Raw genomic sequence first — 217,189 nt, forward strand, 5'->3', positions numbered from 1 at the left:
CTGCTCAACCTCTTCGACCCGAAGACCGGCGTCCCTGTGGCGATCATCGATGCCTCCGACATCACCGACATGCGCACCGGCGCGATCACCGCTATCGGCGCCAAGCATCTGGCGCGCAAGAATTCGAAGATCCTCGGCCACATCGGCGCGCGCGGCACCTCGTACTGGAACGTGCGCCTCTTGCATTCGATCTTCCACTTCGACGAGATCCGCGTGCACTCGCGCCGGCCCGAGAGTCGGGATGCCTTTGCCGCACGCCTGGAACGCGATCTCGGCATGAAGATCACCGTCACCGAAGACTGGGAGTCCTGCGTGCGCGGCGCCGACATCGTGGTCGAGGCCTCGCGCCTCGAGAAACCCGCGCCGATGCTCAAGACCGAGTGGATCAAGAAGGGCGCCTGCGTGATTCCCTACGGCACCATGAGCGCGGTCGAGCTCTCGCTGACCGACATCATGGACAAGATGGTGATGGACGACTGGGGCCAGGCCAAGGCCGGCCCCTTCGGTGCGCTGCGCGCGCACGTGGACAGCGGCAAGTTGTCCGAGAAGACGCTGCATGCCGAGCTCGGCCAGATCGTGGCCGGCCTCAAACCCGGACGCGAAAGCGAAGAAGAAACCAATCTCTTCTGGCACCGCGGCCTCTCGCTGTCGGACATCGCGCTCGGCTCCGCCATGCTCGCGAAGGCGAAGACCATGGGCCTCGGACAGCAGCTGCGCTTGCGCTGAGATCGATGACGCCGGTCGCCAACGCGCGCATGTACTCGGCCACCGCCTCGGCGCGCGCCGACTGGAAAGCGCTGTTCGCGTGGGCGCTCGCGCGCGCCCGGCTTGATTGGGACGTGATCGACTACGACGCCCCGGCTCCGCTCTCGGCGCTGTGGGCGCGCGATGACCTGGGCCTCGCGATGATGTGCGGCCTGCCGTTCTCGCAGCGCGCGCCGCGGCCCGCGCTGGTCGCCGCGCTGATCCCGTCGCCGGCGCGCTACGAGGGCCGGCCGGTCTACTTCACCGACATCGTGGTGCGCGCCAATTCGAAGTACGAACGCCTCGAAGATACCTTCGGCGGCGTGGTGGGCTACACGCTGGCCGACTCGATGTCTGGCGGCGTCGCCTTCCGCAACCATCTCGCGCCGTACCGCGCCACGCACGGGCCGCGGCTCTATGCCCGAGCGGTGGGCAATCTCATCCACGCACGCGGCGTCATCGAAGCCCTGGCCGCAGGCCGCATCGACGTCGGCCCGCTCGACAGCTACTACCATGACTTGCTGCGTCACAACGAGCCCGCGTCGGCGCAACAGGTGCGCATCATCGCCAGCACCGAGGCGATGCCGATCCCGCCGCTGGTTGCGACGGCGGCGCTCGCGTCCGACGAACTCGCGCGCCTGCGCGATGCCTTGCGCGCGGCGGCGGATGCACCGGAACTCGAAGCCGTGACGGAACGCTTGTTGCTTGCAGGCTTCGCCATCCCCGATCCCGCGGACTACGAGGTCCTCGCGGCGATCGCCCAGCGTGCCATTCCACCGTTCGAGGAACTCTGATGATGATCAAGCGCCGCCTCGCCTTTCTGTTGCCCCTGCTGCTCGCCCTGCCGTTGGCGGCGCACGCGCAGGCCTATCCCGCCAAGCCGGTCCACGTGATCGTTCCCTTCGCGCCGGGCGGTCCGGCCGATGTGGTGGCCCGCGTGCTGGGGCAGGAGTTCACCGAGATCCTGGGCCAGCCCTTCGTGGTCGAGAACAAGGTCGGTGCCGCCGGCAACATCGGCGTCGACCTGATTGCCAAGGCCGCGCCCGACGGCTACACGCTCGGCATCGTGCCGGTCGGCAACATCGCGGTGAACCCGAGCCTCTTTCCTGCGCTGCCGTACAAGGCCTCGGAGCTGCAGCCGGTCGCGATGCTCGCGACGGTCGAGAACGTGCTGGTGGTGAACGCCGCCGTGCCGGCGAAGTCGGTGAAGGAGCTGCTGGCGCTCGCCAGGCAGAAGCCCGGCAGCTTGAGCTTCGCATCGCCCGGCGCGGGCAGCCAGGCCCATCTGGCCGGCGAGCTGATGGCGCTCGATGCCGATATGCAGCTGATCCACGTTCCCTACAAAGGCATCGGGCCGGCGCTGAACGACGTGGTGGGCGGGCAGGTGACGATGATGTTCGGTTCGATGTCCGCGGTGCTGCCGCACGTCAAGTCCGGCAAGCTGCGCGCGCTCGGCGTCGCCAGCCTCAAGCGCTCCGCCGCGATGTCCGAGCTGCCGACCATCGCCGAGCAGGGCTTGCCCGGCTTCGAGGCCGTGTCGTGGTACGCGCTGATGGCACCTGCTGCGACGCCCAAGGCCGTCGTCGATCGCCTCAACGCCGAAAGCGCGCGCGTGCTGGCCAAGCCCGAGATGAAAGAGAAGTTCGCCGTGCTCGGCCTCGAGCCCGGCAGCGGCACGCCGCAGCAGATCGTTGCGACGATCCAGACGGAAACCGCGCGCTGGGCCGATGTGATCAAGAAGAAGAACATCAAGCCCGAGTGAGCACGCAACAAGCCTTCGATCCACCCTCTCGTCACCAAGAAAGAATTTCTCATGCCATTTCGCCGCCACCTCCTGATCGCAGGCCTTGCCGGCTTCGCCGCGTTCGGCTTCACGGCTTCTGCGCTGGCGCAGAACAACGTGCTCACGGTCGCCACCGACGCCACCTTCCCGCCGATGGAATTCGTCGAAAACGGCAAGCGCACCGGCTTCGACGTCGAGCTGGTCGAGGCCATCGGCAAGACGCTGGGCCGCAAGATCGAGTGGGTCGACATCGACTTCAAGGGCCTGGTGCCGGGCCTGGTGTCGAAGCGCTTCGACATGGCCGTGTCGGCGATCTACATCACCGACGAGCGCAAGAAGGTGGTCGACTTCACCATTCCCTACTACGCCGGCGGCCTGGTCGCGATGGTGAAGGAGGGCAATGCCGCCATCAAGACGCCCGCCGATCTCAACGGCAAGAAGGTCAGCGTGCAGGTCGGCACCAAGTCGGTCGGCTACGTGAAGGAGAGGTATCCGCAGGTGCAGCTGGTCGAGGTCGAGAAGAACCAGGAGATGTTCAACCTCGTCGACATCGGCCGCAGCGACGCGGCCGTGACCGGCAAGCCCGCCGCCTACCAGTACGTGCGCACGCGCCCCGGCCTGCGCGTGCTCGACGAGCAGCTCACGACCGAGGAGTACGGCATGGCGATCCGCAAGGACACGCCCGAACTCACCAAGGCCGTGAACGGCGCCATCGAGAAGCTCAAGGCCGATGGCACCTACGCGCAGATCGTCAAGAAGTGGTTCAGCACCGCGAAGTAGACTGGCACCGCCATGGATCTGGACTTTGCGCCGGTTTTCGAGGGCTGGCCCGCGCTGCTGCGCGGCGCGCTGGTCACCGTGGAGATCACGGCCTGCGCCTTGCTGCTGGGCTGCGTGCTGGGGCTCCTGGTGGGCATCGGCCGGCTCGATCCGCGCCGCAAGACGCTCTACGCGCTCTGCACCGCCTACGTGGCGGCGATCCGCGGCACGCCGCTTTTGGTGCAGCTCTTCATCCTGTTCTTCGGGCTGCCGCATTTCGGCCTCTTGCTGCCGGCCTTCGTGTGCGGCGTGCTCGGGCTCGGCGTGTACTCGGGCGCCTACGTGTCGGAGATCGTGCGCGGCGCGATCCAGTCGATCGACCGCGGCCAAACGATGGCGGCGCAGTCGCTCGGCATGCGGCCCTCGGCAGCGATGCGCCACATCATCCTGCCGCAGGCGGTGGTGCGCATGATCCCGCCGCTGGGCAACGAGTTCATTGCGCTCATCAAGAACTCGGCGCTGGTGTCGCTGCTGACGATCCACGATCTGATGCACGAAGGCCAGAAGATCATCAGCGTGTCGTACCGCTCGCTCGAGCTCTACCTGGCCATCGCGGCCGTCTACTTCGCACTGACCGGCGCGGTCACGCTGGTGCTGCGCCACTTCGAGCAGCGGCTGCGGCAGGGAGGGCTGGTGCGATGAGCTTGCACGCCTTCGATACCGCCACCTTGCCCGTCACGCCGTGGAAGAACGGCGGCGGCAGCACGCGCGAGATCGCCTGCTGGCCGCCCGGCGCGGGGCTCGGCGATTTCGAGTGGCGCCTTTCCATCGCCACCATCGCCGCGAGCGGCCCGTTCTCGGTGTTCCCCGGCATCGACCGCACGATCATGCTGCTGGCCGGCGATGGCGTGCAGCTGCGTTCGGCCGACCCGTCCGGCCACGCGCTCGACCACCGCCTCGCGACCCTGCACCACCCCTTTGCCTTCAGCGGCGACCTGCCGCTGGCCTGCACGCTGCTGGGCGGCGCGTCGAGCGACTTCAACGTGATGACGCGCCGCGGGCGCTGGCATGCGAAGCTCCAGGTGCTGGAAAGCGCGGCGCTGCTGGGCAGCGCGACCCACGGCATGCTGCTGGCGCTGCGCGGACAGTGGGAGCTCGACGGCATGTCGATCATCGACTGCGCCGAAGGCGAGGGCCTGTGGTGGGCCGATGCGCCGCATGCCTGGCACGCCAGGCCCGACGGTGCCGATGCGCGGCTGTTGGCCGTTCGATTCGATCCATGCCACGAACAGGCGGACAACCCGGAGACCTGACCCATGCCATCTTCTCTTGCCTCCGCCGACGGCCTGTGGACCGGCCTGCTTCTCGCGCCCGGCGCCTTGCGCTATGCAGACCTGCCCGAGGGCACGCAGGCCGCCATCGTGGTCGAGCAGGGTGTGATCCGATGGATCGGCGCCGCGGCCTCGTTGTCGGCCGAGTGCGCGGGATTGCCGCGGCACGAGGGCGGCGGCGCACTCGTCACGCCCGGCCTGGTCGACTGCCACACGCACCTGGTCTATGGCGGCCAGCGCGCCAACGAGTTCGCGATGCGGCTCGCGGGTGCCAGCTACGAAGAAGTGGCGAAGGCCGGCGGCGGCATCGTCTCGTCGGTGCGCGCCACGCGCGAAGCCGACGAAGACACGCTCTATGCACAGGCCGCGCCGCGGCTCGAACAATTGCTGGCCGACGGCGTGTGCGCGATCGAGATCAAGTCCGGCTATGGCCTCTCGCTCGAACACGAACGCAAGCAGCTGCGCGTGGCGCGGCGGCTGGGCGAGGCCTACGGCGTCACGGTGCGCACCACCTTCCTCGGCGCCCATGCGCTGCCGCCCGAATACGCGGGGCGCAGCGGCGACTACATCGAGCTCGTCTGCAACCAGATGATGCCGGCGCTGGCGGCCGAAGGGCTGGTCGATGCGGTCGACGTGTTCTGCGAGCGCATCGCCTTCTCGCTCGCCGAGACCGAGCGCGTGTTCCAGGCCGCGCAGGCGCTCGGTCTGCCGGTCAAGCTGCATGCCGAGCAGCTCTCCGACATGGGGGGCGCGGCGCTCGCGGCGCGCTACGGTGCGCTGTCCTGCGACCACATTGAGCACCTCTCGGCCGAGGGCATCGCCGCGATGCGCGAGTCCGGCACGGTGGCCGTGCTGCTGCCCGGCGCCTACTACACGCTGCGCGACACCCACCTGCCGCCGATCGAGGCGCTGCGCGCGGCCGGCGTGCCGATGGCCGTGTCCACCGACCACAACCCCGGCACCTCGCCGGCGCTGAGCCTGCTCTTGATGATGAACATGGCCTGCACGCTGTTCCGCCTCACCGTGCCCGAGGCGCTGGCCGGCGTGACCGCGCATGCGGCGCGCGCGCTGGGCCTGCAGGAAACGCACGGCGTGATCGCCGTCGGCGCGCCGGCCAACTTCGTGCTGTGGGACGCCCGCGACGTGGCGGAACTGGCCTACTGGTTCGGCCGGCGTGCGGCGAGGCGCATCGTGCGGCAAGGACGCATTGCATAGAAGTAAATCCCGATGAGCAAGACCCTCTTCGCCAAAGATGCGCTGCTGCCCACCGGCTGGCGCCGCAACGTGCTGCTGAGTTGGGACGATGCGGGCCGGCTCACGCAGGTGCAGCCCGATGCCGTGGCGCCCCGGGACGTGCCCGTGTCCGCAGGCCCCCTGATCCCCGGCATGCCCAACCTGCACTCGCATGCCTTCCAGCGCGCCTTCGGCGGGCTCACCGAATTCCGCGGCGCGGCGCAGGACAGCTTCTGGAGCTGGCGCACGCTGATGTACCGCTTCGCCGCGCAGATCTCGCCCGCGCAGGTCGAGGCGATCGCGACCTGGCTCTACATCGAGATGCTCGAAGCCGGCTACAGCGCGGTCTGCGAGTTCCACTACCTGCACCACGCGCCCGACGGCACGCCCTATGCCGACGACGCCGAACTCGCGCTCGCTTTGCTGCGCGCGGCCGAGCGCACCGGCATCGGCCTCACGCTGCTGCCCGTGCTCTACCAGGCCAGCGGCTTCGGCGGCCTGCCGCCGAACGAGGGCCAGCGCCGCTTCATTCGCGCTACCGATTCGATGCTGCGCCTGCTCGAGCGCCTGCGCCCGCTGTGCGAAGCGCAGGGCGCGCGGCTGGGCCTGGCGCCGCACTCGCTGCGCGCCGTGCCGCCCGAGGGCCTGCGCGAGGCGCTGGCGGGCCTGGATGCGATCGATGCCACGGCGCCCGTCCACATCCACATCGCCGAGCAGACCGCCGAAGTCGATGCCTGCCTGGCCTGGAGCGGCCAGCGCCCGGTCGCCTGGCTGCTGGACCACGCCAAGGTCGATGCGCGCTGGTGCCTGGTGCATGCCACGCACATGGATGCGGCCGAGTACCGGCGCGCCGCCGCGAGCGGCGCAGTCGCGGGCCTGTGCCCGACCACCGAGGCCAACCTCGGCGACGGCATTTTCGATTTCGGCGCCTGGCGCGGGGCCGGCGGCCGCTGGGGCGTGGGCTCGGACAGCCACGCCTGCGTCAACGCGGCCGAGGAATTGATGATGCTCGAATACAGCCAGCGGCTGGCGACCCGCCAGCGCAATGTCGGCGCCGATGCGGGCGAGCCTTCGGTGGCGAGCGCGATGACGCTGGCGGCCGTGCAGGGCGGGGCGCAGGCATCGGGCCGCGCAGTCGCCGGGCTCGCGCCCGGCCAGCAGGCCGACTTCGTGGTGCTGGATGCTGCGCATCCGTCGCTGGCCGGCCTGTCCGCCGCCGACATGCTCTCGGCCCATGTGTTCGCGAGCCATCGCAGCAGTGCCGTCGACACGGTTCGGGTCGCGGGCCGGCCGCGCGTGTCGGCCGGGCGCCATCCTCTTCATTCCCAAGCGGCGGCTGCGTTCATCGCCGCGCGCACGCAACTTCTCACAACACCATGAGCTTCGAAACCACCGAACCCGCTTTCCGATTCCGGCAGGGCACACGCCCGCTGCTGATTTCGATGCCGCATGTCGGCACGCATGTGCCGCCGGCGCTGGCGGCGCGCTTCACCGAGGAGGCGCGCCACGTGCCGGACACCGACTGGCATCTGGAGCGCCTCTACGACTTCGCCGACGAGCTCGGCGCCTCGGTGCTGGTCGCCACCCATTCGCGCTATGTGGTCGACCTGAACCGCCCGCCGGACAACCAGAACCTCTACCCCGGTCAAGACACCACCGGCCTGTGCCCGGTCGATACCTTCGACAAGACCCCGCTCTACGCCGCCGGCGACCTGCCCGGCGAGGCCGAGATCGCAGCGCGCGTCGACGCGATCTGGCGCCCCTACCACCGGCAGCTGCAGGCCGAGCTCGACCGCCTGAAAGCCGCCCACGGCACCATCGCGCTGTGGGATGCGCACTCGATCCGCTCGGTGCTGCCGCGCTTCTTCGAGGGCCGGCTGACCGACCTGAATCTCGGCAGCGCTGACGGCGCGAGCTGCGATCCGGCGCTGGCCGCCGCGCTGCTCGGCATCGCGACCTCGAACCCGGCCTACACCGTGGCGCTCAACGGCCGCTTCAAGGGCGGCCACATCACGCGCCAGTACGGCAACCCGGCCGCCGGCGTGCACGCGGTACAGCTCGAAATGACGCAGGCGAGCTACATGCAGGAGAAGCTGCCCTTCGACTACCTGCCCGAAGTCGCGGCCGGCGTGCAGCCGCAGGTGCGGCGCATGATCGAGGCGGTGCTCGATTTCGTCGAGCAATAGAACCGATAACCGCCCACGGGCCGGGCCATGGCGCGCTTTCTACAATCCGGGGCATGAAGCCCCTCGTCTACACCCGCGCCCAGCAACTGCCCGGCATCCTGGCCGAACGCATCGCCATCCTCGACGGTGCGATGGGCACGATGATCCAGCGCTTCAAGCTCAGCGAGGCCCAGTACCGCGGCGAGCGCTTCAAGGACTTTCCGCGCGACGTCAAGGGCAACAACGAGCTGCTCTCGCTGACCCGCCCCGACGTGATCCGCGACATCCACGAAGGCTATCTGGCCGCCGGCGCCGACCTGATCGAGACCAACACCTTCGGCGCGACCCGCATCGCGCAGGAGGACTACAAGATGGCCGAGCTGGCGCGCGAGATGAACCTCGAATCGGCCCGCATCGCGCGCGCCGCCTGCGACAAGTTCAGCACGCCCGACAAACCGCGCTTCGTGGCCGGCGCCCTCGGCCCGACGCCCAAGACCGCCAGCATCAGCCCCGACGTGAACGACCCCGGCGCGCGCAACGTGAGCTTCGAGGAGCTGCGCGCGTCCTATTACGAGCAGGTCGAGGCGCTGGTCGAAGGCGGCGCTGACGTGCTGCTGGTCGAAACCATCTTCGACACCCTCAACGCCAAGGCCGCGCTGTTCGCGATCGACGAGTACTTCGAGGCCAGCGGCGAGCGCCTGCCGCTCGTCATCAGCGGCACCGTGACCGACGCCTCCGGCCGCATCCTCAGCGGCCAGACCGTGACCGCCTTCTGGCACAGCGTGCGCCATGCGCGGCCGCTGGCCATCGGCCTCAACTGCGCGCTGGGCGCGGCGCTGATGCGGCCCTACATCCAGGAACTGGCGCGCGTGGCCGACGACACCTTCATCAGCTGCTACCCCAACGCCGGCCTGCCCAATCCGATGAGCGAAACCGGCTTCGACGAAACGCCCGAGGTCACCTCGCGCCTGCTGCACGAGTTCGCGGCCGAGGGGCTGGTCAACATCGTCGGCGGCTGCTGCGGCACCACGCCCGACCACATTGCCGCCATCGGGCGCTCGGTGGCGCCGCTCGCGGGGCGCACGCTGCATCGCGCGGCCGCGTATCCCGAAGCGGCCTGAGGTAAAGAAGCACCCTGGCGGTGCACGTCTTTGCGCGGCTGGCCGTTGCTGAGGGTAGGCCGTGGCTGATTGACAACATGTCGAGCGCGCGTAGCCTGAGCGCAAAGGAACATCCCATGAACAAGCTCGTCCAGCGATGGATCGGCATCGGCACCATCGCCCTGGTTCTGCCGGTCGCCGCGGCGGCGCAGGAGGCCTTCGCCCGCGGCACGGTCAATCTGCGTGCTGGCCCCTCGGGCGACTACCCGCTGGTGGCGCGACTCGGCCATGGCCAGCCCTTCGAGGTGCTCGGCTGCACCAGCGGCTATGCATGGTGCGACGTGGTGCTGCCCGACGGGCTGCGCGGCTGGGTCTATGCCGCCAACATCGACTACGCCTACGATGATGACCGGCGCGTGCCCCTGGCCACCTACGGCGCCATCATCGGCGTGCCGATCGTCGGCTTCACGATCGGCAACTACTGGAGCAACCACTACCGCGACCGCCCCTGGTACGGCGAGCGGCGCTGGTGGGGCGACCACCATCCGCCGCCGCCCGTCGCCGGCTGGCGCCCGGTGCCGGCGCCGCGGCCGGACTGGCGGCCCAATCCGTGGCGCGACCCCGGCTACGCGCATCCGGGACCGGGCTTCCGTCCGCAGCCGCAGCCGGGCTGGCGGCCTTCGCCAGGGCAGCAGCCACCGCCGGATCACGGTGTCCGGCCGCCGCGTCCCGACCGCGGTTTCCGACCGCCGGAGCACGCCGGCCCGCCGAACGTGCATCCGGGCCGACCGCCGGACGTGCATCCGGGTCGTCCACCGGACGTGCATCCGGGTCGTCCACCGGACGTGCATCCGGGACGTCCGCCGGCCATGAATCCGGGCCAGCCGGGCGTTCGTCCGCCGGCTGCCCTGCCCGGCGCCGAGGCGCGGCAAAGGCAACTGGACCGGATCAACCGCGCGCCGCCCGGCACGACGCCGGGGGACAGCAGGCCAGGCGGCGGCCTGTAGCGCTCTAGGGCTTTTTCTTGCGCGCGATCAGCGCGACGAAGCGCTGCGCGCCCAGGCCCAGCGGGCGCTCGCGCGACCACACCACGTCGACCCACAGGTCGAGCCCGTTCGACAGGTTCTCGAACGGAATCTCCACCAGCGCGCCGGCCGCCACGTGCGGCCGCGCGAAATTGCGCGGCAGCCAGCCCCAGCCCAGGCCGGCCGTGATCAGGCTCAGCGCGGCCAAGGCGTTGTCGGTGCGCCAGACATGGCGCGCAAAGACGAAGCGCGGGTCGCTGGTCGCGAGATCGCGCCCGGCCACCACGATCTGGCGCGTGGTCGTCAGGTGCTCCTCGCGCAGCCGGCCGCCGGCCGCGGCCAGCACCGGATGGTCGGGCGCCATCACGGCCACCATGGTGTCGCTGGCCACTTCCTGAAAGCCCTCGCGGCCGTCGAGGCTGGGCCGCTCGAAGACCAGCGCCAACTGCGCGCGGCCGCTGTGCAGCAGCGCCAGCGCATCGGCTTGCGGCGCCGCCAGCACCTCGACTTCCAGCAGCGGGTATTCCCGCGCCAGCGCGGCCAGCGGCGCGCTCCACGGCGCGGCCAGCAGCTCGGGCGCGATCGCGAGCGTGAGCCGGTTCTCCAGGCCCTGCGTCAGCGCCAGCGCCTGCACCTGCAGCTGCTTGAGCTGCGCGGCGAGCAGCCGCGCCTGCGGCTCCAGCGAACGCGCCGCGGCCGTCGGCTGGGGCTCGCGGCCGCCGCGGTCGAAGAGCGGCAGGTCCAGCTCGGCCTCGAGGTTCGCGATCGCCATGCTCACCGCCGAGGGCACGCGGCCGAGCGCCCGCGCGGCGGCCGAGAAGGAGCCGTGGTCGAGCACGGCCAGAAACACGTGCACGTTGTCGCTGGAAAAACTCATGGCAACGGCCTTTCAATAATTCTGAAAGAAGATGACTTTTTATATCAGATGAGCGCACATAAAGTAGGGGCCAAACCGCCAATCCAAACAGGAAGATTTCATGCAAGGGCTCAAGCGCCGCGTCGTCTACATCACGCTCTACGAAGGTCTCGCCATCGTCGCGGCCAGCGCCGGACTGGCGCTGATGTCGGGGCAGGGCATGGGCCACTCGGGCGTGCTGGCCGTCATCGCCTCGGTCATCGCGATCCTCTGGAACCTCGCCTTCAACACCCTGTTCGAGCGCTGGGAGTCGCGCCAGGCCGTGCGCGGCCGCAGCTTGCGCCGCCGCGTCGCCCACGCGATCGGCTTCGAGGGCGGCCTGGTCGCCTTCCTGGTGCCGGTCTTCGCCTGGTGGATGGAGGTGAGCCTGTGGCAGGCGCTGGTGATGGACCTGGGCCTGGTGGTGTTCTTCCTGGTCTACACCTTCGTCTTCAACTGGGCCTTCGACCTGCTGTTCGGCCTGCCCGCATCGGCCGCCGGCGTGGCCCAGCCGGCGTAAAATCCGCGGCTCCCAAGGAGCGTTGCAGCGCGGTACCTTCCATCCGAAGCGTCCGCGTCAGGCTTGGGCTTGCAACGACGCTCGCCTGACCCACGTTCCGCAGGTGAGCCCATGTCCTCCGATCCGTCTTCCGTCCCTGTTCTCCCGGTTCCTCCGATGAAGCTGTCCGGCCTCGAGCCGGTGCAGATCGGCCAAGGCACGCTCTTCGTCAACATCGGCGAGCGCACCAACGTCACCGGCTCCAAGGCTTTCGCCCGCATGATCCTCAACGGCCAGTTCGAGGAAGCGCTGGCGGTCGCGCGCCAGCAGGTCGAGAACGGCGCGCAGGTGATCGACATCAACATGGACGAGGCCATGCTCGACAGCAAGGCCGCAATGGTGCGCTTCCTGAACCTGATCGCCAGCGAGCCCGACATCGCGCGCGTGCCGATCATGATCGACAGCTCCAAGTGGGAGGTCATCGAAGCCGGCCTGCGCTGCATCCAGGGCAAGGGCATCGTCAACTCGATCAGCATGAAGGAGGGCGAGGCCCAGTTCAAGCACCACGCGACGCTGCTGCGCCGCTACGGCGCGGCCGCGGTCGTGATGGCCTTCGACGAGCAGGGCCAGGCCGACACCTACGAACGCAAGATCGAGATCTGCGAGCGCGCCTACCGCATCCTGGTCGACGAGATCGGCTTCCCGCCCGAGGACATCATCTTCGACCCCAACATCTTCGCGATCGCCACCGGCATCGAGGAGCACAACAACTACGCGGTCGACTTCATCAACGCCACGCGCTGGATCAAGGAAAACCTGCCGGGCGCCAAGGTGTCGGGCGGCGTCTCGAACGTGAGCTTCAGCTTCCGCGGCAACGACCCGGTGCGCGAAGCGATCCACACCGTGTTCCTCTACCACGCGATCAAGGCGGGCATGGACATGGGCATCGTCAACGCCGGCATGGTGGGCGTCTACGACGACCTCGAACCCGAGCTGCGCGAGCGCGTGGAAGACGTGGTGCTGAACCGCCGCCCCGACGCCGGCGAGCGCCTGGTCGAAGTGGCCGAAACCGCCAAGAGCGGCGCCAAGGACGAGAGCAAGAAGCTCGAGTGGCGCGGCACGCCCGAGCACCCGGTGCACGTGAACCAGCGGCTCTCGCATGCGATGGTGCACGGCATCACCGACTTCATCGTCGAGGACACCGAAGAGGCCTACCAGCAGATCCTGGCCAAGGGCGGCCGGCCGCTGCACGTGATCGAAGGCCCGCTGATGGACGGCATGAACATCGTCGGCGACCTGTTCGGCCAGGGCAAGATGTTCCTGCCGCAGGTGGTGAAGTCGGCGCGCGTGATGAAGTCGGCCGTGGCCCACCTCATTCCCTACATCGAGGAAGAGAAGCGCCAGGACGAAGCCGCGGGCCGCGACGTGCGCACCAAGGGCAAGATCATCATCGCCACCGTCAAGGGCGACGTGCACGACATCGGCAAGAACATCGTGACCGTCGTGCTCCAGTGCAACAACTTCGAGGTGGTGAACATGGGCGTGATGGTCCCGTGCCACGAGATCCTGGCGCGCGCCAAGGTCGAGGGCGCGGACATCGTGGGCCTGTCGGGCCTGATCACGCCCAGCCTCGAGGAGATGCAATACGTCGCCGGCGAGATGCAGAAGGACGAGCATTTCCGCATCAAGAAGATCCCGCTGCTGATCGGCGGCGCCACCACCAGCCGCGTGCACACGGCGGTGAAGATCGCGCCGCACTACGAAGGGCCGGTGGTCTACGTGCCGGATGCCTCGCGCAGCGTGAGCGTGGCGCAGTCGCTGCTGTCCGACCAGGCGGCGGCCTACATCGACGAGATCAACGCCGACTACGACAAGGTCCGCCACCAGCACGCCAACAAGAAGCAGACGCCGCTGTGGCCGCTGGCGAAGGCGCGCGCCAACAAGACGCCGATAGCCTGGTCGAATTACCTGCCGCCGGTGCCGAAGTTCATCGGCCGGCGCGTGTTCAAGAACTTCGACCTGACCGAGCTCGCGAAGTACATCGACTGGGGGCCGTTCTTCCAGACCTGGGACCTCGCGGGCCCGTTCCCGGCGATCCTGAAGGACGAGGTGGTCGGCACCGAGGCCGTGCGCGTGTATGCCGACGGCCAGCGCATGCTCAAGCGGCTGATCGAAGGGCGCTGGCTCAGCGCCAGCGGCGTGATCGGCTTCTGGCCCGCCAACACCGAGAACGACGACGACATCGTGCTCTACACCGACGAATCGCGCACCGAAGCCGCGCTCACCTGGTACGGGTTGCGCCAGCAGACCGAGAAGCAGGCCATCGAAGGCGTCATGCGCCCGAGCCGCTGCCTGGCCGACTTCGTCGCGCCGCGCGAGAGCGGCCTGAAGGACTACGTCGGCATGTTCGCCGTCACCGCCGGGCTCGGCGTCGAGAAGAAGGAGAAGTACTTCGTCGACGACCTCGACGACTACTCGGCCATCATGCTCAAGGCGCTGGCCGACCGGCTGGCCGAGGCCTTCGCCGAAGCGCTGCATCACCGCGTGCGCACCGATCTCTGGGGCTATACGCCCGACGAGGGCTTGAGCAACGAGGACATGATCGGCGAGAAGTACCGCGGCATCCGCCCCGCGCCGGGCTATCCGGCCTGCCCCGACCACAGCGTGAAGCGGCCGATGTTCGACCTCCTGAACTGCGCGGACATTGGGATGACCCTGACGGAGAGCCTCGCCATGATGCCCGCCGCCAGTGTCAGCGGCTTCTACCTGAGCCATCCTGAGGCGACCTACTTCAACGTCGGCAAGATCGGGCACGACCAGTTGCAGGATCAGGCAGCGCGACGCAAGCAGAGCGAAGCGGATCTCGAGCGGCTGCTGGCCCCCAATCTCTGATGCTTCAGAAACTGATGTTTGCTGCCGCGCACTATGCGGCGCTGGCGATCTTCGTTGCCGGCTGCTGGGGCTTCGGGCGGGTGGTGCAGTCGCGCATGGGTTCGCCGGTGCGCCACGACGTCTGGCTCGAGACCGCGATGGCCACCGCGCTCGGCGTCGGGGTCTTCATCTGCGCGTTCCAGCTGCTCGGCATCGCGGGCGCGTTCGACACCGCCGGCGTGCTGCTGCTGGCCGCGATCGGCTTTGCGGCGGCGTGCGTGCAGTTTCCGGCATGGAGGCGGGAGGTGCGCGCCTTCGACCCGGGGCTGCCCCTGTCATGGGTCGACAAGGCGGGCCTGGTCGCGCTGGCGCTGGTCGCGCTGCCGACGCTGCTGGCGCCGCTGGCGCCGCCGGCCGCCTTCGACGAGTTGATGTACCACCTGCCGTATGCGCGCGAGGTGGCGCAAAGCGGCTCTCTCGGCATCCATGAGTGGCTGCGCTATCCCTGGTTTCCGTACAACTACAACCTGCTCTATGCCGCCGCGCTCTTGGTCGGCGACGACGTGTTGGCGCATTTCCTGAACGCGCTGGCCGGCTGGCTGTCGGTGTGGATGGTCTACCGCCTGGGCGTGCTGCACCTGAACCGCGTGCTGGGCTGCGCGGGCGCCGCCATCTGGCTCGGCATGGGCGACTATTCGAACGCCTTGATCGACACGGGCGTCGCGCTGTTCGTGCTGGCGGCCTGCACGGCCCTGTGGTGGTGGCGCGAATCGCCACCGGAGCAGGGCCCGCGCTGGCTGGCGCTGGCGGCTTTCTTCCTCGGCCTCGCGGCGGGCTCCAAGTACCAGGCGCTGACCTTCCTGCCGCTGGTGGCCTCGTTCGTGATCCACCGCGAACGGCGCCCGGGCGTCTGGGCCGTCGCGCTGCTGTGCTTTCTCGTTCCCTGCATCTACTGGTACGCGCGCAATGCCGTGATGACGGGCGATCCCTTCAATCCCATCGGCGCGAAGCTGTTCGGCTTCAGCAACTGGAACCTGGCCGACTACAAGAACCAGCTCGACGACGTGCGCATCCATGCCGCCTTTCCCAGCCTCCTGATCTGGCCCGTGGTGCTCGCGCCTCTCAGCAAGGCCTGGCGGCGCTCGCCGGCCGTGCACGCCGCGATCATCTTCTGCGCCTACTCGGTGCTCGTGTGGGCGCTGACCTCGCGCTACCCGCGCTACTTGACGGCTTCGTTCCCGCTGATCGCGCTGATTGCGGTGCTGGGCTGGCAGGTGCTGCTCGGCTGGATCGTGGCGGGGCTGCGCTGGCTGCTGCCGGCAGCCGGCCGCGTGGGCTGGCCGGCGCGCGCGGGCAGTCTCTTCGTCGTTGTCTTTCTGGCAGCGCTCGCGGCGGTGTCGGTCCGGCATACCGCGCGCGCGCTCACCAAGGTGTCGCCGACGCCCGAGACGCGGGAGGCCTTCCTGCGGGCCAACGTGCCCGGCTATGCCGTCATGAACTACCTGCGCGAGCACGCCATCGGCCGCGTCTACCAGATCGCGCTGAGCGAGGCGATCTACTACGGGCCCAACCCGATCTGGGGCGACGCGCTGGGACCGTGGCGCTACACGGACTTTCTTCCTCTTCCCCCGGCCGAGATGGCGCGCAAGCTCGCGGCACTGGGCTTCGAGGCCATCGTCATGCCCTACACGATGGTGCCGCAGATCACGACCAAGCCTGGATTCGACGATCATTTCGCCCTGATGTACGAGAAAGACGGCGCCAAGGCCTATCGCATCCTGCAATACAAGAATGACCGAGCACCCTGATCCGCGTCCAGCCCCGCTGCCCGCACTGCCCGCACTGCCCGCACTGCGTATAGCCGCCGTGATCCCGTGCTTCAACGAGGCACTGGCCATCGCGCAGGTGGTGGACGAGTTCCGCGTGGCCCTGCCCGAGGCCGAAGTCCATGTGTTCGACAACGCCTCGACCGACGACACCGCGGCCGTCGCCCGCGCCGCCGGTGCGCGCGTGACGCACGTGGCGCTGCGCGGCAAGGGCAATGTGGCGCGACGCATGTTCGCCGACGTCGAGGCCGACATCTACGTGATGGTCGACGGCGATGCAACCTACGACCTCGGCGAGCTGCGCCGCCTGGTCGACACGCTGGTCGAAGGCAACCTCGACATGGTGGTCGGCTCGCGCGTCGACGACGGCCACGACGCCCACACCTACCGAACGGGGCACCGCTTCGGCAACCGCCTTCTGACCGGCGCGGTGGCGGGGCTCTTCGGCGGCCATCTCACCGACATGCTCTCGGGCCTGCGCGTGTTCTCGCGGCGCTACGCCAAGTCCTTCCCGGCCGTCTCGGAGGGCTTCGAGATCGAGACCGAGCTCACGGTCCATGCGCTGGAATTGCGCATGCCCTTCGCCGAACTGCCGGTGCGCTACCGCTCGCGCCCGGAGGGCTCGCACAGCAAGCTCTCGACCTACCGCGACGGCTGGCGCATCCTCAAGACCATCTGCAAGCTGTTCGTGAGCGAGCGGCCGCTGCTCTTCTTCTCGGGCATCGCGACCGTGCTGGCGCTGGCCTCGCTCGCGGCGGCCGTGCCGCTGGCCCTTACCTACATCGACACGGGCCTGGTACCGCGCCTGCCGACGGCCGTGCTGCTGACCGGCACCATGCTGGCCGCGATGCTGGCCTTCGTCTGCGGCATCGTGCTGCACACCGTGACCATCGGGCGGCAGGAGGCCAAGCGGCTGCGCTATCTCTCCATCCCGGGTGTGCGCCATCGCGGCCGGCCATGAGGGCGGGCCGCGAGTTCCTGTTCTTCGCGGCCGCCGGCGTGGCGGGCCTGGGCGTCGATGTCGGCGTGCTGTATCTCGCGGCCCCCGTGCTCGGCTGGTATCTGGCACGGGTGCTGTCCTTCGTCGCAGCCGCGACGGCGACCTGGGCGCTGAACCGGCGCTACGCCTTCAGCGCGCGGCATTCGGAGGTATCGCTGGCGCGCGAATACCTCGGCTACCTGCTGACCATGCTGGGCGGCGCCTTCGTCAACTACGGCGTCTATGTGCTGGTGCTGCACACGCTGAGCGGCCCATGGGCGCCGGCGGCCGGCGTGGCGCTTGGCAGCCTGACGGGGATGGTGCTCAACTTTCTTTCCGCGCGGCACCTGATATTCAAGTCGAGGCGCGAGCGGTGAGGGGTGCTGTCGCCTGATCACGGTCACAACGAGTAGCACGGCATCGCGCGGCCGAGTAGCGCCACGCGTGACTTGCCGGGCTGGGCCGGATCGCCTCTGAATTTTCAGGAGACGCCGTCCTCCCATATTTCGTCCTGGATTGTGGACTGCGCCCTTACGGGACGCACGCCGACAGTGACTGCCTGCGGTGCGGATACGCTGCTACTTCCATCCGCTCGCGCAGGCATCGCTCGATGACCTTTTCCCGCCGCAAGTTCCTGCTGATTGCCGGGGCGCTCGCTGCATCCGGTGCATCGTGGGCGGCCTGCGCTGCCAAGACATCGGCCGCAGCCAAGACCGCCCCCTCCGATGCGCAGAAACCCAGGGCATTGGACCGGCTCAATGCGGCGACTGAGACGCCGATGCTTTCCCAGGGCGCCAGAGGCGCCGCGGTGGTTCGTGCCCAGATCCTGCTTGACCGCGCATGGTTCTCGCCCGGCGAGATCGACGGCGGCTTTGGTGCAAACATGCGGCGTGTGGTGGCCGCGTACCAGACGGCGAGCGGCATCGCCCCCACCGGCAAGGTGGACGCCGCCACCTGGACGGCCCTCAGAAACGACACCGTGCCTTTGTTCGCCGCATACGTCGTCACCGAGAGGGATGCTGCCGGGCCCTTCACGGCGACGCCAAAGGACATGGCCGATAGGGCAAAGCTGAAATCGCTCGACTACGAATCCGTCGAGGAAGCGTTGTCGGAGAAGCATCACATGGCGCCGAAGCTGCTGGCGGACCTGAACAAGGGCGCGCGCTTCAGGGCCGGCGATGAGATCGTGATTGTCAACGTGGCCGGCGCTGCGGATCCAGCGGTTGTGAAAGCCGCGGCGTCGATCGAGATCGACAAGTCCGAGCACATGCTCTTCGTGCTCGACCGCGACGGCAAGCCGCTGGCGGGCTTCCCGATCAGTATCGGCGGGCGGCTTGATCCCTTGGAACTCGGCAGGATGAAGATCACCAACGAAGTGAAGAATCCGACCTTCACCTACGATCCCGGGCTCCTCAAGAATGCGCCAGCGAAGGCGAAGAAGGTCGAAGTGCCGCCCGGCCCCAACAATCCGGTGGGCAGCACCTGGATTGGACTTTCGAAACCGCACTGGGGCATTCACGGAACGCCGTCTCCCGCGCGCGTCGGTCACCAGGAAACCAATGGCTGCATTCACTTGACCAACTGGGATGCGGCGCGATTGTCGACACTGGCCAAGACCGGGTTTGCGGTGGAGGTAAAGCCATAGTGGCCGTGAAATCGCAAGCAGACCGTTCTCGGCTTCTTAAGTCGCGCCATGAATCGAGGCAGTGAGCGGCAAGAGCGGTGACCCAGAACGGATCATCCGGATCGAAGGCAAGCCCGAACTTGGGAGTGATGAGAAGGCCTGCCTACTCAAACGCAGACGGATCTGTAGCTCGAACGAAAGATGCAAGTGCGGTGAACGGCACTGACAGATTGCCGATGTTCACGACCGGTGCTTGCGCGGTGATCTCTTCCAACCTACCGCAGTCCTGGAAACGGTAGACCACCGAGTCGTAGTCGAGCTCATTGAGCCCGACGCCGTTTCGGCACGTTCTCGCGGGCTTGCCTCGCATCTTCACGACCTCTTGTCTTGAGGCCGAGAACGATGTTTCATCGACGCATACGAACGGATCCAGATCCATTTGATCGCCGCGCGCGCTTCGTTCAGTCAGTGCACCCCCGACACCACCACCGGAATCTCGGTCGCCGGCGGCGTGTTGCGGCTGCGGCCGCAGCGCACGATGCCGTCGATCATCACCATGCCGACGCCCGGGATGTCGCCGAGCTGCACGCTTTCGAGTAGCGTCCTGCCGGCCGTGTGCTGCGCGCGGTCCATGAAGACGAAGTCGGCCGCGCGGCCGACCTCGATCAGCCCGCAGTTGAGCTTGCGGATGCGCGCCGTGTTGCCGGTCGCGAAGCAGAACACCAGCTCGGCCGGGATGTTCGCGATCGAGGACAGCATCGCCACCATGCGCAGGATGCCCAGCGGCTGCACGCCCGAGCCGGCCGGCCCATCGGTGCCGAGGATCACGCGGTGCGGGCACTTCAGGTCCAACGCCGCCTTGGCAGCCGCGATGGCCACGCGCTCGTTGCCGTTGTGCACGATCTCGATCGCGCGCGAAGACTTCTCGCACAGCTCGCACACATGCGCCTCGGGCAGCGAGGTGTGGCCGCCGTTGATGTGGCCGATGATGTCGGCATCGGCTTCGAGCACCACGTCCTTGTCGATCAGGCCCGAGCCGGGGATCGAGGGGCCGCCGGTGTGGATGGTGCTCTGGATGCCGTACTTGCGCGCCCAGGCCACCATCTCCTTGGCCTCGTAGCCGGCCTTCACCGAGCCCAGGCCCACTTCGCCGAGCAGGCCCACGCCGGCCTCGGCCATTTCCTTGAAGTCGCTCTCGACCATGCCCTTCTCGAGCACCGGCGCGCCCGCCAGCACCTTGACGCCGCCGGGGCGGAAGTTGTCGAAGGCGCGCTGCGCGGTGATGGCCAGGGCCTTCACGCCCACGATGTCCTTGGGCCGGCCCGGCAGGTGCACTTCGCCGGCCGAGATCATCGTGGTCACGCCGCCGTTCATCGTCGAATCGATCCAGCCAAGCTGGCTCTGGCGCGGCGTCCAGTCGCCGAACACCGGGTGCACGTGGCTGTCGATCAGGCCGGGGGCGACGCAGGTCTTCTTGGCGTCGATCACGGTCTGCGCGCCTTCAAGATCGCAGTCCTTTTCCTTGCCGACCGCGACGATCAGCCCGTCGTTCACGACCAGGGTGTCGGCGTCCAGGATGGGCTTGTCGATGTCGCCCGAGAGCAACAGACCTATGTTCCGGATGACGACCTTGCCCGACTTTGCGCCGGTTGCGACTTCTGCCATTTCTTTGCCTCTTCGTGGGGTGAGGTTGAGGTGGTTTCTTCGTCGGAAGCGCCCGCGTCGACCGTGCGCAGCACGGTTTCGATCACGAAGTCTTCCCAGTGCGCCACGGCTTCCGGCGTCTCCAGCGGCTCGCCGAGGAAGGCGGTCAGCGTGTGGCGGTTCGATGTGTAGAAGTAGCCGGTGGAGGCGATCAGCAGGTAGAGATCGCGCGCCGCCACGTCGTCGCGGAACAGCCCCTGCGCGACGCCGCTTTCGAGCAGCTTCTGGATGATCGCGATCGCCCGCGACGAGTATTCGCGCGCGCGCAGCGACTTCGCGACGTGCCGGCCCTTGTGCAGGTTCTCGGTGTTGAGCAGCGTGACGAACTCGGGGTTCTTGCGGTAGTAGCCGAGCACGAAGCGGATCACCGCCGTCAGCGCCTCGACCGGCCGCGATGCGTCGAGGTCGATCGCGGCCTCGGCCTCGTCCATGCGCCGGTAGATGCCCTCGAGCACCGCGATGAAGAGGCCTTCCTTGCTGCCGAAGTAGTAATAGATCATGCGGTCGTACGACTTCGCGGCCTTCGAGATCTTCTCGACGCTGCCGCCGTCGTAGCCGTACTTCGCGAACACCTTGGTGGCCGCGCGCAGGATGCTCTCGCGCGTGGCCTGCGCGGCGGCCTCGCGCACGCCGGTGCGGCGCGTGGCCGGCTTGGGCAGGCTGCGGCCGTTGGCCATTTACTTCTCGGCGAAGGCGCGTTCTACGACGAAATCGCCGGGGGTCGACGTGTTGCCTTCCTTGAACCCGCGCGCTTCCAGGATGTGCTTCAAGTCCACCAGGAGGCCCGGGCTGCCGCAGAGCATCACGCGATCTTCCGCGGCATTGAGCGGCGGCAGACCCAGGTCGTCGGTCAGCTTGTTGGTCTCGATCAGCTCGGTGATGCGGCCCATGTTGCGGAACTCCTCGCGCGTCACGGTCGGGTAGTAGAGCAGTTGCTTCTCGATCATCTCGCCCAAAAACTCGTGCTTGGGCAGGTGGTCGGTCACGAGGTCGTGGTAGGCCAGCTCGTCGATCTGGCGCACGCCGTGCACCAGGATGATCTGCTCGAACTTCTCGTAGGTGTCCGGGTCGCGGATGATGCTCATGAACGGTGCAAGACCCGTGCCGGTGCCGAACAGATAGAGGCGCTTGCCCGGCAGCGTGTAGTCGATCAAGAGCGTGCCGGTGGGCTTGCGGCCCACGATGATGGTGTCGCCCACCTGGACGTGCTGCAGCCTGGAGGTGAGCGGGCCTTCCTCGACCTTGATGCTGAGGAACTCCAGGTGCTCCTCGTAGTTGGGGCTCACGATGCTGTAGGCGCGCAACAAGGGCTTGTTGTTGACCTTGAGGCCGATCATCGTGAAGTGGCCGTTGGAAAAGCGCAGCGCCGGGTCGCGCGTGGTGGTGAAGGTGAACAGGCGGTCGGTCCAGTGGTGGACGCTCAACACACGTTCTTCGCTGAATGCACTCATAGGAATCAGGGATGGTTATGAATGAAAAGGGAACCTGCCGATTGTCGGCGACGCCGCGAAAACACCATTGCAAGCATCGATTCTGTTTGCTACATTGGCCTTCAATGTAGTGATTGCAACATGAAAGTGTAGGGAATACTACACAAACCGTGAGTCCAATACAAGCCGGTTTCCGGCACGGTTGTTGCAGATCCGATCGGCCCCGATTTCAAGAGTAGCCCCCGATGACCGAACACACCAAGACAGACGGATTGCCCGGCATGGACATGCCTGTATTGCCCGAGGCCGGCGGCCGCTCGCCCCTGCGCAACGAGCGCATGAGCACCAGCAAGGTCGAGTGCAACGCCTGTCCGGTGCTGTGCCAGATCTCCGAGGGGCGCACCGGCGCCTGCGACCGCTATGCCAACCGCGAGGGCGTGCTGGTGCGCGTCGATCCGGTGCTGCTGCTGCGGCGCGAACTCGCGAGCGAATCGCCGGCGCTGGTGCCTTTTGCGCGGCCGGCGGCCGAACAGGCGCCCGCGGAAGCGGACCCGGACTGGCAAGGCGATCTCCTGCATGCCGACGAGGTCTTTGTCACCGGCGTGGGCTCCTCCACCACCTACCCCGACTACAAGCCCGCACCCTTCATCGTGGCTTCCAAAGCCCAGGGCGTCGACATGGTCACGGTCGTGACCGAGGGCATCTTCAGCTACTGCAGCTTCAAGGTGAAGATCGACACCGACCGCTTCCTCGGCGCCGAGCAGGCCAACGTGCGCTACCGCGGCGAGGTGGTAGGCCACGTCACCACGGCCGAGTACGGCTCGCAGATGCTCTCGCTCGGCGGCGTGCACCATCTCACCGGCGGCAGCAAGAAGGAGGGCCGCATGACGGCCGAGCTGATGCAGCTGCTGGGCAACAAGAAGGCGGTCGAATGCGTGATCGACGGCGGCGCCAGCATGGTGATCCAGGCCGGCAAGGCCCCCATCGTCAACGGCGTGGAGGAAAAGCGCATGCGCGTGGGCTGCGGCTCGGCGGCCGTCGGCATCTTCGCGCGCCAGCTCTTCAGCCAGGCCGACGAGGTGGTGGTGGTCGACGACCACATCACCGGCGTGCTCACCGAGCACCAGGCCGGGCGCTGCCTCGACATGCCGCCCTCGGGCATCCAGATGCGCGGGCGCAAGTCCACGCCCGGGCGCTACTTCCAGGTGGCGAACCCCGGCAACGGCTGGGGCGGCACCGACATCGACGATCCGCTGTCGATCATCGAGGGCTGGGAAGAGGGCGTGGCCAAGCCGGGCCTGCGTCTCCTGATGACCTCCACCACCGGCGAACATGCGCAGTGGTACGTGCTCGACGATCAACTGCAGCCGGTCGAGCAGGAAATGCCCGCCGAAGTGCGCCGCATCGTCGAGCGCATCGGCGAGAACTGCGAGCCCTCGCTGTGCAGCGTGCTCTTCCTCGGCGGCGCCGGCGGGTCCTTGCGCGCCGGCGTCACCGAAAACCCGGTGCTGCTCACGCGCGCCATCAAGCGCGCGCTGGTCAACGTGACCTGCGGCGGCGCGCCGGCCTATGTGTGGCCCGGCGGCGGCATCACGGTGATGGTGGACGTGCTGCGCATGCCCGACAACAGCTTCGGCACCGTGCCCACGCCCGCGATCGTGGCGCCCATCGAGTTCAGCATGCGGCGCGAGGACTATGCGGCGCTGGGTGGGCATATGGAGCATGTGTTCTCGCTCGAACAAGCGCTGGCGCGCGGCGCCTGGCAGAACGACGGTGCGCCGCTGGCGCGCCAATGGCTTCGCATGGACGATGCGAATCCCTGGCCGCTCGGTCAACCGCCCATGCTGGGCTGAACGGACTTCATTCCCATGACCGCCCAACGCACCGCGCTCGACGGCGGCCGCTGGCATCTCAACCACGGCCCGATCGACATCGTGGCCGAAGCGCACGGTGACGCGGTCGAAGTCGCCGTCGCGCACGAACTCGCGTGGCGGCGCTTCGGCGCCGTGCTCGAAGAGCTGGTGGCCGAACTGCCGCTGCTGCGCCAGCCCGTGGGCACCGAATGCGCGCTGCAAGGCCCCATCGCGCAACGCATGTGGAAGGCCTGTGCCCCGTTCAGTGCCGGCTTCATCACGCCGATGGCCGCCGTGGCCGGTGCCGTGGCGCAGGAACTCATCGCCTGCTACGAGCGCCCCGGCATCGAGCGCGCGTGGATCAACAACGGCGGCGATATCGCGCTGCATCTGGCGCCCGGTCATTCGGCGCGCGTCGGCCTGTTCGCCGATCTCGCGCGTTTCGACCTGCATGACAGCGGCCCGCTCGCGACCGACGGCCAGTTCGAGATCGGCGCCGGCATGCCGGTGCGCGGCGTCGCCACCAGCGGCTGGCGCGGCCGCAGCTTTTCGCTCGGCATCGCCGACAGCGTGACCGTGCTCGCAGCCACGGCGGCAGAAGCCGATGCCGCGGCCACCGTGATCGCCAACGCGGTCGACGTCGTTGACCCCGGCATCCATCGCCTGCCGGCCAGCGCCTGCAAGGACGACAGCGATCTGGGCGACATCCCGGTGACGACCGACGTGGAGCCGCTGGCGCCCGCGCAGGTGCGCCGCGCACTGGATGCGGGCGCGGCCCGCGCCGCGGCCTTGCAGCGCGCGGGGCTGGTGTGGTCGGCCGTGCTGGTTTGTCAGGGGCAATGGGCGATGGTCGAGCCCTTAAGCTCGCATGCGTCCGGTGTCTCGGCCATTGCGGGGCCGCCCCGTGCCGCTGCAGTTGGTTCAGTATTTGCTTAACGAAAAGCGGGGCTTCTTTTCATGATCGATATACGTCGCGTTTTCACCCATGTCGAGCACATCCACCACGAGTTCGGTCCACGCGCCGCAACGCCGCTGGTGCGCGGCGCCATCGGCGCGGTGCTGACCAATCCCTTCGCGGGCCGCTACGAGCCCGACATCCTGCCGATGATGAGCCTGCTGGATCCGGTCGGCGTCGACATGGCGCACCGCCTGCATGCCGCGATGGACGTGCCGCTCGAGCAGATCGCCACCTACGGAAAGGGCGCGATCGTCGGCGCCGCCGGCGAGCTGGAGCACGGCGCGCTGTGGCATGTGCCAGGCGGCTATGCGATGCGCGAGCTGCTCGGCTGGAAGGGCGACCGCGACGCCTATCGCCAGGGCAAGGCCGAGGAGAAGACCGGGCAGCCCGGCAATGCGCTCTCGATCGTGCCCTCCACCAAGAAGGTGGGGCCGCCCGGCGCGGCGCTCGATGTGCCGCTCACCAACATCAATGCCAGCTACGTGCGCGGGCAGTTCGACGCGATCGAAGTGCGCGTGCCCGGTGCGCCGCTGTCCGACGAGATCGTCTTCATCCTCGCGATGAGCACCGGCTACCGCGTGCATGAGCGCGTCGGCGGCCTGCGCGCAGAAAACATCGCCAAGTGGGACGGGCTGCGCTGAGCGCACCATCCCTGATCCAGAGACAAGACAAGGAAAGAGAACCATGAGCGCCAACATCCGCAAGCTCGTCGTGCAGGTCGACGAAACCCGCAAGGAAATGGGCCAAAGCATCGAGCCGCCCACGCGCCGCGCCGTCGCCATCGCGGTGATCGAGAACCCCTATGCAGGCCGCTACAGCGAATCGCTGGACGAACTGATCGCCATCGGCGAAGAGCTGGGTGCGCTGCTCGGCCAGAAGGCCGTCGCCGCGCTGGGCATCGAGCCCGGCCGCGTGCAGAGCTACGGCAAGGCTGCGATCGTCGGCGAGTCCGGCGAACTCGAGCATGCCGCGGCCATCCTGCATCCCAAGCTCGGCGCGCCGCTGCGCGTGGCGGTCGAGAAGGGCGCGGCGCTGGTGCCCTCGGCCAAGAAGCGCGGCACGCTCGGCACCGCCATCGACGTGCCGCTGGGCCACAAGGACGCGGCCTTCGTGCGCAGCCACTTCGATGCCGTCGAGGCCCGCGTGTCGGATGCGCCGCGCGCCAACGAGATCGTCGTCGCGGTGGCGGTCACCGACAGCGGCCGTCCGCTGCCGCGCATCGGCGGCCTGCAGGTTTCCGAGATCAAGGGCGAAGACGGCCTCCGCTGAGCCGCTCTTGCCACTTCATGCATTTCCTCTTCCGTTCGACCCCAAGGAGCTTTCAATGAACCCCCTGCGTCATGTCTTCAGTGCGGCCGCTGTCGCCACGCTCGCCACTGCACTCGTCCCCGCGCATGCGCAGGGCGTGATCAAGATCGGCGAGATCAACAGCTACAAGGCCCAGCCCGCCTTCCTCGAGCCCTACAAGAAGGGCATGGAGCTCGCGGTCGAGGAGATCAACGCCAAGGGCGGCGTCAACGGCAAGAAGATCGAGCTCATCACGCGCGACGACAACGCCAACCCCGGCGACGCGGTGCGCGTGGCCGAAGAGCTGATCTCGCGCGAGAAGATCGACGTGCTGACCGGCACCTTCCTGTCCAACACCGGGCTGGCCGTCGCCGACTTCGCGAAGCAGAAAAAATTCTTCTTCCTGGCCGGCGAGCCGCTCACCGACAAGATGACCTGGCAGGGCGGCAACCAGTACACCTTCCGCCTGCGCCCGGGCACCTACATGCAGGCCGCGATGCTGGTGCCGGAAGCGGTCAAGCTCAAGAAGAAGCGCTGGGCGATCGTCTACCCCAACTACGAGTACGGCCAGTCGGCGGTGGCCGCGTTCAAGCAGCTGCTGAAGGCGGCGCAACCCGATGTGGAGTTCGTCGCCGAGCAGGCGCCGCCGCTCGGCAAGGTCGATGCCGGCAGCGTGGTGCAGGCGCTGGCCGATGCCAAGCCCGATGCGATCTTCAACGTGTTGTTCGGCGCCGACCTGTCGAAGTTCGTGCGCGAAGGCAACACGCGCGGCCTGTTCAAGGGCCGCGAAGTGGTGAGCGTGCTGACCGGTGAACCCGAGTACCTCGATCCGCTGAAGGACGAGGCGCCGAACGGCTGGATCGTCACCGGCTATCCCTGGTACGGCATCCAGACGCCCGAGCACAAGGCCTTCTTCCTCGCGTACCACAACAAGTACAAGGACTATCCGCGCCTCGGTTCGGTGGTGGGCTACACCATGATCAAGTCGGTCGCCGCCGGCGCCGCCAAGGCCAAGAGCACCGAAACGCCGAAGCTGGTCGCCGCCTTCGAGGGCCTGCAGGTGGACACGCCCTTCGGCAAGATCCTCTACCGCCCCGAAGACCACCAATCGACCATGGGCGCCTTCGTCGGCAAGACGAAGAACGACAACGGCAAGGGCGTGATGGTCGACTACCAGTACTTCGACGGCGCCAAGTTCCAGCCTTCCGCCTCCGACGTGAAGAAATCGCGCACTGCGGATTGATCGAGCACGTCCACCATGAGTTTCTCGGGGTTCATTGTTCAATTGCTCAACGGCCTGGCCGGTGCGTCGTCGCTGTTTCTGGTGGCGGCCGGCCTGTCGCTGATCTTCGGCGTCACGCGGATCGTGAACTTCGCGCATGGCTCGTTCTTCATGGTGGGCATCTACGTGGCGTATACGCTGGTCGAACGGCTGGGCACGGGACTCGGCTTCTGGCCGGCGCTCGTGATCGCCGCGCTTGCCGTCGGCGTGCTCGGCGCGCTGATCGAGGTGGTGCTGCTGCGCCGCATCTACAAGGCGCCCGAGCTGTTCCAGCTGCTCGCGACCTTCGCGCTGGTGCTGGTGATCAAGGACGCGGTGCTGTGGTTCTGGGGGCCCGACGAATTGCTGGGCCCGCGCGCGCCCGGCCTCTCGGGCTCGGTGATGATCCTCGGACGCCAGTTTCCTTCCTATGACCTGTTCCTGATCGTCGTCGGCCCCCTGGTGCTCGGCCTGGTCTGGATGCTGCTCACACGCACGCGCTTCGGCACGCTGGTGCGCGCCGCCACGCAGGACCGCGAGATGGTCAGCGCGCTCGGCGTCAACCAGGCATGGCTGTTCACCGCCGTGTTCGCGCTCGGCGCGCTGCTCGCGGGCCTGGGCGGCGCGCTGCAGCTGCCGCGCGAACCGGCCACGCTCGAAATGGACCTCAACACCATCGGCGCGGCCTTTGTCGTCGTCGTCGTGGGCGGCATGGGCTCGATTCCCGGCGCCTACGCGGCCGCGCTGCTGATCGCCGAGATCAAGGCGATCTGCATCTGGCTCGGCGTGGTCGATGTCTTCGGCATCAGTGTCTCGTTCTCCAAGCTCACGCTGGTGGTCGACTTTCTCGTGATGGCGGTGGTGCTGGTGTGGCGCCCCTGGGGCCTGTTCGGCCGGCCGCAGGCGCCGAGCCGCTATGTGGGCATGCAGGAGGAGCCGCTGCGTCGCCCGAGCAGGGCTTACCTGATTGCGGCCGCCGTGTTCGGCCTCGTGCTCGCAGCCATGCCCTTCATCACGGCCGACTCGCCCTACACGACGGTGTTGATGATCGACCTCATGATCGCTGCGCTGTTCGCGACCAGCCTGCACTTCATCATGGGCCCGGCCGGCATGCATTCCTTCGGCCATGCGGCCTACTTCGGGCTCGGGGCCTACGGCGCCGCGCTGCTGGTGCGCGCGAGCGGCATGCCGATGGAGCTCGCGCTCGTCGTCGCGCCGCTGGTGGCGGCGGCCGGCGCCTTCGTCTATGGCTGGTTCGCGGTGCGCCTGTCGGGCGTCTACCTCGCGATGCTCACGCTCGCGTTTGCGCAGATCACCTGGGCCATCACCTACCAGTGGGACACTTTCACCGGCGGCAGCAACGGCCTCACCGGCGTCTGGCCGGCGGCGTGGCTCTCGGACAAACACGTGTACTACTGGCTCACGCTCGCACTGGTGGCGATCGGCGTGCTGTGGCTGCGCCGCGTGCTGTTCTCGCCCTTCGGCTATGCACTGCGCGCCGGGCGCGACTCGACGCTGCGGGCCGATGCGATCGGCATCGACGTCAAGCGCATGCAGTGGGTGGCCTTCGTGATCGCGGGCACAGCCGCGGGCCTGGCCGGTGCGTTGTATGCGTTCTCCAAGGGCAGCATCTCGCCCGAATCGCTGAGCGTGGGCAAGTCGGTCGACGGGCTGGTGATGGTGCTTTTGGGCGGCATCCAGACGCTGGCAGGGCCGGTGGTGGGCGCCGTCACCTTCACCTGGCTGCACGACACGGTGGCGCGCAACACCGACTACTGGCGCGCGATGCTGGGCGGGATCATCCTGCTGCTCGTGCTGCTGTTCCCGCAGGGGATCGCGGGCTTCACCAAGCAGCTGTTCGATCGGCGGCGCGGCGGCGCGGCCGGCAAGTTGAAGGAGGCCGAAGCATGAGCCTCCTCAAAGTTTCGGAACTCGGCAAATCCTTCGGCGGCGTCAAAGCCGTCGACGGCATCAGCTTCGACCTCGCCCCCGGCGAGCTGCTCGCGCTGATCGGCCCCAACGGCGCCGGCAAGTCCACCACCTTCAACATGGTCAACGGCCAGTTGAAGGCCGATCGCGGATCGATCCTGCTCGACGGCCAGGAACTCGTGGGCCGCAAGCCGCGCGAGATCTGGCGCATGGGCGTGGGCCGCACCTTCCAGATCGCCGAGACCTTCGCCTCGCTCACGGTGGTCGAGAACGTGCAGATGGCGCTGCTCTCGCACGACCACAAACTTTTCTCCACCTGGCGCCGCGCCGCCGATCACAAACGCGACGAGGCGCTGGCGTTGCTCGACCAGGTCGGCATGAAGGCGCAGGCCGACCGGCCCTGCAGCGTGCTCGCCTACGGCGATGTCAAGCGCGTCGAGCTCGCGATCGCGATGGCCAACAGTCCCAAGCTGCTGCTGATGGACGAGCCCACCGCCGGCATGGCCCCCAAGGAGCGCAACTCGCTGATGGCATTGACCAAGCAACTGGTGATCGACCGCGGCATGGCGGTGCTCTTCACCGAACACAGCATGGACGTGGTGTTCGCGTACGCCGACCGCATGATCGTGCTGGCGCGCGGGCGCCTCATCGCGCAGGGCAAGCCGCTCGAGATCCGCGACCATCCGAAGGTGCAGGAGGTGTACTTCGGCAGCGGCAAGACCTTCGAGAAGATCGCCGAAAAGGCGGCCGCGGTGAACGCGGCGATGGGAGAGGCGGCATGAGTTCGCATGAGCAGTTGTTGGAAGCCAACGCCCTGTGTGCCTGGTACGGCGCCGCGCAGATCCTCTATGACGTCGACCTCGAAGTGCGACGCGGCGAAGTGGTCGCGCTCATGGGTCGCAACGGCGCCGGCAAGTCGACCACGCTCAAGGCGCTGATCGGCATGCTGAGCAAGCGCCGCGGCGCGGTGCGCTTCCTGGGCCACGACATCTCGAAGAGCGAGCCGCACCACGCGGCCAAGCTGGGCCTGGGCTTCGTGCCCGAGGACCGGCGCGTGTTCACCGACCTCACGGTGATGGAGAACCTCGAAGTCGGCAAGCAGGCCGCGCGCCGCTGGGCCGACGGCAGCGACGCGCCGCTGTGGACGCCCGAACGCCTGTTCAAGCTCTTCCCCAACCTCGGCGAGATGCCGAACCGCCCGGGCGGTCGCATGAGCGGCGGCGAGCAGCAGATGCTGACCGTGGCGCGCACGCTGATGGGCAACCCCTACCTGGTGCTGCTCGATGAGCCCTCCGAAGGCGTGGCGCCCGTGATCGTGGAACAGATGGCCAACATGATCCTCGAGCTCAAGGCGCAGGGCGTGAGCATCCTGCTGTCGGAGCAGAACATGCACTTCGCCGAACTCGTGTCCGACCGCGCCTACGTGCTCGAGAAGGGACAAATCCGCTACCAGGCGTCGATGGCCGAACTGGCCGCCAACGACGAGGTGCGCAGGGCGTACCTGAGCGTCTGATCACAGGATTATTTCAACCCGAGGAGCGCACACCATGCACAACACGCACCGCAGAACCTTTCTTCAGTCCGCCGCAGCCCTGGGGCTCGCGGGACTTTCGGCGCCGCTCATCGCTGCGGCGAAGATCAAGCCGGCGGCCAACGCGGCCCTGATCGTGGTCGATGTGCAGAACTGCTTCGTCGACGGCGGGACGCTGCCGGTCAAGGGCGGGGCCGAGGTGGTGCCGGTGATCAACAAGCTCTCCACGGCCTTCGAGAACATCGTCGTCACGCAGGACTGGCACACGCAGGGCCACGCCTCCTTCGCGAGCGCGCATCCGGGCCAGAAACCCTTCAGCAGCATCAAGCTGGCCTACGGCAACCAGGTGCTGTGGCCCGACCACTGCGTGCAGGGCACGGACGACGCGGCGCTGCACAAGGACCTCAAGCTGCCGACCGCGCAGGTGATCATCCGCAAGGGCTTCCACAAGGGCGTCGACAGCTACTCGGCCTTCGAGGAGGCCGACCGCAAGACCGCGACCGGCCTGGCCGGCTACCTCAAGCAGCGCGGCATCAAGACGGTGTTCGTGAGCGGCCTGGCCACCGACTTCTGCGTCGCCTGGACCGCGCTCGATGCGCGCAAGCACGGCTTCGAGGCCTACGTGATCGAGGACGCGACCCGCGCCATCGACCTCAACGGCTCGCTGGCCGCGGCCTGGAAGCAGATGGCGGCCAAGGGCGTCAAGCGCATCCAGTCCACCGACATCGAAGTGGCCTGAGCGATGGCCCGCATCTCCCGACGCGCCGCGGCGGCGTGCTGCGCTGCCGCGCTCGCCTTCTTCTCGACCTTCGCGCACGCCGCCGAAAACGGCGTCACCGACACCAGCATCCGCATCGGCCAATCGGCCGTCTTCAGCGGCGTGGCGCAGGATTTCGGCAACGACTACCGTGCCGGCATCAAGCTCTACTTCGACCGCGTGAACAAGGGCGGTGGCGTCAACGGCCGCAAGATCGAGCTGCTCTCTTACGACGATGCCTACGAGCCCCAGCGCACGGCAGTCAACACGGCCAAGCTGATCGACGAGGACAAGGTGTTCGCGCTGATGGGCTTCGTCGCCACCGGCAACCTGGTGGCGGCCATGCCGCTGGCCGACAAGGCCGGCGTGCCGATGTTCGCGCCGTTGGTGGGCACCACCTCGTTCCGCACCAAGCTCAATCGCAACCTGTTCCATGTGCGCGCGGGCTACGACCTGGAGCTGCGCAAGATCATCAGCCACCTGTCGACCATCGGCATCCACAACATCGCCGTGGTGTTCCAGGACAGCGCCTTCGGCAAGTCGAACCTCGCGACCTGCGAGCAGCTCGCGGCCGAATACAAGGTCAAGGTGGTGCAGGCGCTGCCGATGGCCATTGCGGCGACCGACGCCAAGGACATCGGCGAGAGCCTGGCGAAGGCGAAGCCCGGCGCGGTGGTGATGATCATGGCCGGGCGCATGAGCGAGGTCTTCATCCGCGACTACCGCGCCGGTGGTGCGGCTGCGCCGCTCTACACGCTCTCGGTCGGCATCACCGACGCGGCCGGTTCGGCACAGCGCCTGGGCGGCAAGCTCGAAGGCCTGGTCACCGCCAGCATCGTGCCGCCGCCGCAGTTGGTGCGCGTGCCGATCGTGGCCGACTACCGGCGCGACCGCGCGGAGTTCGGCGAGAAGATCGACAGCTACACCGCGCTCGAGGGCTATATCGCCGCGCGCGTGTTCGTCGAAGGGCTCAAGCGCGCCGGCCGCCACCTCACGCGCGAGAGCTTCGTCACGGCCCTCGAGAGTCTGGGCGACACGCGCATCGGCGAGTTCCCGGTGGCCTACGGGCCGAAGAACCACAACGGCTCGACCTTCGTCGATCTGGAGATGTACACACGTGACGGACGCCTCCAGCGCTGAGACTTTCGCCCTGCAGGTCAACGGGCGCGCGCACGCGCTCGCGGTGCCGCGCGAGGCATCGCTCCTGCATGTGCTGCGCAACGACCTGGGCCTGAACGGTCCCAAGTACGGCTGCGGCCTGGGCCAGTGCGGCGCCTGCACCGTGTGGGTCGATGGCGTGGCGGCGCGGGCCTGCGTGATTCCGGCGCATGGGGTTGCGGGACGGGCCATCACCACGCTTGAAGGGCTGGGCTCGCGGGAGCAATGGCATCCGGTCCAGCAAGGTTTCGAGGACGCGCAGGCCGCGCAATGCGGCTACTGCTTGAACGGCATGGTGATGCAGGCGGCGGCGCTGCTCGCGCGCGAGCCGCATCCGAGCGATGCGCAGATCAGGAACGAGCTCTCGGGCAACCTGTGCCGTTGCGGCACGCATGTCGAGATCATGGCGGCGGTGCAGCGTGCGGCGCAGCTGATGGTGGCAAAGGACGCCGACTCGTGAACAACCGCGCCGCCGGGCCGCCCCAAGGCGCGGTAGCCCCCTCGGGGGGCGGCGAGGACACGAGAGTGCCGAGCCTGGGGGCACCATTTCGCGCCGAGCTGCCGCGCAACCGCAGCGACTTCCTCCATGCCGAGGGCGTGCTCGTCGTGGTGCGCGAGACGCCACCCGCGCCGCCGGTCGCCAACGGCCAGCCGGCCACGGTGTCGGGCAATCCCGCGGAAGGGCCCGAGATCCTGCTTGCGCTGTGGGACGACGGCAGCGTGACCGCGCTCAACGGCCATGTCGATCTCGGCACCGGCATCCAGACCGCGCTGTCGCAGATCGTCGCCGAAGAGCTCGATGTGCCGCTGGCGCAGATCCGCATGGTGCTCGGCGACACCGCCCGCGCGCCGAACCAGGGCGCGACCATCGCCAGCGCCTCGCTGCAGATCCATGCCGCGCCCTTGCGGCTCGCGGCGGCGCAGGCACGCGCCTGGCTTCTCGCGCAGGCTTCGGAGCGCTTCGGCGTGCAGCCCTCACTGCTCGCGGTGCGCGAGGGCCGCATCCATGCGGGCGACGACCCCGCGTTCAGCGTCGGCTTCGGCGAGCTGGTGGCGGGCGTGCGCACCGTGCTCCAGCTCGACGGCGGCGCCCGCCTCAAGGATCCGAAGGACTACCGCATCGTCGGCAGCCCGGTGGCGCGCGTCGACATCCCGGCCAAGCTCGCGGGCGAGTTGGTGTTCGTGCACGACATGCGCGCGCCCGGCATGCTGCACGGCCGCGTCGTGCGCCCGCCCTATGCGGGCGCGGACCACGGCGACTACATCGGCAACACGCTCGAATCGGTGGACCAATCCTCGATCGCCCACATCCCCGGCATCCGCGCCGTGGTGGTGATCCGCGACTTCGTCGGCATCGTCGCCGAGCGCGAGGAGCATGCCGAGCAGGCGCTGCGCGAACTGCGCGTGATCTGGAAGCGCTGGCCCGGCCTGCCTTCGCTCGACGATCTCGAAGGCGCGATCCGCGCCAACCCCGCCACGCAGCGCCTGCTGGTCGACGAAGGTGATGTCGAGGGCGCGCTCGCCCATGCGGCCGAGTCGATGCCGCGCACCTACGTCTGGCCCTACCAGATGCACGCGTCGATCGGCCCCTCGTGCGCGCTCGCGCATTGGCAACCCGAAGGCGAAGGCGGCGATGTGCAACTGCGCGTGTGGGCCGGCTCGCAGAACCCGCATGTGCTGCGCGCGGATCTGGCCAAGCTCATGGGCGTCGACGATGTCGCGGTCGATGTGGTGCGCATGGAGGCGGCCGGCTGCTATGGGCGCAACGGCGCCGACGACGTCGCGGCCGATGCCGCGCTGCTCGCGCGCGCGGCCGGCGTGCCGGTGCGGGTGCAGCTCACGCGCGAGCAGGAGCATGCGTGGGAGCCCAAGGGTGCCGCGCAGCTGATGCAGGTGAAGGGCGGGCTCGATGCCGAAGGCGGCGTTGCGGCTTACGACTTCGAGACCTCGTACCCGTCGAACGGCGCGCCCACGCTGGCGCTCTTGCTCACCCGCACCATCGAGCCTGCGGCCCAGGCCTTCGAGATGGGCGACCGCACCGCGCGCCCGCCCTATGCGTACGGCAACCTGCGCGTCAAGGTCAACGACATGGCGCCGATCGTGCGCGCCTCGTGGCTGCGCGGCGTGTCGGCGCTGCCGAGCTCCTTCGCGCACGAGTCCTACGTCGACGAACTGGCCACCGCGGCCGGCGTCGACCCGGTCGCGTTCCGCCTGCGCCACCTGAACGATCCGCGCGCGGCCGAGCTGGTGCGCGAGACCGCGCAGAAGGCCGGCTGGCGCATGCGCACCGGGCCGCAGGAGTATGCCGACGGCGGCCTCGGACCCGGTGGTGACGTGCTCTTCGGGCAAGGCTTCGCCTACGCGCGCTACGTGCACAGCAAGTGGCCGGGCTTCGGCGCGGCATGGTCGGCATGGGTGGCCGATGTCGAGGTCAATCGCAAGACCGGCGAGGTGCACGTGCGTCGCGTGGTGGTGGGGCACGACGCGGGGCTGATGGTCAATCCGGCCGGGGTTGAACACCAGATCCACGGCAACGTGATCCAGACCACGAGCCGCGCGTTGAAGGAGCGCGTGCAGTTCGCGCCGCAGAGCGCGCCCAACCCGGGCGTGGTCGCGAGCCGCGAATGGGGCAGCTACCCGATCGTCAATTTCCGCGACGTGCCGGTGATCGAGGTCATGCACATGCAGCGGCCCGGCGAGCCGCCGCTCGGAGCGGGCGAGTCGTCCTCGGTGCCTGGCACGGCGGCGATTGCGAATGCGATCTTCGATGCGACGGGGGTGCGGTTCAGGGCGCCGCCGTTCACGCCGGAAGTGGTGCGTGCTGCGCTGAACCCGTCTTCACTCCCTCTCCCTTTGGGGGAGGGTGGGGGTGGGGGCAACCCAGCGTTCGATGGTGGCGCCGTCGTGCCCCCATCCCAGCCTTCTCCCAGAGGGGGAAGGAGCAAGGCAGCCAGTGCGATCGCCCTCGTCATCGGCGGCCTCGGCGTCATCGCCGGCCTCATGGGCTGGCGCTCGACGATCGCCCCCGTCACCCTCAGCGCCCCCGTCTACAGCCAATCCACCATCGAACGCGGCCGCACGCTCGCCGCCATCGGCGACTGCGCCGTCTGCCACACCGCGCCGGGCGGAACGCCCAACGCCGGCGGCCGTGCGATGGAGACGCCCTTCGGCACCATCTACACCACCAACCTCACGCCCGATGCCGAGACCGGCCTGGGCCGCTGGTCCTTCAGCGCCTTCCAGCGCGCGATGCGCGAGGGCATCTCGCGCGACGGCCACCATCTCTACCCGGCCTTCCCCTACACCGCCTTCGCGAAGACCAGCGACGACGACCTGCAGGCGCTCTATGCCTACTTCATGTCGCTGCCCGCGGTGCGCGCGCCCACGCCGGAGGCGGAGCTCAAGTTCCCCTTCGGCCTGCGGCCGCTGATGGCAGGCTGGAACGCGCTCTTCCACGATCCGGCGCCAATGCAGCCGGCGCCGCAGCAAAGCGCCGAATGGAACCGCGGCGCCTACCTCGTCAACGGCCTGGGCCACTGCGGCGCCTGCCACACGCCGCGCAATGCGCTCGGCGCGGAGCAGGGCGGCAGCGCTTTTCTTTCGGGCGCGATGGTCGAGGGCTGGGAAGCGCCGGCGCTCACCAGCCTCTCGAAGGCGGCTGTGCCCTGGAACGCCGAGGCGCTCTATCGCTACCTGCGCAACGGCCACAGCCCGCGGCACGGCATGGCCGGTGGCCCGATGGCCGAGGTGGTGCGCGAGTTGGCGGCAGTGCCTGATGACGACATCCGCGCGATGGCCACTTACCTCGCTTCCTTCAATCCGGCCGCCAGCGATGCCGAAGCGAGCGCGCAGGCGCGGCGCGCGGTCGCCGCCGCGGCCGCCGGCCAGGGCCAGTTGCTAGGCTCCGCCCAGCGCATGTTCGACGGCGCCTGCGCCGCCTGCCACCACGACGGCAACGGGCCGACCCTGCTGGGCGTGAACACGCCGCTCGCGCTCAACAGCAATCTCACGAGCGAGCGGCCGGACAACCTGCTGCGCACCATCCTCGACGGCGTGCGCGAGCCGGCCTCGCGCGAGATCGGCTTCATGCCGGCCTTCGGCGAAGCGCTCGACGATGCGCAGATCGCCGAGCTGGCCGGCTACATGCGCGCGCGCTTCGCGCCGCAGGCTACAGCCTGGAAAGACCTGCCGCAGAGCGTCGCGCGCGTGCGCGCGGCGGGGCAGGCCCACACGGCACGCTGACAGTCCCGTACGATCGCCCATGCAGAGGCCGGCTCATCGGCCCGTTCATTCTGGAGACCTCGCATGCCCCCGATCCTCTCGCCCGCCACCAGCCTGCCTCGCGATGCCGAGCGCGCCACCCTGATCGGACGCCTCTGGCAGCCCGGGCTCGGGCCGACGCTGGTGGCCGTGCACGAAGGCGGCCTGCACGACCTAACGCGCATCGCGCCCACCGCGAGCCACTTGCTCGAGCTCGACGATGCCGTGGGTGCCGTGCAGCAGGGCCTGCGCGACAACATCACGCCCCGCATCGCCGCGCTCGACGCGGTGCTGGCCAACAGCGACGAGGCCGGGCGCGATCCCGGCCAGCCCTGGCTGCTCGCGCCCTGCGATCTGCAGGCCGTCAAGGCCAGCGGCGTGACCTTCGTCGCCAGCCTGCTGGAGCGCGTGATCGAGGAGCAGTCGCGCGGCGACGCGTCGAAGGCCGAGTCGATCCGCGCGGCGCTCGGCGGCGTGCTCGGCGACAACCTCGCGGGCATCGTGCCCGGCTCGCCGCAGGCGGCGCAGGTCAAGGAGGTGCTGATCGCGCAGGGCGCCTGGTCGCAGTACCTCGAGGTCGGCATCGGCCCCGATGCCGAGATCTTCACCAAGGCGCCGGTGCTGGCCTCGGTGGGCACCGGCGCCGACATCGGCATCCATTCGGGTTCGGTCTGGAACAACCCCGAGCCCGAGGTGGTGCTTGCGATCAACAGCCGCGGTCAGACGCTGGGCGCCGCCTTGGGCAACGACGTCAACCTGCGCGACTTCGAAGGCCGCAGCGCGCTGCTGCTCGGCAAGGCCAAGGACAACAACGCTTCGTGCGCGATCGGCCCCTTCATCCGCCTCTTCGATGCCCACTTCGGCATCGACGAGGTGCGTCGCATCACGGTGGCGCTGCGCGTCGCGGGCCCTGAAGGCTTCGTGCTCGAAGGCGAAAGCTCGCTCTCGCTGATCAGCCGCGATCCGCTGGACATCGTGTCGCAGGCGATCGGCCCGCACCATGCCTACCCCGACGGTCTGGTGCTCTTCCTCGGAACCATGTTCGCACCCACGCAGGACCGCCACGGTCCGGGCCAGGGCTTCACCCATGTGGTCGGCGATCGCGTGACCATCTCGGCGCCCGAACTCGGCGCGCTGGAGAACCGCGTCGTGCATTCGGACCAGGCCGTGCGCTGGTCCTTCGGCATCGGTGCGCTGATGCGCAACCTGGCGGGGCGCGGGCTGCTCTGAACAGTGGTGGCAGAAAAACCGGCAAAAACTTCATTCTGGCTGCGGTGAAGAAACATAAGCTGTTGTCGCAATTGGATTTTTACGTAAACTTGGCCGACTGAATGATCGGCAAAAATGGTTTCATCTCCTCCGGCGCTCGTCCAGGCTTACGACCAGATTCATCATTTCGAGCCTCTGCTTCCGCGATCTGGCGTGTGGCTTGGCCAATCGGGCAGGGCGGCCGGCCGCGGCGTGGATTGTTTCCGTCGATGGGTTCGAACGCGGTGATGGGTGTTCCGACGTGCCTGGCAGGCCTCGTCAGATGGAGGGGTAGGCCCCGGCACCCATCTCATCCAGCAGTTCGATGACAAGGTCCTCGTGCGCCTGCAGCGGCTGTGAACTGCCATCGTCGACGACGTCCGACGGGTTCATCCGATCGCCGAAGAGCATGATCACCTCGCACTGGTTGTCCCGCTTGGACATCCACCGCAATCCTTGGGCGTCCGGTATGTTCTGCCAAATCCATAGCGCCCATTCCTGGGTCCTGGGGTAGTCGTCCTTCTCGCCCTCGAAGAGGTCGATCGGCTTCAGGCCGGCGGCCTGGAGACCCATGGTCGTCATGTTGACCAGCCGGACCGCCGGCGCACGAATGCGGCTCAGGTGAAGGTTGGCGCGGTAGTCGCGCTCAAGGTCATGCAGGTAGCCAGCCGACGGGGTGGGGACGTCGTGCAGGACGATCTCCGCAATGGCTCCGCGCTCACTCTTGGCCGCATAGATCGTCGGAATCGGCTTTTTCGAGACCGGATTGAAAAGGGGGCTGAATCGAGCGTTGCCGAGCCCCGATGCGTTGAAGGCGGCCGGCGCGTACTTCCCCGTGGTTGCGTCGTACGGATGCACGCGATACCAGACTCCAGCCTTATGCGGCAGGGTGCGGAACGACTTTGGCGGAGAAGGCAGGAGAGGTGCTGGGCTAGCCATGCACCGCACCCACCTTGTGGTCTTCCGCGGCGGCCACGACGGCATCCGGGGCGCTCGCAATCACCTCGCGCGGACGCTTTCCGCCCAGGGACGAATTGGTGGACTCGAACCATGCCGCAACCCGGAAGGGCGAATAGTCGTCCAGGACCGCCAGGATCTTCTTGACCGCCGGCAAGGGCTGCCAGGTCGCATCGAAAATGTAGGCTGGGTAGATTTTCTTGCCGCGGTGGTCGATGCCGAAAATGCGCCCGCTCTGCTGCCAGCGGCTCACGGCCGCGTGCGGGTTTGCTGCCTTCGCGTCAAGCCGCTGTCCAATTTCGGCGGCCGAGCTCCACTCGGTGCCCTGCAGGACGGCGTCGATGGCGCGCTTCTCGAGATCGATGCGGGTGGCCGCCGGGCGCCTGGGCTCAACCTCATCCACCAACGCCTGGATCGATTGACGCTCCAGCTCGTTGATCGCCTCGCGCACATGGAGGGTCAGCTTCTTGTCCCTGGGCCCGGTGAGGGTCCGGGAAAGCTCGCTGATGATGAGGCGGCTTGCCTCACGCATGCTGTCGATGCGCGCCACGAGCGCCTGGACGGCATCATGCGGTTCTTTGGCGGAGGTTTGGTTCATGACAGCTCCGTGAGATTCGTGAGGCGATTTTACTCCTCACGTTTCTCGCGCGCAAGAGGCCCTGCCTCCGGGCCGATGGCTCCCGTCGCTCCTGGTGAGCGCGCCCAGCCAGTTTTTCCCCAAATTGTGTTGAGCATCGCCGGCACCCGGAAGCCTCAATCGCGTAGAAAATGGCCCGATGCTGCACAACGTGAATCACGGGAGCACTACCGGAAGAACAGGCGGCTTTCGCAGAGCGCTTCCTGTGCTCGGGACTACTTTGCTACTTGCGGTGGCCATCGGCGTACCTGTCGCAGGCGCACTGTACAAGCGTGAGCGTTGGCACGCCTTCGTGAAGGAGCACGACTGCAAGAAGGTTGGGCACAAAGAGGGCGACCTGGTCACATCCATTGGCATGGACTCTAGGGGCCTCCCTGTTGTCAGCACGGGGGTCACTGATGACAAGACGGCGTGGAAGTGCAACGACGGCGTCACGTACTGGCGCTGAAGATTGAGCCGGGGCTCCGCCGGCTCCGGTCAGTCCCGCATCGTCGCCTTTGATTCAAGACGCTTTTGGTGCCCGTCACGCCCGACCTTCTAGTGTAGTGTTGCGTTCTGTTTGGAACTTAAGCGGCGATTGGCACGGATGACCTTCTGCAGGATGTCGCGAGCGCTCTTGGTCCAGATAAACGGCTTGGGCTTGATGTTGTGATGCGCGACATACTCGTCGATGGCAGCGACGAGTTCGGGCACGCTGGTGAACACGCCTCGGCGCAGCCGCTCGGTGGTGATGTCGCGAAAGAACCGCTCGACCATGTTCAGCCACGACGCCGAGGTGGGCGTGAAGTGCATGTTGAAGCGCGGGTGCTTGGCCAGCCACTCCTGCACGGCCGGATGCTTGTGCGTGGCGTAGTTGTCGGCGATCAGGTGCAGCGTCTTGTCCTTGGGCGTCTGGCGATCGATTTGGCGCAGGAACTTCAGCCACTCGATGTGGGTGTGGTGCTGCTGGCACTGGCCGATGACCTGGCCGTCCAGCACGTTGAGCGCGGCGAACAGCGTGGTCGTGCCGTTGCGCTTGTAATCGTGCGTCATGGTGGCCGCGCGCCCCTTCTTCAGCGGCAGCCCGGGCTGCGTGCGGTCCAGCGCCTGCACCTGGCTCTTCTCGTCGCAGCACAGCACCAGCGCATGCTCGGGTGGCGACATGTACAGCCCCACGATGTCTTCGAGCTTCTCGACGAACTTCGGGTCGCGCGAGATCTTGAAGCCGCGCACGATGTGCGGCTTCAAGCCGTGGGCGTGCCAATGGCGCATGACGGTGCTGGCGCTGACGCCCAACTCGGCGCCCATCTTGCGCGTGCTCCAGTGCGTGGCCGCCTCGGGCGTGCTCTGGGTCGTCAACGCCACCAGGCGAGCAACGTCCACCTTCACCGGCGGCACCCCGCGTGGCAGATCGCGCTCGATGCCCGCAAGCCTCGACTCGAGATAGCGCTCACGCCAGCGCGACACCTGCACCCGGCCCACACCCACCTGCGCGGCAATCTCCTTGTTCTGCAGCCCCTGCGAAGCCAGCAACACGATGCGCGCGCGCAGCGCCAGCCTCACGCTGGTGAGCTTGGAACGAGCCAGCCGCGTCAACTCGGCTCGCTCCTCATCGGTCAGCACAATCTCGGGGGCCACTCGCACTTGCGTTCTCCACTCTGCTTCGTAGTAGAGCATCGGAGACCCGCTCTTCAATTAAGTTCCCACAAGCGCGCAACACCACACTAGGGGGCGGCGAAACGAAGCACCCGACAGACTTTATTGCCTCCGATCGGCGCGCTTCCTTCACTTTCACATCGGCCAGGCCGACCAGCGTAAAGCTGGGCAGCCCGTTGGCCAGATGCACCTCGACCGTGACACTGGCGGCTTCCAGGCCCAGCAAGGCACGGCTTTGCACCAAAGACAAGCTCATTCTTCTCCCCTTCCCCAAGATGGTGCGCCCATCTTTTGCTCATTGTTGCAATGTGCACCTGTCCCAGGCCCTTCTCAGTGCGGAACGGTCGGTTTGGCACGCTCCCTGCTTTGAGATGGCTTCCATTCCATTCCAAAACCTCCGGAGTCTCTCGATGATGCACCGTAAAACCGCCTCTGCCCTGGCCGTTGTCTCGCTGGCTGCCATGCCCCTGATCGCGAGCGCCCAGCTCACGGGCAATGTTGCGCTCACCAGCAACTACAAGTTCCGCGGTCAGGATCAGGACGTGCTCGGTAGCAACGGCTTCGCCAAGACCAAGGCCTTCAAGCCCGCCATCCAGGGCGGCTTCGACTACGCTTTCGGCGAGAGCGGCTTCTACATCGGCAACTGGAACTCCAGCGTCAACTGGCTCGCGGGCAACGACATCGAGAGCGACATCTATGGCGGCTACAAGTTCAAGGCCGGCGTGTTCGACCTCGACTTCGGTGCGCTCGCCTACATCTACCCGGGCAACGCCCGCGGCAACACCACCGAGCTCTACGGCGCGGCCACCTATGCCAACGAGGCCATCGGCGCCTTCACCTTCAAGTACTCCCACACCGTCTCGAAGGACTACTTCAACTACGCTGGCGAGCGTGACGGCTCGGGCCTGAAGGGGCGCAACACCGGCTACCTCAATCTCTCCTACACCAAGGAGATCGTGCCCAAGGTCACGCTGAAGGCAGCGCTGGGCTACACGCGCATGAGCAGCGACATCCGCAGCCTGGGCTACAAGAGCTACGTCGACTACAACGTGGGCGCTTCCTATGACTTCGGCAACGGCCTGTCGCTGGCCGGCTCGGTGCAGGGCGCCAACAAGAAGAGCTCGTACCTGCTGGTGTCCGGCCCCGACCTGGGCTTCGGCGCACCCACCTGGTCGCCCAACAAGGCGCGCTTCATCGTCACGCTGACCAAGACGCTCTGATCCATACAGCGCGCAGACCTGTTCCATCCAAAGGAGAAACATCATGAAGCTGGTCACAGCCATCATCAAACCGTTCAAGCTCGACGAGGTGCGCGAAGCGCTCTCGGCGATCGGTGTGCAAGGGATCACCGTGACGGAGGTCAAGGGCTTCGGTCGCCAGAAGGGCCACACCGAGCTCTACCGCGGCGCGGAGTACGTGGTCGATTTCCTGCCGAAGGTCAAGATCGAGGCCGCCGTGGCCGACGAGCTCGTCGAGCGCGTGATCGAAGCCGTCGAAAGCGCCGCACGCACCGGCAAGATCGGCGACGGCAAGATTTTTGTCTACAACCTGGAGCAGGTCGTTCGCATTCGTACCGGAGAAACAGGCCGCGAAGCTCTTTGACTTCAAGGCACGAAAGAAAAATCGACATGAAAAAATTGCTCGTCTCTCTCGCGCTCGGCCTGAGCGTGCTCGCTGCCGGCACCGCCGGCTTTGCCCAGACGCCGCCGGCGGCGCCCGCGGCTGAAGCGCCCGCAGCCTCGGCGCCGGCCGCCGCGCCTGCTGCAGCCCCCGCTGCCGCACCGGCCGCGGCCGCACCCGCCGCAGAAGCCGCAGCTGCGCCGGCCGCCGCGCCGGCACCCTCGTTCAACAAGGGCGACACCAGCTGGATGCTGCTGTCCACGCTGCTCGTCATCATGATGACCATCCCCGGCCTGGCGCTGTTCTACGGCGGCCTGGTGCGCAGCAAGAACATGCTGTCGGTGCTGATGCAGGTCATGGTCACCTTCTCGATGATCGTGGTGCTGTGGCTCATCTACGGCTACAGCCTCGCCTTCACCGAGGGCAACTCCTTCATCGGTGGATTCGACCGGATCTTCATGAAGGGCGTCTTCGATTCGGCCGCCGGCACCTTCGCGCCGGGCGCGACCTTCAGCAAGGGCGTCTATATCCCCGAGCTGCTGTTCGCCGCCTTCCAGGCCACCTTCGCCGGCATCACCTGCTGCCTGATCGTGGGCGCCTTCGCCGAGCGCATCAAGTTCTCGGCCGTGCTGCTCTTCATGGCGCTGTGGTTCACCTTCAGCTACGCGCCGATCGCGCACATGGTCTGGTTCTGGATGGGCCCGGACGCCTATGCCAGCAAGGATGTGGTCGATGCCATGAACGCCAAGGCCGGCCTCATCTGGCAGTGGGGCGCGCTCGACTTCGCGGGCGGCACCGTGGTGCACATCAACGCCGCCGTCGCCGGCCTGGTCGGCGCCTTCCTGATTGGCAAGCGCATCGGCTACGGCAAGGAATCCTTCACGCCGCATTCGCTCACGCTCACCATGGTCGGCGCCTCGCTGCTGTGGGTCGGCTGGTTCGGCTTCAACGCCGGCTCCGCGCTCGAAGCGGGCACCAGCGCCGTGCTGGCCTTCATGAACACCTTCTCGGCCACTTCCGCTGCCGTGCTCGCATGGTGCATCGGTGAAGCGTTGATGCGGGGCAAGGCCTCGATGCTGGGCGCCGCCTCGGGTGCTGTCGCCGGCCTGGTGGCCATCACGCCGGCCGCCGGCAACGTCGGCCTGATGGGCGCGATCGTGATCGGCTTCGTCGCCGGCTTCGCCTGCCTCTGGGGCGTCAATGGCTTGAAGAAGATGCTTGGCGCGGACGACTCGCTCGACGTGTTCGGCGTCCACGGCGTGGGCGGCATCGTCGGCGCGCTACTCACCGGCGTGTTCAACACCCAGGCGCTCGGCGGCCCCGGCCTGGTGGGCGACTGGGTTACGGCCAGCGTGGTGTCCAACGGCATCGGCGCCCAGGTCTGGATCCAGCTCAAGGCCGTGCTGCTGACCATCGTGTGGTCTGGCGTGGTGTCCTTCATCGCCTACAAGATCGTCGACCTCACCATCGGTCTGCGCGTGAGCGAGGAAGAAGAGCGCGAAGGCCTCGACATCTCGGCCCACGGCGAAACCGCCTACAACCGCTGAAACGAAACGGATCATTTCAAGCAAGCAAGGTCTCCCTTGGATGTTCGGCCCGCGAGCGCTTCGGCGCGAGCGGGCTTTTTTTCGCCTAAGCTGGCGCCATGTGGACCACGCTCGACGACAGCCTCTGCCAGCTCGGTGAATCCCCGTTCTGGCATCCGCACGAACGCTCGCTCTACTGGCTCGACATTCCGGGCCGCGCCGTGCTGCGAACCCGCGGCGAGATCGGTGGCCACACGGTCGAGCGATGGCGTCTGCCCGCCGAGCCCGGCTGCATGGCGCCGGCTGTGAGCGGCGGCCTGGTGATCGCGCTGCGCGACGGCATCTACCGGGCGGGCGAATGGGGCGGCCCGCTCTCGGTCATCGTGAACGTCGACCATGACGTGCGCACCATGCGCTTCAACGACGGCAAGTGCGACGCATGGGGCCGCTTCTGGGCCGGTACGCTGAACGAGGCCAAGGACCGGCCGAACGCTGCGCTCTACTGTCTCGACGCGCAGAGCGGCGATGCGCCGCAGCTCACGCAGATGGCGAACGAGGTCACCACCGGCAACGGCCTGGCCTTCTCGCTCGATGCCACGACGCTCTACTGGGCCGACACCGCGGCACACCGCGTGCGCGCCTGGGACTGGGCGGCGGAGGCCAATGCGCTCTCGCGCCCGCGCGTGTTCCGGCAGTTCGATGCCAAACCCGAGGGCTGGACGCCCGAGTCGCCGCTGCGCTACGAAGGCCGGCCCGACGGCGCCACCATCGACGCCGAGGGCCACTATTGGGTTGCAATGTTCGAGGGCGGCCAACTGCTGCGCTTCGCGCCTTCGGGCGAGCAGGTGGATGCGCTTCCCACACCCGTGCAGTGCCCCACCATGCCTTGCTTCGGCGGCGACGATCTGCGCACGCTCTTCGTCACCAGCGCGCGCAAGGGCCGGCCCGCGGCCGAGATCGAGCAGCGGCCCGCCTCCGGCCAGGTGCTCTCGATGCGCGTGGAAGTGTCAGGACTGCCCGTCCATTTCTTCACTGATTGAAGGGTATTGCGGGCTGTACGATCGGCCGCATGGATCCAGCCCTTCGCCAGATCGTCGAGCGCATCCGCGCCGCAGCCGCCGACGGCGCGCTTTTGCGCATCCGCGGCGGCGGCACCAAGGACTTCTATGGCGAACCGCCGCAGGGCGAGCCGCTTTCCACCGCCGCGCTCTCGGGCATCACGAGCTACGAGCCGAGCGAACTGGTCGTCACCGTGCGCGCCGGCACACCGCTGGCGCAGCTCGAAGCCCTGCTGGCCGAACAGGGCCAGTGCCTGCCATTCGAGCCGCCGCATTTCGATGAAGGCGCAACGGTCGGTGGCATGGTCGCGGCGGGCCTGAGCGGCCCGGCGCGGGCCAGCGTCGGTGCGGTGCGCGACTATGTGCTGGGCGCCACCTTGATCAACGGCCGCGCCGAACTGCTCAGCTTCGGCGGCCAGGTCATGAAGAACGTCGCCGGCTACGACGTCTCGCGCGTGCTGGCCGGCTCGCTGGGGACGCTGGGCGTCATCGCCGATGTCAGCCTCAAGGTGCTGCCCGTTCCGCCCGCCGAAGCCACCCTCGCATTCGAATGCAACCAGGCCGATGCGCTGCGCCTGCTCAACGGCTGGGGCGGCCAGCCCTTGCCGCTCAACGCGAGCCGCTGGCTGGAAGAGGGCGATACAGGCCGGCTCTGGCTGCGATTGCGCGGCGCGGTGGCGGCGGTGGCGGCCGCCTGTGCCCACCTCGGCGGAGAGCGGCAAGACCCCGCGCAGGCCCAGGCCGAATGGCAGGCTGCGCGCGATCAACGCCTGCGATGGTTCGGCGCGCGCGCCGCGCGCGATCTGTGGCGCCTGTCGGTGCCGCAGGCCGCACCGGTTCTGGCGCTCGAGGGCTCGCCCCTGATCGAATGGCATGGCGCACAGCGCTGGTATCTGGCGTCGCCCGACGAGGGCCCGAAACTGCGAGCGGCAGCCCGCGCGGTCGGCGGGCATGCGACGCTGTTCATGCCCTCGGCCGAGCGTGGCCATCGCGTGCTCGGCCGCTTCGACGCGCTGAGCCCGCCGCTCGCGCGCATTCACCGTGCGCTGATGCGAGAGTTCGACCCCCACGCCGTCTTCGATCGCGCACGGCTCTACCCCGCGGACTGACGCGTAGCCTCATGCAAACCGAACTCGCTCCCGAATTCCAGGGCACCGCCGACGGCCGCGAAGCCGAGGCGATCCTGCGCAAGTGCGTGCACTGCGGTTTCTGCACCGCCACCTGCCCGACCTACCAGCTGCTCGGCGACGAGCTCGACGGCCCGCGCGGACGCATCTACCTGATCAAGCAGGTGCTCGAAGGCAAAGCGCCGACGCGCAGCACGCAACTGCATCTGGACCGCTGCCTCACCTGCCGCAACTGCGAAAGCACCTGCCCGAGCGGCGTGCAATACGGCCACCTGGTCGACATCGGCCGCAAGATCGTCGACGAGAAGGTGCCGCGTCCGGCCATGGAAAGCGCGCTGCGCTGGACCTTGAAGGAGGCGCTGCCTTCGCCGCTCTTCGGCCCCGCGATGAAGCTGGGCCAGTCGGTGCGCGGCCTGCTGCCGGCCAAGCTCCGGGCCAAGGTGCCGGCGCCTCAACCGGCGGGCGTTTGGCCCATGCGCACGCATGCGCGCAAGATGCTGATGCTGGCCGGCTGCGTGCAGCCCTCGATGGCGCCCAACATCAACAGCGCCACGGCGCGCGTGCTCGACGCGGCCGGCATCGAGGCCGTGATCGCGCCCACCGCGGGCTGCTGCGGTGCGGTGAAGTTCCATCTCAACGACCACGACGGCGGCAAGGCCCAGATGCGCGCCAATATCGATGCCTGGTGGCCCTACGTCGAAGGCGGCGTGGTGGAGGCGATCGTGATGAACGCCTCGGGCTGCGGCGTCACCGTGCGCGAGTACGGCCACATCCTGCGCGAGGACCTGGCCTATGCGGCGAAGGCCGAACGCGTCAGCGCGCTCACGCGCGACCTGAGCGAGCTCTTGCCCGAACTCGTGCCGCTGTTGAAAGAGCGCGTCAACGCGCCGTCCGGCGTCGTCGCCTACCACCCGCCATGCACGCTCCAGCATGGACAGAAGCTGCGCGGCGGCGTCGAAGCGAACCTGCGCGCACTGGGCTTCGACGTGCAGATCGCGATGAACGAATCGCACCTGTGCTGCGGCTCGGCCGGCACCTACTCGGTACTGCAGCCCGAACTGGCCTACCCGCTGCGCGACCGCAAGCTTGGCCACCTGAACCAGTTGAAACCCGAGACCATCGTCTCGGCCAACATCGGCTGCATCACGCATCTGCAAAGCGGCAGCGAGATCCCAGTGCGGCACTGGGTGGAACTGCTCGACGAGGCGCTTTCGGCGGCTTGATCGCACACGCCGAGGGGCTGTGGTCCGACCCGCCGGCGCACCGCTGGGCGCGACCATCTCCCATCGTTCATTTCGGGAGCTTGTCGATGCATACCTCCTTCCAATCCCTTCTTCTGCGCGGCGCCGTCGTCTGCGCGTGTGCCGCTGCGCCATGGATGGCGCAAGCCCAGTCCGTGGACGCCACGGCCATGCCGGCCATGAAGGTGCAGGGCAGCGCGCGCTTCGCGTGCGGCGGCATCGGCTCGGACGAATCCACGGCGATGCGCGCGGCGATGAAGGACCATCCGCTGTCGCTGCTGTTCGCGCGCGCGGACGGTGCCTACCTGGCCGAGATCGCGGTGACGATCAAGGATGCCAATGGCGCGACGGCGCTCGCGATGCGCGCGTCGGGGCCGGTGTGCCTGATCGACCTTCCCGCCGGCCGCTACACCGTCGAGGCAGCCACCGAAGGCATGACGAAGAGTCAGACCGTAACGCTCGGCCGCGGTTCGAAGACCGCGGACTTCCGATTCTGACGGTGCCCGGCGCTCAGGCCGTCAGTGCCGACTCGATGTCGCGCGTCATCGAGGCCGGCGTGTCGAGCGGCGCGTAGCGCTTGATCACCCGCCCGTCCTTGCCGACCAGGAACTTGGTGAAGTTCCATTTGATCGCGGTGCTGCCCAAGAGGCCCGGCGCTTCCTTGGTGAGCCATTTGTAGAGTGGCGTGGCACCGGAACCGTTGACCTCGATCTTCTCCATCATCGGAAAGCTCACGCCGTAGTTCTGGACGCAGAAGGCGCCGATCTCCTCGTTGCTGCCCGGGTCCTGGTTGCCGAACTGGTTGGAGGGAAAACCGAGCACCGCGAGGCCCTTGTCGGCGTACTTTTCGTGCAGCGCTTCGAGCCCCTCGAACTGCGGGGTGAAGCCGCACTTGCTGGCCGTGTTGACGATCAGCAGCACCTTGCCCTTGTACTTGGAGAGCGGCACGGCCTTGCCGTCGATCTGCCGGGCCTCGAAGTCGTAAACGCTGGTCATGGCATGTCCTTCAGGAGGGAAGTGCGTCGATCATCCTCGCCGTTGGGCGTTCGCGCAAACGACGACCACAGCGCCGCCAGCACGATCAACCCACCGCCGATCCAGATGCGGGTGTCCATGGTGCCCGCGCCGAGCGCCACCGACGAGACGCTCGCGAACAGCACTTCCGACAGCATGATGACCGCAGTGGCGCTGGCCGTGAGGCGCGCGGCGCCGTACTGCAGGCAGAAGTTGGCGAAGACGAAGCCCGCACCCAGCAAAGCGGCCCAGCCCAGCCAGCCGGGCGCGGCCGCGAGCGGCGGCGGCGCCGCGATGGCGCCGAGCGCGGTGCCGGCCAGCGCGGTCGCGCCGGCCACCAGCGCACAGCCGCCGAACACGGCAAGCGCGCGCGATTCGGCGGCTGCTGCGCGCAGCCGGCGCAGCAGGATATTGGTCACCGAGAAGCTGAAGCCTGCCGCGACGCCGAGCCAGTCCGCGAGGCTTGCGGGCACCGGCCAGTCGACCTCGGGCGTCTTGAGCACCACCGCCACGCCCACCAGCGCCAGCGCCACGCGCGCGAGCACCGCGGGCGTCGGGCGCTCGCCGAGAAAGATCCAGGCCAGCAGCACGCTCCACAGCGGCATCAGATAGAAAAGCAGCACCACGCGCACCACATCGCCCGCTGTCACCGCCCAGTTGAAGCACAGGTTGGTGAGGCCGGCTGCCAGCCCGAGCAGCACCAGGGCCGGATGCACGGAGAAAGCCTGCCACGCATGCCGGCGCAGCCACCCCATCGCCACGAAGATCAGCGCATAGATCAGTGCCGTGGCCCAGACCGGATGCAGGCCGTGGGATTCGATCTGGCGGAAGGGGAACCAGGAAACGCCCCACACGAAGGCGTTGACGACGAGCGCGAGTGCCGGCAAAACAGTCAGGCCTGGTCAGGTCAATGGTGTTTGTCGCTGCGTGCGATGGCGAGGAGGTGCTCGACCTCCTCGGGGTATTGGCGCAGGTTGTTCTTGTGCCAGCGCTTGATGAGCCACATGAAGCCGGCCACCACGAGCCCGAAGGCGGTGATGGCCCAGTAGGCCGAGAGGCCGAAGCCGGTGCAGGCGCTATAGAACGCGCCGAGGATCAGAATGCTGGCATTCTCGTTGAAGTTCTGCACCGCGATCGAACGGCCGGCGCCCATCAGGTTATGGCCGCGGTGCTGCAGCAGCGCATTCATGGGCACCACCAGGAAGCCCCCGAGTCCGCCCAGCAGAATCAGGAACGGCACTGCCACCCAGAGGTTGCCAATGGCGTTCATCCCGATCAGCAACAGGCCCATGCTGATGCCCAGCGGGATCACGCGGGTCGCCATGTCGAGCCGCATGCGAAGAGAAGCGACGATCGCGCCGATCGCGGTGCCGATCGCGACCACGCCGGTCAACGCGGAGGCTTGCGCCGTGTTGTAGCCGAGCGCCAGCGAGGCCCAGGCCAGCACGATGTACTTGAGATTGCCGCCCGCACCCCAGAATAAGGTCGTCGTCGACAGCGAGATCTGGCCGAGCTTGTCGCGCCAGAGCCGCGAGTTGCAGTGCCAGAAATCGGGCAAGAGCGCGGCCAGATTGCGCACGAAGCCGTGCTGCGGATTGGCGCGCAGCGGCCGCATCTCGACGCCGGTGTGGGGGATGCGGGTGTTGAACCAGGCGGCCAGCATGTAGACGAAGATCAGTGCCGCGATCGCGGCCTCGGGTGCCGTGTCGATGCCGGTGTCCACCACGGGCAGGTCGATCGCGAGCAGCTGGGTCGACAGCGTATGGCCCACCAGCTGCCCGCCGAGCACGATGCCCAGGATGATCGAGGCGATGGTCAGGCCCTCGATCCAGCCGTTGGCCTTGACCAGTTGGGAGGCCGGCAGCAGCTCGGTCAGGATGCCGTACTTGGCCGGCGAATAGGCTGCGGCGCCCAAGCCGACGACTGCATAGGCCAGCAGCGGATGCGTGCCGAACAGCATCATTAGGCAGCCCACCACCTTGATCGCGTTGCTGATGAACATGACCCGGCCCTTGGGCAAGGCATCGGCGAAGGCACCGACCAGCGGCGCCAGCGCGACATAGAAGATGGTGAAGATCGGCACCAGCGCCGCGCGCTGCCACTCGGGCGCGCCGTTGCTCCGCATGAGTTCCACCGCTGCAACGAAAAGCGCGTTGTCGGCCAGCGACGAAAAGAACTGGGCCGACATGATGGTGTAGAAACCGCGCTTCATCGATGGGCTGGCTGGCCAGAGAATGGGGCTGCTGGCGATAGTGGAAAAAGGCCGCGGTACTGGCGGAATGCGCGGTTATAGCATGGGGGTGCAATGTCAAAATGACGCCACACGCCGCCTTTTGCGGCGTGGTCGTGCGAATGTTTTCAGCTCAGCCATCGGGTTCATCGTGCCTCGTCCCATCCTCGCCACCATCCATACCGCGGCCTTGCGCCACAACCTCGATCGCGCCCGCCGCTCGGCGCTCGAAGCCCGCGTCTGGGCCGTCGTCAAGGCCAATGCCTACGGGCACGGCATCGAGCGCGTGTTCGACGCCTTTCGCGGCGCCGACGGCTTCGCGCTGCTCGACCTGGCCGAGGCCGAACGCGTGCGCGCGCTCGGTTGGCGCGGGCCGGTGCTGCTGCTCGAAGGCGTGTTCGAGCCGCGCGACCTCGAACTCTGCTCGCGGCTCGATCTCTGGCACACGGTGCACTGCGACGCGCAGATCGACATGCTGGCCGCCCACAAGACGCAGGTGCCGCAGCGCGTGTTCCTGAAGATGAATTCGGGCATGAACCGGCTGGGCTTCACGCCCGAGCGCTTCCGCTCCGCCTGGACGCGCCTGAACGCGCTGCCGCAGGTCGACGAGATTTCGCTGATGACGCATTTCAGCGACGCCGACGGCAGCCGCGGCATCGACCACCAGCTCGAGGTGTTCGATCACACCACGCAAGACCTGCCGGGCGAACGCTCGATCGCCAACAGCGCCGCCACGCTGCGCCACGCGAGAATCGCGCGGGCCGACTGGGTGCGCCCCGGCATCCTGCTCTACGGCAGCGCGCCCGACTTCCCCGAACACGACGCGGCGCACTGGCAGCTGCAGCCGGCGATGACGCTTTCCACGCGGCTGATCTCGGTGCAGACCTTGAAGGCCGGCGACACCATCGGCTACGGCTCCCGCTTCACGGCCGACGGGCTGCTCAACGTCGGCGTGGCCGCGGTCGGCTATGCCGACGGCTATCCGCGCCACTGCGACACCGGCACGCCGGTGCTGGTGAACGGCGTGCGCACGCGCATGGTGGGCCGCGTCAGCATGGACATGATCACCGTCGATCTCACGCCGGTGCCGGATGCCGCTCTCGGCAGCGAGGTCACGCTCTGGGGCCGCGCCTCGAACGGCACGCTGCTGCCCATCGACGAGGTCGCGCAGGCCGCCGGCACGGTCGGCTACGAACTCATGTGCGCCGTCGCGCCGCGGGTGCCAGTGGCTGTCGATTGAAGATCCTTTCCAACTGGCGCTCGGTACGCCTCTGGGAAACGCAGGTCGAGCGCGACCTGCATCGCAACTACCACCTTCGCACGCACGGCCTCCTGATCGGCAGCTTCACGCTGCTCCTGATGTGGCTGGTCTCGCACCTTCAGATGCACGCCGGTGTCGACTCGCTGGCGCTGCGCTATTTCGTGACGCTCGGCGTCGGCTACCTGGGCTACCTGCTGGTGCTGCGCTGGTGGGCGGCGATGCTGGTGCGGCAGAACAAGCAGCTCAACCTCGATGTGCCGGACCCCGGCATCGGCGACTGGCCTTCGGGGCAGAGCGCGATGGCCGATCTCGATGCGGGCGGCGTCGGCGACTTGGCCGGCGGCGCGCTCGAGGCCGCGGCCGGGGCCGACGAGGGCGCGGTCATCGTGGTGCCGGTGGTCGCGATCTTCCTGATCGGGGTGGCGATCGTGTTCGGTGCCGGCGCGCTGGCGCTGCTCTACTTCGGCTCGGAGGGGCTGCTCGCGGTGGCGATCGAAGTCGCCTTCTCCTATGTGTCGGCCCGTGCCGCGGTGCGTGTGGCCCGCGAGGGCTGGCTCACGGCGGCGGTGCGGCTGACCTGGAAGCCGCTGCTCGGCGCTTTGTTCTGCGCCGTGGTGCTGGGCGCGGTGCTGGACCGCTTCATGCCGCAGGTGAACTCGCTGCCCGAGGCGGTGCGCGCGCTGCTCAAGAAAGGCTGAGGCAGCGCCTCAGCTCAATAGAGGCCGAGCTGCCGCGCGCGCAGGCGCGCCAGGCCCAGCAGTGCGTCGGTGAAGGGCGTTTCCACCTTGGTGAGCTGCCCCAGCTCGCGCACCACCGACACCAGCGCATCGAGCTCGACCGCACGGCCGGCCTCGACGTCCTGCAGCATCGAGGTCTTGAAGGCGCCCAGCTTGCGCGTGACCGCGTGCCGGTCTTCGGGGCTCTCGGCGATCGGGATGCCGATGCGCGCGCCGATCTCGCGGGCCTCGAGCATGATGGTCGAGATGAAGCCGCGCACCAGATCGTCGCCGAGGATCAGGTCGGTGGTGGCGCCCGTGATCGCGCTGATCGGGTTGACCGTCATGTTGCCCCAGAGCTTGTACCAGACGTCCTTCTGGATCTGCGCGGAGAGACGGGCCTCGAAGCCCGCCTGCTTCAGCAGCGCCTCGAGCCGCGTCGCGCGCGGCGTCGCCTCGCCCGAGGGCTCGCCGATGATCAGCCCGTTGCCGAAGTGATGCCGCACCACGCCGGGCGCATCGAGCGAACAGCTCGCATGTACCACGCAGCCGATCACGTGCTGCGTGGGAATCGCCTCGCCGATCTTTCCGCCCGGGTCCACGGCCTGCAATCGCGTACCGGCCAGGCTGCCGCCGAAGCCGCCCTGCAGGAACCACCAGGGCACGCCGTTCATCGCGGTCAACACGATGGTGTCGGGGCCGAGCAGCGGCGCGATCTGCGCTGCCACGGCCTGCAGCGCCGGCGCCTTGACGGCAATCACCACCAGGTCCTGCTCGCCCAGCGTCGCGGGGTCGGCCACCGCATTCACCGGCACGCGCGTTCGCTGCTCGCCGCGCATCACGAAGAGCCCGTCGCGCTGCAGCGCTTCGAGCGTCGCGCCGCGCGCGACCACGTTGAGCCGGTTGCCCGCCTGCGCGAGGCTGGCGCCGATCCATCCGCCGATCGCGCCGGCGCCGTAGATGCAGACTTTCATGGTTCAGTGCTTGTAGGAATCGTCGATGCGGTCGACCTGGCGCACCAGCGCGTCGAACACGTCCTGCCCGCCGCCGTGCTTGGGATTGAACTGCAGCGCGTCGCGCGTGCACTTGCGCGCGATGTCTTCCGGCACCGGAATCGCCGCGCCCATGGAGAAGGTCGCCATCTGGATCTCGCAGGCGCGCTGCAGGGTCCAGAGAATCGCAAACGTCTGCGGCAGCGTCTGGCCCCAGGCCAGCAGACCGTGGTTGCGCAGGATCACGGCCGGCTTGTTGCCGATGCTCTTCAGGAGCCGCGGCCCTTCGTCGGCATGGATCGTGATGCCCTCGAAGTCGTGGTACGCCACCATGTCGTGCAACTGCGCGGTGTAGAAGTTGGTCTGCGCGAGGCCGCCCTGCAGGCAGGCCACGGCCACGCCGGCTGTGGTGTGCGTGTGCATCACGCAGTGGGCATCGGGCAGGCCGTCGTGGATCGCGGCATGCACCGTGAAGCCGGCCGGGTTGACCGGATGCGGCGAGCCGTCGAGCACCTTGCCCTGCAGATCGATCTTGACCAGGTTGCCGGCCGTGACCTCGCTGTAATGCAGGCCGAAGGGATTGATCAGGAACTGCTTCTGGCCACCCGTCACGCTGTCGGGCAGCCGCACCGTGATGTGGTTGTAGATCATCTCGGTCCAGCCCAGCATCGCGAACACGCGGTAGCAGGCGGCGAGCTGCAGGCGCGCCTCCTGTTCGTCGGGATGGATGGCGGAGCGGGCCGGCGTGGTCGGCGCAGCGAGATGGGAGTTCATAAGCAGTTCCTTTTCATGTCTAGCCTTCAGCGGTGAAGCCGACCTGCTTGACGATCGGCGCCCACTTGGCGGTGTCTTTCTTGATCAGCTCGGTCAGCTCTGCGGGCGTCGAGGACATGGCTTCGAGGCCGAAGGTCGACAGGCCGTCGATCACTTCCTTGGTGGCCAGCGCCGTCTTCATCGCGCCGTTCAGGCGTGCCACCACTTCGGGCGATGCCTTGGCGGGCAGAAAGAACGCGAACCACTCGCTGTGCGCCATGTCCTTGATGCCCTGCTCGCCGAAGGTCGGCACCTCGGGCGCGAAGCGGCTGCGCTTGCTGCCCGAGACGCCGAGGATGCGCACCTTGCCCGTCGGCAGGTGCTGCGAGATGTCGCCGATCGGTCCCGACACGGCGGAGATGTTGCCGCCCAGCAGGTCGAGCATCGCCGGCTGGGTGCCGCGGTAGGCCGCATGCTTGAGTTCCACGCCGGCGCTCTTGCCCAGCAGCGCGCCGATGAAGTGCGGTGTCGAGCCGGCGGCCGGCGAGCCGTAGTTGGCGCCGGTCGGATTGGCCTTGGCCCAGGCGAGGAACTCCGGCACCGTCTTCACGCTGGCCGGCACGGCCGGGCCGACCGCGAAGCCGAAGTCGAAGATGCAGGCGACCGTCACCGGCGTCAGGTCGACGAGCGGCTCGTATGGCAGCTTCTTGTAGATGTGCGGGTAGATGGTGAGGATCGAGGTCGGCGTCTGCAGGATGGTCGCGCCGTCGGCCGGCTGGCTCTTGACGTAGGTCACGGCGATCTGGCCGCCGGCGCCGGTGCGGTTCTCGACCACGGCCGCGTTGGCGTAGCCCGGCGCCAGCTTGGTGGCGACGCGGCGGCACAGCGTGTCGGAAGTGCCGCCGGCGGCAAAGCCGGTGATGAGCTTGGTGGTCTCGATCTGCTGCTGCGCGAAGGCTTGCTGGCCGATGCCCGCGAGCAGTGCCGAGGCGCCGGTGGTTTGCAGCAGGTGGCGGCGGGTGAAATTCATGATGGCGATGTCTCCAGGGTGAGTGGCGCCTCGGGGGTGGGGCGCACGGTGAGCGCGTATTCTTCCAGCAAGCCGCCGCGCCGCAGCTCCGCGTTTACCTCCAATCAGTAGGTCTTGCTCGCCGGCAGCGCCTGCGCGTTGTCCTTGAAGCGCGAGGCGAGCGCACTGGTGCTGCGCGCCAGCAGATTGGTGTCGAGGCCGACGGCGACGAAGAGGGCGCCGAGTTCGAGGTACTTGCGCGCCTGCGCCTCGTCGGGCGTCAGGATGCCGGCGGCCTTGCCGGCGCGGTTGATGCGCGCGATCGCATCCTCGATCGCCGCCTGCACCTCGGGGTGGTTCGGATTGCCGACGTGACCCAGCGATGCCGAGAGGTCCGCTGGGCCGATGAAGACGCCGTCGATGCCGTCCACGGCCGCGATGGCATCCAGGTTGGCCAGCGCCTCGCGCGTCTCGGCCTGCACCAGCAGGCAGACCTGCTCGTTGGCTTCCTTGGCATAGGCCGGGTAGCGGCCCCAGCGCGAAGCGCGCGCACCGCCCATGCCGCGGATGCCGTGCGGCGGATAGCGCATCGCGCGCGCGATCGCCTGCGCCTGCTCGGGCGTGTCGACCATCGGCACCAGGATGGTTTGCAGGCCGAGGTCCAGGTACTGCTTGATCAGCGCCGTGCCGACGTCGCCATGGCCGACCGGCACGCGCGCGATCGCGTTGGCGCCGGGGTAGGCGGCGATCGCCTGCGCCTGCTGCAGCACGCTGCGCAGGCCGTTGGGCGAATGCTCGCCGTCGATCAAGAGCCAGTCGAAGCCGGCGCCGGCGCAGATCTCGGCGCAGTAGGCATCGGCGAGGCCGAGCCAGAGGCCGATTTGCACGCGCTTCTCGGCGAGGGCTTGCTTGAAGGGGTTCGTGGGGGTTTGCATGGTCGGCTTTCAGGTGAAGCGGAACGAGATCGAGCCCAGGGGGCCGTAGTCCGCATGGAAGGTATCTCCGGGCAGTCCGGTGGTCGGACGCGTGAACGAGCCGCCGAGCACCACCTCGCCGGGCTCCAGGCATTCGCCCCAGGGCGCGAGCTTGTTGGCGAGCCAGGCCACGCCGGTGGCCGGGTGGTTGAGCACGGCGGCGGCCACGCCCGATTCCTCGATCACGCCGTTCTTGTAGAGCAGGGCGCTGACCCAGCGCAGGTCGACCGCGTCGGGCTTGACCGGCCGTCCGCCGGTCACGATGCCGGCGTTGGCCGCGTTGTCGGCGATGGTGTCGAAGACGCGGCGCGGCGCCTTGGTCTCGCGGTCGAACTGCTCGATGCGCGCATCGATGATCTCGATCGCCGGCACCACGTAGTCGGTGGCCGCGAGCACGTCGAAGATGCTCACGTGCGGCCCCTGCAGCCGCCTGCCGAGCACGAAGGCCAGCTCGACCTCGATGCGCGGCGCGATGAAGCGCGTGAACGGGATGTCGCCGCCCTGCTCGAAGAACATGTCGTCCAAGAGCGTGCCGTAGTCGGGCTCGGTGATCTGGCTGGACAGCTGCATCGCGCGCGAGGTGAGGCCGATCTTGTGGCCCTTGACCACGCGTCCTTCGGTCAGCTTGGTCTTCACCCATTCGCGCGAGATCGCGTAGCCGTCCTCGACCGTCATCTCGGGAAAGCGCCGGGAGAAGTGCCGCAGCTGCACGCGCGACTTCTCGCTTTCGTGCAGCTCGGTGGCGAGCTGCTGGATGATCTTCTTGTCGAGCATGCGTGGCGGCTATTTGTTGAAGAGAGGATGCAGGTTGCCGCACTTGCCGTCGTAGACCTGGCCGGGCGCTTCGTCGATCTGCAGCGTGATGCCGACGTGCCGCTTCGCGAGCAGCGGCTCGAAATGCGTCTTCACCTTTTCCAGCAAGGCGTCGCCGATGCGCTTCTTCACTGCTTCGCTGCGTCCCGCCGCCATGCGCACGTTGAGGTAGACGAAGGCGTAGTCGCCCTCGCCGTCGGCCACCGCATGGTGCGCGGCCGGAAAGGCCAGCACGCGCGTGCCGCCGGTCGGATAGACCTGCCGGCCCTCGTCGTCGCGCTGCTCCAGCATGGCGTCGGCCATCGTGCGGCACAGCGCCGTCATGTCGGCCTCGCGCTCGATGTTGGGGGTGTAGAGGATCACCAGATGCGGCATCTTTCTTTTCCTCAGGCGGTGGCCAGTGCAGGCAGCGGCGTGACCGGAAAGATCGCATTGATCTGCCCCGTCCCCGAGCTGCCGAAATAAGGCGTGACGATCTCCACCGGCGCCGTGTAGCGGTCCCAGCCCAGCAGGCCGAGCAGCATGGCCGTGTCGTGCATGTCGCCTTCGCCCCAGCACTTGTCGGCATACATCGGCAGCATGCCGACGAAGGTCTTCCATTCACCGGCTTCCCAGAGCTGGACCACGCGGCGGTCGACCTGCTCGAGGAAAGGATCGTAGACCTTGTGCATGAACTCGGGCGCGCGGCCGTTGTCGGCGAAATGATGCGACAGCGAGCCGCTGGCGAACACCGCCACCGTGCCATCGTAGCGTTCCTCGATGGCGCGCCGCACCGCGAGGCCGAAGCGGCCGGATTCGGTGAGGTCGTGCCAGTCGCACCAGCCGCTGATGCTGATCACCTTGTAGTGCTGGTCGGCGTTCATGTAGCGCATCGGCACCAGCGTGCCGTATTCGAGTTCGAGCGTGGTGTCGCTGTGGGCGCGGCTCTTCACGCCCATCTCGTTGGCCACGTCGGCGATCAGGTGGCCCAGCGCCGGGTTGCCCGGGTAGGCATAGGGCATGTTCTTGATGAAGTGCGGCAGCTCGTTGCTGGTGTAGGTGCCGCCGAACTGCGGGCCGCAGTTGATGTGATATTCGCTGTTGACCTGCCAGTGCACGTCGAAGACCACGATGGTGTCCACGCCCAGTTCGCGGCAGCGGCGGTCGATTTCCTTGTGGCCGTTGATCGCCGCCTCGCGGCAGCCGAAGTTCGGGCCGGGGAATTCCGACAGGTACATCGACGGCACATGCGTGATCTTGGCTGCGAGTGCGAGCGTGCCCATGGTCAGACTCCCCAGTGAGGGATGTGATGCGAACCCAGCGACACGGCCACATTCTTCGGTTCGCAGAAGACCTCGTAGCTCCAGGTGCCGCCTTCGCGCCCGGTGCCCGAGGCCTTGGTGCCGCCGAAGGGCTGGCGCAGGTCTCTGACGTTCTGGCTGTTGACGAAGCACATGCCGGCTTCGACCGCGGCCGCGACGCGGTGCGCGCGGCCGATGTTCTCGCTCCAGACGTAGCTGCTCAATCCGTAGGGGATGTCGTTGGCCAGGCGGATCGCATCGGCCTCGTCCTTGAAGGGAATGAGGCAGGCGACGGGGCCGAAGATCTCGTCCTGCGCGATCTTCATGCGGTTGTCGACATCGGCGAAGACGGTGGGCATCACGTAGTTGCCCCTCTTCACCCGGTCGGGCAGTTGCGGCGTTTCCAACCCGCCGCACAGCAGCGTCGCGCCTTCCTTCGGGCCGAGCTCGATGTAGCTGCGCACCTTGGCGAGATGCGCCTGCGAGATCATCGGGCCGACGATGGTCGCTTCATGAAGCGGATCGCCGACCGCGATGCGCTTCGCGCGCTCGGCGAACCTGGCGGCGAAGTCGGCATAGATCGACTGCTGCACCAGGATGCGCGAGCCGGCCGTGCAGCGCTCGCCGTTGTTGCTGAAGATCATGAACACGGCCGCGTCGAGCGCGCGCTCGAGGTTCGCGTCCTCGAAGATCACGAAGGGGCTCTTGCCGCCGAGCTCCATGCTGAACTTCTTCAGGCCCGCACTCTTGACGATGCGGTTGCCCGTGGCCGTGGAGCCGGTGAAGGAGATGGCGCGCACATCCGGATGCGCCACCAGCGGCTCGCCCGCGTCCTTGCCGTAGCCGTGCACCAGGTTCAGCACACCGGGCGGGATGCCGGCCTCGAGCGCCAGCTCACCGAGCCGCGCGGCGGTGAGCGGCGAGAGCTCGCTCATCTTCAACACCGCGGTGTTGCCGAAGGCCAGGCAGGGTGCGACCTTCCAGGTGGCGGTCATGAAGGGCACGTTCCACGGCGATATCAGCGCGCACACGCCGACCGGATGGAACAGCGTGTAGTTGAGGTGTGTCTCGGTCGGGTAGGTGTGGCCGTCGACGCGCGTGCACATCTCGGCGAAGTAGTAGAAGTTGTCGGCCGCGCGCGGCACCAGCTGCTTGCCGGTCTGCGCGATGACCTGGCCGCAGTCATCGGTCTCGGTGCGCGCGAGCTCGGGCACGTGGGCGGCGATCAGGTCGCCCAGCTTGCGGATCAGCTTGGCGCGCTGCGGCGCGGGCATGCCGGCCCATTTCGGGAAGGCTTCCTTGGCGGCGGCGACGGCCGCGTTCACTTCGGCTTCGCCGCCCGCGGCGACCTCGGCCAGCACCTCTTGCGTGGCCGGGTTGACGGTCTGGAAGTAGTCGCGGCCGGCGACCGGCTTGCCGTCGATGAGGTGGTCGATCTTCATGAGGGTCCTAGTCCAGCTTGATGTCGCGTGCCTTGATCAGCGCGTGCCACTTCTTGCGCTCCGCCTCGGTGTAGCGGGTCATCGCGGCCGCGTCGGCGGGGGTTGCATCCCATCCGGCGTCGAAGAGCTTCTGCCGCACGCCGGCGTCGCTCACCGCCTTCTGCAGCTCGGCGCCGAGCCGGGCCTGCACGTCCTTGGGCGTGGCCGCCGGCGCGACGAGGCCTTGCCAGGCATAGGCCTCGACGCCCGCGTAGCCGAGCTCTTTCGCCGTCGGCACGTTGGGCAGTTGCGGCATCCGTTCGGCCGACAGGGCGATCAGCGGCGTGATCTTGCCGGCCTTGACCGCGCTGACGCCGCTGGGCAGGTCGAGCACGATCAGCGGCACCTGCCCGGCCATCAGGTCCTGCATGGCCGGCGCGCCGCCCTTGTAGGGCACGTGGAGCAGGGAGACGCCCGCCTCGCGCTGGAACAGCTCGAGCGCGAGGTGGTGCGGGCTGCCGTTGCCGGGCGTTCCGATGCTGTACTTGCCCGGCGAGCGCTTGAGCTCGGCGAGCAGCGCCTTGGCGTCTGCGAAGCCGGCATTGGGGCCGGCCGTGATGACCAGCGCCGAGCGGCCCATCATGGCGAGCAGCGCAAAGTCCTTCTCGGGGTCGTAGGGCAGCTTCTTGTAGAGCGCGGGGTTGTAGACCAGCACGCCGTTGTCGGCCGAGAACACGGTGTAGCCGTCGGCCGGTGCGCGGGCCACGTGCTCGGACGCGATGATGGCGCCGGCGCCCGGGCGGTTGTCGACCAGTACTGGCTGGCCGAGCTGCTGCGACAACTGGGCGCCGGCGGTGCGCGCGAGGAAATCGGTGCCTCCGCCGGCCGGGTAGCCGACCACCCAGCGCACGGGCTTGTTCGGATAGGGCTGCGCTGCAGCGCCGGCGGCGAAGACGGAAGCGCCCAATGCCACCAGGGCCGTCGCCAGCCAGGACTTCTTGACCATGTCGTCTCCTTCGTGATGTGTTCTGGGCGATGCGGGCTCAGGCCGCACCGATGGTGTTGGAGAGCGCGCCGATGCGCTCGATCTCGGTCACGATCACGTCCCCGGGCTGGCAGTCGACCACGCCGTCGGGCGTGCCCGTGAGGATCAGGTCGCCGGGCGAGAGCGTCATGAAGCTCGAGAAATATTCGATGAGGAAGGGCGCGTCGAAGATCATGTCCTTCGTGTTGCCCGACTGCGTGAGCTTGCCGTTGACGGTGGTCTTGAGCGCGAGCGCCATCGGGTCGGGCACGTCCTTCGCGTCCACGAGCCAGGGGCCGATCGGCGTGCAGGTGTCGCGGTTCTTCACGCGCAGGTTGGGGCGGTACCAGTTCTCGAGGTAGTCGCGGATCGCATAGTCGTTGGCCACCGTGTAGGCGCCGATGAAGTCGTAGGCGTCGCCCTGCCGCACCTTGCGCGCGGTCTTGCCGACCACGATCACCAGCTCGCATTCGTAGTGCATGAACGAGACGCCGGCCGGGCGGTAGGTGACCTGGCGATGGCCTGTGAGCGTGCTCTCGCCCTTGACGAAGACCAGCGGCTCCTCGGGCGCCTTGAACGCCAGTTCCTTCGCATGGTCGGCGTAGTTGAGGCCGAGCGCGAGGATGGTGCGCGGCCGCGGCGTCGGCGCGAGGGGCGGCAGCCACATCACCTCGTCGAAGCCGACCGCGCGGCCGTCGGCGAGCAGCAGGCGGCCGTCGCGCTCGGTCGCCTCGTGCTCCGCGCCTTCGAAGGTGACGCGCGCGTGCTTCATGGTTGTTCTCCCACCAGCGTGTTGACCAGGGTTTCGAAACCCGGCGCGCTGATCTCGATGCGGTCGCCGGGGCGCGCCAGCGGACGGCCGGCATCGCAGCCGAGCATCAGCACGTCGCCGTGTGCGAGCGTCATGAAGGCGCCGACCTCGGACAGCAGTTGCGCCGCGCTGCGCACCGTCTGCGAGAAATCCACCGACTGGCGCAGTTCGCCGTTGATGCGCACTTCGAGACTGAACTGCGCCGGGTCGGCGACCTCCTGCGCATCGCGCATGGCAGGCCCGATACCGAGGAGGCCGTCCACGCACTTGAACTTGACGGGCGGGCGGAAGAAGCTCGCATGCGGGATCGACAGGTCGTTCATCAGCACGAAGCCTTCGACGTCGCTGTCGGCGCCGATGACCATGCCGATGGTGGCGCCGACTTCGACCTCGGGCACCTTGGCCGGCACGGTGATGGCGCTGCCATGCGGACTCCAGGTGTTGGCCGTCTTCACGTAGAGCACGGGCGCTTGCGGCGGCGCCTTGTAGGGCGGCTGGCTCATCTGCGGCGCCAGCGCCTCGACTTCGGCGCGGAAGTTGAGCAGCACGCCGTAGACCGTGCCGGTGGGCATGAAGCTCATGGCTGCTCCAGTTCGATCACTTCGTCCAGCAGCACGTAGAGCTGCGACAGCTTCTGCTTGCCGAGGGACTTTTCCATCCAGTCGTAGTGCGCCTCGATCGCGCGCGAGAGCTTGCTCACCATGCGCGTGCCCTTGGCCGTGGCCTCGACCACGGTGCGGCGCTGGTCCGCCGGATCGCGCTCGCGACGGATCAGGCCGTCGCGCTCCATGCGCGAGAGCACGCCGGTCAGGCTGGGGCCGAGGATGAAGGCCTCGCGTGCGACGCGGCCGGTCTCGACCACGCCGAGCTCGCCAAGCACGCGCAGCACGCGCCATTGCTGATCGCTCAGGCCATGCTCGCGCAGGCTGGGCCGCGTGTGCGCCATGACGGCTTCGCGCGCCTGAAGCAGCAGGCGCGGCAGATTGCGGTGGACAAAGGGGGTGCTCATGAAGGTCTTGATTATTTAACATGTTAAATTAATTGCAAGTGCCTTCCGGGCGGGCTTCGGCGGGGTTTTCCCTGAGCCGGGCTGACGCCCTCCCTACACTCGGGCGATGGCCAAGGAAAAAACCCTCTTCGTCTGCTCCGAATGCGGCGGCACCAGCCCCAAGTGGCTCGGCCGCTGCCCCAGCTGCGGCGCCTGGAACACGCTGATCGAACAGGTGGCCGGCCCCGCGGGCGGCAGCGCCAATAACCGCTTCGGCGCGCAGTTCGCGGCGCTCGCCGGCTCGGCCGAGCTGGCCACGCTGTCCGAAATCGAGGCCACCGACATCGAGCGCACGCCTACCGGGCTCGACGAGCTCGACCGCGTGCTGGGCGGCGGCATCGTCGACGGCGGCGTCACCCTGATCGGCGGTGACCCGGGCATCGGCAAGTCGACGCTCTTGCTGCAGGCGGTCGACGCGCTGCAGCGCGCCGGCCGCAACGCGATCTACGTCACCGGGGAGGAAAGCGGCGCCCAGGTGGCGCTGCGCTCGCGGCGGTTGGGCCTGCCGCAATCGCAGGTGCAGGTGCTGGCCGAGATCCAGCTCGAGAAGATCCTCGCCACGCTCGACGCCACGCGGCCCGCGATCGCGGTGATCGATTCGATCCAGACCGTCTACTCCGACCAGCTGACCTCGGCGCCGGGTTCGGTGGCGCAGGTGCGCGAGTGCGCCGCACACCTCACGCGCTTCGCCAAGGCCAGCGGCACGGCGGTGGTGCTGGTGGGCCACGTGACCAAGGAGGGCGCGCTGGCCGGCCCGCGCGTGCTGGAGCACATGGTCGACACGGTGCTCTACTTCGAAGGCGACACGCACTCGAGCTTTCGACTGGTGCGCGCCATCAAGAACCGCTTCGGCGCGGTCAACGAGATCGGCGTGTTCGCGATGACCGAGCGCGGCCTGAAAGGCGTGACCAACCCGAGCGCGATCTTCCTGAGCCAGCACGCCGAACCGGTGCCCGGCAGCGTGGTGCTGGTCACGCTCGAAGGCACGCGGCCGATGCTGGTCGAGATCCAGGCGCTGGTCGACAACGGCGGGCCGAGTCCGCGGCGCCTATCGGTCGGGCTCGACCGCGACCGGCTCGCAATGCTGCTCGCAGTGCTGCACCGCCATGCGGGCGTGGCTTGCATGGACCAGGACGTGTTCGTCAATGCGGTCGGCGGCGTGCGCATCAGCGAGCCGGCGGCCGACCTGGCCGTGATGCTCGCCATCACTTCCAGCCTGCGCGGCAAGCCCTTGCCCAAGGGCTTCATCGCCTTCGGCGAAGTCGGCCTCGCCGGCGAGGTGCGGCCGGCGCCGCGCGGCCAGGAGCGCCTGCGCGAGGCCGCCAAGCTGGGCTTCAGCGTAGCGGTGGTGCCCAAGGCCAACGCGCCGCGCAAGGGCGCGAAGGAGATCGAGGGGCTGACCATCCACCCGGTGGACCGCATCGAGGAAGCCATGGACGTGGTGCGGCAGCTGCACTAGCCCGGGGCGTGACAATACCGGTCATGAATTTCGGCAAAGTCCTCGTTCCGCTCGCCGGCCTCGTGCTGCTCGGCCTCGCCTATCGCGCCTATGGATGGGCCGGCGTCGCGCTCGCGGGCGGCGCCATCGTCATGTTCCTGCTGATGCATTTCAACCGCACCATGCAGGTCCTGAAACGCGCCGCCGACCGGCCCATCGGCACGGTCGCCAGCGCGGTGATGCTCAACGCCAAGCTCAAGCCCAAGGTGACCCTGCTGCACGTGATCGCGATGACGCGCGCGCTCGGCGAGCAGCGTTCGCCCAAGGACGCGCAGCCAGAAGTTTTCCGCTGGACCGACGGCGGCGGCTCCTGGGTCGATGCCACCTTCGCGAACGGCAAGCTGAGCGAGTGGAAGCTGGTGCGGCCCGAGGTGCCGGACGAAGACGCGTCGCAGCAGGCCGACGCGCCGAGCGCCGACGCCGTCAAGCCCGGCGCGACCGACGCGCTGCGGCCGCCGTTTTAGGGCCTGTCAACAGGCGCCTAAAACGGCGCCGATTCGTCGGCGAGCTCTTCGGCCTTGGACTCTGCCGGCGCAGGCGCCGCATCGGCCGCCGCCCCGCCCAGCTTCATCTCCCCGCCCAGCGCCTCGATCAGCTCCGGCACCAGCTGGCCGAGCTCGCCGGTCGCGATCGCGGCGTCGGCATCGAAGTTGTCTTCCTTGGCCGAGGCCGGCGCATCGTCGAGCGTGCCTTCGAGGAACACGATCTTGCGCAGCTGCAGCCCCTCGGTCAGCTCGAAGGACACGCGGTCGTCCCAGGTCATCGCGAGCCGGGTCGGGCGCTTGCCGTCGGCGATATGCTGGCGCACCTCCTCGATGTCCAGCGGGTGCTTGGCATAGCGCACCACGGCCTTCGACTCGTCGCTGGCCTTGAGCTCGCACTCGCGGTCAATGGTGAAGCCGGCCGGCGGCTCCTGGGTCGAGAGCCAGTCCGACATGGCGGCAGCCGGCTCCACCTGCGTGTTGATTTGCGCAACGGCAAAGCCTTCCAGCGCCTTCACCAGGCTGGTCACCACCTCGTCGGCGCGCGCGACATTGCTCGCATTGACCACCAGCCGGCGGGCCGCCGGGTCGATCCACACCGCGATGCGCGCGTGGCGTGTGAAGGCCAGCGGCAGCAGCTCGTGCGTGACGTCTTCCTTGAGCTCCTTCTTTTCTTTCTTGCCCGGCTTGCGCCCGGTGGTGGCCTCGATCTGCGCGGCGCGCTCCTCGACCTTGCGGCGCACCACCGAGGCCGGCAGCGTCTTGCTCTCGATCATGTATTCGAGCAGCCACTGGCCGCCGATGGATTCGACCAACGGGCCGTGCTCTTCGCCGCGGGGCTCGACCCAGCCGGCGGATTTTTCCTGCGAGGGACTGCAGGGGACGAAACGCAGCGGGTCGAGGGCCTGCTCGACCTGGCCGTGCGACTGCGACCACGATGCTTCGATGCGGTAGACGATGACGTTCTTGAAGACGGACACTGAAACGAACCCTTTTCTGGCTGACTGATTGGCAAAGCCGTGCATTGTCGGCGGGACGAAGTCGGTCGTCGCCGTAAAATCGCAAGCTTTTGCGACATACCCCCTTCCCCAAAGGACAAAGAACATGAGCGCGCTCCCCGCACTGGACGATCGTGACGGCAAGATCTGGATGGACGGTGATCTCGTGGACTGGCGCGACGCCAAGATCCACGTGCTGAGCCACACGCTGCACTACGGCTGCGGCGCTTTCGAGGGGGTGCGGGCCTACAAGACGGTCAACGGCACCGCGATCTTTCGCCTGGCCGAGCACACCGAGCGCCTGTTCAACAGCGCCAAGATCCTGCGCATGAAGATCCCGTTTTCGCCCGAGCAGCTGAACGAGGCGCAAAAGCAGGTGGTGCGCGAGAACAAGCTCGAGAGCTGCTACCTGCGCCCGCTGGTGTGGATCGGCTCCGAGAAGCTCGGCGTCAGCCCCAAGGGCAACCGCATCCACGCCATGGTCGCGGCCTGGGCCTGGGGCGCCTACCTCGGCGACGAAGGCATGAAGCGCGGCATCCGCGTCAAGACCTCGAGCTACACGCGCCACCACGTCAACATCACGATGACGCAGGCCAAGGCGGTCAGCAACTACAGCAACTCGATCCTCGCCAACATGGAGGCGCTGGACGACGGCTACGACGAGGCCCTGCTGCTCGACGCGAGCGGCTTCGTCTCCGAGGGCGCGGGCGAGAACATCTTCGTGGTCAAGGGCGGCGTGGTCTACACGCCCGACCTGTCGGCCGGCGCGCTCAACGGCATCACGCGCAACACCATCCTGCACATCTGCAAGGATCTCGGCATCGAGGTGGTGCAGAAGCGCATCACGCGCGATGAGGTCTACATCGCCGAGGAAGCCTTCTTCACCGGCACCGCGGCCGAGGTGACGCCGATCCGCGAGCTCGACCGCATCGAGATCGGCATCGGCTCGCGCGGTCCCGTCACCGAGAAGATCCAGAGCGCCTTCTTCGACATCGTGAACGGCCGCAATCCCAAATACGCCCACTGGCTCACGAAGGTCTGACGACAATGTCCAACGCTGTGATCGAACTGCTGGCCACGGACCTGAACCACCAGGGCGGCGTGTTCTGCCCGAACCCCAAGGCCAACATGAAGCTGTGGAGCGCGCACCCCAAGGTGTATCTCGACGTGGCGCGCAGCGGCGAGGCCAAGTGCCCTTATTGCGGCACGGTCTACCGGCTCAAAGCGGGCGAGGCTGTGGCGCATCGCCACTGAGGACGGGTGGGCTCCGGCGCGGTATCAATCCGCGCCATGAATCCCCCGGCTCCTGCGCGAGCCGCAGGTAGATCGTCGCCACCCACAGCAGGCTGAGTCCGATCTGCGCATCGCGCAGCGCCGAATTGGCGTTGGTGGCGATCAGGAGGATCAGCTGCGCGACGAAGGCATAGCGCCCGATCAGGTCGTCGCGCCGCCAGGCCAGCCAGATGCCGGTCAGGATGATGAGGAGCAGGCTCAGCGCGCCCGGAATGCCGGTCTGCGAACCCATCCACAGGAAGTCGTTGTGCGGCATGTTGTAGTCGGCCAGGAGCTTGGGGCCGCGCAGGTGCCACTGCTCGGTCCAGCCGCCGATGCCCCAGCCCGCGAACGGGCGGTCGATGATCATGCGCCCCGTGTCGCGGTACATGTAGTAGCGCACCACCCAGCTGCCTTCGGACACCGCACCGCCTTGCGCCGCTTCGATCTCGTGCACGCCGAGCTCGAACTTGCGCTGTACCGCCGGTGAACTCCACAGGCCTGCGGCCACGAGGGCCCCGCCCAGGATCATCGCGAGCATGAGCACGCCGAGCCTTCGCCGCCACTGGTGCAGGCAAGCGGCCGGAATGACCAGCAGCATCGCCAGCAGCGAGGTGCGGGAATCCAGCTTGAAAAAGATGATCATCACCACGGCCAGCGTGATCGCGAATGCGGGTACGGCCTGCCAGCGATGGCGTTCCGACAGTGCGGCGAGACCGAAAACGGCCGCCGTCGCACCCACGACGGTGAACAGCAGGGCGTTGCTGATGGACTTGTTGCCAACCGGCATCACCACGCCGCGCCAGGCTTCCACGATCTGGAAGCCGAACGCGTGGTGCGCCGCGATGATCGCGATATTCACCAGCGCCATCAGCAAGAAGCCCCGCAGCGCCCACAGGGCTTCCTCGCGCGTGAGGGCGAGCGCCATCAGCAGCGTGGCCGCGATGCGCAGCCCGTGCACCAGGTTCGACGGCGTTTGCGGGTAGTAGGGCCCGAGCGCCAGCACCGCCAGCGTCCACACCACGTAGACGATGACCGGCCACCACATCGGGTTGCCGCGCAGGCGGACGGCGCGTTCGCGCCAGTCGCCGGCCGCCAGCAGCGCGACGAGCAGCAGGAAGAAAGCGAGGTAGGGGACGCCGACCGGCATGAACACCGTCAGCCCCCAGAACATGGCTGCCGGGCGGACGATTTGCGATCTCTGCATGGGGGCGGATTTTAGGTGCCGCCGCCGCACCGTTTCCTGACCTGGACGGTCAGCTTCGGCGGCCGCCGCCGGACCGCCCCAAGGCGGGGCGCGCCTCCCCCTCGGGGGGTGGAGTTACACGAAGCGAAGCGCAGTGAAAAGCCGGGAGGCCTTAGTTCGGGAGTGCGATGACGAAGCTGGCGCCGCCGCCGGGGCGGTCTTCGCAGCGCACGCTGCCGCCATGGCGCTCGGTGATCGATTTGACCAGCGCCAGGCCGAGGCCCACGCCGCCGTTGCGCTCGCTGGCGCCCGGCAGCCGGTAGAAGGGTTCGAAGATGCGATCACGCAGCGCGGCCGGCACGCCGGGGCCGCGATCGTTGACGCGGATCTCGGCGGCGCTGCTGGTGCTGTCGAGCTGCACGCTGATCTCGCCGGCCCCGTAGCGCCGCGCGTTCTCGAGCAGGTTGCGGATCGCGCGCCGCAGCAGGCGCGGCACGCCGCGCACCGTCAGCGCGTCGCTGCTGGCGTCTTCGGCCACGTCGAGTTCGGCATCGACGCGCGCGCACTCTTCGGCAGCCAGGCCGGTGAGGTCGACCGTTTCGACCGTGCCCATGTCGGCTTCCTTGGCGTCGAGCCGGCTCGCGAGCAGGATCTCGTCGATCAGCTGGTCGAGCTCGGCGATGTTGCGCGCAATTTCCTCGCGCGCGGCCTCGCTCGGCCGCTCGCCCATCAGTTCCAGTCCCATGCGGATGCGCGTGAGCGGCGAGCGCAGCTCGTGCGAGGCATTGGCCAACAGCGACTTGTGCGAGCGCACCAGTTGCTCGATGCGGGCCGCCGCCCCGTTGAATCGATTGGAAAGATCGGCCACTTCGTCCTGCCCTTCTTCGGCGACGCGCACCGACAAGTCTCCTTCGCCCCAGCGCTGCACGCCGCGTTGCAGCGCCTCGAGGCGCTTGGTGAGCCGGCGCACGATCGGGTAGACGCCCAGCGCCACGGCGACGCCGACCAGTGCGACCATCCAGCCCAGCCCGAAAGGCGTGCGCCAGGCCGTCAGCCCGCTGGTGCCGCTCGGGCGCGGGCGCGGCGCCACGCGCAGCGAGAGCGCGCGGCCGTCCTCGAGCGTGACGTCGAATTCGAGCCCCTGGCCGGGCACGCGCACGGCGCTGCCGGTGCCGATGGCGCGGTCCTGGTTGTTGAGCACCACAACCTCGCGCGGCACGGCCGACAGCCGCTCGCGCTCGTTCTCGGCCGCCTCGCGCACGATCCAGTTGGCGGTGAGGGTGAGGATGACGACGCCGGCCACCACCGCCAGCCAGATGCGGACGTAGAGGTGGCGCCGGTAGAGATTGCGCAACATCAGGGGCTGTCCTAGTCCTGCTGCTTCGCGAACACGTAGCCCACGCCGCGCACGGTGAGGATGCGCTTCGGATTCTTGGCGTCGACTTCGATCGCCGCACGGATGCGGCCCATGTGCACGTCGATCGAGCGGTCGAAGGCCTCGAGCTCGCGGCCGCGCACGGCTTCCATGATCTGGTCGCGCGTGAGCACGCGGCCGGCGCGCTCGGCCATCGCGACCAGCAGGTCGAACTGGTAGGAGGTGAGGTCCGCCGGCGCCCCGCCGACCGTGACCGTGCGCGCGTTGCGGTCGATCTCCAGCGTGCCGAAGCGCATCACGGTGGCGGCCGCCGCCGCGCTCGTGCTTTCGCTGCGGCGGCGCAGCACGGCGCGGATGCGCGCCAGCAGTTCGCGCGGCTCGAAGGGCTTGGGCAGGTAGTCGTCGGCGCCGATCTCCAGGCCGATGATGCGGTCCATCGGGTCGCCCTTGGCGGTCAGCATCAGCACCGACACCTTGGCCAGCCCGTTGGGCAGGGCCCGAATCCGGCGGCAGACCTCGAGGCCGTCGGTGTCCGGCAGCATCAGGTCGAGGATCACGAGATCGGGCGAGCGCTGCTGCAGCAGCTCGAGCCCGCTGGCGCCATCCGCGGCGTGGCTGAAGCCGAAGCCCGACTGGGTGAGGTATTCGCCCACCATCTGCGCCAGGCGGGCGTCGTCTTCGATCATCAGGAGTTGGGGGGTGCTCATGGTTGTAGGTTCTCCCTGTGGCGCCAAGCAGGCTTGAACGCTCCGTAAAGTTGGCGTAAACCTCGAAGCGACTGGTATCGATCAGTTCGGCGCGAAGAGCATGGAGGCGGGCGCCGGGCCAGGCGAGGCGGCCGTCATTTTCTCGGCTAGCACGGCGCGCAGGGCGAGGCCGTCGAGGCCCGGGTGCTCCCGGGTGGCGCGCAGCAGGATCTCGCCGGCCAGCGCACGCAGCTGTTCGACCGAGGCCCGCATGCGTGTCCGAAAGGCTTCGTCGTCGAGCCGGTCGTTGAGGCTGCGGTTGAGTTCGGCAAACCACGGCAGCGCGGCCTGGTCCAGCATCACGGCCGGATTGCGCTTCGCGCTCACGGCCGACCATGCGCGCAGGAAGTCCTGCACCGCGAAGTTGAGCCGCTGGCAATGCTGGAGCTCGTCGCGCAGGCTGCCCAGCAGCGCGAGGTCGGTCAGCCGCTGCTGGAAGAAGATCTGCGAAAGCACGCCCCAGTAGTAGGTGTAGTCCCAGATCACCTTCACCGGCAGCACCTCCGGGTCGCCGAAGAGCGGGTACTGGTCGGTGTAGAGCGCGAGCGTGCTTTCGTAGAAGGAGTGGTAGATCTGGTCGTAGAGCTGGGCGCGCGCATCCACCGAGCGCCCGGCGCGGTCGTGCGCGATCAGGTCGGTGATGTAGGTGTTGCTCATCGCGATGAAATCGCTGCCCGGCGAATAGAAGGGGTCGAGGAAGAGCCCCGCTTCGCCGGTCAGCGCCCAGCGCCGGCCCGAGAACACCTGCTTGCAGCCGTACGAGAAGTCGCGGAAGAAGGCGAAATCCTGCAGCAGATGGCGCTTGCCGTCGAGTTCGTCGAAAAGGCGCGGCTGCCAGGTCCGGAACCACTCCATCGCCTTGTCGAAGCTGTCGATGGTTTCCATCGGATGCAGCCGCGGGTCGGCCACGATGCCGACCGAGTGCGAACCCGAGGCCAGCGGAATCAGCCAGACCCAGTAGCCGGCGCCGACCAGGTGGTTGGTCGAGAGCCACCGCGCCTGCGGCTCGCAGCGCGCTCGCCACTCGGCGTTGTCGGACCAGTCGTCGATGGTGATGCGCTCGCCGATGCGGAACCACACGGCATTGCAGTCGTGCGCATTGGGCTCGGCCAGCCCGAGCTTGCGCTTGAGCATGCCGGCGCGCCCGCAGGCGTCGATGAGCCAGCGCGCGTGGACGAGGTGGGTTTCGCCGTCCTGCGTCCAGTTGAGCCGGTGCGGCTCGCGCGGGTCGTCGGCCAGCTCGATCCGGCGCACCAGTGCGCTGTCGACGAAGCGCACGCCGCGGCGCGTGGCTTCCTCGGCCAGGTAGTTCTCGAAGATGCCGCGGTCGATCTGGTAGCTCGGCACCGCGAGGTAGCGGCTGGCGCCGATCTCGGTCACCTGGTCGATGTCGCGCCGGCCCTCGCTGAAGAAGAAGCGGAAGCCGAACTTGCGCAGCTGGGCGCCGTGCATGTGCGGTTTGAGGCCCAGCACCGTGTCGAAGTAGTGCGCGCCGATCTCGACCGAGGATTCGCCCACCTTATGCGCCGCATGCGGCACCGGATGCGCGCGGCGCTCCAGCACCACGATGTCGATGTCGGCGAAGCGCCGCTTGAGCTGCAGCGCGAGCGTGAGCCCCGCCAGTCCCCCGCCCATGATCACGACATCGTGCCGGCGAAGGATGGGGTTCATGGCGGCTTCCTCAGCCCTGCGGTTCGAGCCGCAGTTGCAGCGACAGCGTGGCCGACAGCGGCAGGGCGAGCGCCTCCGGCTTGCCGCGCGCCAGGGTTTCGAACAAGGGCAGCGCGTCGGCCATCGCATTGGCCTTCAACGCGCGCGCCGCGTCGGAAGGCGGGCGTGGCGCGGCCGGCGCGCCGCTCGCGAGCGACCATTCGAAGGAGGCCACTGTGCGTTCGGTGCGCGCAGGTGCGAGCACCAGCGCCACGGCCAGCAGCTCGCGGCTGGTGACCACCGAGGCGAGCGCGCCCACGGCGGGCACGTCGAAGCCGGCCAGAAGCACCGCCTCCTGGTCGGCCGCGCACTGCGCCGCGGCCTCGAGCAGGGCGGTCGCAAAGCTGCTTTCGTAGGCCGACACCGAATTGCTCGCCGCCATGCAGCCGGTGCCGATGGTCCAGTAGCCCACCGCCGCGTTGTGCACCGAGTTGTGGAACTTGATCGGCGACAGCAGCTTGGGGTCGCTGGCGAGCGTGCTGGACATGTAGTCGTTGATGCCGAGGTCGCCGTGCGCCGAGGCGAACACGCAGGGCAGCTGCGCGGCGTCGCGGCCCGAGGCGGCGATCGCGGCCGCCGCAACCTCGAGCGCGAGCGCCACCGTGTCGGGCGCGCGCCGCCGCTCGGCCGGCGCCAGCAACTGCGGCGAAGGCCGCTTGGCCGGCGGATCGGCCGGCTGCGCCTCGCCGCGGAACACGGCGCGTGCGGTCTCCCAGCCCGGCAGGGTCGGCGCCCAGAAGGCCGGGCCTTCGATGTAGAGGGTCGGCGTCTTCATGCGCGGGCCCCCTTGCCGAACACCAGCGAGCAGTTGTTGCCGCCGAAGCCGAAGGAATTGGAGAGCGCGTAACGCACCTCGCCGTGCGCGGGCCGCAGCCTGATCTGCGGGCCGCATTCGGCATCCAGCGTGGTGGTGTTGACGGTGCCCGGCTTCAGCCCGCGTTCGATGGCCAGCAGGCTGATCACCGCCTCGACGATGCCGGCCGCGCCCAGCGTGTGGCCGGTGAAGCCCTTGGTCGAGCTCGCATGCGTGCCTGCTGGAAAGCGGCGCGCCACCAGCGCGCCCTCGACCTCGTCGTTCTTCATGCTGGCCGTGCCGTGCATGTTGATGTAGTCGATGGCGTCGGGCGCGAGGCCGGCGCGCGCCAGCGCATCGTCGAGTGCGCGCTCCGCGCCCATGCCTTCGGGATGGGGTGTGGACATGTGGTGGGCGTCGCTCGCCTCGCCGTAGCCCAGCAGTTCGAGCCTGCCGGCGCCGCGCTCGAGCAGCGCGAAGCCCGCGGCCTCGCCCAGGCTGATGCCGTTGCGAGTGGCGTCGAAGGGCCGGCAGGGCTCGGGCGAGACCAGCTCGAGCGAATTGAAGCCGAACAGCACGCTGCCGCACAGCGTGTCCACGCCGCCGACCACGGCCGCGTCGACCAGGCCCAGGCGGATCAGCCGCTCGGCCGAAGCGAAGACCTTGGCGCTCGACGAACAGGCGGTCGAAATGGTCTCGGCCGGGCCTTCGAGCCCGAGCGCCTGCTGCACGAACATCGCGAGCGAATGGGGCGTGTGGACCAGGGGCCGCCGTTGATCGGCCGGGAAGCCTCCGTCGGCGTCGAGCTGCGTGTAGGCCAGTTCGGTCTCGCCGATGCTCGAGGTGGAGGTGCCGAGCACCAGCGCGATGCGCGCCGCGCCGTAGCGCTCGCGCGCCGCCGCCACCGCTTCGATAAAGCCGTCGGCCTGCAAGCCGAGCCAAGCCAGGCGGTTGTTGCGGCAATCCCAGCCGGCCAGGTCTTCGGGCAGCCGGAGCGATTCGAGCCCGTCGACGCGGCCGATCCAGGTCGGAAGCGGCGTGGCGCCGAAATCGTTGGCGCGCAGGCCGCTCTTCGATTGTTCGAGGGCGGCTACGAGGGCTTCCTTGCCGATGCCGACGGCCGAGGTCGCGGTGTAGGCGCTGATCTGAAGAGGAGGAATGCAGGAGGGCACGGTGCTGGGGAAAGGGGTGGGATGGACGTGGCGCAAGACTACCAGTTGGTTGCCGGATCGCGATGTCGGTCAATCCCCCGGCTCAAGGCGCGCCGTTGAGGTGCGCCTGGGCAGCGGCGGCGAGCTTCGGGTCGAAGGTGGCGAGCGGCGCCCGGAGCTCGGCCGCGAGCCACAGGTAGGCGGCGTCATAGACCGAGATCTGGTAGCGCTGCGCCAGCTCGTATTGCGCGGCGATGTCGACCGGGTGCAACTGGATGTCGTAGGCGTGGCGGTCGGCCAGCGCGAGCGCGACGGAGTCCGCAGGCCAGTCCTGCCGCAGCTTCTTGAGCGCGACGCTCGCGATCTCGTGATCGAGCAGGTTCGGCGCGTGCAGGCTGTGGCCGACCAGGCGCGCCAGCGCGGCATCGCGCATCGGCTCGTCGAACAGCACGGCGCTGAGCGCGCTGCAGTCGACCACCATCGGCGGCCGGATCAGGTAGGGCACCGGCGGTTCGGCGGCGCGGGGAGAGCGGGGGCCGGCGCCCTCACCGGACGTCCCGTTCGGTGCGAATGATGTCGACCGCGTCGGGGCCGTGGGCGATGGGCTGCGGGAAGCGGGCGCGGTGCTCGGCCGCGATCTGTTCGATGGACTTGCTCGCGCGCTGAAAGGCGTGGGAGGGCACGGGCTTCGGCTCCCCGGCGGCCTGTTCGATGATGGCCATCAGCTCGCCTTGCAGCGAACGGTGGTTGCGTGCGGCGCGTTGCCGCAGGCGCTCGGCGATATCGTCAGGAACGCCTTTGATCGACAGATTGGCCAATCGAATGCCTCCGAAATGGAGTCATTATGGCGCTGATTTGAAGGCTCGAGAGGCCAGCGCCACCAGCAGCAGCACCGGCGCACCCAGCGCCGCGGTGCCGATGAAAAAGGCGCCGTAGCCATAGTGGTCGACGAAGACGCCCGAGTAGCCGGCAATGAACTTGGGCAGCAGCAGCATCAGCGAGCTGAACAGCGCGTACTGCGTGGCCGAGTAGCTGATGTTGGTCAGGCTCGACAGATAGGCGATGAAGGCGGCCGATGCGATGCCGCCGGCCAGGTTGTCGGCCGAGACCACCAGCACCAGGCCGGTGAGGTCGTGCCCGCGCGTTCCTAGCCAGGCGAACAGCAGGTTGCTCGCGGCGCTCAGCACCGCGCCCAGCATCAGCACGCGCATCACGCCGAAGCGCATCGACAGCACGCCGCCGACGAAGGCGCCGGCCAGCGTCATCACCACGCCGTAGATCTTGCTGACCGTCGCCACCTCGTCCTTGGTGAAACCCATGTCGACGTAGAAGGGGTTGGCCATGATGCCCATCACCACGTCGCTGATGCGGTAGACCGCGATCAGCGCGAGGATCAGCGCGGCCTGCCACTTGTAGCGGCGGATGAAGTCGGCAAAGGGCTCGATCAGCACGCTTTGCAGCCACTCGGCCGCGTTCTTCGCCTTCGGCAGCGCCACGCGCACCGGCTCGGGCGACAGCAGCACCGTGATCACGCCCACCGCCATCGAAGCCGCCATCACGAGGTAGGCGGCTTTCCAGGCCGCATTCTGGTAGCCCGCACTGCCGGCGATCTCGGCCCAGGCCGCGATCCACAGCACGCCGGCGCCGGCCCAGATCATCGCGAGCCGATAGCCGGTCTGGTAGGCCGCCGCCAGCGCGGCCTGCTTGCGCGTGGCGGCCGATTCGATGCGGAAGGCGTCGAGCGCGATGTCCTGCGTGGCCGAGCCGAAAGCCACCAGCAGCGCGCACCAGACGAGCGGCGCGAGCCCGGCGCGCGGGTCGTTGAAAGCCATGCCGACGATGCCGGCGATCACCGTCGCCTGCGCCAGCAGCAGCCAGCCGCGGCGGCGCCCGAGCAGCGTGGTCAGCGGCGGGATCGGCAGCCGGTCCACCAGCGGCGCCCACACCCACTTGAAGCCATAGGCCAGGCCGACCCAGCTCAGGTAGCCGATGGTGGTGCGGTCGATGCCCGCCTCGCGCAGCCGGAAGCTCAGCGTGCCCAGCACCAGCAGCAGAGGCAGGCCCGCGGAGAAGCCCAGCGCGAGCATGCGCAGCGTGGCCGGTTCGAGATAAACCTTGAGCGCGTCGCGCCAAGGCAGGGCAGGAGAGGCTTCGTCAGCCGGGGGTGCGGACATGAATGAGGGTCTTTGGGGCTCTCTTATTATTCCCGCATGTGTTTGCGCTGCACTTCTCGCTCCGGAACCTGGCAAGCCCGCCGCGCATTTCTGCTGGCTGCGGGCGCGGCCGCGGTGACGCCGGCGCTCGCGCAGGTCGAGGTCGGCAAGTCCTCGGTGGCGCGCAACCTGGTGCCGGCCGAGAACGTCGAGCAGGCCGGCGTGCAGCAATACGGCGAGCTGATGGCGCAGGCCAGGGCCAAGGGCGCGCTGGCCGGCGAGGGCAATGCTCAGCTGCAGCGCCTGCACGCCATCTCGGCACGCATCATCCCGTTCGCGGCGCAATGGAACGAGCGCGCCGCGCGCTGGAAGTGGGAGCTCAATCTGATCGGCAGCAAGCAGATCAACGCCTTCTGCATGCCGGGCGGCAAGATCGCCTTCTTCACTGGCATCCTCGACCAGCTCAAGCTCAGCGACGACGAGGTCGCGATCGTGATGGGCCACGAGATGGCGCATGCGCTGCGCGAGCATGCGCGCGCCCGCCTGGCCAAGAGCGCGGGCACGGGCGCCGCGCTGTCGATCACGGCCCAGCTGCTGGGCCTCGGGCAGGCCGGCGACCTTGCGGCGCGGGCCGGCACGCAACTGCTCACGCTCAAGTTCAGCCGCAGCGACGAGACCGATGCCGACCTGGTCGGGCTCGAACTCGCCGCGCGCGCCGGCTACGACCCGAAGGCTTCGATCTCGCTGTGGAACAAGATGGCGCAGGCCTCGAAGAACCAGGGCGGGCTGAGTTTTCTTTCGACGCACCCGAGCGGGCCGGACCGCATCGCCAAGCTCGAGGCCAACGTGCCCAAGGTCGAAGGGCTCTACCGCGCGGCGAAGCGCGGTTGAGCTGTCTTCGAGCTATTCCACCGGATAGGGGCCGTCCGCGAAGACGGTCGCGTGGTAGCCCTTGGAGCCGATCGCTTGCGCCAGCGCGCTGCGATGGTCGCCGCCGGTGCGCAGGCGTTCGATGACCGCCTGGAAGTCGTGGCGCGGCCGCCAGCCGAGCTCGGCGCGTGCGCGATCGTTGACGTAGACGCGGTCGATCTCCGGGAACATGCGCCACCCGCGCCGCGCGTACTCGGCCTCGAACTGCGGCACGTGGCGTGCCACCACCGCGGGCAGGTCGGTGCGCAGCGTCGGCAAGTCCTCGCGCGTGAAGGGCGAGCTCGCGCTGATGATGTAGCGGCCGAAGCCGATCCCGGCCGCGCGTTCGATGGCGAGCAGGTGCGCTTCGACCACGTCCTCCACGTCGACCCGGCGATGCAGGAACTCGTTGACCTTCGCGTTCGCGTCCTCGTAGCGTTCGCGAACATGCCGCTGGTCATCCTCCTCGGGAAAGAAGCGCGAGGTCCGCAGCACGATGCAGGGCAGCCCCTGCTGGCGCTGGAACAGTTCGCACAGGTCCTCGGCCGCGACCTTGGTTGCGCCGTAGATGTTCTTCGGCACCGGCGCCACGTCCTCGGTGACCCAGGCTGCCGGCGCGCCCGGCGGCGGCGTCAGCGCACGGCCGAAGGCGCTGGTGGTGCTGGTGAAGACGAAGGCGCCGACGCCTGCGGCCACCGCTTCTTCCAGCAGGTTCAGCGTGCCCGTGATGTTGGCGTCGACGAAGTCCTGGCGGCTGTGCGTGGCGACGTGGGGCTTGTGCAGTGTCGCGGTGTGGACCACGGCATCGACGCCCCGCATGCAGCGGGCCACGAGGGCGCGGTCCGCGATCGAACCGACATGGCGTGTGTACGGCGACGCCAGCGCGTCGATGCCGACTGCCTCGTGCGTCGTGGCCTGCAGGCTGCGCATCAGCGCCTCGCCGAGGTGGCCGGAACTGCCGGTCACGAGAATCTTCACGGTAGACCTTTCATGAGTGCTTGCTCGGATGATGATGTCCGGATATGGCCGGGCAAGTGCACCGCGCTTCGCGATCATCGCTGCGTCATTACAACGAAAGCGAGCCGATCCATGACCGACGCAGAGATCCAGGATTTCATCACCCAATTCGCCGCCGCATGGGCCGCGAGGGATGGCGAGGCCTTTCTCGCGCTCTGGCATCCGGACGGGGTGCTGCGCACGCCGCTGGTCGATCGCCCCATTGCCGGCAACGAGCTCGGGCGCCTGAACGACGTGCAGCGGGAGGCCGCGCCCGACCTCGTCTGGCAGCTCCTGGACTGGAGCTCGCGCGGCGACATCGTGATCATCGAATGGCAGTGCACGCGCCAAGTCGGCGGCAAGCGCTTCGACTGGCGCGGTGTCGACAAGTTTCGGCTGAGGGACGGCAAGATCGCCGAGGAGCGCGTCTACATGGACACCGCGCTGCTGCGCGCGCTGCGCTCCGGCGTCGACCCGGAGCCGATCAGGCGGGCCGCTGGCCAGGGCGTTGCGTTCGAGCCGCTGTCCGTGCTCTGAAGCTGCGCCTTGCAGGATCAGGCAAGAAGCGCGGGCGAATCGGCTACCGCCTCATGCTCCCTCGTTCCTAGACTTCGTTCCACTCCCCCGCAGCCAAGGAACGCAGCATGTCAGGAATCGAAGGAAAAGTCGTCGCCATCACCGGCGCGAGCAGCGGCATCGGCGAAGCCACCGCCAGGCTCCTGGCACAGCGCGGCGCGCGCGTGCTGCTCGGGGCCCGCCGCATCGGCCGGCTGAATGCGCTCGCCAATGAGATCGTCGAAGCCGGCGGTTCGGCACGCTACCAGGCGCTCGACGTCACGCGGCGCGCCAGCATGCAGTGTTTCATCGACGAGGCGACCGAGGCTTTCGGCCGCGTCGACGTGATCGTCAACAACGCCGGACTCAAGGTCGACGAGTGGGACCGCATGCTCGACGTCAACGTGCGCGGCGTGCTGCACGGCATCGCCGCCGGCCTGCCGCGCATGCGCGCGCAGGGCTGCGGGCAGTTCGTCTATTGCGCCTCCAGGTTCGCGGTGCACGCGATCTCCGAACGGCTGCGCCAGGAGGCGGGCGGCGACATCCGCGTCACCGTGATCTCGCCGGGCGTGACCGAGTCGCCCACGGCCATCGCGCGCGCCATCGCCTTTGCGATCGAGCAGCCGGAGGACGTGGACGCCAGCGAAATCATCGCGCGCCCGACAGCGAGCCCCCACTGAAAAGGAGCCCGACCATGCACAGCCATCTGCTTCTGCTCGGCCTCGCCATGGGCGTCATGACGGCGCCGCCCGCCGACGCGCAACGCGCCCCCGACTCGATTCAAGGACCCAAGGCAATGACGACCACCAACAACCGATCGAACGACCAGAACGCCTACGCCGGCATGTGGGTGACCAAGGACGGCTACATCCGCCACGAGCTCCTGCCCGGCGGACGCTACGACGAGGCGCGCGGCAATCGCAAGAGCGCCTATCAGGGCCGCTATGTGCTCGCCGGCGATCACATCGACTACGTGGACGACACCGGCTTCACCGCCGACGGCGAGTTCCGTGACGGCGTGCTCTACCACGCGGGCATGGTGCTGTACCGCGAGCACAAGCGCTAGCCCAACCAGGACAGCGGCCTTGCGCCGCATTCCGCTGGCACGCCACTTGCATCTCGTCTTGTACACAAGACAGGATGCTTGATGATGGTGCATGAAAAGGCCTCGCTTCGCGGCGAGGGGTCAGACCAAGTGAACGGAGGGGCCGCGCAGGCATGGATCGCGCGGCTCGACCCGCCGCTGGCCGGCGCACCCGCAGGCCCGCTCACCGGCCTCAGCTTCGCCGCCAAGGACAACATCGACGCCGCCGGCATGCCGACCACGGCGGCCTGTCCTGCCTTCGCCTATACGCCGGCCACCCACGCGCATGTGGTGCAGCGGCTGCTCGATGCCGGTGCAAGCCTCGCCGGCAAGACCAATCTCGACCAGTTCGCCTGCGGCCTGAACGGCACCCGTTCGCCCTATGGGGCCGTGCCCAACAGCTTCGATGCGCGCTACGTGTCGGGCGGCTCGAGCTCCGGCTCGGCCTACGTGGTCGCCACCGGTCAGGTCGACTTCGCCCTGGGCACGGACACCGCAGGCTCGGGCCGGGTGCCGGCCGGGCTCAACAACATCGTCGGCATCAAGCCCTCGCGCGGCCTGATCAGCGCGCGCGGTGTGGTGCCGGCGGCGCAGAGCGTCGATTGCGTGTCGATCTTCGCAAGGACCGTGGGCCTGGCCGCGCGCGTGCTGCAGGCGGCGATGGGCTTCGATGCCGAAGATCCCTATTCGCGCGAGTTGAAGCTCGCCGCCGAACCCTTGCCCGCGCGCTTCCGCTTCGGCCTGCCCTCGGCGCCGCGCTTCTTCGGCGATGCGCTGTCGGCGGTCGCCTTCGAACGCGCCGTCGCGCAGATGCAGGCCCTGGGCGGTACGCCGGTGGCGATCGACTACGCGCCGCTGGCCGAAGCCGCGGCGCTGCTCTACGACAGCGCGCTGGTCGCCGAGCGCTATGCCGCCGTCCGCGGCTTCTTCGACGCGCATGAAAGCGAAGTGATCGAGCCGGTGCGCGGCATTCTGGCCGCGGGCCGGCGCTACAGCGCGGCCGACTTCGTCGATGCGCGCGCGAAGCTGCACGCACTCGGCCAGCGCGCGGCCGCGATGTGGCGCGACATCGACGTGCTGCTGGTGCCCACCGCGCCCGCGCACTACACGACCGACGCGATGCAGGCCGCGCCGGTGGCGCTCAACCGCAACCTGGGCGAATACACCAACTTCGTGAACCTGCTCGACTATGCGGCGATCTCGGTGCCGAGCAGCCTGCGCGAGGACGGCCTGCCCTTCGGCATCACGCTGATCGGCCGCTCGGGCAGCGACTTCCAGCTGGCCGAGCTGGGCCAGCGCTTCCACCACGCCACCGGCCTGCCGCTGGGCGCGACCGGTGCACCGCTGCCCGCGCCCGAGGCGCTGCCGCTGATCGCGGCCGAGCCCATGGTCAGGCTCGCGGTGGTCGGCGCACACCTGTCGGGCATGCCGCTGAACGGCCAGCTGACGGAGCGCGGCGCCACGCTCGTGGCGCAGACGGCGACCGCGCCGCACTACCGCCTCTACGCCTTGCCCGGCACGGTGCCGCCCAAGCCCGGACTGGTGCGCGTGCCGGGCACGAAAGGTGCGGCGATCGCGGTCGAGGTGTGGCAGATGCCGCTCGCGCACTACGGCTCCTTCGTGTCGCTGATTCCGGCGCCGCTCGGCATCGGCACCCTGGCGCTGGCCGACGGCAGCAGCGTGCAGGGCTTTCTCTGCGAAGGGCTGGCGCTCGAAGGCGCCGAAGACATCACGCATCTGGGCGGCTGGCGCCGCTACATCGAATCCCGCAAGGCAACGACAAGGAGTGTTCCATGAGCATCGTCAACTCGATACCCGCCGCGTCGCGACGACGTGTGCTGCAAGCCGGCGCCGCGGGCATCGCCGCGCTCGCCGCACCCTCGCTGGTGCTGGCCCAGGCCGCGCCGAAGATCCGCATCGGCTATTGGCCGGTGGCGGCGGGCCTGCCTTTCTTCGCGGCCATCGATCGCGGCTACTTCAAGGAAGCCGGCCTCGAGGTCGAGCCGCTCAAGTTCGCCGGCGCGCAGCAGGTGATGGAAGCGATGCTCTCCGGCCGCTCCGACGGCAGCTCCAACGGCACCGGCTCGGCCAACCTCGCCATCGGCGAGATCGCGCAGCCCGGCCTGTTCAAGATCTTCTGCACCAACCCGAGCAACGCCAAGTTCGTGCTCGACGAGTTCATCGTCGCCAAGGACAGCCCGATCAAGACCATGGCCGAGCTCAAGGGCAAGAAGGTCGCCTCCGGTCCCGGCATCCAGAACATGACCTTGTGCAAGACGATGCTGGAGCGCGCCGGCGCCACCGGCGCGATGGTCTCCGAACTGCCGATCGGCCAGCACGTCGCATCGCTGGTCGCAGGTCAGGTCGATGCCTGCTACACACTGGAGCCCACGGGCACGGTCGGCCGCATGAACGGCACCACGCGCGTGATCGAGGCCGGCGTCGTCGCCAAGTACATCCTCGGCGATCCGATGGCGCCGTGGCATGGCGGCGCCGCCAGCCTGACCACCGAATTCATCAAGAAGAATCCCGAAGCAGCAAAGAAATTCATCGCCGCCTACGCGCGCGGCGTCGAGCTGGTGCGCACCAAGCCCGGGGACGCGCGGCAACACATGAAGGGCTACACCGCGATCGAGGGTGCGCTCACGGCCGAGGTGCCGCTGGCTTCGTACATGCTCTACAACGAGTTCAAGCCCAGCGACGTCGCCTACTTCCAGAAGTTCTACGACCTGTTCACCGAGAAAGGCATCTTCGAGAAGAAGGTGCCGGTGGACGGCTTGCTCTACAAGGGCTGATCATGGCCACCACGAGCACCAGCCCCGCGGCTGCCACGCCATGGACCGCCGGCGCCGCGGCCGCTGCCGCGCCGAAGAAGTCGTCATGGAGCAAGTGGCTGCCCGCCATCGGCCCCATCGTGCTGTTCATCCTCTGGGACCTGGTGGTGCGGCTCGGCTTCATCAAGCCGATCCTGCTGCCGACGCCGGCCGACACCATCGCGGCGCTGGTCACCGGCCTGGCGGGCGGCCCGCTGCTGATGGATTTCGCGGTCACGGTCTGGCGCACGCTGCAGGCCTTCCTGATCGCGGCGGCCATCGGCGTGCCGCTGGGCGTCTTGCTCGGCAGCAACGAGAAGGCCTATCGCAGCGTCGAGTTCCTGATCGACTTCTTCCGCTCCACGCCGTCGTCGGCGCTGATCCCGCTGTTCCTCCTGATTTTCGGCGTGTCCGACGTCAACAAGGTGGCCATCGCGGCCTTCGGCGCGCTGCTGATCGTGGTGTTCAACAGCGCCTACGGCGTGATCAACGCGCGCAAGCAGCGCGTGATGGCAGCGCGCGTGATGGGCGCCTCGCGCTGGCAGATCTTCAAGGACGTGCTGGTGTGGGAGAGCCTGCAGCCTTCTTTCGTCGGCCTGCGCTCGGCAGTCTCGATGGCGTTGGTGATCGTGATCGTGGCCGAGATGTTCATCGGTTCCGACAACGGCCTGGGCCACCGCATCATCGATGCGCAGCAGGTGCTCAACGTCAAGAGCATGTACGCGGCGATCCTCGCGGCGGGCGCGCTGGGCTATGCGCTCAACATCCTCTTCCTGCTCGCAGAACGCCGCATCGTGCACTGGAGCGGAAGATGAGAGCAGCCGTCGACACCGTCATCAACGGCCCGGTGTATGCCGATGTGCCGAAGCCCGTCTTCGCGCCCGGCCCGGCCGGCACGCACATCACCATCCGCGGCCTCACCAAGTACTTCGCAGGCTGGCCGCTGTACGAGGACTTCGACCTCGACATTCCAAAACACAAGATCGTCTCGGTCTTCGGGCCCAACGGCTGCGGCAAGTCGACCCTGATCAACATGATCGCGGGGCTGATTCCGATCGACTCGGGCGAGATCCTGTTCGACGGCAAGTCGCTGAAAGACACCAAGATCGGCTACGTGTTCCAGAACTACCGCGAAGCGATGTTCCCGTGGATGCGCACCATCGACAACATCGCCTACCCGCTCAAGCTCGAAGGCCGCTCCAAGGCCGAGGTCGACCGGCGCATGGCGGAACTGGTCGCTTCCTTCGACGTCAAGTTCGATCTGCACCGCTATCCGTACGAGCTCTCGGGCGGCCAGCAGCAGACGGCCTCGATCATGCGCGCGCTGGCGCCGAATCCCGAGGTGCTGTTCCTCGACGAGCCCTTCTCCGCGCTCGACTTCGAGATGACGCTCTTCATCCGCGAGAAACTGCAGGAAGTCTTCATGCAGACCGGCACCACGATGCTGCTGGTCTCGCACGACCTGGAAGAGGCGGTGTACCTGGCCGACCAGGTGCTGCTGCTCACCAAGCGGCCGACCCGGGTGGCCGAGATCCTCGACTACGCCGATGCGCGCCCGCGCACGCTGGAGACGCTGAGCGCGCCGAGTTTCATCAGCACCAAGAAGCTGAGCCTCGAGATCTTCCAACGCGAGGTGAGACGATGACACCCAGGCAGATCGAGGCTTACGTCGATGCCGCGGCGGCCGCGCTCGATCTGAAGCTGCGGCCCGACCATCGCGCCGGCGTGCTGCGCTACTTCGCGCTCGCGGCCGAATTCGCGGAGGTGGTGGAGGCCGTGCCGCTGGACCCGCACGCAGAACCGGCCGTCCACTTCTCGCCGGTCGTACCCCCGGAGCCCGGCGCATGACACCCGCCGCCCTGCTGCTGCAGGATGCCGCCGTGATGGCGCAGGCGGTGCGCTCGGGCGCGGTGAGCGCGGTCGCGCTGGCGCAGGCCAGCCTGGACCGCATCGCCGCGACCGACGGCCGCGTCAACGCCTTCACCGAGGTGGTCCGCGAGCGCGCGCTGCGCCGCGCCGGCCAGGTCGATGCCTCGCTGGCCTCCGCGCACGGCGTGCGCACGCGCGAGCTGCCGCTGCTCGGCGTGCCGTTCGCGGTCAAGGACCTGTTCGACATCGCCGGCCTGCCGACACTGGCCGGCTCGAAGATCGAGCGCGACCGCATGCCCGCTCGCAGCGACGCGACGCTGGTGCGCCGCCTCGAAAGCGCCGGCGCGGTGCTGGTCGGCGCGCTCAACATGGACGAGTACGCCTACGGCTTCACGACCGAGAACAGCCATGTCGGCGCGACCCACAACCCGCATGACCTCGACCGCATCGCCGGCGGCTCCTCCGGCGGCTCCGGCGCCGCGGTGGCGGCCGGCCAGGTGGCGCTCGCGCTCGGCTCCGACACCAACGGCTCGATCCGCGTGCCCGCTTCGCTCAACGGCGTGTTCGGGCTCAAGCCCACATTCGGCCGGCTGCCGCGCACCGGCAGCTATCCCTTCGTCTCGAGCCTGGACCACCTCGGGCCCTTTGCACGTTCGGTGCGCGACCTGGCACTGGCCTACGACGCCATGCAGGGACCGGAACGACTGGCGCCGCGCGACCCTGGCTGCGCCCAGCGCGCCGTGGAGCCGGTCGCCAACCTGCTGTCGCGCGGCGTGCAGGGCCTGCGCGTCGGTGTGCTCGGCGGCTGGTTCCGGCAGCGCGCACAGCCCGAGGCGCTCGCCGCGGTCGACGCCGTGGCCCAGGCACTGGGCGCGAGCCGCACCGTCGAGCTGCCGATGGTCGAGGCCGGGCGCGCCGCCGCTTTCCTGATCACCAACTCGGAAGGCGCAGCGCTGCACCTGAGCGATCTGCGCACGCGCGCGCAGGACTTCGAGCCGCTCTCGCGCGACCGTTTCCTGGCCGGCGCGCTGCTGCCGGCCGCCTGGGTGGCGCGCGCGCAGCGCGTGCGGCGCCTCTATGCCGAGCAGGCGGCGCGGGTCTTCGAGCGCTTCGACATCCTGCTCGCCGCGGCCACGCCCTGCGCCGCCACGCCCATCGGCGCCGAATGGTTCGAGCTCAACGGCCAGCGCGTGCAGGTGCGGCCCAACATGGGCGTGCTGACCCAGCCCATCTCGTGCATCGGCCTGCCGGTGTGCGCCGTGCCGGTGTGGGGTGCGCACGCGAGCCTGCCGATCGGCGTTCAGGTGATCGCCGCGCCCTGGCGCGAAGACCTGGTGCTGCGCGTGGCCGCCGCGCTCGAATCGGCCGGCGTGGTGCAGTCGCCCGTCGCCACCCTCTCGTGAAGAACGACACGATGACGCCCGAGATCAACCTCCCCGACGTGCTGGCCGAAGTGACGGCCGCCTTCGCGCGCTACGAAGACGCGCTGGTCCACAACAAGGTCGAGGTGCTCGACGAACTGTTCTGGAACAGCCCGCACACGCTGCGCTACGGCGCGACCGAGAACCTCTACGGCTACGAAGAAATCCAGGCCTTCCGCGCCGCGCGGCCCTCGCAGGGCTTGGCACGCGACGTGCTGCGCACCGCGATCACCACCTATGGCCGCGACTTCGCCACCGCCAACATCGAGTTCCGCCGCGAAGGCAGCGCGAAGACGGGACGCCAGAGCCAGACCTGGATGCGCACCGACCAGGGCTGGCGCGTGGTGGCCGCGCACGTGAGCCTGCTTGCCTGATCAATCCCTCCCAGTCCCCACCTACTTCCAGGAGCAACCATGAGCCAGTTCAACCGCCGCGATTCCCTCAAGTCCCTCGCCGCACTTGCCTCCGCCACCACGTTCGGCGGCTGGAGCGCGCTGGCGAGCGCGCAGAAGCCGCTGACCGTGGGCGTGATCTACGTTGGCCCGCGCGACGACTACGGCTACAACCAGGCGCATGCGCAGGCCGCGGCCGAGCTCAAGAAGATGCCCGGCATCAAGCTGGTGGAAGAAGAGAACGTGCCCGAGACCGCGGCCGTGCAGAAGACCATGACCGGCATGATCGCGCAGGACGGCGCCAAGCTGCTGTTCCCCACCTCCTTCGGCTACTTCGATCCGCACATCCTGGCCGTGGCACCGAAGAACCCCGACGTGCGCTTCTCGCATTGCGGCGGCCTCTGGTCCGAAGGCAAGCATCCGAAGAACGCCGGCAGCTTCTTCGGCTACATCGACGAGTGCCAGTACTTGAACGGCGTGATCGCCGGCCACATGACCAAGAGCAACAAGATCGCCTTCGTCGCGGCCAAGCCCATTCCGCAGGTGCTGCGCAACATCAATGCCTTCACCATGGGCGCGCGCTCGGTCAAGCCCGGCATCACCTGCAGCGTGATCTTCACCGGCGACTGGTCGATGGCCGTCAAGGAAGCCGAGGCCACCAACAGCCTGGCCGACCAGGGCTGCGATGTCTTCACGATGCACGTCGACGGCCCCAAGGTGGTGGTCGAGACCGCGGCCAAGCGCGGCAAGATGGTCTGCGGCTACCACGCGAGCCAGGCCAAGCTGGCGCCCAACGCCTACCTCACCGGCGCCGAGTGGAACTGGCTCACGGCCTACAAGACCATCATCGAAGCGGCGCAGGCCGGCAAGCCGCATCCCAACTTCCTGCGCGGCGGTTTGAAGGAGGGCTATGTCAAGACCTCGACCTACGGACCGATGGTGAGCGACGCGGCCAAGAAGAACGCCGACGAGATCAAGGCCAAGATGATCGCCGGGACTTTCGACATCTTCCAGGGCGGGTTGAAGGACAACAAAGGCGTGGTCGTCATCCCCGCCGGCAAGGCGCTCAAGCAGACCGATCTCGAGCTCGAGAAGATGAACTACCTCGTGGAAGGCGTGGTCGGTTCGATCGGCTGATCCATCCGCTGCTCGCGAGCCGACGATGCCCAACGCATTGAAAGAAGCGGCCCTCCCGGTGTTCGCCATCGCGGCGGCGCTGCTGCTGTTCGGCGTCTTCGTCTGGTTCGCCGGCGTGAGCCCGCTGGAGGTCTGGGTCATCCTCTTCAAGGGCGCCTTCGGCGACTGGTTCTCGTGGCAGAACACCTTGCAGCGCGCCGCGCCGCTGATGCTCACCGCGCTGTGCGTCGCGATCCCCGCGCGCGCCGGCCTGGTCGTGATCGGCGGCGAGGGCGCGCTGGTGCTGGGCGGCCTGGCCTGCGCGGCCTTGCCTTATGCGCTGCCGCTGCCGGGCAACATCGTCGGCACCGTGGCCCTGTGCCTCGCCGGCGCGCTGGCCGGTGCGCTGTGGATCGCGCTGGCCGGTTGGCTGCGCCAGTACCGCGGCATCAACGAAACCATCAGCAGCCTGCTCTTGGCCTATGTCGCCATCGGGCTTTTCAAGCATTGGGTCGAGGGCGCGCTGCGCGATCCTGCCAGCCTCAACAAGCCGGCCACGCGCTCGCTCGCGGAGGGGCTGGCCATCGGCGGCATCGGCGGCTCGGACGTGCATTGGGGGCTCGCGATCGGCATCGTGGCCTGCCTGGCCTCGGGGCTGTGGCTGCGCGCCACGGCCTCGGGCTTTGCGGTGCGGGTGGTGGGCGGCAATCCGCGCACCGCGCAGCTGGTCGGGCTGCCCGCGAACCGGTTGATCCTCGCCGCTTGCGGCCTCGGCGGCGCCTGTGCCGGCGTGGCCGGCGCGGTCGAAGTCGCGGCGGTTCACACCAACGCCAACGCCTCGCTGATCGCGGGCTACGGCTATGCCGGCATCCTGGTGTCCTTCATTGCGCGCCACAACCCGGTGGCCGTGATTCCGGTGGCGATCTTGTTCGGCGGCTTCGGCGCCGCGGGCAGCCTGCTGCAGCGGCGGCTCGGCCTGCCCGATGCGTCGGTGCTGGTGCTGCAGGGCATCGCCTTCGTGCTGATTCTTGCAAGCGAGGGGCTGCGCATGGTCGACTGGAAGACGCTGCTCAAGAACCGCATGCCGCGTCCCGCCGAGCCGCAGATGCGCAAGGAGCCCGTATGAGACGCCGGGCCGCTCCCAAGTCGAATAGCACCGAAGCGCATGGCGCGGAGGTTAGTCAATGACGGCCGATCAATGGATCGCACTCGTGGCCGGCATCGTCGGCGGCGCCTTGCGCGTCGGCGCACCATTTCTCTTCGTGAGCCTCGGCGAATGCCTGACCGAGAAATCGGGCCGCATCAACCTCGGCCTCGAAGGCGTGCTCGTGCTGTCGGCCATGGCCTCCTTCGGCGGCGCCTGGCTCACCGGCTCGGCCTGGCTCGGCGTGCTGATCGGCGCCGCGGCCGGTGCGCTGCTGGCGCTGCTGCATGGCCTCTTGTGCTCGCTCGACCGCGTCAACGACGTTGCGACCGGCATTGCGCTGATGCTGCTCGGCACCGGGCTCGCGTTCTACCTCGGCAAGCCGCTGATCCAGCCGCAGGCGCCGCAGCTGCCGGCGATTCCGCTCGGCGACTGGAGCGACAACCCGGTGGTGCGCTCGGCGCTGCAGGTCAACGCTCTGGTGCCGATCGGCATCGCGCTCGCGCTGCTGCTGTGGTGGGCTTTTGCGCGCACGCGCATCGGCTTGCTGGTGCGCATGGCGGGCGACTCGGCCAATGCAACGCGTGCGCTCGGCTATTCGGTCGCGGGGCTGCGCATCGCGGCCACCACGGCGGGCGGCTTTATCGCCGGGCTCGGTGGAGCCTCGCTCACGCTCTTCTATCCGGGCAGCTGGAACGAGGGCATCTCGAGCGGGCAGGGGCTGATCGCAGTGGCGCTGGTCATCTTCGCGCGCTGGAGTCCGCTGCGCTGCATCGGCGCGGCGCTGCTCTTCGGCGGTGCCGGCGCCATCGGGCCGGCGCTGCAATCGATCGGCGTGGGCTGGGGCTACCACCTCTTCAACACGGTGCCCTATGTGCTGACGCTGGTGATCCTGGTGCTGACCTGCAAGCCGGGCAGCGTGGCGGCAGGCAGTCCCGGCGAGCTGTCGTCGACCCGCTGAGAAAGGAACCAAGCGATGAGCGGTCTGGGTGGTCTCAACAAATCGGAGAACGGCGTCGTGCTCGGGCTGGTGCAGCTGCAGCTGCCGGTCGTCAAGACCAAGGCCGATCTCGCGGCGCAGACGCAGCGCATCTGCGAGCTGGTGGCCAAGGCGCGGCGCAACCAGGGGACCATGGACCTGGTGGTGTTCCCGGAATACGCGCTGCACGGCCTTTCGATGGACACCGCGCCCGAGATCATGTGTTCGCTCGACGGGCCCGAGGTGGCGGCCTTCAAGAAGGCCTGCATCGACAACAGGATCTGGGGCTGCTTCTCGATCATGGAAGCCAACCCCGGCGGCAATCCCTACAACAGCGGCCTGATCATCGACGACCAGGGCGCCCTGCGCCTCTACTACCGCAAGATGCATCCGTGGGTGCCGGTCGAACCCTGGGAGCCCGGCAACATCGGCGTGCCAGTGTGCGACGGGCCCAAGGGCAGCAAGCTGGCCCTGATCATCTGCCACGACGGCATGCTGCCCGAGATGGCGCGCGAGGCCGCGTACAAGGGCGCCGAGATCATCGTCCGCACAGCGGGCTACACGGCGCCGATCCGCCATGCCTGGCGCATCACCAACCAGGCCAACGCCTTTTGCAATCTCGCGTACACCGCGAGCGTCTGCATGTGCGGCAGCGACGGCACCTTCGACTCGATGGGCGAGGGCATGTTCTGCAACTTCGACGGCACCGTGCTGGTGGAGGGCGGCGGCCGGCCCGACGAGATCATCACCGCCGAGCTCCGGCCCGACCTGGCGCGCGAGGCCCGCACCGGCTGGGGCGTGGAGAACAACATCTACCAGCTCTACCACCGCGGCTACGTCGCGGTGAAAGGCGGCGCACAGGACTGCCCCTACACCTACATGCAGGACATGGCGGCCGGCCGCTACAAGCTGCCGTGGAGCGATGAGGTGAAAGTGAAGGACGGCAGCGGCTTCGGCTTCGAGCCGCCGGAGCGCAGCTACAAGGGACCGGAGGCCTTATGAACGAACGCTACGTCGCGGCCGAGCCCTATCGCTGGCCCTACGACGGCGCACTGCGGCCCGACAACACCGCGCTGATCGTGATCGACATGCAGACCGATTTCTGCGGCAAGGGCGGATACGTCGACGTGATGGGCTACGACCTGTCGCTCGTGCAGGCGCCGATCGCGCCGATCGCGCGCACGCTGGCGCGCCTGCGCCCACTCGGCTTCCACATCATCCACACGCGCGAGGGCCATCGCCCCGACCTGGCCGACCTGCCGGCCAACAAGCGCTGGCGCTCGCGCCAGATCGGCGCCGGCGGCGTGGGCATCGGCGACGACGGCCCCTGCGGCCGCATCCTGGTGCGCGGCGAGCCGGGCTGGGAGATCATTCCCGCGCTTGCGCCGATCGAGGGCGAGGTGGTGATCGACAAGCCCGGCAAGGGCTCCTTCTACGCCACCGATCTCGAGCTGGTGCTGCGCACGCGCGGCATCGAGAACCTGATCCTGGCCGGCATCACGACCGACGTGTGCGTGCACACGACGATGCGCGACGCCAACGACCGCGGCTTCGAATGCCTGCTGCTGTCGGACTGCACGGCCGCGACTGACCACGGCAACCATCTCGCAGCCTTGAAGATGATCACGATGCAGGGCGGCGTGTTCGGCGCGCATGCGCATTCGGGCGCGCTGCTCGATGCGTTGGCTTCGATGTGAGGCAGAGCATGGCCGATGCCTCACTTCAACCCATCGGCGCGCTGCCTGCCGCCACCGGCGCGCTCGCGCTCGACACCTACCAGCTGACCAAGCGCTTCGGCAGCTTCACCGCGATGGACAGCGTCACGATGCGGGTCGAGCCCGGCACGGTGCATGCGCTGCTGGGCGAGAACGGCGCCGGCAAGAGCACGCTGGTCAAGTGCGTGGCGGGCTACCAGCGCGCAGAGGAGGGCAGCATCCTGATCGATGGGCGCGAGCAGGAGATCGCCAACCCGGTGGTGGCGCGCGCGCTCGGCATCGGCATGGTCTACCAGCACTTCACGCTGGCGCCCGGCATGACGGTGGCCGAGAACCTGTTGCTGGCCGGCGGCAAGACGCCGGCCTTGATCGACTGGAAACGCAAGCGCGCCGAGCTCGAGGCCTTTCTGGCCACCACGCCCTTCAGCCTCCACCTCGACCGGCGGCCCTCCGAGCTCGCGGCCGGCGAGAAGCAGAAGCTGGAGCTCCTGAAGCAGCTCTACCTGAAGCCGCGCCTCCTGATCCTCGACGAGCCGACCTCGGTACTGACCCCGCAGGAGGCCGACGAGGTGCTGGGCCATGTGCGCGATTTCGCGCAGAGCGGCCTGTGCACCGTGCTCATCATCACGCACAAGTTCCGCGAGGTGATGGCCTATGCCGACAGCGTGACGGTGCTGCGGCGCGGGAAAGCTGTGCATCACTGCCGCGTGGCCGACACCGACCCTCGCCGGCTGGCCGCCGCGATGATGGGCGAAGGCGAGGCTCCGCCGCACGAGAGCGACACCGCAGCGCCGGTCGGCCGGGCGCTGCATGCGATGAAGGAGACGGCGGCGGACGCGCCCATCGCCTTGCAGGTCGAGGGCCTGCAGGCGCCGGGCGACCGCGGCACGCTGGCCGTGCACGACCTGAGCCTCGCCGTGCGCGCGGGCGAGATCCTCGGCGTGGCCGGCGTCTCGGGCAACGGCCAGCGCGAGCTGGTCGAGGCGCTGGTCGGCCAGCGCCCGCGGCTCGCAGGCCGCGTGACCGTGATGGGCGAGCCCTACGCCGCACGGCGCGAGGAGAACCGGCGCCTGAAGCTGCGCAGCCTGCCCGAGGAGCCCTTGCGCAACGCCTGCGTCGGCGATCTCAGCGTGGCGGAGAACATGGCGCTGCGCGACTTCGACCAGCCGCCGCTGGCGCGCGGCGGCGTGTTGAATTTTCCGGCCTGGCGCAGCCGGGCGCGCGAGTGGATTGCCGAGTACGGTGTGAAGACCCAGGGCGAGGGCGCGCCGATCCGCAGTCTCTCGGGCGGCAATGTGCAGCGCGCCGTACTGGCCCGCGAGCTGGCCGGCGACATCAACGTGCTGATTGCCGCCAATCCCGTGTTCGGGCTGGACTTCGCCGCCGTGCGGGAGATCCACGGCCGCATCGTGCAGGTGCGGCAGAAGGGCGGCGGCGTGCTGCTCATCAGCGAAGACCTCGACGAGCTGCTGGAACTGGCAGACCGGATCGTCGTGATGAGCGAAGGACGGATCGTGTTCGAAACCTCCGCGGCTTCTGCGGAGCGGCATGTGTTGGGAGCGCATATGGGTGGGGGGCATCACGCATGAGTGCGGTCTTGCTCTTGCTCCCTCCCCCTTTGGGGGAGGGTTGGGGCGGGGGCCCTTGGGCCTTTGAACCGTCGCTGTTCCTTGCTGGGGCCTGGAGCCGGGTCTCGCCCCCGGCGGGCGACTCACTTTCTTTTGCTTCGCCAAAAGAAAGTAAGCAAAGAAAAGGCGACCCCACTGTGCGTGTCCCCTGCGCTTCGCTCCGGGGCAACCTGCGGTGCTCGCTTCAGGCGGCCGAGCGAAGCGAATGCCTCAGGCTCTGGTGCCCAACCAAGCGCAACGCTCAAACAAGGGCCCAGCGCCCCCACCCCAACCCTCCCCCGGAGGGGGAGGGAGTAAAGCCAAGTCCATGCAGATAGACGCCAACCCCTTCGCCTACGAGTTCGAGCTGGACAGGACAGCCCTCGTCATCATCGACATGCAACGCGACTTCGTCGAACCCGGCGGCTTCGGCGAGACCCTGGGCAACGATGTCTCGCTGCTCCAGGCCATCGTCCCTGCGACACAGTCGGTCCTCCATGCATGGCGAAAAAAGGGCGGCCTCGTCATTCACACGCGCGAAGCCCACCGCCCCGACCTCGCCGACTGCCCGCCGGCCAAGCGCAACCGCGGCAACCCGGTGCTCCGCATCGGCGACACGGGCCCCATGGGCCGCATCCTGGTCGCCGGCGAACCCGGTAACCAGATCATCGATGCGCTCGCACCCATCGATGGCGAGATCGTGATCGACAAGCCCGGCAAGGGCGCCTTCTATGCCACCGGCCTGCAGTCCATGCTGCAGCAGCGCAGCATCCGCAAACTGATCTTCATGGGCGTCACCACCGAAGTCTGCGTGCAGACCAGCATGCGCGAGGCCAACGACCGCGGCTACGACTGCCTGCTGCTGGAAGACTGCACCGAGAGCTACTTCCCCGCCTTCAAGACGGCGGCCATCGAGATGATCCGCGCCCAGGGTGCGATCGTCGGCTGGACCGCGCCGAGCACCGCGTTGCTCGGTGCGCTCGGCAACCACTAACATCCCTGCGTGTCCACCGTTCGATCCCGCTCCCTTCCTTCCCAGCCTGCAGCCGAGGGCACGGCCGCGTTCCGCACCCGCGCCGACGAGGTCTACGCTCAGCTCAAGCGCGACGTGGCCGAGTTCAGCCTGGTGCCGGGCGACCGCTTCACCGAGAACGAGATCAGCGAGCGCCTCGGCGTCTCGCGCACGCCGGTGCGCCAGGCGCTCTTCAGGCTGCAGCAGGAGGGCTTCGTCGAGGTGCTGTTCAGGAGCGGCTGGCGCGTGCTGCCCTTCGACTTCGACCAGTTCGAACAGCTCTACGACCTGCGCATGGTGCTGGAGACCACCGCGGCGCACCGGCTCTGCGAAACCGACCGGCGCGTGGATCGCAGCCTGCTCGATGCGCTGGCCGACATCTGGCTGGTGCCGGTGGCGCAGCGCAGCGCGGACGGCGTGCAGGTCGCGCAATGGGACGAGGCCTTTCACTGTGCGCTGGTCGCGGCCGCGGGCAATGCGGAGATGGCGCGCGTGCATCGCGACGTGACCGACCGCATCCGCATCATTCGCCGGCTCGACTTCACCAAGCAGCCGCGCATCGACGCCACTTACGAGGAACACGGCAAGATCCTCAAGGCGATCCGCGCCAACCGCGGCGACCAGGCCGCGATGCTGCTGCGCGCCCACATCGAGACCAGCCAGGCCGAGGCGCGCAAGATTACGCTGCACCAGGTCTATATGGCAAAGAACGCCGGACGCCGATAGGCATGCCTCCTTCCAGGGATACCGCGGAACCGGCTTCGCCGGGCCGCTGGTATCGCCCCCGGCGAGGGGGGTGGCGTAGCGACACGAAGTGCGCGAAGCCTGGGGGAGAGCCTTTACAGAGTGAACTCGTAGTCCACCGTGATCGGCGCGTGGTCGCTGAACTTGATGGTCTTGAAAATCTGCTCGCTGCGCGCGAGCTGGGCGGTCTTCGGCGTCGCCAGGTGGTAGTCCAGCCGCCAGCCCACGTTCTTGGCATAGGCCTGGCCGCGGTTGCTCCACCAGGTGTAGGCCTCGTCGGTGGTGTCGGGCTTGAGCATGCGGTAGACGTCGACCAGGCCGGCGCCCTCCGCGCCGGCGTCGAGCAGCTTCGTCATCCAGGCGCGCTCCTCGGGCAGGAAGCCGCTGTTCTTCTGGTTGCCGCGCCAGTTCTTGAGGTCGATCTCCTTGTGCGCGATGTTGATGTCGCCGCAGAGGACGAACTCGCGCTCGGCCTTGAGCGCGATCAGGTGCGGGAAGAAGCCCTTGAGAAAACGGTACTTCGCCGCCTGCCGCTCCTCCCCCGAGGAGCCGCTCGGAAAGTAGCAGCTGATGACCGAGAACCTGCGCTTGAGCGTATCGAAGCGCAATTCGAGGTAGCGGCCTTCGGCATCGAACTCCTTGTCGCCCCAGCCCACCACGACCTCGCTGGGCTCGTGCTTGGTGTAAACCGCAGTGCCGGCGTAGCCCTTCCTCTCCGCAAAATGGAAGTGGCCCTTGAGACCGGCCATGGCCTCGAACCGGCCTTCGATATCGCTGGCCTGGACGCGGATTTCCTGCATGCAAATACAATCCGGCGCCAGTTCGGCAACCCAGTCGGCGACGCCTTTGGTCGCGGCCGAGCGCAGGCCATTGAGGTTGAGGCTGGTCAGTTTGAACACAAGGACGTTCCCGATGGCTGAAGAGGTGACAGAGGTGGGAGAGGGCGGTGCGCTGGCGCAGGCCTTCGTGCAGTTCGCGCTCGAATCGGGGGTGCTGCGCTTCGGCCAGTTCAAGACCAAGGCCGGCCGCATGAGCCCCTACTTCTTCAACGCGGGCCTGTTCGACGACGGCGCCAAGCTCGCGCGGCTCGCTGGATTCTATGCAGACCGGCTGATCGCGAGCGGCCTGGACTTCGACATGATCTTCGGCCCGGCCTACAAGGGCATCCCGCTCGGCGCCACGGTGGCTGCCGAACTCGCCCGGCGCGGCCGCAACGTGCCCTTTGCCTACAACCGCAAGGAAGCCAAGGACCACGGCGAAGGCGGCACGCTGGTCGGCGCGCCGCTCAAGGGCCGGGTGCTGATCGTCGACGACGTGATGTCGGCCGGCACTGCGGTGCGCGAGTCCATCGCCGCCATCCAGAACGCCGGCGCCACCCCGCACGCGGTGGCCATCGCGCTGGACCGGCAGGAGAAGGCGACCGAGAACGGCATCGATGTGGCGCACAGCGCCGTGCAATATGTCCGCAACCAGCTCGGGCTGCAGGTGGTGGCGATCGCGACGCTTGACGACTTGTTACATTACCTCTCGGGCCGCGCGGACGACGAGCTGCGCGCCCACCGGGAGGGAGTGCTGGCATACAGGGCGCGCTACGGCGCGGGTTGATTCCACTGTTTGAAGGACTGACGTTGGCGCGCATCCTCACTCGCATCGCTTCTCTGGCCCTCTTGCTGGCGGGGGCCGGTGTGGTCCCTGCGCAACCGGCGCCGGCCGCGAGCTCCGGCATCTACAGCTGCGTCGACGCCCGGGGGCGCACCCTCACCTCCGACCGCCCGATCGCCGACTGCAGCGATCGCGAACAACGCGAACTGAGCCCGAGCGGCTCCGTGCGGCGCAAGATCGAGCCCACCTACACGGCACGCGAGCTGGCCGAGCGCGAGGACCGCGAGCGCCAGGCGCAGCTGCAGGCGGCGCGTCTGATCGAAGAGCGCCGCCGCGAACGCGCGCTCCTGATCCGCTATCCCAATGCCACCGCGCACGACCGCGAACGCGCCGAGGCGCTGGTCCAGATCGATGCAGTGATCAACGCCGCCAAAAAGCGCCTGGGCGAGCTGGCCGAGGAGCGCAAGAAGATCGACGACGAGCTGGAGTTCTACAAGAAGGATGTCAGCAAGGCGCCGGATTCCCTGCGCCGCAAGCTCGACGACAACGGCAAGAGCGTCGCGGTACAGAACCGCTTCATCGGCGACCAGGAAGACGAGAAGAGGCGCGTCAACGCGCGCTTCGACGAGGAGCGCGGGCGCCTCAAGCCGCTGTGGGCGGGCAATGCGCCTGCGACCACGGCGCGCTGAGCCGGTGCGCAACCGGACGGGCACGATGACTGCGCATTGACCTTCGTCACCGCGCACAAGCAGTGATACCTGTTGTTCACCTCGTTGGCCCCGGGGGCGCCGGGAAGACGTCCGTTGGGATCTCCCTGGCAGGGCGGCTGGGCTGGCACTTTGTCGACCTCGACCAGTGCTTCATGGCATGTGAAGGCGACATCACCGCTGCATCGAGGCACACGGCTACGCGGGCTATGCCAGGCGGAACGTATCTACCTACCTCCAGACGAAGAGCGCCCTCGCAGCACCCGCTGTGTGTGCTCTTTCATCTGGTTTCATGACGTATCCAGCGGATGTCGATACGCGATACCCGGCGCTTCGCAGTTCCATCGAATCCGACGCGCTGACCGCGCTTCTGCTACCAGCGTTCGACTTGGAGACGTGTGTCGACATCATCGTGAAGAGACAGCTGTCGAGGCCGTATTTGTCCGGCAACAGGGCGAATGAAGAGTCGCGCATCCGCGCGCGGTTTCCAAGATTCATGGCGTTGCAATGCACGCGTTTTCGCAGTGATGCGGAGCCGGACCATACTGCGTCGCAAATCGAACGGTTCGTATGGGCGCGCAGGCCGATCGTGCCGCACGCTACTCATCACACAAGTCACTTCGAGCGCAATTCACAATCATGGAACCCACCAGACTCAAAGTAGGCCAGCCCATCACGCCAGAACAATTCGAAGAACTGTCCGACGAGCAACTGGAGCGCCTGGTCCCGCGCGCATACCGGGAGTTCTTCCCGGGCAAAGACTTCTGCACGGACGGCCACTTCTACCTGCACGACGGTACTGCATGGAGCTTCTACCGAGCAGGCTTCCTCGATGAGTAGCGTGGCCGCAGGCGACCGTCGATCCCGCCCGGCATCGGCTTCCTGGTTCAGCCCAGCTTCGCCTTCAACAGCGCATTGACCTGCGCCGGATTGGCCTTGCCCTGGCTGGCCTTCATGACCTGGCCGACCAGCGCGTTGAAAGCCTTGTCCTTGCCGGCGCGGTATTCGTCGATGTTCTTCTGGTTGGTGGCCAGCACGCCGTCGATGATCTTCTCGAGCTCGCCGGTGTCGCTCATCTGCTTCAGGCCCTTGGCCTCGATGATCCGGTCTGCGTCATCGCCTTCGCCGGTCCAGAGCGCATCGAAGACCTGGCGCGCGGCGTTGTTCGACACCGTGCCGTCGCTGATGCGCTCGATCAGCTTCGCGAGTTGCGCGGCCGTCACCGGTGCTTCGCCGATCGCGATGTCCTGCAGGTTGAGGCGGCGCGCGATCTCGCCGGTGATCCAGTTGCTCGCCAGCTTGGCGTTGGCGCCGGCGGCCACCGCGCTCTGGAAGTAGCGGGCCAGCGCGGGGCTCTGGGTGAGCTGCGTGGCGTCGTAGTCCGACAGGCCGTGCTCTCGCACGTAGCGCTCGGCCATCGCGCGCGGCAGCTCCGGCATGTCGGCGCGCACGCGCTCGATCCATTCGGCCGCGATCGCCAGCGGCGGCAGGTCCGGGTCGGGGAAGTAGCGGTAATCGGCCGCGTCTTCCTTGGTGCGCATGGCGCGTGTCTCGCCGGTATCGGGATCGAACAGCACCGTGGCCTGCTGGATCGCGCGGCCGTCCTCGATCTCGCCGATCTGCCAGCGGATCTCGTAGTCGATCGCCTGCTGCATGAACTTGAAGCTGTTCAGGTTCTTGATCTCGCGCCGCGTGCCCAGCGGCTGGCCGGGCCGGCGCACCGAGACATTGGCATCGCAGCGGAAGCTGCCTTCCTGCATGTTGCCGTCGCAGATGCCGATCCAGGTCACGATCTTGTGCAGCTCGCGCGCATAGGCCACGGCCTCGGCGGTGGAGCGCATGTCGGGCTCGGTCACGATCTCCAGCAGAGGTGTACCGGCGCGGTTCAGGTCGATGCCCGACTGGCCGACGAAGTCCTCGTGCAGCGACTTGCCGGCGTCTTCTTCGAGGTGGGCGCGCACCAGGCGCACGGTTTTCTTCTCGTCGCCGAGAAAAAACGACACCGATCCGCCCTGCACGACCGGAATCTCGTACTGGCTGATCTGGTAGCCCTTGGGCAGGTCGGGATAGAAGTAGTTCTTGCGCGCGAACACGCTGCGCGGTGCGATGTGCGAGCCGAGCGCGAGCCCGAGCTTGATGGCGCGCTCGACCGCGCCCTTGTTCATCACCGGCAGCGTGCCGGGCAGCGCGAGGTCGACCGCCGAGGCCTGGGTGTTGGGCTCGGCGCCGAAGGCGGTGGAGGCGCGGCTGAAGATCTTGCTCGCGGTCGAGAGCTGGGCATGGGTCTCGAAGCCGATGATGACTTCGTAGCCTTGCACCAGCGGGCCGGTCGGGCGGCCTTCCTGCATCTGTTCGAAGGAGTTCATGTCAAAAGCCCTCCGGCGTGCGGCGGTGCCAGTCGGTCGCCTGCTGGAAACGGTGCGCCGCGTTCAGCAGCTTCGCCTCGCCGAAATAGTTGCCGATCAATTGCAGGCCGACCGGCATGCCGCCGTCGAAGCCCACCGGCAGGCTCATGCCGGGCAGGCCGGCGAGCGAGCCCGGCAGCGTGAAGATGTCGGCCAGGTAGTCGGCCACCGGGTCGCCGCCGTGTTCGCCCAGCTTCCAGGCGACCGTGGGCGCGGCCGGGCCGGCGATCACATCGCACTGCGCGAAAGCCTGATGGAAATCGTCGGCGATCATGCGGCGCACCTTCTGCGCCTGCAGGTAGTAGGCGTCGTAGTAGCCATGCGAGAGCACGTAGGTGCCGATCATGATGCGGCGCTTGACCTCGTCGCCGAAGCCTTCCTCGCGCGTCTTGGCGTACATGTCGGCCAGATCGCGGTAGTTCTTGGCGCGATGGCCGAACTTGACGCCGTCGAAGCGGTTCAGGTTGCTCGACGCTTCGGCCGCCGCAATGATGTAGTAGACCGGGATCGACAGCTCGGTGCGCGGCAGCGTGACCTCGACGCGGCGGGCGCCGAGCTTCTCGTATTCCGCCAGCGCGGCGTCGATGGCCGCGCGCACGCCGGGGGCGACGCCTTCGCCCAGGAACTCCTTCGGCACGCCGATGCGCAGGCCTTCGAGCGAATCGGTGAGGGTGCGCGAAAAATCCTCGGCTGGCTTGTCCAGCGAGGTCGAATCGCGCTCGGGGTCGGGTCCGCACAGGGCCGACAGCAGCAGCGCGCAGTCTTGCGCCGAGCGCGCCAGCGGCCCGGCCTGGTCGAGGCTGGAGGCGAAGGCGACCATGCCGTAGCGCGAGGCGCGGCCGTAGGTCGGCTTGATGCCGGTCACGCCGCAGAAGGAAGCCGGCTGGCGGATCGAGCCGCCGGTGTCGGTGCCGGTCGCGGCCGGCGCCAGGCGCGCGGCCACCGCGGCAGCGCTGCCGCCCGAGGAGCCGCCGGGAATGCGCGTCGTGTCCCACGGGTTGCGCACAGGCACCGCGCGGTCGAAGCCGACGGCCGGCACCGCGACGTTCTCGTTGGCCGAACCCATCGCGAATTCGTCGCAGCTCAGCTTGCCGAGCGTGACGGCGCCGGCTTCGGCCAGCTTGCGCACCACGGTGGCATCGAAGGGCGAGCGGTAGCCGGCCAGGATGCGCGAGCCCGCGGTGGTCGGGAAATCGGCGGTGACGAAGATGTCCTTGTGCGCGATCGGCACGCCGGCCAGGGCCGGGGCCTTGCCGGCGGCGAGCAGGGCGTCGGCGGCGCGGGCCTGGGCCAGCGTCACGTCCTCGTCGAGGGCGACGAAGCTGCCAAGATCCTGGTGCTGCTTGATGCGCGCCAAGTGGTGTTCGGCGGCCTCGACCGCCGACACCTTGCGCTCGCGCAGGGCCGCGGCCAATTCGGCCACCCCCATCTGGTGCAGGTCGGCGGCGCTCATTCGATCACCTTCGGCACCAGGAACAGGCCGTTCTCGACCGCCGGCGCGCTGCGCTGGTTGGCCTCGCGCCGGTTCGGTTCGCTCGCCACGTCCTCGGCCAGCCGGAGCGTCACATCCTCGAAGGCGGCCACGGGGTGGGCCAGCGGCTCCAGGCCGGCGGTGTCGACCGCGCGCATCCGCTCCACCAGTTCGAAGAAGCCGTTGATCTGGCCCAGCATGCGCTCGCTCTCGTCGGGGGCAAGCTCCAGCCTGGCGAGCGATGCGATGCGCGCAATATCGGAGGAAGTGAGTGACATCGAAAAAAGAAGGCCGCCACACGTCGGAAGGGTGCGCCAGCGCTGGGATACAGAGGGGATTCGGGTATTATCCCGCCTTTGCCGCAACCCCCGCGAACGCGACGGCATTTGCTGCAAAAACGATCCAACCACCCCGTCAAAAAACGACCCAGCAAGAGGGCGACGACATGCCGACGCGCATGCCGTGCTCCAGAGGATTCCACAATGTTTGGAGCTTTTCGTCGGTACTTTTCTACCGACCTCGCGATCGACCTCGGCACCGCGAACACCCTGATCTTTGCGCGCAACAAGGGCATCGTGCTCGATGAGCCCTCGGTCGTGGCCATCCGCCACGAAGGCGGCCCGCACGGCAAGAAGGTGATCCAGGCCGTGGGCCGCGAAGCCAAGGCCATGCTCGGCAAGGTGCCCGGCAACATCGAGGCCATCCGCCCGATGAAGGACGGCGTGATCGCCGACTTCGTGATCACCGAGCAGATGATCAAGCAGTTCATCAAGATGGTGCACCCGCGCTCGCTGCTCACGCCCAGCCCGCGCATCATCATCTGCGTGCCCTGCGGCTCGACCCAGGTCGAGCGCCGCGCCATCAAGGACGCCGCCGAAGCCGCCGGCGCCACCTCGGTCTACCTGATCGAGGAACCCATGGCCGCCGCGATCGGCGCCGGTCTGCCGGTGTCCGAAGCCAGCGGCTCGATGGTGGTCGACATCGGCGGCGGTACCACCGAGGTCGGCGTGATCTCGCTCGGCGGCATGGTCTACAAGGGCAGCGTGCGCGTCGGCGGCGACCGCTTCGACGAGGCCATCATCAACTACATCCGGCGCAACTACGGCATGCTGATCGGCGAGCCGACGGCCGAAGTCATCAAGAAGAGCATCGGCTCGGCCTTCCCCGGTTCCGAAGTCAAGGAAATGGAAGTCAAGGGCCGCAACCTCAGCGAAGGCGTGCCGCGCAGCTTCACCATCAGCAGCAACGAAGTGCTGGAGGCGCTGACCGATCCGCTCAACAACATCGTTTCGGCGGTCAAGAACGCGCTGGAGCAGACCCCGCCCGAGCTGGGCGCCGACATCGCCGAGCGCGGCATGATGCTGACCGGCGGCGGCGCGCTGCTGCGCGACCTCGACCGCCTGCTGGCCGAGGAAACCGGCCTGCCGGTGCTGGTGGCCGAAGACCCTCTGACCTGCGTGGTGCGCGGCTGCGGCATCGCCCTGGAGCGCATGGACAGGTTGGGAAGCATCTTCACCAGCGAGTGATGCACACTTTGCACATTTGGCCGGCCCGTGTCAGCATCGGCCGGCTTTTTTCCATCTAACGCGCAGCTCACACCATGCCCCTGGGCACGCTGGATCGCACCGCGCCACCCCTGTTCAACCAGGGGCCTTCGGCGCTCAGCAAGCTGATCTTCTTCAGCGCGCTCGCGCTGTTCCTGATGGTGGCCGACGCGCGCTTCAACATCGTGCAGCCGCTGCGCGCGGGCATCGGCGCGGTGCTCTATCCCATCCAGTGGCTGGCGCTCAAGCCGGTGCAGCTCGCGATGGGCGGCGGCCGCTACCTGGAAGACCTGCAGACCGCGCAAAGCAAGGAGGCGCAGGCCCGCAAGGCGCTCGCGCTGCAGTCCGAACGCGCGAGCCAGGCCGACACCCTGGCGCAGGAGAACGCGCGGCTGCGCTCCCTGCTCGAACTGCGCCAGGCCACGCAGACGCCGGGCCGCGCGGCCGAGGTGCTCTACGACGCCGCCGATCCCTACACCCGCAAGCTGGTCATCGACCAGGGGCTCACCAACGGCATCGCGGCCGGCTCGCCGGTGATCGACGAGCACGGCGTGGTCGGGCAGGTCACGCAGGTCCAGCCTTTCAGCAGCGAGATCACGCTGGTGATCGACCGCGACCTGTCGATTCCCGTGCAGAACGTGCGCACCGGCGCGCGCAGCGTGGCCTTCGGCGATGCCAGCGCCCACGGCGGCGGGCTCGAACTGCGCTTCATGGCGGCCAATGCCGACCTGCAGGAAGGCGACCTGCTCACCACCAGCGGCGTCGACGGCGTCTACCCGCCGGGCCTGCCGGTCGCCAAGATCGACCGCATCGAGCGCCGCGCCGACACCGCTTTCGCGCGCATCCACTGCGTGCCGCTGGCCCATGTGACGGCCGCGCGCTACGTGCTGGTGCTGGCGCCCACGGGCGTGCAGGCGCCGAAGCCGGTGCCGGCCGCACCGGCGGATGCCGCGGCGGGCAAGAAGAAGGGCGACAAGTCCGCCGCCAAGCCTGACAAGAAGGAGGGCCGAACCCGATGATCATGCGTCCCGGCCAGCAGCAGCTCCTGCTGCCCGTCAGTCCCCTCTTCATGTGGGCGAGCCTCATTGCGGCCCTGCTCGTCAACATGATTCCGATCGGTCGCGCCGCCTGGACGCCCGACCTGCTGGCGCTGGTGATCGTGTTCTGGAGCGTGCACCAGCCCGCGCGCATCGGCATCGGCGCGGCCTTCATGTTCGGTCTCCTGATGGACGTGCATCAGACGGCCATGCTGGGCCAGCATGCGCTGTCCTACACCACGCTCGGTTTCTTCGCGATCATGATCCACCGGCGCCTGCTCTGGTACCCGGTGGTCTCGCAGGCCCTGCAGGTGCTGCCGCTGTTCGCGCTCTCGCACCTGATCGAAGTCGCGATCCGGATGATCGGCGGCGGCATCTTCCCGGGCTGGACGATCCTGATCTCGCCGGCCATCGAGACCGCCCTGTGGCCGCTGGTGAGCCTGGCGCTCCTTGCGCCGCAGCGCCGCACGCCCGAGCCCGATGCCAACCGCCCCCTGTGAAGACATGCTGATCCGGCTTGTCCTGCAGCTCCGGCGAGCGTAGGCTCCGCGCGCCATGACCGAACTCCGCAACGTCGCCGCCGACCTCGCGCGCTTCAAGCGCCGGGTGATCGTGATCGGCCTCGTGGTGCTCACCGCCTTCAGCCTCCTGTGCACGCGCCTGTTCTTCCTGCAGGTGGTGCGCCACGACGATCTCGCGGAGCAGGCCGAGAGCAACCGCACGGCCGTCGTGCCGGTGGTGCCGAACCGCGGCCTGATCCTCGACCGCAACGGCATCGTGCTGGCCTCCAACTACTCGGCCTACACCCTCGAGATCACGCCCTCGAAGGTCGGCAGCCTGGAAGGCACCATCGACAGCCTCGGCGAGGTGGTGGAAGTCTCGCAGCGCGACCGCCGCCGCTTCAAGCGCCTGCGCGAGGACTCGCGCAGCTTCGATTCGATCCCGATCCGCACGCGCCTGAGCGACGAGGAGGTCGCGCGCTTCGCGGCGCAGCGCTACCGCTTCCCGGGTGTCGAAATCAAGGCCCGGCTGTTCCGCAACTACCCCAACGGCGAACTCGCCTCCCATGTGCTGGGCTACATCGGCCGCATCAACCAGCGCGAGAAGACCGCGATGGAGGACTGGAGCGAGGAAGACCAGGCCAACTACAAGGGCACCGACTACATCGGCAAGCTGGGCATCGAGCAGAGCTACGAGAAGACGCTGCACGGCCACACCGGCGTCGAGCAGATGGAAACCTCGGCCGGCGGCCGCGCGGTGCGCCGGCTCTCGAGCCACCCGGCGACGCCCGGCAACACGGTGAAGCTCTCCCTGGATATCAAGCTGCAGAAGCTGGTGGAAGACATGTTCGGCGAGCGCCGCGGCGCGCTGGTGGCGATCGATCCCAACAGCGGCGAGGTGCTGGCCTTCGTGAGCAAGCCCACCTTCGATCCGAACCTGTTCGTCGAGGGCATCGACAACGAAAGCTGGCAGGCGCTCAACGAGTCGCTGGACAAGCCGCTTCTGAACCGCGCGCTGCGCGGCACCTACCCGCCGGGCTCGACCTACAAGCCCTTCATGGCGATGGCCGCGCTGCAGCTCGGCAAGCGCGCGCCGAGCGTGGTGATCAACGACCCGGGCTTCTACACCTTCGGCGGCCACACCTTCAAGAGCCACGAGGGCGGCCTGGGCGGGATGGACATGCACCGCGCCATCCAGTTCTCGAGCAACACCTACTTCTATTCGCTCGCGGTCGACATGGGCGTGGACGCCATCCACGACTTCATGAAGCCGCTGGGCTTCGGCCAGATCACCGGCATCGACGTCCAGGGCGAAGTGCGCGGCCTCTTGCCCAGCACGACCTGGAAGCGCGACGCCTACAAGCGTCCCGAGATGAAGAAGTGGTACCCCGGCGAAACCGTCTCGCTCGGCATCGGCCAGGGCTACAACAACTTCACGATGCTGCAGCTCGCGGCGGCCGAAGCCACGCTGGCCAACGGCGGCATCAAGCACCAGCCGCACCTGGTGCTCGGCATCAAGAACACGGTGAGCGGCGAGACCGTCCCGATGCCGCAGCCGCCGGGCGTGGACCTGGGCTACGCGCCGAAGAACGTGGAGATCGTGCGCAACGCGCTGGTCGCGGTGAACAAGGGCGGCACCGGTACGCGCGTGTTCGCCGGGGCGCCCTACAGCTCGGCCGGCAAGACCGGCACGGCGCAGGCCGTGAGCATGGGCCAGAACGTGAAGTACAACGCCAAGGCGCTCGAGGAGCACCAGCGTGACCACTCGCTGTTCGCCGCCTACGCGCCGGCGGAGGCGCCCAGGATCGCGGTCGCGATCATCGTCGAGAACGCCGGCTTCGGTGCGGCGGCAGCGGCCCCGATGGTGCGCCGCGTGTTCGACTACTGGCTGGCCGACCAGTATCCCAACGAGCAGGACCTGGTCGCGGTGCAGGCCGGCAAGGCCGGCCCACCGATGGGCAAGCCGCGCGTGGCGAGCGAGATGGCCTGGCCCATCGTCTCCGGTCCGGCTGCCGCGACGGCCCCCTGACGGCTCCGATCGATTCGAGGGTTAACCCTAGGTCTTCGAGGGTGATTCGCCCCTCCTGTACGCTCTGGCCTTTTGTAAACAATCGTTACCAAAACGGTATCGGCGGCTACGCCGGAAAGGTCTCATGAGCATCGGGAATCAGGGCGGGCGCCGTTTCGCGCGTTGGCGCAATGCCTGCACGGCTGTACTTTTGTTGGCGAGCGCTCACTGGAGTGCTGCTGCCCCTGGTGAGCCCATCGTCATCGGCCAGGTTGCGTCATTCACCGGTCCGCAGGCGGTCACCGGCCGAGCCATCCATGCTGGCGCCAAGCTGTATTTCGACGCCGTCAACGCCAAGGGCGGGGTGCGTGGCCGGCCGATCAAGCTCGTGACGCGCGACGACGCGCAAAAAGCGGAGGAAAGCGTGCGCCTGACCCGGGAGATCATCGCGGCCGAATTGCCGGTGGCCTTGATGGGAACGGTGGGCACGACCAACCTCGAGGCCATCGCCAAGGACGGCGTGCTGGCGCAAAAGGGGGTCGCGATGATCGGCGCCGTCTCGGGCGCGAGCAGCGTGGCGCAGGCGCCGGGCATTTATGTGGTCAAGGCCAGCTACCACGACGAGGTCGCGCGGCTGTTCAGCCAGCTGGCCACCGTCGGCGTGCAACGCGTGGGTCTGCTCTACCAGGACGACGGCTTGGGTCAGGATGTGCTGGCCGGCGCCGAAGCGGCTGCCAAGGCCCACGGCATCCAGCTCGTGGTGCGCGCCGGCTACCCGCGCAACACGGTGGCCGTGGAGAAGGCCGTGGCCGAGATCGCCAAGGCCAAGGTGCAGGTCGTCTTTCTAGGCGCGACCACGGCCGCAGGGATCGAGTTCGTCAAGCAGTATGCGGCCGCCGGCGGTGCCGGCAGCATGCTCTACGGCATGTCGATCATCGACACCGACGCGCTGCTCAAGGCGCTCGGGCCGCAGCGTGCGCGCGGCTACGCCTTCTCGGTCGTTCTGCCGCAGCAGGGCGACCGTGCCGTGGTGCGCGAGTACCTGCAGCTGCGCCAGGCATCGAAGGATCCGGACATTTCGGCGCGCTCGATGGAAGGCTTCATCGCCGCCAAGGCGCTGGTCAAGGTGATGGAGAGCGCCAGCACCCTCAACGCGGCCGGTGTGGGCGCCGCGCTGGCCTCAGCGAAGGCGATCGACGTCGGCGGCTACACGCTCGACTTCAGTGCAAGAGGCCAGACCGCATCGCGCTACGTGGATTTCGCGATGTTCGGCGCCGGCGGCAAGCTGGTCCAGTGACGGGGGCCCAAAGAAAAGGCGCCGACCAGCGGCGCCTTGTTCAAAAAAACGGCATCTCGTTCGGATGCCTTGTGTAGCAAGCATGTTTTGATTCTTCGAAATGTCTCCTCGGTCCCCCGCGCTGCGGGCAGGCCCGTTTGCGAGTGGCGAGACTTTAGGGTGCGCACCGTGCCAGTGCATCGGGGATTACCCGTCACCCTGAAACAAAAGGAAACATTCGCGGAATTCGATCACGCCCGGGCCCAGGCGCTCAGCCTTCGATGTCGAAGGTCACGCCCTGGGCCAGCGGCAGGGTGGTGGAGTAGTTGATGGTGTTGGTCGCTCGGCGCATGTAGGCCTTCCAGCTGTCGGAGCCGGCCTCGCGCCCGCCGCCGGTCTCCTTCTCGCCGCCGAAGGCGCCGCCGATCTCGGCGCCGCTCGGGCCGATGTTGACGTTGGCGATGCCGCAGTCCGAGCCCGCGCTCGAGATGAAGCGCTCGGCCTCGCGCACGTTCAGGGTGAAGATGGAGGACGACAGGCCGGCGCCGACTTCGTTGTGCCAGCGGATCGCTTCGTCGAGCGCCTCGTAACGCAGCACGTACAGGATGGGCGCGAAGGTCTCGCGCAGCACCGGGCCGGCGTGCGCGGCCAGTTCCACCAGGGCCGGACGCACGTAGAAGGCGCCATCGCCGGCGATCCCGTCGACGCGACCGCCGCCGTGCACCGTGGCGCCCGCGGCGCGGCTTTCATGCAGCGCCTTCTGCATGCCCTCGAAGGCGGCGCCGTCGATCAGCGGTCCCACCAGCGTGCCCGGCGTGCGCGGGTCGCCCACCTGCACGCCGGCGTAGACCTTGGCCAGCCGCGGCACCAGCGCGTCGTACACGCTGGCGTGCACGAAAAGGCGGCGCAGCGTGGTGCAGCGCTGTCCGGCCGTGCCCATCGCGGCGAAGGCGATGGCGCGCAGCGTCAGGTCGAGGTCGGCCGAGGGGGCGACGATGGCGGCGTTGTTGCCGCCCAGCTCCAGGATCGCGCGCGCGAAACGCGCCGCCAGCCGCGGCGCCACCTGGCGCCCCATGGCGGTGGATCCGGTGGCCGACAGCACCGCCACGCGGTGGTCGTCCACCAGCACCTCGCCGACGGCGCGCTGACCGATCAGCAGTTCCAGCAGGCCCTCGGGCGCGTCGCCGAAGCGCGCCAGCGCGCGCTGGGCGATCGCATGCGTTGCCAGCGCGGTGAGCGGGGTCTTCTCGGACGGCTTCCACACCACCGCATCGCCGCAGACCAGGGCCAGCGTGGCGTTCCAGGACCACACGGCCACCGGAAAGTTGAAGGCCGAGATCACGCCGCAGACGCCCAGCGGATGCCAGCTTTCCATCATGCGGTGCTCGGCGCGCTCGGTGGCCAGCGTCAGGCCGTAGAGCTGGCGCGACAGGCCGACCGCGAAGTCGCAGATGTCGATCATCTCCTGCACCTCGCCCGCGCCTTCGGACGGGATCTTGCCGGCCTCCAGCGTGACCAGCCGGCCCAGGTCGGCCTTGGCCGCGCGCAGCTCCTCGCCCAGGAGGCGCACCAGTTCGCCGCGGCGCGGCGCCGGCACGCTGCGCCAGGCCAGATAGGCCGCATGCGCGCGACCGATGGCCTGCGTGGCTTCGGCCGGCGTGGTCTGCGCCACGGTGCCGATCGATTCGCCGGTGATCGGGGAGCGCACCGGCAGATCGCCGCCGGTGTAGGCGCTGCGCGGCACACCCAGGCGCTGCAGCAGCTGATCGACTTCGGTGGCGACGGGGGAGGGGGCGGGGGCTTGCGGCATGGGTTGCAGGTTCGAAGACAGGAGGGGCATCAATATCCGCCACGCAGGGCCGGTTGCATAGCAAAAAAACGGAAAGACTTGATGCGCAACTGGAATGGCATGCGGTCCAGGGTATGGCGTTCAGGGGGCGTCAGGTCATTCCTCCGGTGCATGACCGATCCGCTGCGCCGCGGGCGAACTCGCCAGGCTTTGCAAAGGCCGGCGCAGTGTCGCGTCGAAGGGATTGATCTTCGGGCCGATGGCCGCGGCTTCGCGCTTGAGCAGCTCCACCACCGTGGGCATGCGGTCGGCGTTGAGCCGGTCGGCGATGGTGCCCACGCTCAGCGCGGCCACGGCGCGGCCCTCGCGGTCGCAGATGGGCACGGCCACGCCGGCCATGCCTTCGAGCAGGCCGGTGCTGCGGCCCGCATAGCCGGCCTGGCGCACGCGTTCGATCTCGGTTCGCAGATAGACCTCGTCGTAGACGCCGTACTCGCGCACGCGCGACAGGTTGAAGCGGATCACCTCTTCGCGCTCGGCCTCTGGCAGGAAGGCCAGGATCGCGAGCGCGCCCTGGCCCACGCCCAGCGCGATGCGCCCGCCGACGTCGCCGGTGAAAGAGCGGATCGGAAAAGGCCCCTCGCTGCGGTCGAGGCACACCGCATCGAAGCCGCTGCGCGCCAGCAGAAAAATGCTGTCGCCCAGGCTGGCACACAGGCGCAGCAGCACCGGGCGGCACAGGGAGCGCAGGTCTCCCGGGTTGCCGGCGTGCGCCGCCAGCGCAAAGAAGTCGATGCCGAGGCGGTACAGCTTGCTGCGCGCGTCCTGTTCGACCATGCCTTCGGCCAGCAGCGACTGCAGCAAACGGTGCGTGGTGGCCTGGGTCAGACCCACGGCGCGTGCAATCTCTGTCACGCGGCCGCCTTCGGCCTGCACCGCGGCGAGGGCCCGGATCACGGCGAAGACGCGCGGCACGCCGCTGGTGGATGGGGAAGGGGTGCTCATGCCGTGCCGGGTGGAATGTTGTCCGGCCAGTCTACGCCATAAATTCCATTGAACGGAATAAATAAGAAAAAGATTCTGATTAATGAAATACCCTGTGTGGTCTGGCGCGTTCGTTGCAATAGAGTGAATCGACTCCAACGAAAGACTTCAGTTGCTGCCCCATCGGGGTGCGCCCCACGAAAGGCCTGTTCATGTCGTTTCTCAAGCTCACCGAACTGACCAAGTTCTACGGCGGCACCTGCGCGGTGTCGGCCATGAGCCTCTCGGTGGAGAAAGGCGAATTCGTTTCGCTGCTGGGGCCTTCGGGCTGCGGCAAGACCACCACCCTGCAGATGGTGGCGGGCTTCGAGGCGGTGAGCAGCGGCCGCATCGAGCTGGCCGGGCGCGACATCACGCACGTCAAGGCCAACACGCGCGGCCTGGGCATCGTGTTCCAGACCTATGCGCTGTTTCCGCACATGACGGTGGCCGACAACGTGAGCTTCGGCCTCGAAATGCGCAAGATGCCGAAGGCCGAGCGGCGCGAGCGCGTGGCGCAGGCGCTGGCCCTGGTGCACCTGGAGGCACATGCCAACCGCTACCCGCGCGAGCTTTCGGGCGGCCAGCGCCAGCGCGTGGCATTGGCGCGCGCCCTGGTGATCGAGCCGCCGGTGCTGCTCTTGGACGAGCCGCTGTCCAACCTCGACGCCAAGCTGCGCGAGGAGATGCAGTTCGAGCTGCGCCAGATCCAGCGCAAGGTGGGCACCACCACGGTGATGGTCACGCACGACCAGAGCGAGGCCATGTCGATCAGCGACCGCGTGGTTGTGATGGAAGGCGGCTGCGCGACGCAGATCGACCATCCGCACCGGGTCTATGAACATCCGCGCACCCGCTTCATCTCCACCTTCGTGGGCAAGGCCAACCTGCTCGCCGGGCGCGTGGTGGCGAACGGGACCCGCAGCCGCGTTGACCTGGGGCCGCTCGCTGTCGACGTGGACGACGCGGGCTTCCACGCCGGTGCGCAGGTGCTGCTCAGCGTGCGGCCGGAAAAGCTGCAACTGGTGGACGCGGGCCGCGGCCGCTTCGACGGCACGGTGCGCGAGCGCTTCTTCCTCGGCAGCCAGTGGCTCTACGCGATGACGACGCCGGTCGGCGAACTGATGGTGCTGTCGCCCAACGACGGCCGGCCCGCGCTGGACGAAGGCCACGCCGCCGGCATCGCCTGGCCCGACCACTGCACGCGCTTGCTGCCCGCCGAAGAGGGCGCGGCTGCCCAACGGGTGGCCGCATGAAGAAGGCGTCGCCCTGGTGGCTGTCCGGGCCGGCGCTGCTGCTGTTCGCCGCGCTGCTGCTGGTGCCGCTGGTCCTGACCGCGGTGCTGTCCTTCAACGTCTACGACCCGGCCACCGGACCCCGGGCCGGCGAGTTCACGCTGGAGCACTACACCCACGTCTTCACCGACGCCTACTACCACGGCATCTTCTGGCGCACCTTCTGGATCTCCGGCCTGGTGGCGTTGATCTGCGTGCTCGTCGGCACCCCCGAGGCCTACGTGCTGAGCCGCATGCGCAACCCGTGGCGCTCGGTGCTGCTGCTGGTGGTGCTGGCACCGCTCTTGGTATCGGTGGTGGTGCGGGCCTTCGGCTGGAGCATGCTGCTCGGGCCGGAAGGGCTGGTCAACGGCACGCTGCGAATGATCGGCCTCGGCCCGGTGAAGATGCTCTACACCGAGACCGCGGTGGTGATCGCGCTGGTGCACGTGATGCTGCCCTTCATGGTGATCCCGGTCTGGACCTCGCTGCAGAAGCTGGACCCGGGCGTCGAGAACGCTGCGCTCTCGCTCAAGGCCTCGCACTTCACCACGCTGCGCCGCGTCGTGCTGCCGCAGGTGATGCCGGGCGTGTTGTCGGGCAGCCTGATCGTGTTCGGCCTCTCGGCCAGTTCCTTCGCCATTCCGGGCCTGCTCGGCGGGCGGCGCCTCAAGATGGTGGCGACGGTGGTCTACGACGAGTACCTGCACGAGCTCAACTGGCCGCTCGGCGCGGCGATCGCGCTGACGCTGCTGGCGGCCAACCTGGTGGTGATGCTGAGCTACAACCGGCTGGTCGAAGGCCGCTACAAGAAGGCGCTGGGGTAGGGCCATGAGCAAGAACGGCCCCCTCGCCCTCGCGTTCAACGCGCTCGTCATCGCCTTCATGCTGGCGCCGCTGCTGGTGGTGTGCATCGTCGCCTTCACGCCCGAGAACACGCTCACCATCCCGACCACGCGCTTCTCGCTGCGCTGGTTCGAGGCGGTGTTCGCGCACCCCGACTTCATGCAGTCGTTCTGGAACAGCCTGTGGCTGGCGCTCGCCTCGGCGACGCTGGCCACGCTGCTGGCGGTGCCGGCCGGCATGGCGATCACGCGCTACGACTTCGCGGGGCGCGACTTCCTGAACGGCCTGTTCCTCTCGCCGCTGATCATTCCGCACCTGGTGCTCGGCGTGGCGCTGCTGCGCCTGTTCGCGCTGGTCGGCGGCACCGGCAGCTTCGGCTGGCTGGTGCTGGCGCATGCGCTGATCGTCACGCCCTACACGCTGCGCCTGGTGATCGCCGCGCTGGTCGGCTTCGACCGCAGCGCCGAGCAGGCCGCGTTGTCGCTCGGCGCGAGCCAGGCCACGATGTTCCGGCGCATCACCTTGCCGATGATCCTGCCGGGCGTGACCGGCGGCTGGATGCTGGCCTTCATCAACAGCTTCGACGAGGTGACCATGTCGATCTTCGTGACCGCGCCCAGCACCGTAACGCTGCCGGTGCGCATGTACATGTACGCCACCGAATCCATCGATCCGCTGATGGCCGCGGTGTCGGCGCTGATGGTGGCGGTGACGGCCTGCGCCATGGTGCTGCTCGACCGCGTCTACGGGCTGGACCGCGTGCTGGTGGGGCGCCGATGAGCAGCACCAGCAAAGCACTTCTGCACCGCGTGGCCGAGGCTGGCCGCGCTGCCGTGGCCTTCACGCTCGACGGCCAGCCGGCCCGGGCCCTGGCCGGCGACACCGTGCTCACCGCGGTGCTGACCCAGTGCGGCCAGCTGCGCCGCAACGAGTTCAGCGGCACGCCGCGCGCCGGCTTCTGCATGATGGGCGCCTGCCAGGACTGCTGGATCCTGACGGCGGATGGCGCTCGGCTGCGCGCCTGCTCCACCTTCATCGAGGCCGGCATGGCATTGCTCACCGGCGGGGAGCCTGCATGACGGCAGAGGCCTTGCTGCAACCCGTGATCGTCGGCGCCGGCCCGGCCGGCGTGCGCGCGGCCCAGGCCCTGGTCGCGCACGGCCTGCGGCCGGTGCTGATCGACGAAGCCGGCCGTGCCGGCGGCCAGATCTACCGCCGGCCGCCGGCGAACTTTCAGCGTTCCCCCGAGACCCTGTACGGTTTCGAAGCAGCGCGCGCCACCGCCGTGCACGCCGCGCTGGACGGGCTGCAGGACCGCATCGACTACCGGCCCGACAGCCTGGTGTGGAACGCCCAGGGCGGCCTGCTCGACGTGCTGCACGGCCCGAGCCGCACGACGCGCAGCGTGCCCTACCGCCAGCTCATCGTGGCGACCGGCGCGACCGACCGCGTGCTGCCCGTGCCCGGCTGGACGCTGCCCGGCGTGTACACCTTGGGCGGCGCGCAGGTGGCGCTCAAGTTCCAGGGCTGCGCGATCGGCCGGCGCGTGGTCTTCATGGGCACCGGCGCGCTGCTCTACCTGGTGGCCTACCAATACGCGAAGGCCGGCGTCGAGGTCGCGGCCGTGCTCGACTCCGCCCGCTTCGCCGACCAGTTCGCGGCCGTGCCCGCGATGCTTTCGCAGCCGGCCGTGTTCCTCAAGGGCCTCTATTACGTCGCCTGGTTGCGTGCCCGCGGCGTGGCGCTGCATGGCGGCGTCCGGCCGCTGCGGGTGCTGGGCGATGCGCGCGTGAGCGCCGTCTCCTGGCACGACGGCAGGCGCGAACAAACGCTCGAATGCGACGCCGTCGGCTTCGGCTATGCCTTGCGCTCCGAAACGCAGCTGGCCGACCTGCTGGGCTGCCGCTTCGCCTTTGCGCCGATGCAGCGCGCGCATCTGCCCGAGCGCGATACGGCCGGCCGTTCCAGCGTGGCCGGCGTCTACCTGGCCGGCGATGGCGCCGGCATCATGGGCGCCGATGCGGCCGAATGGGCCGGCGAGCGCGCTGCGCTGGCCCTCCTGGCCGACCGCGGTGTGAAGGTGGATGCCGCGCGTGCGCAAGTGTTGGAGCGCAAGCTCGACAAGCTCAAGAGTTTCCGCGCCGGTTTGGAACGCGCCTTTCCCTTTCCGCAGGACTGGGCCTCCCATGCGCCCGACGCGCTGGTGGTGTGCCGCTGCGAGAACATCACGGCCGGCGAGCTGCGCGATACCGTGCGGACCTGCGGCGCCGACGAGATGAACCGCCTCAAGGCCTTGTCCCGCGTCGGCATGGGCCGCTGCCAGGGCCGCATGTGCGGCGCGGCGGCGGCCGAAATCCTCGCGCACGCGAGCGGCCGGCCGCTCGCGCAGGTGGGCCGGCTGCGCGGACAGGCGCCGATCAAGCCGATCCCGATCCAGTTGGCGAGCGCGCCGGCCGAAGGAGCGGGCGCATGAAGCAAACGCTGAAGACCGACGTGGCCATCGTCGGCGGCGGCATCGTCGGCGCCTCCGCCGCGCTGGCGCTGCGGCGCATGGGGCTGCAGGTGGCGCTGCTGGAGCGCGACTTCTGCGGCTCGCGCTCCAGCGGTGTCAACTATGGCGGCGTGCGGCGCCAGGGCCGGCCGCTCAACCAGCTGCCGCTGGCGCAGCGCGCGCATCGCATCTGGGGCCGGCTGCCGGAACTGATCGGCACCGACGGCGAGTACCTGCGCTCCGGCCATTTCAAGATCGCGCGCAGCGAGGCCGACCTGGCCTCGCTGGAGCACTACCGCGAGGCCAGCCGCGACTTCGACCTCGGCCTCGAGCTGCTGTCGGGTGCGCGCATGCGCGAGCGCTGCCCGTGGCTGGGCAGCCGCGCGGTCGGCGGCTCGCTGTGCGCGGAGGACGGGCAGGCCAATCCGCGCCTGGTGTCGCCGGCCTTCGCGCTGGCGGCCCGGCGCGCGGGCGCGCAAATCTTCGAACGCACGCCGCTCGACGAGGTGGCGCATGACGGCGAGGCCTTCATGCTGCGTTCGGGAAACGCGCTGGAAGTGCGCGCGCCGGTGATGCTCAACTGCGCCGGCGCCTGGGCCGGTGCCATCGCCAGCCGCTTCGGCGAGACGGTGCCGCTGCAGTCCAGCCATCCGGCGATGGCGGTCACCGAGCCGCTGCCCTATTTCATGGACTGGAGCCTCGGCGTGGAAGGCGGCGGCGTCTACTGCCGCCAGGTGAAGCGCGGCAACCTGGTGCTGGGCGGCGGCGCCGGCGTCGCGCTCGACGCCGACCGCGCGCGCTCCGGGCGCGAGGCCATCGCCGCGCTGTCGGTGCAGGCGATCGAGCTGCTGCCCGCGCTGCGCCACGCCAGCTTCATCCGCACCTGGAGCGGTACCGAGGGCTACCTGCCCGACCGCCAGCCGGTGCTGGGCCTGAGCGCGACCACGCCGGGCCTGATCCACGGCTTCGGTTTTGCCGGCGCCGGCTTCCAGATCGGCCCGGCCGTGGGCGAGGTGCTGGCCGAACTGGCGCGCGACGGGCACAGCAGCACGCCCATCGAAGCCTTTGCCATCGAACGTTTTCTTTCCGTCGAAGCCGCCGTGCCCGCAACGGCTCATTGAAGTCTCCCTGACCCCACTCCCAAAGGAACCCACCATGTCCCGTTCTCGCCAACCCCAATCGATCCGCCGTGCACTCCTCGCCGTGGCCGCCGCCGCGGCGCTGGCCGCGAGCGGTGCGGCCAGCGCCCAGACCAAGACGCTCTACATCGGCATGAACGGCGGCACCATGGAGAAGGCCTACACGCAGTACGTGTTCCCGGCCTTCGAGAAGGCGAACAACGTGAAGGTGGTGGTGGTGCCCGGCACCTCGTCGGACATCCTGGCCAAGGCGCAGGCCAACAAGGACCGGCCGCAGATGCACGTGATGTTCCTCGACGACGGCATCATGGTGCGCGCCATCGGCATGGGCTTGTGCCAGAAGCAGCGCCCGAGCGCGGCGCTCAACGACATCTATCCGGCGGCCCGTTTCAAGGACGACATGGCGAGCGGCGTCAGCCTCGGCATGACCGGGCTGGCCTACAACAAGAAGATGTTCGCGGAGAAGGGCTGGGCCGCGCCCACCTCGTGGATGGACCTGGCCGACCCGAAGTTCAAGGGCAAGGTGGTGTTCCAGTCGATGTCCTCCTCGTCCTTCGGCCTGCACGGCTTTTTGATGTTCAACCGCATCCAGGGCGGCAACGACAAGAACGTCGAGCCCGGCTTCAAGGCCTGGCCCACCACCATCGGCCCCAACGTGCTCGAGTACATCCCCAGCTCGGCCAAGATTTCCGAGATGGTGCAGACCGGCGAGGCCGCGCTGTTCCCGCTCACGCCCACCGCGGTGGCCGCGTTGAAGACCAGGGGCATCCCGGTGGAGTACGCGCAGCCCAAGGAGGGCTCGGTGGTACTGATGGTGGGGCAGTGCGTGATCGCCAACAACAGCGAACCCGAGCTGGCGCAAAAGCTGGCCGAGTTCCTGCTGAGCCCGCTGGCGCAGGCCAACGTGCTTCAGTTCGGCAGCCAGGTCCCGACCAACCCCAAGGCGCCGGCGGTGGGCGAGGGCGCGGCGCAGGTGGCCGAGATCAACAAGTGGATGAAGAACGCCGTGACCATCGACTGGGACAGCATCAACGCCAATCGGCCCGCCTGGAACGCGCGCTGGAACAAAACCATCGAAAGGTAACGGCCCCCCGGCTTGCCACTTCGTGTGCTTCGCCACCCCCCGAGGGGGAGGCCCGGCCGCCTTGGGGCGGCCCGGCGGCGGCCGGAAAGTTCAGCGCGCCGGCTCGAGGATCCAACCCGCCGCCTTCTCCGCCATCATCAAGGTCGGGCTGTTGGTGTTGCCGCTCGTGATGGTCGGCATCGCGCCGGCATCGACCACGCGCAGGCCTTCGATGCCGCGCACGCGGAGCTTCGAATCGAGCACCGCCATCGGGTCGCCGTCGGCGCCCATCTTCGTGGTGCCGACCGGATGGAAGATGGTGGTCGCGATGTCGCCGGCCAGGCGCGCGAGCTCCTCGTCGCTCTGGTACTGAAGGCCCGGCTTCCATTCTTCAGGCGCGTACTTGGCGAGCGCCGGCTGGGCCGCGATGCGGCGCGTGACGCGCAGCGAATCGGCCGCCACCTTGCGGTCTTCGTCGGTACTCAGGTAGTGCGGCGCGATCGCGGGCGCGTCCTGGAAGCGGTGGCTCTTGATGTGCACCGTGCCGCGGCTGGTCGGGTTCAGGTTGCACACGCTGGCGGTGAAGGCCGGAAAGGCGTGCAGCGGTTCGCCGAAGGCATCGAGCGAGAGCGGCTGCACGTGGTATTCGAGGTTCGGCCATTCGTGCTCGGGCGAGCTGCGCGTGAAGGCGCCGAGCTGCGAGGGCGCCATGCTCATCGGGCCGCTGCGCTTCCACAGGTATTCGAGGCCGATCTTTGCCTTGCCCCAGGAGGAGGAGGCGAGCACGTTGAGCGTGGGCGCGTCCTTGATCTTGTAGACCGCGCGGATCTGCAGATGGTCCTGCAGGTTGGCGCCGACGCCCGGCGCATCGAGCACGACGTCGATGCCATGCTGGCGCAGCAGCTCGGCCGGCCCGACGCCCGAGAGCTGCAGGATCTGCGGCGAGCCGATGCTGCCCGCGCAGAGGATCACTTCGCGCGTCGCATGCGCCAGCACCATCTCGTGGCCGTCCCACACCTGGGCGCCGGTGCAGCGCCGGCTGCCGTCGGGCCGGGTGTCGATGACGAGCCGCGAAACCTGGGCGCCGGTCCAAAGCTCGAAGTTGGGGCGGCCGTAGCAGGTCGGGCGCAGGAAGGCCTTGGCCGTGTTCCAGCGCCAGCCGTTCTTCTGGTTGACCTGGAAATAGCCCACGCCTTCGTTGCTGCCGCGGTTGAAATCTGTGCTGTGCGGCACGCCGGCCTGCACCGCGGCCTCGGCGAAGGCATCGAGGATGTCCCAGCGCAGGCGCTGCTTCTCGACCCGCCATTCGCCGCCGGCGCCGTGCAGCTCGTCGGCGCCGAGGTAGTGGTCCTCGTGCTTCTTGAAGGCGGGCAGGACCTGGTCCCAGCGCCAGGTGTCGTCGCCGGTGAGCGCGGCCCACTGCTCGTAGTCGCGCGACTGGCCGCGCATGTAGATCATCCCGTTGATGGAAGACGATCCGCCCAGCGTCTTGCCGCGCGGATAGCGCAGCGTGCGGCCGTTGAGGCCGTCGTCGGGCTCGGTGCTGTAGAGCCAGTCGGTGCGCGGGTTGCCGATGCAGTAGAGGTAGCCCACCGGGATGTGGATCCAGTGGTAGTCGTCCTTGCGGCCGGCCTCGATCAGGAGCACGCGGCATTGCTTGTCGGCTGAGAGGCGATTGGCCATCAGCGCGCCGGCGGTGCCGGCGCCGATGACGATGTAGTCGAAGGTGGTGTCGCTCATTCGCGCCTTGTTTGTCTGTCTCTGGTCGTTCTTGTGAAGGGTGCTGCAATGCGGCACCGAACGGTCGATTGTGGCAAACGCCCGTGCCTTGCGTCGATGGCCTACGCGAACGGGCGCCGATCGGGCGGTTTGCTGCAGACGCACACGGTTACGATGTTGCGTCCTCCATCTCGCAGACCGCCCGCCCGCTCCATCCATGTCGATCGCATCGTTGCCGACCGCCGACGCGCAAAACGCAGACCGCTTGCGTCCGCGCGTCGAGCAACGCGACGGGGAGGGCGGCAACTGGGCCGTCGCCAGCGGCTGCTGGACCGCGCTCTCGATGTCGTCGCGGCGCACCTGGGAGGCCCTGGCGAAGAATCTCGATGCCGTGCCGCCGCAGGACGACCGGGCCTGGGACCTGCGCCCCGTCGAGCAGCTCGACCACATCGGCGCCCAGCTGCTCTGGAACCACTGGCGCCAGGCCTGGCCGGCGCGGCTCGAAATGGACTCGCAGCACAAGGCCGTGCTGGACCAGGTGGCGCAGTACACCTGCAGCGCGCCGGCGGAGCCCGGCAAGACGCTGGCCGAGCATTTCCACGATTTCGCCCACAACGGCGCGCGCATCATGATGGTGGCGCGCGATTTCCTGGCGCTCGTCGGCCAGCTCACGCTCGACGTCGGCACGCTGCTGCGCGCGCCGCACCGTGCGCCCTGGCGCGACTTCTCGGGCCATCTCTACCATTTCGGCGCCACCGCGCTGCCCATCACCGCGCTGGTGGGCCTCTTGATCGGCGTGGTGCTGGCCTACCTGACCTCGCAGCAATTGCGCCAGTACGGCGGCGAAGCCTTCATCGTCAACATCCTCGGCCTGTCGCTGATCCGCGAACTCGGCCCGGTGCTCGCGGCGGTGCTGATTGCGGGCCGTTCGGGCTCGGCCATCACCGCGCAGATCGGCGTCATGCGCGTGACCGAGGAGCTCGATGCCATGCGCGTGATGGGCATTGCGCATGGCTTCCGGCTCGTGATGCCGCGCGTGCTGGCGCTGGCGATCGCGATGCCGCTGATCAGCATGTGGACTTCGGCGGCGGCCCTGTTCGGCGGCATGGTCGCGGCCGATCTCACGCTGGACATCTCGCCGGCCTATTTCCTGTCGGCGCTGCCGCGCGCGGTGCCGATGACCAACATCTGGCTCGCGATGTCCAAGTCGGCCGTGTTCGGCGTCCTGATCGCGCTGATCGGCTGCTACTACGGCATGAAGGTGAAGCCCAACACCGAAAGCCTCGGCCGCGGCACCACCTCCTCGGTGGTGGCCTCGATCACGGTCGTGATCCTGGTCGACGCGCTCTTCGCTGTGCTCTTCAAGGGCGTGGGGTTCAGGGCATGAGCCGCCGGGCCGCTCCCAAGGCGAATACCGCAGCGCGCAGCGCGGGGGTTGTCCAATGAGCGAAGATCAGAAGACCAACATGGTCGAAATCCGCAAGCTGTGGACCGTCTTCGAGTCGCCCGAGGGCGACCAGGTGGTGCACCGCGACCTCGACCTCACGATCCGCAAAGGCGAGGTGCTGTCGCTGGTGGGCGGCTCGGGCACCGGCAAGACCGTGCTGCTGCGCCAGATCCTGGGACTCGAGCGGCCTTCGAAGGGCGAGGTCTCCGTGCTCGGTCATCCGCCGGGCCGGCTCAGCGCTACCGGCGCCGCCAACGTCGGCATGCTGTTCCAGCACGGCGCGCTGTTCTCGGCCTTCAGCGTGCTCGACAACGTCGCGTTCCCGCTGCGCGAACTCAAGCTCCTGCCCGACGACCTGATCCGCGATGCCGCACTGGTCAAGCTGCAGATGGTCGGGCTCGAGCCGCAGCAGGCGACCAAGAGTCCGGCCGATTTGTCGGGCGGCATGATCAAGCGGGTGGCACTGGCGCGCGCGCTGATCATGGATCCGCCGCTGCTCCTGCTCGACGAGCCCACCGCCGGCCTGGACCCCGAAAGCGCCGACGGCTTCTGCGACCTGTTGCGCGGGCTGCATCGCGAACTGGGGCTCACGGTGGTGATGGTCACGCACGACCTGGACACGCTGTTCGACCTCAGCACCCGCATCGCGGTGCTGGCCGACCAGCGCGTGATCGTCGCCGGCACGGCACGCGACGTCATCGCCTACCCGCATCCCTTCATCCACGAATACTTTCTCGGCGGCCGCGGCCAGCGCGCCATGGAGGCGCTCCACGAAGGCGTGCCGCCCCCGACCGTCTCGGGGCTTGCCGGCGCCGGCCGGACCCCACTCACTGAAAGGTAGCTGCCATGGAAAACAAGGCCCATGCCATCGCCGCCGGCGCCTTCGTGCTCGGCCTGATCGCCGCGATCATCGCGCTGGTGGTCTGGTTCACGCGCGACAACACGGTGCGCAACATCTACGAACTCTCGACCCGCGACCCGGTGAGCGGGCTGCAGCCGCAGGCGACGGTGCGCTACCGCGGCATCGCCGTCGGCAAGGTCACCTCGATCGACTTCGATCCCAAGGTGAAGGGCAATGTGCGCGTGCGCATCACGGTCGACGAGCGCGTGCCGCTCACGACCTCGAGCTATGCCACGCTGAGTTACCAGGGCGTGACCGGCCTGGCCTTCATTGCGATCGACGACAAGGGCGAATCGCAGGTGGCGCTCACGCCGAACAACGACGATCCACCGCGCATCCCGCTCAAGCCCTCGGTGCTGGCGCAGCTGCAGGACCGCGGCGAGGCCATCATCAACCAGATCGACGAAGTGACGAAGAAGGCCAACACGCTGCTGGGCGACGACAACCAGAAACGCATCGCCGACGCGCTGGAAAACATCGCGCAGGCTTCGGCCAGCGCCAACCAGCTCACGCGCTCGCTCGACAACACGGTGAAGAACGGGCTCAACCCGACGCTGGCCACCTTGCCGCCGCTGGTGGACCGCACGAGGGACACCATGGCTTCGCTCAAGACGGCCGCCGGCGACGTCTCGCGCGTGGCCAACAACTTCAACGGCACCGTGAACCGGCTGAATGCGAAGGACGGCCCGATCGACCGGTTGGGCGACGGCACCAAGTCCCTGGCGCAGGCGGTCGACTCCTTCAACAGCGCCACGCTGCCGCGCGTGAACCGCGTCGCCGAGGACACCTCGCGCGCGGTGCGCCGCCTCGGCCGCGCGGCCGACGGCATCAACGACAACCCGCAATCGCTGCTGTTCGGCAGCGGCGGCGTGGTCGCCGGGCCGGGCGAGCCCGGATTTTCCGCGCCGGCCGCCGCGCCGGCGCGGCCTTGAAAGTGACGACCATGAACGACGTACTCCAGAACATGGCCGCTCGCGCAGCGCGGGCGCGCCTCTCGGCCGTCGCAGGCATCGCCGCCGTGCTGCTGGCGGCGGGCTGCGGCGCCTTGCCCGACAAGCCCGCTCGCGCCACGCTCTACGACTTCGGCCCCAACCTCGCCGCATCCACGGCGCCGGCACCTGTCAATCCGCACGCGCTGCCGCTCATCGCGCTGGCCGAGATCGAGGCCGGCACGCGGCTCGAGGGCACGCAGCTGCTCTACCGCCTGGGCTATGCCGATGCCAACCAGCTGCGGCCCTATGGCCAATCGCGCTGGAGCCTGGCGCCGGCGCAGCTGTTGCACCAGCGCCTGCGCGACGCGCTGGCCGCGCGCCGCACCGTGCTCGGTCCGGAAGAGAGCGCCACCATCGCGCGCAGCGAGGGCAAGGTGCCCGACACGCTCAGGGTGTCGCTCGAGGAATTCAGCCACTACTTCGAATCGCCGACCCGCAGCGTGGGCTTGGTGCGCCTGCGCGCGACCCTGATCCGCAGCAATGCCGGCGGCGACCGCGTGCTCGCGCAGCAGAGCTTCATGGTGCAGCGGCCCGCGCCGAGCGCCGACGCGCCCGGCGGCGTGAAGGGGCTGGCAGCGGCGAGCGATGCGGCGGTGGCGGAACTGGTGACATGGGTGGACCAGCCCCGCTGAGTAGAGGCTAGAGGCCGCCCGCATGCACCGCATCGGTCTCATCTCCGACACGCATGGCCTGCTGCGGCCCGAGGCGCTCGCGTTCCTGCGCGGTTGCGAGCACATCGTGCATGGCGGCGATATCGGCGATGCGAACATTCTCGAAGCGCTGGCCGCCATCGCGCCGCTGACGGCGGTGCGCGGCAACAACGACCGGGGGGCGTGGGCCGAGGCGGTGCCCGACACGGCGCTGGTCGAGCTCGGCGGCCTGCGCCTCTACGCGATCCACGATCTCGCGCAGCTCGACATCGACCCGGTCGCCGCGGGCGTGCGGGTGGTGGTGTCCGGGCACTCGCATCGGCCGCGGACCGAAGAGCGCGATGGGGTTCTCTATGTCAATCCCGGCAGCGCCGGCCCGCGCCGCTTCAGGCTGCCGATTTCGGCGGCGGAGCTGAAGATCGATGACGGCGTGGTCACGCCGCGCATCGTCGAACTGGTGAAGGGCTAGGGCGCGCGCGCGAGCGCCGGAAACAGCGTGCCGAGCCCGTCGGCCATCACCTCGACCGCCAGCGCCGCGAGGATCAGGCCCATCAAGCGCGTCATCACGTTGATGCCGGTCTTGCCGAGCACGCGTGCGATCGGCTCGGCCAGCGAGAAGGTGAGGCCGGTCGCCAGCCCGATCACCATGCCGTAGCCGACCAGCACCGCGAGCTCCCAGAGGTGCTGCGTCTTCTCGGCATAGATGACCACGGTCGACATGGTGGCCGGCCCGGTCAGGAGCGGAATGGCGAGCGGCACCACCGCGATCGAGGCGCCCAGCGAGGCCTTCACTTCCGTGGCCCGGATCTCCTCCTTGTTGGTCTTGGATTCGGCCGGCTGCGCGTTGAGCATGCTGAGCGAGCTGATCAGCAGCAGCATGCCGCCGCCGACCTGGAAGCTCGCGATCGAGATGCCGAAGAAGGACAGCAACTGAAGCCCGAGCAGCGCGCAGACCGCGATGACCACGAAGGCGCTGAAGGCCGACACCCACGCGGTGCGTTTGCGCTGGGCCTCGGTATAGCCCTGCGTGTAGTGGATGAAGAAAGGCACGATCGCCAGCGGATTCACGATCGCCAGCAAAGTGATCATCGGCTTGACCAGGTCCATCGTCGGTGTTGCCATCACCTTCCGCCTGCCACGTCGAGAAAGGTGGCCGTCACATAGCTCGCTTCTTCCGACAGCAGCCACACGATGCCGTTGGCGACCTCCTGGGCGCTGCCGGTGCGCTTCATCGGCACGGTGGGGGCGAGCTGGGCGGCGCGGTCGGGCAGGCCGCCGGAGGCGTGGATCTCGGTGTCGATCAGGCCCGGTCGCACCGCGTTGACGCGGATGCCTTCGTCGGCGACCTCCTTGGCCAGCCCGATCGTGAAGCTGTCGATGGCACCCTTGCTGGCCGCGTAGTCGACGTACTGACCCGGCGAGCCCAGGCGCGCGGCGGCGCTGGAGAGATTGACGATGGCGCCCCCGCTGCCGCCATGCTTCGTGCTCATGCGCCGCACCGCCTCGCGTGCGCAGAGGAAGCTGCCGATCACGTTGATGCGCAGCATGCGGTCGAGCCGCGCCACGCTCATCTGGTCGACGCGCGCCTGCACGTCGACCACGCCGGCGTTGTTGACCAGCGCCGTGAGGCGGCCGAACTTCGCATCGACTTTCTCGAACATCGCGAGCACCTGCGCCTCGTCGCCGACGTCGGCCTGCACGCTGATCGCGCGGCCGCCGCCGTCGCGGATCGTGCGCACCACCTCGTCGGCGGCCAGCGAGTTGCTGGCATAGTTGACGGCCACCGCGAAACCGCGCTGTGCGGCCAGCAGTGCCGTCGCGGCACCGATGCCGCGGCTGCCGCCGGTGATCAAGAGCACCTGGTCCAAATCCCACCTCCTGCACGAAAGCCGTGCCTCAGTTAAAACCGTGCGCACGATTACATCATCGGGAGCGGCTTGTGACCCACACCATCGACTACTACTTCACGCCCCAGAGCCCCTGGGCCTACCTGGGGCATGCGCGCTTCGCTGCGCTCGCCAAGTCCAACGGCGCCACGGTGCGGGTGCGGCCGGTCGATCTCGGCGCCGTGTATCCGGTCTCGGGCGGCCTGCCGCTCGGCAAGCGCGCACCGCAGCGCCAGGCCTACCGGCTGCTGGAGCTGGCGCGCTTCTCGCGCCACCTCGACATTCCGTTGAACCCCAAGCCCAAGTTCTTTCCGGTCGCTGCCGACGACGCGGCGAAGCTCATCATCGCGGTCGACCTGCACGACGGCACCGAGGCCGCGATGAAGCTCTGCGGCGCGGTGTTCGCCGCGGTCTGGGTGCAGGAGCGCAACATCGCCGATCCCAAGGTGCTTGAAGTGCTGGTCGGCGAATGCGCCTTGCCGGCCAAACGATGCGAGCAGTCGCAAAGCCAGACGGTCCAGGAGCGCTACGAGGACTACACGCAGCAGGCCATCGACGCCAAGGTGTTCGGTGCGCCGAGCTACGTGATCGACGGCGAGATCTTCTGGGGCCAGGACCGGCTGGATTTCGTCGAACGCGCATTGATTCAACAACCATCCACCTCAGGAGCATGACCATGGGCCAGTTCATCGATCTCACCGCCAAAGACGGCTTTGGCTTTCCGGCCTACGTGGCGGAACCCGCGGGCAAGCCGAAGGGCGCGATCGTCGTGGTGCCGGAAATCTTCGGCGTCAACTCGCACATCCGATCGGTGGCCGACGGCTATGCGGCCGACGGCTATCTCGCGGTCTCGCCCTCGACCTTCCATCGCGTCAAGCCGGGCGTCGAACTGGGCTACAGCGACGAGGACATGAAGGCCGGCTTCGAGCTCAAGACCGCCGTCGAGGCGCTGCCGGCACCGGGCGTGCTGCAGGACATCCAGGCGGCGGTGGAATACGCGGCCCGTGCCGGCAAGGTCGGCATCGTCGGCTACTGCTGGGGCGGCCTGCTCACGTGGCGCGCATCGGCGAAGGTCTCCGGCCTCGCGGCGGCGACGCCTTACTACGGCGGCGGGATGACGGCGCCGGAGGAGAGCGCGATCCAGCCCCAGGTGCCGGTGCTCGCCCATTTCGGCAACAACGACCACTGGATTCCGCTCGACACCATCGAGGCCTTCAAGAAGGCCCACCCGGAGGTCGAGGTGCATGTCTACGAATCCGGCCACGGCTTCAATTGCGACCAGCGGGGCTCGTACAACGCCGAGGCCGCCAAGCTGGCGCGCGAGCGCACGCTGGCCTTTTTTGCGAAGCACGTCGGCTGAGCGGGGGCATGGCGTGACGCGGCATCTGATGCGTTGGGTGCCGGCCTTGCTGGCGGCTGCCGCGTTCGGCGCGCAGGCGGCCGACTACGGCGGCGCGCTGTTCGACACCCACCTGCACTACAACCAGGAAGCCTGGGATGGCGACTCCGGCCCGTACCCGCCCGCCGAGGCCCTGGCGCGCATGCAGCGCAACGGCGTGAAAGCCATCATCGCCAACTCGCGGCCCAACGCCGGCACGCAGACGCTGGCCGCGGCGCGCGAGACGCGCGAGGCCGGCGTGACCGTGGTGCCCTTCGTACGGCTCTACCGCAACCGCGACGACTACGGCAACTGGTTCCGCGACGAGAGCATCTACGAGATGGTGCAGGCGGAACTGGCGCGCGGCACGGCAAGCGGGCCCTACCGGGGGCTGGGGGAGTTCCATCTCTATGACAGCGCCAACGCCAACGGGCCGGTCGCGAGGAAGCTGATCGTTCTGGCGGAAGAAAAGAAGCTCGCGGTGCTGGCGCATGTCGACGACGTCGCGATCGATCTGCTGATGGCGCACGCGCCGTCCAAGGGAAAGTCGCTGCGGCTCATCTGGGCCCACACCGGCATCGGCGGCGCGCCGGTGGCGCGCGTGCAGGCGCTGCTGGAGCGCTATCCGCTGCTGATGGGCGAGCTCTCCTACCGGCCGGGCCTCACCTGCGAGGGCGGCACGCTGTGCCCCGAGTGGCGCGCGTTGATCCTCAAGTATCCGGAGCGTTTTCTGGTCGGCTCCGACACCTGGGTCAACCAGCGCTGGAGCGCCTACGACGAGATCATGGGCGGCTATCGCCGATGGCTGGGTGACGTGCCGCCCGAGGTGGCGCAGCGCATCGCGTGGGGCAACGCGGCGGCGCTGTTCGGTCTGCGCTGAACCCTGTCGTCAGGCGCTCACCGGCTGACGCATCCGCCTGGCAGGCTTGACGGCGGCCATCTCGGGAGGAGCCAGCGCCGCTGCCGACTTCCGCACGCGGTCCTCGAGAAAATCCAGCAGGGCGCGCAGCGCCGCGCTGTTGTGGCGGCGCTGCGAATAGGCCGCGTAGAGCCACAGGTCGCGCGGCATGTATTCCTTCAGCACCGGCACCAGCGCGCCGCGCTCGACATGCGACTGCGCCATCATCGCCGGCACGCACACGGCACCGAGTCCGGCGAGCGCGGCGCCGATCAGCGGCGCGGCATCGTTGGCATCCATGCGGCTTTGCACCGGCACGATGTAGGGCTTGCCGTCGACCTCGAAGGGCAGGTGCGGCGCGCCCTCGGCGAGCGAGTAGGTCAGCACGTCGTGACTGCGCATGTCGTCGGGTTTCTTGGGCAGGCCGCGCCGCGCCCAGTAGGAAGGCGCGGCGCACAGCACCAGGTCCATCTGGCGCAGGCGCCGCACGATCAGGTTCTCGTCGCGGATACGCCCGAGGCGCAGCGCGATGTCCACGCCTTCCTCCACCAGATCGATCACGCGGTTGCTCAGGTGCAGGCTCACATGAACGTCGGGATAGGTCTTGATGAACTCGCTCAGGATGTCCGGAACGGCGCTCTGGGCGAACCCGTGCGGCGCCGTGATGCGAAGCCGCCCGCGCGGATGGCCCGCATGTTCCTGCAGCTCGCTCTGCGTGAGCTCGACCATCTCCATCAGCGGCTTGCTGCGCTCGAGCAGCAGTTGGCCGGCATCGGTCAGGCTGACCGAGCGCGTGGAGCGGTTGAGCAGGCGCACCCCGAAGCGCTCTTCGAGCTGAGCGACGTATTTGCTGACAGTGGCCTTCGAGGTGCCCAACACCTTGGCTGCGCGGGAGAAGCTGCCGCGTTCGGCAACTTCACGAAAGGCTTTCAGCAGGTCCAGGCCGTCCATCGGGCTTCCATTGTTTCAATTTCGTGAATGCGGTGGTTCAGAAAGCCAAGGGTTTTTACCTAGATTCAGGCGCAAACTTCATCCCACACCAACCAAAGGAGATTGAAATGAAGACCTCGAAGATCATCGCCGCCGCCGCTCTCTCGATTCTCGCCGCTGCCGGCGCACAGGCCGAAACCTATGACGGCGTGCACTCGCTGGTGTCGGCCAGCAGCCGCGCCGAAGTGACTGCCCAGGCGGTCGTCGCCGCCCGCAGCGCAAACCCGTATGCCGAAGGCTACGTCGCGGGCCCCGCGACGGTTCTGGTGAGCGCTCGTGACCGTGCCGAGGTTCGCGCCGAAGCCGTGACCCATGCCCATCGGCCGAACCAGAACGTGCGCCGCGAATCCTTCGCCGGCAGCGTGATTCCGTCGCAGTTCTCGAACCCGCGTTTCGTGACGACGCGCCAAGCCGGGCTGTAATTCGCCAGCCCGCGCGACGAGCGACAAAGCCGGGCCATGCGAGAGCATGGGCCCGGCTTTTCATTGTTTCGATCCCGGAAACGCGGTGTCTCTTTTCTAGGTAATTTCCCGAGGTCATTCCACCGGAAACTTCGTCGCACAGGCCAGCCATCCCGCGAGCCTGGTTAGCAACCACTCCGACGAATTCCAAAGGACCTGAAATGAAGACCTCGCAAATCATCGCCGCCGCCGCTCTCTCCCTTCTGGCCGCTGCCGGCGCCCAGGCCGAAAGCTACGAAGGCGTTCAAAAGTCGGTGTCGGGCATGAACCGCGCCGACGTCGAAGCCGAAGCCGTCCGTGCGGCTGCCGCTCCCAACCAGAACGTGACGCGCGGTTCGCGTGGCGCCGATCCCTTCACCTCGGTGGCCGATTCGGCGGCCGTGCGTGCCCAAGCCGTCGCCACGGCGAATGCGCCCGACCAGAACGTGACCAGCGGCTCGCGCGTCAACAGCCGCGTGATCTCGACCATGCCCAACCGCGCCGTCACGCTCCAGCAAGCGCAGAAGGAAGGCACCCCCGCGGCCAAGTAAATTCGCCGACCCCACAGAAGGACCGGGCAGCGCTAGTGCGCTGCCCGGTTTTTTGTTTATCTGCTTCGGGCCAGGTAGCGCTTGCGCCAGAACACGACCACCAGCAGCAGCGCGATCACGGCCATCGAGGCCATGGCGATCCAGAAGCCGTCGGCCTTGTGCACGAGCGGGATGAACTCGAAGTTCATGCCGAAGATGCCGGCAATCAGGTTGAGTGGAAGAAAGATCGCCGTGAGCGCCGTGAGCACCCGCATGATGTCGTTGGCGCGGTGGCTCTGCACGCTGAAGTGCATCTGCACGGCGGTCTCGGCGTTCTGTTCGAGCCGCCGCACGTGGTGCACCACGCGCTGGATGTGCTCGAGCACGTCGCGGCTGCGCACCATGATCAGTTCGCGTTCGCGCAACGCGGCCGCTCCTTCGGGCGGCGGCAGGGTTTCGAGCGCATCGATCCAGTCCTGGATGGCTGCGCGCTGGTCTTCGCAAATCTCGTCCAGGTGGTGCAGCGATTGGCGCGCATCCATCAGCGCGCTCCAGTTCGTGAAGCGGCTGCGGGGGTCGATCAGCTCGGCCTGCCAGTGGTCCAGCTGCCGCGTCAGCTCGCGCCGCAGGTCGAGGTAGGCGTCGACGATCAGGTTCACCACGCGCAGCATCAGATCGGCAGGATTCGGCGGCACGCGCGTGGAAACGGCGCGGACGTCGAGCGCCGGGGCAGCCGCACCGCCGCGCCCCTCCGAGGCCGCAGCGGCCAGCAGGCGGGCGGCAAAGGCATCGCGCACCGCGCCGTCTTCCGGATGGACGGACAGCAGCACGCGGTCGAAGACCGCAAAGCCGACCGGCCGCGTATCGACGCGCCGCAGCACCGGCGGGCCGCCGCGCGCCAGCGTCGGCTCGGCGCTCTTCGGCGCCGTGCCGTTGGCTGCCGCGAGCCGGCGAAAGACCAGCACGTCGTACTGCGAGGTGTAGTCGTAGTGCGAGGGCAACTGGTCGTTGACCAGGTCGGCCACATGGAGGTCGACCAGCTGGGTGCCGCAGAGCGACTGCAGGATGCCCTGCACCTCGGCGAGCGAGCTGCGGAATTCGTCCCGCGTGAGCGAGATCCACAGATAGCCGCTGGCGCAGGCGCCGGGCACGGCCATCGGCGCGAGCGCCTCGTGTTCGGTAATTCGCGAGCCGCTGATTTCGAAGACGCGCATGGTGCCCGACCGGTCCGCTACTGTTGCTGCAACAGCCGGGCGGTATCGAGCGCGAAGTAGGTGAGCACGCCGTCGGCGCCGGCGCGCTTGAAGGCCAGCAGGCTTTCGAGCATCACGGCATCGTGGTCGAGCCAGCCGTTCTGCGCCGCGGCCTTGAGCATCGCGTACTCGCCGCTGACCTGGTAGGCGAAGGTCGGGACCTGGAACGCGTCCTTCACCCTGCGCACGATGTCGAGGTAGGGCATGCCGGGCTTCACCATCACCATGTCGGCGCCCTCGGCGATGTCGATCGCCACCTCGCGCAGCGCCTCGTCGCTGTTGCCGGGGTCCATCTGGTAGACCTTCTTGTTGCTCTTGCCGAGGTTGGCGGCCGAGCCGACGGCGTCGCGGAAGGGGCCGTAGAAGGCGCTCGCGTACTTGGCGCTGTAGGCCATGATCCGCGTGTGGATCTGGCCGGCCGACTCGAGGGCGCTGCGGATCGCGCCGATGCGCCCGTCCATCATGTCGCTAGGCGCCACGATGTCCACGCCGGCTTGCGACTGCACGAGCGCCTGCTTGACCAGCACCTCGACGGTCGAGTCGTTCAGGATGTAGCCGGTGTCGTCGAGCAGGCCGTCCTGGCCATGGCTGGTGTAGGGGTCCAGCGCCACGTCGGTCATCACGCCCAGTTCCGGGAAGCGCGACTTGAGGGCGGCCACCACGCGCGGGATCAGGCCCTCGGGGTTGAAAGCCTCGTCCCCGGCCGGCGTCTTGAGGCCGGCATCGATCACCGGAAACAGCGCCATCACCGGGATGCCTGCCGCCACGCACTGTTCGGCGACCGGCAGCAACAGATCCAGGCTGAGCCGGTCAACGCCGGGCATCGAGGGCACGGCGTCGCGCCGCTTCTGGCCTTCCTGCACGAACACCGGGTAAATCAGGTCGTGAACGCTGAGCGTGTGCTCACGCACGAGATTGCGTGTGAAGGCATCGCGGCGCAGCCGGCGCGGTCGGCCCGCAGGAAAAGGAGCGTGGAGGGTCATGCGGAAAATTGTGCCTGAAGTGCCGGGATTGCCCTCTGATACAGCCCCTCGAGCGGTCTTTCCGCGGCTTCGGTGCAGTAATACGTTGGAACTATGTGTTCTGCCAATTCGGGGAAAAAGACTAGAACTCGCTTGATAGGTTGTAATGCCTTTGCTAAATTCCGCATTGGGCGGCTTGCCGCTCCCCGCTTTTCCTCCCTGAGCGGGTGCCTTGATGTGTGACAGCAAAAGGGCTTCCCAGCCCGGCGTTTTGACGCCGGGCTTTTTTTTTGCCCTTTCAATCGCCCTGCGCCAATGGGGCGCGCCACTAAACTGCCGCCATGCTCTGGGTCAAATCACTGCACATCGTGTTCATTGCGAGCTGGTTCGCGGGACTGTTCTATCTGCCGCGCATCTTCGTGAACCTGGCAATGGTGGCACCCGAATCCGTGGCCGAACGCGCGCGGCTGGTTCTCATGGCGCGCAAGCTGTTCCGGTTCACCACTTTCCTGGCCGTGCCGGCGCTCGGCTTCGGGCTCTGGCTCTGGCTCGGCTATGGCATCGGACGCGGTCCGGGCAACGGCTGGATGCATGCCAAGCTGGCTCTGGTGCTGCTTGCGATCGGCTATCACCATGCCTGCGGGGTGCTGCTGCGCAAGTTCGTCTCGGGCGCAGACCGGCGCGGCGAGCGCTGGTACCGCTGGTTCAACGAAGTGCCGGTGCTGCTGCTGCTCGGGATCGTGGTGCTGGTCGTGGTCAAGCCGTTCTGAGCACGGTGGGAACCCAGCACAAGTCCGCCGCACTGCCCCTCGCGCTCGCCTATGCGGCGCTGATCGTCTACGCGAGTCTCTATCCCTTCGCCGACTGGCGCGACCAGGGCATCGCGCCCTGGGCCTATCTGGCGGCGCCGTGGCCCAAGTACTGGACCGGCTTCGACTTCGGGGTCAACGTCGCGGGCTACATGCCCTTCGGTTTCCTGGCGGCGATCGCAGTACTGCGAACTCGCCCGGGCGTCGGCGTGGCCGGCGCGGTGCTGCGCGCCACGGCGGCCGGCGCCGCGATCGCTTTCGCCATGGAGACCTTGCAAAGCTACCTGCCCTCGCGCATTCCCTCCAATGTCGACCTCGGACTGAACAGTGCGGGTGCGCTGGCGGGCGCCGTGCTCGCGGCGGCGCTCGAGCGCTTCGGTGCCGTGGCGCATTGGCACCGGACCCGTTCCAACTGGTTCGTCGAGGAGTCGCGCGGCGCGCTGGTGCTGCTGGCGCTGTGGCCGCTCGCACTGCTGTTTCCGGCAGCGGTCACTTTCGGGCTGGGTCAGGTGTTCGAACGGCTCGAGGCGGCGATTTCGGAATGGCTCCTCGACACCCCTTTCATCGACTGGATGCCGGTGCGCCAGTTCGAGCTCGAGCCGCTGGTGCCCGGCGTCGAACTGCTGTGCGTCATGCTGGGAGCGCTGGTGCCCTGCCTGCTGGCCTTCCTGGTCACGCGCTCGATCTCTCGCCGGGCCGTCCTGCTGCCGCTGGTGCTTGTGGCCGGGATGGCGGCCACTGCCTTGTCGGCCGCGCTGAGCTACGGCCCCGAGCACGCCTGGGCCTGGCTGAGCCTGCCGGTGCAGGTCGGCATCGTGGCCGCGCTGGTTCTGGGCGTGTTGCTGCTGCCCGCGCCGCGCCGGTTCTGTGCAGGCTTGCTGCTGATCGCGCTCGTGGTTCACCTGAGCCTGCTCAACCAGGCGCCCGAGAGCGCTTATTTCGCACAAACCTTGGCGACCTGGGAGCAGGGGCGCTTCATCCGTTTCCACGGGCTCGCGCAGTGGCTGGGCTGGCTTTGGCCCTTCGCCACGCTGGCCTACGTGCTGGCCGCGCTGTCGCGCCGGACGCGGCCGGCGTAGTCCATACCCCGGCGCCCAGTGTTCGCGTCGCACGCTCAATAGAATGGTTCGATGTCCAATTCCAGCATCCCGCCGCCGCGCGGCTACTACGCTCGGCACATCTTCTTCTGCCTGAACGAACGCAAGAACGAAGAGGACTCCTGCTCGAAGCACAACGCCCAGGCGGGCTTCGATCGCTGCAAGGCCCGCATCAGGGAGGCCGGACTGGCCGGGCCCGGCAAGGTGCGCGTCAACAAGGCGGGCTGTCTCGACCGCTGCGCAGGCGGGCCGGTGGCGGTGGTCTATCCGGAAGCCGTCTGGTACACCTTCGTCGACGAGGACGACATCGACGAGATCGTCGAATCGCATCTGAAGAACGGCAAGGTGGTCGAGCGGCTGCTGTTGCCGCCCGAGGTGGGGCGCTGATGAATTCCAGAACCGAAAAAATCCAGCTCAAGGGCGCCGCGGGCGCCATCGAAGTGCTGCGCGACGCGGCGGCCGCGGGCTCGCCGGCGCTCGGCGTGGCGGTGATCGCCCATCCCCATCCGCTCTTCGGCGGCACCATGGACAACAAGGTGGTACAGACGCTGGCGCGCGCCTTCGTTTCGTGCGGATGGACCGCCGTGCGATTCAACTTCCGCGGTGTCGGCGCCAGCGAAGGGGCGCACGACGAAGGACGCGGCGAGCGCGACGACATGCTGGCCGTCGTCGAGCAGTTGGCGCCCGAGGGGCCGCTGGCCATCGCCGGCTTCTCGTTCGGCGCCTTCGTGGCGAGCTGCACGGCCGAGAAGCTCTGGGCGACGAGGGACATCCGGCACCTGGTGCTGGTCGGCACGGCCGCCTCGCGCTTTTCCGTTGCGACGTTGCCGGCGGAGGCGCACGAACGCACGCTGGTCGTGCACGGCGAGCACGACGACACCGTGCCGCTCGCTGCCGTGATGGACTGGGCGCGGCCGCAGTCACTTCCTGTCACAGTCGTTCCCGGAGGCGGTCATTTCTTTCACGGACAATTGCCGCTGCTCAAAAGTCTGGTCGTCCGCCACCTGCGCGCGGGCTAGTTTTTTCGTCTCTTCGCATCCCCCATGAATCGTTTTCTCGACGCGCTGCGCGCGCTCGCGGTGGCCGCTGCCGCATCCTTCTGCATGGTCGTCCACGCCCAGGTGCCGGCGCCGCCCGAAGTCGCGGCGCGCAGCTACCTGCTGCTTGACGTCACGGCCAACCAGCTGCTCGCGCAAAAGGACATCGACAGCCCGGTCGAACCCGCCTCGCTCACCAAGCTGATGTCGGCTTATCTGGTGTTCGACGCGCTCAAGGCCAAGAAGATCAGCCTGCAGCAGACCTTGCCGGTCAGCCCGCGCGCCTGGAAGATGCCCGGCTCGCGCATGTTCATCGACCCCAAGATGCAGGTGCCGGTCGAAGACCTGATCAAGGGCTTGATCGTCCAGTCGGGCAACGACGCCACCGTCGCGCTGGCCGAAGGCGTGGGCGGCACGGTCGAGCATTTCGTCGAACTCATGAACGAGCAGGCCAAGGCGCTCGGCATGAAGAACACCAGCTACAAGAATCCCGAAGGCCTCACGGCGCCGGGCCATAGCACCACGGCGCGCGACCTCAGCATCCTGGCGACGCGCCTGATGCGCGACTTTCCGGAGTATGTGCACTACTACGCCGTCAAGAAGTACCGCTATCCCGGCACCCCCTCGACCAACGACACCAACCGCAATCTGCTGCTGTTCCGCGACCCGACCGTCGACGGCCTCAAGACCGGCCACACCGATGCGGCCGGCTACTGCATGATCGTGACCTCGAAGCGCGATTTCCCGAACCTCGGCGGCGGCCGGCGCCTGCTGTCGATCGTTCTGGGCGCGGCGAGCGAGAACGCACGCGCCAACGAGTCGCAGAAGTTGCTGAACTGGGGCTACACCGCTTACGACGCGGTTCGCCTGTTCGACGCCAACCAGGCGGTGGCGACGCCGGCGGTCTGGAAGGGCAAGGAAAACACCGTCAAGCTGGGCCGTCCCGAGGCGATCGTGGTAGCGGTCCCGGCCGGCTCGGCGAGCAAGATCAAGACGCAAGTGACACGGCCAGACCCGTTGGTCGCGCCGTTCTCCCGCTTCCAGCCGATCGGCTCGCTCAAGATCACGCTGGCCGACCAACCGGTCGCCGAAGTGCCGCTCGTGGCGCTGGAGCCGGTTGAGCAAGCTGGCGTGCTGGGCCGCGCCTGGGACGCCGTCCGTCTCTGGATCAAGTGAGGCCGGCGCCCGCCCGGCGGGCGCCCCGGTGCAGCTGAAATTGCGGCGTCACGGCCGCACTGCTATACTCGTGGGCTTTTCGGAAAAATCCGAAGGGATTCACGTTTTCGTCATCTCCCGGCCCCTTGTGTCACGACAAGGATTCTTGCCGGGGTGTTTTGGGACTTATTCATTCATGCCAACCATCAATCAACTGGTGCGTCAGGGTCGCGAGGTCGAAAAGATCAAGTCGAAGAGCCCTGCCATGCAGAACTCGCCGCAGCGTCGCGGCGTCTGCACCCGGGTCTACACCACGACCCCGAAAAAGCCGAACTCGGCGCTGCGGAAAGTCGCCAAGGTGCGCCTGACCAACGGCTTCGAAGTCATTTCCTACATCGGCGGCGAAGGCCACAATCTGCAGGAACACAGCGTCGTGCTGGTTCGCGGCGGTCGTGTCAAGGACTTGCCCGGTGTGCGCTACCACATCGTGCGCGGTTCGCTGGACCTGCAAGGCGTGAAGGATCGCAAGCAGTCGCGTTCCAAGTACGGCGCGAAGCGTCCCAAGAAGGCTTAAGGCTTTCTGTCGTTCAACGGTGTTCGGCGTGCCCTGGCAGGCGCATCGGACGAAGTGACCCGCTGTTGGGTCGAGTAAGTGAGAGTTCTTGTTGGCTCTCGCGGTGCCGGAAACGGTGCCAACTGAAGCAAAGAGGTTAGAAAAATGCCACGTCGTCGCGAAGTCCCCAAACGTGAAATCCTGCCGGATCCCAAGTACGGCAATGTCGAGCTGTCCAAATTCATGAACGTGATCATGGAAGGCGGCAAGAAGGCGATCGCCGAGCGCATCATCTATGGCGCGCTCGACCAGATCGAGAAGAAGAACCCGGGCAAGGACCCGGTCGAAGCCTTCACCATGGCCATCAACAACGTCAAGCCGATGGTCGAAGTGAAGTCACGCCGCGTCGGCGGTGCGAACTATCAGGTTCCCGTCGAGGTGCGCCCGGTGCGTCGCCTGGCGCTGTCGATGCGTTGGATCAAGGAAGCCGCCCGCAAGCGCGGCGAAAAGTCGATGGCCCTGCGTCTGGCCAACGAACTCATGGAAGCCACGGAAGGCCGTGGCGGTGCCATGAAGAAGCGCGATGAAGTGCACCGCATGGCCGAAGCCAACAAGGCCTTCAGCCACTTCCGCTTCTAACAACAGCCCACTAGTCAGACAGGCTGGAAGCCCGATCCACCGAATGCGGTGGGCGGGCTTTCATCCGTTAACGGAGTAATTTTCATGTCCCGCAAGACCCCCATCGAGCGCTACCGCAACATCGGTATTTCTGCGCACATCGACGCCGGCAAGACCACCACCACCGAGCGCATCCTGTTCTACACCGGTGTGAATCACAAGATCGGCGAAGTGCACGATGGCGCCGCCACGATGGACTGGATGGAGCAGGAGCAGGAGCGCGGCATCACGATCACGTCCGCTGCCACCACCTGCTTCTGGAAGGGCATGGGCGCCAACTTCGACGAACACCGCATCAACATCATCGACACCCCGGGCCACGTGGACTTCACGATCGAAGTCGAGCGCTCGATGCGCGTGCTCGACGGCGCCGTGATGGTGTACGACGCCGTCGGCGGCGTGCAGCCCCAATCCGAAACCGTCTGGCGCCAAGCCAACAAGTACAAGGTGCCGCGCCTCGCGTTCGTCAACAAGATGGACCGCACGGGCGCCGACTTCCTGCGCGTGCGCCAGATGATGGTGGACCGCCTGAAGGCCAATCCCGTCGTGATCCAGATCCCGATCGGCGCCGAAGACCGCTTCCAGGGCGTCGTCGACCTCGTCAAGATGAAGTCGATCATCTGGGACGAAGAGAAGGGCGTGACCTTCAAGTACGGCGAGATCCCCGCCGACCTGGCCGCCGTCTGCGCCGAGTACCACGAGAAGCTGGTCGAGGCCGCCGCCGAATCGAGCGAAGAGCTCATGAACAAGTACCTCGAAGGCACCGCGCTGACCGAGGCCGAAATCAAGGCCGGCATCCGCCAGCGCACCATCGCCGGCGAAATCCAGCCGATGCTGTGCGGCTCCGCGTTCAAGAACAAGGGCGTGCAGGCGATGCTCGACGCCGTCGTCGAATACATGCCAGCGCCGACCGACATTCCGCCGGTCAAAGGCATGGACGAAGACGAAGCGCCGACGACCCGCAAAGCCGACGACAGCGAAAAGTTCTCGGCGTTGGCCTTCAAGCTCATGACCGACCCGTTCGTGGGCCAATTGACCTTCGTGCGCGTCTACTCGGGCGTGCTGACCAAGGGCGACAGCGTCTACAACCCGGTGCGCGGCAAGAAGGAGCGCATCGGCCGGATCGTGCAGATGCACGCCAACAACCGCGTGGAAGTCAGCGAAATCCGCGCCGGCGACATTGCCGCGTGCATTGGCCTGAAGGAAGTGACCACGGGCGAAACCCTGTGCGACCCCGCTGCCATCCTGACGCTCGAGCGCATGGTGTTCCCGGAGTCGGTGATTTCGCAGGCCGTCGAGCCGAAGACCAAGGTCGACCAGGAAAAGATGGGCATCGCGCTGCAGCGTCTGGCGCAGGAAGATCCGTCTTTCCGCGTCAAGACCGACGAGGAGTCGGGTCAGACCATCATCGCCGGCATGGGCGAGTTGCACCTCGAAATCATCGTGGACCGCATGAAGCGCGAGTTCGGCGTGGAAGCCAACGTCGGCAAGCCGCAGGTGGCTTATCGCGAAACCATCCGCAAGACGGTCGAAGATGCCGAAGGCAAGTTCGTGCGCCAGTCGGGCGGCAAGGGCCAGTACGGCCACGTCGTGCTCAAGATCGAGCCGCAGGAAGCCGGCAAGGGCTTCGAGTTCGTCGACGCGATCAAGGGCGGCGTGGTTCCTCGCGAATACATCCCGGCGGTCGAAAAGGGCGTGATCGAAGCGCTGGGCCAAGGCGTGCTCGCCGGCTATCCGGTGGTCGATGTCAAGGTCACGCTGCACTTCGGTTCGTACCACGACGTGGACTCGAACGAAATGGCCTTCAAGATGGCCGCGATCTTCGGCTTCAAGGAAGGCTGCCGCAAGGCCAGCCCGGTCATTCTCGAGCCGATGATGGCCGTGGAAGTCGAGACGCCTGAAGACTACGCCGGCAATGTGATGGGCGACCTGTCCTCACGCCGCGGCATGGTGCAGGGCATGGAAGACATGATGGGCGGCGGCAAGGCCATCAAGGCCGAGGTCCCGCTGTCGGAAATGTTCGGCTACTCGACCACGCTGCGTTCGATGTCGCAAGGCCGCGCCACCTACACGATGGAGTTCAAGCACTACGCCGAAGCTCCGCGCAACGTCGCTGAAGCCATCGTCGCTTCGCGCGTCAAGTAAGAAGTTCTGTCTGCGACCTTGTGCCTCTCGTTGCCCGTGGCGAGAGAACCAGCAACATGGTGCAGACGTTAAACCATACACGGGCACTGCTCTTTCAAGGATAGAAAATGGCAAAAGGAAAATTCACCCGCACGAAGCCGCACGTGAACGTGGGCACGATCGGTCACGTGGACCATGGCAAGACCACGCTGACGGCGGCGATTGCGACGGTGCTGTCGACGAAGTTCGGCGGCGAAGCCAAGGCCTACGACCAGATCGACGCGGCGCCTGAAGAAAAGGCGCGCGGCATCACCATCAACACCGCCCACGTCGAATACGAAACGGCCAACCGCCACTACGCGCACGTCGACTGCCCCGGCCACGCCGACTACGTCAAGAACATGATCACCGGTGCCGCCCAGATGGACGGCGCCATCCTCGTGTGCTCGGCCGCCGACGGCCCCATGCCCCAGACCCGCGAGCACATCCTGCTGGCGCGTCAGGTCGGTGTGGGCTACATCATCGTCTTCCTGAACAAGTGCGACATGGTGGACGACGCCGAGCTGCTGGAGCTGGTCGAGATGGAAGTGCGCGAGCTGCTGGACAAGTACGAATTCCCCGGCGACGACACCCCCATCATCCATGGCTCGGCCAAGCTCGCCCTGGAAGGCGACAAGGGCAAGCTGGGCGAGGAAGCCATCATGAAGCTGGCTGACGCGCTGGACACCTACATCCCCACGCCCGAGCGTGCGGTCGACGGCACCTTCCTGATGCCCGTGGAAGACGTGTTCTCCATCTCCGGCCGCGGCACGGTGGTGACCGGCGCTGTGGAGCGCGGCGTCATCAAGGTGGGCGAGGAAATCGAGATCGTGGGCATCCGCCCGACCGTGAAGACCACCTGCACCGGCGTGGAAATGTTCCGCAAGCTGCTGGACCAGGGCCAGGCCGGCGACAACGTCGGCGTGCTGCTGCGCGGCACCAAGCGCGAAGAAGTCGAGCGCGGCCAGGTGCTGTGCAAGCCCGGCTCGATCAAGCCGCACACGCACTTCACCGCCGAGGTGTATGTGCTGAGCAAGGATGAGGGCGGGCGTCACACGCCGTTCTTCAACAACTATCGCCCGCAGTTCTACTTCCGCACGACGGACGTGACCGGCGCGATCGAGCTGCCCAAGGACAAGGAAATGGTCATGCCCGGCGACAACGTCAGCATCACCGTGAAGCTGATCAACCCGATCGCCATGGAAGAAGGCCTGCGCTTCGCGATCCGCGAAGGCGGCCGCACCGTGGGCTCGGGCGTGGTGGCGAAGATCCTCGACATCTGACTCGAGCGCACAAAGGAATCACCATGGCCACCAAGCAAAAAATCCGCATCCGCCTGAAGGCGTTCGACTACAAGCTGATCGACCAGTCGGCCGCCGAGATCGTGGACACCGCCAAGCGCACCGGCGCGATCGTCAAGGGCCCCGTGCCCCTGCCGACCCGCATGAAGCGTTTCGACATCCTGCGTTCGCCGCACGTCAACAAGACGAGCCGCGACCAGTTCGAGATCCGCACGCACCAGCGCCTGATGGACATCGTCGACCCGACCGACAAGACCGTGGACGCGCTGATGAAGCTCGACCTGCCGGCCGGCGTGGACGTCGAGATCAAGCTTCAATAAGAAACTTCGGTTACTTCACAAGAGCCCGCCCGCAGAAATGCCGGCGGGCTTTGTTTTTTGACACTTGGCTGTGGCATTCTCCGGGGGGGCGGCGATTGGCCGGGACGTGAACGCTCAGAGGGCGAAGATGAAGACTAAAACATGGCTCTTGCGGGCCCTTGCGGTGGCTGTCGCGGTGGTGCTTGGCGCATGTGGCGGCGGCGGCGGCGGCGGTTTTCCGATCGCGGGACTGCCGGGCGCGACGACCGTCACGCTGAACGGCACCGTTACTTTCGATTCGGTGCCGAATGCGACGGGGACGCTGAACTATTCGGCCATCGTGGTCAAGCCGGTTCGCGGCGCTGTGGTCGAAGTCGTCAACGGCGCGTCGGCGGTCGTGGCGACGGCGAGCACCGACGCCAGCGGCGCCTATTCCGTTTCCGTGCCTTCCGGCACATCCGTCGTGGTGCGGGTCAAGGCGCAGATGTTGCAGACCGGCTCGGGCGCGAGTTGGGACGTCACTGTCCGCGACAACACCCAGTCCGACGCGATCTACGCCATGGAAACGCCCGCGTTTCCCACCGGCGTGGTGGCCACGCTCACGCGCGACGTCCACGCACCCTCCGGCTGGGACGGCACGAGCTATGCCTCGACCCGCGTCGGCGGGCCGTTCGCGCTGCTCGACACGATCTATACGACCCAGGCCAAGGTCCTCTCGGTGGCGCCGGGCACCGCCTTCCCGCTGCTGCGCGTGTTCTGGAGCGTCAACAACGTACCGGCGTCGGGCAATCTGGCGCTGGGACAGATCGGAACGACCTTCTTCACCAACAGGAGCACGGGCCGCGCCATCTACGTGCTGGGCAAGGAGAACGTCGATACCGACGAATACGACGCGCCCGTCGTGGCGCACGAGTGGGGGCACTACTATCAGTCGGCCTTCAGCCGCGACGATTCGCCGGGCGGCAGCCATTCCCTGAGCGAGCTGCTCGATCGGCGGATGGCGTTTTCGGAAGGCTGGGGCAATGCCTGGTCAGGCATCGCGCTGGGACGCAGCAACTACACGGATTCCACCGGCCCGAGCCAGGCGCAGGGGGGCAACCTCAACCTGACCGCGGGCACGCCGACCAATCCTGGCTGGTTCCGGGAGGCGTCGATTCATTCGATCCTTTGGAACCTCAACAACCAGGTCGGATTCAAGCCGATTCACGACACCCTGACTGCCGCGTCGTTCAAGAACGGCGTTGCGGTTACCTCTATTCATCCGTTCACTGCTGCCTTCAACGCGGCCGCGCCGGGGAGCGCGGCTGCCCTGAATTCGCTGCTCACCGGCCAGAACATCAGCGCCAACCCGAACGATCCTTTCGGACTCTCGGAAGCGAACAATGGCACCGTCGCACTCGCACTGCCGATGTACTCGACCGCGGCCGTGGGCGGCAGTTCGACGTCCGCTTGCGTAACCAATCAGGCCGGTGCGGGCAACAAGCTCGGCAGCTACGCGTACCTGCGATTCACGGCGCCGACCGCTCGCAACTACACGATCACCGCCACGGCGCCTTCCGCTGCGGCGGATCCGGACTTCGTCGTCTATGCAGGGAGGCAGATCGCCCAGTCCGATGGCTTGGGTGCGAGCGAAACCGCATCGGTCAGCCTGCCCGCCGGCGAGAACGTTCTAGTTCTCAACGACTTCAACAACACCTCGGTATGTTTCAACGTCACCATCCAATGAGGAGCGCGTCCATGCGTGCACACCGCAGCTTGGCAGCCATCGTCGTCGCGTCGCTGGCGATGGGCGTGTCCTTGCAAGCCTGCGCCGACAGCAAGCCGGAGCGCAGTGCGCCCAAGATGACCGCGGCGCCGGCAAAGTCGAACGGCTCCGGCGTTTCCGTCCAGTATCGCGTCGACGGTACGCCGCAGGCCGGGAGTGCGGTTTCCGTCGTGCTGAGCTTCGACGGCATCACCGATCCCGCCGGCGCCTCGGTCCGCCTGACGGCCGAAGGGGGGCTCTCGCTGGTCGGCGCCGGAGGAACGCAGGCGCTGCCGGCCGGCCAGGCGACGACATTGACGGTCCAGGTCGTGCCTGGCGCCGAAGGCGTCGGCTATCTCCATGTGTTCACGACCCAGCGCGGTGCCACCAGCGCCATCTCGGTCCCCGTGCAGGTGGGTAAGGCCGCTTCCGCCATGCCCGCGAGCGACACGCTCAAGCAGACGCCCGACGGCGACAAGATCCGGCCGATGCCGGTGAAATAGAGCGCGCTGCGCGCTTCCTGTCCGGCCGCTTGCTCTGGCGGCCGTTCGCGGGCTATAATCTTCGGCTCTGCCTAACTTGCGCCTTTCGGGGTGATCGTTGCGCGGAGCTTTATTAACCTTCTTCCGCATACCAAACGCTGTCGCCAATTGAAGTGGCAGCGGCGGGAGTTTTGGAGAAAAACCAATGAGTCTGAGCAACTCCCTCGGGTTGCTGGGCCGCAAGGTGGGGATGATGCGTCTCTTCACCGATGACGGGGATGCAGTTCCCGTCACGGTGGTGGATGTGTCCAACAACCGCGTGACCCAGATCAAAACCCAAGAGACCGATGGCTACGTCGCACTGCAAGTGACGTTCGGCTCGCGCAAGGCATCGCGCGTCACCAAGCCCGAAGCAGGTCACCTCGCCAAGGCTGGCGTCGAAGCCGGCGAAATCATTCAGGAATTCCGCGTGACGGCCGATACGGCAGGTCAGCACAAGGCCGGCGGCGTGATTGCCGCGGCCAGCGTGTTCGCGGTGGGCCAGAAGGTCGACGTGCAAGGCACCTCGATCGGCAAGGGCTACGCCGGCACCATCAAGCGCCACAACATGAGCTCGCAGCGGGCGTCGCACGGTAACAGCCGTTCGCACAACGTCCCCGGCTCCATCGGCATGGCGCAGGATCCGGGCCGCGTTTTCCCGGGCAAGCGCATGACGGGCCACCTCGGCGACGTCACCGTGACGACCCAGAACCTCGACGTCATCCGTATCGACGAAGCACGCCAGCTGCTTCTGATCAAGGGCGCGATCCCGGGCTCCAAGGGTGGCTTCGTCACCGTGCGTCCGGCCGTCAAGGCCAAGCCGCAAGCGGCTGAAGGAGCGAAGTAAATGCAACTCGAACTCCTGAACGAACAAGGCCAGGCCGCGTCGAAGTACGACGCCCCCGAGACCGTGTTCGGCCGTGACTACAACGAAGACCTGGTTCACCAGATCGTCGTCGCATTCCAGGCCAACGCACGCCAAGGCACGCGCGCCCAGAAGGACCGCGAACAGGTCAAGCACTCGACCAAGAAGCCTTTCAAGCAAAAGGGAACGGGCCGTGCCCGTGCCGGTATGACTTCCTCGCCGCTGTGGCGCGGGGGCGGCCGCATTTTCCCGAACATGCCTGACGAAAACTTCTCGCAGAAGATCAACAAGAAGATGTACCGCGCCGGCATGGCCTCCATCTTTTCGCAGCTCGCTCGCGAAGGCCGTCTGGCCGTGGTCGATTCGATCAAGGTCGACTCGCCCAAGACCAAGGCGCTGGCCGCCAAGTTCAAGGCGATGAATCTCGAGTCCGTGCTCGTGATCGCCGAGGAAGTCGACGAGAACCTGTACCTGGCCTCGCGCAACCTGGTGAACGTGCTCGTCGTCGAGCCGCGTTACGCCGATCCGGTGTCGCTGGTCCACTACAAGAAGGTGCTGGTCACCAAGGGCGCCGTCGACAAGCTCAAGGAGATGTTCGCATGAGCCGCATGAACCCGACTCCGCAGCAGCGTCAGTTCGACGAAGGTCGTCTGATGAGCGTTCTGGTCGCCCCGATCGTGTCCGAAAAGGCCACGATGGTCGGCGAGAAGTCGAACGCAGTCACTTTCAAGGTGTTGCAGGACGCCACCAAGCCCGAGATCAAGGCCGCCGTCGAACTGATGTTCAAGGTCCAAGTCCAGGGCGTGTCGGTGCTCAACACCAAGGGCAAGACCAAGCGCTTCGGCAAGTCCGTCGGCCGCCGCGACAACGTTCGCAAGGCCTATGTGACGCTGAAGGCCGGTCAAGAGCTCAATCTCGTTGGGGAAGGCGCTTAATCATGGCCGTCATCAAGATGAAACCCACTTCGCCGGGCCAGCGCGGCGCGGTGAAGATCTCGCGGGACCACCTGTACAAGGGTGCGCCGCACGCTGCCCTGCTGGAACCCCAGTTCCAGAAGGCCGGCCGCAACAACAACGGTCACATCACGACCCGTCACAAGGGTGGTGGCCACAAGCACCACTACCGCGTGGTGGACTTCGTGCGCAACAAGGACGGCATCCCGGCCAAGGTCGAACGCATCGAGTACGACCCGAACCGCACCGCCCACATCGCGCTCGTGTGCTACGCCGATGGCGAGCGCCGCTACATCATCGCCCCGCGCGGCCTGGAAGCAGGTGCAACGCTGTTGAGCGGTGCGGAAGCCCCGATCCGCGCCGGCAACACGCTGCCGATCCGCAACATTCCCGTGGGTTCGACGATCCACTGCATCGAACTGCAGCCCGGCAAGGGCGCGCAGATCGCCCGTTCGGCCGGTACCTCGGCCACGCTGCTGGCCCGCGAAGGCGTCTACGCCCAGGTCCGCATGCGCTCGGGTGAAGTTCGCCGCGTGCACGTCGAGTGCCGCGCGACCATCGGTGAAGTCGCCAACGAAGAACACAGCCTGCGCCAGCTCGGCAAGGCCGGTGTGAAGCGCTGGATGGGTATCCGCCCGACCGTTCGCGGCGTGGTGATGAACCCGGTCGACCACCCGCACGGCGGCGGCGAAGGCAAGACCGGCGAAGGCCGTCATCCTGTCGATCCGTGGGGCAATCTCACCAAGGGTTATCGCACCCGCAACAACAAGCGCACGCAGGTCTTCATCGTGTCGCGTCGCAAGAAGTAAGGGACAGCACAATGACTCGCTCTCTCAAAAAGGGTCCGTTCGTCGACCACCACCTGGTGGCCAAGGCCGACAAGGCCGTGACGACCAAGGACAAGAAGCCGATCAAGACCTGGTCGCGCCGCTCGATGGTCTTGCCCGAGTTCATCGGCCTGACCATTGCCGTGCACAACGGCAAGCAGCACGTGCCTGTCTATATCACCGACCAGATGGTCGGCCACAAGCTCGGCGAATTTGCGCTCACGCGCACGTTCAAGGGGCACCCCGCGGACAAGAAAGTCCAGAAGAAGTAAGGAACGACCATGTCTGAAACACGTGCAGTCCTCCGCGGCGTCCGCCTTTCGGTCGACAAGGGCCGTCTGGTCGCCGACCTGATCCGCGGCAAGAAGGTCGATCAAGCGCTCAACATCCTGCAGTTCACGCAGAAGAAGGCCGCTGTGATCGTCAAGAAGGTGCTCGAGTCGGCCATCGCCAACGCCGAGCACAACGACGGTGCCGACATCGACGAACTGAAGGTCAAGACCATCTACGTCGAACAGGGCGCCACGCTCAAGCGCTTCACCGCGCGCGCCAAGGGTCGCGGCAATCGCATCAGCAAGCCGACGTGCCATGTGTACGTGACGGTCGGCAACTAAGAGGCTGGAAGAAATATGGGACAGAAAATCCACCCCACCGGCTTCCGCCTCGCGGTCAGCCGTAACTGGTCCAGCCGCTGGTACGCAAGCAACCGCGACTTCGCGGGCATGCTGGCCGAAGACATCAAGGTGCGCGAGTACCTGAAGAAGAAGCTCAAGAACGCGTCCGTGTCGCGCGTGCTGATCGAGCGTCCCGCCAAGAACGCACGCATCACGATCTACTCGGCACGTCCGGGCGTCGTGATCGGCAAGAAGGGCGAGGACATCGAAAACCTCAAGCGCGAACTCGGCAAGCAGCTGGGCGTGCCGGTCGCAGTGAACATCGAAGAAGTGCGCAAGCCCGAAATCGATGCGCAGCTGATCGCCGACAGCATCACGCAGCAGCTCGAGAAGCGGATCATGTTCCGCCGCGCCATGAAGCGCGCCATGCAGAACGCCATGCGTCTGGGTGCCCAGGGCATCAAGATCATGTCGGCCGGGCGCCTGAACGGCATCGAAATCGCCCGCACCGAGTGGTACCGCGAAGGCCGCGTGCCGCTTCACACGCTGCGCGCCGACATCGACTACGGCACCTCGGAAGCCAAGACCACCTACGGCGTCATCGGCGTCAAGGTCTGGGTCTACAAGGGCGACACGCTGGGTCGTAACGACCTGCCGGCCGTCGAAACGCCGCGTCCCGAAGAAGAGCGCCGCCCGCGTGGCCCGCGCCGCGATGGCCGCCCCGGTGGCGACCGTCCCGGTTCCGACCGCCGCGGCCCCGGCCCGCGCGCCGGTGCCCGTGGTCCGATCGGCGGCAACGTCGCTCCGGCCGACGGCAGCGACAAGCCCGCAGAAGCCACTGGTGGTGCCCCGGCAGCACCGGGTGCAGACTCGAAACCCGCCGTTAAGCGCGTGCGCAAGCCCGCGCCAGCTGCAGCAGCTGACGGTGCCAAGAACGAGTGATCGTTCTTAGATCCACGGAGTAACAAACATGCTGCAACCTGCACGCAGAAAGTTCCGCAAGGAACAAAAGGGCCGCAACACCGGCATCGCGACCCGCGGCAACGCGGTGTCCTTCGGTGACTTCGGCCTGAAGTCGATCGACCGCGGCCGCCTGACGGCGCGCCAGATCGAAGCCGCTCGTCGCGCGATCTCGCGCCACGTCAAGCGCGGTGGCCGCATCTGGATTCGCGTGTTCCCCGACAAGCCGATCTCCCACAAGCCCGCCGAAGTGCGGATGGGTAACGGCAAGGGCAACCCCGAGTACTACGTCGCCGAAATCCAGCCTGGCAAGGTGATCTACGAGATCGTCGGCGTGCCCGAAGAACTCGCCCGCGAAGCGTTCCGCCTGGCTGCCGCCAAGCTGCCGCTGCGCACCACCTTCGTCGCGCGCCAGCTCGGCGCCTGATCGAGGAGAACACTGATGGCAACACGTAAGAAGAAGGACGCCGCGGCCACGCCGGCCAAGGCGTCGAAGGCGCAAGCGCTGCGCGACAAGGACGTCGCCGGCCTGCAGACCGAAATCAAGGATCTGCAGAAGGCCCATTTCGGCCTGCGCATGCAGAAGGCTACGCAACAACTGTCGAACACGTCGACGCTGCGCGTCACGCGCCGCGACATCGCGCGTGCCAAGACCATTCTTGCGCAGAAGCAGCAGCAAGAAACCCAAGCCGCCAAGTAAGGAGTGAACATGACGGAAGCTAAAAAATCCCTCAAGCGCACCTTGATCGGCAAGGTGGTCAGCGACAAGCGCGAGAAGACCGTGACCGTGCTGGTCGAGCGTCGTGTGAAGCACGAGCTCTACGGCAAGATCGTGGCCAAGACGAGCAAGTACCACGCCCACGACGAAAAGGGCGAGTACAAGATGGGCGACACCATCGAGATCACCGAAAGCCGGCCGATCTCGAAGTCGAAGAACTGGGTCGTGACCCGCCTGGTCGAAAAGGCCGTGCTGGTCTGATCCCCCGGCGATACAGCCAAAGCAAAAGCGGCCCACAATGTGGGCCGTTTTTCTTTTTCAGGAGCAGTTCAGATGATCAAAGTCGGCGACACCCTTCCTCCCGCGACCCTGCAGGAATATTCCGAAGTCGAAGGCGAGGGTTGCAGCATCGGGCCGAATCCGGTCGACGTGGCCAAGGCGGCCGCAGGCAAGACCATCGCGCTGTTCGCGCTGCCCGGCGCCTTCACGCCGACCTGCTCGGCCAAGCACGTGCCGGGCTACGTGCAGCACTTCGAGGACTTCAAGGCCGCCGGCGTCGACGAGATCTGGTGCGTGAGCGTCAACGACGCCTTCGTCATGGGCGCCTGGGCGCGCGACCAGAAGACCGGCGCCAAGGTGCGCATGCTGGCCGACGGCAGCGCCGCCTTCGCGAATGCGACCGGCCTGACGCTGGACCTGACGGCGCGCGGCATGGGCGTGCGCAGCAACCGTTATTCGATGCTGGTGAAGGACGGCAAGGTGGCGACGCTCAACGTCGAAGCGCCCGGCAAGTTCGAGGTCAGCGACGCCGACACGCTGCTCGCACAAGCACGCGGCTGAGCACTCGCGAGCTTAAAGATCCACCTTGAGGTAGTGCGACCCCGCGATGGGGTTGTGATAGTACGGCGGCACCTCTTCGAAGCCCAGATCTTCATAGAGGGCCCGCGCCGATTCCATGTCGTCGAGCGTGTCCAGCAGCACGCAGGCGTATCCGGCGCCGCGTGCCGCGTCCAGCATGGCTTCGGCCAACTGGCGGCCGAGCCCCAGGCCGCGGAAGGCGCGCCGCACGTAGAGCCGCTTCATTTCGGCCGCGTTCGGATAGTCGGTCGTGTCCAGGGGGCGCAGCGCGCAGCAACCGGCGACATGGGCCAGGCCGCCCTGCGCCCGTTGAATCAAAGGCACATCGGCCATCGCGGCCGCGTCCTTGATGTCGACCAGCGCCAGCAGCAGCGCGCCGCGCGGCTCCGCGTAATCGCCGGGAAGATTGGCGAGCTCCTCGTCGAAGTTCTGGAAGCACAGATCGATGCCCAGCGAGGCCGCGTAGTCCTTGAAGATCGCGCGCGTCGCCTCGATTTCCTGCCTTTCGTCGGGCGTGATCAGCACGATGTCCGGCGTGTCCGCCAGGGGCAGGGGGCGTGAAGCAGAGAAGCTCATGCTCTGAGCGACGCGATCCACGCCGCAAAGGCCGCGCACACCGCGAACACCACCAGGGCCAGCAGCCGCGAGGCGGCATCGTCGCGGCTCGGTGCGGCGCTGCCGTCCACCAGCAGCTTGTCACCCGAGATCATCGGCCGCACCAGGCGGCGGCGCCTGATGAGCACGTAATAGAGCACCGCCAGCACATGCAGGCCGACCAGCGCAATCACGGTCCATTTGCCCTGTGTGGTGTGCCACCCTGTGGCCAGGCTCACCGTCGCGCCGGAGACGAAGCGTGTGAGCGGGCCGGACGCGGTGATTTCGTCGTCGGCCACCAGGCCGCTCGCGACCTGCAGCGCCAGGATCGCAAGCAGCGCGAAAACCGAGAATGCACCGAGCGGCGAATGGCCGATGAGGTGGTCCGGGTGAGCACGCCCGCGCAGGTAGTTCATGACCGAGCCGGGCGAATAGATGAAGGCAGCGAAGCGCGACCAGCGCCCGCCGATGAAGCCCCAGACGAGGCGAAACAGCAGGAGCGAAAGCACCGTGTAGCCCCCGCGAAAGTGCCACTCCATGATGCCGGCCAAGCCGGTCACGACCTGGCTGATCACCGCCGCCGTGAGCGCCCAGTGAAACACGCGCGTCGGCAGGTCCCAGACCCGCGTACGGGTCGCGCTGGCGTCACCCAGGCTCGCGCGGCGCGTGCTGGGCTCGAAGGTGTCGGACATCGGGAGGATGGGGTGCGCGAGGCTGCGGGAAACGCAGATTAGCAAAGTCGCGGCCGTCGCGCCTTCGGGTTGTCTCTATGCACGGCGCTCGCCCAGCCCCTGGACACTTGTCGCGGCGCCAGCCCCATGGCGCTTTCTAACAAGGAAACACGATGAATCGCCTTGCCTCGTTCACCCTGGCTGCGGCCGGTGCCGCGCTCTGCCTGCCTGCGATCGCCCAGTTTGCCAAGAAAGAAGACGCCATCAAGTATCGCCAGAGTGCGATGTTCATCCAAAACCAGCACGTGGCCCGCCTGGGCGCCATGGCCAGCGGTCGCGCACCCTATGACGCGGCGGCAGCGGTCGCCAATGCCCAGGTGGTGGCCGAGATTTCCAAGCTGCCCTGGGCCGGATTCGCCCCCGGGACCGAGGGCGGCAAGGCCAAGCCGGAAATCTGGAAGGAGCAGCCGAAATTCAAGGAGTTCAACGAGAAGCTGATGGCCGAGACCAGCAAGCTCCCCGCCGCTGCCGGCAACCTGGATACGCTCAAGGCCGCGATGGCATCGGTGGGCGACACGTGCAAGTCGTGCCACGACACTTTCCGCAAGGACTGATCAGGCCGCTCAGGCCTCGGCCAGCAGCTTCTCGATCAGCTTGTGCAGCTCGGCAAAGTCGGGTTCGCCCACATAGCGCTTCACGATCTCGCCGCGCTTGTTGACGATGTAGGTGGTGGGCGTGAGCTTCACGTCGCCCCAGGCCTGCGCCACCGCGCCGGTGTTGTCGATCGCCACCTTGAACGGCAGCTTGCGGGTTTCGACGAAGTTGACCACATAGCTCGGCGGGTCGTAGCTCATGGCCACCGCCAGCGTGTCGTAGCCCCGGGCCTTGTACTTGTCGTAGGTGGCGATCACCTTGGGCATCTCGGCCACGCAGGTGACGCAGCTGGTGGCCCAGAAATTGACCAGCGTGACCTTGCCCTTAAGATCGTCCGTGCTCTTCTTGCTGCCGTCGAGCAGCACGAAGGTCGATGCCGGCGCCGCCGACACTCCCGTACTCAGGTACACGCCCACGCCGACGGCCAGGGCGATCGCGATAGCGGCGGCGTAGATGATTTTTTTCATGGGAGAACGATGGATGGACCGCCGAGATTTTAGTTCCGCCTTCCTGGCCGCGCCCGCCGCCCTGGCATTGCTGGCCATGCGGCACGCTCATGCGCTGACGATCGACGATCTCAGCGCCGGCGACGCCTCGAAGGGGCTCAAGGCCGCGCTCGAGAAGGGCGCCACCGCGGCGGTCAGCCTGCTGGGGCGGCAGGACGGCTTTCTGGGCAATCCCAAGGTCCGCATTCCGCTGCCCGGCTACCTCGAAGACGCGGCCAAGATGCTGCGCGTGGTGGGCCAGGGCGGCCGCATCGACGAACTCGTGACCGCGATGAACCGCGCTGCCGAGCAGGCGGTCCCGGCCGCCAAGGACCTGCTGGTGAATGCGGTGCGCACCATGAGCGTGGCCGATGCCAAGGGCATCCTGGTCGGCGGCGACACCTCGGTCACCCAGTTCTTCGCCAACAAGACCCGCGCGCCGCTTACCGAGCGCTTCCTGCCCGTCGTGACCTACGCCACGGTCAAGGTCAAGCTGGCCGAGAAGTACAACAGCATCGCCGGCAAGGCGGCCGGCTACGGCCTGGTGAAAAAGGAAGACGCCAACATCCAGCGCTACGTGACCGGCAAGTCGCTCGACGGGCTCTACCTCATGATCGGCGAGGAAGAACGCAAGATCCGCCAGGACCCGGTCGGCAGCGGCAGCGCCATTCTGCAGAAGGTGTTCGGCGCATTGCGTTGATGCTCTTTTCGTTCCGTCCCCGATTCGCGGCGCTCGCCCTGGCCGCTGCCGCCCTCGGCGCCTGCAGCCCGGTCTTCAATTGGCGCGAAGTCCCGATCGGGGACGACGGCTTGATCGCGCTCCTGCCTTGCAAGGCCGACCGCGCGACGCGCATGCTGCCGCTCGGCGCCGAGCTGATCAGCGTCGACGTGACCGGTTGCGAGGCCGGCGGTGCCACATTCGCCGTCGCGCATGCCGCGGCCAGCGATGCGGCGCAGGCCGAGTCCTGGATGCGCGCCTGGCGTGCGGCAACGCGCACGCAGCTGGCCGGTGCCCCGATGGCCGAGGCGCCGGCCGTGCTGCCCCGGGCCACCGACACGCCCGGGCCCATGCGGCTCGAAACCCAGGCCGGCGCCAGCGCGCCGACCCACGTGCTCTGGTTCGCCCAGCAGCGCGCCGGAAAGATGGCGCTCTACCAGGCGACCGTGCTCGGCAAGCCTTCTTCGCCCGAGGCGCGCGCCATCTTTTTCGAGGGATTGCGTCTTCCGTGAGCGGCGTTCTTGCAGGCCGCGGCCGGATCGCCGCGGTCTTCCTGGCCTTTGCTTTCGCCTACTTTCTCTCGACGCTGGTGCGTGCCATCACCGCCACGCTGTCGCCCACGCTGACGGCGGATTTCGAGCTCCATTCGCGCGACCTCGGCTTGCTCGCGGGGGGCTATTTCCTCGGCTTCGCGTTCACGCAACTGCCGATGGGCAACTGGCTCGATCGCCACGGCCCCAAGCGCGTGATCCTCTGCTTCCTGGCGGTGGCGGTCGCCGGCTGCCTGCTGTTTTCGATGGCGACGCAGTTCTGGCTGCTGCTGGCGGCGCGCGTGCTCACCGGCGTAGGCGTCAGCGCCTGCCTCATGGCGCCGTTGACCGGCTACCGCCGCTGGTTCGACCCGGCGCTGCAGCTGCGCAGCAACTCCTGGATGCTCATGATCGGCTCGCTCGGCCTGGTCGCCGCCACGCTGCCGGTGCAATGGCTGATGCCGCTGGTGGGCTGGCGGCCGCTTTTCTGGCTGCTCGCGGCCGGCGTGCTGGTTTCGATGCTGGTGATCGCCTGGGCGGCGCCGACCTGGGACAACGCCGCCCACGCCGCGAACGTTCAGGAAGTTGCGACGCCTCGCCAGGTCGCCGGCTACGCCGCCGTGTGGCGCGATCCTTTTTTCCGCAAGCTCATGCCGATCGGTTTCTTCAATTACGGCGGCTTCGTCGCCATGCTGACGCTCTGGGTCGTCCCGTGGCTCACGCGTGTCGCCGGCTATGCGTCGGCCCAGGCCGCGGATGCACTGTTCTGGATCAGCATCGCGATGCTCGTCACTTACTGGCTCTGGGGTGCCGCCAACCCGTGGCTGGTGCGCCGCAGCATCGCCGCTGCCCGGCTGATCGGCTGGGGCCTGCCGCTCGCCATGGCGGCCCTGGCCGCCATTCTGGTGCTCGGCCCCGCGGCGGGCACCGTGGCCTGGGCGATCTTCCTCTGCAGCTCGACCGTCGTGGCGCTGGCCCAGCCCGCGGTCGCGATGGCGCTGCCCGCCTCGCTGGCGGGGCGCGCCCTCTCGGCGTACAACCTGGTGGTGTTTCTCGGCGTTTTCGTGGTTCAGTGGGGCGTCGGCCTCTTGGTCGACCTGTTCGGTCGCGCCGGCCTCGACACCGTGGGCGCCTTCCGTGGCGCGCTGGGCCTGTTTCTGGGATGCTGTTTGTTGTCTTATTTCTACTTCCTGTGGGCGCCCCCGCATAATCGACGGACTGCCCTCCGACCCGCATGAATAGCATCTTCATCATCGCCCACTCGCCGCTCGCCCAGGCGCTGCGGCAGTGCGCGCTGCATGTGTTCCCCGACAGCGAGGCCTCGGTCGTCGCGCTCGACGTGCTGCCCAATGTGTCGCCGGACGAAACCCTGGCAGCGGCGCGCATCACGCTGGCCCAGCTGCAGCGCACGCCGCGCTCGCAGGTGCTGGTGCTGGCCGACGTGTTCGGCGCCACGCCCTGCAACGTGGCGCAGAAGCTGGTCGACGGCGTACGCTCGCGCCTCGTGGCCGGCGTCAACCTGCCGATGCTGCTGCGCGCGGTGAGCTACCGCAACGAGCCGCTCGAAACCCTGGTGCAGCGCGCGCTCACCGGCGGCACCGCGGGCGTGATGCAGGTGGCGGTGGCGGCACCCCAGAATCAGGCAAGAAGAAAGCACAGTGACGAAGACATCCGTGACCATCAGCAATAAGCTGGGGCTGCATGCGCGCGCCTCGGCCAAACTCACCAAGCTCGCCGGCAGCTATCCGTGCGAGGTCTGGCTCGCGCGCGGCGACCGCCGCGTCAATGCCAAGAGCATCATGGGCGTGATGATGCTGGCCGCGGGCATCGGCGTGACGGTCGATATCGAAACCGACGGGGAACGGGAACAGGAGGCGCTGGACGCCATCGTTGCCCTCATGAACGACAAATTCGGAGAAGGCGAATGACCTTTGCCGTCCATGGGCTGCCGGTCGCCCGTGGCATTGCGATCGGACGTGCCGTGCTCGTGGTCTCGAGCCGCATCGATGTGGCTCACTACTTCATCAAGCCCGAGCAGATCGAGACCGAGATCGACCGCGTGCGCACGGCGCGCAACGCGGTGGCCGAGGAACTGCAGAAGCTGCAAGCCAGCGTCGCGCTGATGGGGCCGAACGACGCGCCGCACGAACTCGCGGCGCTGCTCGAAGTGCACCAGATGCTGCTGCAGGACGAGGTGCTGACCGGCGGCGTCAAGCACTGGATCGTCGAGCGCCTCTACAACGCCGAATGGGCGCTCACCACGCAGCTCGAGGTGATCGCGCGCCAGTTCGACGAAATGGAGGACGAGTACCTGCGCGAGCGCAAGGCCGACCTCGAACAAGTGGTCGAACGCCTGCTGCACCGCATGAAAGGCACGGCCGCCGTGCTGGCCCCGACCCCGCCGCGGCGCAAGCGCAGGGCCGAGGACGACGACGCCGATCCGACCACCAACGACGCCATCGACGCGCCGCTGGTGCTGATCGCGCACGACCTCTCGCCGGCCGACATGCTGCAGTTCAAGAAGAGCGTGTTCGCCGGCTTCGTAACCGATGTCGGCGGCCGCACCTCGCACACCGCGATCGTCGCGCGCAGCATGGACATCCCGGCCGTGGTCGGCGCGCGCAGCGCGAGCCAGCTGGTTCGGCAGGACGACTGGGTCATCATCGATGGCGACGGCGGCGTGGTGATCGTCGACCCCTCACCGATCATCCTGGCCGAGTACGGCTTCAAGCAGCGCCAGAACGACCTCGAGCGCGGGCGGCTTTCGCGCCTGCGCCACAAGCCGGCCGTCACGCTGGACGGCCAGCGCGTCGACCTGCTGGCCAACATCGAGATGCCCGAGGACACCATCGGCGCGGTCAAGGCCGGTGCGGTCGGCGTCGGCCTGTTCCGCAGCGAGTTCCTGTTCATGGGCCGCGAAGCGCAACGCCTCACGCGCCTGCCCGACGAGGAAGAGCAGTACCAGGCCTACAAGCGCGCGGTCGAGGGCATGCAAGGCATGCCGGTCACGATCCGCACCATCGACGTCGGCGCCGACAAGCCGCTCGACGGCAAGTCGGTGCGCGACGACGGGCATCTGAACCCGGCACTGGGCCTGCGCGCGATCCGCTGGAGCCTGGCCGATCCGGCCATGTTCCTCACGCAGCTGCGCGCCATCCTGCGCGCCGCCGCGCACGGCGAGATCCATCTGCTGATCCCCATGCTCGCGCATGCGAGCGAGATTCGCCAGACGCTCTCGCTGATCGACTTCGCGCGCGCCGAGCTCGACAACCGCGGCGTGGTGCACGGCAACGTGAAGCTCGGCGCGATGATCGAGATCCCGGCCGCGGCGCTCACGCTCAAGACCTTCCTGAAGTACTTCGACTTCCTGTCGATCGGCACCAACGACCTGATCCAGTACACGCTGGCCATCGACCGCGCCGACGAGTCGGTGGCGCACCTCTACGACCCGGCCCATCCCGCGGTGCTGCGCCTGGTGGCCGATACCATCGCCGAGTGCCGGCGCCAGGGCAAGGGCGTGAGCGTGTGCGGCGAAATGGCGGGTGACGTCATGTTCACGCGGCTCCTGCTGGGCATGGGGTTGCGCAGCTTCTCGATGCACCCCTCGCAGATCCTGGCCGTCAAGCAGGAGGTGCTGCGCGCCGACACGAGCAAGCTCGAAGCCTGGGCGCAGCAGGTGCTCGAGGCCGAGGAGCCGGCCGCCGCGCTCACGCCGGCCGCTGCGCCGCAATAAAACGAAACACGGCGAAACCGCCGCGAAAGGACTTCGCGGCGGCGCAATCGCACCATCGAGTCTTCCTGATCGACGTCCGATCAGTTCTCAAGGAAGACTCTCATGAAACCCTGGTTCAAACGTTCACTTTTCGGTTTCGCCGGTGCGGCGCTCGTCGCGGGCAGCCTGGTCGGCTGCGGTCATCGCCATGGCTGGAGCGGCGCTTCCGAGCAGGACCGCGCCGAGTTCCGCGCCAGGATGGTCGAGCGCGTGGGCAGCAAGCTCGATCTCGATGCCGCGCAGAAGCAGAAGCTCACGGTGCTGACCGAGAAGCTGCAGGCCCAGCGTGCCGCGCTGCGCGGCGGCGGCGATCCGCGCGCCGAGTTCCGCGCCCTGTTCGCCGGCGCCAAGCTCGACCAGGAGCGAGCGAAGAAGCTGGTGGAAGACAAGACCGCCGCCATCCAGGTCGGCAGCCCCGAGGTGATCGCGGCCGCGGCCGACTTCTTCGACAACCTGAACCCGGCACAGCAGCAGAAGGTGCGCGAGTTCATGGAGCGTCGCGGTCGCTGGGGGCGCCATGGCTGAAGCATCTGCGCCGCGTTTCGTCGCACCGCGGGCGCCGAGCGCGCCCTGGGCCCGGCAAGCCCCGATCGAAGGCTCGTCGTCCGGCGCCACGCTGGGCGGCGTGCGCATCGTGCTGCGCCTCGAAGGCCTCGTTGTGCTCGCGGCGGCCGTGGCCGCCTACATGCACCTGGGCGCGGGCTGGGGCGCCTTCGCGATGCTGTTCCTGCTGCCCGATCTGTCCTTCCTCGGCTACCTCGGCGGTCCGCGCGTGGGCGCCATCGCCTACAACGCTGCGCACTCGTACATCGGGCCGGTCGCGCTGCTGGTGCTGGGCTTCGTCGGCGACGTGCCTGCCGCACTGGCCCTCGGGCTGATCTGGTGCGCACACATCGGCCTCGACCGTGCGCTCGGTTATGGGCTCAAGTACGGCAACGAGTTCGGTGCCACGCACCTTGGCCGCATCGGGCGCGCCGACCCATGGTGAGCACGGCGATCCGATGCCGGCGGGGCTGATTCCCGAGCTATGTGTTCGCCGGTATGCACAATCGCGGAATGCCCCGCATCCTGCTGATCGACGACGACGAGCACCTCGCCGCGCCGCTGGCCAGTTACTTCGCGCGTTTTGACTGCGCGCTCGAGAGCGTCACGCGCCCGAGCGAAGGCCTCGCGAAGCTGCGCGCCGGCCACTACGACGCCGCCATCCTCGACGTGATGCTGCCCGAGATGGACGGCTTCGCGCTGTGCCGCGAGATCCGCAAGGAGAGCGACATCCCTATCGTGATGCTGACCGCGCGCGGCGACGTGATGGACCGCGTGGTGGGCCTCGAGCTCGGCGCCGACGACTATCTGCCCAAGCCCTTCGAGCCGCGCGAGCTGGTGGCGCGCGTGCAGACCATCCTGCGCCGCCAGCGCGCGCCGGCGCCGGCCGCGGCCACGCAGCGTCGCGTGTTCGAGGGTTTGTCCATCGACCTCGACAAGCGCGAGGTGCTGCGCCAGGGCGAGCGCGTGGAACTGACCGGCACCGAGTTCGAACTGCTGGCGCTGCTGGCCGACCAACCCGGCAAGGTCTGGAGCCGCGACGACATCCTCAACCGCCTGCGCGGCCACGAGGCCGAGCTCTACACGCGCGCGGTCGACATCGTCGTGAGCCGGTTGCGCAAGAAACTGGAGCCGCTGGACTGCATCAAGACCCTGCGCAACGCGGGCTACACGCTCGCCGTCGGCAAGGGCCCGCCGTGAGGCGCAAGCACGGCACGCCGCGCCAGTGGGGCCATCGGTGGCGCCATTCGCTGCGGCTGCGGCTGATCACGGTGTTCGTGCTGCTCGCGATGGCGATGGCGGCCGTGTTCCTGAGCGGCATGCAGCGTGCGTTCTCCAGCGGCTGGCGCGAGGCGGCCCAGCCGCTGGTCGCCGACTACATGGACCGGCTGGTGGCCGAGCTCGGCACGCCGCCCGATGTCGCGCGCGCCGAGGCGATGGTGCTTCGGCTGCCGATCTCGATCCGCATCGAAGGCCCCAAGGTCAACTGGGATTCGCATCCCCAGCGCCGCTGGCGCGGCTTCGGCCCGCGCAGCGGCGACTGGCTCACGCGCAGTACCGCCGACGGCCACCGCGTGAGCTTCGGCCTCGGCACCCTGCCGTGGCAGCGCGAGCCGCACGGCATCGGCTGGATCACGCTGGCGCTGCTGCTGGGCCTGATCGTGCTCGCCTACGTCTATGTGCGCCGGCTGCTGCGGCCGCTCGACGACATCCGCGCCGGCGCCGAGCGCTTCGGCCGCGGCGTCTTCGACCAGCCGATCCCGCTGCGCCGGCGCGACGAGCTGGGCGACCTGGCGCAGCGCATCAACACCATGGCGCACGACATCCAGGCCATGCTCGACGCCAAGCGCGCGCTGCTGCTGGCGCTGAGCCACGAACTGCGCTCGCCGCTGACGCGCGCCCGGCTCAACGCCGAGCTGCTGCCGGCCACGCCCGAAGGCGAGACCGAACGCGCCGCGCTCTTGCGCGACCTGGCCGAGATGCGCGACCTGATCAGCGACCTGCTCGAAAGCGAGCGCCTGGCCAGCCCGCATGCGGCGCTGCAGCGCGAGCCGGTGGATCTGGCGGCGCTGGTGCGCGAGGTGGCGGGCGAACACCCGGAAGGCAAGCGCGTCGTGCTCGACCTGGCCTCCAGGCTGCCGGCACTGGCGCTGGACCGCCTGCGCATCCGTCTGCTGGTGCGCAACCTGCTCGACAACGCGCTGCGCTACGGCGCCGAAGCCGCCGAGCCGCCGCACATCGCGCTGCGCGCGGCGGGGCAGGGCGGCATCGAACTGGAAGTGCGCGATTTCGGGCCCGGCGTCGCGCCCGCGCAGCTCGAGCGCCTGACCGAGCCCTTCTATCGCACCGACAGCGCACGCCAGCGCGCGACCGGCGGCGTCGGGCTCGGCATGTACCTGTGCCGGCTGGTGGCCGAAGCGCACGGCGGCACGCTCCGCGTGCGCAATGCGCAGCCGGGCCTCGCGGTCAGCGTCGTGCTGCCTGGCGCCTGAACTCGCTCGGGCTGCCGCCGGTGTGTTCGCGGAACACGCGGCTGAAATGCGAGAGGTTGGAAAAGCCCGAGGCCAGTGCGATGTCGGTGATCGGCCGTGCCGCGTTGGCCGGATCCACCAGGTCGCGGATGCAGCAGGCCAGGCGCTGGTGGAGGATGTAGCCGGCCAGCGTGTCCTCGTCGCCGGCAAAGGCGTTGTGCAGATGGCGCTTGCTGCAGCGCAGCGCCTGCGCAATGCCGTCGATGGAAAGTGCAGGATCGCGCAGATGCTGCGCCACGTGCTGGCGGATGCGGTCCTTCAGCGCCTCGCGCTGGGTGCGCGGCGTTTCCTGGCCGGCCAGCTCCATCAGCGACAGCCGCACCAGCTGGATGATCAGCTCGCCCGCGCCGCGCGCCGCCGCCTCGCTCATGTAGGGCAGCTCGAGGTAGGTGTTGCGCATGGTCTCCAGCGCCACGCGCGAGATGCCGCTTGCGCCGCCCACTCGGCGCGCCACCAGCTCGCCCAGCGGCAGGTCGGGCACCGCCAGCTGGTCCTTGGGCAGCATCACGATCAGGTGGTCGCTGCGCTCTGGGTTGGCCACCGTGTAGTCGGCGGTGGTGTCGTAGAGCGTCCAGCCGCCGGTGCGCACCGAGGCCTCGCGGCCGCGCTGCGTCACCGCCGCCGAGCCCTGCCAGGGCGCGACGATCTTCAGGTACGCGGCCTCGCTGCTGCGCGCCATCTGCGGGGTGCGCAGCACGCGGTGGCGATTGGCTTCCAGCCGCGTGAGGATCACGTCGCCGGCATGCGACGCCGCGATGTGGCCATCGAACTCGCTGTCGCCGTAGAGCTCGGAATCGAGGCCGCCGAAATGGCGCCAGACCCATTCGCGCCAGACCGGCGCACGCTCGCGCGGCGGAACTTCGTCGGTCGACAGCTGCAGGGAGGCGGTCATGCGCCTATTGTCTGGCGGGCTGCGGCTGGCGGGCTTTGCGGGTTAACCACTAGCGGCGTGCGCGCTGCGTCAAATGCTTTGTGCGCAGGCGGCACAGCGGCGCAGAGTCGCGCTTCCTACGATCGGGGCATCGGACGCAGCTCGACGCCCGCAAGGAGACTCGCCATGACAGACGCCCATCGCCGCCGCTGGATCCAGCAAGCCGCCACCGCCGTCGGCGCCGCCGCCGTCGCGCCGCACCTGTTCGCGCAGGGCGCGCCGGTGAAGATCGGCTATGCCATCGCCCGCACCGGCCCCTGGGCGGCCGGCGCGCAGGTCAGCCAGGAGCCCAACTACCTGCTGTGGGCCGAGCAGGTCAATGCCGCCGGCGGGCTGTCTGTGAAGGGCGCGAAGCGGCCCATCGAGCTCGTCGGCTACGACGACCGCAGCGAGACCGAGACCTGCGTGCGCACCTTCGAGAAGCTGATGGGCAGCGACAAGGTCGACCTCATCCTGCCGCCCTGGGGCTCGGGCGCCAACTTCGCCGTCGCGCCGCTCGCCAATCGCTTCGGCTATCCGATGCTGGCGCCCACCGCGCTCTCGCGCAAGCTGATCGACATGCAGCTGCCATACTTCTTCTCGCTGCTGCAGCAGCCCGACAAGATGATGGGCGCGCTGGTCGACATGCTGGTCGCGAACGGCGTGAAGAGCATCGCCATCGTCTACATGGACGACCTGTTCGGGCTGGAGAACTTCGCCGCCCTCAATGCCGCGCTCAAGAAGACGGGCATCCAGGTGCTGGAGCGCAAGAGCTACCCACTCGGCGTGAAGGACCTGGCGCCGGTGCTGCGCACGATGAAGGACCTGAACCCCGATGCCTTCATCGGCATCACCTACCCGCCCGACACCATCCTCGCTAGCCGGCAGGCGCGCGAGGTCGGCTTCAATCCGAAGTACTTCTACGCTTCCGTCGGCACCGCCTTCCAGCTCTACAAGAACGTGATGGCGGCCAACACCGAGGGCGTGATCGGCATGGGTTCGTGGAACGCCAAGACCAGCCCCGAGGCCAAGGCGTATTTCGATGCGCATACCAGGAAGTTCGGCAAGGAGCCCGACCGCTGGGCCAGTGGCCATTGCTGGGCCGGGCTCGAGATCCTGCAGCAGGCAGTGGCCAAGGTGGGCCTGGAGCGCAAGGCGCTGCGCGAGCAGATCGCGAAGAACGAGTTCAAGACCATCTTGGGGTCGATGCGCTTCGAGGGCAGCGAGAACGCGTCCATCCCCGGCACCGTGGCGCAATGGCAGGGCGGCGAGTTCGAGGTGGTGTGGCCGAAGAACCGCGCCACCGCGCAACTGATGCCGAAGCCGGCCTGGAAATAGCGTGTCCCTCACTGGATGGGCCGAGCTCCTGGCCGGCGGCTTGATCACGGGCGGCATCTATGCGCTGGTCGCGATCGGCCTGAACCTGCAGTACGGCCTGATGCGCATCATGAACATCTCGCACGGCGAGTTCCTGATGCTCGGCGCCTTCCTGACCTGGTGGGCGCACACCGCCTGGGGCATCTCGCCGCTGGTGTTCCTGCCGGTCGCCTTCGTGGTGCTGATGGGGATCGGCATGGCGGTGCACCGGCTGTGCTTTCGCCAGGTCGCGGCGCGCGCGCCCAGCGTCGAAGTGTTCGAGGCGCGCAGCCTGATGGTCGGCTTCGGCCTGATGTTCTTCGTGCAGAACACGGCGCTCCTGATCTGGGGCGGCGACCTGCGCGGCTACGACTACCTGGCCGAGCCCGTGCAGGTGGCGGACATGCGTTTCACCGTCAACAAGCTGGTGCTCTTCGGCATCGCGCTCGCCCTGAGCCTCGTGCTCATCGCGCTGCTCAGGCTCACCTTGCTGGGCAAGGCCGTGCGCGCGCTGATGCAGTCGCCCGTCGGCGCGCAGCTGGTGGGCATCAACACGAAGCGGCTGCATCCGCTGATGTTCGGCATCGGCCTCGGGCTCTCGGGCGTGGCCGGCGCACTGCTGTCGATGACCTACGAGATCTCGCCCTCGATGGGCGAGCCCTACACCGTGACCGCGCTGATCGTCATCACGCTCGGCGGCTTCGGCAGCATCGCGGGCAGCCTGGTCGGCGGCCTGCTGCTGGGGGTGGTCGAGGCGCTGGGCATGCACTTCACGAGCCCCTCGTTCAAGATGCTGCTGTCCTATGCGGTGTTCATCGGCGTCCTGATCTGGCGCCCCAACGGATTGTTCTCGCGATGAAGGCCGTGCTCGCCAACAGGCCCTGGCTGTGGCTCTCCATCGGGCTGCTGCTCGCGGCCGGCGTGCCGTGGGTGGCTTCGGACTTCGTGAGCGCGGTCGCGCTGAGCTGCCTCATGTACATCGCGCTCGCCTGCAGCTGGTCGCTGTTCTGCGGCGCGACGCGCTACCTGTCGCTGGCGACCTCCGCCTTCTTCGGGCTCGGCGCGTACGCCAGCGCGACGCTGCTGGGCGTGCTGCCCTGGCCGCTCGTGATCCTCTGCGGCGCTGTGGTCGCCAGCGTGGTCGCGGTGGCGATGGGTGCGGCCGTGCTGCACCTGCGCGGCACCTACTTCGCGGTGCTGACCTTCGGCATGACCGAGCTGATCCGCCATGCCGTCACCTTCGTCGAGAAGCAGGTCTCGGGCACCGTGGGCCGCGTGCTGACGGTGGTGCCCTCGAACGAGACGGTGTACCTCACGGTGCTCGCGATCGCCGGCGCCGCGATCGCGGCGGCGATCCTCGTCAAGCGCAGCCGCTTCGGGCTCGCGCTCGCGGGCATCGGCGCCGACGAGCAGCGTGCGCAGACGCTGGGCGTGGACACGCGGCGCATCAAGATCGCGGGCTTTGCGCTCACCGCCGCCTTCGCGGGCGCGGCCGGCGCCGCGATGGCGGTGCGCTGGACCTACATCGAACCGGCCGCTGTGTTCAGTCCCTTCATCGGTTTCCAGACCGTGCTGATCGCGCTGATCGGCGGCGCAGCCAGCATCGGCGGGCCGATCGTCGCGGCGATCGTCTTCAGCCTGCTGGCCGAGACACTGCGGCTGCAACTGCCCTACGGCTACATGATGGTGCTGGGGCTTCTGCTGATCCTGTGCGTGATGTACCTGCCCAACGGCCTCGCGACGCTGTGGCAAAGGCAGCGCCATGAATGACGCGGTGATCCCGTTGCTCGAAGCCCGCGAGCTCACCGTGCGCTTCGGTGGACTGACGGCCGTCGACGCGGTCAGCGCGCGGCTGCATGCGGGCGAGCTGGTCGGCATCATCGGGCCCAACGGCGCGGGCAAGACCACTTTTTTCAATGCCATCTCGGGTGTCATCGCGCCGACCTCCGGCAAGCTGCTGGTGCAGGGCACCGTCGATCTCACCGGCCGCGGCCCGCACCACTACGCGGCGCACGGCATCGCGCGCACCTTCCAGACGCCGCGCGTGATGGCCGAGATGACGCTGGCCGACAACGTGCGCTTCGGCATGCAGTTCGCGGGGCGCCATCGCACGCCGCTCGCAGGTTTGAAGAGCGAGGGCGACATTCTCGACATGCTGGGCCTCGGCGCGCTGGCCGGTCGCATGGCGGCGGACGTCACGCCCTCGCAACAGCGCCTGCTCGAGATCGGCATGGCGCTCGGCACGCGGCCGCGCGTGCTGCTGCTCGACGAGGTGGCGGCAGGCCTGACCGAAGCCGAGGTCGATGCGATGGCGCGGCGCATCCGCAGCCTGCGCGACGCGCATGGGCTCACCGTCGTCTGGATCGAGCATGCGGTGACCACGCTGCTGCGCTACGTCGAGCGCGTGCTGGTCCTGCACCAGGGCCGCAAGATCGCCGATGGATCGCCGGCCGACGTGGTGCGCAATGCCGAAGTGGTCGAGGCCTATCTGGGCGACGAGATGGAGGCGCAGTGAGCGCCGCCGGGCCGTCCCAAGGCGCGAAGGCCTCCTCGGGGGGCAGCGAGGACACGCGAGTGCCGAGCGTGGGGACGGCATGCACCGCTGAACTGCGCGTGCGTGGGCTGGCGGCCGGCTACCACGGCTTCCAGGTCATCCAGGGCCTCGATCTCGATGTGCTGCCCGGGATCACCGTCGTGCTGGGCCCCAACGGCGCCGGCAAGACCACGCTGCTCAAGGCGCTCGCCGGGCTGCTGCCGCGCGCGGGCGAAGTTCTGCTCGACGGCGCGGCGCTGCCTTCGAACGATGCCACGACCTGCGTGCGCCAGGGCCTCGCGCTGGTCGCCGAAGGCCGGCAGCTCTTCCCGCAGATGAGCGTGACCGAGAACCTCGAACTCGGTGCCTGGCTCGCGCCCGCGCGGCTGCGCAGCGAGCGCCTGGCGCGTGCCTTCGAGGACTTCCCGCGCCTCGCGGAGCGCGCCACGCAGCTGGCCGGCACCATGAGCGGCGGCGAGCAGCAGATGGTGGCGGTGGCGCGCGCGATGATGAGCGGCCCGCGCCTGCTGATGCTCGACGAGCCCTCGCTCGGCCTCGCGCCGCGCATGGTCGACGAGCTGCTGGCCATCGTGCGCCGCATCGCGGCCCAGGGCGTGACGGTGCTGATGGTCGAGCAGAACGTGCGCAAGGCGCTCATGGCCGCCGACCGCGGCTACGTGCTCGAACGCGGCCGCGTCGTCGCTTCGGGCGACGCGAAGACGCTGCTCGACTCCGACGTGATCCGCCAGGCCTACCTCGGCGTGGCCTGAACCCCTTTCCCCTTCTGGAGGACCTTCGCATGACCGTCACCATTTCCATGCTCGTCGATGGCGAGCGCCGCTCGGCCGCGAGCGGCGCCACTTTCGAGCGCCGCAATCCGCTGGACGACAGCGTCGCCACCGTCGCGCCCGCGGCCACGCCCGCCGATGCGATCGTCGCGGTCGATGCCGCGGCGCAGGCCTTTGCAAGCTGGTCGCAGACCGGCCCCGGCGAGCGTCGCGCATTGCTGCTGAAGGCCGCGCAGGCGCTCGAGGCGCGCACCGATGCCTTCGTGCAGGCCATGGCGCGCGAGACCGGCGCCTCGGCGATGTGGGCCGGCTTCAATGTCCATCTCGCGGCCGGCATCCTGGTCGAGGCCGCCGCATTGACCACGCAGATCGGCGGCGAGGTCATTCCCTCGGACGTACCGGGCAGCCTGGCGATGGGCGTGCGGCAGGCGGCCGGCGTGGTGATCGGCATCGCGCCGTGGAACGCGCCGGTGATTCTCGGCGTGCGCGCCATCGCGACGCCGCTGGCCTGCGGCAACACGGTGGTGCTGAAGGGCTCGGAGCTGTGCCCGCAGACGCATGCGCTGATCGTCGAGGCGCTCAACGAGGCCGCCCTGCCGCCGGGCGTGCTGAACTTCATCACCAACGCGCCGGCCGATGCGGGCGCCGTGGTCGAGGCCATGGTCGCGCATCCGGCGGTGCGCCGCGTCAACTTCACCGGGTCGACCAAGGTCGGCCGGATCATCGCGCAGACCTGTGCCAAATACCTGAAGCCGGCGGTGCTCGAACTCGGCGGCAAGGCGCCGCTGGTGGTGCTGGACGATGCCGACATCGATGCGGCGGTGAACGCGGCCGCCTTCGGCGCTTTCGCCAACTCGGGCCAGATCTGCATGTCGACCGAACGCATCGTGGTCGACGCGGCCGTCGCCGACGAATTCGTCGCCAAGTTCGCGGCCAAGGCGCAGAGCCTGCCGCTGGGCGATCCGCGCGAGGGGCCGGTGGTGCTCGGCTCGGTTGTCGACAAGAGCACGGTGGCGCGCTGCAACGCGCTCATCGACGACGCGCTCGCCAAGGGCGCCACGCTGGTGTGCGGCGGCCGCGCCGACAGCACGCTGATGCCGGCCACGGTGCTCGACCATGTGACGCGCGAGATGCAGATCTACCGCGAGGAATCCTTCGGGCCGGTGAAGGCGGTCGTGCGCGTGCGCGGCGTCGAGGAGGCGGTCGCCACCGCCAACGACAACGAGTTCGGCCTCTCATCGGCCGTGTTCGGGCGCGACGTCGCGCGGGCCTGGAACGTGGCGCGCCGCATCGAGGCCGGGATCTGCCATGTGAACGGGCCCACCGTGCACGACGAGGCGCAGATGCCCTTCGGCGGCGTCAAGGCCTCGGGCTACGGGCGCTTCGGCGGCAAGGCCGGCGTGGAGGCTTTCACCGAGCTGCGCTGGCTCACGGTGCAGACCACGCCGCGGCACTACCCGTTCTAGGCTACGCGTCGTGTCGCCTGCGCTACCGGCCTGCGCGGGGGGCGGGGCTACGATGCGCTCCCGCAGACAAGCAGCAGGAGACACGCCCATGAGCAGCAGCACCCTCACCAACCGCCAGGTCCGCCTCGCCAAGCGCCCCGAAGGCCAGGCCACCCGCGACAACTGGCAGTTCACGACCGAGCCGGTCAGCGAACCGGCCGAAGGCGGCGTCCTCGTCAAGACCCTGTCGCTCTCGCTCGACCCCGCGATGCGCGGCTGGATGAACGAGGGAAAGAGCTACATCCCGCCGGTCGAGATCGGCGCCGTCATGCGCGCCGGCGGCATCGGCCGCGTGACGGCCTCGCGCAACCCGGCCTTCGCGGTCGGCGACACGGTCTACGGCACGCTCGGCGTGCAGGAATACATCCTGATTCCGCAGGAGGACATCAAGCGCAACGGGCTCACCAAGATCGACCTGCGTGCGGGTTCGATCAACCAGTGGCTCAACGTGCTCGGCATGCCGGGCATGACCGGTTACTTCGGCCTGATGGACATCGGCCAACCGAAGCCGGGCGAGACGGTCGTCGTCTCGGGCGCCGCCGGCGCGGTCGGCCAGACGGTCGGCCAGCTCGCGAAGATCAAGGGCTGCCGCGCGGTCGGCATCGCCGGTGGCCAGGAGAAATGCGACTGGGTGGTGAAGGAGCTCGGCTTCGATGCCTGCATCGACTACAAGGCCGGCCCCTCGGCCGTGCGCGACGGCCTGAAGGCCCATTGCCCCAAGGGCATCGACATCTACTTTGACAACGTCGGCGGCGAGATCCTCGACGCCGCGCTGGCGCGGCTCGCGCGGGGCGCGCGCATCATCATCTGCGGCGCGATCAGCCAGTACAACAACGCCAACAGCGCACCCGCGCAAGGCCCGAAGAACTACCTCAGCCTGCTGGTGAACCGGGCGCGCATGCAGGGCATGGTCGTCTTCGACTATGCCGATCGCTACCACGAGGCGGTGGCCGAGATGGCGGTCTACCTGAAGGACGGCCGCATGAAGAGCCGCGAGGACGTGGTCGAAGGCATCGACACTTTCCCGGAAGCGTTGACGCGCCTGTTCACCGGACAGAACTTCGGCAAGCTGGTGCTCAAGGTCGCAGAGTAAATGGCCCCCACGCTCTGTCACTGCGTGTGCTCGCTGCCCCCCGAGGGGGCCGCAGCCCGCCTTGGGGCGGCCCGGCGCCGGGCTGAGCTCAGCGGGCGCGCGACCCCATCACCGCCGCGGAGATGATCAGGGCGGCCGCGAGCGCGATGCTCCAGCTCAGCGGCCGCGCCGTGACCATCATCAGCAGCGCTGTCGAGGCGAGCGGCGTGATGTAGCTCAGGATGCCGATCTGGCGCACGTCGCCGCGCTTGAGCGCCATGTCCCAGAGGAAGAAGGCCGCGCCCAGCGGGCCGAGGCCGCACAGCGCGACCAGCAGCCAGTCGCGCGAAGTGAGCGCCGCCGCCGGCTCCAGCAGGGCGTGGCACAAGAGCGAAAGCGCGCCCGACACCAGGCCGAAGAGCCCGATGGCCGCGGTCGGGAACGCGGGCACGCGCCGCGTCCACAGCGAATAGCTGGCCCAGATGAAGGCCGAGCCCAGGGCCGGCGCAAAGCCCCAGTAGGCGCTGCCCGCCGAGCCCGCGCCGGCGCCGCGCGTGCCGAGGATGGCGATGGCGGCGCCCGCGAAGCCCAGCAGGGCCGCGATCACATGCAGCGGCCGCAGCCACACGCCCGGCAGCAGCGCCGGCGCCAGCACGACCATGAAGAGCGGCCACAGGTAGTTGACCAGGTTGGCTTCGACCGGCGGCGCGTGGCGCAGCGCGATGAAGAGCAGAAAGTGGAAGCCGAACAGCCCGTAGACGCCCAGCGCCAGCGTGCGCGCCGGCACCGCCCAGGCCTGGCGCTTGCGCAGCACGGCGGGCCAGCTCATGACGCTGCCGATCATCAGCGCGAGCCCGGTCAGGAGGAAGGGCGGCAGGTGCGCCAGCGAAGTGCCGAGCGAGGCGAGGGTGCCCCAGAGGGCGATGGCGGCGAGTGCGTACAGCGTGGCGGACATGCGCCCGAGCTTAAGCGGCAGGCTCGTCGCACAACGACGGCTCGTCGTCGAGCAATGACGGTGTTTCAGCTCTTTCGCAGGGCGGCAGTGAGCGCCGAAGGCGAACGGTAGCCCGTGCGGCGCGCGGTCTCCGCGACGCTCATGCCGCCGCTGCGCAGCTGCCGCGCTTGCAGCAGGCGCTGGCTTCGCAGCCATTGCATCGCACCCATGCCTTGCTCGTCGCGGCAGCGCTGGGCGAACTGGCTCGGGCTCAGGCACGCGACCGCCGCGAGGTCGGCGACGCTCAAGGGCCGGTGCCAGCGCGCCTGCGCCCATGCGGCGAGGGCCGGCCAGTCGATGGCGCGCCGGCGGCCGTTCGGCACCACGGGCCCCCAGGCCTCCAGCAGCAGCGCCGGCGCATGGTGCAGCGCGGCCGCGGGCGGCGAAACCTGCGTCACGCACAGCGCCAGGTAGCGCGCCAGGGAGAGCAACTGCGGTGTCATCGGCGAGCGTCCCGCGCACTGCGCCCACAGGTCCTGCGTGGTGTCGAGCACGAGGCAGCGGCTGCCGGCGCGCGATTCGAAGTCGTGCCGGTCGCCGGGTGTCACCACCCAGCCCTCGCCCGCGCCGATGCGTCGGCCGCGTCCCTCGATCTCCAGGTCCAGCACGCCATCGAGCCCGACCAACACCTGGAAATGGTCGTGCGCATGGCTGCCGCGCGAGGCGCCGTAGCGCCGCAGCGAAAGACCGTGCGGAGGCGACGAGGACGTGCTGTTGAACTGCATGGGAGGGCGCCGATTGTCCTCCCGTTCAGCCGGCCGAGCGCTGCAGCCGCATGGTGAGCGAGAAGCGGTCCGCCGGATGGACGGTGACCGTGACGTCGATCGTCTCGCCGCCGGCATCGAGGTAGCGGCGCACGATCTGCATGGCCGCCGAGCCGGTTTCCACGCCCAACTGCCGTGCCATCGCCGCGGGCACTTCCAGTGCCTGCAGCTGCTGCACGATCTCGACCACGCGCCGGCCGTACTGCTGCTCGATCAAGGTGCTGACCAGCGTCTCCGGCGAATCGCGAACCCGCTCCACCAGGTCGGCGTAGGCCGGGTCCATGTACAGGTCGGTCCAGCAGATCGGCAGCTCGGGCTGCTCTTCGTCCATCCGCAGGCTGGAGATGCGCAGCCACGCCGTTCCTTCCGCGCAGCCGAGCAGGCGCGCCAAGGCGCCCTTGGCCTCGACCGTCTCGACCTCGCGCACCACCCGCACGTGCGTCGCTCCGAACTGCACCACGTCCTCGACCGAGGCGAGCGACTGCTGGAAGCCGACCTGCGGCGTTGCCGACTCCACGCGCGTGCCGACGTTCTTGCGACGCGACACCAGGCCCAGTTGCTGCAGTTCCTGCAACGCGGCGCGCACCGTGTGCCGGCTGGTCTTGTAGTGGTCGCGCAGCTCCAGTTCGGTCGGCAGCAGCGTGCCTACGGGGTAGTGGCCCGAAGTGATGCCTTCCTTGAGGTGTCGCGCGATATCGGAGAAGCGGGGCTTGTTCATCGTGGGCGTGATTCTGAGGCTCAGGGTTAACACCGAGTTGCGATTATGTTCGGACATATTAAAGTTCAATATGTCCGAACATATCAAGGTCCACATGTCCTCTTCATCCATGCCGATGGCCAGCACCGTCGTCGATTCGATCCTGTTCCGCGACGCCTTCGGCACCGCGAAGATGCGCTCGCTCTTCTCCGACCGCGCATTGATCCAGCGCTACATCGATGCCGAGGTCGCGCTCGCGAAGGCCGAGGCACGCGTCGGCGTGATCCCGCAGGAGGCGGCCGAAACGATCGCGCGCGAATCCACCATCGAGCGCATCGACTTCGACCACATGCGCGAGGAGACCGACATCGTCGGCTACCCGATCCTGCCGCTGGTGCATCAACTGGTGGCAATGTGCGGCGAGGCCGGCCGCTATGTGCACTGGGGCGCGACCACGCAGGACATCATGGACACCGCGGTGGCGCTGCAGGTGCGCGATGCGCTCGACAGCATCGACGCCGACATTCGCGAATTGCGCGCCATCCTGGCCGGGCTCGCGAAGAAGCACCGCGACACGCCGATGGCCGGCCGCACCCACCTGCAGCAGGCCCTGCCCGTGACCTTCGGCTACAAGGTCGCGATCTGGCTCGCGATGTTCGATCGCCACCAGCAGCGCCTGGCCGAGCTGCGCCCGCGCGTCGCGCTGGTCGAGTTCGCCGGCGCCGCGGGCACGCTGGCCTCGCTCGGTGACAAGGGTTTCGAAGTCCAGCAGGCGATGGCCGAAGAGCTCGGCCTGGGCGTGCCCGCCACCACCTGGCATGTGGCACGCGACGGCTTCGCCGAGGCAGTGAACCTGCTGGCGCTCGTGACCGGCTCGCTCGGCAAGATCGCGCTCGACATCATGATCATGGCCTCGACCGAGTTCGCCGAGGTCTACGAGCCCTTCGTCAAGGGACGCGGCGCCAGCAGCACGATGCCGCAGAAGCGCAACCCGATCTCCAGCGAACTGATGCTGGCCGCATCGAAAGCGGTGCGGCAGCACGCCGGGCTGATGGTCGATGCGATGGTGCAGGACTTCGAGCGCGCCACCGGTCCATGGCATGCCGAGTGGATCGCGATCCCCGAGAGCTTCATCCTCACGGCGGGTGCGCTGCACCAGGCCAAGTTCGCGCTCGGCGGCCTGGTCGTCGATGCCGAGCGCATGAAGCACAACCTCGGCATCAGCCGCGGCCTGATCGTGGCCGAGGCGGTGATGATGGGCCTCGCGCCCCGCACCGGCCGCCAGCAGGCGCATGACCTCGTCTACGACGCCTGCCGCACGGTGAACGAGAAGGGCGGCACGCTGGCCGAGGCGCTGGCCGCGCTGCCCGAAGTCACGAAGCACCTCGACCGCGCCGCGATCGACCGCCTGACCGACCCCGCCAACTACCTCGGCCTCGCGCCGCAGATAGTGGACCGCGCGCTTGCGCTGTCGGCGAAGGCGCAGCACTGAATTCTCCCGACCCCACCCTTCATTGCAATTCCAGGAGACATGAGCATGCGTTTCATCAAGACCGTTTTGTGCGCATTCGCGGCCGCCGCCGCCGTGGCTGCCGCGCACGCCCAGGCCTACCCCGCCAAGCCGATCACGTGGATCGTGCCCTTTGCCGCGGGCGGACCGACCGACGCGCTGGCGCGCAGCATCGCCGAGCGCGTGGCGCGCGAGGTCGGCCAGCCGATCGTGATCGATAACGCGCCCGGCGCAGGAGGCACCATCGGTGCAGCCAAAGCCGCGCGCGCCGCGCCCGACGGCTACACCATGCTGGTCGGCCACATGGGCTACATGGGCGCCGCGCCCGCGCTCTACAAGAAGCTGAACTACGACCCGGTGAAGGACTTCGAGCCCGTGTTCCGCTTTCCCGACACGCCGCTGGTGCTGATGGTGCGCAAGGAGCATCCGGCCAGGAACATCGAGGGGCTGATCGACTTTGGCAAGAAGAATCCCGACAAGCTCTTCATCAGCAACGCCGGCGTGGGATCCAGTTCGCACCTGATCGCGGCGCTGGTCGCGAGTGCGGCCGGCATCAAGGTCACGCTGGTGCCGTACAAGGGCGCGGGGCCGGCATTGGTTGACGTGATCGGCGGGCAGGTCGACGGCATCTTCGACCAGACCAACACTGCGCTGCCGCAGATCACCGAGGCCAAGGTGCGCGCACTCGCCGTCACCTCGAAGGTGCGCCTGCCGCAACTGAAGGATGTGCCGACGCTGGCCGAGACCGTGCTGCCCGGCTTCGAGGCATCGACCTGGTACGGCATCTACGCGCCCAAGGGAACACCCAAGGCCGCGCTCGACAAGGTCCAGCAGGCCTACCTGAAGGTCATGACCGACAAGGCCTTCGCGGACAAGATGAGCAGCCAGGCGATCCAGATGCTGCCGGCCGAGCAGTACACCGGCGCCTCGCTGGGCAAGCACACCGAGGCGGAGGTGGCGCGCTGGAAAGCGGTCGCGGCCAAGACCAACATCTCCCTGGACTGAACCCATGCCGGCCATGCGGGTGGAGCACGATACCTTCGGTCCGGTCGAGATTCCGGCCGACCGCTACTGGGGTGCGCAAACGCAGCGCGCGCTGGGCGTCTTCGAGATCGGCGAGGAGCGCTTCCCCGCTTGCCTGATCCATGCCTTCGGCTTGCAGAAGATGGCCGCCGCGCGTGCCAACCTGCGCTGCGGCGCGCTCGACGCGGCGTTGGCGCAGAAGATCGTCGCCGCCGCCGAGGATCTGCGCGCCGGCCGCTTCGACGATCACTTTCCGCTCACCGTGTGGCAAACAGGGTCGGGCACGCAGACGAACATGAACGCGAACGAGGTGATCGCCAACCGCGCCAACGAGCTGCTGGGCCAGCCGCTGGGCACACGCGCGCCGGTGCATCCCAACGACCACGTCAACGCATCGCAATCGTCCAACGACAGCTTTCCGACCGTGATGCACCTGGCGGCGACGCTGGAACTCACGCATCGGTTGCGGCCCGCGTTGATGCTGTTGCGTCAACGGCTGGACGAGCGCGCCGCGGCCTTCGCCGACGTGCTGAAGATCGCGCGCACGCACCTGATGGATGCGGTGCCGATGACCATGGGCCAGGCCTTCGATGCCTTCGCCCGCCAGATCGGCCACGGCATCGACCGCATCGATGCCACCTTGCCGCGCCTGTGCCTGCTGGCGCAGGGCGGCACCGCGGCGGGCACCGGGCTCAATGCACCGCCGGGCTTCGATGTCGCCTTTTGCGAGGAGCTGAGCGCATTGGCCGGCACAGCCTTCGTGCCGAATCCCAGCAAGTTCGAAGGCATGGCGGCGCACGACACACTGGTCGAGGTCTCGGGCGCGCTCAACGTCGTCGCGGCTTCGCTGGTCAAGATCGCCAACGACATCCGCCTGCTCGGCTCGGGGCCGCGATGCGGGCTGGGTGAACTCGTGATCCCGGACGACGGGCTGACCAGTTCGATCATGCCGGGCAAGCGCAACCCGACGATCGCTGAAGTAGTGGCGCAGGCGAGCCTGCAGGTGATGGGCAACCACGTCACCATCACCATGGCCGGCGCGTCGGGGAACTTCGAGCTCAACGTCGCCAAGCCGGTGCTGATCCACAACCTGCTGCAGTCGATCCGCGTGCTGGCCGACAGCGCCCGCGTGTTCGCCGAGCGGATGGTGAAGGACATCGAGGTCGACAGGCCACGCTTGGCCGCCCATGTAGCCAACGCGCTGCTGCTGGTGACCGCGCTCAATCCCGTGCTGGGCTACGACCGGGTCGCGAAGATCACGGCAACCGCGCTGGAGCGGAACATGAGCCCGCGGGATGCGGCCGTCGCGCTGGGCTTCCTGAGTGCCGCGGAGTACGACCGGCTGGTCGATCCGTCGGCGATGGCCGGGCTTCCAGGCAAGCCGGCGGCTAGCCGAGCCTGAGCAGTAGCGCCGAGGCCGCGCACACCAGCAGAAAGGGAATGCTGATGCGATGGAACTCGCGCAGCCCGTGCGGCACCTTGGCCAGGCGCAAGGCGATCAGGTTGGCGAGCGACCCCAGCACGCAGCCGAAACCGCCCACGCTGACGCCGGCCGCCAGCGCCGGCAGGTCGTGCACGTAGCGCTCCAGCAGGATGGCCGCGGGCACGTTGCTGATGAACTGCGAGGCGAGGATCGCGGCGAGGTAGGCGCGCCAGCCTTCGCCGATGGTCCATTGGCCCAGCAGCGATGCGACGGCGGGCAGCTCGGCCAGCTGCCGCAAATCGACGAACATCAGCGCGATGATCGCGAGCAGCGCCCCGTCGACGCCGAGCAGCACGCGCGGGCGCAGCAGCAGGAAGGCGCCGAACACGACGGCCAACCCGGCCGCCAGCCAATGGCGATCGAGCGCGATCACGAAGCCGACGAAGAGCAGCCCCGACAGGGCGAGCAGCCGCGGCTGCATCGGCGCCGCATCGCCGGCCGGCTTGAGCAGGATCGGCGCGCGCGGCACCAGGAAGCGGATGGCGAGGAAGAGCCAGAACAACATCAGCGCCACGGTCGGCGCCATCATGCCCATGAAGCCGAAGAAGCTCTCGCCCGAGCGATGCCAGAGAAAGAGGTTCTCCGGATTGCCGATCGGCGTGAGCGCGGAGCCCGCGTTGACGGCCAGCGCCTCCAGCACCACCAGCCGCGCGAGCGGCAGATGCGCCTGCGCCGCCAGCACGCGCGTGAGCGGCACCAGCAGGAACAGGCTCACGTCGTTGGTGACCAGCGCCGAGAGCAGCGCCGCGCTCGCGGTGAGCAGAAAGACCAGGCTTCGCAGCTCGGTGGTGCGCGCGAGCAGCCGCGCGGCGGCGGCCTGCAGCATTCCGCTCTTCTCCACGCCCTGGGTGATGACCAGCAGGCCGGCCAGCGCGCCGATGGTCTGCCAGTCGATCAGCAGCAGGTAGTCCGCCGGCGCACGCGGCCGTGCGATCGCGAACCCGAAGGCGACCAGCGCCAGCACCCACAGCAGCGTGTTGCCGCCGCCGTGCACGGGCGCGGCTTCAGCGCGCGGTATCGCGCTCACGCAGCTCGCGCTTGAGCACCTTGCCGATCGCGCTGCGCGGAAGCTCGTCAATGAGCTGCAGGCGCGCGAGGCGCTGCGTCTTGCCGAGCTGGGCATTGGCCCATTGCAGCAGCGCATCGGCGTCGGTGTCGTCGCCCGCGCGCCGCACCACGAAGGCCACCGGCGTCTCGCCCCATTGCTCGGAGGGCACGCCGATCACCGCGACGTCGGCCACCGCCGCATGGCCGCGCAACACCGCCTCGAGATCGCTCGGGTAGATGTTGAAGCCGCCGCTGATGATCATGTCCTTCTTGCGGTCGAAGAGCGTGAGGAAGCCTTCGTCGTCGAAGCGTCCGACGTCGCCGGTGCGGATGAAGCGCTTGCCCGCGGGGTCGAACCATTCGGCTTCGCGCGTCTTCTCCGGTTGGCGGTGGTAGCCGACCATCATGCCGGCCGAATGGCCCACCACTTCGCCGGCCTCGCCGGGTGCGACTTCACGGCCGCTTTCGTCGATCAAGCGGATGTCGCTGCCCTCGGCCGGCTGGCCGACCGTATGCAGCTTGTCCGGGTGCAGATGCGCCTCGAGGATGCAGGTGCCGCCGCCCTCGGTCATGCCGTAGAACTCGATCAGGCCGCCGGGCCAGCGTTTGAGCACGTCGGCCTTCAGCGCCGCGTTGAAAGGCGCGCTGGTGCTGAACTTGAAGCGGAAGCTCGAGAGATCGTGCGCATCGAAGGCCGGATGCGCCATCAGGCGCTGGTACTGCACCGGCACCAGCATCGTGTGCGTCACGCGATACTGCTCGGCCAGCAACAGATAGCCGGCCGCATCGAACTTCGGCATCAGGATCACGCAGCCGCCGTACGCGATGGTCGGGAAGAACACCACCAGCGTGGTGTTGGAGTAGAGCGGCGTCGACAGCAGCGTGACCGTGTCGCGCCCGTATTCGTACTTCGCGCCGCGCCGCACATGGGCCCAGCGCATGCCGTGGCCCTGCACGATGCCCTTGGGCTCGCCGGTGGTGCCCGAGGAATAGATGATGTTGAAGGGCCAGGCAGGCTGCGGCTCCACGGCGGCGGGTCGCGTACCGGCCGGTGCGAGCCAAGCTTCAAGTTCGCGCCCGGCCGCGCAGCCGTCGAGCGCGATGCGCGGGACGCCTGCTGCTGCCGCATCGCCGATCACCTCGGCTGCGGCCGCATCGACGAAGAGAATGCGCGCCTCGGCGTCCTCGATCATGCGCGCCAGGCTGGCGGGGGTGGAGCCGGGCGCCAGCGGCGCGACCGCGATGCCGGCGCGCAGGGCGCCCAGGAACACGGCCGCGTAGTTCACGCTCGATGCGGCACAGACCGCGATCGCATCGCCTGCGCGCAGGCCGTCGCGCTGGAGGCTGGCCGCGATGCGGTCCATCAGCGCGTCGAGCGCGCCGTAGCTCAGCGTGCGCGTGCCGTCGATCAGCGCGGGCCGCTCGGATGATTCATGCGCGTGGCGCCGGATCAGCTCGGCGATGACGCCGAAGTCGCGGTCCATCGCCGCCTGGAAGTCGGTCATACGTGGTGAGAAGGATGTGGCACGCACAGGATACCGAAGTCCTGGCGGCCAAGGATGCCAACGGCAGGAGGTGATCGGACGCCGGCTTCGGCATCCGCCGCCTCAGCGGGCGTCCGTCTCTCGATACCAGTAGGTCCGTTTCCGTACGTTCTTGATCGGGATGATCGGCTTTTGCGCCCCCAGGCCGGACTTGCCGTCGGCGCCGGAGCCGCCGCCGCCGCCGATCAGGAAGGGCAGCTGGCGGTCCGTGCCGCCGACGTTGACCGTGACGATGCCGAACACGGGCGACGGCGCCAGCCCGCCGCCATCGAGCACACGGAAGCTCGAAGCGCCGGTGAGGAAGTTCACCGAGTAGCTGCGTGCCGTGCCGAGATTGGCCTGGCAGGTGGTGCTGCTGGGAACGATGGGCTGGTTGGTGCCGAAGTAGACCAGGCCGCCGACGGTCGTCGGCGCGTTCACGCCTTTTTCTCCAGCCCCGGCCAGGGTGACGTAGAAGCCGTTGAGCGAGCCGTCGTACGGAATCGTGTTGGTGGCCTTGAACAGCGCCGTCGGCGCGAGGTCGGCGCTGCTGCTGGTGTCGTCGCGCACCGGCGTCCAGCCGCTCGCGCTCATGCCGACCTTGGTGTCCTTGATCATGTAGAAGCGGTTCACGATGTTGGTGGCCTGATGGGGCAGCAGCGGGTGCTCCCGGTCACCGGTGATGTCGAGCACCACGTCGTAATTCTTCGTCAGCACCACGTCCGGGGAAAAGAAGAACTTGCGCTTGGTGGCGCCGCTTCCGCCCAGAGCGGCGAGGTGGGTGGCCTGCCAGGTGCTCATGTCGCCGCTGCCGGTGGGCTGAAGGTCCACGCGCCAGATGTTGCCGCCGGTATCGGCCGCATAGAGCCGGTCGATGAGGCCATCGAAGTCGCGATCCACCAGCGTGACGTCGGCGGGGATCGAGTAAGTCATCTCGGCCAGCTTGCAAGGGTTGCCCGTGCAGCTGCTGCCTGCGCCGCCCGGGCCGGCCTGCCACAGCACGTTGCCGGTCACCGCGTCGACGATGAAGATCCCGCGGCCCATGGTGTCGGCGTTGGGCGGCTCGACATCCTCGTTGGTGTCGTAGCCCGCACCGAAGATCAGCACCGGGTTGGCATGGCCCTTGATCATGGCCACCTTCGGCTGCGACCATGTCTGCCCGAGTTCCGCGAAGCCTGTGTCGGCATTGCTGCGCTTCCACATGAACTTGGGGTTCGTGGGATCGCTCACGTCGAGCGCATAGAGCAGGCGGCCGCCGCGGCGCGCCGAGAGGAAGATGTAGGCCTTCCCGGTTGCGCTGTTCTGGTAGACGCTGGGTGCGCCGTCGAAGAAGTAGTTCTTCGGGGTGCCGGTGGTCAAGGTGCCCAGCTTCAGGGTCGGACCGTTTTCGTAGAGCCGCTGCAGGCCCGGGTAGAACTCCGAGGGCACGAAGCTCCACAACTCGCCGCCCGGCGGGATGCTGGTGGTGGCGCCGGTCGCGTCCTTCATGGTGAGGGCGCAGGTCGACGACACCGTGCAGTTGCCCTTGGGCTTGCTGGTGTCGGTGGGGTTGTTCGGCTGGTTGCCGTTGATGGCGCGGAACATGCCGTCGTTGGCGCCGTAGAACACCACCACGCCGGTCGTGCCGCCGTAGTTGATCACCGCGGGGCGGGAATGCAGGACGTCGCCGTGCACGGAGCCGCGGATCTTGATGCTGGCGTCGGGCGGGCTGCTCGATTCCCGGCCCGCCGCGGCGTCGCCGGCCGCGTAGGTGTCTTCCCCGCGGACCCAGTTGATCAGGTTGGCCGGGGTCACCTTGCTGTCCGTGATGCCCAGGGCGGTCGAGCTGAGATTCGTGTTGTCGGCCTTGAAGGGCATCGTGCTCAAGGCCGCATTGGTGCTGCAACCGGTGCCGATGCAGGTGAATACGTTGCGCGCGGTGGTCGGCGTCGTGACGGCCGAGGTGGCCGAATAGCTGTCTGTCAGGTACTTGAGCCGAATCTGTTGCCCGACGCCACCCTTCTCGACGACCTGCCCATCCTCCCAGTCGTACCCGTCCTTGGCGCCTTGCTCCTTGAAGGCGTTGAGCCAGAAGCCGCCCTGGGAGTCGGGCAGGGAAGCGATGGACTTGGAGGTCCAGAAGCTCACTGCCGAGGGCGAGATGAAGCCCGTGCCCGCTGCGCTCAGTGCCCGGTTGGCGTTGGTGCCGATCGAGTACGTGCCCCAGGAGGCGTCGGCGAGGAACAACTGCGGCGCCGTCGGGTCGGTGATGTCGACGCCGAACTGGTATTGCTTGAGGTTGCCCTGCCAGCGCGGGTTGACGTCGCCGTCGGGGCGGAACATGCCCATGTAGATCTGGTTGAGGTAGGTGCCTTGCGTGTTGGCGCTCACCGGCAGCACCGGCGCCGCGAACACGCTGTTGACGGCCTGCACCTCGTTGAAGATCTGGACGATGGCGTCGACCAGGCCCTGGACGTCTCCGAGCGCTACCAGGAAATGCTTTCCGCCGCCCTGTTCGGCCATGCTGACCATGAGCTGTTCGTAGTCGGGATTGCTGCCATCGCTGAGGATGATGGTGTAGGTCGTGATCCCCGGATACGTCGTCGCAAGATTGGGCGAACTGCCCGTGTACATGAAGTTCGCCCATTCGTCCGCATAGTCGCTGCGGTACTTGCCGGAGGCCGTTTTAGAGGAAAGCGGCGACTTCCAGCCCGGCAGCGCCAATTGCGCAGGCAGTGTGCTCAAGCCTTCTGCGGCCTGCAAGGCCGTGCCGCCCAGGTTGCCGCCGTCCTGCGGCTTCTGGTTGCTGGTGGCGAGCGTGATGTAGAGAACAAAGTTCTTGCCGCAGGCTTGCTGGTTCGCCAGCCCTGGGTAGCTGGTGCCCGAGAGGCCGGTCTTGCCCTGGTAGAAGGCCCAGGCTTCCTGCATCGCCTGCGCGATCTGGTTGTTGTTGCCCTTGTCGGTGCTGAGACTCAGCGCCTCGATGCGCCGGAGCATCTTGCCGAGGTCCTTGCTGTTGTCGGAGCTGGTGCCCTCCATGAGAAGCAGCGAGCCGGGCGCCGGCGATGGTGGGGGCTGGACGAAGGTGCCGCCGTCGGTGGGGCCCCCCGGGAAGTACATCAAGCCCAGATTGATGTTGCCGTTGAGTGCCGCGTTGCTCCCGATCTTGGAGACCGCGCTGTGCAGGCCGCATTGTTCGAAGCCGAGGTTCTTGTTCGGGTCGTTGACCGTCAGGGATGGGCATGTGAAGCTCGAACTCGCACTGGCCGCCGCCGCGTTGTCGAGAATGATCAGCATGTTCGGGATGCCGCCGCCAGACGTGCCCTGGTAGATGTCGATGTCCTCGGCCCGTACCGCGGCGCTGGCCAGGGTCAGCAGGGCCAAGGCACCCAGTTGTGAAAATTGCGAGGGGCGCATCGGTCCTACTCCTGATTGATCAGCATGCGGCGCCAACGGCCACGCGCACGGCGATGCCCTGGTGCACGGTCGGGGCCGGCTCCGTGCTCCCGGGCGGCGTGGCGGTGGCATTGACTTCCCAGTTCGAGTGCGAGCACAGCGAATTGCCGCTCGCACCCGAGCCGACGATGCCCGTGTTCTGCGAAGCGCCGCTGGCATAGCAGGGCTGGTCATCCGTGTTGGTGGCGTCCAACTCGCTCAGCTTGATCGCCTTGACGCCGGTACAAAGCGGTGCCGGCACGACCACGGTGTAGGCCGAGCCGGCCTGGCCGCTGTTGTTGATGTCTATCACCGACGTGCTGTCCACCGGCAGCGAAGTGAAGTCGGCGCTGATCGTGCTTTCGATCGCCTGCTGTGCCGCCGCGCCGGCCTCCTTCTGGGTCTGCATGTTGCCGACCAGCTTGGTGTTGACGTTGACGGCCTTGATGGACGAAACGACGATCAGCGTGATCACCATCAGAAAGATCATCGAGACCAGCAAGGTGGCGCCGGCCTGCATGCGCGGCGCGGCGCTGCGCCTGGAGCGGTTCATGGTGTTTCCCTCTGGCCCGAGCTGTTGTACAGGCGCGCGACCGTGCTGTAGACGTGGCGCTTGATGCGGTCGTTGAAGGGGCCTGCGGCCGGCACGGCCAGGCCCATGTCGTAGGTTCTGGCGTCCGTCCAGCCGCCGCTGGGCTCGGTGTTGCGCGCCAGCACGTGGATGCGAATGGCCATCACGTTGGCCCAGTTGGTCAGCGCCACGGTCCAGTCGTAGGCCGGCGTGGTTTGCGGGCACACCGCGACGGCGATTTCCGTCGCCGGCGGGCTGGCCGGATTGCTGGTGTAGCAGTCCGGGGAGCCGTTGGCGTCCATGTCGATGCCGTAGTCGAGCTGCAGGTTCTCGATGCCTTCGACCAGCGGGGTGATCTTCATCTCGCCGTCCAGGTACTCGGCCATCTTGAGGGTGGGAATGGTGTCGGTGCCGCACACATTGCAGGTGCTCACGAAGTACACGTGCTGCACGATCTTGCGCAGCGGCGCAAGCTTGCTCGGCAGGCAGTCCTTCTGCATCAGCGGGAAGCTGGCCGCGGAGGCGCCGGCTGCAGCCGCGAAGGGCAGCGTGTCGTTGGCGCAGCTCGAAACCTGCAGGTAGGCCTCGGCCGCGACTGCCGATGCGGGAGTCACGGGGTTGGTGTTGACGCGCGTGACGATCAGCATCGCGGTGCCCGCCATGACATCGCTGATGCAGCTCGGCGTGCTGCTCAGTCCGTGGATCGGCAGGGGAACGGTGGAGGTGCCCGGGCTCGTCATTGCGAAGTAGCCGAGGGCGGCGATGTTCGTGGGGCAGGCCACCGGCGCCACGGTCGCGAAAGCGGTGCTCGAGGAAGCGCCGACGAAACCGGCCATCTGGATGTCTTCACTGAGCACCTGGAGTGCGTAGCGGCCGTTTTCGATCTGGCGCCCGGTCTTGTCGAGCTCGGAGCGCGAGCCCAAGGTCGAGACCAGCAAGCTGATCAGGCCGATCATCAGGAACAGGCCGAGCATGATGGCCACCATCAGCTCGACCAGCGTGAAGCCGCGGTTGTGCCGCCGGTAGCCGGAGTGCATGCGCGCTCTCACGACAACGCCCCGATTCGCACCTTGGTCGTGACCACGCGGTGCAATTTTTCGTCTCCGTAGGCGCCGTTACCGCAGGGAAACGCGGTGCTGCCATCGGCCAGCGTCGGCGCGGCCGTCTTGGCCAGGCCTTGCCACGACACGGCGATCAGATAGATGTTGTTGGCGGCGTCGTCGAGGGTCACGCAGCCGATGGCGCCGATCATGGCGCCGAGCTTGGCGCCCGACTGGTTTTCGGCTTGGCCATCGATCAAGTCTTTCCAGGCCGTGAGATCGGCAGCAACCTGGGTTTGCTGCTGCACGTTGCCGGCGGTGCAGGCCGGCACGGTGGTGCTGGTCGCGCTCAACTGCACGCCGGTGGCACCATTCGAATAGCAGCTCGCGACCTTCCGGTTCGCATTGAGACGATCGGCCATGTCCTGCACGAGCTGCAAGGCTTTGATCCGCTGGTAGGCCTCCATCTCGGCAACGTTGGCGCGGCTGCTCACGCCTGCCAGGCCGAGCAGCCCGAAGAGCAGGATCACGAGCGTGACCAGGACTTCGATCAGTGCGACCCCATGCTGGGGGGCGGCCATGCGGCGCGCGCGAGCCGGAATGCGCGGCGGCATCTAGCAAGCCCCCATGCTGCTGCTCGGCACGCCACTCAGCCCGATGGAGATGCAGCGCGAATTGACGCCTGCCATGGTGGCCGACGGCGCGATGGTGAACTTGGTGCTCGTGGTCACGGCGCGGCCGTCCTTGCCATAGGTGATGACGTCGAGGTCGCTCGAGTCGCTGATGGCGAGGTTCTTGTAGGCCTGCTGGCTGTGGAAGACGTTGGTGCCTTCCTTCACTGTCCAGCCTTCATCCCAGGCGCCGCCTGTCTTCGCCAGATTGACGCTGCGATTGCGGGTCACGGCTTCGCTGCGAGCGAGCGTGAGCGCCGCCATCAAGTCGAAGGAAACGTTGCGGATGCGCTGGTTCGCAACGAAGGCGCGAAACGAGGGGAGCGCAAGCGCAGCGAGGACGCCCATCACCGTGATCACGGTGACCAGTTCGATCAGCGTGAAGCCGCGCACGTGGCGGCGCGTGCGGCGAGGGCTTACCAGCATCCCGCAGCTCCGCTGGTGCCCGACGCAGTCTTCACTCCCGCTTCGTCGATGGTCAGCGTCGCGCAGGCGGTGTCCCTGGCGAGCTGAGCGCCGATCGGCGTGGCGGTGATCGTGAATCCCGGCGGTGTCGTGCCGGCCTTGGGGACCGCCGTGAACGAGTAGTTGGACGACACGTTCGACGGAGGTGGATAGTTCAACGCAGCCAGATTCGGGGCGTAGCTCCGCGCGTCCAGAAGGTAGCGCTGCTCCAAGTTGCTGAGCTCGAGCATGTAGCCCTGGGCGGCCGATCGATTAGAACGAACGATGTAATTGGTGTAGGAGGGATAGGCGATCGCGGCCAGGATGGCGACGATTGCCACCGTCACCATCAACTCGATCAGGGTGAAGCCACGCGATTGCATTTGCCCATTGCAGCGCCCACGCCGGCTTGGCAGCGTGAATGCAGTCGACGGCAGTTCCAGAAACTGATGCATGGAGGCCAATCCCTTCGAGCGCCCAGAAAGTCAAAACGTGACTGTAAGGTAACAATGTGAAAAATTCACATTCGACGACAAGGCTTTTCGCGCACAAGTTCACGCCTGGGCGGGGCGAGTGAAGGCGCAGCCTTCGAGGCCTGCGAGATGGACGAAAAAGGAGGCGCGCGCACAGGACGCGGCTGACGCGATCTGCTTGCGCCTCGAGAATTCCGCAGTGGGTTTTTTACGTTGAGCAGGCCGAGCGCGCAAGGCACTTGTTGGCACAGGCGAATGCGCTCGCGCGCTGAAGCCCCAAGCGGGCTTCCGGTCGAGGCCTAGCCGGGCCTAGACGCCGGCCGCGTGCGCCTGCTGGTCGGCGTGGTAGCTGCTGCGCACCATCGCGCCGACCGCCGCATGGCTGAAGCCCATCTTGGAGGCCTCTTCCTCGAACATCTTGAATGTGTCGGGATGCACGTAGCGGCGCACCGGCAGGTGGCTGCTGCTGGGCGCGAGGTACTGGCCGATGGTCAGCATGTCGATGTCGTGCGCGCGCATGTCACGCATGACCTGCAGGATCTCTTCGTCGGTCTCGCCGAGGCCGACCATGATGCCGCTCTTGGTCGGCACCTCGGGATGCAGGGCCTTGAACTTCTTCAAGAGGTTGAGGCTGAACTGGTAGTCGCTGCCGGGGCGCGCTTCCTTGTAGAGGCGCGGCGCGGTCTCCAGGTTGTGGTTCATCACGTCCGGCGGCGCGGCCTTGAGGATTTCCAGCGCGCGGTCGTCGCGGCCGCGGAAGTCGGGCACCAGGATCTCGATCTGCGTCTGCGGCGAGAGCTCGCGGATGTTGCGGATGCAGTCGACGAAATGCTGGCTGCCGCCGTCGCGCAGGTCGTCGCGGTCGACGCTGGTGATCACCACGTACTTGAGGCGCAGCTTGGCGATGGTCTTCGCGAGGTTGAGCGGCTCGTCCTTGTCCAGCGGATCGGGCCGGCCGTGGCCGACGTCGCAGAAGGGGCAGCGCCGCGTGCACTTGTCGCCCATGATCATGAAGGTGGCGGTGCCGTTGCCGAAGCACTCGCCGATGTTGGGGCAAGACGCTTCCTCGCACACCGTGTGCAGGTTGCTCTCGCGCAGGATCTGCTTGATCTCGTAGAAGCGGGTGGTCGGGCTGCCGGCCCTGACGCGGATCCAGTCGGGCTTCTTGAGCACCTCGCCCTGCTGGATCACCTTGACGGGGATGCGCGACAGCTTGGCCGCGGCCTTCTGCTTGGCCAGGGGGTTGTAGCTGTCGGGACCTTGGGCATCGCGGACGACTTCGAGGGTGCTCATGGCTTCTCTTGAGTGGGGCTCAAGGCGCGAGGTAGGCGGCCAGCTTGCTGGCCAGCACCTGCGCGGCTTCGTCCCAGGTTGTTTGAACGCCGATTGTAGAAAGATCGACGGTTTCGAGCCCTGCGTAGCCGCAGGGGTTGATGCGCGAGAAGGGTTCCAGGTCCATCGCGACGTTGAGCGCGACGCCGTGGTAGGTGCAATGGCGGCTGACCTTGATGCCCAGCGCGGCGATCTTGCCCAGGCCGCGGAAGGGGTCGGCGGGTTGCGTCGGGCCGGTCAGCGCGGCATGCGAGAACGGGTCGTCAAGCCGCACATAGATGCCCGGCGCGCCGCCCACGCGGTGGCCGGTGACGCCGAAGTGCGCCAGCGTGCGGATCACCGACTCCTCGATGCGGTAGACGTATTCCTTCACGTAGTAGCCGGCGCGCCGCAGGTCGACCAGCGGATAAGCCACCACCTGGCCGGGGCCGTGGTAGGTCACCTGGCCACCGCGGTCGGTCTGCACGACGGGGATGTCGCCGGGGTTCAGCACGTGGTCGGCCTTGCCGGCCAGGCCCTGGGTATAGACCGGTGGGTGCTCGCAGATCCAGAGCGCGTCGGCGGTGTCGGGCGTGCGCTCCCGCGTCGCCTGCTGCATCGCCGCGTAGGTCGGCGCATAGTCGACGCGGCCGAGCCACACGGCCTCGAGGGCTGTGCTCAGAGCACCACCTTCACCATCGGGTGTGCGGACAGCGCCATGTAGATGGCGTCGAGCTGCTCGCGGCTGGTGGCGGTGACGGTGATGGTCACGCCGAGGTAGTTGCCGGCCTTGCTGTTGCGCAGCTCGATGGTGCTGGCGTCGAAGTTCGGATCGAACTGCTCGGCGATCAGCGTGACCGCGTGCACGAAGCCATCGGCCTTGACGCCCATGACCTTGATCGGAAACTGCGAGGGGTACTCGATCAGCGACTCCTTGCGCGCGTCGATCGGTGGGGTGTCGGGGGCTGTGCTCATGCAGGAACTCCTTGCTCTTGCGCGCTGCGCTCGATGGCCCTCTGGTAGCCCGCATGCAGCGTCTGGAAGATCGGGCCGGGGCGGCCGTTGCCGATCGATTGGCCGTCGAGCGTGACCACCGGCAGCACTTCCTTGCTGGCCGAGGACAGCAAGAGTTCGTCGGCGCCGAAGACCTCGTCGCGCGCGATGCGGCGCAGCGAGAAGGGGATGCCGGCTTCGGCGCAGATGCGCTCGATCAGGCCGTAGCGGATGCCGGCCAGCACCAGCTCGTCCTTGGGCGGTCCGTAGACCGCGCCGTCCTTCACCACCCAGACGTTGCTCGACGAGGCCTCGCTGAGCCAGTCGCCGCGGAACATGATGGTCTCGGCCGCGCCGGCCTCGACGCTGATCTGCCGCGCCAGCACCGCGCCCAGCAGGCTGGTGCTCTTGATGTGGGCCTTCTGCCAGCGGAAGTCGTGCGCGCTCACGCAAGCGACGCCCTTGGCGCGCGCCGCATCGGACACCGGCTTCATCGGGTTCAGCATGATGAAGACGGTGGGCACGAGGCCCTGCACCATCGCATGCTCGCGCGGGGCCACGCCGCGCGTGACCTGGATGTAGATGGCCTGCACGGCCGCGCGCTCGGAAGGCGGGCTGGCCTCGACGAGACGCATCGCAATCGCGTGCCACTGCCCATGCGTCAACGGATTGGCGATGCGCAGCTCGCCCAGCGAGCGGTCCAGCCGCGCCATGTGTTCCTCGAAGCAGAAAGGCACGCCGCCATAGACCGGCACCACTTCATAGACGCCGTCGCCGAAGATGAAGCCGCGGTCGAGCACGCTGACCTTGGTGTCGCGCAGCGGCGCGTAGCTGCCGTCGAGGAAGCAGAGCGAGTCGGGGAGGGCGTCGGTGATCGGGTGCATAAGAGATTATGGTGGGGGCACTCCGGTGCTTTCCAACGTCTCGCGCTTGCCGCAGCGCGGGGCAAGGATGTTTTGCGAGCTCGGCCCGGAACATGGCGGAGAGCCATGGGTTTTTACTTATAATCAATGGCTTTGTAGAAATTCTGGGTCGTCATCCGGGCTTCATTCGAAATGAAAACAATCGCCCGCGATGTGAGAGAGAGGGAAGTCCGAGAGGACGCTCAAGACCCGGATGCTGACTTCAAGCCGTTGACCGCCGAAGAGGCCCAGCGGCTGCGCGAAAAGAAGCCGTCGATCTCGCCCTGGCGCGTGATCGCGGTTCAGGTCGGAGCGGGGCTGCTGGTGGCGTTGGCCGCCTGGGGCCTGACAGGGAGGCAAAATCTGGGGTGGTCCGCCGGATACGGCGCACTGGCAGTGGTCATTCCCGCTGCGGTGTTCGCGCGGGGGCTCACCGGAAGGTTCTCTTCCCTGAATCCGGGCACTGCGGTGTTCGGATTCTTCTTGTGGGAAATGGTCAAGATGGCCTTGACGGTGGCGATGCTGATCGCCGCGCCAAGGCTGGTAACGGCGCTGAGCTGGCCGGCGATGCTGGTGGGCCTGGTGGTGACAATGAAGGCGGCGTGGGTGGCGGTGATGCTGGCTCCCCGGCGCTTGAAACTTAAAGACGAGTAACGGATGGCTGCTGAAAACGCTGCGGAACATGGTCAGACCGCTGGTGAATACATCGTTCACCACTTGACGCATCTTCAAAGCTCCAAGCCGAACGGCGTCGCCGACTTCTCGGTCTTCAACCTCGACTCGCTGTTCTTCTCGATTGCGCTGGGTGTGCTGGGCTGCTGGGTGCTCTGGCTGGCCGCCCGCAAGGCCACTTCGGGTGTGCCGGGTCGTTTCCAGGCGGCGGTCGAGATACTGATCGAAGTGGTCGACCAGCAGGCCAAGGGCATCGTCCACAACGCGCAAAGCCGCAAGTTCGTCGCACCGCTGGCGCTGACCATCTTCGTGTGGATCTTCATGCTTAACGCGATGGACCTGTTCCCGGTCGATCTGTTCCCCGCCATCTGGGCCCAGCTCTTCGGCGCGGCCGGCGGCGATCCGCACCATGCTTATTTGCGCGTCGTTCCCACCGCGGACCTGTCGGTCACCATGGGCCTGTCCCTCTCGGTGCTGCTGATCTGCCTTTACTACAACATCAAGATCAAGGGCCTCGGCGGCTGGGTCCACGAGCTGTTCACGGCGCCTTTCGGCAACCACTGGGCGCTCTACCCCTTCAATTTCGCGATGCAGTTGATCGAGTTCATCGCCAAGACCGTGTCGCACGGCATGCGTCTGTTCGGCAATATGTATGCCGGCGAACTGATCTTCCTGCTGATCGCGCTGATGGGTGGCGCCTGGACGCTGTCGGCCACGGGCGTTTTCCTGGCGCTGGGCCACATCGTCGCGGGCACCGCGTGGGCCATCTTCCACATCCTGATCATCACGCTGCAAGCCTTCGTCTTCATGATGCTGGCGCTGGTGTACGTGGGCCAGGCGCACGATCACCACTGATCCGCTCTTTTAGTTTTCCGTTTTTTCTTTTCTCTTCAACCAAAGTCCTCTAGGAGTCATCATGGAAGTTATTAGCTTTGTTGCACTGGCCGCCGGCCTGATCATCGGTCTGGGCGCTGTGGGCGCATGTATCGGCATCGGCATCATGGGCAGCAAGTACCTCGAGTCGGCCGCACGCCAACCTGAGCTCATGGGCGAACTCCAAACCAAGATGTTCCTGCTGGCCGGTCTGATCGACGCCGCGTTCATTATCGGTACCGGTATCGCGCTGTGGTTCGCAACGGCCAACCCGTTCCTCTCGCAAATCGCCAACCTGCCGAAGTAATCGGGTCCAGGCTTTCTCGTCGAACCCCTGTCGTTCCTCGGGGAGCGGCTTCGGATTCAATCCCACAGAGAGGGTGAAAAGTGAGCATTACCGGTACCCTGATCGTCCAGATGATCGTGTTCCTGATTCTTGTCGGGTTCACGATGAAGTTCGTGTGGCCGCCGATCGCCAAGGCGCTGGATGAGCGTGCCCAGAAGATCGCCGACGGCCTGGCCGCTGCCGACAAGGCCAAGGCCGCGCTGTCCGATGCGGACAAGCGGGTGGAAGTCGAACTGGGCAAGGCGCGCAACGAGTCCGCGCAACGTCTTGCCGATGCCGAACGTCGTGCGCAGGCCATCGTTGAAGAGGCCAAGGCCCGCGCCACGGAAGAAGGCAACAAGATCGTCGCTCAGGCTCGCGCCGAAGCCGAGCAGCAGGCCGTGAAGGCGCGCGAGGTGCTGCGCGAGCAGGTGGCCGCGCTGGCCGTCAAGGGCGCCGAGCAGATCCTGCGCAAGGAAGTGAATCCGGCCGTGCACGCCGATTTGCTCGCCCGCCTGCAGACCGAACTCTGATCGAAGCCATGGCAGAACTCGCCACCATTGCACGTCCCTACGCCGAAGCGCTGTTCAAGGCGTCTTCGTCGGACCTGGCAGGCGCCGGCGCCTGGCTCGAAAAGGTCGCCGCCATCGCCGCCAGCCCCGAGCTCCAGCAGTTCGCGGACAACCCCAAGGTCACGCCCGAGCAGGTGCTGGACGTGATCGCCGGCGCGTACGGCTCGGCGCTGCCGCCCGCCGCCAACAACTTCCTGATGGCCCTGCTCGAGAACGGGCGCTTCTCGGCGCTGCCGGAAATCGCCAAGCAGTTCCGGGCCCTGGCGAATGCGCAAAGCGGTTCGTCCGATGCCGTGGTGTACAGCGCCTTTCCGATCGATGCGGCAGCGTTGAATGGCGTTGCTGCGGCGCTCGAAAAGCGCTTCGGCCGCAAGCTGCAGGTCACGGTCCAGCAGGAGCCGGCCCTGATCGGCGGCATTCGTGTGGTGGTCGGCGACGAGGTGCTCGACACTTCCGTCAAAGCGCGCCTCGAACAAATGAAAGTTGCGCTGGCAGCCTGAGGCCGCCAGCCCCCTTAAAGAAAGAAGGAAAGAGTCATGCAACTCAATCCCGCAGAAATTTCCGAACTGATCAAGAGCCGCATCGAAGGCCTCGGCGTCAGCGCGAACATCCGCAACGAGGGCACCGTGGTGTCGGTGACCGACGGCATCGTGCGCGTGCACGGCCTGTCGGACGCAATGCAGGGCGAAATGCTCGAGTTCCCGCCCACGGCGGACGGCACGCCGTCCTTCGGCCTGGCGCTGAACCTCGAGCGCGACTCGGTCGGCGCCGTGATTCTGGGCGAGTACGAGCACATCTCCGAAGGCGACACGGTCAAGTGCACCGGCCGCATCCTGGAAGTGCCGGTCGGCCCCGAGCTCATCGGCCGCGTGGTCAATGCGCTGGGCCAGCCGATCGACGGCAAGGGTCCGATCAACGCCAAGATGACCGACGTGATCGAAAAGGTCGCTCCGGGCGTGATCGCCCGCAAGTCGGTCGACCAGCCGATGCAGACCGGCCTCAAGTCCATCGACTCGATGGTGCCGATCGGCCGCGGCCAGCGCGAGCTGATCATCGGCGACCGCCAGACCGGCAAGACCGCGGTGGCGATCGACGCGATCATCAATCAGAAGGGTCAGAACATGACCTGCGTCTACGTCGCGATCGGCCAGAAGGCTTCGTCGATCAAGAACGTGGTGCGCGCGCTGGAACAGGCCGGTGCGATGGACTACACCATCGTCGTGGCCGCGTCGGCCTCCGAATCGGCCGCCATGCAGTACGTGAGCGCGTATTCGGGCTGCACGATGGGCGAGTACTTCCGCGACCGCGGCCAGGATGCGCTGATCGTCTATGACGACCTGTCCAAGCAGGCCGTGGCCTACCGCCAGGTCTCGCTGCTGCTGCGCCGCCCGCCGGGCCGCGAAGCCTACCCCGGCGACGTGTTCTATCTCCACAGCCGTCTGCTCGAACGTGCCGCTCGCGTGAACGAAAAGTACGTTGAAGATTTCACCAAAGGTGAAGTCAAGGGCAAGACCGGTTCGCTGACCGCGCTGCCGATCATCGAAACGCAGGCCGGCGACGTGTCCGCTTTCGTGCCGACCAACGTGATCTCGATCACCGACGGCCAGATCTTCCTGGAAACCAACCTGTTCAACGCCGGCATCCGTCCCGCCATCAACGCCGGTATCTCGGTGTCGCGCGTGGGTTCGGCAGCGCAGACCAAGGTCATCAAGGCCCAGTCCGGCGGTATCCGTACCGACCTCGCGCAGTACCGTGAACTCGCGGCCTTCGCGCAGTTCGCCTCCGACCTCGACGAGGCCACCCGCAAGCAGCTCGACCGCGGTGCCCGCGTGACCGAACTGCTGAAGCAGGCCCAGTACAGCCCGCTGCCCATCTCGCTGATGGGTGCCTCGCTGTTCGCGGTGAACAAGGGCTTCCTGGACGACATCGACGTGAAGAAACTGCTGTCGTTCGAACACGGCCTGCACCAGTTCCTCAAGTCCAGCCACGCCCCCTTGCTCGACAAGATCGAGCAGGCCAAGGCGATCGACAAGGACACCGAGGCCGAGCTGACGGCCGCCGTCACGGCGTTCAAGAAGTCGTTCGCCTGATCGACCACGCAAGGAGCCCCAATGGCAGCTGGTAAGGAAATCCGCGGCAAGATCAAATCGGTGGAGAACACCAAGAAGATCACCAAGGCCATGGAAATGGTGGCCGCGTCGAAGATGCGCAAGGCGCAGGAACGCATGCGCGCCGCCCGCCCCTACAGCGAGAAGATCCGCAACATCGCGGCCAACCTCGGCCAGGCGAACCCGGAGTACACGCACGCCTTCATGAAGATCAACGACGTGAAGGCCGCGGGCTTCATCGTCGTGACGACCGACAAGGGCCTGTGCGGCGGCATGAACACCAACGTGCTGCGCGTCGTGACGACCAAGCTGCGCGAGCAGCAGTCGGCCGGCGTCGCCGTCGAGGCGGTGGCGATCGGCAACAAGGGCCTGGGTTTTCTCAACCGCATCGGCGCCCGCGTGGTCTCGCACGTCACCCAGCTGGGCGACACGCCGCACCTCGACAAGCTGATCGGCCCGGTCAAGGTGCTGCTCGACGCGTACGCCGAAGGCAAGCTCAGCGCGGTCTACCTCTGCTACACCAAGTTCATCAACACGATGCGCCAGGAGTCGGTGGTCGAGCAGCTGCTGCCACTGGCCGCCGAGTCGATGAAGATGGAAAAGGGCCAGCACTCGTGGGACTACATCTACGAGCCCGATGCGCAGAGCGTGATCGACGAACTGCTGGTGCGCTACGTCGAGTCGCTGGTGTACCAGGCCGTGGCCGAGAACATGGCGTCGGAACAGTCGGCGCGCATGGTCGCCATGAAGTCCGCCACCGACAACGCCGGCAACGTGATCGACGAACTCAAGCTGGTCTACAACAAGACCCGCCAGGCCGGCATCACCAAAGAGCTGTCGGAGATCGTTTCGGGCGCTGCGGCGGCCGCAGGCGTCTGAAGACCTTCGGTCCTTCGACCTCAACCAGATTTAATTTTTATCGGAGCAGATGATGGCTCAAGCAAACGCAGCAGTAGGCAAGATCGTTCAATGTATCGGCGCCGTGGTCGACGTGGAGTTCCCGCGCGACCAGATGCCCAAGGTGTACGACGCCCTGCAATACGAAGGCGGCACGCTGACCCTCGAAGTGCAGCAGCAGCTGGGCGACGGCGTGGTGCGCACCATTGCGCTCGGCTCGTCCGACGGCCTGCGCCGCGGCCTCGTCGTGACCAACACCGGCAACCCGATCACCGTGCCCGTGGGCAAGGCGACCCTGGGCCGGATCATGGACGTGCTCGGTCGCCCGATCGACGAGCGCGGCCCGGTCGGCCAGGAAGTCACCGCTTCGATCCACCGCAAGGCACCGGCCTACGACGAACTCTCGCCGTCGACCGACCTCTTGGAAACCGGCATCAAGGTGATCGACCTGGTCTGCCCCTTCGCCAAGGGCGGCAAGGTGGGCCTGTTCGGCGGCGCCGGCGTCGGCAAGACCGTGAACATGATGGAACTCATCAACAACATCGCCAAGGCCCACTCGGGTCTGTCGGTGTTCGCCGGCGTGGGTGAGCGTACCCGCGAAGGCAACGACTTCTATCACGAGATGTCCGACTCGGGCGTGGTCAACCTCGAGAACCTCGGCGAGTCGAAAGTGGCCATGGTCTACGGCCAGATGAACGAGCCCCCGGGCAACCGTCTGCGCGTGGCGCTGACCGGCCTGACCATCGCCGAATCCTTCCGCGACGAGGGCCGCGACGTGCTCTTCTTCGTCGACAACATCTACCGCTACACGCTGGCCGGTACCGAAGTGTCGGCTCTGCTGGGCCGCATGCCTTCCGCCGTGGGCTACCAGCCGACGCTGGCCGAGGAAATGGGCCGCCTGCAGGAACGCATCACCTCGACCAAGGTCGGCTCCATCACTTCCATCCAGGCCGTGTACGTGCCGGCGGACGACTTGACCGACCCGTCGCCCGCCACCACCTTCGCCCACCTGGACTCCACCGTGGTGCTGTCGCGCGACATCGCTTCGCTCGGTATCTACCCCGCCGTGGACCCGCTCGATTCGACCTCGCGCCAGCTCGACCCGCACGTGGTCGGCGAAGAGCACTACAACGTGGCCCGCGCCGTGCAGGGCACGCTGCAGCGCTACAAGGAACTGCGCGACATCATCGCGATTCTGGGCATGGACGAACTGGCTCCGGACGACAAGCTGGCCGTGGCGCGCGCGCGCAAGATCCAGCGTTTCCTGTCGCAGCCCTTCCACGTGGCCGAAGTGTTCACCGGCTCGCCGGGCAAGTACGTGCCGCTGGCCGAAACCATCCGCGGCTTCAAGATGATCGTGAACGGCGAAGCCGACCACCTGCCGGAACAAGCGTTCTACATGGTGGGCGGCATCGACGAGGCGTTCGAAAAGGCCAAGAAGGTCGCCTAAGGCGGCATAGGAATCCAGATGGCAAACACCATTCACGTCGACGTGGTCAGTGCCGAGGAGTCCATCTTCTCGGGCGAGGCCAAGTTCGTCGCGCTGCCCGGCGAAGCCGGCGAGCTCGGCATCTATCCGCGCCACACGCCGCTGATCACGCGCATCCGTCCGGGTGCGGTGCGCATCGAGACGGCCGACGGCGGCGAGGAATTCGTCTTCGTGGCCGGCGGCATCCTGGAAGTGCAGCCCAGCACGGTGACCGTGCTGTCCGACACCGCCATCCGCGGCAAGGATCTCGACGACGAGAAGGCCAACGTGGCCAAGGCCGCCGCCGAGGAAGCGCTCAAGAACGCCAGGAGCGACATCGACATCGCGATGGCGCAATCGGAACTGGCCGTGATGGCCGCGCAGATCGCCGCACTCCGCAAATACCGCCAAAAAAAGTAAGGCAGCAGTGCTGTCCTTCGAAAGAGCCGCCTTCGGGCGGCTTTTTCACGTCCTTCGGTCTTAATCAGGTCGAAGTTCAATCTTGTTCGGCTGAAGCCCAGCGCCTAGTATTCGCCTTCGCCCCGGTCCGTAGAGGCCGCAGGGTAACGAAGAACGAACACTGGAGACAAAAGCTTGGGCACCTGGAGCGGCCTCACTGCCGACGAGATGCGGCTGCTGGAGACGACCTTCTGGTCGGCCGGCGGCTCGCGCCATGGCATGGCCGAAAAGCTGGGCTTCTCCAAGAGCAAGGCCAACGCGCTGATCGCCGGCCTGGTCGAGCAGGGCCTCCTGGCCGAGGCCGGCCTGCAGCGCTCCTCCGGTGGCCGCCGGGCTGAGAACCTCCAGCTCCACGCGGGCCTCGGCGTGCTGGTCGGGGTGGACATCGGCGCCACCAGCCTCGACGTCGCGGTGCTGCGGCCCGACCTCACGGTGCTGGCCCAGCATGCGGAGCCGGCCGACGTGCGCGAAGGCCCCGGCGCGGTGCTGGCCCGCGTGCGCGTGCTGATGCGCGAGCTGCTGGGCCGATGCGGCTTCGACGCGAAGCGGGTGATCGGCATCGGCATCGGCGTGCCGGGCCCGGTCAACTTCGAGATCGGCCAGCTCGTGAACCCGCCGCTGATGCCGGCCTGGGACAGCTTCTCGATCCGCGACTACCTGCGCGAGGACTACGCGGCGCCGGTCTTCGTCGACAACGACGTGAACCTGATGGCGCTCGGCGAACTCTGGCGCCTGAAGCGCTCGCTCTCCAACTTCCTCGTCATCAAGATCGGCACCGGCATCGGCTGCGGCATCGTGTGCCACGGCGAGGTCTACCGCGGTGCCGCGGGCTCAGCCGGCGACGTGGGCCACATCTGCGTCGACCAGGAAGGCCCGCGCTGCCATTGCGGCAATGTCGGTTGCGTCGAGGCGATGGCGGCCGGCCCGGCCATCACGCGCATGGCGCTACAGGCTGCGGAAGCCGGCGAGAGCGCCGCGCTGGCCGAGCGTCTGCGCGCGCAGGGCCGCATCGATGCCATCGATGTCGGCCAGGCCAGCCGTGCCGGCGATGCGGCGGCCAACGCGATCGTGCAGCGCGCCGGCAATCTGATCGGACAGATGCTGGCGTCGATCGTGAACTTCTTCAATCCCTCGCACGTGTTCATCGGCGGCGGCATCACGCACATCGGACCGCTGTTCCTCGCGGCCCTGCGCCAGAGCGTGTACCAGCGCTCGCTCGCGCTCTCGACACGGCATCTCGAGATCCAGTACACGCCCCTGGGCACGCAGGCCGGGCTGATCGGCGCCGGCGTGCTGGCCATGCACGAGACGCTGAAGGTTCGCGGGGTCGCGCCATGACGCAGCAGCAGCCCAAGCGCAGCGTCGCCGTCGAATTCGACAAGGTCGTGAAGGCCTTCGGCCCGGTGCAGGTGCTGCACGGCGTGAGCTTCGCCATCGAACCGGGCCGCGTCTACGGCCTGCTCGGCGAGAACGGTGCGGGCAAGTCCACGCTGATGAAGATCCTCGCCGGCTACGAATCGATCACCGGCGGCGTCGTGCGCGTGAACGGCGAGCCGCAGCACTTCGGCAGTTCGCGCGATGCGGAAGCGCTCGGCATCGTGCTGATCCACCAGGAGTTCAACCTGGCCGAAGACCTGAGCGTGGCGCAGAACATCTTCCTCGGCCACGAAAAGAGAAAAGGCTGGTTGCTCGACGACGTTGCGATGGAGCGCGAAGCGGCGACTGCGCTCACCGCAGTGGGCCTCCAGGTCGACCCGCGCACCAAGGTGCGCCGCCTGATCGTCGCCGAGAAGCAGCTGGTCGAGATTGCCAAGGCGGTCTCGCGCCACGCGCGCCTGCTCGTCATGGACGAGCCGACCGCCACGCTCACGCCCGGCGAGACCGAGCGTCTGTTCAAGCTGATCGCGCAGCTGCGCGCCGACGGCGTGACCGTCGTCTACATCTCGCACAAGCTCGACGAGGTCGAGCGCATCACCGACGAAGTGATCGTGATGCGCGACGGCCGCTTCGTGACGCGCGCGCCGACCTCCGAACTCACGCGCCACCAGATGGCCAACCTGATGGTAGGCCGCGAACTCGCCGACCTGTATCCGCCGCGCGATGCCGTGGTCGCGGACGCGGCGCCTGCGATGCAGGTGCGCCACTTCAGCGTGCCCGGCTGGGCCGAGGATGCGAGCTTCGAGGTGCGCCCCGGCGAGATCCTCGGCTTCGCCGGCCTGGTCGGTGCCGGCCGCACCGAGCTCTTCGAAGGCCTGATGGGGCTGCGGCCGGCGAGCGGCAGTGTCGAGATCGGCGGCAAGCCCGTGCAGCTGCGCAACCCGCGCGATGCCGCCAAGCACGGCTTCACCTACTTGAGCGAAGACCGCAAGGGCAAGGGCCTGCACGTGCACCTCGGCCTGCGCCAGAACCTCACGCTGATGGCGCTCGAGCGCTATGCCACGCCCTGGCTGCACCCCGAGGCCGAGCGCAGCGCGCTGGCCGCGGCCGTCAAGGACTACGGCATCCGGACCGGCGACCTCGATGCGCGCGCTTCGTCGCTCTCGGGCGGCAACCAGCAGAAGCTCGCGCTCGCCAAGGTGCTGCAGCCGCAGCCCAAGGTGGTGGTGCTCGACGAGCCCACGCGCGGCGTCGACGTCGGCGCCAAGCGCGACATCTATTTCCTGATCCAGCGCCTGGCCCGCGAGGGGCTGGCCGTGATCGTCGTCTCGTCGGAGCTGATGGAGCTGATCGGCCTGTGCCACCGCGTCGCGGTGATGCGCGCGGGCCGGCTCGTCACGACGCTCGATGCCGATCAATTGACCGAAGAGGAGCTCATCGCTCATGCCACCGGAACCGCAACAAGCCACGCCTGAAGCCGCTACGGCTGCCGCCGCAGCGCACCGCAGCGAAAGCAAGCCGCGCTGGACCGAGCGCCTGCACGGCCTCGGCCCGGTTATCGGCCTGGTGCTGCTGTGCATCGCGGGCACGCTGCTCAACGGCGACTTCGCCACGCTTGACAACGCGATGAACGTGCTCACGCGCACCGCCTTCATCGGCATCATCGCGGTCGGCATGTGCTTCGTGATCATCTCGGGCGGCATCGACCTCTCGGTGGGCTCGATGGCGGCGCTGATCGCGGGTTGCGTGATCATGTTCATCAACGCGATGGGTCCCATGTTCGGCTCGCCGCTCCTCGCGGTGGTGCTCGGCGCCGTGCTCGCCGTGGCGCTGGGCGCGGCGTTCGGGCTCGCGCACGGCCTGCTCATCACCAAGGGGCGCATCGAGCCCTTCATCGTGACGCTGGGCACGCTCGGCATCTTCCGCGCCTACCTGACCTACTTCGCCGACGGCGGCGCGCTCACGCTCGACAACGATCTGTCGGACCTCTACGCGCCGGTCTATTACGCGAGCCTGCTGGGCATTCCGGTGCCAGTGTGGGTGTTCCTCATCGTCGCCGTCATCGGTGGCCTGATCCTGAACCGCACCGCGTACGGCCGCTACGTGCAGGCCATCGGCTCCAACGAGCAGGTCGCGCGCTATGCGGCGGTCGGCGTCGACGGCGTGAAGATCCTCACCTACGTGCTGCTCGGCGTCTGCGTGGGCATCGCGACGCTGCTCTACGTGCCGCGCCTCGGCTCTGCGTCGCCGACCACCGGCCTGTTGTGGGAGCTCGAAGCCATCGCCGCGGTGATCGTCGGCGGCACCGCGCTCAAGGGCGGCGCGGGCAGCATCACCGGCACCGTGATCGGCGCCATCCTGCTCTCGGTCATCAGCAACATCCTGAACCTCACCAGCATCATCAGCGTGTACCTCAACGCCGCGGTACAGGGGATCGTGATCATCGTCGTCGCCTTTCTTCAGCGAGGCAGAAGGTGAGCCCCCGGCTTTTCATTTCCCTTTTTCAACCACGGAGACAACAAGCATGACTCTCATCACCCGACGCATCGCACTCACCGCCGTCGCAGCCGCGAGCTTTGCGGCCTTCCCGGCCTTCGGCGCCGAGAAGGTCAACCTCGGCGTCTCGATCCCCGCCGCCACGCACAGCTTCATGGGCGGCATCAACTACTGGGCCAACCAGGCGAAGAAGGATCTCGAGAAGCAGCACAAGGACCTCAAGATCACGATCAAGACGGCGGCCAACGCGCCCGAGCAGGCCAACCAGCTGCAGGACCTGTCGACGGTGACCAAGATCAACGCGCTGGTGATCTTCCCCTTCGAATCGGCCGCGCTCACCAAGCCGGTGGCCCAGGTCAAGGCCAAGGGCACCTATGTCACCGTGGTCGACCGCGGCCTGACCGACACCAGCGCACAGGACGCGTATGTCGCCGGCGACAACACCGCCTTCGGCAAGATTCCGGCCGAGTACATCGCGAAGAAGCTCAATGGCAAGGGCAACGTCGTCGCGCTGCGCGGCATCGCGACCACGCTGGACAACGAGCGCATGGACGCCTTCAACGGCGTGATGAAGAACTACCCCGACATCAAGCTGCTCGACGCCAAGTACGCCAACTGGAATCGCGACGATGCCTTCAAGGTCACGCAGGACTACCTCACGCGCTTCAAGAACATCGATGCCATCTGGGCCGCCGACGACGACATGGCGGTGGGCGTGCTCAAGGCCATCGAGCAGGCCAAGCGCGACGACATCAAGATCATCTTCGGCGGCGCCGGCGCCAAGGGCATGGTCAAGACCATCCTCGACGGCAAGGACAAGCGCATCGACGCCGACGTGAGCTACTCGCCCAAGTTCATCTACGACGCGATCAAGCTCACGGCCGAAGCGCGCCTGAAGGGCGAGAAGCTGCCGGCGACGACGATCATTCCCTCGGTGCTGATCACCAAGGAGAACGCCAAGGACTTCTACCACCCGAATTCACCGTTCTGAGGCCGATGACCGAGATCCCTTCTCGCAGGCTGCGCTACGCCATGGTCGGCGGCGGGCGCGACGCCTTCATCGGTGCGGTGCACCGCAAGGCGATCGCGCTCGACGGCCAGGCCGAGCTGGTGGCCGGTGCGCTGTCGTCGAGCGCCGAGAAGGCCCGGGCTTCGGGCCGCGACCTGCTGCTGGCGGACGACCGCAACCATGGCGACTGGCAAAGCCTGCTCGACGACGAACTGAAGCGCCCGGAACACGAGCGCATCGATTTCGTCTCGATCGTCACGCCCAACCACGTGCACTTCCCGGTCGCGCAGGCCTTCGTCGAAGCCGGCTTCCACGTGGTGTGCGACAAGCCGCTGGTCCACACGCGCGCGCAGGCCGATGCCCTGGTCGCCGCGGTGACGCGCAAGCGCACGATGTTCGCGGTCACCTACAACTACACCGGCTACCCGATGGTGCGCGAGGCGCGCGAGATCGTGCGCGCGGGCCGGCTCGGCGAGATCCGCAAGGTGGTGGTCGAATACAACCAGGGCTGGCTTTCGACCCAGCTCGAGAGCGAAGGCAACAAGCAGGCCGCCTGGCGCAGCGACCCGGCCATGAGCGGTGCGGCCGGCGCCATCGGCGACATCGGCTCGCACGCCGAGAACCTGGTCGCGACCGTGACCGGCCTCGAGATCGAGAGCCTCTGCGCCGACCTGAGCGCGCTGGTGCCGGGCCGTGCGCTCGACGACGACGGCAGCCTGCTGCTGCGCTTCCAGGGCGGCGCGCGCGGCGTGCTGATCGCCTCGCAGGTCAACACCGGCCTGGAAAACGACCTGCGCCTGCGCGTCTCCGGCACGCTGGGCACGCTGGTGTGGCGGCAGGAGCAGCCGAGCGAACTGCTGCACCTGCCGCACGACGGACCGCGCCGCATCCTGACACGCGGATCGCCCTGGCTCGGCGAGGCGGCGAAGCGCGCGAGCCGATTGCCCAGCGGCCACCCCGAGGGCTTCATCGAAGCCTTCGCGAACGTGTACGGCGGCGTCGTGGCCGACATCCGCGCGCGGCTCGCGGGCCTTGCGGCCGATCCGCTGGAAGCCGACTACCCGCGCGTCGAGGACGGCGCGCGCGGCGTGCGTTTCATCGAGCGCACGGTGGCTTCCGCGAAGAGCGAGGCGAAGTGGACGGCCTGGTGAGCCTGCATGCGCGCGCCCCGCATGCCGCGCTGCCGCTGTAGGTACCCTCCCACAGTTGAATGTCCGCTGCGCCGCTGACCTGGCGCGGCCGCCGGGACAGCATCCCCACGGAGACGCCCGCGATGACCGCCGATCGCGGTGGACCGCGAGTGTCCCGATGCGAAGGGAGATGCGTATGGATGCCACGAACACGCAGGCATGGCTGGCCCTCGGGATCGTCGTGATCCTCGTCTTGGCCGCGCTGGCCGCTTATTTTTCCTATCGAAGACGACAGTCGCGCCGGCTCGCGGACCGCTTCGGCTCGGAGTACGGTCATGCCGTCGAGGAGCTCGGCAGCCGCAGCAAGGCCGAGGCCGAGCTCAGGCGGCGCGAAGCGCGCGTCAAAGCCCTGGACATCGTGGCGCTCGCGCCGGGCGAAGCCGCCAGGTTCAGCCGCGACTGGAAGCGCTTGCAGGCCGAGTTCGTCGACAACCCGGCGGGGGTGGTCGGCCAGGCGGATCAACTGGTGCGGGAGCTGATGCAACAGCGCGGCTATCCGATGGGCGACTTCGAGCACCGCGCCGCCGACATCTCGGTCGACCATCCCGACGTGGTGAGCAACTACCGCGCGGCGCAGGAGATCCGCGCGCGCAACCTGCGCGGCGAAGTCGATACCGAGGAACTGCGCAAGGCGGTGGTGCACTACCGGGCGCTGTTCGACGAGTTGCTCGAGGTGAGGCCGGAAGCCGACCCGCGTGAGCGCATGCCGGCGACGCCGGTCGAGGCCCGAACATGAATCGCGATGTGACCCAGGAAGGCCGCGGCACGGCAGACGCAGCCGCGGCGGTGGAGGAGCGCAACGGGCAGCGAGGCATCGCGCCGGACGACCTGCAGCAGCCCGCGGCCGAGAAGCAGGCGCGCGCCGGGAGCAGCGACGAGTCGCTGGATCCGCTTTTCTCTCCCGACGCGGCGCGCGACTTTCGCGCCAGCTGGGATGCGGTCCAGATCGGCTTCGTCGACGACCCCCAGCAGGCGGTGCGCAAGGCCGACGAGCTGGTGCGCCAGGTCCTCGACAACCTGAGCCAGACCTTCTCCAAGCAGCGCGGCGCGCTCGAGGGGCAGACGGACCAGGTGGAGCAGGCGTCGACCGAGCAGCTGCGCATGGCGCTGCGGCGCTATCGCGCCTTCCTGCAGCGCCTGCTTTCGCTCTAGTGGCGTGAGTTAGAAGTGCGTTGAACTAATCAATGTCGCGTTGATCGATCGTGTACCGTATGTTCACGACGAGGCCGCGATGCGTGGAAGACCCAAGACCGAACTGGTGTTGACCGAAGACGAGCACGAGCAGCTCACTGCACTGACGTTGCGGCGCAAGACCGCGCAGGCCTTGGCGCTGCGGGCACGCATTGTTCTGAGCTGTGCCGAAGGCGTTGACAACAAGGCAGTTGCGAGCCGGCAGCGCGTGACGCCTCAGACCGTCTCGAAGTGGCGTGCCCGATTCGTTGAGCATCGGCTGGACGGATTGCTCGATGCCCCTCGACCCGGCGCACCGCGCACGATCGACGACGCACGCGTGGACGCCGTGATCGCCAAGACGCTGGAGAGCGTGCCCGACGCCGCGACGCACTGGAGCACGCGCACCATGGCGCGCGAAGCCGGCCTGTCGCGCGTCGCCGTCAAGACTTCCGTTTGATCCCTACTTCGCGTTGGCTTCGTAGCGCGAGAACGAACACGGTGTCGATGTCGACAACATATCGATAGAGCGCAACGTACGCGCGCGATCCACGACCAATCAGCAACTCCCGCTTACCCGCCTTGACGGGTCGACCGATCAAGGGGCTGTGACCCAGGATCTCTATAGCTTGCATGATCTCACTGAGGCGTTGCGGGATATCGATCCCCTCGAATCGCGCAAGGTGGTCGATGAACCGATCGAAGTCATCGAGGACTTCTGGGGCGAGTTCAATCTGCGTCATCTCGCCTGTTCAGTGTCCAAGCTTTCGCGCAACCGGCTTTTCAGGTTTCTCGCCTCGTCCACGAGCGGCAAGAAACTTCTTCGCGTCGTCCCAAGGCACCGATTTCCCGGTCGACAACACCTTCGACCAGCGCTTGTCAGCGATGCGATGAAGCTCTTCCTCTGCCTCTACCTGCTCAACGGTTTGTGCGATTGCATCGATGATGAAGGCATGGGCAGTTTTGCCCGCCCGGTCTGCCGCAGCTGAGATGCGATCTTTCAGTTCGTCATCAATGCGAATGGTGGTCGTCGACATAGGAGCTCCTTCGAGGAGCCCATACTGTAGCACGGTTGTGCTACATGATAGAACTGGCGCCCTACAAAGCCCCGGTTTTCCTCCCATCGGCCGAGCGGAGGGAACATCTCGGAACAGCTCGCAACCGGGCTGAGCCGCTAGCGCGGCCTCGTCGCAAGAGCGCCGGCATTCGGGCCAAGGCCAAGGCTTTTGCCGAACCTGCCGGGCAGGCGCTGGCACAAGGCCCACAATCCGGCCCATGACCGAACACGAGTTCCTCAATCCCTACACCCACGGTTTCGCACGCCTCGCCGTGGCGGTGCCGCGCAATCGCGTGGCCGATCCGGTGTTCAACGTGGCCGAGACCATCCGCATGTACCGCGAGACGGCGGCCGACGGCGCGGTGCTGGTCGCCTTCCCCGAGCTGGGCCTCTCGGCCTATACCTGCGACGACCTGTTCCACCAGGCGGCCCTGCTCGATGCCTGCGAGCGAGCGCTGCTGGAGGTCGCCGCGGCCTCGCGCGACATCGGCGCCGTCGCCGTCGTCGGCCTGCCGCTGCGCGTGGACCACCGCCTCTTCAACTGTGCCGCCGTCGTCGCAGGCGGCCGGGTGCTGGGCGTGCTGCCGAAGACCTACCTGCCGAACTACGGCGAGTTCTACGAAGGCCGGCAGTTCAACGGCGCCGACAGCGCGCTCTCCACCGAGGTCGAGCTCGGCGGCGAACGCGTGCCCTTCGGCACCGAGCTCCTGTTCCGGGCGCGGCAGATGCCGCTCTTCAAGCTGCACGTGGAGATCTGCGAAGACGTGTGGGTGCCCATTCCCCCGTCGAGCTACGCGGCGCTGGCCGGTGCGACGGTGCTGGTCAATCTTTCGGCCTCCAACATCACGATCGGCAAGTCGGACTACCGGCATCGGCTGGTCAGCCTGCAGTCGGCGCGCTGCCTCGCGGCCTACCTCTATTCGTCGGCGGGCATCGGCGAATCGACCACCGACCTGGCCTGGGACGGGCAGGCGCTGATCTGCGAGAGCGGCGACATGCTGGCCGAGAGCGAACGCTTCAGCAACCGCTCGCACTTCATCGCGGCCGACGTCGACCTCGAGCGCCTGTCGCGCGAGCGCATGCGGCAGAACAGCTTCGGCACTTCGGTCCAGAAGCACAAGAGCGCGCTGGCGAACTGGCGCACCGTCGAATTCGACCTCGCGCCGCCGCCTCAAGTGCCGCGCGGCCTGCTGCGCACGGTGGAGCGCTTTCCCTACGTGCCCGCCGATCCGGCGCGGCGCGACGAGCGCTGCAGCGAGGTGTTCAACATCCAGGTGCAGTCGCTGGTGCAGCGGCTGGAGGCCAGCCGCATCGACAAGCTCGTGATCGGCGTCTCGGGCGGGCTCGATTCGACCCATGCCTTGCTGGTCTGCGCGCAGGCGATGGACCGGCTCGGCCTGCCGCGCGCCAACATCCTCGGCTTCACCATGCCCGGCTTCGCAACCAGCGGGCGCACGCTGGCGCAGGCGCACCGGCTCATGGCCAGCATCGGCTGTACGGCGCGCGAGATCGACATCCGTCCGAGCTGCCGCCAGATGCTGGAAGACCTGGGCCATCCCTTCGACCAGGGCGTCCCGCAGTACGACATCACCTTCGAGAACGTGCAGGCCGGTGAACGCACCAGCCACTTGTTCCGCCTGGCCAACCACCACAACGGCATCGTCGTCGGCACCGGCGACCTGAGCGAATTGGCGCTGGGCTGGTGCACCTACGGCGTCGGCGACCACATGTCGCACTACAACGTGAATGCGAGCGTGCCCAAGACGCTGATCAAGCACCTGGTGCACTGGGTTGCTGCAACCCAGGTGCTGGGCGCCGCGGGCAGCGCGGTGCTGCGCGACATCCTCGAGACCGAGGTCAGCCCCGAGCTGATTCCAACCGCTGCCGCCGACGGCGCGGAGGCGTCGGCGCAGCCCGGCCAGCGGACCGAGGACGTCATCGGCCCCTACGAGCTGCAGGACTTCCACCTCTACTACACGCTGCGCTACGGCTTCAGGCCGACCAAGGTCGCTTTCCTCGCGCATGCGGCCTGGGGCGACCGCACGCGCGGCCGCTGGCCCGAGGACGAGCTTCAGCCGGCGCGCAACGAGTACGCGCTGGCCGACATCAAGCGCCACCTCGGCACCTTCCTCTACCGCTTCTTCAAGATCAGCCAGTTCAAGCGCTCGTGCGTGCCGAACGCGCCCAAGGTCGGTTCGGGCGGATCGCTCTCGCCGCGCGGCGACTGGCGCGCGCCCAGCGATTCGGAAGCGGAGGTCTGGCTGGAGGATTTGAAGCGCGTGCCGGCGCCTTGATCCGATCGAAACAGGATCGTTCATTCAGATCACTCCGGCCGGGCAACGGTGGAGGTGCACTATTTCACGGAAGCTTCCAGAAGCTGCATGCGACGGGCAGCTGGCGGGCCGATCGTCGGATCCAGCGCATTTAATCCTGCTTCCAATTCAGGACGGGAGGAAATGAATGAGATGAAATCTGGCATTCGCCATCGCCGCGATCGGCATTTTTCTGGGCGGATGCGCCTCCAAGCCACAGTTGCCGGTGCCGCTCGGCGATCAGGCACTGAGCGCCCCAGCCGGCAAGGTCGGCATCGCAATGTCGGCGCTACCCAAGGTGGACACCTACTTCCCCGGCGCCGACTGCCTTCTCTGCTATGCGTTCGCAAGCGCTTCCAACAGCTCGCTGACCAAGCACGCGGGGACGCTGTCGCACACTGAGCTTTCGAATCTCAGGCAGGATGTCGCGGCAGTCCTGGCGAAGCGGGGCGTGGAGACCGTGGTCATCGGGGATGCGCTGGACCTCAAGAACCTTCCCGATGCGTCGATCACCGCACCCAACGCGGCGAAGAAGGATTTCTCGTCGCTGCGTGCAAAGCACAAGCTCGACAAGCTGCTCGTGCTGGACGTTTCGATCGTCGGCTACTGGCGAACCTACGCGTCCTACGCGCCGACGAGCGACCCAAAGGCAACGGTCAAGGCCACCGGCTACCTGGTCGATCTGAAGACCAACGCCTACGACTGGTACCTGCCCATCGACATCCAGCGCACCGCGGAGGGCAATTGGGACGAGCCGCCCAAGTTTCCAGGCCTCACGAACGCTTATTTCCAGGCGCTGGAAGCGAGCCGCGACAGCGTCCTGAAGACCTTTGAACAACGCGCCACGCCCTGAGTCCATGACGTCACGGCGTCGTGAGCTTCTCGTGCGTCGGCTGGCGGGTGCGGGTGCAGCATGGGCGCTGCTGGGCCCGGTGTTCGCGCAATCCGCCCCGACGCCTGAACTGAGCGCCGAAGCCAAGGCCGAAACGGCACCTGCTGTGCTGCAGAGATGGTCGCTCCAACTTCCCAAGACCGATCCGGTCGCCTTCAAGGGCGTTGCCAGCTTCGACGGCGCAGGGATGGCCGGCGGTGCCATGGCGTATCCCGCGCCCAATGTGGGCGGCTTCCTGGCGGCCGTGATCGTGCATGGATTGATCAACGAAGCGTCGAAGAATCGCAGAAGGCGAGTCTTCAGCAGGCCGCCGACAAGGTGCTGGACCCCTAACGGGCCCTTCTGTCGGCCTACACGCACGCGGAGCTGATGCGCGATGTGCCGGGCGACGGCCGCAGCGTGAGCCAAGCCGAACCGGCCGGCTCGCCCATCGGCGCGGAATGGCAAGTGGAAAGCGTGCCCCTGTTCGCCTTGACGCAAGATCAGAGCGCGCTGGTATTGGAGAACGCGATCATCGTCCGCAAATCCGGCGCCCCCGAACCGGCGGCTTACCAGAGCATCGTCAAGGTCGTTTCCAAACCGATCGACGACCCGGAGCCGGTGGGTTACTGGAGCGCGGAGAACGGCAAGCGCTTGCGGCAGGAGGCCGGCGGCTTACTGCACGAATCCATCGATCTCGCTGTCTCGGTCGCCGCTCGCGGCCTGCCGGAGACTTCCACATTGCACAAGACCTACAGATACACGGAGGGAAAGATCGAGAAGATGGAGCGCGCCGCATTGGTCGTCGACCGCTGCGCAAGAATCGTCCTGCGCACGCTCCGGGATACCTTGCTCTCGGTTCCGGGCGACGCGAAGTCTTCTGCTTGCGGCGCTTTGGCGGCCAACTGATCGACGGTTTTCCGCGTCGCGGACAACAGCGTGCGTCTCAAGCCAAGGCGCCGAACTTCTTGCTTTCCCGGCTTCCCCGGAGATGCCACTCGATGTCCGAGGCGCGACTGCCCACCGCGCGGACGGCTTCGCGCAGGCGATCGTGCGTGACGTCCAGTTTCCTGGACCATTTGTCGAGCTCGCGGGCGGTGCTGATGTCGATGCGGTCGGAGTGAATGCCGCCGCCTGCTATGGCTGCTTTTTTCATCTCGTTTGCTCCTGTCGGTTGTCGCACCCTAGGAGATGCACTATCTCCCGCTTGTAGGAAATCAGGCCACGGGACTGCCCGCCGCGTCAACCTCGCTGAAGGCTGGGGGCTGCCGGCCGATTGCTCTATTCCGCCGATCCGGCGTGTGGGTTAGAAAGCGGCTGGCTTTCATTTCCAATCCATCTTTGCTGGAGTACACGATGAGGACTCACACCCCCCGCCTCGGGATTGCCACCGCGGCCTGCCTTCTGTTCGCCGGCACGGCGAGCGCACTCGACTATCCGCCGCGCAAGCCCGGCCTGTGGGAAATGACGATCCAGTCGGACGACGGTGCCTCCAAGGCGCCCCCGATGCAGACCCAGCAATGCATCGACGCCGCCACCGACAAGGCCATGCGCGAGATGGGCAGCAACGCAGGCCAGCAAGCCTGTTCGAAGCAGGACATGCGCACCGAGGGCGGCAAGATGGTGGTCGACTCGGTGTGCAAGATCGGCACCACCACCGCCACCACGCATTCGGTGGTCTCGGGCGACATGGGAACCGGCTACCGCATGGAAAGCCGCTCCAGCTACAACCCGCCGCTCGCGGGCCGCAAGGAGGGCACGGCCATCATCGAGGCCAAGTGGGTCGGGCCCTGCAAGGCGGGCCAGAAGCCGGGTGACATGGTGATGTCGAACGGCATGAAGATGAACGTGCTGGACATGATGGGCGCTCAAAAGAAGAAGTAGGCTGCCGCCGACAGCGCTTCGCGTCGGCCCGTCTGCGTGATGAGCCGGGCATCGGCCTACGATCTGCGCCATGCCCGACGACCTGGTCATCGCCCGCCCCGAAGGCCTCTACTGCCCGCCGGGCGACTTCTACGTCGATCCGTGGAAGCCGGTCGACCGCGCCGTCATCACGCATGCGCACTCGGACCATGCGCGCGCCGGCCACGGCCACTACCTCGCGCACCGCGACAGCGCCGGCACGCTGCGCGCGCGGTTGGGCGAGATCACGCTGCAGACGCTGGACTACGGCGAGGCCATCGCCCACCAGGGCGTGAAGCTCTCGCTGCATCCGGCCGGCCACGTGCTGGGCTCGGCGCAGGTGCGGCTCGAGCACGGCGGCCGCGTCTGGGTCGCCTCGGGCGACTACAAGACCGAGCCCGACGGCACCTGCACGGCCTTCGAGCCGGTGCCCTGCGACACCTTCATCACCGAATCCACCTTCGGCCTGCCGATCTACCGCTGGCCGTCGCAAGCCGAGCTGTTCGCCGAGATCAACGGCTGGTGGCGCGCCAACGCCGAACAGGGCCGCGCCTCGGTGCTGCTGTGCTATGCCTTCGGCAAGGCGCAGCGCATCTTGCACGGCGTGGATGCGGGCATCGGTCCGATCGTGGTCCACGGCGCGGTCGAACCTTTGAATGCGGTCTACCGCGCGGCCGGCGTGGCGCTGCCGCCGGCCTTGCGCGTGACCGATCCCGGCGTCGATGCCGCGCTGCTCCAGCGCGCGCTGGTGCTCGCGCCGCCTTCGGCCCATGGCACGCCGTGGATGCGGCGCTTCGGCAACTACTCGGATGGCTTCGCGAGCGGCTGGATGCAACTGCGCGGCACGCGCCGGCGGCGCGGTGTCGATCGCGGCTTCGTGATGTCTGACCATGCCGACTGGCCGGGGCTGCAGCAGGCCATCGCCGGCACCGGGGCCGAGCGCGTGTTCGTCACGCACGGCAGCGTGGCGGTGATGGTGCGCTGGTTGAGCGAGAGCGGGCTCGATGCGCGAGGGTTCAAGACGGAGTATGGGGACGAGGACATGGAAGCGCCGCCCGCGCCATGAAGCAGTTCGCCGCGCTCTACCGCGAGCTCGATGCGAGCACCTCGAGCCTGGCCAAGCAGGCCGCGCTGCAGCGCTATCTCCTAAGCGCCGCGCCGGCCGACGCCGCCTGGGCCGTGTACTTCCTGGCTGGCGGCAAACCGCGGCAACTGGTACCGACCAAGCTGCTGCGGCTGCTCGCGCAGGAGGCCGCCGGCCTGCCGGAATGGCTGTTCGTCGAAAGCTACGAGGCGGTCGGCGACCTGGCCGAAACCATTTCCCTGCTGCTGCCGTCGCCGACCGATGCGCACGACCTGGGGCTCGCGGTCTGGATCGAAAAGCATCTGCTGCCCTTGCGCGGCATGGCGCCCGAGCAGCTCTCCGATGCGCTGCGCGCGCAATGGCGCCGTCTCGCGCCCGAGGAGCGGCTGGTCTATTTCAAGCTCATCACCGGCGGCTTCCGCGTCGGCGTCTCGCGCCTTCAGGTCACGCAGGCGCTGTCGGCAGTTGGCGGGCTCGACCCCAAGCGCATCGCGCAGCGGCTGATGGGCTACACGCACATCGCCGGCCAGCCCACCGCGGCCGACTACGCCGCGCTGATCGCGCCCGAGAGCAGCGGCGAGCTCGACCAGCATACCAGCGGACAGCCCTATCCCTTCTTTCTCGCGCATCCCTTCAACCTGCCGCTCGAACAGTTCGATGCGGCGCTCGGGCCGCCTTCGCAATGGCTCGTCGAGTGGAAGTGGGACGGCATTCGCACCCAGCTGGTCAAGCGCGCCGGCCGGGTCTGGCTATGGTCGCGCGGCGAAGAGCTGGTGACCGAGCGCTTCCCCGAGCTCGCGCAGATGGGCGAGACCTTGCCCGATGGCACGGTGCTCGATGGCGAGGTGGTGGTCTGGCGCAGGGACTCGACGTCGCCTAGTGGCGAGGGTCGCGTCCAGCCCTTTGCCGAGCTGCAGAAACGCATCGGCCGCAAGACGCTCAGCCCGAAGCTGCTGCGCGAGATCCCCGCGGTGCTGCTGGCCTACGACCTGCTCGAATGGGAGGGTCGCGACCAGCGCGCACTGCCGCAGGCCGAACGCCGCGTGCTGCTCGACGATCTGCTGACCGCCGCGCAGCATCCTTCGCTCGTCGCCAGTCCCATGCTGCACGGCGAGAGCTGGCAGGACCTGGCGCGCCAGCGCGAAGCCGCGCGCTCGATGGGCGTCGAAGGAATGATGCTCAAGCAGCGCGAGGCGCACTACGGCGTCGGCCGCACCAAGGACGTGGGCCTGTGGTGGAAGTGGAAGATCGATCCGCTCTCCGTCGATGCGGTGCTGGTCTACGCGCAGCGCGGCCATGGCCGCCGTGCCAGCCTCTACAGCGACTACACATTCGCCGTCTGGGACGGGCCGCCCGAAGCGCCAGAACGCAGGCTCGTGCCTTTCGCCAAGGCCTACTCGGGCCTGACCGACGCCGAGATGGCGCGCGTCGATGCGGTCATCAAGAAGACCACCATCGAGAGCTTCGGCCCGGTGCGCAGCGTCGAGCCCACGCTGGTGTTCGAGCTCGGCTTCGAAGGCATCGCACGCAGCATGCGCCACAAAAGCGGCATCGCGGTGCGCTTTCCGCGCATGCTGCGCTGGCGCGAGGACAAGCCGGTGGAGGAGGCCGATACCCTGCAGACGCTGGCGGCGCTGCTGCCCGCATGAAGACGCATCGCGCAGATAGAGAAGAAGTTCTCAGTCTCGACCGCTACCTGAGCGCACCGCGGCAAACTGCAGGACCCAATGACGCAGTTCTGAGAAACTCGGCACTCCCATCCATGCACGATCACCGTAACCCTCGTCCCAGCGTCGACCTGCGCGAGCACGCCGTTCATCTGCTGATGCAGGCCGCGCCGCTGGCCGGCATGGGGCTGCACGAGGCGCGGGTCGTGGTCGATGCGATGCGGCCGCTGCACCTGCTGGCCGACACCCTGCTGTTCGAGGAAGGCGATGCGGTCGACAACGACTACATGGTCCTGGTGCTCGATGGCCAGCTGCGTGTGGTCAGCAGCAACGGCGTCCCCGGCGACGAGGTCGTGATCTCGGTCATCGGCCCGGGCAGCCTGGTCGGCGAAATGGGCGTGATCGACGGCGGGCCGCGCTCCGCGAGCTGCACGGCGCTGAACGACGTCAAGCTCGGCGTGCTGTCGCGTACCTCGCTGCTGGAGCTGATCGAGACGCACCCCGGCGCCGCGGCCCGCCTGATGCTGGGCGTTGCCAAGGGCCTGGCCGAGCGGCTGCGCGAGGGCAACCGGCGGCTGCGCACGCTGTCGCGGGTCACGCGTGCGTTGCAGTCGGAGCTGGATGCAGCGCATGCGGTGAACCGCCGCCTGCTCGATGCGCAGGGCCGTCGCTGAGCCTCAGATCAGGATGACCGGCTCGTCGGGCAGCTCGTTGCGGTCGGCCTGGTCCTCGGCCAGCGGAAAGTGCGCGACCAAGAGCGCCGACATCTCTTCCAACGCCTGCGTGAGCCCGTCCTCGAAACGGCCCTCGCGAAAGGCGGCTGTCATGCGCTGCGCCATCGCAGCCCATTCCTCGGCGCTCACGTGCGCATCGATGCCGCGGTCGGCCACGATCTCGATCGCGTGCTCGGCCATCAGCAGGTAGATCAGCACGCCGTTGTTGTCCGCGGTGTCCCACACGCGCAGCTTGCCGAACATCATGATCGCGCGCTCGCGTGCCGGCGCGCCGCGCCACAGGTAGGACATCGGCAGGCCTGCCTCGACGCAGATGCGCACCTCGCCGCTGTGCCGGCGCTCGCTGGCCGCGACCCGTCGGCCCAGGCGCTCGATTGCTTCCGGCGGCAGTGCGCGCCGCACGTCGGCCGCGTCGATCCAGCGATGGCGCCAGAGGCGCGCGAGCTTCGAGAAGAAGGAGGGGCCGGCCATGGCTACCAGTCCCCCGAGGCGCCGCCGCCCCCGAAATCGCCGCCGCCGCCGGAGCTGAAGCCCCCGCCGCCCGAGGAGCCGCCGCTCCAGCCGCCGCCACCGCCACCGGTGCCCCAGCCGCCGAGGCCGCCTCCGCCCAAGCCACCGCCGCGCCGGCCGGCGCCGGCACCGAAGGCCGTCGACAGCAGCGTGAAGAGCAGCGCGCCAAGGCCAGCGAGCACCGCGACCACCAGGCTCGAGGTCAGCACCATCACGAGCATGCCCGTCGCGCCGCCCAGCGCCAGCGGCCCCAGCACCTTGCCGAGAATGGCGCGCGCGATCGGGCCGCCGATCAGCACGCCGAAGAACAGGAAGATGGCAAGGTCCTGCCAGTCGAATCCGCTGTCGTCGCGCGCATCGTTGCCGAAGTCGCCGCTCTTGTTGTCGACCTCCGGCAGTGCCTCGCCCTTGACGCGCGCGATCAGCTGGTCGGCCGCCGCGTCGAGCCCGCCCGCGAAATCGTTCTCGCGAAAGCGCGGCTTCATCGCATGGTCGATGATGCGCGCCGCCGCGATGTCGGGCACCGCCCCTTCGAGCGTCTTCGCGACCTCGATGCGCATCTTGCGGTCGTTCTTGGCGACGATGACGAGGATGCCGTCGCCCACCTCCTTGCGGCCGATCTTCCAGTCATTGCCGACGCGGTTGGCGTAGCTCGCGATGTCTTCGGGCGCCGTGGTCGCGACCATCAGCATCACGATCTGCGAACCCTTCTGCTGCTCGAAGGCCTGGAGCTTGGCTTCGAGCGCCTGGCGCTGCGAGGCGTCGAGCGTGCCGGTCTGGTCGATCACCCGCGCGCTGAGCGCCGGCACCGGCAACAGGTCCTGGGCCTGTGCGCCGGCGAGCCCGACGGCCACCAGGAAGAGGGCTGTCAGCGCGCGCCGGATGCGGGCGGCCGTCATCTAGGAAGTTACTTCTTGGGTGCGCCGAAATCCACCGTCGGCGGCGTCGAGATCTGGGCTTCGTTCTGGACGCTGAAGTTGGGCTTCGCGTCGTAGCTGAACACCTTGGCCGTGATGTTGGTGGGGAAGCTGCGCGCGAGCACGTTGTACTCCTGCACCGTCTGGATGTAGCGGTTGCGCGCCACGGTGATGCGGTTCTCGGTGCCTTCCAGCGTCACGCGCAGATCGCGGAAGGCCTGGTTGGCCTTGAGGTTGGGGTATTGCTCGGCCACCACCATCAGGCGCGACAGCGCGCTGGAGAGCTCGCCCTGTGCCTGCTGGAACTTGTTGAAGGCCTCGGGGTTGTTGAGCGTCTCGGGCGTGACCTGGATCGAGGTCGCCTTGGCGCGCGCCTCGATCACCTTGGTCAGCGTTTCCTGCTCGAAGTTGGCTTCGCCCTTGACCGTGGCCACGATGTTCGGCACCAGGTCCGCGCGGCGCTGGTACTGGTTGAGCACCTCGCTCCAGGCCGACTTGCTGGCCTCGTCGAGGCGCTGGAAGTCGTTGTAGCCGCAGCCTGCGAGCGACAGCGCCGTGAGGATGATCAAGAGCCAGCGTTTCACCATGTCGAACTCTCCGGGGTGCGAAGTGGGCGAAGTTAGCATAGATGCATGTCGGCCGACCCTCTTCAAGCCCTGCAGGCCGCGAGCCGTGGAGCGCAGCCCATCGCATCGGGCGAGGGCACGCTGCTGATCGCCGGCGCCACCGGCGCGCTGGGGCAGGAACTGGTGCGGCGCCTGGCGGGCCGGCATCGCTTCGACCACACGCGCGTGCTGGCGCGCGAACCCATTCGCGACGGCCTGCGCGGCGTCGAGACCCTGCTCGCACCGGTTGCGGAGATCGCGCAGTGGCCGCTCGTCGCGGCCGATACGGCGCTGGTCCTGTTCGAGCCGCCGCGTCTCTACTACGACCGCGAACGCGCGCTGTGGACGCCCGAGCCGGCGCAGCTGCCCGCGCTCGCCCGTTGGCTGCGGGCCTGCGGCGTGCGCACGCTGGCCATCGTGCAGCCGCACGACCAGGGCCGGCTGCCGGAAGCGCTGAAGCGAGGCCTCGCCAGCCTCGACGAAGAGGCGGTGGTCGCTCTGGGCTTCGAGCGCGTGATCATCGTGCGCTCGGCGCAGAAGCCCGCTGCGGCCCGCTTCGCGAATCCGGCCGAGCGGCTGGCGGCCTGGATGCTCTCCGTCGCCCGCTTCATGGTGCCGACCAGCGAGCAGCCGGTGCGCGCGACCAAGGTGGCGGAGCTGGTCGACGTCGCGCTGCGCATCGCGCCGCCGGGCGTGCACGTGGCCGCGCCCGAGCTGGTGTGGCAGGCGGCGCAGGGCGAGCTGCGCGCGGTGGCGGAGGGCTGGCTGCGTGCGCGCTAGCCGAAGCGCAGCGAGCGCAGCCCCACCGTCCGGTCCACCCACACCACCACCGCCAGCGTGAGCACGATGCTGACCGTGGACACGGCGGCCGCGGTCGGGTCGAAGTCCCAGCGCAGGTAGTCGAAGAGCTGCAGCGGCAGCGTCGTCATGCCGATGCCCTTCAACAGCAGCGACATGTTGAAGAGGTCGAAGGAGATCACGAAGGCGAACAGCGCGCCGGTGATGATGCCGGGCTTGATCAGCGGCAGCGTCACGCGCTGGAAGGCATGCCAGGGCGAGGCGCCGAGGCTGCGCGCCGCCTGCTCGAGCGAGGCGTCCTGGTTGTAGAGCGCCGACGCGACGTTGGTGAACACGTAGGGCAGGGTCACCAGCACGTGGCCGACCACCAGACCGAACATCGTGCGCGTGCCGATGCCGCTCGCATAGAGGAAGAACAGCAGCGCGATGGCGGTCAGGATCTCGGGCAGCATGAGCGGCATCATCAGCAGCATGCGCAGCGGCTCGCGCAGCCGCTGCGCATACCTCACCACGTAGAGCGCGCCGGCGATGCCGATGACCGAGGAGATCAGCGTCGCGATCGCCGCCAGCAGCAGCGAGCTGCGGATGGCGTGCATGAAGGCCTCGTTGACGAACAGCGCGCCGAACCAGCGCGGCGAGATGCCATGCGGCGGGAAAGTCATGAACTCGCCGGCGTTGAGCGACATCAGTACGATGATCGCGATCGGCAGCAGCAAAAAGGCGTAGACGGCGCCGACGTAGAAGAGGCCGAAGCCGTCGGCGATGCGATGCGACAGCGGTGCGCGGCGCGTCATGCCAGGCCCTTCATGAAGCGGCCGGTCAGCTTCCCATAGAGCGCCACCGCCGCCATGCCGCATGCCGTGAGCACCAGCGCCTGTGCCGCGCCGGAGGGCCACTGGAAGTTGTCGATCAGGTTCTGCACCACCAGCACCGACATGGTCTTGACCTGCGCGCCGCCGAGCATCATCGGCGTCACGTAGGCGCTCAGCGCCAGCACGAAGACCAGGATCGTGCCGGCCTGAATGCCGGGCCACGACAAGGGCAGCACGAGCCGCCAGAACACCTTGAGCCGCGAAGCGCCGAGCGAGCGCGCGGCCGCTTCGAGCGACGGGTCGATGCTTTGAATGACGCCGACCAGCGGCAGGATCATGAAGGGCAGGAACACGTGCACCAGCGCGATGGTCACGCCGAGCCGGTTGTTCATCAGCCGCAGGCCGGTCTCGACCAGGCCGAGGTCGAGCAGCACGCGGTTGACCACGCCGTTGCCCGACAGCAGGATCAGCCAGCCGAAGCTGCGCACCACCACGCCCACCAGCAGCGGCGAGAGCACCAGCACGTAGAGCGCGCTGCCCCAGCGCGAAGTCGTGCGCGCGAGGTGGTAGGCCACCGGGTAGCCCAGCAGCAGGCAGATCGGCGTGACGGTGAGGCCCAGGAGCAGCGTGTCGCCCAGCACGCCGAGCAGGTAGCCGTCGGAGAGCGCGCGGCCGTAGTTGGCGAGCGTGAGGCCCGCGCCGTAGGGTGCGCCGACGGCCGGCGGGCGCAGGCTCATCAGCACGATGTTGAGGTAGGGCAGAACCAGGAAGACGCCGATCAGCAGCAGCGCCGGCGCGATCAGCCAGAAGGCGCGGCGCGCGAGCGGCACGGCCTGCATCGCGCGTGGCACCGGTGCGGCGGAGGCGATGGCACTCATTCCTGCCCCGCGATGATCCAGGCGTGCCCCGGCTCGAAACGCATGCCACTCGAGGCGCCGGCCGCGACGCGCTGGCCCGGCGCGGTCTGCACCAGCAGCGTCTGGCCGCCCGCGCATTGCACCGTGTGCTCCACGCTGCTGCCGAGGAAGTAGCTGGTGGCCACCAGGCCCTGGTAGGGGCCGCTGCCGTCGAAGTGGATGGCCTCGGGCCGGATCGTGACGTGCACGGCCTGGCCGGGCGCGAGCGGCTGGTCATGGTCGGCTTCCACGGTGCCGAGCGCAGTCTCGATGCGAAAGCGCAGCCACGCGCCTTCGTCGGGCAGCTTCGACTCGACGCGGCCTTCGATCAGGTTCGAGCGGCCGATGAAGCGCGCGACATCGACGCTGCGCGGGCGCAGGTAGATCGCCTCGGGCACGTCGAACTGCTGCAGCCGCCCGCCCAGCATCACCGCCACGCGGTCGGACATCACCATCGCCTCGGCCTGGTCGTGCGTGACGTAGAGCGTGGTGATGCCGACGCGCTTGTGCAGCTCGCGGATGAAGACGCGCATGTCCTCGCGCAGCACCGCGTCGAGGTTGGCCAGCGGTTCGTCGAGCAGCAGCAGGCGCGGCTCGATCACCAGCGCGCGGGCCAGCGCCACGCGCTGCTGCTGGCCGCCCGAGAGCTGGCGCGGATAGCGCTCGGCCATGCTCGTTAGCTGCACCATCGCCAGCACCGCGTCGATGCGGCGCGCCATCTCGGCCTTGGGCACGTTGCGCATCTCCAGGCCGAAGGCGAGGTTGCGCCGCACCGTGAGATGCGGGAACAGCGCGTAGTTCTGGAACACCATGCCAATGTCGCGGCGCTCGGGCGGCAGGCCGGTGATGTCTTCGCCGTCGAGCAGCACCGCGCCCTCGTCGGGGTACTCGAAGCCGGCCACGCAGCGCAGCGTGGTGGTCTTGCCGCACCCGCTCGGGCCCAGGAGCGAGATGAACTCGCCGGGCTCGGTGTGAAGCTCCAGCGCGTGCAGCGCCGTCGTGGCCTGGAAGCTCTTGCAGAGCCCTTGCAGCGTGAGCCGCGTCATGCGGCGCGCGCGCACCGCGGCGGCCGCGTCCGAATCCGCCGGCCGCGTGCCGGCAGGCAGCACCGCGCTCACTTGATCTCCCGGTTCCAGCGGTCGGTGATGGCCGGCAGCTGCGGATTGACCTTGCTCCAGTCGAAACCGACGATCGAGGCCATGGCCTGGCCGCTGACCGGCACGTCGGCCGCCATCGCCGATGCCAGCTGCACCTTGGTGTTGGTGGGCGAGGTGAAGAATTCCTTGGCCATCATCTCCTGCACCTCGGGCTGCAGGATGAAGTTCAGGTACTTGTAGGCATCCTCCTTGTTGGGCGCGTTCTTGAGGATGTTGAAGGACTGCTCGAAGGCCACCACGCCCTCGCTCGGCACCACCATCTCGACCGGCACGCCCTTCTTCTTGAGCGCGACGATCTCGGGAAAGTCGATCACCGCCACCGTCACGTCGCCGCGCGTGAGCATGGTCGAGAGCGTGCCGCTCCAGTCGGCCTGCGTAAAGGGCAGCAGCTTCTTGATCTCGACGAAGGCGCGGTCGATCGCGTCCTGCGAGCCGCCGTAGATTTTGGCGGTCATCAGGAGGAACAGCATCGCGGCCGTGTTGCCGATCTGGTAGAGGCCGATCTTGCCCTTGAACTCGGGGTTGCTCCAGAGGTCGGTCCAGGACTTGGGCGGCGTCTTCACCAGGTCCTTGCGGTAGCCGATGCCGATGGTCGAGACGATGCCGCGCACGCCGTTGTCGCCCGGGTTGCGCAGGTTGGGGTAGACGTTCGCAAGGTTGGGCACCTTGGCCGCGGGGATGGGCTCGAAGTAGCCCTCGCCGCGCACCACGCTCGCGATGTTCTCGTTGACCATCAGCACGCTGTAGGGCGGCTTCTCGATGCCGGCGGCGCGCAGGTTGGCGATGAAGTTCTTGCCCAGGCCGACGTCGAGCGTGGGCTGCACGCCGCTCGTCTTGTCGAGCATCGGCAGCAGGTCGCTGCGCCAGAACTTCTCCCATCGGCCGCCGTAGGTGTTGACCACCAGCGGCGAGGCGGCGAACGAGGGCAGGGTGGGCAGCGCGAGGCCGGCGGCAGCGCCGAGGCTGCGCAGGAGGAGGTCGCGACGGTTTTGAAGAGCGAGCATGGGGAGCCTTTCAGGCGGCAAGTGGAAGGATCAGGCGGTGACGGCATCGCCGGTGGGCGCGCGGCGGTAGTCGTAGTTGCGGTTCAGGCGGTCGAGCAGGTAGTCGCCGTAGCGCACCGGCGCGTGCTTCGACGGGTTCGCCTCGCCGGTGCAAGTCGGCAGGCATTCGATCAGCGCGTCCATGCCCGGGTCGAAGAAGTAGGGCAGCGAATAGCGGTCGCCGCCGGAGCGGTTGATCACGCGGTGTGGCGTCGAGACGAAGCGCATGTTGGTCC

232 protein-coding genes, 2 pseudogenes and 1 riboswitch (2 of these 235 running past the window's edge) are annotated in these 217,189 nt (G+C 67.7%); of the genes and pseudogenes, 157 read left to right on the forward strand and 77 right to left on the reverse strand.

The genetic code is table 11. The annotated features are described in order from the left end of the window. From ACSQ9I_RS01405 to ACSQ9I_RS01455, 11 genes are all read left to right on the forward strand, one after another. A protein-coding gene (locus ACSQ9I_RS01405; protein ID WP_436312042.1) for an ornithine cyclodeaminase family protein crosses the window boundary here: on the forward strand, nt 1–726 show its 3' portion. 279 nt of this gene lie to the left of the window's left edge; only the last 726 of its 1,005 coding nucleotides appear in the window; the start codon falls outside the window, past its left edge; its stop codon occupies nt 724–726. A gap of 5 nt (nt 727–731) precedes the next feature. Then, the gene (locus ACSQ9I_RS01410; RefSeq protein WP_436312043.1) at nt 732–1,538 is read left to right on the forward strand and encodes a phosphate/phosphite/phosphonate ABC transporter substrate-binding protein; all 807 of its coding nucleotides are present in this window, start codon (nt 732–734) and stop codon (nt 1,536–1,538) included. After that, nucleotides 1,538–2,506 (forward strand): tripartite tricarboxylate transporter substrate binding protein, encoded by a 969-nt coding sequence (locus ACSQ9I_RS01415; protein WP_436312044.1) that lies wholly within the window; start codon nt 1,538–1,540, stop codon nt 2,504–2,506. Before ACSQ9I_RS01410 ends, ACSQ9I_RS01415 begins: the two co-directional genes overlap by 1 nt. Nucleotides 2,507–2,557: 51 nt before the next feature. Continuing rightward, on the forward strand, nt 2,558–3,307 hold the full coding sequence (locus ACSQ9I_RS01420) for a transporter substrate-binding domain-containing protein (protein ID WP_436312045.1): 750 nt from the start codon (nt 2,558–2,560) through the stop codon (nt 3,305–3,307). 12 nt (nt 3,308–3,319) lie between these two features. Next, entirely contained in the window at nt 3,320–3,988 is a 669-nt protein-coding gene (locus ACSQ9I_RS01425; protein WP_093104373.1) for an amino acid ABC transporter permease, read from the forward strand. Further along, nucleotides 3,985–4,599 (forward strand): HutD/Ves family protein, encoded by a 615-nt coding sequence (locus tag ACSQ9I_RS01430; protein WP_436312046.1) that lies wholly within the window; start codon nt 3,985–3,987, stop codon nt 4,597–4,599. The genes ACSQ9I_RS01425 and ACSQ9I_RS01430 overlap by 4 nt, the downstream gene beginning before the upstream one ends. 3 nt (nt 4,600–4,602) lie before the next feature. Further along, nucleotides 4,603–5,832 (forward strand): imidazolonepropionase, encoded by a 1,230-nt coding sequence (gene hutI / locus ACSQ9I_RS01435; RefSeq protein WP_436312047.1) that lies wholly within the window; start codon nt 4,603–4,605, stop codon nt 5,830–5,832. Between the two features lie 12 nt (nt 5,833–5,844). After that, nucleotides 5,845–7,230, forward strand: a complete 1,386-nt coding sequence (locus tag ACSQ9I_RS01440) for a formimidoylglutamate deiminase (protein WP_436312048.1) — start codon at nt 5,845–5,847, stop codon at nt 7,228–7,230. Then, entirely contained in the window at nt 7,227–8,036 is an 810-nt protein-coding gene (gene hutG, locus ACSQ9I_RS01445; RefSeq protein WP_436312049.1) for an N-formylglutamate deformylase, read from the forward strand. The genes ACSQ9I_RS01440 and hutG overlap by 4 nt, the downstream gene beginning before the upstream one ends. 53 nt (nt 8,037–8,089) lie before the next feature. Continuing rightward, entirely contained in the window at nt 8,090–9,136 is a 1,047-nt protein-coding gene (locus ACSQ9I_RS01450) for a homocysteine S-methyltransferase family protein (protein WP_436312050.1), read from the forward strand. Nucleotides 9,137–9,252: 116 nt separating this feature from the next. Continuing rightward, a complete protein-coding gene (locus tag ACSQ9I_RS01455) occupies nt 9,253–10,122 on the forward strand; it encodes an SH3 domain-containing protein (RefSeq protein ID WP_436308358.1) in 870 nt (289 codons plus the stop codon). Between the two features lie 4 nt (nt 10,123–10,126). On the opposite strand, the gene ACSQ9I_RS01460 is transcribed toward ACSQ9I_RS01455, so the two are convergent. Next, a complete protein-coding gene (locus ACSQ9I_RS01460; RefSeq protein ID WP_093104362.1) occupies nt 10,127–11,017 on the reverse strand; it encodes a LysR family transcriptional regulator in 891 nt (296 codons plus the stop codon). Between the two features lie 100 nt (nt 11,018–11,117). Between ACSQ9I_RS01460 and ACSQ9I_RS01465 the strand changes: the two genes are divergently transcribed. From ACSQ9I_RS01465 to ACSQ9I_RS01490, 6 genes are all read left to right on the forward strand, one after another. Beyond that, complete coding sequence (locus tag ACSQ9I_RS01465) at nt 11,118–11,555, forward strand: PACE efflux transporter (RefSeq protein WP_093104361.1); 438 nt, start codon at nt 11,118–11,120, stop codon at nt 11,553–11,555. Nucleotides 11,556–11,565: 10 nt separating this feature from the next. Further along, nucleotides 11,566–11,645, forward strand: a riboswitch (S-adenosyl-L-homocysteine riboswitch). 21 nt (nt 11,646–11,666) lie between these two features. After that, nucleotides 11,667–14,426: a methionine synthase gene (gene metH, locus ACSQ9I_RS01470; RefSeq protein WP_436302439.1), complete on the forward strand. Its 2,760-nt coding sequence runs from the start codon at nt 11,667–11,669 to the stop codon at nt 14,424–14,426. Next, on the forward strand, nt 14,426–16,213 hold the full coding sequence (locus tag ACSQ9I_RS01475) for an ArnT family glycosyltransferase (protein ID WP_436312051.1): 1,788 nt from the start codon (nt 14,426–14,428) through the stop codon (nt 16,211–16,213). Before metH ends, ACSQ9I_RS01475 begins: the two co-directional genes overlap by 1 nt. Beyond that, a complete protein-coding gene (locus ACSQ9I_RS01480; RefSeq protein WP_436312052.1) occupies nt 16,197–17,192 on the forward strand; it encodes a glycosyltransferase family 2 protein in 996 nt (331 codons plus the stop codon). Before ACSQ9I_RS01475 ends, ACSQ9I_RS01480 begins: the two co-directional genes overlap by 17 nt. Continuing rightward, nucleotides 17,189–17,587, forward strand: coding sequence for a GtrA family protein (locus tag ACSQ9I_RS01485; RefSeq protein ID WP_436302442.1), 399 nt, complete (start codon nt 17,189–17,191; stop codon nt 17,585–17,587). Before ACSQ9I_RS01480 ends, ACSQ9I_RS01485 begins: the two co-directional genes overlap by 4 nt. A gap of 233 nt (nt 17,588–17,820) precedes the next feature. After that, nucleotides 17,821–18,855 (forward strand): L,D-transpeptidase family protein, encoded by a 1,035-nt coding sequence (locus tag ACSQ9I_RS01490; protein WP_436312053.1) that lies wholly within the window; start codon nt 17,821–17,823, stop codon nt 18,853–18,855. A gap of 142 nt (nt 18,856–18,997) precedes the next feature. Here ACSQ9I_RS01490 and ACSQ9I_RS01495 read toward each other — a convergent pair whose 3' ends face one another. The 4 genes from ACSQ9I_RS01495 to ACSQ9I_RS01510 are packed head-to-tail and all read right to left on the reverse strand — an operon-like array spanning nt 18,998 to nt 21,989. Beyond that, complete coding sequence (locus ACSQ9I_RS01495; RefSeq protein ID WP_436308362.1) at nt 18,998–19,273, reverse strand: hypothetical protein; 276 nt, start codon at nt 19,271–19,273, stop codon at nt 18,998–19,000. A 26-nt stretch (nt 19,274–19,299) separates the two neighbouring features. After that, on the reverse strand, nt 19,300–20,499 hold the full coding sequence (locus tag ACSQ9I_RS01500; RefSeq protein ID WP_436308363.1) for an amidohydrolase family protein: 1,200 nt from the start codon (nt 20,497–20,499) through the stop codon (nt 19,300–19,302). After that, nucleotides 20,445–21,215, reverse strand: a complete 771-nt coding sequence (locus ACSQ9I_RS01505) for a TetR family transcriptional regulator (protein WP_436302446.1) — start codon at nt 21,213–21,215, stop codon at nt 20,445–20,447. Before ACSQ9I_RS01505 ends, ACSQ9I_RS01500 begins: the two co-directional genes overlap by 55 nt. Further along, nucleotides 21,216–21,989 carry a ferredoxin--NADP reductase gene (locus ACSQ9I_RS01510; protein ID WP_093104350.1) on the reverse strand — a complete coding sequence of 258 codons (774 nt, stop codon included), beginning with the start codon at nt 21,987–21,989 and terminating at the stop codon, nt 21,216–21,218. A gap of 224 nt (nt 21,990–22,213) precedes the next feature. On the opposite strand from ACSQ9I_RS01510, the gene ACSQ9I_RS01515 reads away from it, so the two are divergent. From ACSQ9I_RS01515 to ACSQ9I_RS01575, 13 genes are all read left to right on the forward strand, one after another. Continuing rightward, entirely contained in the window at nt 22,214–23,821 is a 1,608-nt protein-coding gene (locus tag ACSQ9I_RS01515; RefSeq protein WP_093104349.1) for a 6-hydroxynicotinate reductase, read from the forward strand. A 15-nt stretch (nt 23,822–23,836) separates the two neighbouring features. After that, complete coding sequence (locus tag ACSQ9I_RS01520; protein WP_436312054.1) at nt 23,837–24,757, forward strand: UPF0280 family protein; 921 nt, start codon at nt 23,837–23,839, stop codon at nt 24,755–24,757. Nucleotides 24,758–24,778: 21 nt separating this feature from the next. Continuing rightward, nucleotides 24,779–25,420: an amino acid synthesis family protein gene (locus tag ACSQ9I_RS01525; protein ID WP_436292342.1), complete on the forward strand. Its 642-nt coding sequence runs from the start codon at nt 24,779–24,781 to the stop codon at nt 25,418–25,420. A gap of 43 nt (nt 25,421–25,463) precedes the next feature. Next, nucleotides 25,464–26,048 (forward strand): amino acid synthesis family protein, encoded by a 585-nt coding sequence (locus ACSQ9I_RS01530; protein WP_093104344.1) that lies wholly within the window; start codon nt 25,464–25,466, stop codon nt 26,046–26,048. A 55-nt stretch (nt 26,049–26,103) separates the two neighbouring features. Then, nucleotides 26,104–27,309, forward strand: coding sequence for an ABC transporter substrate-binding protein (locus ACSQ9I_RS01535; protein ID WP_436312055.1), 1,206 nt, complete (start codon nt 26,104–26,106; stop codon nt 27,307–27,309). Between the two features lie 15 nt (nt 27,310–27,324). Beyond that, nucleotides 27,325–29,238, forward strand: a complete 1,914-nt coding sequence (locus ACSQ9I_RS01540; RefSeq protein WP_436312056.1) for an ABC transporter permease — start codon at nt 27,325–27,327, stop codon at nt 29,236–29,238. After that, on the forward strand, nt 29,235–30,038 hold the full coding sequence (locus ACSQ9I_RS01545) for an ABC transporter ATP-binding protein (RefSeq protein WP_436308366.1): 804 nt from the start codon (nt 29,235–29,237) through the stop codon (nt 30,036–30,038). Before ACSQ9I_RS01540 ends, ACSQ9I_RS01545 begins: the two co-directional genes overlap by 4 nt. After that, nucleotides 30,035–30,769, forward strand: coding sequence for an ABC transporter ATP-binding protein (locus ACSQ9I_RS01550; RefSeq protein WP_093104338.1), 735 nt, complete (start codon nt 30,035–30,037; stop codon nt 30,767–30,769). The genes ACSQ9I_RS01545 and ACSQ9I_RS01550 overlap by 4 nt, the downstream gene beginning before the upstream one ends. 34 nt (nt 30,770–30,803) lie before the next feature. Continuing rightward, nucleotides 30,804–31,526, forward strand: coding sequence for a bifunctional nicotinamidase/pyrazinamidase (pncA, locus tag ACSQ9I_RS01555; protein WP_436302451.1), 723 nt, complete (start codon nt 30,804–30,806; stop codon nt 31,524–31,526). 3 nt (nt 31,527–31,529) lie between these two features. Further along, entirely contained in the window at nt 31,530–32,684 is a 1,155-nt protein-coding gene (locus ACSQ9I_RS01560; RefSeq protein ID WP_436312057.1) for an ABC transporter substrate-binding protein, read from the forward strand. Then, on the forward strand, nt 32,662–33,162 hold the full coding sequence (locus ACSQ9I_RS01565) for a (2Fe-2S)-binding protein (protein WP_093104332.1): 501 nt from the start codon (nt 32,662–32,664) through the stop codon (nt 33,160–33,162). Before ACSQ9I_RS01560 ends, ACSQ9I_RS01565 begins: the two co-directional genes overlap by 23 nt. 65 nt (nt 33,163–33,227) lie before the next feature. Beyond that, the gene (locus tag ACSQ9I_RS01570) at nt 33,228–36,944 is read left to right on the forward strand and encodes a molybdopterin cofactor-binding domain-containing protein (RefSeq protein WP_436315694.1); all 3,717 of its coding nucleotides are present in this window, start codon (nt 33,228–33,230) and stop codon (nt 36,942–36,944) included. A 63-nt stretch (nt 36,945–37,007) separates the two neighbouring features. Continuing rightward, complete coding sequence (locus ACSQ9I_RS01575) at nt 37,008–38,192, forward strand: fumarylacetoacetate hydrolase family protein (protein WP_436312058.1); 1,185 nt, start codon at nt 37,008–37,010, stop codon at nt 38,190–38,192. A gap of 297 nt (nt 38,193–38,489) precedes the next feature. On the opposite strand, the gene ACSQ9I_RS01580 is transcribed toward ACSQ9I_RS01575, so the two are convergent. From ACSQ9I_RS01580 to ACSQ9I_RS01595, 4 genes and pseudogenes are all read right to left on the reverse strand, one after another. Then, the gene (locus tag ACSQ9I_RS01580; RefSeq protein WP_436312059.1) at nt 38,490–39,068 is read right to left on the reverse strand and encodes an RES family NAD+ phosphorylase; all 579 of its coding nucleotides are present in this window, start codon (nt 39,066–39,068) and stop codon (nt 38,490–38,492) included. 73 nt (nt 39,069–39,141) lie between these two features. Then, entirely contained in the window at nt 39,142–39,765 is a 624-nt protein-coding gene (locus ACSQ9I_RS01585; RefSeq protein WP_436312060.1) for a hypothetical protein, read from the reverse strand. Nucleotides 39,766–40,341: 576 nt separating this feature from the next. Beyond that, complete coding sequence (locus ACSQ9I_RS01590; protein ID WP_436312061.1) at nt 40,342–41,427, reverse strand: IS630 family transposase; 1,086 nt, start codon at nt 41,425–41,427, stop codon at nt 40,342–40,344. A gap of 130 nt (nt 41,428–41,557) precedes the next feature. Continuing rightward, nucleotides 41,558–41,695, reverse strand: a pseudogene (locus ACSQ9I_RS01595) (YifB family Mg chelatase-like AAA ATPase); the annotation flags it as partial. Between the two features lie 157 nt (nt 41,696–41,852). Here ACSQ9I_RS01595 and ACSQ9I_RS01600 point away from each other — a divergent pair. The 7 genes from ACSQ9I_RS01600 to ACSQ9I_RS01630 all read left to right on the forward strand — a co-directional run bounded on the left by ACSQ9I_RS01600 (nt 41,853) and on the right by ACSQ9I_RS01630 (nt 48,508). Further along, nucleotides 41,853–42,659: a TorF family putative porin gene (locus ACSQ9I_RS01600; protein ID WP_436310245.1), complete on the forward strand. Its 807-nt coding sequence runs from the start codon at nt 41,853–41,855 to the stop codon at nt 42,657–42,659. Nucleotides 42,660–42,702: 43 nt separating this feature from the next. Next, nucleotides 42,703–43,041 (forward strand): P-II family nitrogen regulator, encoded by a 339-nt coding sequence (glnK, locus tag ACSQ9I_RS01605; RefSeq protein ID WP_093104326.1) that lies wholly within the window; start codon nt 42,703–42,705, stop codon nt 43,039–43,041. A 26-nt stretch (nt 43,042–43,067) separates the two neighbouring features. Beyond that, nucleotides 43,068–44,606, forward strand: coding sequence for an ammonium transporter (locus ACSQ9I_RS01610; protein ID WP_436308372.1), 1,539 nt, complete (start codon nt 43,068–43,070; stop codon nt 44,604–44,606). A gap of 98 nt (nt 44,607–44,704) precedes the next feature. After that, entirely contained in the window at nt 44,705–45,625 is a 921-nt protein-coding gene (locus ACSQ9I_RS01615; RefSeq protein ID WP_436308373.1) for an SMP-30/gluconolactonase/LRE family protein, read from the forward strand. Nucleotides 45,626–45,654: 29 nt separating this feature from the next. Continuing rightward, nucleotides 45,655–46,752: a glycolate oxidase subunit GlcE gene (gene glcE, locus ACSQ9I_RS01620; protein ID WP_436308374.1), complete on the forward strand. Its 1,098-nt coding sequence runs from the start codon at nt 45,655–45,657 to the stop codon at nt 46,750–46,752. 11 nt (nt 46,753–46,763) lie between these two features. After that, nucleotides 46,764–47,993 carry a glycolate oxidase subunit GlcF gene (gene glcF / locus ACSQ9I_RS01625; protein WP_436308375.1) on the forward strand — a complete coding sequence of 410 codons (1,230 nt, stop codon included), beginning with the start codon at nt 46,764–46,766 and terminating at the stop codon, nt 47,991–47,993. Between the two features lie 188 nt (nt 47,994–48,181). Continuing rightward, nucleotides 48,182–48,508: a carboxypeptidase regulatory-like domain-containing protein gene (locus ACSQ9I_RS01630; protein WP_436312062.1), complete on the forward strand. Its 327-nt coding sequence runs from the start codon at nt 48,182–48,184 to the stop codon at nt 48,506–48,508. A 13-nt stretch (nt 48,509–48,521) separates the two neighbouring features. Here the strand turns inward: ACSQ9I_RS01630 and ACSQ9I_RS01635 are convergent, their stop codons facing one another. Genes ACSQ9I_RS01635 through lplT form a run of 3 tightly spaced genes read right to left on the reverse strand, consistent with a single transcriptional unit; the run spans nt 48,522 to nt 51,237 of the window. Next, nucleotides 48,522–49,007, reverse strand: coding sequence for a glutathione peroxidase (locus ACSQ9I_RS01635; RefSeq protein ID WP_093104318.1), 486 nt, complete (start codon nt 49,005–49,007; stop codon nt 48,522–48,524). Next, nucleotides 49,004–49,912, reverse strand: a complete 909-nt coding sequence (locus tag ACSQ9I_RS01640; protein ID WP_436312063.1) for a DMT family transporter — start codon at nt 49,910–49,912, stop codon at nt 49,004–49,006. Before ACSQ9I_RS01640 ends, ACSQ9I_RS01635 begins: the two co-directional genes overlap by 4 nt. Nucleotides 49,913–49,932: 20 nt before the next feature. Then, a complete protein-coding gene (lplT, locus tag ACSQ9I_RS01645; protein WP_436312064.1) occupies nt 49,933–51,237 on the reverse strand; it encodes a lysophospholipid transporter LplT in 1,305 nt (434 codons plus the stop codon). Between the two features lie 169 nt (nt 51,238–51,406). On the opposite strand from lplT, the gene alr reads away from it, so the two are divergent. Together alr and ACSQ9I_RS01655 are read left to right on the forward strand one after the other, a co-directional pair. After that, entirely contained in the window at nt 51,407–52,495 is a 1,089-nt protein-coding gene (alr, locus tag ACSQ9I_RS01650; RefSeq protein ID WP_436312065.1) for an alanine racemase, read from the forward strand. Further along, on the forward strand, nt 52,492–53,214 hold the full coding sequence (locus ACSQ9I_RS01655) for a hypothetical protein (RefSeq protein ID WP_436312066.1): 723 nt from the start codon (nt 52,492–52,494) through the stop codon (nt 53,212–53,214). Before alr ends, ACSQ9I_RS01655 begins: the two co-directional genes overlap by 4 nt. Nucleotides 53,215–53,228: 14 nt before the next feature. Here the strand turns inward: ACSQ9I_RS01655 and ACSQ9I_RS01660 are convergent, their stop codons facing one another. The 12 genes from ACSQ9I_RS01660 to hpaR form a co-directional block, all read right to left on the reverse strand. After that, complete coding sequence (locus ACSQ9I_RS01660; RefSeq protein WP_436312067.1) at nt 53,229–54,206, reverse strand: 2-dehydropantoate 2-reductase; 978 nt, start codon at nt 54,204–54,206, stop codon at nt 53,229–53,231. A 3-nt stretch (nt 54,207–54,209) separates the two neighbouring features. Then, nucleotides 54,210–54,998, reverse strand: coding sequence for a class II aldolase/adducin family protein (locus ACSQ9I_RS01665; protein WP_436308381.1), 789 nt, complete (start codon nt 54,996–54,998; stop codon nt 54,210–54,212). A gap of 19 nt (nt 54,999–55,017) precedes the next feature. Further along, nucleotides 55,018–56,007, reverse strand: a complete 990-nt coding sequence (locus ACSQ9I_RS01670) for a Bug family tripartite tricarboxylate transporter substrate binding protein (RefSeq protein WP_436302462.1) — start codon at nt 56,005–56,007, stop codon at nt 55,018–55,020. A gap of 104 nt (nt 56,008–56,111) precedes the next feature. Next, on the reverse strand, nt 56,112–56,921 hold the full coding sequence (locus tag ACSQ9I_RS01675) for an aldolase/citrate lyase family protein (RefSeq protein ID WP_436302463.1): 810 nt from the start codon (nt 56,919–56,921) through the stop codon (nt 56,112–56,114). A gap of 9 nt (nt 56,922–56,930) precedes the next feature. Next, on the reverse strand, nt 56,931–57,734 hold the full coding sequence (hpaH, locus tag ACSQ9I_RS01680) for a 2-oxo-hept-4-ene-1,7-dioate hydratase (RefSeq protein ID WP_436312068.1): 804 nt from the start codon (nt 57,732–57,734) through the stop codon (nt 56,931–56,933). A 9-nt stretch (nt 57,735–57,743) separates the two neighbouring features. After that, nucleotides 57,744–58,148 carry a 5-carboxymethyl-2-hydroxymuconate Delta-isomerase gene (locus ACSQ9I_RS01685; protein WP_436312069.1) on the reverse strand — a complete coding sequence of 135 codons (405 nt, stop codon included), beginning with the start codon at nt 58,146–58,148 and terminating at the stop codon, nt 57,744–57,746. Between the two features lie 11 nt (nt 58,149–58,159). Further along, nucleotides 58,160–59,035 carry a 3,4-dihydroxyphenylacetate 2,3-dioxygenase gene (hpaD, locus tag ACSQ9I_RS01690; RefSeq protein ID WP_436312070.1) on the reverse strand — a complete coding sequence of 292 codons (876 nt, stop codon included), beginning with the start codon at nt 59,033–59,035 and terminating at the stop codon, nt 58,160–58,162. Between the two features lie 2 nt (nt 59,036–59,037). Further along, nucleotides 59,038–60,495, reverse strand: a complete 1,458-nt coding sequence (gene hpaE / locus ACSQ9I_RS01695; RefSeq protein ID WP_436312071.1) for a 5-carboxymethyl-2-hydroxymuconate semialdehyde dehydrogenase — start codon at nt 60,493–60,495, stop codon at nt 59,038–59,040. Between the two features lie 7 nt (nt 60,496–60,502). Then, nucleotides 60,503–61,480, reverse strand: a complete 978-nt coding sequence (locus ACSQ9I_RS01700; RefSeq protein ID WP_436292358.1) for a Bug family tripartite tricarboxylate transporter substrate binding protein — start codon at nt 61,478–61,480, stop codon at nt 60,503–60,505. Between the two features lie 37 nt (nt 61,481–61,517). Further along, the gene (locus ACSQ9I_RS01705) at nt 61,518–62,270 is read right to left on the reverse strand and encodes a fumarylacetoacetate hydrolase family protein (protein WP_436312072.1); all 753 of its coding nucleotides are present in this window, start codon (nt 62,268–62,270) and stop codon (nt 61,518–61,520) included. Further along, nucleotides 62,267–62,890, reverse strand: coding sequence for a fumarylacetoacetate hydrolase family protein (locus ACSQ9I_RS01710; RefSeq protein ID WP_436312073.1), 624 nt, complete (start codon nt 62,888–62,890; stop codon nt 62,267–62,269). The genes ACSQ9I_RS01705 and ACSQ9I_RS01710 overlap by 4 nt, the downstream gene beginning before the upstream one ends. Next, a complete protein-coding gene (gene hpaR / locus ACSQ9I_RS01715) occupies nt 62,887–63,318 on the reverse strand; it encodes a homoprotocatechuate degradation operon regulator HpaR (RefSeq protein ID WP_093104296.1) in 432 nt (143 codons plus the stop codon). Before hpaR ends, ACSQ9I_RS01710 begins: the two co-directional genes overlap by 4 nt. A 106-nt stretch (nt 63,319–63,424) precedes the next feature. On the opposite strand from hpaR, the gene radA reads away from it, so the two are divergent. Both radA and ACSQ9I_RS01725 read left to right on the forward strand, forming a co-directional pair. After that, nucleotides 63,425–64,816, forward strand: coding sequence for a DNA repair protein RadA (gene radA, locus ACSQ9I_RS01720; RefSeq protein ID WP_436292361.1), 1,392 nt, complete (start codon nt 63,425–63,427; stop codon nt 64,814–64,816). 23 nt (nt 64,817–64,839) lie between these two features. Beyond that, complete coding sequence (locus ACSQ9I_RS01725; RefSeq protein WP_436312074.1) at nt 64,840–65,319, forward strand: glycerate kinase; 480 nt, start codon at nt 64,840–64,842, stop codon at nt 65,317–65,319. 17 nt (nt 65,320–65,336) lie between these two features. Here ACSQ9I_RS01725 and ACSQ9I_RS01730 read toward each other — a convergent pair whose 3' ends face one another. Continuing rightward, nucleotides 65,337–66,317 (reverse strand): recombination-associated protein RdgC, encoded by a 981-nt coding sequence (locus ACSQ9I_RS01730; protein ID WP_436312075.1) that lies wholly within the window; start codon nt 66,315–66,317, stop codon nt 65,337–65,339. Between the two features lie 124 nt (nt 66,318–66,441). Here ACSQ9I_RS01730 and ACSQ9I_RS01735 point away from each other — a divergent pair, with 124 nt between their 5' ends. Next, complete coding sequence (locus tag ACSQ9I_RS01735) at nt 66,442–67,377, forward strand: branched-chain amino acid transaminase (RefSeq protein ID WP_093104290.1); 936 nt, start codon at nt 66,442–66,444, stop codon at nt 67,375–67,377. 5 nt (nt 67,378–67,382) lie between these two features. Beyond that, nucleotides 67,383–67,589: a zinc-finger domain-containing protein gene (locus ACSQ9I_RS01740; RefSeq protein ID WP_436312076.1), complete on the forward strand. Its 207-nt coding sequence runs from the start codon at nt 67,383–67,385 to the stop codon at nt 67,587–67,589. Here the strand turns inward: ACSQ9I_RS01740 and ACSQ9I_RS01745 are convergent. From ACSQ9I_RS01745 to ACSQ9I_RS01785, 9 genes are all read right to left on the reverse strand, one after another. Further along, a complete protein-coding gene (locus tag ACSQ9I_RS01745) occupies nt 67,555–68,814 on the reverse strand; it encodes an O-antigen ligase family protein (protein WP_436312077.1) in 1,260 nt (419 codons plus the stop codon). The two genes, ACSQ9I_RS01740 and ACSQ9I_RS01745, sit on opposite strands and share 35 nt — an antisense overlap. A 151-nt stretch (nt 68,815–68,965) precedes the next feature. After that, on the reverse strand, nt 68,966–70,150 hold the full coding sequence (locus ACSQ9I_RS01750) for an ATP-binding protein (protein WP_436292365.1): 1,185 nt from the start codon (nt 70,148–70,150) through the stop codon (nt 68,966–68,968). Between the two features lie 11 nt (nt 70,151–70,161). Continuing rightward, nucleotides 70,162–70,875 (reverse strand): response regulator, encoded by a 714-nt coding sequence (locus ACSQ9I_RS01755; RefSeq protein ID WP_093104284.1) that lies wholly within the window; start codon nt 70,873–70,875, stop codon nt 70,162–70,164. 81 nt (nt 70,876–70,956) lie between these two features. Further along, complete coding sequence (locus ACSQ9I_RS01760) at nt 70,957–72,585, reverse strand: NAD(P)/FAD-dependent oxidoreductase (RefSeq protein WP_436312078.1); 1,629 nt, start codon at nt 72,583–72,585, stop codon at nt 70,957–70,959. Between the two features lie 10 nt (nt 72,586–72,595). Continuing rightward, complete coding sequence (locus ACSQ9I_RS01765; protein ID WP_436308394.1) at nt 72,596–73,399, reverse strand: beta-ketoacyl synthase chain length factor; 804 nt, start codon at nt 73,397–73,399, stop codon at nt 72,596–72,598. Next, nucleotides 73,396–74,589: a beta-ketoacyl-[acyl-carrier-protein] synthase family protein gene (locus ACSQ9I_RS01770; protein WP_436310246.1), complete on the reverse strand. Its 1,194-nt coding sequence runs from the start codon at nt 74,587–74,589 to the stop codon at nt 73,396–73,398. The genes ACSQ9I_RS01765 and ACSQ9I_RS01770 overlap by 4 nt, the downstream gene beginning before the upstream one ends. An 82-nt stretch (nt 74,590–74,671) precedes the next feature. Beyond that, complete coding sequence (locus ACSQ9I_RS01775; protein WP_436312079.1) at nt 74,672–75,073, reverse strand: type II toxin-antitoxin system VapC family toxin; 402 nt, start codon at nt 75,071–75,073, stop codon at nt 74,672–74,674. Between the two features lie 40 nt (nt 75,074–75,113). Next, nucleotides 75,114–75,386: a FitA-like ribbon-helix-helix domain-containing protein gene (locus tag ACSQ9I_RS01780; RefSeq protein WP_436292369.1), complete on the reverse strand. Its 273-nt coding sequence runs from the start codon at nt 75,384–75,386 to the stop codon at nt 75,114–75,116. A 24-nt stretch (nt 75,387–75,410) separates the two neighbouring features. Next, on the reverse strand, nt 75,411–76,742 hold the full coding sequence (locus tag ACSQ9I_RS01785) for an AmpG family muropeptide MFS transporter (protein WP_436308397.1): 1,332 nt from the start codon (nt 76,740–76,742) through the stop codon (nt 75,411–75,413). A gap of 36 nt (nt 76,743–76,778) precedes the next feature. Here ACSQ9I_RS01785 and ACSQ9I_RS01790 point away from each other — a divergent pair, with 36 nt between their 5' ends. Continuing rightward, nucleotides 76,779–77,612: a M48 family metallopeptidase gene (locus ACSQ9I_RS01790; protein ID WP_436312080.1), complete on the forward strand. Its 834-nt coding sequence runs from the start codon at nt 76,779–76,781 to the stop codon at nt 77,610–77,612. 12 nt (nt 77,613–77,624) lie between these two features. Here the strand turns inward: ACSQ9I_RS01790 and ACSQ9I_RS01795 are convergent, their stop codons facing one another. After that, complete coding sequence (locus ACSQ9I_RS01795) at nt 77,625–78,608, reverse strand: NAD-dependent epimerase/dehydratase family protein (RefSeq protein ID WP_436312081.1); 984 nt, start codon at nt 78,606–78,608, stop codon at nt 77,625–77,627. A gap of 111 nt (nt 78,609–78,719) precedes the next feature. Between ACSQ9I_RS01795 and ACSQ9I_RS01800 the strand changes: the two genes are divergently transcribed. From ACSQ9I_RS01800 to ACSQ9I_RS01885, 18 genes are all read left to right on the forward strand, one after another. Further along, a complete protein-coding gene (locus tag ACSQ9I_RS01800) occupies nt 78,720–79,163 on the forward strand; it encodes a nuclear transport factor 2 family protein (protein WP_436312082.1) in 444 nt (147 codons plus the stop codon). Nucleotides 79,164–79,270: 107 nt separating this feature from the next. Then, a complete protein-coding gene (locus ACSQ9I_RS01805) occupies nt 79,271–79,861 on the forward strand; it encodes an SDR family oxidoreductase (RefSeq protein WP_436292373.1) in 591 nt (196 codons plus the stop codon). Nucleotides 79,862–79,875: 14 nt separating this feature from the next. Then, nucleotides 79,876–80,247 (forward strand): Atu4866 domain-containing protein, encoded by a 372-nt coding sequence (locus ACSQ9I_RS01810; protein ID WP_436292374.1) that lies wholly within the window; start codon nt 79,876–79,878, stop codon nt 80,245–80,247. Between the two features lie 81 nt (nt 80,248–80,328). Beyond that, nucleotides 80,329–82,062: an allophanate hydrolase gene (gene atzF / locus ACSQ9I_RS01815; RefSeq protein ID WP_436312083.1), complete on the forward strand. Its 1,734-nt coding sequence runs from the start codon at nt 80,329–80,331 to the stop codon at nt 82,060–82,062. Then, complete coding sequence (locus tag ACSQ9I_RS01820; protein WP_093104269.1) at nt 82,059–83,060, forward strand: ABC transporter substrate-binding protein; 1,002 nt, start codon at nt 82,059–82,061, stop codon at nt 83,058–83,060. The genes atzF and ACSQ9I_RS01820 overlap by 4 nt, the downstream gene beginning before the upstream one ends. 2 nt (nt 83,061–83,062) lie before the next feature. Beyond that, nucleotides 83,063–83,893 (forward strand): ABC transporter permease, encoded by an 831-nt coding sequence (locus ACSQ9I_RS01825; RefSeq protein WP_093104268.1) that lies wholly within the window; start codon nt 83,063–83,065, stop codon nt 83,891–83,893. After that, on the forward strand, nt 83,890–84,723 hold the full coding sequence (locus ACSQ9I_RS01830; RefSeq protein ID WP_436312084.1) for an ABC transporter ATP-binding protein: 834 nt from the start codon (nt 83,890–83,892) through the stop codon (nt 84,721–84,723). The genes ACSQ9I_RS01825 and ACSQ9I_RS01830 overlap by 4 nt, the downstream gene beginning before the upstream one ends. Then, the gene (locus ACSQ9I_RS01835; RefSeq protein ID WP_436292376.1) at nt 84,720–84,926 is read left to right on the forward strand and encodes an AtzG-like protein; all 207 of its coding nucleotides are present in this window, start codon (nt 84,720–84,722) and stop codon (nt 84,924–84,926) included. The genes ACSQ9I_RS01830 and ACSQ9I_RS01835 overlap by 4 nt, the downstream gene beginning before the upstream one ends. Then, on the forward strand, nt 84,923–86,350 hold the full coding sequence (locus ACSQ9I_RS01840; RefSeq protein WP_436312085.1) for an AtzE family amidohydrolase: 1,428 nt from the start codon (nt 84,923–84,925) through the stop codon (nt 86,348–86,350). Before ACSQ9I_RS01835 ends, ACSQ9I_RS01840 begins: the two co-directional genes overlap by 4 nt. A gap of 11 nt (nt 86,351–86,361) precedes the next feature. Further along, nucleotides 86,362–86,742 carry an oxalurate catabolism protein HpxZ gene (hpxZ, locus tag ACSQ9I_RS01845; RefSeq protein ID WP_436310247.1) on the forward strand — a complete coding sequence of 127 codons (381 nt, stop codon included), beginning with the start codon at nt 86,362–86,364 and terminating at the stop codon, nt 86,740–86,742. 39 nt (nt 86,743–86,781) lie between these two features. Next, nucleotides 86,782–87,897: a BMP family ABC transporter substrate-binding protein gene (locus ACSQ9I_RS01850; RefSeq protein WP_436312086.1), complete on the forward strand. Its 1,116-nt coding sequence runs from the start codon at nt 86,782–86,784 to the stop codon at nt 87,895–87,897. 25 nt (nt 87,898–87,922) lie between these two features. Then, nucleotides 87,923–89,002: an ABC transporter permease gene (locus ACSQ9I_RS01855; protein WP_436312087.1), complete on the forward strand. Its 1,080-nt coding sequence runs from the start codon at nt 87,923–87,925 to the stop codon at nt 89,000–89,002. A gap of 58 nt (nt 89,003–89,060) precedes the next feature. Beyond that, the gene (locus ACSQ9I_RS01860; RefSeq protein ID WP_093104259.1) at nt 89,061–89,981 is read left to right on the forward strand and encodes an ABC transporter permease; all 921 of its coding nucleotides are present in this window, start codon (nt 89,061–89,063) and stop codon (nt 89,979–89,981) included. Between the two features lie 15 nt (nt 89,982–89,996). Further along, entirely contained in the window at nt 89,997–91,001 is a 1,005-nt protein-coding gene (locus tag ACSQ9I_RS01865) for a formamidase (protein ID WP_093104257.1), read from the forward strand. Beyond that, nucleotides 90,998–91,696, forward strand: coding sequence for a biuret amidohydrolase (biuH, locus tag ACSQ9I_RS01870; RefSeq protein WP_436312088.1), 699 nt, complete (start codon nt 90,998–91,000; stop codon nt 91,694–91,696). The genes ACSQ9I_RS01865 and biuH overlap by 4 nt, the downstream gene beginning before the upstream one ends. An 8-nt stretch (nt 91,697–91,704) precedes the next feature. Further along, nucleotides 91,705–93,303, forward strand: a complete 1,599-nt coding sequence (locus tag ACSQ9I_RS01875) for an ABC transporter ATP-binding protein (protein ID WP_436312089.1) — start codon at nt 91,705–91,707, stop codon at nt 93,301–93,303. Between the two features lie 346 nt (nt 93,304–93,649). After that, on the forward strand, nt 93,650–94,315 hold the full coding sequence (locus tag ACSQ9I_RS01880; protein ID WP_436312090.1) for a cysteine hydrolase family protein: 666 nt from the start codon (nt 93,650–93,652) through the stop codon (nt 94,313–94,315). A gap of 9 nt (nt 94,316–94,324) precedes the next feature. Next, nucleotides 94,325–95,059 carry a GntR family transcriptional regulator gene (locus ACSQ9I_RS01885; protein ID WP_093104251.1) on the forward strand — a complete coding sequence of 245 codons (735 nt, stop codon included), beginning with the start codon at nt 94,325–94,327 and terminating at the stop codon, nt 95,057–95,059. A 113-nt stretch (nt 95,060–95,172) separates the two neighbouring features. On the opposite strand, the gene ACSQ9I_RS01890 is transcribed toward ACSQ9I_RS01885, so the two are convergent. Further along, the gene (locus ACSQ9I_RS01890; protein WP_436312091.1) at nt 95,173–95,976 is read right to left on the reverse strand and encodes an exodeoxyribonuclease III; all 804 of its coding nucleotides are present in this window, start codon (nt 95,974–95,976) and stop codon (nt 95,173–95,175) included. Between the two features lie 13 nt (nt 95,977–95,989). Between ACSQ9I_RS01890 and pyrE the strand changes: the two genes are divergently transcribed. The 4 genes from pyrE (at nt 95,990) to ACSQ9I_RS01910 (ending at nt 98,226) form a co-directional block, all read left to right on the forward strand. Then, nucleotides 95,990–96,682, forward strand: coding sequence for an orotate phosphoribosyltransferase (gene pyrE, locus ACSQ9I_RS01895; RefSeq protein WP_436312092.1), 693 nt, complete (start codon nt 95,990–95,992; stop codon nt 96,680–96,682). 23 nt (nt 96,683–96,705) lie between these two features. Next, nucleotides 96,706–97,368 (forward strand): DUF4124 domain-containing protein, encoded by a 663-nt coding sequence (locus ACSQ9I_RS01900; RefSeq protein ID WP_436292385.1) that lies wholly within the window; start codon nt 96,706–96,708, stop codon nt 97,366–97,368. 62 nt (nt 97,369–97,430) lie between these two features. Continuing rightward, complete coding sequence (locus ACSQ9I_RS01905) at nt 97,431–97,682, forward strand: shikimate kinase (RefSeq protein WP_436312093.1); 252 nt, start codon at nt 97,431–97,433, stop codon at nt 97,680–97,682. 343 nt (nt 97,683–98,025) lie between these two features. Continuing rightward, complete coding sequence (locus ACSQ9I_RS01910) at nt 98,026–98,226, forward strand: hypothetical protein (protein WP_093104243.1); 201 nt, start codon at nt 98,026–98,028, stop codon at nt 98,224–98,226. 47 nt (nt 98,227–98,273) lie between these two features. Here the strand turns inward: ACSQ9I_RS01910 and gatB are convergent, their stop codons facing one another. From gatB to gatC, 3 genes are read right to left on the reverse strand one after another with little or no spacing between them, the layout of a single operon-like run. Beyond that, nucleotides 98,274–99,752 (reverse strand): Asp-tRNA(Asn)/Glu-tRNA(Gln) amidotransferase subunit GatB, encoded by a 1,479-nt coding sequence (gene gatB / locus ACSQ9I_RS01915; RefSeq protein WP_436292387.1) that lies wholly within the window; start codon nt 99,750–99,752, stop codon nt 98,274–98,276. A gap of 1 nt (nt 99,753) precedes the next feature. After that, nucleotides 99,754–101,244, reverse strand: a complete 1,491-nt coding sequence (gene gatA, locus ACSQ9I_RS01920; RefSeq protein WP_436312094.1) for an Asp-tRNA(Asn)/Glu-tRNA(Gln) amidotransferase subunit GatA — start codon at nt 101,242–101,244, stop codon at nt 99,754–99,756. Then, nucleotides 101,241–101,540 (reverse strand): Asp-tRNA(Asn)/Glu-tRNA(Gln) amidotransferase subunit GatC, encoded by a 300-nt coding sequence (gatC, locus tag ACSQ9I_RS01925; RefSeq protein WP_093104238.1) that lies wholly within the window; start codon nt 101,538–101,540, stop codon nt 101,241–101,243. Before gatC ends, gatA begins: the two co-directional genes overlap by 4 nt. A gap of 204 nt (nt 101,541–101,744) precedes the next feature. On the opposite strand from gatC, the gene ACSQ9I_RS01930 reads away from it, so the two are divergent. From ACSQ9I_RS01930 to ACSQ9I_RS01950, 5 genes are all read left to right on the forward strand, one after another. Further along, nucleotides 101,745–102,788 carry a rod shape-determining protein gene (locus ACSQ9I_RS01930; protein ID WP_028249609.1) on the forward strand — a complete coding sequence of 348 codons (1,044 nt, stop codon included), beginning with the start codon at nt 101,745–101,747 and terminating at the stop codon, nt 102,786–102,788. 74 nt (nt 102,789–102,862) lie between these two features. Beyond that, nucleotides 102,863–103,825, forward strand: a complete 963-nt coding sequence (mreC, locus tag ACSQ9I_RS01935; protein WP_436308407.1) for a rod shape-determining protein MreC — start codon at nt 102,863–102,865, stop codon at nt 103,823–103,825. Continuing rightward, complete coding sequence (gene mreD / locus ACSQ9I_RS01940) at nt 103,822–104,343, forward strand: rod shape-determining protein MreD (protein WP_093104235.1); 522 nt, start codon at nt 103,822–103,824, stop codon at nt 104,341–104,343. Before mreC ends, mreD begins: the two co-directional genes overlap by 4 nt. A 55-nt stretch (nt 104,344–104,398) precedes the next feature. Beyond that, a complete protein-coding gene (gene mrdA, locus ACSQ9I_RS01945) occupies nt 104,399–106,372 on the forward strand; it encodes a penicillin-binding protein 2 (protein WP_436312095.1) in 1,974 nt (657 codons plus the stop codon). A gap of 124 nt (nt 106,373–106,496) precedes the next feature. Next, nucleotides 106,497–107,648 carry an ABC transporter substrate-binding protein gene (locus ACSQ9I_RS01950; RefSeq protein ID WP_436312096.1) on the forward strand — a complete coding sequence of 384 codons (1,152 nt, stop codon included), beginning with the start codon at nt 106,497–106,499 and terminating at the stop codon, nt 107,646–107,648. Between the two features lie 250 nt (nt 107,649–107,898). On the opposite strand, the gene amaB is transcribed toward ACSQ9I_RS01950, so the two are convergent. Both amaB and ACSQ9I_RS01960 read right to left on the reverse strand, forming a co-directional pair. Next, nucleotides 107,899–109,437, reverse strand: coding sequence for an L-piperidine-6-carboxylate dehydrogenase (gene amaB / locus ACSQ9I_RS01955; protein ID WP_436312097.1), 1,539 nt, complete (start codon nt 109,435–109,437; stop codon nt 107,899–107,901). 135 nt (nt 109,438–109,572) lie between these two features. Next, nucleotides 109,573–110,421 carry an IclR family transcriptional regulator gene (locus ACSQ9I_RS01960; protein WP_436302502.1) on the reverse strand — a complete coding sequence of 283 codons (849 nt, stop codon included), beginning with the start codon at nt 110,419–110,421 and terminating at the stop codon, nt 109,573–109,575. 191 nt (nt 110,422–110,612) lie between these two features. Between ACSQ9I_RS01960 and ACSQ9I_RS01965 the strand changes: the two genes are divergently transcribed. Genes ACSQ9I_RS01965 through ACSQ9I_RS01995 form a run of 7 tightly spaced genes read left to right on the forward strand, consistent with a single transcriptional unit; the run spans nt 110,613 to nt 117,273 of the window. Then, a complete protein-coding gene (locus ACSQ9I_RS01965; protein WP_436312098.1) occupies nt 110,613–111,695 on the forward strand; it encodes an ABC transporter ATP-binding protein in 1,083 nt (360 codons plus the stop codon). Continuing rightward, nucleotides 111,692–112,540, forward strand: a complete 849-nt coding sequence (locus ACSQ9I_RS01970) for an ABC transporter permease (protein WP_093104227.1) — start codon at nt 111,692–111,694, stop codon at nt 112,538–112,540. Before ACSQ9I_RS01965 ends, ACSQ9I_RS01970 begins: the two co-directional genes overlap by 4 nt. Before the next feature lie 4 nt (nt 112,541–112,544). Then, a complete protein-coding gene (locus ACSQ9I_RS01975; protein WP_093104226.1) occupies nt 112,545–113,339 on the forward strand; it encodes an ABC transporter permease in 795 nt (264 codons plus the stop codon). Continuing rightward, nucleotides 113,336–113,638 carry a (2Fe-2S)-binding protein gene (locus ACSQ9I_RS01980; protein ID WP_436312099.1) on the forward strand — a complete coding sequence of 101 codons (303 nt, stop codon included), beginning with the start codon at nt 113,336–113,338 and terminating at the stop codon, nt 113,636–113,638. Before ACSQ9I_RS01975 ends, ACSQ9I_RS01980 begins: the two co-directional genes overlap by 4 nt. Then, entirely contained in the window at nt 113,635–115,032 is a 1,398-nt protein-coding gene (locus ACSQ9I_RS01985) for an FAD-dependent oxidoreductase (protein ID WP_436312100.1), read from the forward strand. The genes ACSQ9I_RS01980 and ACSQ9I_RS01985 overlap by 4 nt, the downstream gene beginning before the upstream one ends. Continuing rightward, nucleotides 115,029–116,171, forward strand: a complete 1,143-nt coding sequence (locus tag ACSQ9I_RS01990; protein WP_436312101.1) for an NAD(P)/FAD-dependent oxidoreductase — start codon at nt 115,029–115,031, stop codon at nt 116,169–116,171. The genes ACSQ9I_RS01985 and ACSQ9I_RS01990 overlap by 4 nt, the downstream gene beginning before the upstream one ends. Before the next feature lie 34 nt (nt 116,172–116,205). Then, nucleotides 116,206–117,273, forward strand: a complete 1,068-nt coding sequence (locus ACSQ9I_RS01995) for an ABC transporter substrate-binding protein (protein ID WP_436312102.1) — start codon at nt 116,206–116,208, stop codon at nt 117,271–117,273. A gap of 90 nt (nt 117,274–117,363) precedes the next feature. On the opposite strand, the gene ACSQ9I_RS02000 is transcribed toward ACSQ9I_RS01995, so the two are convergent. Beyond that, complete coding sequence (locus ACSQ9I_RS02000) at nt 117,364–118,992, reverse strand: GMC family oxidoreductase (RefSeq protein WP_436312103.1); 1,629 nt, start codon at nt 118,990–118,992, stop codon at nt 117,364–117,366. A gap of 196 nt (nt 118,993–119,188) precedes the next feature. Here ACSQ9I_RS02000 and ACSQ9I_RS02005 point away from each other — a divergent pair, with 196 nt between their 5' ends. From ACSQ9I_RS02005 to ACSQ9I_RS02025, 5 genes are read left to right on the forward strand one after another with little or no spacing between them, the layout of a single operon-like run. Then, entirely contained in the window at nt 119,189–120,358 is a 1,170-nt protein-coding gene (locus tag ACSQ9I_RS02005; protein WP_436312104.1) for an MlaE family ABC transporter permease, read from the forward strand. Nucleotides 120,359–120,413: 55 nt separating this feature from the next. After that, on the forward strand, nt 120,414–121,259 hold the full coding sequence (locus ACSQ9I_RS02010) for an ABC transporter ATP-binding protein (RefSeq protein ID WP_436312105.1): 846 nt from the start codon (nt 120,414–120,416) through the stop codon (nt 121,257–121,259). A gap of 5 nt (nt 121,260–121,264) precedes the next feature. Beyond that, the gene (locus tag ACSQ9I_RS02015; protein WP_436312106.1) at nt 121,265–122,251 is read left to right on the forward strand and encodes an MlaD family protein; all 987 of its coding nucleotides are present in this window, start codon (nt 121,265–121,267) and stop codon (nt 122,249–122,251) included. An 11-nt stretch (nt 122,252–122,262) separates the two neighbouring features. After that, complete coding sequence (locus ACSQ9I_RS02020; RefSeq protein ID WP_244503790.1) at nt 122,263–122,943, forward strand: ABC-type transport auxiliary lipoprotein family protein; 681 nt, start codon at nt 122,263–122,265, stop codon at nt 122,941–122,943. 22 nt (nt 122,944–122,965) lie between these two features. Continuing rightward, nucleotides 122,966–123,430, forward strand: a complete 465-nt coding sequence (locus ACSQ9I_RS02025) for a metallophosphoesterase family protein (RefSeq protein ID WP_436312107.1) — start codon at nt 122,966–122,968, stop codon at nt 123,428–123,430. Here ACSQ9I_RS02025 and ACSQ9I_RS02030 read toward each other — a convergent pair. Both ACSQ9I_RS02030 and ACSQ9I_RS02035 read right to left on the reverse strand, forming a co-directional pair. Next, entirely contained in the window at nt 123,427–124,083 is a 657-nt protein-coding gene (locus ACSQ9I_RS02030) for a MarC family protein (RefSeq protein ID WP_093104212.1), read from the reverse strand. The two genes, ACSQ9I_RS02025 and ACSQ9I_RS02030, sit on opposite strands and share 4 nt — an antisense overlap. After that, nucleotides 124,083–124,829: an SDR family oxidoreductase gene (locus tag ACSQ9I_RS02035; protein ID WP_436312108.1), complete on the reverse strand. Its 747-nt coding sequence runs from the start codon at nt 124,827–124,829 to the stop codon at nt 124,083–124,085. Before ACSQ9I_RS02035 ends, ACSQ9I_RS02030 begins: the two co-directional genes overlap by 1 nt. A 71-nt stretch (nt 124,830–124,900) precedes the next feature. Between ACSQ9I_RS02035 and ACSQ9I_RS02040 the strand changes: the two genes are divergently transcribed. The 3 genes from ACSQ9I_RS02040 to ACSQ9I_RS02050 are packed head-to-tail and all read left to right on the forward strand — an operon-like array spanning nt 124,901 to nt 127,105. Further along, a complete protein-coding gene (locus ACSQ9I_RS02040) occupies nt 124,901–125,521 on the forward strand; it encodes a 2-hydroxychromene-2-carboxylate isomerase (RefSeq protein WP_093104209.1) in 621 nt (206 codons plus the stop codon). 2 nt (nt 125,522–125,523) lie between these two features. Continuing rightward, nucleotides 125,524–126,207: a dienelactone hydrolase family protein gene (locus ACSQ9I_RS02045; protein ID WP_436312109.1), complete on the forward strand. Its 684-nt coding sequence runs from the start codon at nt 125,524–125,526 to the stop codon at nt 126,205–126,207. Nucleotides 126,208–126,235: 28 nt separating this feature from the next. Further along, on the forward strand, nt 126,236–127,105 hold the full coding sequence (locus ACSQ9I_RS02050; protein WP_436315695.1) for an amidohydrolase family protein: 870 nt from the start codon (nt 126,236–126,238) through the stop codon (nt 127,103–127,105). Nucleotides 127,106–127,114: 9 nt separating this feature from the next. Here the strand turns inward: ACSQ9I_RS02050 and ACSQ9I_RS02055 are convergent, their stop codons facing one another. Further along, complete coding sequence (locus ACSQ9I_RS02055; RefSeq protein WP_436312110.1) at nt 127,115–128,074, reverse strand: LysR family transcriptional regulator; 960 nt, start codon at nt 128,072–128,074, stop codon at nt 127,115–127,117. Nucleotides 128,075–128,181: 107 nt separating this feature from the next. On the opposite strand from ACSQ9I_RS02055, the gene ACSQ9I_RS02060 reads away from it, so the two are divergent. Further along, on the forward strand, nt 128,182–128,535 hold the full coding sequence (locus ACSQ9I_RS02060) for an alpha/beta hydrolase (protein WP_436312111.1): 354 nt from the start codon (nt 128,182–128,184) through the stop codon (nt 128,533–128,535). A 200-nt stretch (nt 128,536–128,735) separates the two neighbouring features. Then, nucleotides 128,736–129,104 (forward strand): DUF4148 domain-containing protein, encoded by a 369-nt coding sequence (locus ACSQ9I_RS02065; RefSeq protein ID WP_436312112.1) that lies wholly within the window; start codon nt 128,736–128,738, stop codon nt 129,102–129,104. A 56-nt stretch (nt 129,105–129,160) separates the two neighbouring features. Here ACSQ9I_RS02065 and ACSQ9I_RS02070 read toward each other — a convergent pair whose 3' ends face one another. Then, nucleotides 129,161–130,297: a magnesium transporter CorA family protein gene (locus tag ACSQ9I_RS02070; RefSeq protein WP_436302514.1), complete on the reverse strand. Its 1,137-nt coding sequence runs from the start codon at nt 130,295–130,297 to the stop codon at nt 129,161–129,163. 17 nt (nt 130,298–130,314) lie between these two features. Beyond that, nucleotides 130,315–131,319, reverse strand: coding sequence for a porphobilinogen synthase (hemB, locus tag ACSQ9I_RS02075; protein WP_436312113.1), 1,005 nt, complete (start codon nt 131,317–131,319; stop codon nt 130,315–130,317). Between the two features lie 320 nt (nt 131,320–131,639). On the opposite strand from hemB, the gene ACSQ9I_RS02080 reads away from it, so the two are divergent. The 23 genes from ACSQ9I_RS02080 (at nt 131,640) to ACSQ9I_RS02190 (ending at nt 148,432) form a co-directional block, all read left to right on the forward strand. Then, complete coding sequence (locus tag ACSQ9I_RS02080; protein WP_093104196.1) at nt 131,640–132,068, forward strand: CopD family protein; 429 nt, start codon at nt 131,640–131,642, stop codon at nt 132,066–132,068. Between the two features lie 5 nt (nt 132,069–132,073). Further along, on the forward strand, nt 132,074–133,186 hold the full coding sequence (locus ACSQ9I_RS02085) for a VanZ family protein (RefSeq protein ID WP_093104195.1): 1,113 nt from the start codon (nt 132,074–132,076) through the stop codon (nt 133,184–133,186). Between the two features lie 51 nt (nt 133,187–133,237). Further along, on the forward strand, nt 133,238–133,591 hold the full coding sequence (locus ACSQ9I_RS02090; RefSeq protein ID WP_093104193.1) for a (2Fe-2S) ferredoxin domain-containing protein: 354 nt from the start codon (nt 133,238–133,240) through the stop codon (nt 133,589–133,591). Next, nucleotides 133,591–134,223, forward strand: a complete 633-nt coding sequence (locus ACSQ9I_RS02095) for an alpha/beta hydrolase (RefSeq protein ID WP_093104192.1) — start codon at nt 133,591–133,593, stop codon at nt 134,221–134,223. The genes ACSQ9I_RS02090 and ACSQ9I_RS02095 overlap by 1 nt, the downstream gene beginning before the upstream one ends. Before the next feature lie 24 nt (nt 134,224–134,247). Further along, the gene (locus tag ACSQ9I_RS02100) at nt 134,248–135,417 is read left to right on the forward strand and encodes a D-alanyl-D-alanine carboxypeptidase family protein (protein ID WP_436312114.1); all 1,170 of its coding nucleotides are present in this window, start codon (nt 134,248–134,250) and stop codon (nt 135,415–135,417) included. Nucleotides 135,418–135,592: 175 nt separating this feature from the next. Continuing rightward, entirely contained in the window at nt 135,593–135,970 is a 378-nt protein-coding gene (gene rpsL / locus ACSQ9I_RS02105) for a 30S ribosomal protein S12 (protein ID WP_028249584.1), read from the forward strand. Between the two features lie 144 nt (nt 135,971–136,114). After that, nucleotides 136,115–136,588, forward strand: coding sequence for a 30S ribosomal protein S7 (gene rpsG / locus ACSQ9I_RS02110; RefSeq protein WP_093104188.1), 474 nt, complete (start codon nt 136,115–136,117; stop codon nt 136,586–136,588). Between the two features lie 84 nt (nt 136,589–136,672). Further along, complete coding sequence (gene fusA, locus ACSQ9I_RS02115; RefSeq protein ID WP_436312115.1) at nt 136,673–138,772, forward strand: elongation factor G; 2,100 nt, start codon at nt 136,673–136,675, stop codon at nt 138,770–138,772. A gap of 107 nt (nt 138,773–138,879) precedes the next feature. After that, nucleotides 138,880–140,073: an elongation factor Tu gene (gene tuf, locus ACSQ9I_RS02120; RefSeq protein WP_436296069.1), complete on the forward strand. Its 1,194-nt coding sequence runs from the start codon at nt 138,880–138,882 to the stop codon at nt 140,071–140,073. Nucleotides 140,074–140,096: 23 nt separating this feature from the next. Further along, nucleotides 140,097–140,411, forward strand: coding sequence for a 30S ribosomal protein S10 (gene rpsJ, locus ACSQ9I_RS02125; protein WP_028250951.1), 315 nt, complete (start codon nt 140,097–140,099; stop codon nt 140,409–140,411). A 70-nt stretch (nt 140,412–140,481) separates the two neighbouring features. Further along, the gene (locus ACSQ9I_RS02130; RefSeq protein ID WP_436312116.1) at nt 140,482–142,116 is read left to right on the forward strand and encodes a carboxypeptidase-like regulatory domain-containing protein; all 1,635 of its coding nucleotides are present in this window, start codon (nt 140,482–140,484) and stop codon (nt 142,114–142,116) included. Nucleotides 142,117–142,127: 11 nt separating this feature from the next. Next, nucleotides 142,128–142,637 (forward strand): hypothetical protein, encoded by a 510-nt coding sequence (locus tag ACSQ9I_RS02135; protein WP_436312117.1) that lies wholly within the window; start codon nt 142,128–142,130, stop codon nt 142,635–142,637. Between the two features lie 184 nt (nt 142,638–142,821). After that, entirely contained in the window at nt 142,822–143,502 is a 681-nt protein-coding gene (gene rplC, locus ACSQ9I_RS02140) for a 50S ribosomal protein L3 (protein ID WP_126838203.1), read from the forward strand. After that, nucleotides 143,503–144,123: a 50S ribosomal protein L4 gene (gene rplD, locus ACSQ9I_RS02145; RefSeq protein WP_093104745.1), complete on the forward strand. Its 621-nt coding sequence runs from the start codon at nt 143,503–143,505 to the stop codon at nt 144,121–144,123. A gap of 5 nt (nt 144,124–144,128) precedes the next feature. Beyond that, entirely contained in the window at nt 144,129–144,455 is a 327-nt protein-coding gene (gene rplW, locus ACSQ9I_RS02150; protein WP_170855568.1) for a 50S ribosomal protein L23, read from the forward strand. 2 nt (nt 144,456–144,457) lie between these two features. Continuing rightward, complete coding sequence (rplB, locus tag ACSQ9I_RS02155) at nt 144,458–145,282, forward strand: 50S ribosomal protein L2 (RefSeq protein ID WP_093104747.1); 825 nt, start codon at nt 144,458–144,460, stop codon at nt 145,280–145,282. An 11-nt stretch (nt 145,283–145,293) separates the two neighbouring features. After that, nucleotides 145,294–145,572 (forward strand): 30S ribosomal protein S19, encoded by a 279-nt coding sequence (gene rpsS, locus ACSQ9I_RS02160; protein WP_007838132.1) that lies wholly within the window; start codon nt 145,294–145,296, stop codon nt 145,570–145,572. Between the two features lie 9 nt (nt 145,573–145,581). Further along, the gene (rplV, locus tag ACSQ9I_RS02165; protein WP_019657678.1) at nt 145,582–145,914 is read left to right on the forward strand and encodes a 50S ribosomal protein L22; all 333 of its coding nucleotides are present in this window, start codon (nt 145,582–145,584) and stop codon (nt 145,912–145,914) included. A gap of 15 nt (nt 145,915–145,929) precedes the next feature. Next, nucleotides 145,930–146,856 carry a 30S ribosomal protein S3 gene (rpsC, locus tag ACSQ9I_RS02170; RefSeq protein WP_093104748.1) on the forward strand — a complete coding sequence of 309 codons (927 nt, stop codon included), beginning with the start codon at nt 145,930–145,932 and terminating at the stop codon, nt 146,854–146,856. A 28-nt stretch (nt 146,857–146,884) separates the two neighbouring features. Then, nucleotides 146,885–147,301: a 50S ribosomal protein L16 gene (gene rplP / locus ACSQ9I_RS02175; RefSeq protein ID WP_028250943.1), complete on the forward strand. Its 417-nt coding sequence runs from the start codon at nt 146,885–146,887 to the stop codon at nt 147,299–147,301. 15 nt (nt 147,302–147,316) lie between these two features. Continuing rightward, nucleotides 147,317–147,574 carry a 50S ribosomal protein L29 gene (rpmC, locus tag ACSQ9I_RS02180; RefSeq protein WP_436312118.1) on the forward strand — a complete coding sequence of 86 codons (258 nt, stop codon included), beginning with the start codon at nt 147,317–147,319 and terminating at the stop codon, nt 147,572–147,574. Between the two features lie 9 nt (nt 147,575–147,583). Continuing rightward, nucleotides 147,584–147,853 carry a 30S ribosomal protein S17 gene (gene rpsQ, locus ACSQ9I_RS02185; RefSeq protein WP_093104757.1) on the forward strand — a complete coding sequence of 90 codons (270 nt, stop codon included), beginning with the start codon at nt 147,584–147,586 and terminating at the stop codon, nt 147,851–147,853. Between the two features lie 72 nt (nt 147,854–147,925). Beyond that, a complete protein-coding gene (locus ACSQ9I_RS02190) occupies nt 147,926–148,432 on the forward strand; it encodes a peroxiredoxin (protein ID WP_093104760.1) in 507 nt (168 codons plus the stop codon). Nucleotides 148,433–148,444: 12 nt separating this feature from the next. Here ACSQ9I_RS02190 and ACSQ9I_RS02195 read toward each other — a convergent pair whose 3' ends face one another. Together ACSQ9I_RS02195 and ACSQ9I_RS02200 are read right to left on the reverse strand one after the other, a co-directional pair. Continuing rightward, complete coding sequence (locus tag ACSQ9I_RS02195; protein ID WP_436312119.1) at nt 148,445–149,026, reverse strand: GNAT family N-acetyltransferase; 582 nt, start codon at nt 149,024–149,026, stop codon at nt 148,445–148,447. After that, entirely contained in the window at nt 149,023–149,736 is a 714-nt protein-coding gene (locus tag ACSQ9I_RS02200; protein WP_436312120.1) for a cytochrome b/b6 domain-containing protein, read from the reverse strand. Before ACSQ9I_RS02200 ends, ACSQ9I_RS02195 begins: the two co-directional genes overlap by 4 nt. 152 nt (nt 149,737–149,888) lie before the next feature. Between ACSQ9I_RS02200 and ACSQ9I_RS02205 the strand changes: the two genes are divergently transcribed. Then, complete coding sequence (locus ACSQ9I_RS02205) at nt 149,889–150,329, forward strand: c-type cytochrome (protein ID WP_436312121.1); 441 nt, start codon at nt 149,889–149,891, stop codon at nt 150,327–150,329. A 9-nt stretch (nt 150,330–150,338) separates the two neighbouring features. Here ACSQ9I_RS02205 and ACSQ9I_RS02210 read toward each other — a convergent pair whose 3' ends face one another. Then, complete coding sequence (locus tag ACSQ9I_RS02210; protein WP_436312122.1) at nt 150,339–150,836, reverse strand: TlpA disulfide reductase family protein; 498 nt, start codon at nt 150,834–150,836, stop codon at nt 150,339–150,341. A gap of 13 nt (nt 150,837–150,849) precedes the next feature. On the opposite strand from ACSQ9I_RS02210, the gene ACSQ9I_RS02215 reads away from it, so the two are divergent. The 10 genes from ACSQ9I_RS02215 (at nt 150,850) to ACSQ9I_RS02260 (ending at nt 158,909) form a co-directional block, all read left to right on the forward strand. Beyond that, complete coding sequence (locus ACSQ9I_RS02215) at nt 150,850–151,554, forward strand: DUF4197 domain-containing protein (protein WP_436312123.1); 705 nt, start codon at nt 150,850–150,852, stop codon at nt 151,552–151,554. Next, on the forward strand, nt 151,554–152,084 hold the full coding sequence (locus tag ACSQ9I_RS02220; RefSeq protein ID WP_436312124.1) for a hypothetical protein: 531 nt from the start codon (nt 151,554–151,556) through the stop codon (nt 152,082–152,084). Before ACSQ9I_RS02215 ends, ACSQ9I_RS02220 begins: the two co-directional genes overlap by 1 nt. Continuing rightward, nucleotides 152,081–153,340, forward strand: coding sequence for an MFS transporter (locus ACSQ9I_RS02225; protein WP_436312125.1), 1,260 nt, complete (start codon nt 152,081–152,083; stop codon nt 153,338–153,340). Before ACSQ9I_RS02220 ends, ACSQ9I_RS02225 begins: the two co-directional genes overlap by 4 nt. After that, on the forward strand, nt 153,337–153,792 hold the full coding sequence (locus tag ACSQ9I_RS02230; protein ID WP_093104787.1) for a PTS sugar transporter subunit IIA: 456 nt from the start codon (nt 153,337–153,339) through the stop codon (nt 153,790–153,792). The genes ACSQ9I_RS02225 and ACSQ9I_RS02230 overlap by 4 nt, the downstream gene beginning before the upstream one ends. After that, nucleotides 153,761–154,030, forward strand: coding sequence for an HPr family phosphocarrier protein (locus tag ACSQ9I_RS02235; RefSeq protein WP_436312126.1), 270 nt, complete (start codon nt 153,761–153,763; stop codon nt 154,028–154,030). Before ACSQ9I_RS02230 ends, ACSQ9I_RS02235 begins: the two co-directional genes overlap by 32 nt. After that, nucleotides 154,027–155,835: a phosphoenolpyruvate--protein phosphotransferase gene (gene ptsP, locus ACSQ9I_RS02240; protein ID WP_436312127.1), complete on the forward strand. Its 1,809-nt coding sequence runs from the start codon at nt 154,027–154,029 to the stop codon at nt 155,833–155,835. Before ACSQ9I_RS02235 ends, ptsP begins: the two co-directional genes overlap by 4 nt. 102 nt (nt 155,836–155,937) lie before the next feature. Further along, on the forward strand, nt 155,938–156,399 hold the full coding sequence (locus ACSQ9I_RS02245; protein WP_093104796.1) for a Spy/CpxP family protein refolding chaperone: 462 nt from the start codon (nt 155,938–155,940) through the stop codon (nt 156,397–156,399). Next, nucleotides 156,392–156,862 (forward strand): DUF4260 domain-containing protein, encoded by a 471-nt coding sequence (locus ACSQ9I_RS02250; RefSeq protein ID WP_436312128.1) that lies wholly within the window; start codon nt 156,392–156,394, stop codon nt 156,860–156,862. The genes ACSQ9I_RS02245 and ACSQ9I_RS02250 overlap by 8 nt, the downstream gene beginning before the upstream one ends. A gap of 68 nt (nt 156,863–156,930) precedes the next feature. After that, nucleotides 156,931–157,617, forward strand: coding sequence for a response regulator transcription factor (locus tag ACSQ9I_RS02255; RefSeq protein ID WP_093105423.1), 687 nt, complete (start codon nt 156,931–156,933; stop codon nt 157,615–157,617). Further along, the gene (locus ACSQ9I_RS02260; RefSeq protein WP_436312129.1) at nt 157,614–158,909 is read left to right on the forward strand and encodes a HAMP domain-containing sensor histidine kinase; all 1,296 of its coding nucleotides are present in this window, start codon (nt 157,614–157,616) and stop codon (nt 158,907–158,909) included. The genes ACSQ9I_RS02255 and ACSQ9I_RS02260 overlap by 4 nt, the downstream gene beginning before the upstream one ends. Here ACSQ9I_RS02260 and ACSQ9I_RS02265 read toward each other — a convergent pair. Further along, nucleotides 158,884–159,840, reverse strand: coding sequence for a helix-turn-helix domain-containing protein (locus ACSQ9I_RS02265; RefSeq protein ID WP_436312130.1), 957 nt, complete (start codon nt 159,838–159,840; stop codon nt 158,884–158,886). The genes ACSQ9I_RS02260 and ACSQ9I_RS02265 overlap by 26 nt on opposite strands. A gap of 165 nt (nt 159,841–160,005) precedes the next feature. On the opposite strand from ACSQ9I_RS02265, the gene ACSQ9I_RS02270 reads away from it, so the two are divergent. The 7 genes from ACSQ9I_RS02270 (at nt 160,006) to ACSQ9I_RS02300 (ending at nt 167,133) form a co-directional block, all read left to right on the forward strand. Then, a complete protein-coding gene (locus tag ACSQ9I_RS02270; protein WP_436312131.1) occupies nt 160,006–161,196 on the forward strand; it encodes an amino acid ABC transporter substrate-binding protein in 1,191 nt (396 codons plus the stop codon). A 1-nt stretch (nt 161,197) separates the two neighbouring features. Next, entirely contained in the window at nt 161,198–162,073 is an 876-nt protein-coding gene (locus tag ACSQ9I_RS02275; RefSeq protein WP_436302530.1) for a branched-chain amino acid ABC transporter permease, read from the forward strand. After that, on the forward strand, nt 162,070–162,984 hold the full coding sequence (locus ACSQ9I_RS02280) for a branched-chain amino acid ABC transporter permease (RefSeq protein ID WP_436312132.1): 915 nt from the start codon (nt 162,070–162,072) through the stop codon (nt 162,982–162,984). The genes ACSQ9I_RS02275 and ACSQ9I_RS02280 overlap by 4 nt, the downstream gene beginning before the upstream one ends. Next, complete coding sequence (locus ACSQ9I_RS02285; RefSeq protein WP_093104812.1) at nt 162,977–163,729, forward strand: ABC transporter ATP-binding protein; 753 nt, start codon at nt 162,977–162,979, stop codon at nt 163,727–163,729. The genes ACSQ9I_RS02280 and ACSQ9I_RS02285 overlap by 8 nt, the downstream gene beginning before the upstream one ends. Before the next feature lie 68 nt (nt 163,730–163,797). After that, complete coding sequence (locus tag ACSQ9I_RS02290; RefSeq protein WP_436315696.1) at nt 163,798–164,517, forward strand: ABC transporter ATP-binding protein; 720 nt, start codon at nt 163,798–163,800, stop codon at nt 164,515–164,517. 29 nt (nt 164,518–164,546) lie between these two features. Next, nucleotides 164,547–166,001, forward strand: coding sequence for an aldehyde dehydrogenase (locus ACSQ9I_RS02295; protein ID WP_436312133.1), 1,455 nt, complete (start codon nt 164,547–164,549; stop codon nt 165,999–166,001). Between the two features lie 88 nt (nt 166,002–166,089). Continuing rightward, entirely contained in the window at nt 166,090–167,133 is a 1,044-nt protein-coding gene (locus tag ACSQ9I_RS02300) for an NADP-dependent oxidoreductase (protein ID WP_436312134.1), read from the forward strand. A gap of 88 nt (nt 167,134–167,221) precedes the next feature. Here the strand turns inward: ACSQ9I_RS02300 and ACSQ9I_RS02305 are convergent, their stop codons facing one another. The 3 genes from ACSQ9I_RS02305 to ACSQ9I_RS02315 all read right to left on the reverse strand — a co-directional run bounded on the left by ACSQ9I_RS02305 (nt 167,222) and on the right by ACSQ9I_RS02315 (nt 169,588). Continuing rightward, nucleotides 167,222–168,067, reverse strand: coding sequence for a DMT family transporter (locus ACSQ9I_RS02305; RefSeq protein WP_436312135.1), 846 nt, complete (start codon nt 168,065–168,067; stop codon nt 167,222–167,224). Nucleotides 168,068–168,132: 65 nt separating this feature from the next. Continuing rightward, nucleotides 168,133–168,831, reverse strand: a complete 699-nt coding sequence (locus ACSQ9I_RS02310; protein ID WP_436312136.1) for an AraC family transcriptional regulator — start codon at nt 168,829–168,831, stop codon at nt 168,133–168,135. Nucleotides 168,832–168,856: 25 nt separating this feature from the next. Then, nucleotides 168,857–169,588 (reverse strand): GntR family transcriptional regulator, encoded by a 732-nt coding sequence (locus ACSQ9I_RS02315; RefSeq protein ID WP_436312137.1) that lies wholly within the window; start codon nt 169,586–169,588, stop codon nt 168,857–168,859. Between the two features lie 94 nt (nt 169,589–169,682). Here ACSQ9I_RS02315 and pcaB point away from each other — a divergent pair, with 94 nt between their 5' ends. The 3 genes from pcaB to ACSQ9I_RS02330 are packed head-to-tail and all read left to right on the forward strand — an operon-like array spanning nt 169,683 to nt 173,502. Beyond that, entirely contained in the window at nt 169,683–171,059 is a 1,377-nt protein-coding gene (gene pcaB, locus ACSQ9I_RS02320; RefSeq protein ID WP_436312138.1) for a 3-carboxy-cis,cis-muconate cycloisomerase, read from the forward strand. A gap of 45 nt (nt 171,060–171,104) precedes the next feature. Further along, nucleotides 171,105–172,082, forward strand: coding sequence for a tripartite tricarboxylate transporter substrate binding protein BugD (locus ACSQ9I_RS02325; RefSeq protein ID WP_436312139.1), 978 nt, complete (start codon nt 171,105–171,107; stop codon nt 172,080–172,082). Between the two features lie 4 nt (nt 172,083–172,086). After that, entirely contained in the window at nt 172,087–173,502 is a 1,416-nt protein-coding gene (locus ACSQ9I_RS02330; RefSeq protein ID WP_436312140.1) for a class II fumarate hydratase, read from the forward strand. Here the strand turns inward: ACSQ9I_RS02330 and ACSQ9I_RS02335 are convergent. The 12 genes from ACSQ9I_RS02335 to ACSQ9I_RS02390 form a co-directional block, all read right to left on the reverse strand. Then, nucleotides 173,489–174,610, reverse strand: a complete 1,122-nt coding sequence (locus tag ACSQ9I_RS02335) for an SLC13 family permease (protein ID WP_436312141.1) — start codon at nt 174,608–174,610, stop codon at nt 173,489–173,491. The two genes, ACSQ9I_RS02330 and ACSQ9I_RS02335, sit on opposite strands and share 14 nt — an antisense overlap. Continuing rightward, a complete protein-coding gene (locus ACSQ9I_RS02340; protein ID WP_436312142.1) occupies nt 174,588–176,135 on the reverse strand; it encodes a class I adenylate-forming enzyme family protein in 1,548 nt (515 codons plus the stop codon). The genes ACSQ9I_RS02335 and ACSQ9I_RS02340 overlap by 23 nt, the downstream gene beginning before the upstream one ends. Before the next feature lie 102 nt (nt 176,136–176,237). Continuing rightward, a complete protein-coding gene (locus tag ACSQ9I_RS02345; RefSeq protein WP_436312143.1) occupies nt 176,238–179,549 on the reverse strand; it encodes a pilus assembly protein in 3,312 nt (1,103 codons plus the stop codon). A gap of 19 nt (nt 179,550–179,568) precedes the next feature. Continuing rightward, complete coding sequence (locus ACSQ9I_RS02350; protein ID WP_436312144.1) at nt 179,569–180,120, reverse strand: pilus assembly PilX family protein; 552 nt, start codon at nt 180,118–180,120, stop codon at nt 179,569–179,571. Next, nucleotides 180,117–181,175, reverse strand: a complete 1,059-nt coding sequence (locus ACSQ9I_RS02355; protein WP_436312145.1) for a PilW family protein — start codon at nt 181,173–181,175, stop codon at nt 180,117–180,119. Before ACSQ9I_RS02355 ends, ACSQ9I_RS02350 begins: the two co-directional genes overlap by 4 nt. Nucleotides 181,176–181,183: 8 nt before the next feature. Beyond that, nucleotides 181,184–181,759 carry a type IV pilus modification protein PilV gene (gene pilV, locus ACSQ9I_RS02360; RefSeq protein ID WP_436312146.1) on the reverse strand — a complete coding sequence of 192 codons (576 nt, stop codon included), beginning with the start codon at nt 181,757–181,759 and terminating at the stop codon, nt 181,184–181,186. Between the two features lie 33 nt (nt 181,760–181,792). After that, nucleotides 181,793–182,275 carry a GspH/FimT family pseudopilin gene (locus ACSQ9I_RS02365; protein WP_436312147.1) on the reverse strand — a complete coding sequence of 161 codons (483 nt, stop codon included), beginning with the start codon at nt 182,273–182,275 and terminating at the stop codon, nt 181,793–181,795. Then, a complete protein-coding gene (locus tag ACSQ9I_RS02370; protein ID WP_436315697.1) occupies nt 182,266–182,676 on the reverse strand; it encodes a type IV pilin protein in 411 nt (136 codons plus the stop codon). Before ACSQ9I_RS02370 ends, ACSQ9I_RS02365 begins: the two co-directional genes overlap by 10 nt. 399 nt (nt 182,677–183,075) lie before the next feature. After that, complete coding sequence (gene lipA, locus ACSQ9I_RS02375; RefSeq protein ID WP_436312148.1) at nt 183,076–184,059, reverse strand: lipoyl synthase; 984 nt, start codon at nt 184,057–184,059, stop codon at nt 183,076–183,078. 19 nt (nt 184,060–184,078) lie between these two features. After that, nucleotides 184,079–184,759, reverse strand: coding sequence for a lipoyl(octanoyl) transferase LipB (lipB, locus tag ACSQ9I_RS02380; protein WP_436315698.1), 681 nt, complete (start codon nt 184,757–184,759; stop codon nt 184,079–184,081). Further along, nucleotides 184,756–185,052 (reverse strand): YbeD family protein, encoded by a 297-nt coding sequence (locus ACSQ9I_RS02385; RefSeq protein WP_093104854.1) that lies wholly within the window; start codon nt 185,050–185,052, stop codon nt 184,756–184,758. The genes lipB and ACSQ9I_RS02385 overlap by 4 nt, the downstream gene beginning before the upstream one ends. Then, on the reverse strand, nt 185,049–185,954 hold the full coding sequence (locus tag ACSQ9I_RS02390; protein ID WP_436312149.1) for an aminotransferase class IV: 906 nt from the start codon (nt 185,952–185,954) through the stop codon (nt 185,049–185,051). The genes ACSQ9I_RS02385 and ACSQ9I_RS02390 overlap by 4 nt, the downstream gene beginning before the upstream one ends. A 171-nt stretch (nt 185,955–186,125) precedes the next feature. Here ACSQ9I_RS02390 and ACSQ9I_RS02395 point away from each other — a divergent pair, with 171 nt between their 5' ends. The 17 genes and pseudogenes from ACSQ9I_RS02395 to ACSQ9I_RS02475 form a co-directional block, all read left to right on the forward strand. After that, nucleotides 186,126–186,626: an ATP synthase subunit I gene (locus ACSQ9I_RS02395; protein ID WP_436302551.1), complete on the forward strand. Its 501-nt coding sequence runs from the start codon at nt 186,126–186,128 to the stop codon at nt 186,624–186,626. 3 nt (nt 186,627–186,629) lie between these two features. Further along, entirely contained in the window at nt 186,630–187,499 is an 870-nt protein-coding gene (atpB, locus tag ACSQ9I_RS02400) for a F0F1 ATP synthase subunit A (protein WP_436312150.1), read from the forward strand. A gap of 61 nt (nt 187,500–187,560) precedes the next feature. After that, the gene (atpE, locus tag ACSQ9I_RS02405) at nt 187,561–187,824 is read left to right on the forward strand and encodes a F0F1 ATP synthase subunit C (RefSeq protein ID WP_019657641.1); all 264 of its coding nucleotides are present in this window, start codon (nt 187,561–187,563) and stop codon (nt 187,822–187,824) included. An 80-nt stretch (nt 187,825–187,904) separates the two neighbouring features. Beyond that, entirely contained in the window at nt 187,905–188,375 is a 471-nt protein-coding gene (locus tag ACSQ9I_RS02410; protein WP_436312151.1) for a F0F1 ATP synthase subunit B, read from the forward strand. An 8-nt stretch (nt 188,376–188,383) separates the two neighbouring features. Further along, nucleotides 188,384–188,914: a F0F1 ATP synthase subunit delta gene (locus ACSQ9I_RS02415; protein ID WP_436312152.1), complete on the forward strand. Its 531-nt coding sequence runs from the start codon at nt 188,384–188,386 to the stop codon at nt 188,912–188,914. 36 nt (nt 188,915–188,950) lie between these two features. Further along, nucleotides 188,951–190,504, forward strand: coding sequence for a F0F1 ATP synthase subunit alpha (gene atpA, locus ACSQ9I_RS02420; protein WP_214696543.1), 1,554 nt, complete (start codon nt 188,951–188,953; stop codon nt 190,502–190,504). Between the two features lie 21 nt (nt 190,505–190,525). Further along, nucleotides 190,526–191,401, forward strand: a complete 876-nt coding sequence (atpG, locus tag ACSQ9I_RS02425) for a F0F1 ATP synthase subunit gamma (RefSeq protein WP_436312153.1) — start codon at nt 190,526–190,528, stop codon at nt 191,399–191,401. Nucleotides 191,402–191,453: 52 nt separating this feature from the next. Then, nucleotides 191,454–192,869, forward strand: a complete 1,416-nt coding sequence (gene atpD / locus ACSQ9I_RS02430; RefSeq protein WP_436312154.1) for a F0F1 ATP synthase subunit beta — start codon at nt 191,454–191,456, stop codon at nt 192,867–192,869. An 18-nt stretch (nt 192,870–192,887) separates the two neighbouring features. After that, nucleotides 192,888–193,307, forward strand: a complete 420-nt coding sequence (locus ACSQ9I_RS02435; protein ID WP_093104875.1) for a F0F1 ATP synthase subunit epsilon — start codon at nt 192,888–192,890, stop codon at nt 193,305–193,307. 207 nt (nt 193,308–193,514) lie between these two features. Beyond that, the gene (locus tag ACSQ9I_RS02440; RefSeq protein WP_436315699.1) at nt 193,515–194,684 is read left to right on the forward strand and encodes an ROK family protein; all 1,170 of its coding nucleotides are present in this window, start codon (nt 193,515–193,517) and stop codon (nt 194,682–194,684) included. Further along, nucleotides 194,681–196,198: a sugar ABC transporter ATP-binding protein gene (locus ACSQ9I_RS02445; RefSeq protein WP_436312155.1), complete on the forward strand. Its 1,518-nt coding sequence runs from the start codon at nt 194,681–194,683 to the stop codon at nt 196,196–196,198. Before ACSQ9I_RS02440 ends, ACSQ9I_RS02445 begins: the two co-directional genes overlap by 4 nt. Then, nucleotides 196,167–197,201, forward strand: a complete 1,035-nt coding sequence (locus tag ACSQ9I_RS02450; protein ID WP_093104879.1) for an ABC transporter permease — start codon at nt 196,167–196,169, stop codon at nt 197,199–197,201. The genes ACSQ9I_RS02445 and ACSQ9I_RS02450 overlap by 32 nt, the downstream gene beginning before the upstream one ends. Nucleotides 197,202–197,247: 46 nt before the next feature. Then, a complete protein-coding gene (locus tag ACSQ9I_RS02455) occupies nt 197,248–198,210 on the forward strand; it encodes a substrate-binding domain-containing protein (protein ID WP_436312156.1) in 963 nt (320 codons plus the stop codon). 5 nt (nt 198,211–198,215) lie between these two features. Next, nucleotides 198,216–199,379: a Gfo/Idh/MocA family protein gene (locus ACSQ9I_RS02460; protein WP_436312157.1), complete on the forward strand. Its 1,164-nt coding sequence runs from the start codon at nt 198,216–198,218 to the stop codon at nt 199,377–199,379. Nucleotides 199,380–199,554: 175 nt separating this feature from the next. Further along, on the forward strand, nt 199,555–200,154 hold the full coding sequence (locus tag ACSQ9I_RS02465) for a hypothetical protein (protein ID WP_436312158.1): 600 nt from the start codon (nt 199,555–199,557) through the stop codon (nt 200,152–200,154). Next, complete coding sequence (locus ACSQ9I_RS02470; RefSeq protein WP_436312159.1) at nt 200,151–200,570, forward strand: hypothetical protein; 420 nt, start codon at nt 200,151–200,153, stop codon at nt 200,568–200,570. Before ACSQ9I_RS02465 ends, ACSQ9I_RS02470 begins: the two co-directional genes overlap by 4 nt. A gap of 79 nt (nt 200,571–200,649) precedes the next feature. Beyond that, nucleotides 200,650–201,033 (forward strand): annotated as a pseudogene (locus ACSQ9I_RS02475) (helix-turn-helix domain-containing protein); the annotation flags it as partial. Here the strand turns inward: ACSQ9I_RS02475 and ACSQ9I_RS02480 are convergent. Next, on the reverse strand, nt 201,032–201,331 hold the full coding sequence (locus tag ACSQ9I_RS02480) for a type II toxin-antitoxin system RelE/ParE family toxin (RefSeq protein WP_436312160.1): 300 nt from the start codon (nt 201,329–201,331) through the stop codon (nt 201,032–201,034). The pseudogene ACSQ9I_RS02475 and the gene ACSQ9I_RS02480 overlap by 2 nt on opposite strands. 9 nt (nt 201,332–201,340) lie before the next feature. Continuing rightward, entirely contained in the window at nt 201,341–201,625 is a 285-nt protein-coding gene (locus ACSQ9I_RS02485) for a CopG family ribbon-helix-helix protein (protein WP_436312161.1), read from the reverse strand. A 238-nt stretch (nt 201,626–201,863) separates the two neighbouring features. On the opposite strand from ACSQ9I_RS02485, the gene ACSQ9I_RS02490 reads away from it, so the two are divergent. The 3 genes from ACSQ9I_RS02490 (at nt 201,864) to ACSQ9I_RS02500 (ending at nt 205,737) form a co-directional block, all read left to right on the forward strand. Beyond that, nucleotides 201,864–203,939, forward strand: a complete 2,076-nt coding sequence (locus ACSQ9I_RS02490) for an NAD(+) synthase (RefSeq protein WP_436312162.1) — start codon at nt 201,864–201,866, stop codon at nt 203,937–203,939. 244 nt (nt 203,940–204,183) lie between these two features. Then, the gene (locus ACSQ9I_RS02495; protein WP_436312163.1) at nt 204,184–204,810 is read left to right on the forward strand and encodes a hypothetical protein; all 627 of its coding nucleotides are present in this window, start codon (nt 204,184–204,186) and stop codon (nt 204,808–204,810) included. Between the two features lie 408 nt (nt 204,811–205,218). Beyond that, nucleotides 205,219–205,737, forward strand: a complete 519-nt coding sequence (locus ACSQ9I_RS02500; RefSeq protein WP_436312164.1) for a hypothetical protein — start codon at nt 205,219–205,221, stop codon at nt 205,735–205,737. Nucleotides 205,738–205,774: 37 nt separating this feature from the next. On the opposite strand, the gene ACSQ9I_RS02505 is transcribed toward ACSQ9I_RS02500, so the two are convergent. Then, entirely contained in the window at nt 205,775–205,984 is a 210-nt protein-coding gene (locus ACSQ9I_RS02505; RefSeq protein ID WP_436312165.1) for a DUF3606 domain-containing protein, read from the reverse strand. Between the two features lie 200 nt (nt 205,985–206,184). Between ACSQ9I_RS02505 and ACSQ9I_RS02510 the strand changes: the two genes are divergently transcribed. From ACSQ9I_RS02510 to ACSQ9I_RS02525, 4 genes are all read left to right on the forward strand, one after another. Continuing rightward, nucleotides 206,185–206,712 carry a DUF3617 domain-containing protein gene (locus tag ACSQ9I_RS02510; RefSeq protein WP_436312166.1) on the forward strand — a complete coding sequence of 176 codons (528 nt, stop codon included), beginning with the start codon at nt 206,185–206,187 and terminating at the stop codon, nt 206,710–206,712. 70 nt (nt 206,713–206,782) lie between these two features. Continuing rightward, nucleotides 206,783–207,796 (forward strand): ligase-associated DNA damage response exonuclease, encoded by a 1,014-nt coding sequence (locus ACSQ9I_RS02515; RefSeq protein ID WP_436312167.1) that lies wholly within the window; start codon nt 206,783–206,785, stop codon nt 207,794–207,796. Further along, a complete protein-coding gene (locus ACSQ9I_RS02520) occupies nt 207,793–209,463 on the forward strand; it encodes an ATP-dependent DNA ligase (RefSeq protein WP_436312168.1) in 1,671 nt (556 codons plus the stop codon). The genes ACSQ9I_RS02515 and ACSQ9I_RS02520 overlap by 4 nt, the downstream gene beginning before the upstream one ends. 113 nt (nt 209,464–209,576) lie before the next feature. Beyond that, complete coding sequence (locus ACSQ9I_RS02525) at nt 209,577–210,155, forward strand: cyclic nucleotide-binding domain-containing protein (protein ID WP_436312169.1); 579 nt, start codon at nt 209,577–209,579, stop codon at nt 210,153–210,155. A 3-nt stretch (nt 210,156–210,158) separates the two neighbouring features. On the opposite strand, the gene ACSQ9I_RS02530 is transcribed toward ACSQ9I_RS02525, so the two are convergent. From ACSQ9I_RS02530 to ACSQ9I_RS02540, 3 genes are read right to left on the reverse strand one after another with little or no spacing between them, the layout of a single operon-like run. Continuing rightward, nucleotides 210,159–210,686: a TPM domain-containing protein gene (locus ACSQ9I_RS02530; protein ID WP_436312170.1), complete on the reverse strand. Its 528-nt coding sequence runs from the start codon at nt 210,684–210,686 to the stop codon at nt 210,159–210,161. Nucleotides 210,687–210,688: 2 nt separating this feature from the next. After that, on the reverse strand, nt 210,689–211,624 hold the full coding sequence (locus ACSQ9I_RS02535; protein WP_436312171.1) for a TPM domain-containing protein: 936 nt from the start codon (nt 211,622–211,624) through the stop codon (nt 210,689–210,691). 8 nt (nt 211,625–211,632) lie between these two features. Continuing rightward, nucleotides 211,633–212,229: a LemA family protein gene (locus ACSQ9I_RS02540; RefSeq protein ID WP_244503816.1), complete on the reverse strand. Its 597-nt coding sequence runs from the start codon at nt 212,227–212,229 to the stop codon at nt 211,633–211,635. A gap of 45 nt (nt 212,230–212,274) precedes the next feature. On the opposite strand from ACSQ9I_RS02540, the gene ACSQ9I_RS02545 reads away from it, so the two are divergent. Continuing rightward, a complete protein-coding gene (locus tag ACSQ9I_RS02545; RefSeq protein WP_436312172.1) occupies nt 212,275–213,027 on the forward strand; it encodes a hypothetical protein in 753 nt (250 codons plus the stop codon). Here ACSQ9I_RS02545 and ACSQ9I_RS02550 read toward each other — a convergent pair. The 5 genes in view from ACSQ9I_RS02550 to ACSQ9I_RS02570 are tightly spaced (at most 30 nt apart) and all read right to left on the reverse strand, a layout consistent with a single transcriptional unit that may run on beyond the window. Next, nucleotides 213,024–213,839 (reverse strand): ABC transporter permease, encoded by an 816-nt coding sequence (locus ACSQ9I_RS02550; RefSeq protein ID WP_436312173.1) that lies wholly within the window; start codon nt 213,837–213,839, stop codon nt 213,024–213,026. The genes ACSQ9I_RS02545 and ACSQ9I_RS02550 overlap by 4 nt on opposite strands. After that, nucleotides 213,836–214,735: an ABC transporter permease gene (locus ACSQ9I_RS02555; protein ID WP_436312174.1), complete on the reverse strand. Its 900-nt coding sequence runs from the start codon at nt 214,733–214,735 to the stop codon at nt 213,836–213,838. Before ACSQ9I_RS02555 ends, ACSQ9I_RS02550 begins: the two co-directional genes overlap by 4 nt. Continuing rightward, nucleotides 214,732–215,871, reverse strand: coding sequence for an ABC transporter ATP-binding protein (locus tag ACSQ9I_RS02560; RefSeq protein ID WP_436312175.1), 1,140 nt, complete (start codon nt 215,869–215,871; stop codon nt 214,732–214,734). Before ACSQ9I_RS02560 ends, ACSQ9I_RS02555 begins: the two co-directional genes overlap by 4 nt. Further along, entirely contained in the window at nt 215,868–216,914 is a 1,047-nt protein-coding gene (locus tag ACSQ9I_RS02565; protein ID WP_436312176.1) for an ABC transporter substrate-binding protein, read from the reverse strand. Before ACSQ9I_RS02565 ends, ACSQ9I_RS02560 begins: the two co-directional genes overlap by 4 nt. A 30-nt stretch (nt 216,915–216,944) precedes the next feature. Beyond that, nucleotides 216,945–217,189 carry the end of an isopenicillin N synthase family dioxygenase gene (locus ACSQ9I_RS02570; RefSeq protein WP_436312177.1) on the reverse strand. 742 nt of this gene lie beyond the right edge of the window, so the window shows 245 of its 987 coding nt (coding positions 743–987); its start codon lies beyond the right edge, outside the window; the stop codon is at nt 216,945–216,947.

Origin of the sequence: Variovorax sp. LjRoot84 (genome assembly GCF_964254305.1) — a bacterium.
Lineage (GTDB): Bacteria > Pseudomonadota > Gammaproteobacteria > Burkholderiales > Burkholderiaceae_C > Variovorax.

Bases quoted from the DNA above. Each gene is read 5' to 3' on its own strand.
- ACSQ9I_RS02510 (WP_436312166.1), top strand. From the start codon at position 206,185: ATGAGGACTCACACCCCCCGCCTCGGGATTGCCACCGCGGCCTGCCTT.
- gatA (WP_436312094.1), bottom strand. From the start codon at position 101,244: ATGAGCGCCGCCGACCTGCACCAGATGGGGGTGGCCGAATTGGCCGCG.
- ACSQ9I_RS01970 (WP_093104227.1), top strand. From the start codon at position 111,692: ATGAAGAAGGCGTCGCCCTGGTGGCTGTCCGGGCCGGCGCTGCTGCTG.
- ACSQ9I_RS01735 (WP_093104290.1), top strand. From the start codon at position 66,442: ATGAGCGCGCTCCCCGCACTGGACGATCGTGACGGCAAGATCTGGATG.
- ACSQ9I_RS02515 (WP_436312167.1), top strand. From the start codon at position 206,783: ATGCCCGACGACCTGGTCATCGCCCGCCCCGAAGGCCTCTACTGCCCG.
- ACSQ9I_RS02505 (WP_436312165.1), bottom strand. From the start codon at position 205,984: ATGAAAAAAGCAGCCATAGCAGGCGGCGGCATTCACTCCGACCGCATC.
- mreD (WP_093104235.1), top strand. From the start codon at position 103,822: ATGATCATGCGTCCCGGCCAGCAGCAGCTCCTGCTGCCCGTCAGTCCC.
- atpE (WP_019657641.1), top strand. From the start codon at position 187,561: ATGGAAGTTATTAGCTTTGTTGCACTGGCCGCCGGCCTGATCATCGGT.
- ACSQ9I_RS02245 (WP_093104796.1), top strand. From the start codon at position 155,938: ATGAAACCCTGGTTCAAACGTTCACTTTTCGGTTTCGCCGGTGCGGCG.
- atpB (WP_436312150.1), top strand. From the start codon at position 186,630: ATGGCTGCTGAAAACGCTGCGGAACATGGTCAGACCGCTGGTGAATAC.
- ACSQ9I_RS02060 (WP_436312111.1), top strand. From the start codon at position 128,182: ATGAAGACCTCGAAGATCATCGCCGCCGCCGCTCTCTCGATTCTCGCC.
- ACSQ9I_RS02305 (WP_436312135.1), bottom strand. From the start codon at position 168,067: ATGTCCGCCACGCTGTACGCACTCGCCGCCATCGCCCTCTGGGGCACC.
- ACSQ9I_RS01980 (WP_436312099.1), top strand. From the start codon at position 113,336: ATGAGCAGCACCAGCAAAGCACTTCTGCACCGCGTGGCCGAGGCTGGC.
- ACSQ9I_RS02090 (WP_093104193.1), top strand. From the start codon at position 133,238: ATGTCCAATTCCAGCATCCCGCCGCCGCGCGGCTACTACGCTCGGCAC.
- ACSQ9I_RS02265 (WP_436312130.1), bottom strand. From the start codon at position 159,840: ATGACCGCCTCCCTGCAGCTGTCGACCGACGAAGTTCCGCCGCGCGAG.
- rplD (WP_093104745.1), top strand. From the start codon at position 143,503: ATGCAACTCGAACTCCTGAACGAACAAGGCCAGGCCGCGTCGAAGTAC.
- ACSQ9I_RS01830 (WP_436312084.1), top strand. From the start codon at position 83,890: ATGAGAGCAGCCGTCGACACCGTCATCAACGGCCCGGTGTATGCCGAT.
- atpD (WP_436312154.1), top strand. From the start codon at position 191,454: ATGGCTCAAGCAAACGCAGCAGTAGGCAAGATCGTTCAATGTATCGGC.
- ACSQ9I_RS02255 (WP_093105423.1), top strand. From the start codon at position 156,931: ATGCCCCGCATCCTGCTGATCGACGACGACGAGCACCTCGCCGCGCCG.
- ACSQ9I_RS02280 (WP_436312132.1), top strand. From the start codon at position 162,070: ATGAAGGCCGTGCTCGCCAACAGGCCCTGGCTGTGGCTCTCCATCGGG.
- ACSQ9I_RS02465 (WP_436312158.1), top strand. From the start codon at position 199,555: ATGGATGCCACGAACACGCAGGCATGGCTGGCCCTCGGGATCGTCGTG.
- ACSQ9I_RS01725 (WP_436312074.1), top strand. From the start codon at position 64,840: ATGAATTTCGGCAAAGTCCTCGTTCCGCTCGCCGGCCTCGTGCTGCTC.
- ACSQ9I_RS02340 (WP_436312142.1), bottom strand. From the start codon at position 176,135: ATGACCGACTTCCAGGCGGCGATGGACCGCGACTTCGGCGTCATCGCC.
- ACSQ9I_RS02015 (WP_436312106.1), top strand. From the start codon at position 121,265: ATGGAAAACAAGGCCCATGCCATCGCCGCCGGCGCCTTCGTGCTCGGC.
- ACSQ9I_RS01765 (WP_436308394.1), bottom strand. From the start codon at position 73,399: ATGAAGACGCCGACCCTCTACATCGAAGGCCCGGCCTTCTGGGCGCCG.
- ACSQ9I_RS01545 (WP_436308366.1), top strand. From the start codon at position 29,235: ATGAGCCTCCTCAAAGTTTCGGAACTCGGCAAATCCTTCGGCGGCGTC.
- ACSQ9I_RS02500 (WP_436312164.1), top strand. From the start codon at position 205,219: ATGCGCGATGTGCCGGGCGACGGCCGCAGCGTGAGCCAAGCCGAACCG.
- atzF (WP_436312083.1), top strand. From the start codon at position 80,329: ATGATGGTGCATGAAAAGGCCTCGCTTCGCGGCGAGGGGTCAGACCAA.
- ACSQ9I_RS02195 (WP_436312119.1), bottom strand. From the start codon at position 149,026: ATGAGCTTCTCTGCTTCACGCCCCCTGCCCCTGGCGGACACGCCGGAC.
- ACSQ9I_RS02200 (WP_436312120.1), bottom strand. From the start codon at position 149,736: ATGTCCGACACCTTCGAGCCCAGCACGCGCCGCGCGAGCCTGGGTGAC.
- ACSQ9I_RS02215 (WP_436312123.1), top strand. From the start codon at position 150,850: ATGGACCGCCGAGATTTTAGTTCCGCCTTCCTGGCCGCGCCCGCCGCC.
- ACSQ9I_RS01745 (WP_436312077.1), bottom strand. From the start codon at position 68,814: ATGCAGAGATCGCAAATCGTCCGCCCGGCAGCCATGTTCTGGGGGCTG.
- lplT (WP_436312064.1), bottom strand. From the start codon at position 51,237: ATGAAGCGCGGTTTCTACACCATCATGTCGGCCCAGTTCTTTTCGTCG.
- hutI (WP_436312047.1), top strand. From the start codon at position 4,603: ATGCCATCTTCTCTTGCCTCCGCCGACGGCCTGTGGACCGGCCTGCTT.
- atpG (WP_436312153.1), top strand. From the start codon at position 190,526: ATGGCAGCTGGTAAGGAAATCCGCGGCAAGATCAAATCGGTGGAGAAC.
- ACSQ9I_RS02050 (WP_436315695.1), top strand. From the start codon at position 126,236: ATGCGTTGGGTGCCGGCCTTGCTGGCGGCTGCCGCGTTCGGCGCGCAG.
- ACSQ9I_RS01785 (WP_436308397.1), bottom strand. From the start codon at position 76,742: ATGTCCGCACCCCCGGCTGACGAAGCCTCTCCTGCCCTGCCTTGGCGC.
- ACSQ9I_RS01975 (WP_093104226.1), top strand. From the start codon at position 112,545: ATGAGCAAGAACGGCCCCCTCGCCCTCGCGTTCAACGCGCTCGTCATC.
- atpA (WP_214696543.1), top strand. From the start codon at position 188,951: ATGCAACTCAATCCCGCAGAAATTTCCGAACTGATCAAGAGCCGCATC.
- ACSQ9I_RS01860 (WP_093104259.1), top strand. From the start codon at position 89,061: ATGACGGCCGATCAATGGATCGCACTCGTGGCCGGCATCGTCGGCGGC.
- ACSQ9I_RS01490 (WP_436312053.1), top strand. From the start codon at position 17,821: ATGACCTTTTCCCGCCGCAAGTTCCTGCTGATTGCCGGGGCGCTCGCT.
- ACSQ9I_RS02565 (WP_436312176.1), bottom strand. From the start codon at position 216,914: ATGCTCGCTCTTCAAAACCGTCGCGACCTCCTCCTGCGCAGCCTCGGC.
- ACSQ9I_RS01635 (WP_093104318.1), bottom strand. From the start codon at position 49,007: ATGACCAGCGTTTACGACTTCGAGGCCCGGCAGATCGACGGCAAGGCC.
- ACSQ9I_RS01515 (WP_093104349.1), top strand. From the start codon at position 22,214: ATGACCGAACACACCAAGACAGACGGATTGCCCGGCATGGACATGCCT.
- hemB (WP_436312113.1), bottom strand. From the start codon at position 131,319: ATGACCCTCCACGCTCCTTTTCCTGCGGGCCGACCGCGCCGGCTGCGC.
- ACSQ9I_RS02325 (WP_436312139.1), top strand. From the start codon at position 171,105: ATGCGTTTCATCAAGACCGTTTTGTGCGCATTCGCGGCCGCCGCCGCC.
- ACSQ9I_RS02555 (WP_436312174.1), bottom strand. From the start codon at position 214,735: ATGAGTGCCATCGCCTCCGCCGCACCGGTGCCACGCGCGATGCAGGCC.
- ACSQ9I_RS02010 (WP_436312105.1), top strand. From the start codon at position 120,414: ATGAGCGAAGATCAGAAGACCAACATGGTCGAAATCCGCAAGCTGTGG.
- ACSQ9I_RS01705 (WP_436312072.1), bottom strand. From the start codon at position 62,270: ATGAAGCACGCGCGCGTCACCTTCGAAGGCGCGGAGCACGAGGCGACC.
- rpsG (WP_093104188.1), top strand. From the start codon at position 136,115: ATGCCACGTCGTCGCGAAGTCCCCAAACGTGAAATCCTGCCGGATCCC.
- ACSQ9I_RS02250 (WP_436312128.1), top strand. From the start codon at position 156,392: ATGGCTGAAGCATCTGCGCCGCGTTTCGTCGCACCGCGGGCGCCGAGC.
- ACSQ9I_RS01790 (WP_436312080.1), top strand. From the start codon at position 76,779: ATGTGTTTGCGCTGCACTTCTCGCTCCGGAACCTGGCAAGCCCGCCGC.
- ACSQ9I_RS01685 (WP_436312069.1), bottom strand. From the start codon at position 58,148: ATGCCGCATCTGGTGATCCTCTACACCCCCAACATCGAGCGCGAGGCC.
- ACSQ9I_RS02545 (WP_436312172.1), top strand. From the start codon at position 212,275: ATGTCGGCCGACCCTCTTCAAGCCCTGCAGGCCGCGAGCCGTGGAGCG.
- ACSQ9I_RS02000 (WP_436312103.1), bottom strand. From the start codon at position 118,992: ATGAGCGACACCACCTTCGACTACATCGTCATCGGCGCCGGCACCGCC.
- ACSQ9I_RS02055 (WP_436312110.1), bottom strand. From the start codon at position 128,074: ATGGACGGCCTGGACCTGCTGAAAGCCTTTCGTGAAGTTGCCGAACGC.
- ACSQ9I_RS01425 (WP_093104373.1), top strand. From the start codon at position 3,320: ATGGATCTGGACTTTGCGCCGGTTTTCGAGGGCTGGCCCGCGCTGCTG.
- ACSQ9I_RS02520 (WP_436312168.1), top strand. From the start codon at position 207,793: ATGAAGCAGTTCGCCGCGCTCTACCGCGAGCTCGATGCGAGCACCTCG.
- ACSQ9I_RS01510 (WP_093104350.1), bottom strand. From the start codon at position 21,989: ATGAGTGCATTCAGCGAAGAACGTGTGTTGAGCGTCCACCACTGGACC.
- ACSQ9I_RS01440 (WP_436312048.1), top strand. From the start codon at position 5,845: ATGAGCAAGACCCTCTTCGCCAAAGATGCGCTGCTGCCCACCGGCTGG.
- ACSQ9I_RS01535 (WP_436312055.1), top strand. From the start codon at position 26,104: ATGAACCCCCTGCGTCATGTCTTCAGTGCGGCCGCTGTCGCCACGCTC.
- ACSQ9I_RS01835 (WP_436292376.1), top strand. From the start codon at position 84,720: ATGACACCCAGGCAGATCGAGGCTTACGTCGATGCCGCGGCGGCCGCG.
- ACSQ9I_RS02065 (WP_436312112.1), top strand. From the start codon at position 128,736: ATGAAGACCTCGCAAATCATCGCCGCCGCCGCTCTCTCCCTTCTGGCC.
- hutG (WP_436312049.1), top strand. From the start codon at position 7,227: ATGAGCTTCGAAACCACCGAACCCGCTTTCCGATTCCGGCAGGGCACA.
- ACSQ9I_RS01710 (WP_436312073.1), bottom strand. From the start codon at position 62,890: ATGAGCTTCATGCCCACCGGCACGGTCTACGGCGTGCTGCTCAACTTC.
- ACSQ9I_RS01420 (WP_436312045.1), top strand. From the start codon at position 2,558: ATGCCATTTCGCCGCCACCTCCTGATCGCAGGCCTTGCCGGCTTCGCC.
- glcF (WP_436308375.1), top strand. From the start codon at position 46,764: ATGCAAACCGAACTCGCTCCCGAATTCCAGGGCACCGCCGACGGCCGC.
- ACSQ9I_RS01630 (WP_436312062.1), top strand. From the start codon at position 48,182: ATGCCGGCCATGAAGGTGCAGGGCAGCGCGCGCTTCGCGTGCGGCGGC.
- ACSQ9I_RS01875 (WP_436312089.1), top strand. From the start codon at position 91,705: ATGGCCGATGCCTCACTTCAACCCATCGGCGCGCTGCCTGCCGCCACC.
- ACSQ9I_RS01410 (WP_436312043.1), top strand. From the start codon at position 732: ATGACGCCGGTCGCCAACGCGCGCATGTACTCGGCCACCGCCTCGGCG.
- ACSQ9I_RS01930 (WP_028249609.1), top strand. From the start codon at position 101,745: ATGTTTGGAGCTTTTCGTCGGTACTTTTCTACCGACCTCGCGATCGAC.
- rpsJ (WP_028250951.1), top strand. From the start codon at position 140,097: ATGGCCACCAAGCAAAAAATCCGCATCCGCCTGAAGGCGTTCGACTAC.
- rplW (WP_170855568.1), top strand. From the start codon at position 144,129: ATGAACCCGACTCCGCAGCAGCGTCAGTTCGACGAAGGTCGTCTGATG.
- pyrE (WP_436312092.1), top strand. From the start codon at position 95,990: ATGGCTGAAGAGGTGACAGAGGTGGGAGAGGGCGGTGCGCTGGCGCAG.
- gatC (WP_093104238.1), bottom strand. From the start codon at position 101,540: ATGTCACTCACTTCCTCCGATATTGCGCGCATCGCATCGCTCGCCAGG.
- ACSQ9I_RS02310 (WP_436312136.1), bottom strand. From the start codon at position 168,831: ATGCAGTTCAACAGCACGTCCTCGTCGCCTCCGCACGGTCTTTCGCTG.
- ACSQ9I_RS01700 (WP_436292358.1), bottom strand. From the start codon at position 61,480: ATGGTCAAGAAGTCCTGGCTGGCGACGGCCCTGGTGGCATTGGGCGCT.
- ACSQ9I_RS02285 (WP_093104812.1), top strand. From the start codon at position 162,977: ATGAATGACGCGGTGATCCCGTTGCTCGAAGCCCGCGAGCTCACCGTG.
- ACSQ9I_RS02390 (WP_436312149.1), bottom strand. From the start codon at position 185,954: ATGCACCCGATCACCGACGCCCTCCCCGACTCGCTCTGCTTCCTCGAC.
- ACSQ9I_RS01855 (WP_436312087.1), top strand. From the start codon at position 87,923: ATGCCCAACGCATTGAAAGAAGCGGCCCTCCCGGTGTTCGCCATCGCG.
- rpsL (WP_028249584.1), top strand. From the start codon at position 135,593: ATGCCAACCATCAATCAACTGGTGCGTCAGGGTCGCGAGGTCGAAAAG.
- rplB (WP_093104747.1), top strand. From the start codon at position 144,458: ATGGCCGTCATCAAGATGAAACCCACTTCGCCGGGCCAGCGCGGCGCG.
- ACSQ9I_RS02135 (WP_436312117.1), top strand. From the start codon at position 142,128: ATGCGTGCACACCGCAGCTTGGCAGCCATCGTCGTCGCGTCGCTGGCG.
- ACSQ9I_RS02470 (WP_436312159.1), top strand. From the start codon at position 200,151: ATGAATCGCGATGTGACCCAGGAAGGCCGCGGCACGGCAGACGCAGCC.
- ACSQ9I_RS01540 (WP_436312056.1), top strand. From the start codon at position 27,325: ATGAGTTTCTCGGGGTTCATTGTTCAATTGCTCAACGGCCTGGCCGGT.
- ACSQ9I_RS02550 (WP_436312173.1), bottom strand. From the start codon at position 213,839: ATGACGCGCCGCGCACCGCTGTCGCATCGCATCGCCGACGGCTTCGGC.
- ACSQ9I_RS02445 (WP_436312155.1), top strand. From the start codon at position 194,681: ATGACGCAGCAGCAGCCCAAGCGCAGCGTCGCCGTCGAATTCGACAAG.
- rpsC (WP_093104748.1), top strand. From the start codon at position 145,930: ATGGGACAGAAAATCCACCCCACCGGCTTCCGCCTCGCGGTCAGCCGT.
- ACSQ9I_RS01660 (WP_436312067.1), bottom strand. From the start codon at position 54,206: ATGAAAGTCTGCATCTACGGCGCCGGCGCGATCGGCGGATGGATCGGC.
- ACSQ9I_RS01615 (WP_436308373.1), top strand. From the start codon at position 44,705: ATGTGGACCACGCTCGACGACAGCCTCTGCCAGCTCGGTGAATCCCCG.
- ACSQ9I_RS01500 (WP_436308363.1), bottom strand. From the start codon at position 20,499: ATGGCAGAAGTCGCAACCGGCGCAAAGTCGGGCAAGGTCGTCATCCGG.
- mreC (WP_436308407.1), top strand. From the start codon at position 102,863: ATGCCCCTGGGCACGCTGGATCGCACCGCGCCACCCCTGTTCAACCAG.
- ACSQ9I_RS02045 (WP_436312109.1), top strand. From the start codon at position 125,524: ATGGGCCAGTTCATCGATCTCACCGCCAAAGACGGCTTTGGCTTTCCG.
- ACSQ9I_RS01840 (WP_436312085.1), top strand. From the start codon at position 84,923: ATGACACCCGCCGCCCTGCTGCTGCAGGATGCCGCCGTGATGGCGCAG.
- ACSQ9I_RS02435 (WP_093104875.1), top strand. From the start codon at position 192,888: ATGGCAAACACCATTCACGTCGACGTGGTCAGTGCCGAGGAGTCCATC.
- ACSQ9I_RS02030 (WP_093104212.1), bottom strand. From the start codon at position 124,083: ATGGCAACACCGACGATGGACCTGGTCAAGCCGATGATCACTTTGCTG.
- ACSQ9I_RS01415 (WP_436312044.1), top strand. From the start codon at position 1,538: ATGATGATCAAGCGCCGCCTCGCCTTTCTGTTGCCCCTGCTGCTCGCC.
- hpaD (WP_436312070.1), bottom strand. From the start codon at position 59,035: ATGGGCACGCTCGCACTCGCAGCCAAGATCACGCATGTGCCGTCGATG.
- ACSQ9I_RS02295 (WP_436312133.1), top strand. From the start codon at position 164,547: ATGACCGTCACCATTTCCATGCTCGTCGATGGCGAGCGCCGCTCGGCC.
- ACSQ9I_RS02100 (WP_436312114.1), top strand. From the start codon at position 134,248: ATGAATCGTTTTCTCGACGCGCTGCGCGCGCTCGCGGTGGCCGCTGCC.
- ACSQ9I_RS01960 (WP_436302502.1), bottom strand. From the start codon at position 110,421: ATGAGCACCCCTTCCCCATCCACCAGCGGCGTGCCGCGCGTCTTCGCC.
- ACSQ9I_RS01910 (WP_093104243.1), top strand. From the start codon at position 98,026: ATGGAACCCACCAGACTCAAAGTAGGCCAGCCCATCACGCCAGAACAA.
- ACSQ9I_RS01525 (WP_436292342.1), top strand. From the start codon at position 24,779: ATGATCGATATACGTCGCGTTTTCACCCATGTCGAGCACATCCACCAC.
- hpaH (WP_436312068.1), bottom strand. From the start codon at position 57,734: ATGCTCGACAAGAAGATCATCCAGCAGCTCGCCACCGAGCTGCACGAA.
- ACSQ9I_RS01755 (WP_093104284.1), bottom strand. From the start codon at position 70,875: ATGAGCACCCCCCAACTCCTGATGATCGAAGACGACGCCCGCCTGGCG.
- ACSQ9I_RS01465 (WP_093104361.1), top strand. From the start codon at position 11,118: ATGCAAGGGCTCAAGCGCCGCGTCGTCTACATCACGCTCTACGAAGGT.
- ACSQ9I_RS02220 (WP_436312124.1), top strand. From the start codon at position 151,554: ATGCTCTTTTCGTTCCGTCCCCGATTCGCGGCGCTCGCCCTGGCCGCT.
- ACSQ9I_RS01450 (WP_436312050.1), top strand. From the start codon at position 8,090: ATGAAGCCCCTCGTCTACACCCGCGCCCAGCAACTGCCCGGCATCCTG.
- ACSQ9I_RS02450 (WP_093104879.1), top strand. From the start codon at position 196,167: ATGCCACCGGAACCGCAACAAGCCACGCCTGAAGCCGCTACGGCTGCC.
- ACSQ9I_RS02540 (WP_244503816.1), bottom strand. From the start codon at position 212,229: ATGGTGAAACGCTGGCTCTTGATCATCCTCACGGCGCTGTCGCTCGCA.
- rpmC (WP_436312118.1), top strand. From the start codon at position 147,317: ATGGCAACACGTAAGAAGAAGGACGCCGCGGCCACGCCGGCCAAGGCG.
- ACSQ9I_RS01750 (WP_436292365.1), bottom strand. From the start codon at position 70,150: ATGTTGCGCAATCTCTACCGGCGCCACCTCTACGTCCGCATCTGGCTG.
- ACSQ9I_RS01505 (WP_436302446.1), bottom strand. From the start codon at position 21,215: ATGGCCAACGGCCGCAGCCTGCCCAAGCCGGCCACGCGCCGCACCGGC.
- ACSQ9I_RS02365 (WP_436312147.1), bottom strand. From the start codon at position 182,275: ATGCTGGTAAGCCCTCGCCGCACGCGCCGCCACGTGCGCGGCTTCACG.
- ACSQ9I_RS02070 (WP_436302514.1), bottom strand. From the start codon at position 130,297: ATGCGCGTCTTCGAAATCAGCGGCTCGCGAATTACCGAACACGAGGCG.
- ACSQ9I_RS01575 (WP_436312058.1), top strand. From the start codon at position 37,008: ATGCCCCCGATCCTCTCGCCCGCCACCAGCCTGCCTCGCGATGCCGAG.
- rpsQ (WP_093104757.1), top strand. From the start codon at position 147,584: ATGACGGAAGCTAAAAAATCCCTCAAGCGCACCTTGATCGGCAAGGTG.
- biuH (WP_436312088.1), top strand. From the start codon at position 90,998: ATGAACGAACGCTACGTCGCGGCCGAGCCCTATCGCTGGCCCTACGAC.
- ACSQ9I_RS01585 (WP_436312060.1), bottom strand. From the start codon at position 39,765: ATGAACCAAACCTCCGCCAAAGAACCGCATGATGCCGTCCAGGCGCTC.
- ACSQ9I_RS02455 (WP_436312156.1), top strand. From the start codon at position 197,248: ATGACTCTCATCACCCGACGCATCGCACTCACCGCCGTCGCAGCCGCG.
- ACSQ9I_RS02205 (WP_436312121.1), top strand. From the start codon at position 149,889: ATGAATCGCCTTGCCTCGTTCACCCTGGCTGCGGCCGGTGCCGCGCTC.
- ACSQ9I_RS02210 (WP_436312122.1), bottom strand. From the start codon at position 150,836: ATGAAAAAAATCATCTACGCCGCCGCTATCGCGATCGCCCTGGCCGTC.
- hpaE (WP_436312071.1), bottom strand. From the start codon at position 60,495: ATGAAGATCGACCACCTCATCGACGGCAAGCCGGTCGCCGGCCGCGAC.
- ACSQ9I_RS02230 (WP_093104787.1), top strand. From the start codon at position 153,337: ATGAATAGCATCTTCATCATCGCCCACTCGCCGCTCGCCCAGGCGCTG.
- ACSQ9I_RS02190 (WP_093104760.1), top strand. From the start codon at position 147,926: ATGATCAAAGTCGGCGACACCCTTCCTCCCGCGACCCTGCAGGAATAT.
- ACSQ9I_RS02270 (WP_436312131.1), top strand. From the start codon at position 160,006: ATGACAGACGCCCATCGCCGCCGCTGGATCCAGCAAGCCGCCACCGCC.
- pilV (WP_436312146.1), bottom strand. From the start codon at position 181,759: ATGGCCGCCCCCCAGCATGGGGTCGCACTGATCGAAGTCCTGGTCACG.
- ACSQ9I_RS01820 (WP_093104269.1), top strand. From the start codon at position 82,059: ATGAGCATCGTCAACTCGATACCCGCCGCGTCGCGACGACGTGTGCTG.
- ACSQ9I_RS01430 (WP_436312046.1), top strand. From the start codon at position 3,985: ATGAGCTTGCACGCCTTCGATACCGCCACCTTGCCCGTCACGCCGTGG.
- ACSQ9I_RS02485 (WP_436312161.1), bottom strand. From the start codon at position 201,625: ATGTCGACGACCACCATTCGCATTGATGACGAACTGAAAGATCGCATC.
- metH (WP_436302439.1), top strand. From the start codon at position 11,667: ATGTCCTCCGATCCGTCTTCCGTCCCTGTTCTCCCGGTTCCTCCGATG.
- hpaR (WP_093104296.1), bottom strand. From the start codon at position 63,318: ATGAGCACCCCCTTTGTCCACCGCAATCTGCCGCGCCTGCTGCTTCAG.
- ACSQ9I_RS01825 (WP_093104268.1), top strand. From the start codon at position 83,063: ATGGCCACCACGAGCACCAGCCCCGCGGCTGCCACGCCATGGACCGCC.
- mrdA (WP_436312095.1), top strand. From the start codon at position 104,399: ATGACCGAACTCCGCAACGTCGCCGCCGACCTCGCGCGCTTCAAGCGC.
- pcaB (WP_436312138.1), top strand. From the start codon at position 169,683: ATGTCCTCTTCATCCATGCCGATGGCCAGCACCGTCGTCGATTCGATC.
- ACSQ9I_RS02460 (WP_436312157.1), top strand. From the start codon at position 198,216: ATGACCGAGATCCCTTCTCGCAGGCTGCGCTACGCCATGGTCGGCGGC.
- ACSQ9I_RS01880 (WP_436312090.1), top strand. From the start codon at position 93,650: ATGCAGATAGACGCCAACCCCTTCGCCTACGAGTTCGAGCTGGACAGG.
- ACSQ9I_RS01665 (WP_436308381.1), bottom strand. From the start codon at position 54,998: ATGAACTCCCATCTCGCTGCGCCGACCACGCCGGCCCGCTCCGCCATC.
- ACSQ9I_RS02525 (WP_436312169.1), top strand. From the start codon at position 209,577: ATGCACGATCACCGTAACCCTCGTCCCAGCGTCGACCTGCGCGAGCAC.
- rplP (WP_028250943.1), top strand. From the start codon at position 146,885: ATGCTGCAACCTGCACGCAGAAAGTTCCGCAAGGAACAAAAGGGCCGC.
- ACSQ9I_RS02535 (WP_436312171.1), bottom strand. From the start codon at position 211,624: ATGACGGCCGCCCGCATCCGGCGCGCGCTGACAGCCCTCTTCCTGGTG.
- ACSQ9I_RS02330 (WP_436312140.1), top strand. From the start codon at position 172,087: ATGCCGGCCATGCGGGTGGAGCACGATACCTTCGGTCCGGTCGAGATT.
- ACSQ9I_RS01460 (WP_093104362.1), bottom strand. From the start codon at position 11,017: ATGAGTTTTTCCAGCGACAACGTGCACGTGTTTCTGGCCGTGCTCGAC.
- ACSQ9I_RS02350 (WP_436312144.1), bottom strand. From the start codon at position 180,120: ATGAACCGCTCCAGGCGCAGCGCCGCGCCGCGCATGCAGGCCGGCGCC.
- ACSQ9I_RS01800 (WP_436312082.1), top strand. From the start codon at position 78,720: ATGACCGACGCAGAGATCCAGGATTTCATCACCCAATTCGCCGCCGCA.
- ACSQ9I_RS02530 (WP_436312170.1), bottom strand. From the start codon at position 210,686: ATGGCCGGCCCCTCCTTCTTCTCGAAGCTCGCGCGCCTCTGGCGCCAT.
- ACSQ9I_RS02025 (WP_436312107.1), top strand. From the start codon at position 122,966: ATGCACCGCATCGGTCTCATCTCCGACACGCATGGCCTGCTGCGGCCC.
- glnK (WP_093104326.1), top strand. From the start codon at position 42,703: ATGAAGCTGGTCACAGCCATCATCAAACCGTTCAAGCTCGACGAGGTG.
- ACSQ9I_RS01560 (WP_436312057.1), top strand. From the start codon at position 31,530: ATGGCCCGCATCTCCCGACGCGCCGCGGCGGCGTGCTGCGCTGCCGCG.
- ptsP (WP_436312127.1), top strand. From the start codon at position 154,027: ATGACCTTTGCCGTCCATGGGCTGCCGGTCGCCCGTGGCATTGCGATC.
- tuf (WP_436296069.1), top strand. From the start codon at position 138,880: ATGGCAAAAGGAAAATTCACCCGCACGAAGCCGCACGTGAACGTGGGC.
- ACSQ9I_RS02395 (WP_436302551.1), top strand. From the start codon at position 186,126: ATGAAAACAATCGCCCGCGATGTGAGAGAGAGGGAAGTCCGAGAGGAC.
- ACSQ9I_RS01965 (WP_436312098.1), top strand. From the start codon at position 110,613: ATGTCGTTTCTCAAGCTCACCGAACTGACCAAGTTCTACGGCGGCACC.
- hpxZ (WP_436310247.1), top strand. From the start codon at position 86,362: ATGACGCCCGAGATCAACCTCCCCGACGTGCTGGCCGAAGTGACGGCC.
- ACSQ9I_RS01675 (WP_436302463.1), bottom strand. From the start codon at position 56,921: ATGCAAACCCCCACGAACCCCTTCAAGCAAGCCCTCGCCGAGAAGCGC.
- ACSQ9I_RS02315 (WP_436312137.1), bottom strand. From the start codon at position 169,588: ATGAACAAGCCCCGCTTCTCCGATATCGCGCGACACCTCAAGGAAGGC.
- ACSQ9I_RS02490 (WP_436312162.1), top strand. From the start codon at position 201,864: ATGACCGAACACGAGTTCCTCAATCCCTACACCCACGGTTTCGCACGC.
- ACSQ9I_RS02415 (WP_436312152.1), top strand. From the start codon at position 188,384: ATGGCAGAACTCGCCACCATTGCACGTCCCTACGCCGAAGCGCTGTTC.
- gatB (WP_436292387.1), bottom strand. From the start codon at position 99,752: ATGAACTCCTTCGAACAGATGCAGGAAGGCCGCCCGACCGGCCCGCTG.
- ACSQ9I_RS02480 (WP_436312160.1), bottom strand. From the start codon at position 201,331: ATGACGCAGATTGAACTCGCCCCAGAAGTCCTCGATGACTTCGATCGG.
- ACSQ9I_RS01610 (WP_436308372.1), top strand. From the start codon at position 43,068: ATGAAAAAATTGCTCGTCTCTCTCGCGCTCGGCCTGAGCGTGCTCGCT.
- ACSQ9I_RS01495 (WP_436308362.1), bottom strand. From the start codon at position 19,273: ATGGATCTGGATCCGTTCGTATGCGTCGATGAAACATCGTTCTCGGCC.
- radA (WP_436292361.1), top strand. From the start codon at position 63,425: ATGGCCAAGGAAAAAACCCTCTTCGTCTGCTCCGAATGCGGCGGCACC.
- ACSQ9I_RS01485 (WP_436302442.1), top strand. From the start codon at position 17,189: ATGAGGGCGGGCCGCGAGTTCCTGTTCTTCGCGGCCGCCGGCGTGGCG.
- ACSQ9I_RS01950 (WP_436312096.1), top strand. From the start codon at position 106,497: ATGAGCATCGGGAATCAGGGCGGGCGCCGTTTCGCGCGTTGGCGCAAT.
- ACSQ9I_RS02440 (WP_436315699.1), top strand. From the start codon at position 193,515: ATGCGGCTGCTGGAGACGACCTTCTGGTCGGCCGGCGGCTCGCGCCAT.
- ACSQ9I_RS01530 (WP_093104344.1), top strand. From the start codon at position 25,464: ATGAGCGCCAACATCCGCAAGCTCGTCGTGCAGGTCGACGAAACCCGC.
- ACSQ9I_RS01990 (WP_436312101.1), top strand. From the start codon at position 115,029: ATGAAGCAAACGCTGAAGACCGACGTGGCCATCGTCGGCGGCGGCATC.
- ACSQ9I_RS01985 (WP_436312100.1), top strand. From the start codon at position 113,635: ATGACGGCAGAGGCCTTGCTGCAACCCGTGATCGTCGGCGCCGGCCCG.
- ACSQ9I_RS02020 (WP_244503790.1), top strand. From the start codon at position 122,263: ATGAACGACGTACTCCAGAACATGGCCGCTCGCGCAGCGCGGGCGCGC.
- fusA (WP_436312115.1), top strand. From the start codon at position 136,673: ATGTCCCGCAAGACCCCCATCGAGCGCTACCGCAACATCGGTATTTCT.
- ACSQ9I_RS01480 (WP_436312052.1), top strand. From the start codon at position 16,197: ATGACCGAGCACCCTGATCCGCGTCCAGCCCCGCTGCCCGCACTGCCC.
- ACSQ9I_RS02005 (WP_436312104.1), top strand. From the start codon at position 119,189: ATGTCGATCGCATCGTTGCCGACCGCCGACGCGCAAAACGCAGACCGC.
- ACSQ9I_RS01670 (WP_436302462.1), bottom strand. From the start codon at position 56,007: ATGAATTTCACCCGCCGCCACCTGCTGCAAACCACCGGCGCCTCGGCA.
- rplV (WP_019657678.1), top strand. From the start codon at position 145,582: ATGTCTGAAACACGTGCAGTCCTCCGCGGCGTCCGCCTTTCGGTCGAC.
- ACSQ9I_RS01740 (WP_436312076.1), top strand. From the start codon at position 67,383: ATGTCCAACGCTGTGATCGAACTGCTGGCCACGGACCTGAACCACCAG.
- rplC (WP_126838203.1), top strand. From the start codon at position 142,822: ATGAGTCTGAGCAACTCCCTCGGGTTGCTGGGCCGCAAGGTGGGGATG.
- ACSQ9I_RS02370 (WP_436315697.1), bottom strand. From the start codon at position 182,676: ATGCAATCGCGTGGCTTCACCCTGATCGAGTTGATGGTGACGGTGGCA.
- ACSQ9I_RS02300 (WP_436312134.1), top strand. From the start codon at position 166,090: ATGAGCAGCAGCACCCTCACCAACCGCCAGGTCCGCCTCGCCAAGCGC.
- rpsS (WP_007838132.1), top strand. From the start codon at position 145,294: ATGACTCGCTCTCTCAAAAAGGGTCCGTTCGTCGACCACCACCTGGTG.
- ACSQ9I_RS01550 (WP_093104338.1), top strand. From the start codon at position 30,035: ATGAGTTCGCATGAGCAGTTGTTGGAAGCCAACGCCCTGTGTGCCTGG.
- ACSQ9I_RS01455 (WP_436308358.1), top strand. From the start codon at position 9,253: ATGAACAAGCTCGTCCAGCGATGGATCGGCATCGGCACCATCGCCCTG.
- ACSQ9I_RS02355 (WP_436312145.1), bottom strand. From the start codon at position 181,175: ATGCACTCCGGCTACCGGCGGCACAACCGCGGCTTCACGCTGGTCGAG.
- ACSQ9I_RS01600 (WP_436310245.1), top strand. From the start codon at position 41,853: ATGCACCGTAAAACCGCCTCTGCCCTGGCCGTTGTCTCGCTGGCTGCC.
- ACSQ9I_RS01850 (WP_436312086.1), top strand. From the start codon at position 86,782: ATGAGCCAGTTCAACCGCCGCGATTCCCTCAAGTCCCTCGCCGCACTT.
- pncA (WP_436302451.1), top strand. From the start codon at position 30,804: ATGCACAACACGCACCGCAGAACCTTTCTTCAGTCCGCCGCAGCCCTG.
- ACSQ9I_RS02385 (WP_093104854.1), bottom strand. From the start codon at position 185,052: ATGAGCACAGCCCCCGACACCCCACCGATCGACGCGCGCAAGGAGTCG.
- ACSQ9I_RS01805 (WP_436292373.1), top strand. From the start codon at position 79,271: ATGTCAGGAATCGAAGGAAAAGTCGTCGCCATCACCGGCGCGAGCAGC.
- ACSQ9I_RS01810 (WP_436292374.1), top strand. From the start codon at position 79,876: ATGCACAGCCATCTGCTTCTGCTCGGCCTCGCCATGGGCGTCATGACG.
- lipA (WP_436312148.1), bottom strand. From the start codon at position 184,059: ATGAGCACCCTCGAAGTCGTCCGCGATGCCCAAGGTCCCGACAGCTAC.
- ACSQ9I_RS02095 (WP_093104192.1), top strand. From the start codon at position 133,591: ATGAATTCCAGAACCGAAAAAATCCAGCTCAAGGGCGCCGCGGGCGCC.
- ACSQ9I_RS01520 (WP_436312054.1), top strand. From the start codon at position 23,837: ATGACCGCCCAACGCACCGCGCTCGACGGCGGCCGCTGGCATCTCAAC.
- ACSQ9I_RS02345 (WP_436312143.1), bottom strand. From the start codon at position 179,549: ATGCGCCCCTCGCAATTTTCACAACTGGGTGCCTTGGCCCTGCTGACC.
- ACSQ9I_RS01865 (WP_093104257.1), top strand. From the start codon at position 89,997: ATGAGCGGTCTGGGTGGTCTCAACAAATCGGAGAACGGCGTCGTGCTC.
- ACSQ9I_RS01995 (WP_436312102.1), top strand. From the start codon at position 116,206: ATGTCCCGTTCTCGCCAACCCCAATCGATCCGCCGTGCACTCCTCGCC.
- ACSQ9I_RS02080 (WP_093104196.1), top strand. From the start codon at position 131,640: ATGCTCTGGGTCAAATCACTGCACATCGTGTTCATTGCGAGCTGGTTC.
- glcE (WP_436308374.1), top strand. From the start codon at position 45,655: ATGGATCCAGCCCTTCGCCAGATCGTCGAGCGCATCCGCGCCGCAGCC.
- amaB (WP_436312097.1), bottom strand. From the start codon at position 109,437: ATGCCGCAAGCCCCCGCCCCCTCCCCCGTCGCCACCGAAGTCGATCAG.
- ACSQ9I_RS01475 (WP_436312051.1), top strand. From the start codon at position 14,426: ATGCTTCAGAAACTGATGTTTGCTGCCGCGCACTATGCGGCGCTGGCG.
- ACSQ9I_RS01760 (WP_436312078.1), bottom strand. From the start codon at position 72,585: ATGAACCCCATCCTTCGCCGGCACGATGTCGTGATCATGGGCGGGGGA.